Annotated in this window: 216 protein-coding genes and 2 tRNA genes (1 of these 218 running past the window's edge); 112 read left to right on the top strand and 106 right to left on the bottom strand. The window is 58.2% G+C overall.

Annotation, left to right across the window (positions count from 1 at the left end; translation table 11 throughout):
- Positions 1-17: 17 nt before the first annotated feature.
- Together GOW60_RS06495 and GOW60_RS06490 are read right to left on the bottom strand one after the other, a co-directional pair.
- A complete protein-coding gene (locus GOW60_RS06495) occupies positions 18-1334 on the bottom strand; it encodes an aspartate aminotransferase family protein (RefSeq protein ID WP_171228658.1) in 1317 nt (438 codons plus the stop codon).
- Positions 1331-2104 carry a 3-keto-5-aminohexanoate cleavage protein gene (locus tag GOW60_RS06490; RefSeq protein ID WP_171228657.1) on the bottom strand — a complete coding sequence of 258 codons (774 nt, stop codon included), beginning with the start codon at positions 2102-2104 and terminating at the stop codon, positions 1331-1333. Before GOW60_RS06490 ends, GOW60_RS06495 begins: the two co-directional genes overlap by 4 nt.
- A gap of 88 nt (positions 2105-2192) precedes the next feature.
- Here GOW60_RS06490 and GOW60_RS06485 point away from each other — a divergent pair, with 88 nt between their 5' ends.
- Positions 2193-3092 carry a MurR/RpiR family transcriptional regulator gene (locus GOW60_RS06485; protein ID WP_171228656.1) on the top strand — a complete coding sequence of 300 codons (900 nt, stop codon included), beginning with the start codon at positions 2193-2195 and terminating at the stop codon, positions 3090-3092.
- A 65-nt stretch (positions 3093-3157) separates the two neighbouring features.
- Here the strand turns inward: GOW60_RS06485 and GOW60_RS06480 are convergent, their stop codons facing one another.
- A complete protein-coding gene (locus GOW60_RS06480; RefSeq protein ID WP_171228655.1) occupies positions 3158-4159 on the bottom strand; it encodes a molybdopterin-binding protein in 1002 nt (333 codons plus the stop codon).
- Positions 4156-5124 carry an XdhC family protein gene (locus GOW60_RS06475; protein ID WP_171228654.1) on the bottom strand — a complete coding sequence of 323 codons (969 nt, stop codon included), beginning with the start codon at positions 5122-5124 and terminating at the stop codon, positions 4156-4158. The genes GOW60_RS06480 and GOW60_RS06475 overlap by 4 nt, the downstream gene beginning before the upstream one ends.
- Before the next feature lie 229 nt (positions 5125-5353).
- On the opposite strand from GOW60_RS06475, the gene GOW60_RS06470 reads away from it, so the two are divergent.
- Positions 5354-5854 carry a hypothetical protein gene (locus GOW60_RS06470; protein WP_171228653.1) on the top strand — a complete coding sequence of 167 codons (501 nt, stop codon included), beginning with the start codon at positions 5354-5356 and terminating at the stop codon, positions 5852-5854.
- A gap of 4 nt (positions 5855-5858) precedes the next feature.
- Here the strand turns inward: GOW60_RS06470 and GOW60_RS06465 are convergent, their stop codons facing one another.
- Together GOW60_RS06465 and GOW60_RS06460 are read right to left on the bottom strand one after the other, a co-directional pair.
- The gene (locus GOW60_RS06465; protein ID WP_171228652.1) at positions 5859-7118 is read right to left on the bottom strand and encodes a VWA domain-containing protein; all 1260 of its coding nucleotides are present in this window, start codon (positions 7116-7118) and stop codon (positions 5859-5861) included.
- Positions 7119-7176: 58 nt separating this feature from the next.
- Complete coding sequence (locus GOW60_RS06460; protein ID WP_171228651.1) at positions 7177-8085, bottom strand: MoxR family ATPase; 909 nt, start codon at positions 8083-8085, stop codon at positions 7177-7179.
- A 162-nt stretch (positions 8086-8247) separates the two neighbouring features.
- On the opposite strand from GOW60_RS06460, the gene pyrC reads away from it, so the two are divergent.
- Positions 8248-9285, top strand: coding sequence for a dihydroorotase (gene pyrC / locus GOW60_RS06455; RefSeq protein WP_171228650.1), 1038 nt, complete (start codon positions 8248-8250; stop codon positions 9283-9285).
- Here the strand turns inward: pyrC and GOW60_RS06450 are convergent.
- A complete protein-coding gene (locus tag GOW60_RS06450) occupies positions 9282-10574 on the bottom strand; it encodes an MmgE/PrpD family protein (RefSeq protein WP_171228649.1) in 1293 nt (430 codons plus the stop codon). The genes pyrC and GOW60_RS06450 overlap by 4 nt on opposite strands.
- Before the next feature lie 37 nt (positions 10575-10611).
- A complete protein-coding gene (locus GOW60_RS06445; RefSeq protein ID WP_171228648.1) occupies positions 10612-11058 on the bottom strand; it encodes a type II toxin-antitoxin system RatA family toxin in 447 nt (148 codons plus the stop codon).
- Between the two features lie 72 nt (positions 11059-11130).
- Here GOW60_RS06445 and hpt point away from each other — a divergent pair, with 72 nt between their 5' ends.
- Entirely contained in the window at positions 11131-11673 is a 543-nt protein-coding gene (gene hpt / locus GOW60_RS06440; protein ID WP_152457820.1) for a hypoxanthine phosphoribosyltransferase, read from the top strand.
- A 120-nt stretch (positions 11674-11793) separates the two neighbouring features.
- Positions 11794-12150, top strand: coding sequence for a hypothetical protein (locus GOW60_RS06435; RefSeq protein WP_171228647.1), 357 nt, complete (start codon positions 11794-11796; stop codon positions 12148-12150).
- 11 nt (positions 12151-12161) lie between these two features.
- Here the strand turns inward: GOW60_RS06435 and GOW60_RS06430 are convergent, their stop codons facing one another.
- The gene (locus tag GOW60_RS06430; protein WP_171228646.1) at positions 12162-13313 is read right to left on the bottom strand and encodes an amidohydrolase; all 1152 of its coding nucleotides are present in this window, start codon (positions 13311-13313) and stop codon (positions 12162-12164) included.
- On the bottom strand, positions 13310-14260 hold the full coding sequence (lipA, locus tag GOW60_RS06425) for a lipoyl synthase (RefSeq protein WP_171228645.1): 951 nt from the start codon (positions 14258-14260) through the stop codon (positions 13310-13312). Before lipA ends, GOW60_RS06430 begins: the two co-directional genes overlap by 4 nt.
- 263 nt (positions 14261-14523) lie before the next feature.
- Here lipA and GOW60_RS06420 point away from each other — a divergent pair, with 263 nt between their 5' ends.
- Positions 14524-15072 carry a peroxiredoxin gene (locus GOW60_RS06420; RefSeq protein ID WP_171228644.1) on the top strand — a complete coding sequence of 183 codons (549 nt, stop codon included), beginning with the start codon at positions 14524-14526 and terminating at the stop codon, positions 15070-15072.
- 48 nt (positions 15073-15120) lie between these two features.
- On the opposite strand, the gene GOW60_RS06415 is transcribed toward GOW60_RS06420, so the two are convergent.
- Entirely contained in the window at positions 15121-16200 is a 1080-nt protein-coding gene (locus GOW60_RS06415) for a DUF6456 domain-containing protein (protein ID WP_152457815.1), read from the bottom strand.
- Between the two features lie 239 nt (positions 16201-16439).
- On the opposite strand from GOW60_RS06415, the gene GOW60_RS06410 reads away from it, so the two are divergent.
- Positions 16440-16739: a DUF6477 family protein gene (locus GOW60_RS06410; protein ID WP_171228643.1), complete on the top strand. Its 300-nt coding sequence runs from the start codon at positions 16440-16442 to the stop codon at positions 16737-16739.
- Here the strand turns inward: GOW60_RS06410 and GOW60_RS06405 are convergent, their stop codons facing one another.
- Both GOW60_RS06405 and GOW60_RS06400 read right to left on the bottom strand, forming a co-directional pair.
- On the bottom strand, positions 16740-18284 hold the full coding sequence (locus GOW60_RS06405) for a trimethylamine methyltransferase family protein (protein ID WP_152457813.1): 1545 nt from the start codon (positions 18282-18284) through the stop codon (positions 16740-16742).
- A gap of 113 nt (positions 18285-18397) precedes the next feature.
- Positions 18398-18847, bottom strand: coding sequence for a GNAT family N-acetyltransferase (locus GOW60_RS06400; protein ID WP_171228642.1), 450 nt, complete (start codon positions 18845-18847; stop codon positions 18398-18400).
- A gap of 93 nt (positions 18848-18940) precedes the next feature.
- On the opposite strand from GOW60_RS06400, the gene guaA reads away from it, so the two are divergent.
- From guaA to GOW60_RS06355, 9 genes are all read left to right on the top strand, one after another.
- Positions 18941-20500, top strand: a complete 1560-nt coding sequence (gene guaA, locus GOW60_RS06395) for a glutamine-hydrolyzing GMP synthase (protein ID WP_171228641.1) — start codon at positions 18941-18943, stop codon at positions 20498-20500.
- A 203-nt stretch (positions 20501-20703) separates the two neighbouring features.
- Entirely contained in the window at positions 20704-21609 is a 906-nt protein-coding gene (locus tag GOW60_RS06390) for a DMT family transporter (RefSeq protein WP_371813330.1), read from the top strand.
- 126 nt (positions 21610-21735) lie between these two features.
- Positions 21736-22896 carry an OmpP1/FadL family transporter gene (locus GOW60_RS06385; RefSeq protein ID WP_152457810.1) on the top strand — a complete coding sequence of 387 codons (1161 nt, stop codon included), beginning with the start codon at positions 21736-21738 and terminating at the stop codon, positions 22894-22896.
- A gap of 101 nt (positions 22897-22997) precedes the next feature.
- A complete protein-coding gene (locus tag GOW60_RS06380; RefSeq protein WP_171228639.1) occupies positions 22998-23894 on the top strand; it encodes a DMT family transporter in 897 nt (298 codons plus the stop codon).
- Between the two features lie 48 nt (positions 23895-23942).
- The gene (locus GOW60_RS06375) at positions 23943-24815 is read left to right on the top strand and encodes an ATPase (protein WP_171228638.1); all 873 of its coding nucleotides are present in this window, start codon (positions 23943-23945) and stop codon (positions 24813-24815) included.
- A gap of 36 nt (positions 24816-24851) precedes the next feature.
- On the top strand, positions 24852-25769 hold the full coding sequence (gene metA / locus GOW60_RS06370) for a homoserine O-succinyltransferase (RefSeq protein WP_171228637.1): 918 nt from the start codon (positions 24852-24854) through the stop codon (positions 25767-25769).
- Positions 25759-26712: an alpha/beta fold hydrolase gene (locus GOW60_RS06365; protein WP_171228636.1), complete on the top strand. Its 954-nt coding sequence runs from the start codon at positions 25759-25761 to the stop codon at positions 26710-26712. The genes metA and GOW60_RS06365 overlap by 11 nt, the downstream gene beginning before the upstream one ends.
- A 49-nt stretch (positions 26713-26761) precedes the next feature.
- A complete protein-coding gene (gene ppk2, locus GOW60_RS06360) occupies positions 26762-27631 on the top strand; it encodes a polyphosphate kinase 2 (protein WP_171228635.1) in 870 nt (289 codons plus the stop codon).
- A 113-nt stretch (positions 27632-27744) separates the two neighbouring features.
- Positions 27745-28359: a TetR/AcrR family transcriptional regulator gene (locus GOW60_RS06355; protein ID WP_171228634.1), complete on the top strand. Its 615-nt coding sequence runs from the start codon at positions 27745-27747 to the stop codon at positions 28357-28359.
- A gap of 5 nt (positions 28360-28364) precedes the next feature.
- Here the strand turns inward: GOW60_RS06355 and GOW60_RS06350 are convergent, their stop codons facing one another.
- Together GOW60_RS06350 and GOW60_RS06345 are read right to left on the bottom strand one after the other, a co-directional pair.
- Positions 28365-29423, bottom strand: a complete 1059-nt coding sequence (locus GOW60_RS06350; protein ID WP_171116220.1) for an adenylate/guanylate cyclase domain-containing protein — start codon at positions 29421-29423, stop codon at positions 28365-28367.
- The gene (locus tag GOW60_RS06345) at positions 29420-29788 is read right to left on the bottom strand and encodes a group 1 truncated hemoglobin (RefSeq protein ID WP_152457802.1); all 369 of its coding nucleotides are present in this window, start codon (positions 29786-29788) and stop codon (positions 29420-29422) included. The genes GOW60_RS06350 and GOW60_RS06345 overlap by 4 nt, the downstream gene beginning before the upstream one ends.
- 399 nt (positions 29789-30187) lie before the next feature.
- Here GOW60_RS06345 and speB point away from each other — a divergent pair, with 399 nt between their 5' ends.
- Positions 30188-31162 (top strand): agmatinase, encoded by a 975-nt coding sequence (speB, locus tag GOW60_RS06340; protein ID WP_171228883.1) that lies wholly within the window; start codon positions 30188-30190, stop codon positions 31160-31162.
- Between the two features lie 33 nt (positions 31163-31195).
- Here speB and GOW60_RS06335 read toward each other — a convergent pair whose 3' ends face one another.
- The 7 genes from GOW60_RS06335 to GOW60_RS06305 form a co-directional block, all read right to left on the bottom strand.
- A complete protein-coding gene (locus GOW60_RS06335; protein WP_171228633.1) occupies positions 31196-32416 on the bottom strand; it encodes an aminopeptidase P family protein in 1221 nt (406 codons plus the stop codon).
- 163 nt (positions 32417-32579) lie between these two features.
- Positions 32580-33791, bottom strand: a complete 1212-nt coding sequence (locus tag GOW60_RS06330) for an ABC transporter permease (protein WP_152457799.1) — start codon at positions 33789-33791, stop codon at positions 32580-32582.
- 5 nt (positions 33792-33796) lie between these two features.
- A complete protein-coding gene (locus GOW60_RS06325; RefSeq protein ID WP_152457798.1) occupies positions 33797-35071 on the bottom strand; it encodes an ABC transporter permease in 1275 nt (424 codons plus the stop codon).
- A gap of 72 nt (positions 35072-35143) precedes the next feature.
- Positions 35144-36235, bottom strand: a complete 1092-nt coding sequence (locus GOW60_RS06320; RefSeq protein ID WP_152457797.1) for an extracellular solute-binding protein — start codon at positions 36233-36235, stop codon at positions 35144-35146.
- 103 nt (positions 36236-36338) lie between these two features.
- Positions 36339-37439 (bottom strand): ABC transporter ATP-binding protein, encoded by a 1101-nt coding sequence (locus tag GOW60_RS06315; protein ID WP_152457796.1) that lies wholly within the window; start codon positions 37437-37439, stop codon positions 36339-36341.
- Positions 37440-37576: 137 nt separating this feature from the next.
- Positions 37577-38287 carry an aspartate/glutamate racemase family protein gene (locus tag GOW60_RS06310; RefSeq protein ID WP_171228632.1) on the bottom strand — a complete coding sequence of 237 codons (711 nt, stop codon included), beginning with the start codon at positions 38285-38287 and terminating at the stop codon, positions 37577-37579.
- Positions 38284-39429 carry a Xaa-Pro peptidase family protein gene (locus tag GOW60_RS06305; protein WP_171228631.1) on the bottom strand — a complete coding sequence of 382 codons (1146 nt, stop codon included), beginning with the start codon at positions 39427-39429 and terminating at the stop codon, positions 38284-38286. The genes GOW60_RS06310 and GOW60_RS06305 overlap by 4 nt, the downstream gene beginning before the upstream one ends.
- 194 nt (positions 39430-39623) lie before the next feature.
- On the opposite strand from GOW60_RS06305, the gene GOW60_RS06300 reads away from it, so the two are divergent.
- Positions 39624-40808: a M24 family metallopeptidase gene (locus tag GOW60_RS06300; protein ID WP_171228630.1), complete on the top strand. Its 1185-nt coding sequence runs from the start codon at positions 39624-39626 to the stop codon at positions 40806-40808.
- Positions 40809-40841: 33 nt separating this feature from the next.
- On the opposite strand, the gene GOW60_RS06295 is transcribed toward GOW60_RS06300, so the two are convergent.
- Entirely contained in the window at positions 40842-41684 is an 843-nt protein-coding gene (locus GOW60_RS06295; protein WP_171228629.1) for a LysR family transcriptional regulator, read from the bottom strand.
- A gap of 106 nt (positions 41685-41790) precedes the next feature.
- On the opposite strand from GOW60_RS06295, the gene GOW60_RS06290 reads away from it, so the two are divergent.
- Genes GOW60_RS06290 through GOW60_RS06270 form a run of 5 tightly spaced genes read left to right on the top strand, consistent with a single transcriptional unit; the run spans position 41791 to position 46590 of the window.
- Complete coding sequence (locus tag GOW60_RS06290) at positions 41791-42390, top strand: amino acid synthesis family protein (protein ID WP_171116235.1); 600 nt, start codon at positions 41791-41793, stop codon at positions 42388-42390.
- The gene (locus GOW60_RS06285) at positions 42362-43150 is read left to right on the top strand and encodes an alpha/beta fold hydrolase (RefSeq protein WP_171228628.1); all 789 of its coding nucleotides are present in this window, start codon (positions 42362-42364) and stop codon (positions 43148-43150) included. Before GOW60_RS06290 ends, GOW60_RS06285 begins: the two co-directional genes overlap by 29 nt.
- Positions 43147-44064 carry a flavin reductase family protein gene (locus GOW60_RS06280; RefSeq protein WP_171228627.1) on the top strand — a complete coding sequence of 306 codons (918 nt, stop codon included), beginning with the start codon at positions 43147-43149 and terminating at the stop codon, positions 44062-44064. Before GOW60_RS06285 ends, GOW60_RS06280 begins: the two co-directional genes overlap by 4 nt.
- A 3-nt stretch (positions 44065-44067) precedes the next feature.
- The gene (locus GOW60_RS06275; RefSeq protein WP_171228626.1) at positions 44068-45102 is read left to right on the top strand and encodes an LLM class flavin-dependent oxidoreductase; all 1035 of its coding nucleotides are present in this window, start codon (positions 44068-44070) and stop codon (positions 45100-45102) included.
- Between the two features lie 9 nt (positions 45103-45111).
- The gene (locus tag GOW60_RS06270; protein WP_171228625.1) at positions 45112-46590 is read left to right on the top strand and encodes an aldehyde dehydrogenase; all 1479 of its coding nucleotides are present in this window, start codon (positions 45112-45114) and stop codon (positions 46588-46590) included.
- 423 nt (positions 46591-47013) lie between these two features.
- Here the strand turns inward: GOW60_RS06270 and GOW60_RS06265 are convergent, their stop codons facing one another.
- From GOW60_RS06265 to GOW60_RS06245, 5 genes are read right to left on the bottom strand one after another with little or no spacing between them, the layout of a single operon-like run.
- Positions 47014-47802 (bottom strand): SDR family NAD(P)-dependent oxidoreductase, encoded by a 789-nt coding sequence (locus tag GOW60_RS06265; RefSeq protein WP_171168429.1) that lies wholly within the window; start codon positions 47800-47802, stop codon positions 47014-47016.
- Positions 47803-47824: 22 nt separating this feature from the next.
- The gene (locus GOW60_RS06260; protein WP_171228624.1) at positions 47825-48793 is read right to left on the bottom strand and encodes an LLM class oxidoreductase; all 969 of its coding nucleotides are present in this window, start codon (positions 48791-48793) and stop codon (positions 47825-47827) included.
- 12 nt (positions 48794-48805) lie between these two features.
- Positions 48806-49582, bottom strand: coding sequence for a CmcJ/NvfI family oxidoreductase (locus GOW60_RS06255; protein ID WP_171228623.1), 777 nt, complete (start codon positions 49580-49582; stop codon positions 48806-48808).
- A 49-nt stretch (positions 49583-49631) separates the two neighbouring features.
- A complete protein-coding gene (locus GOW60_RS06250) occupies positions 49632-49934 on the bottom strand; it encodes a DUF1330 domain-containing protein (protein ID WP_171228622.1) in 303 nt (100 codons plus the stop codon).
- 18 nt (positions 49935-49952) lie between these two features.
- Positions 49953-50660 carry an NAD(P)H-dependent oxidoreductase gene (locus GOW60_RS06245; RefSeq protein WP_152457782.1) on the bottom strand — a complete coding sequence of 236 codons (708 nt, stop codon included), beginning with the start codon at positions 50658-50660 and terminating at the stop codon, positions 49953-49955.
- Positions 50661-50771: 111 nt separating this feature from the next.
- On the opposite strand from GOW60_RS06245, the gene GOW60_RS06240 reads away from it, so the two are divergent.
- A complete protein-coding gene (locus GOW60_RS06240) occupies positions 50772-51701 on the top strand; it encodes a LysR family transcriptional regulator (RefSeq protein ID WP_171228621.1) in 930 nt (309 codons plus the stop codon).
- 52 nt (positions 51702-51753) lie between these two features.
- Here GOW60_RS06240 and GOW60_RS06235 read toward each other — a convergent pair.
- The 9 genes from GOW60_RS06235 to pyrH form a co-directional block, all read right to left on the bottom strand.
- A tRNA-Ser gene (locus tag GOW60_RS06235) sits at positions 51754-51843 on the bottom strand.
- Between the two features lie 134 nt (positions 51844-51977).
- Entirely contained in the window at positions 51978-54404 is a 2427-nt protein-coding gene (locus tag GOW60_RS06230) for a DUF3772 domain-containing protein (protein WP_171228620.1), read from the bottom strand.
- Positions 54404-55438, bottom strand: a complete 1035-nt coding sequence (locus GOW60_RS06225; protein ID WP_171228619.1) for a cysteine synthase A — start codon at positions 55436-55438, stop codon at positions 54404-54406. Before GOW60_RS06225 ends, GOW60_RS06230 begins: the two co-directional genes overlap by 1 nt.
- Positions 55439-55506: 68 nt before the next feature.
- Positions 55507-56622 carry an NUDIX domain-containing protein gene (locus GOW60_RS06220; protein ID WP_171228618.1) on the bottom strand — a complete coding sequence of 372 codons (1116 nt, stop codon included), beginning with the start codon at positions 56620-56622 and terminating at the stop codon, positions 55507-55509.
- 27 nt (positions 56623-56649) lie between these two features.
- Positions 56650-57090, bottom strand: a complete 441-nt coding sequence (locus GOW60_RS06215; protein WP_171228617.1) for a TrgA family protein — start codon at positions 57088-57090, stop codon at positions 56650-56652.
- Between the two features lie 15 nt (positions 57091-57105).
- The gene (locus GOW60_RS06210) at positions 57106-58314 is read right to left on the bottom strand and encodes a cyclopropane-fatty-acyl-phospholipid synthase family protein (RefSeq protein WP_171228616.1); all 1209 of its coding nucleotides are present in this window, start codon (positions 58312-58314) and stop codon (positions 57106-57108) included.
- A gap of 69 nt (positions 58315-58383) precedes the next feature.
- Positions 58384-59808 carry a deoxyribodipyrimidine photo-lyase gene (locus GOW60_RS06205; protein WP_171228615.1) on the bottom strand — a complete coding sequence of 475 codons (1425 nt, stop codon included), beginning with the start codon at positions 59806-59808 and terminating at the stop codon, positions 58384-58386.
- Positions 59809-59858: 50 nt separating this feature from the next.
- On the bottom strand, positions 59859-61085 hold the full coding sequence (locus GOW60_RS06200; protein ID WP_171228614.1) for an aminotransferase class V-fold PLP-dependent enzyme: 1227 nt from the start codon (positions 61083-61085) through the stop codon (positions 59859-59861).
- Between the two features lie 264 nt (positions 61086-61349).
- Positions 61350-62102 (bottom strand): UMP kinase, encoded by a 753-nt coding sequence (gene pyrH, locus GOW60_RS06195; protein WP_152457773.1) that lies wholly within the window; start codon positions 62100-62102, stop codon positions 61350-61352.
- A gap of 97 nt (positions 62103-62199) precedes the next feature.
- On the opposite strand from pyrH, the gene miaA reads away from it, so the two are divergent.
- The 5 genes from miaA to GOW60_RS06170 all read left to right on the top strand — a co-directional run bounded on the left by miaA (position 62200) and on the right by GOW60_RS06170 (position 69952).
- Positions 62200-63093, top strand: coding sequence for a tRNA (adenosine(37)-N6)-dimethylallyltransferase MiaA (miaA, locus tag GOW60_RS06190; protein ID WP_171228613.1), 894 nt, complete (start codon positions 62200-62202; stop codon positions 63091-63093).
- Between the two features lie 353 nt (positions 63094-63446).
- Positions 63447-65111: an ABC transporter substrate-binding protein gene (locus tag GOW60_RS06185; protein ID WP_152457771.1), complete on the top strand. Its 1665-nt coding sequence runs from the start codon at positions 63447-63449 to the stop codon at positions 65109-65111.
- 136 nt (positions 65112-65247) lie between these two features.
- A complete protein-coding gene (locus GOW60_RS06180) occupies positions 65248-66294 on the top strand; it encodes an ABC transporter permease (protein ID WP_152457770.1) in 1047 nt (348 codons plus the stop codon).
- Between the two features lie 13 nt (positions 66295-66307).
- On the top strand, positions 66308-67771 hold the full coding sequence (locus GOW60_RS06175; protein ID WP_171228612.1) for an ABC transporter permease: 1464 nt from the start codon (positions 66308-66310) through the stop codon (positions 67769-67771).
- A gap of 93 nt (positions 67772-67864) precedes the next feature.
- On the top strand, positions 67865-69952 hold the full coding sequence (locus GOW60_RS06170) for an ABC transporter ATP-binding protein (RefSeq protein ID WP_152457768.1): 2088 nt from the start codon (positions 67865-67867) through the stop codon (positions 69950-69952).
- A 120-nt stretch (positions 69953-70072) separates the two neighbouring features.
- Here the strand turns inward: GOW60_RS06170 and GOW60_RS06165 are convergent, their stop codons facing one another.
- The 3 genes from GOW60_RS06165 to GOW60_RS06155 all read right to left on the bottom strand — a co-directional run bounded on the left by GOW60_RS06165 (position 70073) and on the right by GOW60_RS06155 (position 72828).
- The gene (locus GOW60_RS06165; RefSeq protein ID WP_171228611.1) at positions 70073-71059 is read right to left on the bottom strand and encodes an MBL fold metallo-hydrolase; all 987 of its coding nucleotides are present in this window, start codon (positions 71057-71059) and stop codon (positions 70073-70075) included.
- Between the two features lie 130 nt (positions 71060-71189).
- The gene (locus GOW60_RS06160) at positions 71190-72152 is read right to left on the bottom strand and encodes a LuxR C-terminal-related transcriptional regulator (RefSeq protein ID WP_171228610.1); all 963 of its coding nucleotides are present in this window, start codon (positions 72150-72152) and stop codon (positions 71190-71192) included.
- A 97-nt stretch (positions 72153-72249) separates the two neighbouring features.
- The gene (locus GOW60_RS06155; RefSeq protein ID WP_171228609.1) at positions 72250-72828 is read right to left on the bottom strand and encodes a lytic transglycosylase domain-containing protein; all 579 of its coding nucleotides are present in this window, start codon (positions 72826-72828) and stop codon (positions 72250-72252) included.
- 203 nt (positions 72829-73031) lie between these two features.
- Here GOW60_RS06155 and ssb point away from each other — a divergent pair, with 203 nt between their 5' ends.
- Both ssb and GOW60_RS06145 read left to right on the top strand, forming a co-directional pair.
- Positions 73032-73520 carry a single-stranded DNA-binding protein gene (gene ssb / locus GOW60_RS06150; RefSeq protein ID WP_171228608.1) on the top strand — a complete coding sequence of 163 codons (489 nt, stop codon included), beginning with the start codon at positions 73032-73034 and terminating at the stop codon, positions 73518-73520.
- An 18-nt stretch (positions 73521-73538) separates the two neighbouring features.
- Complete coding sequence (locus GOW60_RS06145; RefSeq protein WP_171228607.1) at positions 73539-74609, top strand: site-2 protease family protein; 1071 nt, start codon at positions 73539-73541, stop codon at positions 74607-74609.
- A 9-nt stretch (positions 74610-74618) separates the two neighbouring features.
- On the opposite strand, the gene aroB is transcribed toward GOW60_RS06145, so the two are convergent.
- Both aroB and GOW60_RS06135 read right to left on the bottom strand, forming a co-directional pair.
- Positions 74619-75731, bottom strand: a complete 1113-nt coding sequence (gene aroB, locus GOW60_RS06140) for a 3-dehydroquinate synthase (RefSeq protein ID WP_171228606.1) — start codon at positions 75729-75731, stop codon at positions 74619-74621.
- Positions 75732-76319 carry a shikimate kinase gene (locus tag GOW60_RS06135; protein ID WP_171228605.1) on the bottom strand — a complete coding sequence of 196 codons (588 nt, stop codon included), beginning with the start codon at positions 76317-76319 and terminating at the stop codon, positions 75732-75734.
- Positions 76320-76398: 79 nt separating this feature from the next.
- On the opposite strand from GOW60_RS06135, the gene GOW60_RS06130 reads away from it, so the two are divergent.
- The 9 genes from GOW60_RS06130 (at position 76399) to GOW60_RS06090 (ending at position 88263) form a co-directional block, all read left to right on the top strand.
- Entirely contained in the window at positions 76399-76548 is a 150-nt protein-coding gene (locus tag GOW60_RS06130; protein ID WP_171228604.1) for a hypothetical protein, read from the top strand.
- The gene (locus GOW60_RS06125) at positions 76538-78058 is read left to right on the top strand and encodes a hypothetical protein (protein WP_171228603.1); all 1521 of its coding nucleotides are present in this window, start codon (positions 76538-76540) and stop codon (positions 78056-78058) included. The genes GOW60_RS06130 and GOW60_RS06125 overlap by 11 nt, the downstream gene beginning before the upstream one ends.
- Positions 78059-78060: 2 nt before the next feature.
- The gene (locus GOW60_RS06120; RefSeq protein WP_171168470.1) at positions 78061-79017 is read left to right on the top strand and encodes a site-specific tyrosine recombinase XerD; all 957 of its coding nucleotides are present in this window, start codon (positions 78061-78063) and stop codon (positions 79015-79017) included.
- Positions 79018-79080: 63 nt separating this feature from the next.
- Entirely contained in the window at positions 79081-80388 is a 1308-nt protein-coding gene (locus GOW60_RS06115) for an HlyC/CorC family transporter (protein WP_171228602.1), read from the top strand.
- Between the two features lie 415 nt (positions 80389-80803).
- The gene (locus GOW60_RS06110; protein WP_171228601.1) at positions 80804-83221 is read left to right on the top strand and encodes an FAD-dependent oxidoreductase; all 2418 of its coding nucleotides are present in this window, start codon (positions 80804-80806) and stop codon (positions 83219-83221) included.
- Positions 83222-83252: 31 nt separating this feature from the next.
- Complete coding sequence (locus GOW60_RS06105) at positions 83253-83852, top strand: NTP transferase domain-containing protein (RefSeq protein WP_171228600.1); 600 nt, start codon at positions 83253-83255, stop codon at positions 83850-83852.
- A gap of 750 nt (positions 83853-84602) precedes the next feature.
- Positions 84603-86039, top strand: coding sequence for a DegQ family serine endoprotease (locus tag GOW60_RS06100; protein ID WP_171228599.1), 1437 nt, complete (start codon positions 84603-84605; stop codon positions 86037-86039).
- A gap of 180 nt (positions 86040-86219) precedes the next feature.
- The gene (locus GOW60_RS06095; RefSeq protein WP_152457754.1) at positions 86220-86900 is read left to right on the top strand and encodes a response regulator transcription factor; all 681 of its coding nucleotides are present in this window, start codon (positions 86220-86222) and stop codon (positions 86898-86900) included.
- Complete coding sequence (locus tag GOW60_RS06090; protein ID WP_171116302.1) at positions 86893-88263, top strand: ATP-binding protein; 1371 nt, start codon at positions 86893-86895, stop codon at positions 88261-88263. Before GOW60_RS06095 ends, GOW60_RS06090 begins: the two co-directional genes overlap by 8 nt.
- Here GOW60_RS06090 and GOW60_RS06085 read toward each other — a convergent pair.
- From GOW60_RS06085 to GOW60_RS06075, 3 genes are read right to left on the bottom strand one after another with little or no spacing between them, the layout of a single operon-like run.
- Positions 88260-88727, bottom strand: coding sequence for a CYTH domain-containing protein (locus GOW60_RS06085; protein WP_171228598.1), 468 nt, complete (start codon positions 88725-88727; stop codon positions 88260-88262). The genes GOW60_RS06090 and GOW60_RS06085 overlap by 4 nt on opposite strands.
- Positions 88724-89479 (bottom strand): ParA family protein, encoded by a 756-nt coding sequence (locus GOW60_RS06080; protein ID WP_152457751.1) that lies wholly within the window; start codon positions 89477-89479, stop codon positions 88724-88726. The genes GOW60_RS06085 and GOW60_RS06080 overlap by 4 nt, the downstream gene beginning before the upstream one ends.
- 3 nt (positions 89480-89482) lie before the next feature.
- On the bottom strand, positions 89483-91003 hold the full coding sequence (locus tag GOW60_RS06075) for a CHAD domain-containing protein (RefSeq protein WP_171228597.1): 1521 nt from the start codon (positions 91001-91003) through the stop codon (positions 89483-89485).
- Positions 91004-91308: 305 nt separating this feature from the next.
- Here GOW60_RS06075 and GOW60_RS06070 point away from each other — a divergent pair, with 305 nt between their 5' ends.
- Positions 91309-91656, top strand: a complete 348-nt coding sequence (locus GOW60_RS06070; protein ID WP_171168488.1) for a TfoX/Sxy family protein — start codon at positions 91309-91311, stop codon at positions 91654-91656.
- Between the two features lie 54 nt (positions 91657-91710).
- On the opposite strand, the gene ndk is transcribed toward GOW60_RS06070, so the two are convergent.
- Together ndk and GOW60_RS06060 are read right to left on the bottom strand one after the other, a co-directional pair.
- Entirely contained in the window at positions 91711-92133 is a 423-nt protein-coding gene (ndk, locus tag GOW60_RS06065) for a nucleoside-diphosphate kinase (protein ID WP_068334875.1), read from the bottom strand.
- Positions 92134-92247: 114 nt separating this feature from the next.
- Complete coding sequence (locus GOW60_RS06060; protein WP_171228882.1) at positions 92248-93450, bottom strand: multidrug effflux MFS transporter; 1203 nt, start codon at positions 93448-93450, stop codon at positions 92248-92250.
- Positions 93451-93556: 106 nt separating this feature from the next.
- Here GOW60_RS06060 and GOW60_RS06055 point away from each other — a divergent pair, with 106 nt between their 5' ends.
- The 11 genes from GOW60_RS06055 (at position 93557) to GOW60_RS06005 (ending at position 107458) form a co-directional block, all read left to right on the top strand.
- Positions 93557-95407, top strand: coding sequence for an ABC-F family ATP-binding cassette domain-containing protein (locus tag GOW60_RS06055; RefSeq protein WP_171228596.1), 1851 nt, complete (start codon positions 93557-93559; stop codon positions 95405-95407).
- The gene (locus tag GOW60_RS06050) at positions 95404-95793 is read left to right on the top strand and encodes an ACT domain-containing protein (protein WP_171228595.1); all 390 of its coding nucleotides are present in this window, start codon (positions 95404-95406) and stop codon (positions 95791-95793) included. Before GOW60_RS06055 ends, GOW60_RS06050 begins: the two co-directional genes overlap by 4 nt.
- Positions 95794-95795: 2 nt before the next feature.
- The gene (locus tag GOW60_RS06045) at positions 95796-96413 is read left to right on the top strand and encodes a MarC family protein (protein ID WP_152457746.1); all 618 of its coding nucleotides are present in this window, start codon (positions 95796-95798) and stop codon (positions 96411-96413) included.
- Positions 96414-96455: 42 nt separating this feature from the next.
- Complete coding sequence (locus GOW60_RS06040; RefSeq protein WP_171228594.1) at positions 96456-97037, top strand: TIGR02281 family clan AA aspartic protease; 582 nt, start codon at positions 96456-96458, stop codon at positions 97035-97037.
- Between the two features lie 48 nt (positions 97038-97085).
- Positions 97086-97706, top strand: coding sequence for an ImuA family protein (locus GOW60_RS06035; protein ID WP_171228593.1), 621 nt, complete (start codon positions 97086-97088; stop codon positions 97704-97706).
- A 62-nt stretch (positions 97707-97768) separates the two neighbouring features.
- Complete coding sequence (locus tag GOW60_RS06030) at positions 97769-98983, top strand: CynX/NimT family MFS transporter (protein ID WP_171228592.1); 1215 nt, start codon at positions 97769-97771, stop codon at positions 98981-98983.
- On the top strand, positions 98980-99576 hold the full coding sequence (locus tag GOW60_RS06025; protein WP_171228591.1) for a YceI family protein: 597 nt from the start codon (positions 98980-98982) through the stop codon (positions 99574-99576). The genes GOW60_RS06030 and GOW60_RS06025 overlap by 4 nt, the downstream gene beginning before the upstream one ends.
- 80 nt (positions 99577-99656) lie before the next feature.
- Positions 99657-100877: an MFS transporter gene (locus GOW60_RS06020; protein WP_171228590.1), complete on the top strand. Its 1221-nt coding sequence runs from the start codon at positions 99657-99659 to the stop codon at positions 100875-100877.
- Positions 100878-101168: 291 nt separating this feature from the next.
- Positions 101169-102914, top strand: a complete 1746-nt coding sequence (metG, locus tag GOW60_RS06015) for a methionine--tRNA ligase (RefSeq protein WP_171228589.1) — start codon at positions 101169-101171, stop codon at positions 102912-102914.
- A 302-nt stretch (positions 102915-103216) separates the two neighbouring features.
- Entirely contained in the window at positions 103217-104317 is a 1101-nt protein-coding gene (locus tag GOW60_RS06010) for an efflux RND transporter periplasmic adaptor subunit (RefSeq protein WP_171228881.1), read from the top strand.
- A gap of 3 nt (positions 104318-104320) precedes the next feature.
- Entirely contained in the window at positions 104321-107458 is a 3138-nt protein-coding gene (locus GOW60_RS06005) for an efflux RND transporter permease subunit (protein ID WP_152457738.1), read from the top strand.
- A gap of 71 nt (positions 107459-107529) precedes the next feature.
- On the opposite strand, the gene glpD is transcribed toward GOW60_RS06005, so the two are convergent.
- Positions 107530-109113, bottom strand: coding sequence for a glycerol-3-phosphate dehydrogenase (glpD, locus tag GOW60_RS06000; RefSeq protein WP_171228588.1), 1584 nt, complete (start codon positions 109111-109113; stop codon positions 107530-107532).
- Between the two features lie 180 nt (positions 109114-109293).
- Here glpD and GOW60_RS05995 point away from each other — a divergent pair, with 180 nt between their 5' ends.
- The 6 genes from GOW60_RS05995 (at position 109294) to GOW60_RS05970 (ending at position 114027) form a co-directional block, all read left to right on the top strand.
- Positions 109294-110055: a DeoR/GlpR family DNA-binding transcription regulator gene (locus GOW60_RS05995; protein WP_171168500.1), complete on the top strand. Its 762-nt coding sequence runs from the start codon at positions 109294-109296 to the stop codon at positions 110053-110055.
- A 109-nt stretch (positions 110056-110164) separates the two neighbouring features.
- On the top strand, positions 110165-110320 hold the full coding sequence (locus GOW60_RS05990) for a DUF5993 family protein (protein WP_171116330.1): 156 nt from the start codon (positions 110165-110167) through the stop codon (positions 110318-110320).
- Positions 110321-110330: 10 nt separating this feature from the next.
- The gene (locus GOW60_RS05985; protein ID WP_171228587.1) at positions 110331-110900 is read left to right on the top strand and encodes a disulfide bond formation protein B; all 570 of its coding nucleotides are present in this window, start codon (positions 110331-110333) and stop codon (positions 110898-110900) included.
- Between the two features lie 35 nt (positions 110901-110935).
- Positions 110936-111298, top strand: coding sequence for a DUF3302 domain-containing protein (locus GOW60_RS05980; RefSeq protein ID WP_152457735.1), 363 nt, complete (start codon positions 110936-110938; stop codon positions 111296-111298).
- 21 nt (positions 111299-111319) lie between these two features.
- The gene (locus tag GOW60_RS05975) at positions 111320-112465 is read left to right on the top strand and encodes an HlyD family secretion protein (protein ID WP_171228586.1); all 1146 of its coding nucleotides are present in this window, start codon (positions 111320-111322) and stop codon (positions 112463-112465) included.
- Positions 112466-112476: 11 nt separating this feature from the next.
- The gene (locus tag GOW60_RS05970) at positions 112477-114027 is read left to right on the top strand and encodes an efflux transporter outer membrane subunit (RefSeq protein WP_254443850.1); all 1551 of its coding nucleotides are present in this window, start codon (positions 112477-112479) and stop codon (positions 114025-114027) included.
- Positions 114028-114030: 3 nt separating this feature from the next.
- Here GOW60_RS05970 and mprF read toward each other — a convergent pair whose 3' ends face one another.
- Together mprF and GOW60_RS05960 are read right to left on the bottom strand one after the other, a co-directional pair.
- Complete coding sequence (mprF, locus tag GOW60_RS05965) at positions 114031-116640, bottom strand: bifunctional lysylphosphatidylglycerol flippase/synthetase MprF (protein WP_371813329.1); 2610 nt, start codon at positions 116638-116640, stop codon at positions 114031-114033.
- Positions 116641-116757: 117 nt separating this feature from the next.
- Entirely contained in the window at positions 116758-117186 is a 429-nt protein-coding gene (locus tag GOW60_RS05960) for an Lrp/AsnC family transcriptional regulator (protein WP_152457732.1), read from the bottom strand.
- Between the two features lie 86 nt (positions 117187-117272).
- Here GOW60_RS05960 and rocF point away from each other — a divergent pair, with 86 nt between their 5' ends.
- From rocF to GOW60_RS05945, 3 genes are read left to right on the top strand one after another with little or no spacing between them, the layout of a single operon-like run.
- The gene (gene rocF / locus GOW60_RS05955; RefSeq protein WP_171228584.1) at positions 117273-118193 is read left to right on the top strand and encodes an arginase; all 921 of its coding nucleotides are present in this window, start codon (positions 117273-117275) and stop codon (positions 118191-118193) included.
- Positions 118193-119113 (top strand): citrulline utilization hydrolase CtlX, encoded by a 921-nt coding sequence (gene ctlX, locus GOW60_RS05950; protein ID WP_171228583.1) that lies wholly within the window; start codon positions 118193-118195, stop codon positions 119111-119113. Before rocF ends, ctlX begins: the two co-directional genes overlap by 1 nt.
- Positions 119114-119122: 9 nt before the next feature.
- A complete protein-coding gene (locus GOW60_RS05945) occupies positions 119123-120163 on the top strand; it encodes an ornithine cyclodeaminase (RefSeq protein ID WP_171204604.1) in 1041 nt (346 codons plus the stop codon).
- 137 nt (positions 120164-120300) lie between these two features.
- Here the strand turns inward: GOW60_RS05945 and GOW60_RS05940 are convergent, their stop codons facing one another.
- Genes GOW60_RS05940 through GOW60_RS05930 form a run of 3 tightly spaced genes read right to left on the bottom strand, consistent with a single transcriptional unit; the run spans position 120301 to position 123411 of the window.
- A complete protein-coding gene (locus GOW60_RS05940; RefSeq protein ID WP_171228582.1) occupies positions 120301-121704 on the bottom strand; it encodes a TRAP transporter large permease in 1404 nt (467 codons plus the stop codon).
- A 3-nt stretch (positions 121705-121707) separates the two neighbouring features.
- Positions 121708-122337, bottom strand: coding sequence for a TRAP transporter small permease (locus GOW60_RS05935; RefSeq protein ID WP_171228581.1), 630 nt, complete (start codon positions 122335-122337; stop codon positions 121708-121710).
- Between the two features lie 57 nt (positions 122338-122394).
- The gene (locus GOW60_RS05930; protein WP_171116347.1) at positions 122395-123411 is read right to left on the bottom strand and encodes a C4-dicarboxylate TRAP transporter substrate-binding protein; all 1017 of its coding nucleotides are present in this window, start codon (positions 123409-123411) and stop codon (positions 122395-122397) included.
- Between the two features lie 428 nt (positions 123412-123839).
- On the opposite strand from GOW60_RS05930, the gene acs reads away from it, so the two are divergent.
- From acs to GOW60_RS05890, 8 genes are all read left to right on the top strand, one after another.
- A complete protein-coding gene (gene acs / locus GOW60_RS05925; RefSeq protein WP_152457725.1) occupies positions 123840-125804 on the top strand; it encodes an acetate--CoA ligase in 1965 nt (654 codons plus the stop codon).
- Positions 125805-125811: 7 nt separating this feature from the next.
- Complete coding sequence (locus GOW60_RS05920) at positions 125812-126495, top strand: adenylate kinase (RefSeq protein ID WP_171228580.1); 684 nt, start codon at positions 125812-125814, stop codon at positions 126493-126495.
- 181 nt (positions 126496-126676) lie between these two features.
- Positions 126677-126961, top strand: a complete 285-nt coding sequence (locus tag GOW60_RS05915) for a DUF4212 domain-containing protein (protein ID WP_152459845.1) — start codon at positions 126677-126679, stop codon at positions 126959-126961.
- Between the two features lie 15 nt (positions 126962-126976).
- On the top strand, positions 126977-128761 hold the full coding sequence (locus tag GOW60_RS05910) for a sodium:solute symporter family protein (RefSeq protein WP_171228579.1): 1785 nt from the start codon (positions 126977-126979) through the stop codon (positions 128759-128761).
- Between the two features lie 108 nt (positions 128762-128869).
- Positions 128870-130693, top strand: a complete 1824-nt coding sequence (locus tag GOW60_RS05905; RefSeq protein ID WP_171228578.1) for a DUF294 nucleotidyltransferase-like domain-containing protein — start codon at positions 128870-128872, stop codon at positions 130691-130693.
- 27 nt (positions 130694-130720) lie between these two features.
- Positions 130721-131239 (top strand): hypothetical protein, encoded by a 519-nt coding sequence (locus GOW60_RS05900; RefSeq protein WP_152457722.1) that lies wholly within the window; start codon positions 130721-130723, stop codon positions 131237-131239.
- 2 nt (positions 131240-131241) lie between these two features.
- Positions 131242-132654 (top strand): PolC-type DNA polymerase III, encoded by a 1413-nt coding sequence (locus GOW60_RS05895; protein WP_171228577.1) that lies wholly within the window; start codon positions 131242-131244, stop codon positions 132652-132654.
- A gap of 88 nt (positions 132655-132742) precedes the next feature.
- Positions 132743-133243 (top strand): flavin reductase family protein, encoded by a 501-nt coding sequence (locus GOW60_RS05890; RefSeq protein WP_171228576.1) that lies wholly within the window; start codon positions 132743-132745, stop codon positions 133241-133243.
- On the opposite strand, the gene GOW60_RS05885 is transcribed toward GOW60_RS05890, so the two are convergent.
- From GOW60_RS05885 to GOW60_RS05875, 3 genes are read right to left on the bottom strand one after another with little or no spacing between them, the layout of a single operon-like run.
- Positions 133240-133719: a DUF6505 family protein gene (locus GOW60_RS05885; protein WP_171228575.1), complete on the bottom strand. Its 480-nt coding sequence runs from the start codon at positions 133717-133719 to the stop codon at positions 133240-133242. The genes GOW60_RS05890 and GOW60_RS05885 overlap by 4 nt on opposite strands.
- On the bottom strand, positions 133716-134414 hold the full coding sequence (locus tag GOW60_RS05880; RefSeq protein ID WP_171228574.1) for a biotin/lipoate--protein ligase family protein: 699 nt from the start codon (positions 134412-134414) through the stop codon (positions 133716-133718). Before GOW60_RS05880 ends, GOW60_RS05885 begins: the two co-directional genes overlap by 4 nt.
- On the bottom strand, positions 134411-135472 hold the full coding sequence (locus tag GOW60_RS05875; RefSeq protein WP_171228573.1) for an Mrp/NBP35 family ATP-binding protein: 1062 nt from the start codon (positions 135470-135472) through the stop codon (positions 134411-134413). The genes GOW60_RS05880 and GOW60_RS05875 overlap by 4 nt, the downstream gene beginning before the upstream one ends.
- A 122-nt stretch (positions 135473-135594) precedes the next feature.
- Here GOW60_RS05875 and GOW60_RS05870 point away from each other — a divergent pair, with 122 nt between their 5' ends.
- Positions 135595-136323, top strand: a complete 729-nt coding sequence (locus tag GOW60_RS05870) for a cytochrome c (protein ID WP_171228572.1) — start codon at positions 135595-135597, stop codon at positions 136321-136323.
- Here the strand turns inward: GOW60_RS05870 and GOW60_RS05865 are convergent.
- Positions 136317-138269, bottom strand: a complete 1953-nt coding sequence (locus GOW60_RS05865; RefSeq protein ID WP_171228571.1) for a 4Fe-4S binding protein — start codon at positions 138267-138269, stop codon at positions 136317-136319. The two genes, GOW60_RS05870 and GOW60_RS05865, sit on opposite strands and share 7 nt — an antisense overlap.
- 263 nt (positions 138270-138532) lie before the next feature.
- Here GOW60_RS05865 and GOW60_RS05860 point away from each other — a divergent pair, with 263 nt between their 5' ends.
- From GOW60_RS05860 to GOW60_RS05815, 11 genes are all read left to right on the top strand, one after another.
- Entirely contained in the window at positions 138533-139087 is a 555-nt protein-coding gene (locus tag GOW60_RS05860) for a DUF3305 domain-containing protein (protein WP_171228570.1), read from the top strand.
- Positions 139084-139665 carry a DUF3306 domain-containing protein gene (locus tag GOW60_RS05855; RefSeq protein ID WP_171228569.1) on the top strand — a complete coding sequence of 194 codons (582 nt, stop codon included), beginning with the start codon at positions 139084-139086 and terminating at the stop codon, positions 139663-139665. Before GOW60_RS05860 ends, GOW60_RS05855 begins: the two co-directional genes overlap by 4 nt.
- 4 nt (positions 139666-139669) lie before the next feature.
- Positions 139670-140281 carry a molecular chaperone gene (locus GOW60_RS05850; protein ID WP_171228568.1) on the top strand — a complete coding sequence of 204 codons (612 nt, stop codon included), beginning with the start codon at positions 139670-139672 and terminating at the stop codon, positions 140279-140281.
- A gap of 57 nt (positions 140282-140338) precedes the next feature.
- Positions 140339-140527, top strand: a complete 189-nt coding sequence (locus GOW60_RS05845) for a ubiquinol-cytochrome c reductase iron-sulfur subunit N-terminal domain-containing protein (RefSeq protein WP_171116379.1) — start codon at positions 140339-140341, stop codon at positions 140525-140527.
- A 105-nt stretch (positions 140528-140632) separates the two neighbouring features.
- Positions 140633-143527 (top strand): formate dehydrogenase subunit alpha, encoded by a 2895-nt coding sequence (locus GOW60_RS05840; protein ID WP_171228567.1) that lies wholly within the window; start codon positions 140633-140635, stop codon positions 143525-143527.
- Positions 143528-143539: 12 nt separating this feature from the next.
- A complete protein-coding gene (gene fdh3B / locus GOW60_RS05835) occupies positions 143540-144133 on the top strand; it encodes a formate dehydrogenase FDH3 subunit beta (RefSeq protein WP_010439472.1) in 594 nt (197 codons plus the stop codon).
- Positions 144134-144244: 111 nt separating this feature from the next.
- Positions 144245-144595, top strand: coding sequence for a putative quinol monooxygenase (locus GOW60_RS05830; RefSeq protein WP_171228566.1), 351 nt, complete (start codon positions 144245-144247; stop codon positions 144593-144595).
- A 27-nt stretch (positions 144596-144622) separates the two neighbouring features.
- A complete protein-coding gene (locus tag GOW60_RS05825; protein ID WP_171228565.1) occupies positions 144623-145819 on the top strand; it encodes a formate dehydrogenase subunit gamma in 1197 nt (398 codons plus the stop codon).
- Positions 145820-147082, top strand: coding sequence for a c-type cytochrome (locus tag GOW60_RS05820; RefSeq protein WP_171228564.1), 1263 nt, complete (start codon positions 145820-145822; stop codon positions 147080-147082).
- A gap of 13 nt (positions 147083-147095) precedes the next feature.
- Positions 147096-147221 carry a hypothetical protein gene (locus GOW60_RS21305; RefSeq protein ID WP_256367747.1) on the top strand — a complete coding sequence of 42 codons (126 nt, stop codon included), beginning with the start codon at positions 147096-147098 and terminating at the stop codon, positions 147219-147221.
- Positions 147222-148094 carry a helix-turn-helix transcriptional regulator gene (locus GOW60_RS05815; RefSeq protein WP_171228563.1) on the top strand — a complete coding sequence of 291 codons (873 nt, stop codon included), beginning with the start codon at positions 147222-147224 and terminating at the stop codon, positions 148092-148094.
- Positions 148095-148143: 49 nt separating this feature from the next.
- On the opposite strand, the gene GOW60_RS05810 is transcribed toward GOW60_RS05815, so the two are convergent.
- From GOW60_RS05810 to GOW60_RS05765, 10 genes are all read right to left on the bottom strand, one after another.
- Positions 148144-148959, bottom strand: coding sequence for a substrate-binding domain-containing protein (locus tag GOW60_RS05810; protein WP_171228562.1), 816 nt, complete (start codon positions 148957-148959; stop codon positions 148144-148146).
- A 22-nt stretch (positions 148960-148981) separates the two neighbouring features.
- Positions 148982-149716, bottom strand: coding sequence for an ATP-binding cassette domain-containing protein (locus GOW60_RS05805; RefSeq protein WP_171228561.1), 735 nt, complete (start codon positions 149714-149716; stop codon positions 148982-148984).
- Positions 149709-150422 carry an ABC transporter permease gene (locus GOW60_RS05800; RefSeq protein WP_171228560.1) on the bottom strand — a complete coding sequence of 238 codons (714 nt, stop codon included), beginning with the start codon at positions 150420-150422 and terminating at the stop codon, positions 149709-149711. The genes GOW60_RS05805 and GOW60_RS05800 overlap by 8 nt, the downstream gene beginning before the upstream one ends.
- 157 nt (positions 150423-150579) lie before the next feature.
- Positions 150580-151569 carry an ABC transporter substrate-binding protein gene (locus tag GOW60_RS05795; RefSeq protein ID WP_152457702.1) on the bottom strand — a complete coding sequence of 330 codons (990 nt, stop codon included), beginning with the start codon at positions 151567-151569 and terminating at the stop codon, positions 150580-150582.
- Between the two features lie 80 nt (positions 151570-151649).
- Positions 151650-152495 carry an ABC transporter permease gene (locus GOW60_RS05790; protein WP_171204587.1) on the bottom strand — a complete coding sequence of 282 codons (846 nt, stop codon included), beginning with the start codon at positions 152493-152495 and terminating at the stop codon, positions 151650-151652.
- Positions 152492-153409: an ABC transporter permease gene (locus GOW60_RS05785; protein WP_171228559.1), complete on the bottom strand. Its 918-nt coding sequence runs from the start codon at positions 153407-153409 to the stop codon at positions 152492-152494. The genes GOW60_RS05790 and GOW60_RS05785 overlap by 4 nt, the downstream gene beginning before the upstream one ends.
- Positions 153406-153747 carry a GNAT family N-acetyltransferase gene (locus GOW60_RS05780; protein WP_253282430.1) on the bottom strand — a complete coding sequence of 114 codons (342 nt, stop codon included), beginning with the start codon at positions 153745-153747 and terminating at the stop codon, positions 153406-153408. Before GOW60_RS05780 ends, GOW60_RS05785 begins: the two co-directional genes overlap by 4 nt.
- A gap of 91 nt (positions 153748-153838) precedes the next feature.
- Positions 153839-154636 carry an ABC transporter ATP-binding protein gene (locus tag GOW60_RS05775; protein ID WP_171228558.1) on the bottom strand — a complete coding sequence of 266 codons (798 nt, stop codon included), beginning with the start codon at positions 154634-154636 and terminating at the stop codon, positions 153839-153841.
- 55 nt (positions 154637-154691) lie between these two features.
- A complete protein-coding gene (gene hydA / locus GOW60_RS05770; protein WP_152457698.1) occupies positions 154692-156146 on the bottom strand; it encodes a dihydropyrimidinase in 1455 nt (484 codons plus the stop codon).
- 92 nt (positions 156147-156238) lie between these two features.
- A complete protein-coding gene (locus GOW60_RS05765) occupies positions 156239-157489 on the bottom strand; it encodes a Zn-dependent hydrolase (protein ID WP_152457697.1) in 1251 nt (416 codons plus the stop codon).
- Between the two features lie 172 nt (positions 157490-157661).
- On the opposite strand from GOW60_RS05765, the gene GOW60_RS05760 reads away from it, so the two are divergent.
- Positions 157662-158270, top strand: coding sequence for a TetR family transcriptional regulator C-terminal domain-containing protein (locus GOW60_RS05760; protein WP_171228557.1), 609 nt, complete (start codon positions 157662-157664; stop codon positions 158268-158270).
- A 47-nt stretch (positions 158271-158317) separates the two neighbouring features.
- On the opposite strand, the gene preA is transcribed toward GOW60_RS05760, so the two are convergent.
- From preA to GOW60_RS05745, 3 genes are read right to left on the bottom strand one after another with little or no spacing between them, the layout of a single operon-like run.
- Positions 158318-159622 carry an NAD-dependent dihydropyrimidine dehydrogenase subunit PreA gene (preA, locus tag GOW60_RS05755; protein WP_171228556.1) on the bottom strand — a complete coding sequence of 435 codons (1305 nt, stop codon included), beginning with the start codon at positions 159620-159622 and terminating at the stop codon, positions 158318-158320.
- An 18-nt stretch (positions 159623-159640) separates the two neighbouring features.
- The gene (locus GOW60_RS05750) at positions 159641-160477 is read right to left on the bottom strand and encodes a methyltransferase domain-containing protein (RefSeq protein ID WP_171228555.1); all 837 of its coding nucleotides are present in this window, start codon (positions 160475-160477) and stop codon (positions 159641-159643) included.
- 46 nt (positions 160478-160523) lie between these two features.
- Positions 160524-161858, bottom strand: a complete 1335-nt coding sequence (locus GOW60_RS05745; RefSeq protein WP_171228554.1) for an NAD(P)-dependent oxidoreductase — start codon at positions 161856-161858, stop codon at positions 160524-160526.
- 444 nt (positions 161859-162302) lie between these two features.
- On the opposite strand from GOW60_RS05745, the gene GOW60_RS05740 reads away from it, so the two are divergent.
- The 3 genes from GOW60_RS05740 (at position 162303) to GOW60_RS05730 (ending at position 165376) form a co-directional block, all read left to right on the top strand.
- Positions 162303-163298, top strand: coding sequence for a hypothetical protein (locus GOW60_RS05740; RefSeq protein WP_171228553.1), 996 nt, complete (start codon positions 162303-162305; stop codon positions 163296-163298).
- A 72-nt stretch (positions 163299-163370) separates the two neighbouring features.
- A complete protein-coding gene (locus GOW60_RS05735; RefSeq protein ID WP_171228552.1) occupies positions 163371-164663 on the top strand; it encodes an O-acetylhomoserine aminocarboxypropyltransferase/cysteine synthase family protein in 1293 nt (430 codons plus the stop codon).
- A 2-nt stretch (positions 164664-164665) separates the two neighbouring features.
- The gene (locus tag GOW60_RS05730; protein ID WP_171228551.1) at positions 164666-165376 is read left to right on the top strand and encodes a GNAT family N-acetyltransferase; all 711 of its coding nucleotides are present in this window, start codon (positions 164666-164668) and stop codon (positions 165374-165376) included.
- Positions 165377-165378: 2 nt separating this feature from the next.
- Here GOW60_RS05730 and GOW60_RS05725 read toward each other — a convergent pair whose 3' ends face one another.
- The gene (locus GOW60_RS05725) at positions 165379-166083 is read right to left on the bottom strand and encodes an SIMPL domain-containing protein (protein ID WP_371807861.1); all 705 of its coding nucleotides are present in this window, start codon (positions 166081-166083) and stop codon (positions 165379-165381) included.
- Positions 166084-166238: 155 nt separating this feature from the next.
- On the opposite strand from GOW60_RS05725, the gene GOW60_RS05720 reads away from it, so the two are divergent.
- Positions 166239-168188, top strand: a complete 1950-nt coding sequence (locus GOW60_RS05720) for a hypothetical protein (protein WP_171228550.1) — start codon at positions 166239-166241, stop codon at positions 168186-168188.
- Between the two features lie 89 nt (positions 168189-168277).
- Here GOW60_RS05720 and hppD read toward each other — a convergent pair whose 3' ends face one another.
- Positions 168278-169375: a 4-hydroxyphenylpyruvate dioxygenase gene (gene hppD / locus GOW60_RS05715; protein ID WP_171228549.1), complete on the bottom strand. Its 1098-nt coding sequence runs from the start codon at positions 169373-169375 to the stop codon at positions 168278-168280.
- Positions 169376-169522: 147 nt separating this feature from the next.
- On the opposite strand from hppD, the gene GOW60_RS05710 reads away from it, so the two are divergent.
- Together GOW60_RS05710 and GOW60_RS05705 are read left to right on the top strand one after the other, a co-directional pair.
- Positions 169523-169978, top strand: coding sequence for an Lrp/AsnC family transcriptional regulator (locus GOW60_RS05710; protein ID WP_152457686.1), 456 nt, complete (start codon positions 169523-169525; stop codon positions 169976-169978).
- 20 nt (positions 169979-169998) lie between these two features.
- A complete protein-coding gene (locus GOW60_RS05705; protein ID WP_152457685.1) occupies positions 169999-171879 on the top strand; it encodes a monovalent cation:proton antiporter-2 (CPA2) family protein in 1881 nt (626 codons plus the stop codon).
- Positions 171880-171909: 30 nt separating this feature from the next.
- Here the strand turns inward: GOW60_RS05705 and cobT are convergent, their stop codons facing one another.
- The gene (gene cobT, locus GOW60_RS05700) at positions 171910-172920 is read right to left on the bottom strand and encodes a nicotinate-nucleotide--dimethylbenzimidazole phosphoribosyltransferase (RefSeq protein WP_171228548.1); all 1011 of its coding nucleotides are present in this window, start codon (positions 172918-172920) and stop codon (positions 171910-171912) included.
- Between the two features lie 78 nt (positions 172921-172998).
- On the opposite strand from cobT, the gene cobS reads away from it, so the two are divergent.
- Positions 172999-173763: an adenosylcobinamide-GDP ribazoletransferase gene (cobS, locus tag GOW60_RS05695; RefSeq protein WP_171228547.1), complete on the top strand. Its 765-nt coding sequence runs from the start codon at positions 172999-173001 to the stop codon at positions 173761-173763.
- Here cobS and GOW60_RS05690 read toward each other — a convergent pair.
- The 6 genes from GOW60_RS05690 to GOW60_RS05665 all read right to left on the bottom strand — a co-directional run bounded on the left by GOW60_RS05690 (position 173760) and on the right by GOW60_RS05665 (position 179663).
- Complete coding sequence (locus tag GOW60_RS05690) at positions 173760-174521, bottom strand: ion channel (RefSeq protein WP_171228546.1); 762 nt, start codon at positions 174519-174521, stop codon at positions 173760-173762. The two genes, cobS and GOW60_RS05690, sit on opposite strands and share 4 nt — an antisense overlap.
- Before the next feature lie 117 nt (positions 174522-174638).
- Positions 174639-175148, bottom strand: a complete 510-nt coding sequence (locus GOW60_RS05685; RefSeq protein WP_171116428.1) for a CarD family transcriptional regulator — start codon at positions 175146-175148, stop codon at positions 174639-174641.
- 282 nt (positions 175149-175430) lie between these two features.
- Positions 175431-175769, bottom strand: a complete 339-nt coding sequence (gene fdxA, locus GOW60_RS05680; RefSeq protein WP_152457680.1) for a ferredoxin FdxA — start codon at positions 175767-175769, stop codon at positions 175431-175433.
- A gap of 66 nt (positions 175770-175835) precedes the next feature.
- Positions 175836-176201 (bottom strand): RNA-binding S4 domain-containing protein, encoded by a 366-nt coding sequence (locus GOW60_RS05675; RefSeq protein ID WP_171168579.1) that lies wholly within the window; start codon positions 176199-176201, stop codon positions 175836-175838.
- Between the two features lie 6 nt (positions 176202-176207).
- The gene (locus GOW60_RS05670) at positions 176208-179033 is read right to left on the bottom strand and encodes a helicase-related protein (protein ID WP_171228545.1); all 2826 of its coding nucleotides are present in this window, start codon (positions 179031-179033) and stop codon (positions 176208-176210) included.
- Between the two features lie 21 nt (positions 179034-179054).
- Complete coding sequence (locus tag GOW60_RS05665; protein ID WP_171228544.1) at positions 179055-179663, bottom strand: tetratricopeptide repeat protein; 609 nt, start codon at positions 179661-179663, stop codon at positions 179055-179057.
- A 30-nt stretch (positions 179664-179693) separates the two neighbouring features.
- Here GOW60_RS05665 and GOW60_RS05660 point away from each other — a divergent pair, with 30 nt between their 5' ends.
- From GOW60_RS05660 to GOW60_RS05645, 4 genes are all read left to right on the top strand, one after another.
- A complete protein-coding gene (locus GOW60_RS05660; RefSeq protein ID WP_152457676.1) occupies positions 179694-179984 on the top strand; it encodes an SCP2 sterol-binding domain-containing protein in 291 nt (96 codons plus the stop codon).
- Positions 179984-180958, top strand: a complete 975-nt coding sequence (locus GOW60_RS05655) for an alpha/beta fold hydrolase (protein WP_171228543.1) — start codon at positions 179984-179986, stop codon at positions 180956-180958. Before GOW60_RS05660 ends, GOW60_RS05655 begins: the two co-directional genes overlap by 1 nt.
- Before the next feature lie 83 nt (positions 180959-181041).
- The gene (locus GOW60_RS05650) at positions 181042-182862 is read left to right on the top strand and encodes a M3 family oligoendopeptidase (protein WP_171228542.1); all 1821 of its coding nucleotides are present in this window, start codon (positions 181042-181044) and stop codon (positions 182860-182862) included.
- A gap of 185 nt (positions 182863-183047) precedes the next feature.
- Positions 183048-183548 (top strand): GNAT family N-acetyltransferase, encoded by a 501-nt coding sequence (locus tag GOW60_RS05645; RefSeq protein WP_171228879.1) that lies wholly within the window; start codon positions 183048-183050, stop codon positions 183546-183548.
- Between the two features lie 36 nt (positions 183549-183584).
- Here the strand turns inward: GOW60_RS05645 and GOW60_RS05640 are convergent, their stop codons facing one another.
- The 4 genes from GOW60_RS05640 to GOW60_RS05625 form a co-directional block, all read right to left on the bottom strand.
- Positions 183585-183854 carry a DksA/TraR family C4-type zinc finger protein gene (locus GOW60_RS05640; protein WP_170346639.1) on the bottom strand — a complete coding sequence of 90 codons (270 nt, stop codon included), beginning with the start codon at positions 183852-183854 and terminating at the stop codon, positions 183585-183587.
- Positions 183855-183912: 58 nt separating this feature from the next.
- Positions 183913-184887, bottom strand: coding sequence for a Gfo/Idh/MocA family protein (locus GOW60_RS05635; RefSeq protein ID WP_171228541.1), 975 nt, complete (start codon positions 184885-184887; stop codon positions 183913-183915).
- A gap of 249 nt (positions 184888-185136) precedes the next feature.
- Positions 185137-186033: an RNA polymerase sigma factor RpoH gene (gene rpoH, locus GOW60_RS05630; protein WP_171228540.1), complete on the bottom strand. Its 897-nt coding sequence runs from the start codon at positions 186031-186033 to the stop codon at positions 185137-185139.
- Between the two features lie 145 nt (positions 186034-186178).
- The gene (locus tag GOW60_RS05625) at positions 186179-187213 is read right to left on the bottom strand and encodes an RluA family pseudouridine synthase (protein ID WP_171228539.1); all 1035 of its coding nucleotides are present in this window, start codon (positions 187211-187213) and stop codon (positions 186179-186181) included.
- On the opposite strand from GOW60_RS05625, the gene GOW60_RS05620 reads away from it, so the two are divergent.
- Entirely contained in the window at positions 187212-187514 is a 303-nt protein-coding gene (locus GOW60_RS05620) for a DUF6476 family protein (protein WP_171228538.1), read from the top strand. The genes GOW60_RS05625 and GOW60_RS05620 overlap by 2 nt on opposite strands.
- A gap of 49 nt (positions 187515-187563) precedes the next feature.
- Here GOW60_RS05620 and GOW60_RS05615 read toward each other — a convergent pair whose 3' ends face one another.
- From GOW60_RS05615 to GOW60_RS05600, 4 genes are all read right to left on the bottom strand, one after another.
- Positions 187564-189459 (bottom strand): ATP-grasp fold amidoligase family protein, encoded by a 1896-nt coding sequence (locus GOW60_RS05615; protein ID WP_171228537.1) that lies wholly within the window; start codon positions 189457-189459, stop codon positions 187564-187566.
- A 27-nt stretch (positions 189460-189486) separates the two neighbouring features.
- Positions 189487-190539 (bottom strand): glycosyltransferase family 2 protein, encoded by a 1053-nt coding sequence (locus tag GOW60_RS05610; protein WP_171228536.1) that lies wholly within the window; start codon positions 190537-190539, stop codon positions 189487-189489.
- Positions 190540-190561: 22 nt separating this feature from the next.
- Complete coding sequence (locus tag GOW60_RS05605; protein ID WP_254443849.1) at positions 190562-191263, bottom strand: class I SAM-dependent methyltransferase; 702 nt, start codon at positions 191261-191263, stop codon at positions 190562-190564.
- Between the two features lie 64 nt (positions 191264-191327).
- Positions 191328-193211: a glycosyltransferase family 2 protein gene (locus GOW60_RS05600; RefSeq protein ID WP_171228535.1), complete on the bottom strand. Its 1884-nt coding sequence runs from the start codon at positions 193209-193211 to the stop codon at positions 191328-191330.
- Positions 193212-193671: 460 nt separating this feature from the next.
- Between GOW60_RS05600 and GOW60_RS05595 the strand changes: the two genes are divergently transcribed.
- Together GOW60_RS05595 and GOW60_RS05590 are read left to right on the top strand one after the other, a co-directional pair.
- Positions 193672-194226 (top strand): acyltransferase, encoded by a 555-nt coding sequence (locus GOW60_RS05595; RefSeq protein ID WP_171228534.1) that lies wholly within the window; start codon positions 193672-193674, stop codon positions 194224-194226.
- Positions 194201-194611: an acyltransferase gene (locus tag GOW60_RS05590; protein ID WP_171228533.1), complete on the top strand. Its 411-nt coding sequence runs from the start codon at positions 194201-194203 to the stop codon at positions 194609-194611. Before GOW60_RS05595 ends, GOW60_RS05590 begins: the two co-directional genes overlap by 26 nt.
- Before the next feature lie 142 nt (positions 194612-194753).
- On the opposite strand, the gene GOW60_RS05585 is transcribed toward GOW60_RS05590, so the two are convergent.
- A complete protein-coding gene (locus GOW60_RS05585; RefSeq protein ID WP_171228532.1) occupies positions 194754-196130 on the bottom strand; it encodes a site-specific integrase in 1377 nt (458 codons plus the stop codon).
- 100 nt (positions 196131-196230) lie between these two features.
- Positions 196231-196317, bottom strand: a tRNA-Leu gene (locus tag GOW60_RS05580).
- A 142-nt stretch (positions 196318-196459) separates the two neighbouring features.
- Here GOW60_RS05580 and GOW60_RS05575 point away from each other — a divergent pair.
- Together GOW60_RS05575 and lipB are read left to right on the top strand one after the other, a co-directional pair.
- The gene (locus GOW60_RS05575; protein ID WP_171228531.1) at positions 196460-197119 is read left to right on the top strand and encodes a DsbA family oxidoreductase; all 660 of its coding nucleotides are present in this window, start codon (positions 196460-196462) and stop codon (positions 197117-197119) included.
- A gap of 39 nt (positions 197120-197158) precedes the next feature.
- Complete coding sequence (gene lipB / locus GOW60_RS05570) at positions 197159-197815, top strand: lipoyl(octanoyl) transferase LipB (RefSeq protein ID WP_171228530.1); 657 nt, start codon at positions 197159-197161, stop codon at positions 197813-197815.
- 315 nt (positions 197816-198130) lie between these two features.
- Here lipB and GOW60_RS05565 read toward each other — a convergent pair whose 3' ends face one another.
- Complete coding sequence (locus GOW60_RS05565) at positions 198131-199072, bottom strand: cation diffusion facilitator family transporter (protein WP_171228529.1); 942 nt, start codon at positions 199070-199072, stop codon at positions 198131-198133.
- An 82-nt stretch (positions 199073-199154) separates the two neighbouring features.
- Between GOW60_RS05565 and GOW60_RS05560 the strand changes: the two genes are divergently transcribed.
- Entirely contained in the window at positions 199155-199577 is a 423-nt protein-coding gene (locus tag GOW60_RS05560) for a helix-turn-helix domain-containing protein (RefSeq protein WP_171228528.1), read from the top strand.
- Here the strand turns inward: GOW60_RS05560 and GOW60_RS05555 are convergent, their stop codons facing one another.
- Complete coding sequence (locus GOW60_RS05555) at positions 199578-199997, bottom strand: HIT family protein (RefSeq protein WP_171228527.1); 420 nt, start codon at positions 199995-199997, stop codon at positions 199578-199580. It lies immediately after the preceding gene.
- Between the two features lie 305 nt (positions 199998-200302).
- On the opposite strand from GOW60_RS05555, the gene ctaD reads away from it, so the two are divergent.
- The 3 genes from ctaD to GOW60_RS05540 all read left to right on the top strand — a co-directional run bounded on the left by ctaD (position 200303) and on the right by GOW60_RS05540 (position 203219).
- Entirely contained in the window at positions 200303-201961 is a 1659-nt protein-coding gene (gene ctaD / locus GOW60_RS05550; RefSeq protein WP_171228526.1) for a cytochrome c oxidase subunit I, read from the top strand.
- Between the two features lie 122 nt (positions 201962-202083).
- A complete protein-coding gene (locus tag GOW60_RS05545; RefSeq protein WP_152457637.1) occupies positions 202084-202683 on the top strand; it encodes a 2-hydroxychromene-2-carboxylate isomerase in 600 nt (199 codons plus the stop codon).
- A gap of 44 nt (positions 202684-202727) precedes the next feature.
- Positions 202728-203219: a DUF2244 domain-containing protein gene (locus GOW60_RS05540; RefSeq protein ID WP_152457636.1), complete on the top strand. Its 492-nt coding sequence runs from the start codon at positions 202728-202730 to the stop codon at positions 203217-203219.
- An 18-nt stretch (positions 203220-203237) separates the two neighbouring features.
- Here GOW60_RS05540 and GOW60_RS05535 read toward each other — a convergent pair whose 3' ends face one another.
- Complete coding sequence (locus GOW60_RS05535; protein ID WP_171228525.1) at positions 203238-203723, bottom strand: GatB/YqeY domain-containing protein; 486 nt, start codon at positions 203721-203723, stop codon at positions 203238-203240.
- Between the two features lie 183 nt (positions 203724-203906).
- Here GOW60_RS05535 and carA point away from each other — a divergent pair, with 183 nt between their 5' ends.
- Complete coding sequence (gene carA / locus GOW60_RS05530; protein WP_171228524.1) at positions 203907-205073, top strand: glutamine-hydrolyzing carbamoyl-phosphate synthase small subunit; 1167 nt, start codon at positions 203907-203909, stop codon at positions 205071-205073.
- A gap of 81 nt (positions 205074-205154) precedes the next feature.
- Positions 205155-207032 (top strand): glycosyltransferase, encoded by a 1878-nt coding sequence (locus GOW60_RS05525; protein WP_171228523.1) that lies wholly within the window; start codon positions 205155-205157, stop codon positions 207030-207032.
- A 3-nt stretch (positions 207033-207035) separates the two neighbouring features.
- Here GOW60_RS05525 and GOW60_RS05520 read toward each other — a convergent pair whose 3' ends face one another.
- Complete coding sequence (locus GOW60_RS05520) at positions 207036-207683, bottom strand: GntR family transcriptional regulator (RefSeq protein ID WP_152457632.1); 648 nt, start codon at positions 207681-207683, stop codon at positions 207036-207038.
- A gap of 100 nt (positions 207684-207783) precedes the next feature.
- Between GOW60_RS05520 and GOW60_RS05515 the strand changes: the two genes are divergently transcribed.
- The 3 genes from GOW60_RS05515 to GOW60_RS05505 all read left to right on the top strand — a co-directional run bounded on the left by GOW60_RS05515 (position 207784) and on the right by GOW60_RS05505 (position 210033).
- A complete protein-coding gene (locus tag GOW60_RS05515; protein ID WP_171228522.1) occupies positions 207784-208428 on the top strand; it encodes a pyrimidine 5'-nucleotidase in 645 nt (214 codons plus the stop codon).
- A gap of 85 nt (positions 208429-208513) precedes the next feature.
- Positions 208514-208762: a hypothetical protein gene (locus GOW60_RS05510; RefSeq protein ID WP_171228521.1), complete on the top strand. Its 249-nt coding sequence runs from the start codon at positions 208514-208516 to the stop codon at positions 208760-208762.
- Positions 208763-208836: 74 nt separating this feature from the next.
- Positions 208837-210033: a UbiH/UbiF family hydroxylase gene (locus GOW60_RS05505; protein WP_171228520.1), complete on the top strand. Its 1197-nt coding sequence runs from the start codon at positions 208837-208839 to the stop codon at positions 210031-210033.
- A 12-nt stretch (positions 210034-210045) separates the two neighbouring features.
- On the opposite strand, the gene GOW60_RS05500 is transcribed toward GOW60_RS05505, so the two are convergent.
- Positions 210046-211173 (bottom strand): aminotransferase class V-fold PLP-dependent enzyme, encoded by a 1128-nt coding sequence (locus tag GOW60_RS05500; RefSeq protein ID WP_171228519.1) that lies wholly within the window; start codon positions 211171-211173, stop codon positions 210046-210048.
- A gap of 229 nt (positions 211174-211402) precedes the next feature.
- On the opposite strand from GOW60_RS05500, the gene GOW60_RS05495 reads away from it, so the two are divergent.
- Positions 211403-212104 (top strand): GntR family transcriptional regulator, encoded by a 702-nt coding sequence (locus GOW60_RS05495; RefSeq protein WP_371809324.1) that lies wholly within the window; start codon positions 211403-211405, stop codon positions 212102-212104.
- 6 nt (positions 212105-212110) lie between these two features.
- Here the strand turns inward: GOW60_RS05495 and GOW60_RS05490 are convergent, their stop codons facing one another.
- Entirely contained in the window at positions 212111-212569 is a 459-nt protein-coding gene (locus GOW60_RS05490) for an Lrp/AsnC family transcriptional regulator (protein WP_171228517.1), read from the bottom strand.
- Positions 212566-213021, bottom strand: coding sequence for an Lrp/AsnC family transcriptional regulator (locus GOW60_RS05485; RefSeq protein ID WP_171119589.1), 456 nt, complete (start codon positions 213019-213021; stop codon positions 212566-212568). Before GOW60_RS05485 ends, GOW60_RS05490 begins: the two co-directional genes overlap by 4 nt.
- A gap of 131 nt (positions 213022-213152) precedes the next feature.
- Between GOW60_RS05485 and ilvC the strand changes: the two genes are divergently transcribed.
- Both ilvC and GOW60_RS05475 read left to right on the top strand, forming a co-directional pair.
- Entirely contained in the window at positions 213153-214175 is a 1023-nt protein-coding gene (ilvC, locus tag GOW60_RS05480; protein ID WP_171170636.1) for a ketol-acid reductoisomerase, read from the top strand.
- Between the two features lie 134 nt (positions 214176-214309).
- Positions 214310-215212 (top strand): DMT family transporter, encoded by a 903-nt coding sequence (locus GOW60_RS05475; protein WP_171228516.1) that lies wholly within the window; start codon positions 214310-214312, stop codon positions 215210-215212.
- Here GOW60_RS05475 and glmM read toward each other — a convergent pair.
- The 9 genes from glmM to GOW60_RS05430 form a co-directional block, all read right to left on the bottom strand.
- Positions 215209-216552, bottom strand: coding sequence for a phosphoglucosamine mutase (glmM, locus tag GOW60_RS05470; protein WP_171228515.1), 1344 nt, complete (start codon positions 216550-216552; stop codon positions 215209-215211). The genes GOW60_RS05475 and glmM overlap by 4 nt on opposite strands.
- Before the next feature lie 33 nt (positions 216553-216585).
- Positions 216586-217584, bottom strand: a complete 999-nt coding sequence (gene folP / locus GOW60_RS05465) for a dihydropteroate synthase (RefSeq protein WP_171228514.1) — start codon at positions 217582-217584, stop codon at positions 216586-216588.
- Entirely contained in the window at positions 217581-218501 is a 921-nt protein-coding gene (locus GOW60_RS05460; protein WP_152457620.1) for a dihydroneopterin aldolase, read from the bottom strand. Before GOW60_RS05460 ends, folP begins: the two co-directional genes overlap by 4 nt.
- A 101-nt stretch (positions 218502-218602) precedes the next feature.
- Positions 218603-219976, bottom strand: coding sequence for a multicopper oxidase family protein (locus GOW60_RS05455; protein WP_171228513.1), 1374 nt, complete (start codon positions 219974-219976; stop codon positions 218603-218605).
- 73 nt (positions 219977-220049) lie between these two features.
- Positions 220050-220691 carry a cell wall hydrolase gene (locus GOW60_RS05450; protein WP_170346602.1) on the bottom strand — a complete coding sequence of 214 codons (642 nt, stop codon included), beginning with the start codon at positions 220689-220691 and terminating at the stop codon, positions 220050-220052.
- Between the two features lie 187 nt (positions 220692-220878).
- The gene (locus GOW60_RS05445) at positions 220879-223419 is read right to left on the bottom strand and encodes a putative PEP-binding protein (protein ID WP_152457617.1); all 2541 of its coding nucleotides are present in this window, start codon (positions 223417-223419) and stop codon (positions 220879-220881) included.
- An 89-nt stretch (positions 223420-223508) separates the two neighbouring features.
- Positions 223509-225743, bottom strand: a complete 2235-nt coding sequence (gene glyS, locus GOW60_RS05440) for a glycine--tRNA ligase subunit beta (protein WP_171228512.1) — start codon at positions 225741-225743, stop codon at positions 223509-223511.
- 9 nt (positions 225744-225752) lie between these two features.
- Positions 225753-226961, bottom strand: coding sequence for a sodium/glutamate symporter (gene gltS, locus GOW60_RS05435; RefSeq protein WP_171119581.1), 1209 nt, complete (start codon positions 226959-226961; stop codon positions 225753-225755).
- A gap of 8 nt (positions 226962-226969) precedes the next feature.
- Entirely contained in the window at positions 226970-227491 is a 522-nt protein-coding gene (locus GOW60_RS05430; RefSeq protein WP_152457614.1) for a DUF6446 family protein, read from the bottom strand.
- A gap of 78 nt (positions 227492-227569) precedes the next feature.
- Between GOW60_RS05430 and GOW60_RS05425 the strand changes: the two genes are divergently transcribed.
- Entirely contained in the window at positions 227570-228202 is a 633-nt protein-coding gene (locus GOW60_RS05425; RefSeq protein ID WP_171228511.1) for a MarC family protein, read from the top strand.
- An 8-nt stretch (positions 228203-228210) separates the two neighbouring features.
- Here GOW60_RS05425 and GOW60_RS05420 read toward each other — a convergent pair whose 3' ends face one another.
- Complete coding sequence (locus GOW60_RS05420) at positions 228211-229140, bottom strand: glycine--tRNA ligase subunit alpha (RefSeq protein WP_152457612.1); 930 nt, start codon at positions 229138-229140, stop codon at positions 228211-228213.
- A gap of 206 nt (positions 229141-229346) precedes the next feature.
- Between GOW60_RS05420 and GOW60_RS05415 the strand changes: the two genes are divergently transcribed.
- A protein-coding gene (locus GOW60_RS05415; protein ID WP_171228510.1) for a serine protease crosses the window boundary here: on the top strand, positions 229347-230686 show its 5' portion. The gene runs 400 nt beyond the window's last position; 1340 of the gene's 1740 nt are visible here — the first part of the coding sequence; its start codon is at positions 229347-229349; the stop codon falls past the right edge of the window.

Here is a 230686-nt window from a genome sequence, read left to right as displayed (position 1 = left end):
GGGTGCTCACGGTTTTGTCAGAGAACGGCTGAAAAAGAGCGTTCCAGTTTGCTGACAAGTTCGCCTATCTGCTCGTCGTCTATGATGAATGGCGGCGCAAGAAGTATATGGTCTCCGTTCCGGCCATCCCGGGTGCCCGCCATGGGATAACAGATCAACCCTTCGGCAAGTGCTGCCTTCTTTATCTTTCCGGCAATGCCCAAAGATGGATCAAAGGGGGTCTTCGTCTCGCGATCCGCCACCAATTCCACACCCCGGAACAGGCCACGGCCACGCAAATCGCCCACGTTCGGGTGCTGTCCGAACGCGGCTTCCAGTGCGGAATGCAGTTTGCTGCCCATGCGTCCGGCGCGCGCCGGTAACTCACCCTCTGTCAGTTCACGGACCACCGCAAGAGCCGCAGCCGTGGCGACGGGATGGCCGATATAGGTATGCCCATGTTGGAAAAACCCTGATCCATCGCGAATTGCGCCGAAAATTGTATCTGTGCACAGCATCGCCCCGATCGGTTGATAGCCTGCGCCCAACCCTTTGGCAATGCACAGAATATCCGGTGCAACTCCGTCGTGATCGCAGGCGAACAGATGACCGGTGCGCCCCATGCCACACATCACCTCATCCAGAATCAGCAGCACGCCATATTGGTCGCAGATTTCCCGGATGCGTTTGAAATACCCCTCAACCGCCGGAACCGCGCCAAGCGTAGCACCGACAACCGGCTCGGCCATGAAAGCCATAACCGTTTCGGGACCAAGGCGCAGAATTTCCGTCTCCAGCTCGTTGGCGACGCGCTGACCGTAGTCAAAGCTGCTCTCACCCTCGGGCTTTTCGGCATATTCATAGCAGGCTGAAATATGGGTCATTTCGATCAGCATCGGCGCGAATTGGGCCCGTCTCCAGGCGTTTCCCCCGGCAGACAAGGCCCCCAGAGTGTTGCCATGATAGCTTTGCTTGCGCGCGATCACGTGGCGGCGCTCGGGCTGCCCGATTTCCAGAAAATACTGGCGCGCCAATTTGATGGCCGCTTCGGTCGCCTCGGACCCGCCCGATACGAAATACACCCGGTCCAGATCCCCCGGCGCGTACTGGATCAGCAGATCGGCCAATGCCTCGGCCGGTTCCGAGGTCATGAACCCGGTATGGGCAAATGCGATCTGTTCCACCTGCTGTTGCACAGCCCGGATCACTGCCGGGTTGGAATGCCCCAAACAAGACACGGCCGCATCGCCGCAATCCAGATATCGCTTGCCGTCGGCATCGATCAGATAAGCGCCGTCGCCACCCGCCGCGACGGGAAGTTCAGATTTGGTGTGGCGTGGGAAAACATGACTCATGTTCCGGTCCTTCCAAGTGTTTCAACCAAAGCCGCGACCGAGGCCGCGTTGTCCGTCCAAAGCGTGCCATCCGGTGCCGTCAGGCTGTTTTCGAATCCAACACGCAAGTTACCGCCGCGCCGCGCGGTTTCGATAAGACAATCATGTTCCTGCATCCCAAAGGCGCACACCATCCAATTGGCCGGGCTGGACGGAAACGCATCCAGATCCGCTGGCACGGATTGCTGATTCTGACTGTAGCGCCCCAACACAAGCAACCGGTCTGTCTGGTCCGGCTGGACGATACCTTTTGACTGCCAGTCTTCCAGCAGCTTCACATCTTCCGAATCATAGAGAATATGCTGAACCCGCGTGCCCTGAGCCGCACATAGCGCATAGACCCGAGGCGCAAGATCAACGGCCCGCGCAATTTCCCGGACTGAAATCGAGGCCCATTCAGGCCGGACCCGTTGCAGGCAGTCAAACTGCGACGAGACGTCGAACACGCCTGCTGCCTCGGTGGTGATCTGAACATCCATGCCCGGCACCACCCTTTTCAGTTCCGCGATTGTTTCGCGATACAATCCGGCATCCAGCGTGTGATGTCCGTCGGCATCCCGTACATGCAGGTGTATGCCATTCGCCCCAGCCTCGTGGCAGCCCCGCGCCGTTGCGACGATCTGATCCGTCGTGACTGGCAAGGCCGGGTGATCCGCGCGGCCCCGCCGGGCCCCGTTCGGAGCAACCAGTATATATGGTTTTCCGATGGTTTTCACTGTGCTCTCGGTCATTGCGCCCTCGTGTTCGTCTGTCCTCAGCTAATGAGCTCAAGTTTCGTTTTCAATTTACCAAATGGAAAACATATGTTTTGTTTGCCGTATGACCCGCACTCTTACCGCCATCGTTACGCAATTGCGCCGCGAGATCGATGAAATGCCTGCGCAAATGCAGGTCGCCGTAAAGTACATCATCGATCATCCCGCCGAGTTCGCGTTGAATTCGATCCGAACCACCACCGATCGCATCGGCATCAGCTCGAACGTTCTGATCCGGCTGGCGCAACGCATGGGGTATGACAGCTTTGACGCTTTTCGACGCCCATTTCGAAACGCTCTGACAACCGATGGTGAGGACAGGTTTGGGCAGGATTGGCTGGAACACCTAAAGGAACAAGGACAGTTTGGTGCGGCGCAGGCACGATTTGCGCAGAACGAAATAAATGTCGTGGCCAGATCGCTGCGCCTCATGGCACCCCAGTTGACGCAACAGGCCGTCGCGCACATCAAGTCGGCGCGCCGCTGTTATGTGACGGCCACACGATCCAGCCACGCGCTGGCCTATTACTTTCACTACGCCGCACGCATGGCCCATCCCGGGCTTCAGCTGGTGCCCCGCCACATGGGTTCGGCCATCGACGATCTGGTCGAAGCCACCGCCGAGGATTGTCTGTTTGCCATCACGGTTCACCCCTATTCCGCCGACACGATTCAGGCGATGCGGTATGCTCGGGACCGGTCGATGCGCATTGTCCTGTTGTCGGATAGCGAGGTCATCGCCCCGGGGGTTGAACCGGATGTCGTCCTGCCTGTCAGTACGCGAACCTTGCACCCGTTTTCCAGTTTTTCGGGGGCAATGGCTGTCCTTGAATGCCTGCTGGGCCATTTGTTTGACGCCGGCGGAGAGACCGCGAGAGAAAGAGTGGATGCCTATCAGAAAGCGCGGGAAGATACCGGTGCGTATTGGCGACCCGGCGTATTGCCAAAGCTCAGAAAACCATAAGCCGGTTCGGTTAAAGCCTCTGGGGTCAACCTCAGAATCCAGCCCCGCTCAGGATCAGCGGCGGATCATTCTTTTCGTTTGGCGCGCGGCTGCGGTCTGGTCGGGATTTCCTTCAGCAACCCTCCGACACCCATTCCGGCAATATCCGATCCGGTCGTTTCGATCCCGCAGGCAACCCGTGACAGAACCCAATCCGCCCCGTTCAACGCCGGAGATCGCGCGCATCCGGGCAACCCGATCACCGGTCGATCCTGCATCGCACCTAAAAACAGCAGGTTTCCCGGATCAACCGGCATTCCGAACCGATCAACCCGCCCGCCGGCAAGCCGAACAGCAGACGGGGCAACATCGTCCGGATCCGAGGTCGCGGATCCGGTCAGGATCATGAGCAGATCACCGGTCGTTCTGGAAACCGCCTTGGCCAGCGCATCCACGCGATGCGGCACGATCTGCACATCACACAAATCCAGACCCAGGGCTTCGGTCCGTCCGCGAATGGCGGCGATCCCTTTGTCGTTGGGCGGGCCGCCGGGGATATCGGTGACGATCAAACCTGCCGTCTTGTGAACGGGTCTTGCCAGTCGCACGGCCCCTTGCGCCAAATTGGCGGCCCGCCGAACATCAGCCTCTGGCACGGCATATGAGATGACCTTGATGGTGGCGACCATGCTCTTCGGGCCCATCTGCTGGTATTGCGGAACCGTCGCAACCGTGATCATCGGGTTGACCTGATTGAATATTTCCAGCGCATCCACATCCAGAACCGCCACGCCCGGCCCGTCCGCCAACAGGTTGACCCGGCCGGTGAACGCGTCGGTCACGCGCAGATTGGCCGACGCCGCATCTGGCGCAAGAGCTGCGGCCAAACGACGTGCGGCCTCGTCTTCATGGCAATCGCCGGGCTCAAGGCGCGCAACGATCACTTCGCGAATGCCCGCCTGCGTCAACTGCGCCACATGCTCTGCTTGCAGTGACAGCCCCTTGCGCAGCTTTTGACCGTCAGCCGTCACCGAATGGGCCAGAATGGCGCCTTTTGCTTCAGAGACGGGTACCGGGCCAAACCTCATGCCTTGCCTCGCAGAACGGCCGTCATCTGCGCCAGAATTGCAACGGCAATCTCGGATGGGCCGGCAGCCCCGATATCCAATCCGATTGGCCCATGAATCCTCGAGATTTGCTCATCACTGAAACCGGCCGCTTTCATACGCTCGACGCGTTTGGCGTGGGTACGTGTCGATCCCAATGCACCAATGTAAAATACGCCCGCATCCAGTGCAGCTTGCAACGCCGGATCATCCAGCTTTGGATCATGTGTCAGCAGGACAATTGCGGTGCGCGCATCCAGCCCGAGTTTTGCAACGGCCTCATCCGGCCAATCCGTAAGGATCGTTTCCCCCGGAAAACGGGCGCTGGATGCAAACGCGTCGCGCGGGTCTATTATGGCCGGATCATACCCGGCAATTCGCGCCATCGGCACCAATGCCTGTGCGATATGCACCGCACCAACAACGATCAATCGCAGCGGCGGGTTGTGAACGGCCACAAAGGTCTGGCCATCTTCTCCAAAACCAGACCGATCCATGCGCAGCCGTTCCGCATAGGCGTTACGACGCAAGGCTCTGTGCCCGGTATCGATATTGACTTCGTAAGCGATGGGTTCGCGCGCTGCGCGGGCTGCAACCAGTTCCGCAAGCATCGGTTCGGGCAGAACCTTTCCAACGGGTTCGACAAGAACGCGAATGGTCCCGCCACAGGCCAGCCCGACCGCAAAGGCATCTTCGTCGCTCACCCCGAATTCCAGCAAGCGGGCTTCGCCTTCGTCAATGGCCTCAAGCGCTTCGACGATCACCGCGCCTTCGACACAGCCGCCCGACACAGAGCCTTCGATCCGGCCATCGCCGCCGACCACCAGCTGGGACCCCACCCGGCGTGGCGCGCTGCCCCAGGTTTCGACAACCGTGGCAAGCGCGGCGCCGCTGCCATTGCGGTGCCACTTCAATGCCGTTTCCGGGCTGTTGTCGAATCGTTCCATCAGGACCTCCAGACGTCGTCTGCCTCCAACATAGGCAGGATTGGCGGGATGAAAAGCGCGACGCCCCTGTCAAAACGTCTATGTTGAACCCTGCAAACCGATGCTAAAGCCTGAACAACATTCAATAAATCATAGTATTGATTGTTATGGGCCCGGGTTTTAGCTTGTACGGGCAGCGGGCCAGTTGCCCAAGCTGCATACCAAACACATTTTTTTCGGAGACAAGCAGTTGAAACATTATCTTGCACTGGGCGCAGTGGTAGGCCTTTTGACTTCGACCGCAGCGTGGGCTGACACATTCGAACGTTATGGAGAGGTCGAGGGCTGGAAAGTCTTCATCGACAACGAAAAGAAATCCTGCCTGATCGAGGCCGTGGACGATGCGGAAAACGTCGTTCAGATGGGCCTGACCGAAGATCGCGGCGTGGGGTATGTGGGGGTATTCACCAAAGCCGATACCGACATCAAACGTGGCGAAACACAAGAAGTGGCCATCCTGCTTGGCGACAACATCTATCTGGGTGAAGCCACAGGCATGAAAGGCAACATCACCAAGGGCTATTCCGGCGGCTATGTTCTGTCAGACAACCCGCAATTCGCGGATGATCTGGCCAAGAAAAAGGTCATGATCGTGTTCCCCGAGACATCCTATGCCTTTACCGTCGATCTGACCGGCACCTACAAGGCCATGGAAATGGCCCGGAAGTGCAACGAAGAACAGTTGTCGTAACGGTCTAATCGGAAAGCGCGGCCATCAGCCGTGCTTTCTGCCCCTGGTCGTCAGGTTGTGAAATCACGGCGGCCAGATCCTCGAGCGAGGCAATCGAGTGCCCTGCCCTGAAACTGTCGACATGGGGCAGCATGGCCGCCACCCCCTGGGCCTTGGGGGCAAACCCGTCCCAGCGCAGCAGAGGGTTCAGCCAGATCAGGCGCTTGGAGGACAGGTGCAGCCGCTCGATCTCTTTCTCGAGGCTCTCCGGGTCACCCCGTTCCAAACCGTCGGTGATCAAAAGAACAACCGCACCTTGTCCCATGACACGTCTTGACCAGTCTCTGTTGAACTGATGCAGACAGTCGCCGATGCGTGTGCCCCCTTCCCAGTCCTGCGCCTCGGCCCCGGCAGCGGCGAGCGCTGCGTCGACATCCCGATGATGCAAATGGCGGGTTATGTTGGTCAGGCGCGTGCCGAACGTGAAGGCATGAACCTTGGCCCAACCCGCCCCCTTGGCGTTCGAGACGGTGTGCAGGAAATGCAGAATGACTCGGCTGTATTGGCTCATCGAACCCGAGATATCGCAAAGCGCCACAAGACTTGGCCATCGCGGTTTGGGTTGCAGTCGGGCGATATCACGCAATTCGCCCCCTTGCCGCATGGCTGCGCGCAAGGTGCGGGCGCGGTCGATACGGTGCCCCAGATGGCTGGCCTGTCCGCGGCGCGATTCAATGGGTTTGACCGGCAGGGTCATCCGCGCCAATACGCGTTTGGCTTGCGCGATTTCTGCGGTGCTCATCTGTTCGAAGTCCAGGTTGCGAAGACGCTCTTCGGACGATGCCGTTTGCGTGGCGTCAATATCGATTTCGGTTTCGCCCTCGTCTTGCGCAGCCGGTTGGGGCGCGTCACGTTCGACACCCTCCAGCAGGGCCTCGGCTGCGCGCTTTTCACCGGCATCCGCCTTGCGGTCCTCTTGCACGCCCCGAATGGCAGGAAGCATCATGGCCATCATATGTTCCATGTATCGCGGATCGCGCCAGTACATTCGGAAGACCTGCGCGAACACCGTGCGATGTTCGGGGCGGTTCACGAAACAGGCGTGCAGCGTCCAGTAGAAATCCCGTTTCCGGGTGAAACCTGCCGCCTGCACGGCACGAATTGCGTCGATCACGCGACCGGGTCCGATTGGCAGCCCTGCCTTTCTGAGTGCGCGGGCAAAATGGGTGATGTTCTGCGCCAGCTTCGGGTTGTCGGGAATATCGAGGGGAAGTTGTTCGGCCATCAGACGTTATGGGGGCTCTGCCCCCATGCCCCCGGAGTATTTGGAAAAAGATGAAACATCAGACCGGTTCGAGCGTGGCCTTGGCCTCGTCGAGGATGCGTTTGGCCTCGGACCCCTGAAGTTTTTGAATGTCGTCCTGATATTTCAGGATCGCCCCCAGCGTGTCACCGATCACCTCGGGGCTAAGGTTCATCACGTCCAGCGCCAGCAGACATTTGGCCCAGTCAATGGTCTCGGCCACGCCGGGCTTCTTGAACAGATCCTCGGTGCGCAGACGCTGAACGAAAGCCACAACTTCGCGGCTGAGCGCATCGGCGGCCTCGGGCGCGCGCGCGTGCAGAATTTCGATCTCGCGTTCGAAATCGGGATAATCGACCCAGTGATACAGGCAGCGACGCTTGAGGGCATCGTGCACTTCGCGGGTCCGGTTCGACGTGACAATCACAATAGGTGGTTGGGGTGCTGCAACGGTGCCCAGTTCAGGGATCGTGACCTGAAAATCACTGAGAGCTTCCAGCAGAAAGGCTTCGAACGGTTCATCGGTCCGGTCCAGTTCGTCGATCAGAAGAACCGGCGCACCATTTTCGTCCGGTCGCATCGCCTGCAGCAAGGGGCGTTCGATCAGGTATTCATCCGAAAACAGTTCCGCCTGCAACGCGCCCCGGTTGGCCCCGCCCGAAGCTTCGGCCGTTCGGATCGCAACCATCTGCGCCGGAAAGTTCCATTCGTAAACGGCCGAGGACGCGTCCAGACCTTCGTAGCACTGCAACCGGATCAAACGGCGGTTCAGACCGGATGCCAGCGCCTTGGCGATTTCCGTCTTTCCAACTCCGGCTTCGCCTTCCAGAAACAACGGGCGTCCAAGCTTGAGCGACAGGAACACAACCGTGGCAAGGGCCCGCCCGCAGACATAGCCCTGACGGCCCAGCATCTGCTGCACGGCATCGATGGAATTTGGCTGCGTCATGGAATTCCTCTCTACTTCGCGGACAAACAGGTCACGCAAGCGCCTTTGCGTCAAGGCCCCAGCCCCTGTCAGAGCTACGACGTTCCGGTTGGTTGACAAGTTTTTTCGGCAACTCGTTCCGGGCTGGTTGGTCTTTCGGGGCAGCTATGCTAGCGGAAGGCCATGACTGATACCCTCACGATCCGCCGCCCCGACGATTGGCATCTGCATCTGCGCGATGGCGCCATGTTGCAGGCCGTTCTGCCCGAAACTGCACGTCATTTCGCCCGTGCGATCATTATGCCGAACCTCGTGCCGCCGGTCGTGCGCGGGGATCAGGCCGCCGCTTACCGCGACAGAATCCTGGCCGCCCTGCCCGAAGGCATGGTGTTCGAGCCACTGATGACCCTGTACCTGACCGAGGATACAGATGCGCAGGACGTCGCCGCCGCCCATGCCAGCGGGCTGATAAAAGCGGTCAAGCTGTACCCCGCAGGGGCCACGACCAATTCGGCCTCGGGCGTGCGTGACTTTGACAAAGTGCGCCCGGTTCTGGAGAAAATGGCCGAGATCGGCCTGCCCATGTGTGTCCATGGCGAAGTGACCGACGCCGAGATCGACATCTTTGACCGCGAGGCCGTGTTCATCGACCGCGTTCTGGACCCGATCCGAAAATCGACGCCGGGCCTGCGCGTGGTGATGGAACATATAACCACGTCCAATGGCGTGGACTATGTCAAAGCCAACGAAACGGATCTGGGCGCGACGATCACCGCGCACCACCTGATCATCAACCGCAACCATATTCTGGTGGGCGGGATCAAACCGCATTACTATTGCCTTCCGGTCGCCAAGCGCGAGGAACATCGCCTGGCCCTGCTGGCTGCCGCAACGTCGGGCGACACGAGGTTCTTCCTGGGCACGGACAGCGCTCCGCACACGGATGCAAACAAGGAAATGGCCTGTGGCTGTGCGGGGTGTTTCACCGCGACGAATACCATGTCTCTGGTGGCCGAGATGTTCGACCGCGAAGGTGCGCTGGACAAGCTCGAGGCGTTCGTCTCGCTCAACGGGCCGGGCTTTTACCGCCTGCCGGTGAACGAAGAGACGATGACCCTGACCAAGGGCGAGCCGGTTGCATACCCGTCAAAGATCGACACGGGCGATGGACCTGTCACGGTGTTCGACCCGGGCTTTCCACTGCACTGGAGCGTGGCTTAACCCGCCATACGTTCGGCCAGATCACGGGCGCGACCGCCGGTGCGCAGCATCGACCAGATCGCGTCCGCCTCATCCGTTCCGATCAGCTTCGACGCTTTGGCGCGCACGCGATCCTCGCGGTCAGACAGCGACATTGGGGTCATCAGGTCATGCGTCGCCTCGCGGCGGATACCGTCGCGACGCAACAAGGCCAGATGCGCCTGCGTTTCCGACAGGTTTTCATCCGCTTCGACCGTGATGCGATCTTGCAGAGACGCAATGCGCGGGTCCGCGCAGACCTTGTCGGTGTAGCTGCCCGGTAAAGCCGTATCATACCCCAGCGCCTGCATTGCGATGACCGTCCGGTAAGAGAACTTGGCCCCCAGCCCGGTTGTGGGCGAAAGCTGATTGCACACACTCATCCAACGGGGATGGGTTTTGATTTTGATCTCGGCCACTTCGGGTTCCGCGATGTCCAGCGCGCGCGCCGCCTCCAACGCCGCGTGCAGGCCGTGACAACAGGCGTGGAATTTGTGGCTGACTGTTTCGAACAACCATTCATCACCCAAACCATCCAGCGCGCTTTGATCCGCTGCACCATGATGGGTCGCGCCAAATCCATACGTGCCTTCCAGCGCGTCGGCGTTGGGTTGAAATCCACGCTGAATAAGCACAGCCGCCTCGACCCCTGCCGAAGCGGCAAGCCCAGCATTGTAAGGCTTGCCCATTGTTCCGAACTGGGCCTTCAGCCCGGCCGCGCGCGTTGCCGTCAAACCCAATACGGACCGCATTTGAACCTTGTCGAATCCAAGCAACCGCCCCACGGCGGCAGCGGCCCCGAATGCACCGGATGTCGCTGTCTGGTGAAACCCGGCCTGATAATGCCCCCTGCCCAGCCACAGGCCGACACGGATTGACGTTTCCATACCGACCAGCGCGGCTTCGAGCAGATCGACCAGAATGCGGTCATCCCACTCGGCCACGGCAAGGGCCGCAGGCAGGATGGCGACTGACGGATGCCCGATATGTGCGAAATGCGTGTCATCGTAATCCAGCGCGTGGGATATGGTTCCATTCACCAAAGCTGCGCTGCGCAATGGGGCCGCGCCCCCTCCGAACAGATGAGCCTGAGCGTTCCCGCCCTCGGCCAGAACCATATCGCGAACTATGCAGGACACCGGCTCGGACGCCCCAGCACGACCAACTGCCATCCAATCCAGAACGGACAGCGACGTGACAATCCGCGCCTGAGCCGTCGTTGAAACCGGGCCCGCCGCGAAGGTGGCCAATGCTGCTGTGAAATCCGTCATGAGCGCAGTCTAGCGTGCGCCCTTGCCGCGTAAAGGCCTAGGCGTAGAGTTCTTTCGCACGCGCCTCGAAGGCGCGGACGATCCGCTGCATGGCTTCGTTGAACACTACGCCGATGATCCCCTGAAGGATGGCGTTCTTGAACTCGAAATCCACATGGAACGAGATGTTGCAGCCCCCATCGGGCGCGTCCTCGAACTGCCAGTCGGATTTCATGTATTTGAAAGGCCCGTCCAGATACTCGGTATCGATCTTCTTCTGATCTGCAAACAAGGTCACCCGACTGCCGAACCGTTCGCGGAACACCTTGAACGAGATGACCAGATCGGCCTCCATCACCTCGGCCTCACCGACCGCATAGGTCTTGCGGATCCGGGCCGCGGCGCACCAGGGCAGAAACTTTGGGTAGCTGCCCACATCCGCAACAAGATCATACATCTGCTGGGCTGTGTATGGCAGGTGGCGGGTTTCCGAATGGATTGGCATGATGTCCGGTATTTGCAGGTGACAATGGCGCGTCATGTCGTATGTTGCGCGCCAAAGATCAAGGGGGCTGCGATGACTAACCGCGCTTATGTGATAGATGAGATGATCTCGGCCAAGGCCATCGCGGCGCGGATCGAAGAGTTATGCCGCGAAATCACGGATGAGTTCGGCGACACGGACAAGCTTGTCGTCGTAGGATTGCTGCGCGGCAGTTTCGTCTTCATCGCCGATCTGGTGCGGGAACTGGACCTGCCGATCGAAGTGGATTTCCTTGAGGCGTCCTCGTATGGCGATTCGATGGAGAGCAGCCGGGAAGTACGCATTCTCAAGGACTTGCGCGGCGCCATCGAAGGCCGCGACGTGCTGGTGGTCGAAGATATCGTCGACACCGGACACACGCTGAACCACGTCACCAACCTGCTCCGCAGCCGCAAGCCGAAACGGCTCAAGTCGATTGCCCTGCTCGACAAACCCAGCCGTCGCGAAGTTGATTTCCGGTCAGACTGGATCGGCTTTGAAATTCCGGATGAATTCGTCGTGGGTTACGGAATCGATTACGCTCAGCGCAACCGCAACCTACCGTTTATCGGTAAAGTCCGGTTTACCGAGGACTAGCCGCACTTTACCCGGGCAATTTGAGTGGCCACCCAGTGTCCCAAATTCAAAAACCCGAATAATATTAGACAAACTTATTTGCGCGCCCGTACTCTTCCTATCAGCTTGGGAGGATTATGGATGAAGCGTGTAGTTGCGACAGCCGGCGTCGTTATGGCGATCGTGGCACTTGCAAGTTCGGGTGCTGCAAAAGACAACAAGGGCAAAGGGCAAGGTGCCAATAAAAACAAGGTAGAGAAATCCATCAAGTCAAACGGCAAAGCCGTACCGCCCGGTCAAATCAAAAGATACACGCGTGGGCAGAAGCTGCCGGGTGATCTGAGTTTTGACTATATCGACGATCTCGACAACTGGAAGCTCAAGCCTTTGGGGCCCGGCCAGCGCTATATCCGGGTGGATGATGAAATACTCTCGATATCTGATGATACGAAGACAGTTATAGAAGCCGTTGGAATCGTTGGCGATCTGGTCAAATAAGTGGATCGTGACTAGCAGGTTTTGCCAAGCACGACATCAATCGCGCTCAGGAAAATCCCGGTTCCAATCGGAATAAGCGCATCCGGGAAATCGTAATCCGGGTTGTGCAGTTGCGGATGGTCCTGCCCCGCCCCCAACCAGAACATGGCCACCTGCGCGCCTTTGCCAAATTGGCCGAAGTCTTCGGAAAAACGCTGTGGCCGATCGACCAGCCGGCACGCGACGTCCCGATCGGCACAGGCTTTGGCCAAAACCGAAACGGTTTCACGGTCATTGACGCAGGCTTCGAACACCTCGTCATAGCTGATTTCGAACGCCAGTCCCTCGGCCTTCGCCGTGTTCTTGACCAGAGTTTCCGCCTCGGCCATCAGGCTTTCCATCCGCGCGTCCGAAACCGTACGCAGGGTCACCCACAGTTCGGCCTGCCCCGGTGCGACACCGACTGTGCGCTCGCCCAGAGTGGCATGGGTGACCGTGGTCAAAGCGTAGGTGTCATCCAAGTCGCCACCCGCCCCCAAGTTGGCCAATGCCGGAATCAACGTGGACAAAGCACCTGCCGGTGACACGCCGTCCTGAGGGGCGGCTGCGTGTGAGGTTTTGCCTGTCAGAAGGATTTGCATCCCGCGCGAAGCACAATTCGCGGGACCTTCACACAGTTCCACGGCGCCCAGCTCCAGCCCCGGCAAATTATGCAGAGACAGCACGATGTCAGGGGCAACCTCAGCGAACTGAGGATCGGCCCGATATGCAATCGCACCATGTCCGGTTTCCTCGGCGGGTTGGAAAATCAGAACCACGCGGCCAGATTTCGGGCGCTGTTCCTTCAACGCCTCCGCCACCCCGAGAACCATCACCATGTGGCCATCATGGCCGCACAGATGCCCCTTGCCTGCAATCTGAGACGCATATTCCAGATCCGCGAGTTCCTGAATTGGCAGCCCATCCAGCTCGCATCGAATTCCAACCGTGGGGCCGGGAACACCGCTTTCGTAAACGGCCGCAACACCGTGCCCGCCGATGCCGCACAGAACCCTGTCCGCACCCGCTTGGCGCAAAAGATCCGCAACCCGCGTTGCGGTATGCTCCTCTTGCCCCGAAAGCTCCGGCTGTTGGTGAAACTCGTGGCGCAGGCGGATGAGCTGCGCGATCCGCTCGGGTGTCACGCTTGCTGTAGCTTTGCTTGCCGGGCCGCGCGAAGGCGAGCGAAATCGTCACCCGCGTGGTACGAAGACCGGGTCAGAGGCGTTGCGGATACCATCAGGAACCCCTTGCCATAGGCCGCCTTTTCGTAAGATGCGAATTCTTCCGGGGTTACGAACCGATCCACTCCGTGATGTTTCGGAGTCGGTTGCAGATACTGGCCGATGGTCAGGAAATCGATATCCGCCGCGCGCATGTCGTCCATGACCTGACGCACTTGTTGTTCGTTTTCGCCCAACCCGACCATGATGCCCGATTTGGTGAAGATCGACGGATCAAGCTCTTTCACCCGCTGTAGCAGGCGCAGGGAATGAAAGTACCGCGCACCCGGGCGCACTTCGGGGTAGAGACCCGGCACCGTTTCCAGATTGTGGTTGAACACATCCGGTTTCGCTTCGACCACAATCTCAAGGACAGTGTTGTCGCATTTCAGGAAATCCGGCGTCAGAATCTCGATCGTGGTTTTCGGAGAACGATGACGTACCGCGCGGATTGTCTGCGCAAAGTGCTCGGCCCCTCCGTCTTGCAGGTCGTCACGGTCCACCGAGGTGATCACTACGTGGTTCAGGCCAAGTTTTTCGACCGCATGGGCCACGCGACCCGGCTCAAACGCGTCAAGGTCGTCGGGGCGACCGGTTGCAATGTTGCAGAAGGTGCAGCCGCGCGTACAAATCTCGCCCATGATCATCATGGTGGCATGACCCTGGCTCCAGCATTCTCCTACGTTGGGGCACCCTGCTTCTTCGCAGACCGTCACCAGATTGTTGTCGCGCATGATCCGCCGCGTATCCGCATAGCCCTTGCCACCGGGTGCCTTGACCCTGATCCAGTTCGGCTTTTTGGGCTGTGCATTGTCCGGACGATGGGCTTTTTCCGGATGGCGCTCTTCGGGGATCTTCAGATCTCGCACGGTCGTTTTCCTGACTTTGGGTCAACTCTTGTTGCTCATAACATAGTCAGAAGCGCGGTGTTAGACCAGCGGCGCATAGCCGCTATGCGTTGTACCCTCGCAAGCGCAGAAATACATCATGCGCGTATTCGTATTTGCAATTTAATTTCAACATCTAGCAAGACGTTGGCCTTATTCGCAATCGCAGCGTTTACGCGATTGAATGCGGTTTAGAACTGTTTTAATTCACACCTAAATCACATGTGAATCACAGGAGTTTGACTATGAAAACCGGCGCAAAACTGCCCGACGTGACCTTTCACACCCGTGTCCGTGACGATTCCATCGAAGGACCAAACCCATTCCGTTGGGAAGACAAGACGACAGCTGACTATTTCGCCGGTAAGCGCGTGATCCTGTTCTCATTGCCGGGTGCGTTCACCCCGACCTGTTCGACTTATCAGCTGCCTGGGTTTGAGAACGGCTATGCCGATTTCAAAGCCATGGGAATCGACGAAATTTACTGCATGTCCGTCAACGACAGTTTCGTGATGAACAAATGGGCCCAGGATCAGGAGCTGAAGAACGTGAAAGTCATCCCCGACGGATCTGGGGAGTTCACCCGGAAAATGGGCATGTTGGTCGACAAGGACAACCTGGGTTTCGGAATGCGCTCGTGGCGCTATGCGGCCATCGTCAATGATGGCGTTGTCGAGGCGTGGTTCGAAGAGCCCGGCCTGATGGATAATTGCCCAGAAGATCCCTATGGCGTGTCCTCGCCGGAAAACCTGATGAAACACCTGAAGGCGTCAGCAGAACCTGAAATGGCCTAAGCCGCAAATCCAAAGAAAAGGCCCGTGTACACCGGGCCTTTTTTCTGTTCAGCCGATCATCCGATCTCGTTCCGCCTGTTCCTGATAATGCCGTTTCAGCCGTTGCAGGGCGATCCGCAGGACGATTTTGCCGGACCGCGCTGACCAACCCATTCGCTTTTCCGCCAGCTCTAACCCTTCCAGATAGCAACAGCATCGCAAAGCAACATCACTCAGACCCGGTCCCAGGTCGGACAAGGCACGTGCAACGCGGTCCTTCGCATCAGAAGCCCCCTTTCCTCCATGGCTTTCACTGTCAAAGCTGCTTCGACCACCTGTCGTCAGAAAACGATCCCAGTTCTGCGAAACCTGAGGGCCGATCTGTGCCAGCTCAAAATCTTCGCGCAAGCGCTCGCCGGCGCTGACGAGTGAGTCATCCAGAAACGGTTTTCCGTCACGATCCCGTCTGCGCGACAATGCTATCAGCGGGCTTTCCGCAGCACTGTACCGAATGCGTTTGACCCGCTCGGCGGACCCGCCCGAAGGCTTGCCCTGAAAGCTACTCTGAGCTTCGGCAAAACCAAAGTCAGTCCCGGCACGTGCCTTGTTTTCTGCCTTGGCGATCAAATGGCTTAGCGCCGTTCGTCCCGCTGCGGAAATCCGATATCGCGAAATGCGTCCGGGATTGTCGCAGGTGATCCAGTCTTTCAAAGCCAAGGCCTGCGCGATCCTGCATTCTACGACTGCGGTTCTTGTAGCCCCGGCATTGCCGGTGTCGCGTACGACGACCGCCTTGTCCATTTCCTCGGCCACGGCAAGGACCGAACCCGTCTCGCTCAGGCGGCGCAACACACGCAGTGCCTCATTTTCAAATTCTTCTTCAGCCGCGTTTTCTGACCCGCTTGCCGGGCCGTCGGCGCACTCCGAAGCTGAAAAATGTGTCTCTGCGAGCGATTGCAAGGCCGCATCCACCAATGGATCGTCGCGGCGCATTTCGATGCGTCGAATTTGCCTGAGGATAGTTGACGCATGGCACCCGGCTGATCGCGCGATATCGCGGATCGAGCGACCGGTCTCGGTATGAGCAAGGTATCTTTGCGCCCCTTCTGGAACCCATGCCGGAATGGTGAAAGCCATGTTGTTTTCCATAATTATTTGCCCTCGTCGACAAAACAAACTGCCACTTTTCGCCCTCGGAATGTGGGTTAACCAAATCTAACTAGAGGTCCATTCGTTACTCGTTCGTTAACCACACAAGGCAAGAACCAGATTTGATTCAAAAAGATAAACAGTCGTGAAACCATCGTTCGGGTAGACTTTGACCAAGGCAACACCCGCTTAGGTTGTGTCAAACAGGGCCCATCAATTTTCGAAAAGGGACACAAGACATGCAGGACCTGATGACAATGATCGCAACCCTCCGCCGCCCACGCATGTTGGCGCGTGCTGCCAGATTCGGGGCGCGGGATTACAATCGGGACAGGCATCTGCAACGCATTCTGGGATACGGGTCGCTGCCCGGCTCAGGTCAGGCGCTGCTGCGATTGCTCGAGATGGAACGAGAGGTCAATGAACTGCGAAAAGAAGATGCTGCCGCCTACTCATTGGTGCGGCATCTGGATCTGCTTATTGCGCTGTTGGGTGAGGCGCAGCTGTATCAGGCCAGCCGCGCCTCGGTTCTTCAATAATCAGGCGAAAGCATCCGGCATGGAGGCCTTTTTCTCGGCGATATAGGCTTCCAGCGCCGCCGCGGTATCCGGGTCCATCTGTGGTTGCTGATAATTGGCCAGCAAATGTTCTACTCGCGCCGTGGCCAAAGCCCGCGTGTCACGCGCACCCTCTTCCTGCCAGGTTTCATATGGCTTGTAGTCCAACACTTCGGATTTCCAGAAGGATTCCTTGAAGTTGGCCTGCGTATGGGCACAGCCGAGATAGTGACCACCCGGCCCTACTTCGCGGATTGCGTCCATGGCCTGCGCGTTTTCATCATAGGCCACGCCCTTGGCCAGTGAATGCAGCACTCCCAACTGATCCGCATCCATGACGAACTTCTCGAAATCGGCGACCAGACCGCCTTCCAGCCAGCCGCAGGAATGCAGCATGAAGTTCACGCCCGAAAGCAGACCCATGTTCAGCGAATTCGCTGTTTCGTAGGCCGCCTGCGCATCCGGCAGTTTCGAGCCGCAGAACGACCCTGCCGAGCGGTATGGCAGGTTCAGACGACGCGCCAGCTGGCCTGCACCATACGTGATATGCGCGGCTTCTGGTGTGCCGAAGGTGGGTGCACCCGAGTTCATATCGATCGACGTCACGAACGCGCCGAAAATCGCGGGGGCACCCGGACGGATGATCTGGCTGTAGGCAACACCGGCCATCACCTCGGCCAGAACCTGTGTCAAAGTACCGGCCACCGAGACCGGCGCCATCGCTCCGCCCACGATGAAGGGCGAGATGATGCAGGCCTGATTGTTGCGCGCATAAACCTCCAACGAGCCCATCATCACATCGTCGAATGTCATCGGCGAGTTGATGTTGGTCAGCGAGGTCATCACGGTGTTTTCCTGCACGAACTCCTTGCCGAACAGGATTTCGCACATTTCAACCGAATCCTGTGCCCGGCTGGGATCGGTTACCGAGCCCATGAAAGGCTTGTCCGACAGGGTCATATGCGCCTTCAGCATGTCCAGATGGCGCTTGTTCACCGGAATGTCGGTCGGCTCGCACACCGTACCGCCCGAATGGTGCAACCACTTGGACATGTAGGCAAGTTTCACGAACTTGTTGAAATCGTCCATGGTTGCATAGCGGCGCCCACCCTGTGCATCACGCACGAACGGAGGTCCGTAAACCGGGGCCAGAACCATGTTGCGGCCACCGATCACAACCGATTTTTCGGGGTTGCGGGCGTGCTGGGTAAACTGGCTGGGGGCTGTCTTGATCAGCTCACGCGCCAGACCACGCGGGATGCGCACACGCTCACCGTCAATATCCGCGCCCGCGTCACGCCACCGTTCCAAAGCGGCTGGATTGTCGACAAAGTTGACGCCGATTTCTTCCAACACGGTTTCAGCGTTGTTTTCGATAATCTCAAGCGCCTCTTCGTTGAGGATCTCGAAATTCGGAATGTTGCGTTCGATGTATTTCGCAGTTTCGATACGAACTGCGGTACGCTCGGCACGGCGGGCAGCGCCACCGCCACCTCTCGCCCTGCGCCGGGTGTTTGCCTCTGCCATGAGAAAATCCCGTCTGATTGGTTAGATTGAGCGTTTTGATACAGGTTTGCCGGAACTCAAGCATAGGGATTGCGGCGCTCTGGGGGGAAAAGCGACATCGCCGCCCCAGGCGGTCAGTCAGGATCGGCCGCCAAAGCTTTCTCCATGGTAAGGCCGCTGCCCGCCTGATCCGTCACTTTCCAGCCCATGTGCCGATACATCGCAATCGTGTCTTTCATCATTTTATGAGTTCGCAACTTCAGCTTGGATAGGTTCCGTGCCTGTGCTTCTTCTTCGGCAAACTGCATCAATTGCCGCGCGACCCCCTGCCCTTGGGCTTCGGGCGCAACCGCAAGGTTGAACACCATGATTGCATCGTCAACCTGGTCAAAAACGATGACCCCGACTATACCGCCGGATATCGCAAGCACGACGCGATGGGTCTGGATGTCATCCGCGATCCCGGCAGTAACGTCCGGCAGATCCTCGATCCGGCTCATCGCATCTGCATAAGCCCTTTCCAGGCAGCGCGTTACCTCATCCGCATCCACCACAGCAGCCGTTCTGAACTCGATCTTCGACATGGCACCTGATCTTTCCGCCGGTTTGACTCGGCTTTTGCACCAAATGACGCCATACCGCTTGCACATGCAAGGCTTGCAACTTATGAGCCGGTTATGACCCAGACATCCCACGACCGCCTTCTGATCATCGACTTCGGCAGCCAGGTTACGCAGCTTATCGCCCGCCGCCTGCGCGAGCTGAATGTCTATTGTGAAATTCACCCTTACCAGAATGTCACGATGGATTTCGTGCGGGAAATGGCGCCGCGCGCCGTGATTTTCTCGGGCGGTCCGGACAGCGTGACGCGCGAGGGCTCGCCCCGCGCCCCGCAAGAGATTTTTGATTATGGCGTTCCGATCCTGGGCATCTGCTATGGCCAGCAGGTGATGATGCATCAGCTTGGCGGCAAGGTCGAAAGCGGCCATGGCACAGCCGAGTTTGGTCGCGCCTTTGTTACACCCAAAGACAAACTGGATATTCTGGAAGGCTGGTTCGCGGACGGCGACGAACAAGTCTGGATGAGCCATGGCGACCATGTCAGTGAAATCGCACCGGGGTTCGAGGTATTCGGAACCTCGCCCAACGCACCTTATGCGATCACGGCCGATCCATCGCGGCACTTCTATGCCGTGCAGTTCCACCCCGAGGTACACCATACGCCAAAGGGCGCGAAACTGTATGAAAACTTCGTAAAGCTGGCCGGGTTCAAGGGCGACTGGACCATGGGCGCCTATCGCGAAGAGATGATCCGCAAGATCAGCGAACAAGTCGGAGACAAAAAGGTCATTTGCGGATTGTCCGGTGGCGTTGACAGCTCGGTTGCCGCGATCCTTATTCACGAAGCAATCGGGGATCAGCTGACCTGCGTCTTCGTCGATCATGGGCTGCTGCGCAAGAATGAGGCCGAAGAAGTCGTCGGCATGTTCCGGGACAACTACAACATTCAGTTGATCCACGCCGACGAATCCGAGTTGTTCCTTGGCGAACTGGAAGGTCAGAGCGACCCCGAGACCAAACGCAAAATCATCGGAAAGCTGTTCATCGACGTGTTCCAGAAACACGCCGATACCATCGACGGCGCCGAATTCCTGGCACAGGGCACTCTCTATCCCGATGTGATCGAATCGGTGTCGTTCTCGGGCGGACCTTCCGTAACGATCAAGTCCCACCACAATGTGGGTGGCTTGCCGGAAAAGATGGGCTTGAAACTGGTGGAACCGCTGCGCGAATTGTTCAAGGACGAAGTCCGTGCCTTGGGTCGCGAGCTTGGTCTGCCGCAGAGCTTCATCGGGCGCCACCCCTTCCCCGGGCCGGGTCTGGCCATTCGCTGCCCCGGCGAGATCACCCGCGAAAAGCTGGAGATTCTGCGCGAGGCCGACGCGATCTACATCGATCAGATCCGCAAACACGGGCTTTATGATGACATCTGGCAGGCTTTCGTCGCCATCCTTCCCGTCCGCACCGTCGGCGTAATGGGCGACGGACGCACCTATGACTATGCCTGTGCGTTGCGGGCCGTCACCTCGGTCGATGGGATGACGGCGGATTATTACCCGTTCAGCCATGAGTTCCTTGGCGAAACGGCAACCCGGATCATCAACGAAGTCAAAGGCATCAACCGATGCACATATGACATCACCTCGAAACCCCCCGGAACCATCGAGTGGGAGTGACCCGGTAAAACGCAACCGCGTTCGACGCCAAAACGACCCGATCCCGGGAAATCTTGCAAGCCGCGCCTGAAAAGGTCGGGCACGGCCTTGAACCTGACGCTTCATAAGCGTTTCAATGATTCAACGAATTCAATCTTTTTGATCGCGCAGCGAAAGCCCCGGTACCGAGGCCGTGACCGCGCGGCCAGGCCGGGGTGCGGTACGTGAATCAGACACAAAAAAACACATTCAAGGCCGCCTTGTGGATGACCGGAGCCATCGCGTCCTTCTCCTCGATGGCGGTTGCCGGTCGCGAACTGAGCCTCGTGCACGACACATTCGAGATCATGATGTATCGAAGCCTCGTCGGGTTTCTTGTTGTCGCCCTCGTACTCACGGCCACAGGCAGTTGGGTTCAGATTTCCACGCAACGCCTGGGGTTGCACGCCCTGCGAAACACCCTGCATTTCACAGGGCAGAATCTTTGGTTCTATGCGGTCGCTGTTGCGCCTCTGGCGCAGGTGTTCGCGCTGGAATTCACGCAGCCGCTTTGGGTGATCCTGCTGTCGCCACTGCTGCTGAACGAACGTCTGACGCGCCTCAAGATAACGGCAGCGCTTATCGGTTTTGCGGGCGTTTTGATTGTCACGCGCCCAGGCAGTGCGCCTCTGAGTCCCGGCCTTGCTACGGCGGCCGCGTCTGCGATTTTCTTCGCATTTACAACGATTACCACGAAAAACCTCACTCGTTTTGCCAGCATCGGCTGCATCGTTTTCTGGCTTACGTCCATGCAGGCGGTGCTTGGGGCCATCGCAGCCGGTTTTGACGGGCAGATTGCCTTGCCCACGGCGCAAACCCTTCCGTTTTTGGTTCTGGTCGGGCTGGCGGGGCTGCTGGCACATTTCTGCATTACCAACGCGCTTGCGATTGCCCCCGCGACAGTTGTGATCCCATTTGATTTTGCGAGGCTTCCCACGATCGCGGTGGTCGGAATGATCCTGTACCACGAACCCATTGACCATTGGGTTCTGATCGGTGCGGCGGTCATCTTTTCGGGAATTTTCCTGAATATCTGGTCTGAAAGCCGTAACAGTTTAGCAACAGTTGAAAACAGTAGTCGCAATACGTAACGCACCGTCACCAGTTGACCTTAAAGTAATCAAAAAGAGAGTATTGCTCATCATACACGGGACAGGCGTTCATCACACTCAGCCAAACGCCATTGAAGCCCGCCAGGGATTGTTAGGGAGGACAGAATGAAAAAAACACTACTCGCGACCTGCGCTTTGTGCGTTGGAGCGACGGCAGGATACGCAGGCGGCCTTGATCGAAGCGGTCAGGGCATCAACCTGATCTTCGAAGAAGGGTCAGCAGTCCAGTTTCGGTTGGGATACACCAACCCCAGCGTAACGGGCACCATGCCTGCTTTGGCTGGACCAAACATCGGGCAGCCGGTCGATTCCGGAGAGGTTGCGAACGACTTTTTCACACCGCATCTGGGTTACAAAACGTCTCTGACCGAAAAGCTCGATTTCGCGATCATGTATGACCAGCCCTTTGGGGCCGACATTGAATACGCGAACACCTACCCTCTTTCGATCAACCCTATTCCGGGTGGTCGTACCGATGTTTTGAGGGCTACAGCAGACACGGACGCCATTACGGCATTGCTGCGTTACAAATTCGATGGCGGGTTCAGCGCAATCGGCGGTATTCGAGCACAGCGTGTGAAGGCTTCTGTCACCGTCCCGCTTGCAGCAGGGTACCAGGTTGACACCGATGCCGACACTGCATTCGGCTACGTTATCGGGGTTGCATGGGAGAAACCGGAAATCGCAGCACGTGTGTCACTGACATACAACTCCAAGATCAGCCACGATCTATCGCAAACAGAATCTCTGAACCCACCACCGTTCCCTCCGATTCCACCCGGGACCGTGGCCACCTTCAACACAAACAGCGAAATTGAGACGCCCCAGTCGATCAACCTGGACTTCCAGACGGGCGTCGCGCCTAAAACGCTGTTGTTTGGTTCTGTTCGTTGGGTCGACTGGCCACAGCTGGTGTACAACCCGCCAAACTATCCGCCGACCAGCAACCTTGTTGACTACGACGATGCGACCTTCACCTATTCGTTGGGCTTGGGGTATCAATTCTCGGAAGAGTTCAGCGGTGCTGTAACACTAGGCTATGAGTCTTCTCAGGGCACTCCTGTATCCAACCTCGGCCCGACCGATGGGTTCTGGAGCATTGGTCTGGGCGGAACATATTCGTTGGAGAATGCCAAAATTTCCGGTGGCGTACGCTACACTGACATCGGTGATGCAACGGCAGATGGCGCCTTTGGCCAAACAGCCACCTTCAGCGGCAACAGCGCCTGGAGTGTTGGGTTTCAGATCACTTACGCTCTGAACTAAATCCAAGGTGTTTTCATCTTAGGCTCCGCTGTTTCAGCGGGGTCTTTTTTATGCGCAGGTTTCGGGTCGTATATCTGTCGAATGAATGAAATTGTGCGGCCATGAACACGCAAAAACACCTTTCTCGGCGCGCCTGGGTCGAACTTCTTCTCCTGGCCGTGATCTGGGGCGCATCCTTTGTAGCCATCCGGATCGCTCTGGACTCCATTCCCGTTATGACATCGGTTCTGCACCGCACGTTCTGGGCGATGCTGGTGCTGTGGCTGGTGGCATGGGGCAAGGGGCTTTCGCTGCCCCGCTCTCTGCGCATCTGGGGCGCATTTCTGATCATGGGGTTGCTGAACAATGTCATCCCGTTCAGCTTGATGGCATGGGGTCAGCTTTACATAGATTCTGGTCTTACGGCCATTCTGAACGCGACCACAGCCATCTTTGGCGTTCTGGTTGCGGCGCTGTTTTTCAAAGATGAGCGTTTGACACAAGCCCGGGTCATCGGAGTCGTTTTGGGTTTTCTCGGTGTCTCGATCACCATCGGAATACAGACCTTCACGTCTTTCAGCCTGCAAAACACAGCGCAGCTTGCCGTGTTGGCCGGAACGCTGTCGTATGCTTTTGCGGCGGCTTGGGCGCGGCATCATCTGTCTGACCTTCATCCCGTAGTCGCGGCGGCAGGAATGCTGACCGGTTCGACTGTGCTGATCCTGCCGCTGGCGCTGATGACGGACGGGGTGCCAACGCTTGCTCTGCCCGCGATCACCTGGGCTGCGATTGGCTATTACGCCATTGTGGCAACAGCGGGGGCATATCTTTTGTACTATCGAGTCCTGGCGATGGCGGGCAGCGGCAACCTGATGCTGGTGACGCTTGTCATCCCTCCGGTCGCCATCGTGCTTGGCGCAATTCTGCGGAACGAAGCGCTGCCGCCGAATGCCTATTTCGGCTTTGTCATCCTTGCCATGGGCCTTCTGGTATTGAACCGAGCTGGCCGCCGTGATTGACGCCGTGCGCTGCCCGATTTAGCAAAGGCAAAAAAGGGACAGCACAAGATGATCTACAACTCAGCCGAAGACTGGCGCACGGCAAGCCGCAAGAAGGTGCTGTTCTTTGGCATGTCCGGTCTGGGCAAGACATATGTCTCGAACATTCTTCGGGACTCAGGCAACTGGTTTCACTACTCGATCGACTATCGCATCGGCACCCGGTACATGGGCGAATACATCACCGACAATGCAAAGGCCGAGGCGATGAAAGTCCCGTTCTTGCGTGACCTGCTTCTGTCGGATTCCATTTACATCGGCTCGAATATCTCGTTCGCGAACCTGACTCCGGTCGCAGCCTATCTGGGCAAACCGGGCAACCCTGCCCTTGGCGGATTGGAGATGCCGGAATACCGCCGCAGGCAGGAACAGTTTCGACTGGCCGAAATACACGCTCTGCTGGATACCGAGTATTTCATCGACCGAGCCGAGCGTTTGTACAAATACCCCCATTTCATCTGCGACACCGGTGGATCGATCTGCGAATGGGTAGACCCCGAAGATCCGAACGATCGGGTACTGTCCGAGCTTTCGCAACACACCCTGATGATCTGGCTGAAGGGGGATGAGGAACACACGGCAGAGCTTGTCCGCCGTTTTGACAAAGCTCCAAAGCCGATGTCTTACCAGGCCGAATTCCTGACCAAGGCGTGGACAGATTATCTGGACCTGCAAGGCTGTTCAGAAGCGGATGTTGATCCCGATGATTTCGTCCGTTGGACCTATGCACAGGCCTTGGCGCACCGCCAGCCGCGTTACGAGGCCATGGCGAACAACTGGGGCGTGGCGATCGCTGCCAACGACATCGGAAAAATCCGCGATGCCGCCGATTTCAATGAGTTGATCGAACGCACACTTGAGACCACGCGCAATAACGCCTAACTACCAGTTTTCACTGATCTCTTAGAAGCCTGACACATGCCCATCAAAATCCCATCGGAACTGCCTGCATTTGACGTCCTGACCAAAGAGGGCGTCATGGTCATGGACGAAGATCAGGCAATGCGTCAGGACATCCGCCCGCTGCGCATCGGTTTGCTGAACCTGATGCCCAAGAAAATCCAGACCGAAAACCAGTTCGCGCGCCTGATCGGGGCAACCCCGTTGCAGATCGATCTGTCTTTGATCCGCATGACCGAACACCGGACCAAGAACACCGCCGCCGAGCATATGTCCGAATTCTATCGCCCGTTTCAGGAGATCAAAGATCAGAAATTCGACGGCCTGATCATCACCGGTGCCCCGATCGAACATCTGGAATTTCATGATGTCACCTATTGGGACGAAATCAGCGAGATCTTCGACTGGACCCAAACCAACGTACATTCCACCTTTGGTGTGTGCTGGGGCGGGATGGCGATGATCAACCATTTTCACGGCGTCAAAAAGCACATGCTGGACGCAAAAGCCTTTGGGTGTTTCCGGCATCGCAACCTGGACCCGGCGTCTCCGTTCCTGCGCGGTTTCTCGGATGACTGCGTCATTCCGGTCAGCCGATGGACGGAAATGAAACAGGATGAAATCGATCGCGCACCCGGGCTGAGGACCCTGTTGGGCAGCGACGATGTCGGCCCCTGTCTGGTCGAAGATCCCGGCCATCGCGCGCTGTATATCTTCAATCACTTCGAATACGACAGTGACACGCTGAAACAGGAATATGATCGGGACGTCAGCAACGGCACGCCTATCAACGTGCCGATAAACTATTACCCCGATGATGATCCATCCAAAAAGCCGCAGAACCGATGGCGCAGTCACGCACATCTGCTGTACGGCAACTGGATCAACGAAATCTATCAGACCACGCCGTTCGACATAACGAAAATTGGCCACTAAAGTCCTGATATCCCTTGGCTTGGCCGTTCTGGGCCTTGTCATACTGACAACCTGGCGCAGCGCCCGGAACGAAGCGCTGGCCGAGGCGGCTTTCCCCCCCGAGGGTCGGATTCTGGATGTGGGCGGCATCGCCGTGCACGCCGTGGTCATGGGGGACGGTCCTGATGTCGTTCTGATCCACGGTTCCAGCGGGAACACGCGCGACATGACCTTCGCGCTGGCCCCCATTCTGGCTAGGTCATACCGCGTGATCGTTTTTGACCGACCGGGCCTGGGCTATTCCGAAAGCTTCAATCCGGATGGCGAAACCATCATTGAACAGGCGGATATCCTGCAACGGGCGGCGGCTCAGCTTGGTGCGGAAAAACCCATCGTGGCCGGGCAGAGCTATGGCGGATCGGTCTCGCTGGCCTGGGCCGTGACCCGGCCCGAGAATATCTCGGCTCTGGTTCTGATCGCCCCGGCCGCCATCCCATGGGAAACGCCTTTGGATGGGTTCAACCGGCTTGCGTCAACCACGGCGGGCAATGTGCTGGCCTTGCCCTTGATCAGCTCTTTCCTGCCCGAATGGTACGTCACACAGGCGTTGGACAAAGTTTTTGCACCGCAAACGGCGCCCGAAGGCTATGCGGAACATTTCGGGCCCGGGCTGACGATCCGGCGTGGCTCGATGCATGCAAACGCCAAGCAGCGCGCCAACCTGCTGGACGAAATTACCAGTTTGCAACCCAGATATGGCGAGATCTCCGTTCCGACGGAAATCATCCACGGAACGGCCGACGACACCGTTGGTCTTGAATGGCATTCTGAACGCCTGATCGAACAGATCCCCGGGGCCGAATTGATCGAGCTACCGGGTGTCGGTCACATGCCACAGGTGGTCGCGGCACCCGAGGTTGCCGCCGCGATTGATCGCGCGGCGCAGCGCGCGGGTTTGCGTTAACCCACGCTCTAATCCATAGTCAGATATGGATTTTATCGCGAGGTGACATATGGCCCGGTCAGGAAAAGGCTCTATCGAGAAGTATTTTCAGAAAGACGCGCCCAAATCTGTACGGGAAGAGATTCAAAACGCGAAAAAGGGCGATATTCTGAACCCGACCTACCCGTATTCCGAAAAAATGAAGACCAAGGATTATGATGAGCAGATGGACCTGCTTCAGATTGAATTGGTCAAAATGCAATCCTGGGTCAAGGAAACCGACCAGCGGGTTGCCATCATTTTCGAAGGCCGCGATGCCGCCGGCAAAGGTGGCACCATCAAACGGTTTCGCGAAAACCTGAACCCGCGCGGCGCGCGCAACGTTGCGCTGGCCAAACCATCAGACGCCGAACGCAGCCAATGGTATTTTCAGCGCTACATCCCGCATCTGCCCGCCGCAGGAGAGATCGTGTTCTTTGATCGCAGCTGGTACAATCGAGGTGTCGTCGAGAACGTCTTTGGCTTCTGCACTCAGGAACAGCGTGAGAGGTTCTTCCGTCAGGTCCTGCCGCTTGAAACGGGCCTGGTGAATGACGGCATCCATTTGTTCAAGTTCTGGCTCAATGTCGGGCGCGCAGAACAACTGAACCGTTTTCTGGCGCGCGAAAACGACCCTTTGAAGCATTGGAAGCTCAGCGCGATCGACGTCGCAGGGCTGAACAAATGGGATGAATACACGCAGTCGATCTCGGAAACTCTGACCCGGTCGCATTCTGATGCCTGCCCGTGGACGATTGTGCGTTCCGACGACAAGAAACGCGCGCGGCTTGCGGCCATCCGAACGGTTCTGCATGCCTTGGACTATGATGAGAAGGACAAAAAGAGTATTGGCGAGATTGATGCCCGTATCTGCGGTGGCCCGGATATGTGGGGGGCGTAGATTGTCTCTCTGCCGCGCCCCGTTGATACCTTCACGATCATGCATTGGACGACAATGCGTCGGTGGTCTATGTCCTTGTCTTCCAACACGCAATCAATGCAACTGAGGCCGGGATGACGAAACGCGGTTATCACCACGGAAACCTAAAGCAAGCCCTGATCGAGGCTGCCTTGTCCCTGATCGAAGACAAGGGCCCGACCGGTTTCACGCTGTCCGAGGCGGCCAAAACGGCCGGTGTCACGCCTGCCGCCGTCTACCGTCATTTTCAAGGGCGCGAGGACCTGATTGCCGAAGCCGCACGGCAGGGGTTTGAGATGTTCGCAGACCTGATGCAATACGCCTATGACGAAGGACAGCCTTCAGCCCTTGCCGCCTTTGAAGCAACGGGGCGGGCATATCTGGCCTTTGCGCGCAAAAATCCCGGGCATTACATCGCCATGTTCGAAAGCGGGATTTCCCTGAACCGGACACCCGAACTGTCCCTTGCGGCCAACCGGGCCAAGTCCGTTCTTGAAAAAGCGGCCGCGGACCTGTCCCAGCATATTCCTCCTGACAAGCGCCCGCCCGCATCGATGTTCAGCGCCCATATCTGGGCGATGAGCCACGGAGTCGTTGAGCTGTATGCCCGAAATACCGGCGCAACTTCGCCTTTTCCTCCCGAAGATTTGCTGGAAAGCGGTATCGGCATCTACCTGCGCGGTTTGGGCCTGATCCCCCAGGACGAGTGACGCAGTCAGAACGAACGGCTGCCCTGAGGCATACTCAAGCCCGATGTCACATTGATCAGATCCATCTCACCCATCCCCTTGATATCAACGCACCCAAGCTCCGAGACCTGAAACTCGTCAATCAGGGCATATTTCATCTCTTCCGGGGCCACGATGTTCATGGGGTTGGCAAAGACCTGCAACCGGGACGCGATGTTTACGGCAGGGCCAAACACGTCATAGACATATTTCTGAATGCCCACGACCGATCCCACCGCCGCACCCATCCCCAATCCGATCCGGGCCTGCCACTTATGCGGATGGCTTTCGTTGCGGCGTTCGAGATAGCGCAAGAACCTGACCGCACAATGCGCCACGGCGGTCGCATGATCCGGTGTTGGATCTGGCATACCTGACACGGCCAGATAAGCATCTCCGATCGTTTTGATCCGCTCACACCCGAATTGTTCCACGATCCGGTCAAAGGCCGTGAAGATGTCGTTCAGTTCGCTCAAAGTCACCGTCGGGTCGGTCTTGGCCGCAAAATCCGTGAACCCTACAAAATCCAGCATCACCACTGAAACCTGCTGATACAGCTGCGGCGTGACAACGCCGAACGTCTTGAACTCTTCATACACGGCTCGGGGCATCAGGTTCAGCAACAGCCGTTCCACTCTTTCCTTTTCGCGCTCAAGCTCTCGGGTGTTGCGCTCGACCATGGTGGAATAGCTGTCGATCATGCTTTCCAATTCGCGAATGCGGGTGATGTTCTGACATTCCACGATCAGCACCTGCTCGGACAAGCCATTGGCCAATGAGACCGTGACAGCAAAGATCAAGGTCCTGCGTTTCGGCTTTATCTGCAATTCGACCGAGTACCGAAGGCCGGACTGCTTTACGTCCTCAAGTTCCTTTGGGTCGAGATCCGACAGAACGTCGCTTAGGGTACTGCCCTTTTCAGGAGTGCCGAACCACTCCGTAAAAGGCCCGTTGTGAAACACGAATTGCAGGTCGGATGCGCGCACCACGGCGACGCCGACTCCGATCGCACGCAGCAATTGCTCGTTTATCGCCAGAATGCTCATGCCGCGTTCCGGGTGACTATGATCGAACGTTTGCCTTCGATTGCGGTCAGCGCAGTTTTGATGTCTCCATCGGACATGCCATGCTGACTCAGCGCGTCGCCAAACAGCTCGGCCATGACGTCGAATTCGTTGTGCGAAATGTTCAGATGCCGATGAACTGCTTCGATCCTGTCATCACTGAAGGATGCCGGCCCGCCAATCAAAGACGAGACGAACTTGGTTTGATGGTCGATCAGGCGCGGCATATCAATGTCTTCGAAATGATGGCCGATCTCATCCGAATCCAACGCCATTTCATAGAAGGTCATCACGACCCGGCTGATCGTTTTGAAACCGCCATATTTTTCATAAAGTGTCTGTGCCACACGAATACCCGCGCGTTACCAATCAATAACCCCACAACTTTATATCAAATCGATATTTTTGTTAACGCTTATGATTTTCTGGCCCGGAAGGATCAAAAACCGTCTTTCCGCACAGGAAAACCTGCCAGAGCATCGCCGAGGCCGAAGCGGATCTTTCATTCGTTCTTTGGGAATGGGAAACGAAGGAAAGGCAACACCATCAGCGGGATTGTCTTTTGACCGATCCTGAAGCGCTCTGATGGGCTGGGCCGGGTCAGTTTTGAACGCAAGCCCGCCCTTCTGACAGAAAACTTCGCCTGATCCCCCCAAAACCCGCCGTTCAAAGAGAATTTAGTTTCAATACGGCGTGTCCTCATGTTCACATTCGGGAAAATGGCACAACAATCGAAAGGACCAAAAGTGCAGGAACATGGATATGCGTCCGGGCGACTGAATCTTCCTTTTGTCGGAATATCGACCTTCGCAAAATCTCCATATGTCGAGAACTGGGACAGAATCGAGGCCGATGCTTGCGTGCTCGGCGCGCCGTTCGACTTTGGTACCCAATGGCGCCCCGGCGCGCGTTTTGGTCCTCGGGCCGTGCGAGAGGCATCGACCCTTTTCAGTTTTGGCCATGCCGGCGCCTATGATCATGAGGATGACGCGACCTATCTTGACAGCTCGGTTCGGATCGTCGACCTGGGCGATGCGGATATCGTCCACACCAAGACCGAGACCAGCCACAAGAACATAGCCTTTGGCGTGCAAAAAATTCTCGAGGCCGGGGCACTTCCGCTGGTGATTGGCGGTGATCACTCGGTCAACATCCCCTGCATTTCCGCATTTGAAAGCGACTGCGCCGAAAACGGCCCGATCCATGTTGTTCAAATCGATGCGCATTTGGACTTTGTAGATGAACGTCACGGCGTCACCAACGGGCACGGAAATCCCATGCGCCGCGCGATCGAGAAAGACTATGTTTCAGGGATGACCCAGCTGGGCATTCGAAACGTATCGTCCACCGCCAAGGAAGGGTATGACGACGCGCGCGCGCGCGGATCGGACATCCTGTCCGTGCGGCAGGTTCGCAGATTGGGAACAGAGGCTGTTCTTGACCGCATTCCCGAAGGCAAACGGTACTATGTAACGATCGATATCGATGCGTTCTGCCCCTCGATCGCGCCCGGAACCGGCACTCCGAGCCACGGAGGTTTTTTGTACTATGACGTTCTGGAAATCCTTCAGGGGCTGGCGAAAAGGGGCGACGTGGTGGGCATCGATCTGGTCGAGGTGGCCCCCGCCTACGACCCCACTGAAAGCACTCAGATTCTGGCGGCGCAGCTGCTGTTGAATTTTCTGGGTTTCATTTTTCACGAACGTGCCCGACGCACGTGAAAAGCGGGTGGAGCCGAGGCTCCACCCCAAACCTCAGGCGTCGATTATGTTGTGCCCCGGCCCGTAGGGAAAGCCTGTGATGTTTTCGGCTCCGTCTTCGCCCACCACCAGAATATCGTGTTCCCTGTAACCGCCTGCACCGGGCTGGCCTTCGGGGATCCACAGCATCGGCTCAATCGAGACCACCATGCCGGGTTCCAGCACTGTGTCGATGTCTTCGCGGAGTTCCAGACCGGCTTCGCGACCATAGTAGTGGCTCAGAACACCAAACGAGTGCCCATAGCCGAAGGAACGATATTGAAGCAGACCTTCGTCGGCAAAGAACCGGTTGATCTCGGCGGTGATACCGGAACATGTGGCACCGGGTTTGATCAGGCTCAATCCAAGTTCATGCGCGGCCACATTGGCCTTCCACAGGCGCAGGCTGTCGGCATCCGGCTCACCTAGAAACAGGGTCCGCTCCAGGGCGGTGTAATAGCCCGAGATCATCGGAAAGGTGTTCAGCGACAGGATATCACCTTTTTGCAACGCGCGTTTGGTGACCGGGTTATGCGCGCCGTCGGTGTTCAAACCCGACTGAAACCAAACCCATGTGTCGCGGTATTCGGCATCCGGATAGGCCCGCGCGATTTCCACTTCCATCGCGTCTCGACCTGCCATCGCAATTTCGATTTCGGTTGCGCCTTCGCGGATTGCGGCATGGATCGCAGCACCACCCACATCGGCCGTGCGCGCTCCACCCTTGATCAATTCGATCTCTTCAGCGGATTTGATCATCCGCGCGGCCATGGTGTCGGCCGCGATGTCAACCAACTCTGGCTCGTCCAGCGTGTTCAGCGCCGTGTCGCGCGCTGCAAGCGTCATGTGGTCGCCTTCGATGCCGATCCGCTTTGCATTCCCGATCAGGCTCGCAACTGCCCGCCAGTAGTTGTCGCGTTTCCAGTCTGTATAAATCACATTGTCTCCAACCGACCGGCGCCAGGGTTGTCCGGCATCAATATTGGCCGAAACGGTGGTGCAGTTGTCCTGGGTCACAACACAGCCATAAGGGCGCCCGAACGCACAGTACAGAAAGCCTGAATAATAGGCGATGTTCTGCATCGATGTCAGCAACACCACCGGGATATCCCGCTGGGCCATGATCGCGCGCAGCTTGCCAAGACGGCGGTCATATTCGGATTTGCTGAACGGCAACGGGGCCTTGTCGCCATTATGGCAGGTGAAGAACTGAGGGCGGTTAGAAATGTCAGTCATCCTTGGTCTCTCATCTATGCCGGGCGTGCATTTTCCCGGCCACATGTCCCGGCGTTCAGGACAGGCGGTCTCGGGGTCCGAGAGCCGATCACCTCCGTAGTCGCCGCGACGCCATCGCGGCAGAGATGAACAGGTGAATCGTTAGATCAGACGATTTGCTGCGTCAAGCGGGCGAAAGGCCCCGCAGACGCTCCGACCGACGCCGCAACAGTTCAACCGTCGTCAACAGGGCAATGGATAGGACCACAAGGATTGTGGCGACTGCCAGAATGGTTGGACTGATCTGTTCCCGCAGACCGGTGAACATCTGCCACGGCAATGTCTTTTGCGAGGCGGAGCCCACAAACAAGACCACGACCACTTCGTCGAACGATGTGATGAAGGCAAACAGGCCGCCCGAGATTACGCCCGGCAATATTAATGGCATCTGTATCTTGAAGAAGGTCCTAACGGGCCCTGCGCCCATATTGGCAGCCGCCCGTGTCAGGGATCGATCAAAGCCCACCAGGGTCGCCGTCACGGTAATGATCACAAAGGGAATACCCAGCACGGCGTGGGCCAGGATAACTTTCAGATAGCCTACGAAGTTCTTGTTCATGCCAAGTGTACCTTCGAGGAAACGCCCGATATCACTGTAGAAAAAGAACATACCCGTCGCCGAGATGATCAGCGGAACAATCATCGGCGAAATCAGAATTCCCATGATCGCACGGCGTCCGGGAACGTGCGACTGGCTGAGCCCGATCGCGGCCAGCGTTCCCAACGTTACCGAAATAACCGTCGCAATCGGCGCGATGATCAGCGAATTCTTGAAGCTGCGTTGCCATTCGTTGTTGGTGAAGAAATCTCGGTAATGCTTCAGCGAATAGCCTTCCGGATCAAGCCGCAGCATCTCGGGCGTGAAGGTAAAGAAGTCCTGCGCGTTGAAAGACAACGGCAACACCACCAGAATCGGCGTGATCAGAAAGACGAAGATCGCACCACAGATCACGCGAAACAGGTAGTGATAGAAAACCTGTTGTGCCGTGAGATACGGCAGCAGCTTGCGCCGATACCGCCCCTCGTACAACCAATAGATAAACCAGGCGAAAAACCAGCCGCCGAGCAGCCCCAATACACCGCCCATCAACCCGGCCACTAAAAAACCCACGACGCCGAATCCGATGATATTGATCAAGCGTGCGAGGTTTTCGTTCTTCACGATATTTATGTAGACCCAAGCCAGCCCCGCGATCAGAACGGCTCCGCCCAGTATACCCAGAAGGACCGAACCATTTCCGGCCCCGACGAAAATGCCGGCAAAGGCCCCGGCAAGTGCCACACTGGGCAAAACCATGGACATGGGTTTGCGGGATATCGGTGTCAGTGCTGCCATCTTGATTATCCCAACTTCACGTTATCGATGCCTACGATCTTGTCGTAGACCCAGTAGAGCAACAGCACGACCGCCAGAAGGATCGTACCCAAGGCCGCAGCCAGCCCCCAGTTCAGTGAGGACGAGATGTGATAGGCAATCCGGTTCGAGATGAAGACGCCCTTGGTGCCGCCCACGATCTCGGGCGTGATGTAGTACCCAATCGCCAGAATGAACACGAGGATCGAACCGGCACCGATTCCGGGCACGGATTGCGGGAAGTAGATGCGCCAGAACGTCGTCCAGTTCGTTGCACCCATGGATTTGGCCGCACGCGTGTAAGACGGCGGAATGGTCTGCATCACCGAATACATTGGCAAGATCATGAACGGCAAAAGAATGTGTGTCATCGCGATGATGGTGCCGATCTGGTTGTTGATTATGATCAGGCGAGCGTCATCAGCGACCAGCCCCAACCAAACGAGGGTATCGTTAATAACCCCCTGTTGCTGCAACATGACCTTCCAGGCGGACGTTCGAACCAGAAGGGACGTCCAGAAGGGCAAAAGGACAAGTATCATCAACAGGTTCGATACCCGCATCGGAAGTGTCGCCAACAAATAACTGACAGGATAAGCAAGCAGGATACATGCACCTGTTATTACGAGCGACATGAACAGAGTACGTCCAAAAAGCTTTATCAGGATTTGCTTGTCTTCGGGTTGGGCCTGTGCGCCTTCCGGGGTTCTGCGCATATCGACGGCATTCAGGAAGTAACCATTGGTAATCGCTGGTGAGTGGGTCTTGATCACTCGCCAGGTTTGCGGATCTCCCCATCCGTCATGAATCTCGATCAATTTTTCCTTGAACGGCCCATCCGTTTCAGGGTCCAGTTTTTTGATCTGGCGCCCGGACCTGCGGAACATCGAAGACATGCCAGTCTCTTCGTAGTTCAAACGCGAACCGAGCCTTGTGTGCTCTTTGTTGTCAATCGCAACAATCATGTCGCGGACAAAGGCCTCGTATACATCCTCACCCGGCAACTCACCTGACTGCTCGTCCCAGTTGTTCAGGGCTTCTACGGTCAAGGGAAGCGTGTCGGACACGATACTGTTTTCAACAGACCTGAACAGCATCGATGCAATGGGAACGATGAATGAAAACAGGACAAAGAGGAGAAGCGGAGCAACCAACAGCAACGCCCGGAGCTTTTGCCTGCGTAGCGACCGCGCCAGCGACTGCTTGAGCGGTGTTCCATCAGCGGCCAGCATAGGGCCCGCGTTTTGGGTGGCGTCGGTCATTGTTGCCCCTTGGCTTTTTTGGGGTCAGGGGCAGTTTCCCGCCCCTGACAGTGTCACCAATTCAAAACTGGATTATTGCGCCAGCCACGCCTGGAATTTGGCGTCGATGTCGTCACGGTAGTCCGCCCAGAACTCATAGTTGTACAGGAACGTGTTCTTGGCGTTTTCCGGATCGGTTGGCATATGGGGTGCCATATCGATACCCAGTTCGGCATGCTTACCCACCAGCGGAGCCGACGATGCACGGGCCGGGCCGTACGAGATGTACTTGGCCTGATCCGCCAGACGCTGGGTATCGGTCGCGAACATGATGTAGTCCAGCGCGCGCTTCTGACGCTCTTCGCTCAGACCAGCGGGAATGATCCAACCATCCAGATCGAACACCTGGGCGTCCCAAAGCATGGCGACCGGCTGCTTCTGCTCTTCGATTACGCTGAACAAACGGCCGTTATAGGTAGAACCCATGACAACCTCTCCATCGGCCAGCAGCTGCGGCGTGTCGGCACCCGCAGACCACCAGACAACGCTGTCTTTGATGGTGTCTAGCTTGGCCAGCGCCTGATCCTGACCTTCCGGAGTGGCCAGAACGTCATAGACATCTTCCTTCGCGACGCCATCGCACAAAAGGGCCCATTCCATATTGTTGATCGGGCGTTTTTCCAACGAGCGCTTGCCGGGGTAAGCTTCCAGATCGAACACAGCGCAGATATCGGTTGGGGGTGTATCGCCGACCAGGTCAGTACGGTAACCGAAGGTGGTTGAGTACACGATCTGCGGAATAAAGCAGTCGCTGACCAACAGGTCGCCGAAATCTTCGGAGGCAGGTGTGCCATCCGGCGCGGGGGCAAGCTGGGTGTCAAAGTCGATTTCCAGCGCAAGCCCTTCGTCACACAGACGAATTGCGTCTGCGGCCACAACATCGACCACGTCCCAGGTGATATTGCCGGCTTCGTTCATCGCGCGCAGTTTTGCAACCGCTTCGGCCGAGCTGTCATCATTCAGGATGGTGACACCTGTCTTTTCAGAATAGGGCTCGTGATACGCCTTCAGCTGCGATTTGGAATAAGCGCCGCCCCAGGAAACGATCGTCATCTCCTCGGCGAACGCACCGCCGGCAACCGCCCCAACTGCAGCTGCTGTCAACAATGTTTTGGTTTTCTTCATGAATTACTCCCAGTTCTTCCCGTTTATGTGTGTGGTCGACTGATGCACGGGTTTTCACCAGCCGGTCCCTCAGTGAGGTCGCGCTTGTTCCGCGCGACTTGGCCTATGCGTCGAGCGCACGACAATCCTGAGCCAGCCAGCCGATCTCGATCTCCTGACCTGGGGTCAGGCGGATTGCGTCTGGCGCGTTCCGTGTTTTGACGATGAATTCATCATTTCCTGCAACGGACATGCGGAAACGGAATACGTCACCCATGTAGATGAATTCTTTGACAGTCGCTTTCAGCGTATGAGCATCGGCGTGCAAGCGATCCTTGTTGAATTCCACCCGCTCAGGCCGGATTGACACCTTTGTCCTTTCGCCCGGATTGCGAACATTTATCGGAACCGCGTCAATTTCAGAGCCATCATCAAGTTGGACAAGGCATGTGTCGCCATCAATCGATTTAATGACACCTTCCAAGGTGTTGTTTTCCCCGATGAATTGGGCAACAAAGCTGTTTTCTGGTTCTTCATAAAGTTGATCAGGCGGTGCAAGCTGCTGAATACGGCCGTCGTCGAACACAGCGACACGATCCGACATAGTCAACGCTTCGGTCTGGTCATGCGTCACATAGACCGTGGTAATTCCAAGCTCATGCGCAAGACGCGTGATTTCAAACTGCATATGCTCGCGCAGCTGTTTGTCCAGTGCGCCCAGGGGTTCATCCATCAACACCAGTTCGGGTTCGAAAACCAAGGCGCGCGCCAAGGCTATTCGTTGTTGCTGACCGCCAGACAACTGAGCCGGGCGTCGCCCACCAAACGCACCCATCTGAACCATATCCAGGGCACGCTGAACCTTTTCATCCCGTTCAGACTTCCCCAATTTGCGAACTTCCAAGGGGAATGAAAGGTTTTCGGCCACCGTCATATGCGGAAACAGGGCGTAGTTCTGGAAGACCATGCCAATCCCACGCTTGTGTGGAGGGATATTGTTGATGGGCTTCCCGTCAAGAAGGATTTCGCCATGTGTGGCGGTTTCGAATCCGGCAAGCATCATAAGGCAGGTTGTCTTTCCAGACCCGGACGGCCCGAGCATGGTCAGGAATTCGCCTTTAGGCATTGCAAGGTTGAGATCTTTGACAACGAGATTCTCGCCATCATAAGATTTTTGTACGCGTTGGAATTCAACAAACGCGGCATCAGTATTTGTGTCGGTCACAAGACCCCCTGTTGCGTCAAATGATTATCCGAGAGTTGCGGATTTCATTGATCTGTAGTCAGCAGTTAAGACCATGCAGTAGGCACTTGGCAACATTAGATGACGCTTTTGCGAATATTCATATCATATTTGCTGTTTCAATCAGCAAGATTGAGGCGACCCATATGCCATGCAAGACTTTGATTGCTTGAAAGAACAGGCTTACCAATCCGTTTGCGAATCTCAGGGATTGCTTCAATGGTCCGAAGGTTGGTGCAGCTAATGAATACCGCTTCTACCGACGGATCAGATCCCAATTCTGTCGCAGCTTCGATCACGGACTGCACCGAAATCCGAGCAACCTTTGCCTCTTCGGCCTGCCCGAATGTCCCGAAAACATCCATGGTTATTCCGTTTTCCGAAAACGCGGCACGCAGCGGTGCGTTGACCTCTTCGACATAAGGCGACAGCAGCGCAAACCTGGACACGCCAAGATCCGCGGCGCAGGCCGTGGCCGCGCGCAAAGGGTTCGTAACCTCTTTTGTATTGCACGACTGTTTGACAAGTTCCTCCACACGTTCTGATCCAATGACGGAACTTGCGGACGTGCAGCCATAACCCACCACCCGGAAAGGACGCGCGCTGGGCAGCAATCCCGCCGCCGCCGGCAGGGCCTCTTCCATCTCGGCCAGGGTTTCCGGTGTCACTTCAATGCCGCTGGGTATCCGTGTTACATACAACGGGTTTTTCCGGCCCGAGAAAATCGTGCTGAATTCCGGCTCAATCGTCTCGTCGACCTGAAGAACAATCAATCCAAGCGGCGGGGCTTGCGGGTCGTCCTCGTCAAGCGTGTAAGGCACGTAGGTCATAGCTGGATCATCTCCGGCCCGATACGCGGGCTGATAAAGCGCGGAACATCGTCTGTTACGACGATGTTTTCTTCGTGAACCAAGATCTTGCCACCAACGGCAATGCCCGGCTCCAAGGTCAGCACCATGCCGGGCTCAAGAACGGTCTGGTCCGTCGGGATGAGCGAGGGCCATTCGGTCAGCGACATTCCCAACCCGTGCCCCAACCGACCGGCATCCGTGCCTTCGGGTGCCTTGGTCAGCACGGTGTTCATGGCATGAAACAGCTCTGCTGCGGTGGCGCCGGGGCGGGCAATCTCGAAAGCAGCATCAGACGCCTCAATCAGCCTGGCGTAAGCAGATTTCACGTCCGGATTTGCTGGGCCGACCGACCAGTTGCGGTCGAAGTCACTGAAATAGCCATCCCAGACCAAGCCGGTATCAAGCATCAGTACATCGCCATCCTCCAAGGGGGACGAAGACGCCGGCGATATTACGTCAGAGTAACCGCCCTGCTCTGCCCCACCTGCGAGATACGGCACCCAGTCGGCACCCTCTTCCAGACAGAGTATCTGGAAACCGCGAAATACTTCATCCAAAGGCACGCCTGCCCGAGCAATCTCGGGAACTCGGGCAAATGCCCGGCCGGCTATGGCGCATGCGGTTTCGATCTTGGCGATTTCCGCCTCGGATTTGACCATGCGAAGTTGGCGCAAAATACCGTGATCTCCGGTGATGTGGCGCGAACCGAGCCTGTTTCGCAGGCGTTCGATATCCGACATGGGCATACGCGCGTGCGTCTCGTGACCATCGGGCATTCCAATACGGCTTTTGACGGGTGTCAATTCCGTCAAGGCATCCGTCAAAAGCGAGACGCCGTCATCCTGAAGGTCGGGTGAGCTCCATGTTCGGATGTCGTCGATCCAGGTTTGCCCCATCAACGAGGCGCCGATCGAGGGGATGACCGCAACCGGTTTACCGGCCGCAGGCAGGATCAGGAACCACGGACGGGTCGGGCTTTCCCAGAATCTGGTCAGGTATCCGGTAAAGTAACGCACGTCGGTTTCCGTGGTCAGCAGCAGCGCCGACAGGCCCGCGGCATTCATCATCACCTGTGCGCGTTCGGTGCGCGCTGCGAATTCTGCTGGCTCGAACCCTCTCATCCGGCGACCTCAGAGGTGGGGCGCCGCATGCAGGCTGAACCGTTGAAACGACACCGCTTGAATGGCCCGGTGCTATGGCCCGTTCGGTGTAGATTGATATCGGCTTTCATGCAGCCCCCTGAATTTTCGTTCGTTGACGTGAGCGGATCGGTAGGGTTCTGTCAACCAAAGTCTTTTGTTGACCGGAGGCGCCAATGACCCACTCTGATCCAGCCTTCAGCCGGGCGGAATATGATCGCCGTCTTGCCAAGACCCGAAAGGCGATGGCCGCAAAGGGAATTGACTGCCTTTTTGTCGAAGACCCCTCGAACATCGGATGGCTCACCGGGTACGAGGGCTGGTCTTTTTACGTTCACCAGGGTGCCTTGATCTTTCTTGACGCGGACCCGATCTGGTGGGGGCGCCGGCAGGATGCAAACGGTGCGCTGCGCACGGTGTGGATGGGGGACGATCGGGTTTTCGGATACGCGGATCACTTCGTGCAGTCGACCGCACGGCATCCAATGCAGGATCTGGCCAAACTTATTGCGGACTGCGGACACGGCCAAAGCCGAATTGGGGTGGAGCTGGACAATTATTACTACTCGGCCAAAGCCCATATTACTTTGACAACGGAACTACCCGGGGCAACCCTGATCGATGCAACGGCCTTGGTCAACTGGCAACGGGTCGTGAAATCCGACGAAGAAATCGCCCTGATGCGCAAGGCGGCCCGGATTTCAGAGTTTGTGACTGACGGCGTGCTTGAGCGCGTTGAACCCGGCCTGCGCAAGAACGAGCTGGTCGCTCAGATCTACCATGACGCAATCACGGGCGTCGGTGATGACTGGGGGGATTACGCAGCCATCGTCCCACTTTTGCCGTCCGGGTCAGATGCCGCCGCGCCGCACCTGACCTGGAATGGAGATGTGTTCAAATCGGGCGAATGCACCTTCTTCGAGCTCTCTGGCTGCTATCGCCGATATCATGCTCCGTTCTGCCGGTCGGTATTTCTGGGTCAACCGCCTGATTATCTCAAAAGGGCCGAGGCGGCCTTGGTCGAGGGGTTGGAAGCGGGTCTGGAGGCTGCGCGCCCCGGCAATCGCGCGAAGGATATCGCCAAAGCGCTGGCGGCGCCTCTCGAACGTGCGGGGATCGAACGCGGTGCTCGCTGTGGCTATCCTGTCGGCCTCAGCTATCCTCCGGACTGGGGCGAACGCACGATCTCGCTGCGGGACGAAGACAATACGATCCTCGAAGCAGGCATAACATTTCACTTCATGCCCGGGCTCTGGATGGATGATTGGGGGCTTGCGATCACCGAAACCATCCTGATCAAGGAAAACGGTCCTGCAGAGTGTCTGTGCAAACGACCACGCAAAGTATTCGTCAAGCCCTGAGTGGTGCACGAACGATCCTAGGCCCGCGCCTGATCAAACACGTATCTGTTCAAGCAACCAGTCCCGAAACAATGCGGCCGCCGGATTGCTGGCATCGGCGGAAAGATAATACCCTTCGTTGCAGTCGACAGTGCTGTCATGTGCGCTTTCGACAAGACCGGTTATCATCGCATGTTTCGCCAGGAACTCGCTGATCAGGGCAACCCCGCTGCCATGAACCGCCAATTGAAGCGCCATGCCGAACGTATCGACGAAAACGGCAGGCTGCCGCTGCACGTCCTGCTTGTCGAACCACGTCTTCCATCCGCTTGAAGTGCCGACTGCCTCTATCAGGGGAAGGTCAAACGGATCCCCTGCAAGCGTCGGCGCCTTGAGAGCGACAAGCCTGTCCGGCCACAAACGTTCGGCCCCCCTGCCCACTTGTTTTTCCGATCCGAACCTGACCTGAACGTCAGCTTGCGACGCGTGAAAATCGTCAGGCCAGATTGCGCTGAGCAGCCGCACGCTGATCTCTGGATTGCGGGTGGTGAAGTCCGCGAGGTTTGGGGCGATGACCCATTGCGCGACGCTGACAGATGTGGCCACCGTCAGGACGTCTCCTGGTGCGCTTGCGTCGGCCCTTCCGGCGGCGGCGGCAAGCGCCTCAAGCGCTCTGCCGACTTCGGGCAACAGTTTCCGCCCTGCATCCGTCAGGGCCAGACTGCGCGGATGCCTTATGAAAAGCGCTGTCCCCAGACGCATCTCAAGGGATTTCACCTGCTGACTGACGGCCGATTGGGTCAGGCCGATTTCCTCGGCCGCCGCGGTAAAACTCAGGGTCCGGGCCGCCGCCTCGAAGGATCGGAACCAGGTCAGGGGGGGAAGTGATTTTGCCATTGATCAAGTTAGCCATTAATCTTTTTAATGCGAAAGCACATAATTCAATCATTTGTCAAAAACCACACCCGTTTCTACTTTCTCCCAGCGCGACAGGAGAGGTGTGATGAAGCCGGAAATACGCAAGATTGTTACCTACGACGAGGAAGTTCTTGTCGAGGGATTTCGCCCTGCGGAAATCCCATGGCGCATGTTCGCCGTGGCCGCAGTGATTACCAATCCCTGGGCGGGTCGATATGTCGAAGACCTCAAACCGGAAATCCACGCATATGGCCCCGTACTGGGAAAGATGATGACGGACCGCATGATCGCGTTGGCCGGCAGTGGCGACGCAATCGAAGCCTATGGAAAGGCAGCCGTCGTCGGGCTGAATGGCGAGGTCGAGCACGCCTCGGGCATTATTCATACCCTTCGGTTCGGCAACCACTACCGGCAGGCGGTCAGCGCGAAATCCTATCTGGCTTTCACGAACACGCGCGGCCCCGCAAATGCGCCGATCATGGTGCCATTGATGGACAAAAACGATGCCGGGCGGCGGTCTCACTACCTGACCGTTCAATTCTCGATCCCGGACGCACCGCGCGACGACGAAATTGTCGTCGTGCTGGGGGCGGCAACCTCGGGCAGACCGCATCACCGTATCGGCGACCGGTATCAGGATCTCAAGGATTTGGGTCATGACGTGGACAACCCGGCCGCGGTCTGAAATCGGCGGGCTGGCCGCCATCCAGACAGGCACAGGTCCGGACATCCTGTTGCTGCACGGGGTTGGCCTGCGGGCCGAAGCCTGGGGCGCGCAGTTGGACGGGTTGGCCTTGGAAGCGCGCCTGACGGCACCGGACATGCCCGGTCACGGCGAAAGCCCGCTGCGGTTTTTCGGTACGGAACTGTCGGAATACAGTGATGCCGCAGGGAACGTGCTGGGCAATCTGAACGGTCCGGTCCTTGTTGTCGGCCACTCGATGGGCGCGATGATCGCGTTGGACCTTGCCACCAAGGCGCCCGACCGGATTTGCGGCGTCGTGGCAATGAATGCCGTTTTTGAACGCAGCGCAAAGGCCGCGCTGGCGGTTCGGGAACGTGCGACGGAACTGGATGGGGAAACACCGGTTGACCCAACCAGCACGTTGCGCCGGTGGTTCGGTGACATCGGTTCGCCTGAACGTGATGCCTGCTGCGACTGGCTGACGGCCATGGATCCGGCTGCTTACAAGCTGGCCTATACGGTTTTTGCCCAAGGCCAAAATCCGCGGCGCGACGCGTTGCGGAAACTTCGCTGCCCCGCGTTGTTCATAACCGGCAGTCAGGAGCCGAACTCCACCCCGGACATGTCGCGGAAAATGGCCGAAGTCACCCCGAATGGCCGCGCGCTGATCATCGATGGGGCGGCCCATATGATGCCGATGACCCATGCAAGTCAGGTCAACGCCGCCATTTCCAGCTTTCAAAGCGAGGTGCAATCATGACCGAACTCGACCCCCGCGACCTCCGGCGGGCATTCGGCAAATTCATGACCGGTGTGACCGTAGTTACCACGCGCAGCGCCTCTGGCATGGCCCTGGGCTTCACGGCAAATTCCTTCACTTCGGTTTCGCTCGACCCGCCGCTGTTGATCGTCTGCCCCGGCAAGAACTTGTCTTCATACGGCGAATTCTCGACCTGCACCCATTTCACGGTGAGTGTTCTGGCCGAGGGGCAAGAGGATGTGTCCAACACCTTCGCCGGCTTCAAAGGTGATCGGTTCGCCAAGACCGACCATGACCTCGACGCGCGAGAGATCCCTTTGATCAACGGAGCAGTCGCAACATTTTCCTGCCGGACCCACCAAGTGATCGAGGCAGGAGACCATTGCGTTCTGATCGGACAGGTCGAAGCCTATTCCCACAACGACCGCCCGGCGCTGGGCTACGCGAACGGGCAGTATTTCAGCCTTGGCCTGGAACGCGGCGCGCTTGAACCGACGGGGCGCCGGACCGTCTGTGGCGCAATCATCGAACACGAAGGCCGCGTGCTGCTTGAGAAAACGGATGCCGGTTTCAGGCCGCCGCAGGTCACATTGTCCGACCGGCGACAGTTGCGCGACAGCCTTCGGCAGGATCTGCATGATCGTGGCATCGACGCACGTCTCGGCGTGGTCTACTCGGTCTATGACGATGCCACAGCGCATCATGTCTACATATTGGGCAATGCGCCGGAACTTCCCAAACACGGCAAGCTTGAGGCCGTCGCGATTGAAGACCTGGCGGCCCTTGCCTACTCGACGACGCCAATCACCACCATGATTTCTCGTTTCGCGCTGGAAAGCCGAACCCGCGACTTCTCACTGTATCTGGGCAGTGCGCAGCAAGGCGACGTGCACAGCTTTTCTGAAAGGACCTGATGGATGGAGTTTTCCCTTTTTGCACACATGGAACGGCTGAGCCCCGATCAACCCCATGAGAAGCTGTATGAAGAATTCATCGCGCTGTGTAAAATGGCCGATGAGGCGGGAATGCGCGCCGTCTGGACCGGCGAGCACCACGGGATGGACTTTACGATCGCGCCCAACCCTTTGATGTCTTTGGTCGATATCGCACATCACACCAAGAACGTGCGGCTTGGCACGGGTACAGTTGTTGCACCGTTCTGGCATCCGATCAAACTGGCGGGCGAAACGGCTGCGGCGGACCTGATGACAGGCGGCCGTATCGAGCTGGGCATCGCCCGCGGCGCCTATTCGTATGAATATGAACGGATGATGCCGGGAATGGATGCATGGGATGCTGGCCAGCGCATGCGGGAAATCGCGCCGCTTTTGCCCCGGCTGTGGGCGGGTGACTGTGCCCATGATGGAGAGTATTTCAAATTCCCCGCCACTACCTCGGCCCCCAAACCGGTGCAACCCGGCGGACCACCGATCTGGATCGCGGCGCGGGATCCGAACAGTCATGAATTCGGTGTGCAGAACGGCTTCAACATTCAGGTCACACCGCTCTGGCAGGGCATGCAAGAGATTCAAACGCTGATGGGCCGCTTTGAAGATGCATGCGCAAACCATGAGGGGCCGCGCCCCAAGATCATGCTGCTGCATCACACTTACGTTGGCAGCGACGATGATGATCTGGGTCTGGCCGCTCGGGAATTGTCGCGCTTCTACAACTATTTCGGGGCCTGGTTTCAAAACAAGCGGCCAGTCCGGCAGGGCTTGATCCAGACGTTGACGGATGAAGAGATGGCGGCCAATACGATGATGGCACCGGAAAACCTGGCGCGTGATCTGACTGTCGGAACCCCGGATGGGGTCACGGAACGTCTGAAACGATACGAAGATCTGGGCTATGATGAGTATTCGTTCTGGATAGACAGCGGTATGAGTTTCGAACGCAAACGCGCATCGCTGGCCCGTTTCATCGACGACGTCATGCCAAAGTTTCAGTGAGGATCGATGATGCATCAGAAACCACATTTCCAGCTTTACATCGACGGTGCGTGGACCGAAGGGGCACGCGGGCAAGTGATGCATTCGCAAAACCCGGCGACGGGCCAGGACTGGTCCAGTTTCGCCTGCGCCGCACCCGAAGACGTTGACCGCGCCGTGTCCGCGGCGCGTCGGTCACTTGATGATCCCGCGTGGCGCGACATGACGCAAACTGCACGCGGCAAACTGTTGTTCAAACTTGCCGAACTGATCGAGGAAAACGCCGGACACCTGGGCCAGCTTGAGACCACCGACAGCGGAAAGCTGCTTGCCGAAACCGCAAGCCAAACAGCCTATGTCGGTGACTATTATCGATATTATGCAGGGCTTGCGGACAAGATCGAAGGGGCGGTTCTTCCGATCGACAAACCGGACATGCACGTCTTCACCAAACGCGAACCGATTGGCGTGGTGGTCGCAATCGTCCCCTGGAACGCACAGATGTTCCTGACCGCAACCAAGCTTGGCCCCGCGATAGCAGCAGGCTGTTCGGTCGTGCTGAAGGCCTCTGAAATTGCGCCCGCTCCGATGCTGGAGTTCGCGCGGCTGATCGATGAAGCTGGCTTTCCGCCCGGTGTCGTCTCTGTCATTACGGGGGATGCCGAAAACTGCGCCATCCCGCTTACCCGGCACCCGGATGTGGACCGGATCGCATTCACCGGCGGCCCGGAAACAGCGCGCCATGTCGTGCGCAATTCGGCTGAAAACTTCGCGGTGACCACTTTGGAACTGGGCGGGAAATCCCCGATCATCGTTTTTGATGATGCCAATCTGGATGGCGCCGCCAATGGTTTGATTGCGGGAAACTTCGGCGCCTCGGGTCAAAGCTGCGTGGCCGGCTCGCGCGGGTTGATACATCGCCCGGTACTGGACGCGCTTGTTGACAAGATCGAAGAGAAGATGAAGGGCGTCGCAATCGGCGACCCGTTGGAAACGGCCACCCATGTTGGCCCGCTCTGCACCGCAGCTCAGGTGGAAAGAATTCAGGCGACTTTGGCGAAAGCCACAGAACAAGGCGCACGCATCCGCTTCGGGGGAAAACCTCTGGACCGGCCGGGCAACTTCATGGCCCCTACGCTGGTGGAGTGTTCGAGCCCAGAGACCGAGACGCTGAAGGTCGAAATGTTCGGCCCTGTAATGTCTCTGCTGCCATTCGATACGGAAGAAGAAGCGATCGCATTGGCCAACGACTCGCTGTTCGGGCTTGGGTCTGGCGTTTTCACTGAAAATGTTGCCCGCGCCCATCGGGTTTCATCCCGTCTGAAATCGGGAATTTGTTGGATCAACACTTACCGCGCGGTGTCCCCGATTGCTCCGTTTGGTGGCTACAATCAATCCGGCTATGGCAGGGAAGCCGGGATCGAGGCCATTCACGACTACACAAGGACCAAAACCGTATGGTTGAATACGTCGGAACAGCCAATGTCGAACCCATTCATCATGCGGTAACAAGATCCTGCTGCATTGTTTTGTCAAAGCTGTCGGACTTTAGCGTTTAGGGTCATCTGCAAACCCTCTTGTAACTGTCCCAGCCAAATAGCTGCGTCTTCAAATCTCGTGCACGCAATAAAGTCCGAGTTTTGAGCCAGCATCTTTTCACCAATCTCGTCCTCAGAGTTTTGCGGGCGCACGAGGGAATATCTGCAAAGAGATAATAATATCTGGTGCCCATCAGATGTAGTGACGAAGGCGGTGGGTCTGGTGTCGAAAACCTGCTCCGGTAATCCCAACTGCGCGACGCGCAGGTCCCAGACGCCCACCTGCCACTTTGGCTTGCCGGAGGCATGGCCACTGAGGTCGAAGCACTGTGCCTGGCCCAAGCGGGACCGAACACCTCAAAGCCGGCGCAAGAGCAACGGGCATATCGCGGATCTAAACTCCGCCGCCGGTCAGCGTCGCGATAGCATCCTTGACCCGCGCCGCGTGATCGCGGTCGGCCGCCGCTGAGTGTGGATCAGAAAAATGTCCGCTGTCATTGTCGAAATACAGCCCCGAGGCATTGGCAAATTCGTCCGACAGCGCGGCCCGTCGCAGGATATCAGCGCCGATCGCCAAGTCATTGCCGGCCATTCCAAAACCCTCTCGGACCATCTTTGAGGCCAGAAGCGAGCCAGGGTTGACCGCGACGAAGACTGGGCCTTTTGGGTGCGCGCGCGCCATTTCCCGTGACCAGATCGTGATCGCCAGCTTGCTTTGCGCATAGGCCTCCATGTCACTCAATTGCCGCTTACCGTGCATCGCTTCTACATCCACCGGCGCCTGCGCGGCCGATGAAAGGTTCACCACGCGCCCTTCGGCTGGGATGATCGGCAACAGCCGTCGGGTCAGCACATGGGGCGTCAGCGCGTTTACCACGAACCGAACATCCATCCCGTCGGCCCGGCGTGGGTGCGGAGTCTTGTAGACACCGGCATTGTTGATCAGAACGTCCAGCCGGTCGTGCCGGGCGCGCACGGCGTCAGCAAGCGCGGCGGCTTCGTCCAGATCGGAAAGATCGGCGCGGAAGGTCTCGGGGTTGCCGCCAACCGTCTGCGCGGCGGCCTTCAGCTTGTCAGAGCTGCGTCCGTGCAGCAGCACGCGGTGGCCTTCGGCCGCCAGTGTATTGGCGGTCAACAGGCCGATGCCGTCGGTCGCGCCGGTGATCAGTATAGTCTTGGGCATTGAGGCCTCCTTGGGGATGAAATCAGTCGTGAAACTCGGGCAGGACCTCGTCGGCCAGCCGGTGCAGGGTGGGTTCGATCCCGGCCACGTTAAAGCGCAGGTTCAGTGCCACATGGTTGATGCCCAAATCGCGGATCTCGTGCAGGTAGCGGCGCAGGTAATCGGTGCCGGCACTGAACCCAAGATGGATCGGGCGCGGCGGAGCGTCGGCTTGGTCCACCAGATCAACATAGAGCGACTGCATCACCGGTTTGTCGGGCAAGCCGGCCTGTGCCACGCGCGCTCGATAGTCGGCCACAACGCGGGACTGCGCCGCCGCACCACGCGGATAGGTCATCCAGCCGTCACCGTGGCGCGCCACCCACTCTGGCGTCTGCTGGCTGCCACCGGTGATAAGCAGCGGCAGGCGCCCGGCGGCAGGCTTAGGCAACATGTCGATACCGCCCGAGAGGTCGCCCTGCGGGTTGTCCAGTCGCGGGTAATCCTGCGCCATGGCGCGGATATAGGCGAGGCTGTCACGGAAGCGCGCCCCGCGATCAGAGAAATTCTTGTTCAGCGCCGGATATTCCTCGGGACGATCCCCCGAGGCCACCCCCAGAAGCAGCCGCCCGCCCGACAGCTGGTCGGCCGAGGCTGCCGCCTTGGCCACATGGGCCGGGTGCCGTAATGGCAGCACGATCGAAGCCACGCCAAGCGCGATGTCGCGCGTCGCAACACCCAGCGCGCCGAGATAGACGAAAGGATCGAAAACCTGCCCCGCATCGCCAAACGAGGGCACGTTGAAGGGCACGTCTCGCAGCCAAAGCGCGGCAAAGCCCAGTTCGTCGGCCAGCACGGCACGCTCCAGATGGCGCGTCATAGTAGGTACCGGATCGTTGCGATTTGCCTCGAGCGGGACCACTAGCCCAATGCTCAGCTGGCCGGGGCGGAACACCGCGTTGAACGCGCGGTTCAGCGGCGCGAAGTTTGGCGTGTTGGATTTGTCCAGCATTTTCTGCCTTTCTCAGAACCGCACCAGCGCCCGGCTTTCCAGGCTTTTGCGGATGTTGTGCCGATCAGAATCTTCGACAAGATCAATCGCGCTGTGGCCCACCGTTGGACGGCCACGATTGTCGTAGATGTTGAACCAAACGATCTCGTCCGGCGTCATGCGCGACAGATACACCCAATCATGAAGCGGATTGGCCGCCAGGCCGAGGATACGACCGCGCCGGTCGGGATAGATCAGGTCGATGTCGATCCAGTCCGCGTCGTCCACGGTTGCAGGGCGCACGAAACCCAGCGGGGCGGTGTTGATCGGGTTTTCCACCGGCCGCCACAGGTTAACGAAGGCGTAATGCCCCGCCGCCCAATCGCGCGCCCGCTCGGGCCCGAGGATGTCCACCAGCCGCTGGTGCGCACCTTGCGGGCTCAGGTCGCTGTGCACGTTGCGCGCGGGGCGGCGGTTGGCTGCCGGGTCGTCAATGCGCAATGTGTGGTCGAAGAACAGCACCTCGCGCGCGCCGATCCGGTCGCACAGCAGCTCGGCCAGTTCGCGGTCGTAAACCTTTTGCCAGCCGAGGGATTCGAAACTGGTCACCCGCGTCGGTGCCACACCAAATTCGAACCCGTCAGAGACAAAGCTGGCCCCTGCCCGCCCGGCACGCAGATCGGTCAGCGCCACCTCGGTCGCGGCCAGTTCGGGCGAGACCAGATTGCCAGCGATGCTGTCCGCGTCCAGCACGAATGCCTGCGGCGCGGGCTTGTGAACATGATAATTGACGGTTCCGGTCCGGGTCATGAAAGCCTCCTTGGGGGTGCCGGCCCGGCATACCGGGCCAGTGCTGCATTCAGGCGAGGTCGTCCTGCCCCGCGATCAGGTAGTGATGGCTGACCGAGCCCTTGGTGCGGGCGGCCAGGTGCGGTGCATAGGCCGGGTCCGCCATGAAGGCGCGGGCCGCCTCTTCCGAAGGCCACTCGATGATGATCCTCAGCCCGGCGGGCTGATCCTCGCCTTCCATCTGCGCGTGGGTCGCGGTACGCGCAAGATACTTGCCGCCATGTGCCGCCACGCGTTCGTTGGCGGTGGGCAGGTAGCCGGGGATCCAGTCCTCGGCGGTGGGGGTGACGTCCAGAACGGAATAATAGGTCATCGTGTATCTCCTTCGGGGTCAGAACCAAGCGACGGTGTCTTGCATCGTGCGGCGGGTCTTGGGGAATTCAGGATCTTTCGCGCGATGACCAAAGGCGAACATCACCGCCGGTTTCCATTTCGCGGTATCGACGCCGAAATGTTCGGCCAGCGTCTGCGTCGTTCGCTCCATGTCGAAGCCCTCGATCGGGCAGCTGTCGATCCCCATCAGCGCACCGGCGGTCATCATGTTGGCCAGCACGATATAGGCCTGCTTGCCCGACCAGTCGGTGATCTCGCGGTCAGAGGTGATCTTGTGATCCTCGGCCTGGAACTTGCCGTATGCGCCGTTGAAGATCTCGATCACTTCCTCGGGCAGCTGCTTCACTTGCCGGTAGTGGTCTTGCAGATAATCCGATCCGGCGCGCATCAGTTCGCCCGTCGCCGCAAGGATGATGCCGAAATGGCTGGCGGTGCCAAGCTGGCCGGTCGACCCGTTCATCATCCCGTTGGCACCCCATGAAAACTCGCGGAACAGCTCGCGCTTGTCGGGCGACTGGATCATCAGGATGCGGAAGGGCTCGTGCCCGAACGAAGTGGGCGAAAGGCGTGCAGCCTCGAGGATCGTCTCGAAGTCAGCGTCGCTCACCTTGCGTTCAGGGTCGAAGATCTTGGTGGCATGGCGAGAATTGAAGGCCTCAATGATCTGCGCGTTGATATCGGTCTTAACCTCGGTGATCGCGTTCATTTTATGTCTCCGTTGGGGTGTGTGTCGGTGTGCACCTGACTTATCACTTGCAAGAACAAGAAAAAGGTGGTGAAAAATAAGTTCAGTTTTCGTATTTTGGATATAATCTATATGGATACCGACAGCCTGCGCCTGTTCGTCATGGCGGCCGAACGGCTCAATATCAGCGCCGCCGGGCGCGAGCTTGGCCTTGCACCGGCGGTCTCGAGTGCCAGGCTGGCCAAGCTTGAGAACGAACTTGGCGTCGAGCTTTTGCACCGCACCACGCGCAAGGTGTCGTTGTCATTGGAAGGGTCGGAGTTTCTGCCTTATGCGCGTGAAATTCTCGCCCAGACGGATGCAGCGCGCGCTGCGCTCGGAGGCACGGATACCGGCCCCACAGGCACCTTGCGTTTCGCAGCCCCCAGCAGTTTTGCCCAGTTGCACATCATGCCGCTGTTGCCCGAGTTTCATCAACGCTATCCCGACCTGACGCTGGACCTGCGACTGTCGGACAAGCCCTTCGACGCCATCGAGGGCAGTTTCGACCTAGCCCTGCGCAACGCGCCGCTGGCCGATAGCAGCCTCAAGGGGCGCAAACTTTCAGATGACATCCGCCTGCTCTGCGCTGCGCCGGAATATCTCAAGCAGCACGGAGTGCCTTCGAAACCCGAGGATCTGACGGGGCATCGTTTCATCGCGTGGGCCAATCTCGACCGGCGCGAACTGGTTGATCCAGCTGGTCAGAAGGCGGTCCTGAACCCGCGCTCGATGATCAGCCGAACCATCGTCGATGACGGCACCGCGCAACGCGAAGCTACGCTTGCCGGAGCGGGGCTTTCGATCAACTCACTCTGGAGCGTGGCCCATGAACTGCGCTCCGGGCGGCTCAGGCAGGTATTGCCTGACTGGCGGCTGAATGATCATGCAGGGCTGTGGCTGATCTATCCGCGCTCGAACGTGCTGACGCCCAAGACACGAATCTTCATGGATTTTCTCGTCGAAAAACTCGGCGGCAGGTCAGGCACCGGCTGGGTCGAAGCGCAGCAGGACAGCTCGTAATCGTGCATCGCGTTCGCGGACAGGTGCAGTTCAAGTTTCGCAATGGTGATGGTGGCGGAGAGACAGGGATTCGAACCCTGGAGACGGTTTCCCGCCTACACACTTTCCAGGCGTGCGCCTTCGACCACTCGGCCACCTCTCCGTGCCGGCGATATTTGGACGAATGCCGTCGGATTTGCAAGGCCCCAATTCGACGAATTCAGGGGAATAGCGCAAATTAATCAATGCACCTACCGACGGGTGATCACAGGTCAACACGTGCTGCGATCTGGCCCCTCAGATCTCATCACCGGCATCCGGGTCCATATCCGCCTCGGTCAAATCCGCCGGAGCTTCTGCAACTTTGCGTGGCTCGTCCTGCACAGAGGCGGAAGGCTCCTGCTTGCTCGGGCCAGATGCCCGCAGGGTTTCGGGATTTCGCAGCCAGACATCACGTTGTGCGAACGGGATCTCGATCCCTGCTTCCGAGAATCTACGGTTGATTTCATGGTTCATGTCAGATTTCACCGACAGAACCCAATTCACATCCCGCAGGATCGCCCGTATTTCAAAATCCAAGGAATCTGCTCCAAACCCCTGGAACACAACGCTTGGTGCCGGGTTGGCCAAAACCATCGGATGGCTGTTGGCGATTTCGCCCAGAATGGTTTCTACCAGACGCGTATCAGTTCCGTATGCAACACCCACCGGAACGATCACCCTCCCGATCGTATTGCCGCGGGTATAGTTCGTTACAACACCGCTGATCAGGTCAGAGTTCGGAACGATAACATCCGTCCTGTCGAACGTCTCGACCCGGGTCGAACGAACGGAAATGTCCTTAACATATCCCATCATGCCATTCACATCGATCCAATCCCCCTTGGAAATCGGACGCTCGACCAAAAGGATGATGCCAGAAACGAAGTTCGACACGATTGTCTGCAAACCAAAGCCGATGCCAACAGACAGCGCGCCAGCGACGATCGCCAGCGATGACAGATCAAAACCAGCCACCATGATTGCCACCAACGCGGCAAGGAATATGCCAACGTATCCAGAACCCGCGACAATCGCGTTTTGGCCACCCGGATCTATGTTGGTTTTCGGCAGAAGCGAATTGCGCAGCCCGCTTTGCAACAGACGCGTCAGCGTATAACCGATTGCAAACACGGCAACAAAGGTCAGAAAGTTGCTGGGCGAAATTGTGACGCCACCGATATCAAAACCAAGCAGCAGGCGCGACCATGCTTCCAGCAGATCGGTTTCCCGCGCACCCCAATAGATCGCCAGAATGGGAAGCGCCAAGATGGCCAATGCAAACCCAACCAGTACGGAAAAAAGCGAATCCCCCGCGGCTTCGCCCTGCCCGGTGACCCAGCCGTAAATCTGACTGATGAACCGTTGCAGGATGACCAAGGCCCCTATCAGCACCAATGTCTTGACGGCAGGAAACACGATTGCTTCGGCCGCATTGGTGTATCCGAAAATAGCCAGCAAGGGAGACATGATCCCCAACAGGAACAAAGCCCGGCGCAGGAACTCGACCAGTTGGCTGAAACCCGCGGAACGGGTTGAGGCAGCTTGATCCGGAGGCCCGTCGGTTGTTCGAATCTGACGTACTCGCAACAACAACAAAGCCGTCGCGACAATGACCGGGAAACTGACTACGGCGCGAGTGGCGTCGGAAATGTTTTCGATCCGTTCGAACAAAAACGCCAATTCGTGCAAAACCAGCATCAGGGCAAGCAGATCGATATACACGCGCAGTTCAGTGATGCGCGCAGCGGACAGACGTTGGAACCCTTGCGACGCGCCGATCACGTATACCTGGCGACCAATCCAGTCATAGAAAAACACGATCGCCGCCCAATACGGAACATTCTGAAGCAAAAGGCTGCCCCGCAGACCCGGAACGCCTGTGAGACTGATCGCCGTGACCACGGCCACCACACCGATCCATGGCAACAGAATTCTCAGAAGTGAGATTACGAACGACCAAACCCCCGTCCCGGCCCCGCCGAGTAACCTCAGGTAGTCGCCTCCAAGTTCAGACCACCGTTTGCCAAAGATCAGCAGCACGGCTGAAATGACCAGAAGTATGAAGATTGCGAGCCCACGAGCGCGAATTTGCTCGCGCACGACATCTGAACGCAAATTCGTGATCGTTTCGTTTACCAGGCCTTGAACGGCCTCTTTGACATCTACCCATGCCGGACCCCAATATGCCGGGTTGATCGGCGAAGGGCCCTGTTCAAAGAACTCTTTTTTCTGGCGCGCACGAAGGATCTGATCAATTTCGCTAATCAGCCCGTTCGCACGGCTATACGCCTCTTCGGATATGATGCGCGGAACACGCAGGCTGTTGAGCTGTTCCTCAAGATGCACGCGAAGATTTGCTATGTCTTCAGGTTCAGTCGTGTCCCCTTCGGGTTTGGGCCCCAACGCTTTTATCTGGCTTTCCAGCGTCGTTATTCGGTCGGTATTTGCACCACGAGCTCGATTGAAGTCTTCCCTGTAACCATTTATTTCAGAACGTAAATTCTCTAACGCAGCGTCAGATGCCCGGTTCGCCTCGATGACGGCTTCGGCCCGGCTCGCGGTTTTGACCCAGCCTTGGTAATACTCACTTTGACGATCCGTCAGCTGCGCGACAGCGCTATTCGAAAACCCGACAAAGCACAGGAATAGCAGGGTCAGAAACAGGCGGACCTGTCCAAGCATCACACGTCCTCGAAAACGCCGGGAATGCTGCGCGGTGCCTCGGTCATCCAATCCGGAACCGGAAGCTCTTTTTCACGCAGGAACTCGGGGTTGAACAGCTTTGATTGATAGCGTGTGCCATAATCGCACAGGATGGTCACAATGGTATGGCCGGGCCCCATTTCCTTGGCCAGGCGCACCGCCCCTGCCATGTTGATCGCGGTCGAGCCGCCCATGACCAGGCCTTCGTCACGCAAAAGATCAAAGATGTAGGGCAGCGCTTCGTTGTCGGTGATCTGATAAGAAAAATCCGGCGTGAACCCCTCAAGGTTTTTGGTGATACGCACCTGCCCGATACCTTCGGCGATTGACCCACCTTCCATCGCGATCTCGCCTGTTGTGTAATACGAATACAGGCCAGCCCCCATGGGATCGGCAAGACCGATCTTGACGCCCTTGGGTTGCAAAACTTCGGCAACGCCTGCCAATGTCCCACCCGACCCGACCGCGCTGACGAACCCGTCAACCTTGCCGTCTGTCTGTTCCCAGATCTCGGGCCCCGTGGTTTCCACATGTGCCTGACGATTCGCCACATTGTCGAACTGGTTGGCCCAGATTGCGCCATTGGGTTCAGTCTGCGCCAGTTGCTCGGCCAGACGGCGGGAATAGTGCACGAAATTGTTGGGGTTGCGATACGGGGCCGCAGGCACCTGAACCAGCTGTGCACCCGCCAGACGCAGCATATCCTTTTTTTCTTCCGATTGGGTCTCGGGGATAACGATAACCGTTTTGAAGCCCATCGACGCACCGACCAGAGCCAGACCAATACCAGTGTTGCCGGCGGTGCCTTCCACGATGGTTCCGCCCGGCTTCAGTTCCCCGCGTGCGATGGCATCTTTGATGATAAAAAGAGCAGCACGATCCTTTACCGACTGTCCCGGGTTCATGAACTCGGCTTTGCCAAGAATCTCGCATCCGGTCTCTTCGCTGATGCGGCGCAGCCGGATCAACGGTGTTTTTCCTACTGCGTCAGCAAGATCTCGTGCAATGCGCATGGTCGCCTCTTGTCATTTGGTATCTTCGAAGATTTACAGGCGCACTGCCGGGACCACAAGCGCGATAGTCATGCGCGCAAACGATCCCGATGGCGGGCCAGCCAGTAAGCCAGAGACACCAGCTGCAAATCCTTGAAAAGATGACGGTCTGTCATATCGATGAATTCGGCGAATGGCAGAATCCGACTGCGGATATCTTCGCCTTCTATATCAAGGCCACCCGTGATGGTTGTCTGGGTAAAGTTGCCAAGCCCCACATAGAGATACATGAAACCCGTCGACGACCCGCTGGAGGAATACGCCCCGCCCGCATATTCGAGCCTGTCAAATCGAACTCCGGCTTCCTCCATGGCTTCGCGATGTGCCGTCTGTTCCGGCGTTTCGCCGGGGTCGATCATCCCGGCAACCGCTTCCCAAAGCCAGGGCTCTGGATCATCGATCAAAAACACCGGCGGTCTGAACTGCTCGACCAAAAGCACGGTGTCGCGGATCGGGTCATAGGGCAGAACGGACACCGCGCTGCCCTGCATCAAACCGCCCCGGTGCAGCACGGGCCCCATGCTGCCGTCATGCTGCCGGTGTTGAAGATCTACTTCCTCCATCCCGAAATAATCGACGTAAACGCGTTCGTGCCGGTGCACGATTACGTCTTCGGCTATGTTCCGCGGATCGCCGGTTCGCCGCTGCCTGGCCATGATCTTTGCCCAGGCACGGGTTTGAATGGCACGGACGCTGCGCGCTATGGTTTTGGGATCGACTTTGCCGAAATAGGCCATTTCTTCTTCGGCGGCGAGCGCCGTAACCTCGCCCAATTTGTCTGCCCAGCCCTGCAACGACCACAACTCACCGGGTTGCCACGCGCCCGGGGTCGGGAAAAAGACCTGCGCCTGTGCTTCGCCCCCGTCCTCCAGAATAACCTTCAGCGATTTCAGGTCATAGTCGAAGGATCCTTCGTAATAAGCCAGTCTGGCCAGATCATCGGAGGACAGGCCCTGCACCAGCAGACCTTCGGCAGCGGCACCTTTGGCGGGCAGGATCATCGGGAAATCCTGCCCCTGGACCGCGTGAACCGCGTGATCGCGCAGTTTGGCAGTGTGAAACGTTATTTCACTCAGCGGACGACCCAGGACACGCTGCAACAACGGCAGATACCGCAACGTTCCATAGAAGAACAAATCAGACAAATTCAATCTCTCTTGTGACGAAACGGTTCAGCGCCATTTGCGGCTGGCCTGTTCCGTGGCCAGACCGGCGACAACGGCGCCAATTGCGAGTGCAACCAGAATTTCGGGATAGATCAACTGCTTGCCATAATCGATACCGATCGAAAAAATGGCCATCACAGCTTCGAACGGGCCGCCATATCGATTGCGCATCGCAAGGTCGAACATACGGTAGCACCCCTGCACAAACAGCGCCCAGAAAACCAGCGAAGCAACGCCGGTCAGGCCGTTATTAATACCCGCTGTCCAACCACGCCCAGCGCGCTTGCCCATGATTTTCCAACCACAGATCGCACCAAGAGCCATATTCACATAGGTGAAGTAACCATAGTCCTTACCCTCTTCGCCGTTTTCGATAACCATGCTTGAAACAAGAAAGGCCAGCACGACGAGACAAACAGCGGCGACGAGACGCGAGGCAGTGGGCATGTGACGGTCCGTGAGTTAACTTGGTTTTGCTATTGTGATCTGTGTCACATCGCAATTGCCCGTGTCAAAGGCCGCACCGCACGCAGTCAAATAATAATTCCACATGCGGCGGAAACGCTCATCGAACCCCATGTCCGAGATCTGATCCCATTTGTCGTTGAACGTTTCATACCAACGGCGCAGAGTCAGATCATAGCTTTTCCCGAATTCCTTCGAATGCACGACTTTCAACCCGGCCTGATCGATCTGCTGACGCAGGATGGTCGGCGACGGTAGCATCCCGCCGGGAAAGATATATTTCTGAATGAAATCAACGCCATTCTTGTAAAAATCCCAGCGATGATCACCCACCGTGATGATTTGCAAGGTTGCCTGGGCACCGGGCTTCAACCGCTCACGAACGGTTTCGAAATAGACCGGCCAGTATTTCTGACCCACGGCCTCAAACATTTCGATGGATGCGATGCCGTCATAGACCCCGCGTTCATCCCGATAGTCTTGAAGCTTGAATTCAACCCGATCTGATAAACCTGCTTTTTCAATACGTTCCTTGGCGTACTTGAATTGCTCCTCACTGATGGTCAGGCCGGTGACACGCAAACCTCGTTCCTTTGCGGCATATTCCGCGAAGCCGCCCCAGCCACATCCGATCTCCAGTACATGGTCACCCGGTTTGGCACCCATCTCATCCACAAGACTTGCGTATTTGGCTATCTGGGCCTTCTCGAGGCTTTCCTGCCCAGACTCAAAAATCGCGCTGGAATAGGTCATCGTGTCATCCAGCCAAGAACTGTAAAATTCGTTACCCAAATCGTAGTGATACGAGATGTTCTTTTTGGCTTGGGCCCTGTTGTTTCTGTGTAGCCAGAACCGCAGTCGTTCGTAGGCCTGAACCAGAAACTGGCCCGTAAACCCGTCATAAACGGTCTCGGTTCCAAGATGCACAAGATCCATGAAAGACCGCAGATCGGGTGTGCTCCAATGTCCGTCCAGATACGCATCTGAGAAACCCAGCTCACCTTCGCGGATCAGGCGCGCAAAGACATCGTCGTCGTGAATATCGACCTGCGCCACCGGCCCGGGCTTTGCGCCTTCTGCGCGAAACGTGCGACCGTCGGGTAGTCTGATATCAAGACGCCCGGATTCCATCCGGTTCAACATTTTAAAGACTTGGGCGAAATATCTGGGCAGGTCTTTTTGCCCTTCGGTCGTCGTCAGGATCATCCGCTCTCCCCTCTGCGGTACGCGTATAAAGCTAGGCGGCGAAATTGTTTCTGGCAAGTTTTCAGTTCCTTAGTGGGGTTTTCGGCTTTCATATGCGCGCAACGCGCGAGTCCGCCCTTCGGGCAATTCGACTATGGGTTTTGGGTAATCCGCATCCGGACGCAGCCCCCATGAACGCGGGACGGCATCAAAATACGACAGGGCGGTCTTGCTGGGTTCGGAATACCCTTCCGCAATCCAACGATGCGCATAGTTCCCGTCGGGATCGAATTTCTCGGCTTGCGTCCGGGGATTGAAAATCCGAAAAAACGGAGATGCATCGGGCCCAGATCCAGCAACCCACTGCCAGCCCATGGCATTGCAGGCCGGATCCCAGTCGATCAGACAATCCTCAAACCAATTCATCCCTATTTTCCAGTGGGTCATAAGATGCTTGGTCAGATAGCTTGCGACTATCATCCGCGCCCGGTTGTGCATTCGACCCGTCACATACATTTGCCGCAGCCCGGCATCGACAACAGGTATTCCAGTTCTGGCCTGCTGCCATGCAGCGACTTCGGGATGGTCCGGATCGGTATTCCAGGGAAAGCTGTCCCATTCCGGCTTCCAGTTGTAAGCCACCAGTTGGGGCGTGTGATACATCAGGTGATAGGCAAACTCGCGCCAGACGAGTTGACGTAGATAGGCATCGGCACCGGGTGTACCGGTCAACGCAGCCCTTTGGACCATATGCCAGACTGTACGCGGCCCGATTTCACCCAAAGACAGGTATTCCGACAGGTTAGACGTTCCGTCCTGATCCAACCTGTCCCGGTTGCTGGAATAGTGGGAAAGTCGCCCAAGAAACGCCTCGAGGTGATCCAAGGCGGCCTGTTCGCCGGGTTTTACATGAGGGCGAACGACAGCCGCGCCCCTGTTCATGGCATCCCCCATCTGCCAATCGCTCAATTTGGCAGAAGCGGGCCACGACATCGGGGCCTGCAAATAGGCAACCCGCGCGTCGGGAAATTGTACATCCCGCCCCTGAACCGCACGCCACATGGGCGTGTAGACCCGAAACGGATTTCCTGTTTTTGTAGCGACAGTCCAGGGCTCAAAAAGAAGATGCCCCGCAAATGACTTTGCCGTCACTCCTACTTTTGTAAGCACAGACTTGATCGTCTTGTCGCGTTCGATTGAGGCCGGATCGTAAGCGCGAGACCAGAAGACTGAGGTTGCGCCGGTCTCGGCCATGACCTGCTGCACCTGTTCAAGTGCGTCGCCGCGTCGGAAAATCAGTCGGCTGCCCATATTGGCCAGTGACGCTGTGAAAGCTTCCAGCCCCAAGCCCAACCGCCACTTCGGCGCGGCCCCCATCTGTTCGACGAGGTTGTCATGAATAAACAAAGGTATGACCGGACGGCCACTTTCGGCCGCTGCAGTCAACGCGGGGTGGTCCGACAGACGCAAGTCCCGTCGAAACCACAAAATGATCGGAGCCTGCTGTTGCTTCACAATACGCCCTTGAGGTTTTTTGATTTCTACGCGCCCTCAAGAGTAGTGGATCACAAAACGCGCTCAAGAGCCTCTAAAAGCTGATCAATTTCCTGCTTCGTGGTGTAGTGGGTGAAGCTGACCCTCAAAACACCCTGCGCCGGGTCGACGCCCATCGCCTGCAAGGGGCGCACCGCATAGAAGTCTCCGCCACCCGCCATGACACCATATTGCGCCAGTTCCGCCGCAACCGGTTCAGCCGGACGGTTCAACGAAAGCGCGACGGTGGGCGCGCGTCGACTGGCGTCGGAAGGACCGATCAGGCGCACAGCGTTTCGATCCTTTACCGCATCCAGAACCGGTTGCAGCAATGACTCTTCGTGTGATCGCATCAGATCGTGGACAAATACGCCCTGCTCCGCCGTGCTCGCCTCAGGCCCGCCATGGTGGGCGCAAAGTAACTCAACATAATCCGCCATACCGGCACTGGCCGCAATCTGCGCGTGATCGGGTCCCGCCGGGGTGAACCGCTTGTACAGGACGTCGCCGTTGAAATAATGGGCCTGGTTGGGCAACAGCTCACCCAACGTGCGGCGGATGACCATGCACCCCTGGTGCGGGCCATAGGTCTTGTACGCAGAAAACAAATAGATATCCGGCCCCAGATCGCCAACATTCGGAAATCCGTGCGGGGCGTAGGATACGCCATCAACGCAGACAAACGCACCCGCCGCATGCGCAATGGCAGTGATCTCGGTGACCGGATTGATCTCGCCAACGACATTTGAGCAATGCGGGAAACAGACCAGACGCACTTTTTCATCCAGCATGTTTTCCAGGTCCTGAGGGTTCAGCGACCCGGTTTCGGGGTCGATCTGCCATTCCCTCACCTCTATCCCGGCCTCGACCAGACGACGCCATGGGCCAGAGTTGGCTTCGTGATCCTGATTGGTCACGACGATCGCCTCGCCGGGCTTCATCCATTGCCGGAACGCCTGCGCCAGGACATAGGTGTTCTGGGTGGTTGAAGGACCAAAACTCAGCTCATCCGTGTCGACGCCCAGAATGGCAGCCATGCGCGCACGCGCCTCGTCCATTTCGGCGCCCGCAAGGCGGCTGGCCTCGAATGGGGCGTAAGGCTGAACCTTGCGCTGCGTGTAGAACCGCGTCAGCCGGTCGATCACTGGTTTGCAGGTGTAAGACCCACCTGCATTTTCGAAGAACGCCTGCCCTTGCAGGCTGGGTTCTGAAAAGGCCGGGAACTGCGCCCGAACGAAATCGATATCCAGAGAGCTCATGCCTCATTGCTCCTTAGTTGTGCAGTCAGATCAATGAGATGCCCCCGCATGTTTCCGGACATCTCAGAAATCATGGCAGGTCTTCCAGCCCAGCCTGTGCTTGGGCCTTTGGCCGACGAAACACGGGGCAGCCCTTCGTCTTGGAAGGACACCGATACTTAGACAGGGCCGCCCACAACCGTCAAGCGAAAGCAAAACGCAAAAGCCCCGGCTCAACACCGGGGCTTTGAAAGCTTGCGGAATTGTCGGGCGACTCCTCTCGCCTCAACCCTGAACCTTGGTATAGGTCCCTTCGCCCGCGAGAATTCCTCGGAAGCCGCCGGGCTCATCAAGCCCGAAGACGATCAGGGGCAGATTGTTGTCGCGTGCCAAGGCAATGGCCGAAGCATCCATGACCCGCAAACGTTTGGCCAGCACGTCATCATAGGTCACGGTATCATAGCGTACGGCGTCAGCATGTTCCGCAGGGTCTTTGTCATACACCCCATCCACTCCGTTCTTGCCCATGAAGATCGCCTCGCACGCCATTTCGTTGGCGCGCAGGGTGGCTGCGGTGTCTGTCGTGAAATACGGGTTGCCAGTACCGGCGGCGAAAATACAGACCCGCTTTTTCTCGAGGTGCCGAACAGCCCGGCGGCGGATATAGGGTTCGCACACCTCGTCCATGCGAATGGCCGAGATCACGCGGGTGAACACTCCGATCTCTTCCAGTGCGGATTGCATCCCCAGCGCGTTCATCACCGTGGCCAACATACCCATATAATCCGCCGTAGTCCGCTCCATGCCCTGCGCTGAACCGCTCAGGCCGCGAAAAATGTTTCCGCCACCGATGACCATGCAAATCTCAACGCCCAGATCGTGAACCGATTTCACTTCTTGCGCGATGCGTTGAACGGTTGGCGGGTGCAAGCCGAATCCCTGATCCCCCATCAACGCCTCGCCTGAGATTTTCAACATGACCCGATTGTACTTTGTTTTCGGGGTCTCGGCTGTTTCAGAAGAAGGGGAAAGGCTCATGTTGCGCTCCGGGCTGGCACGGGGTTAATTTCCGGCGCAAAATGAAGCAAAAGCTCCGCAGGTTCAATGCGGTTGGTGAGGATAGAGGCAACCGCGCATGACCCGGCGATCAACAGACCTGCTTTTTCGGCAACTGCCGCCTGTTCCGGACGACAAGCCGGTTCTGATTGCGGGACCTACGGCATCCGGGAAATCAGCACTGGCGCTGGAGATCGCCGAACGGCATGGCGGAGTTATCGTCAATGCGGATGCAAGCCAAGTTTATGACTGCTGGCGCGTCATCTCGGCCCGTCCGTCCGCCCAAGAAGAAACCCGCGCGCCGCATCTGTTGTACGGGCACGTCGCCTATGATCAGGATTATTCTACCGGCCATTGGCTGCGCGAGGTCCTGCCCCTGCTAACGGGGCACGAGCGCCCGATCATTGTTGGTGGGACGGGATTGTATTTCTCGGCCCTGACCGAAGGCATGGCCCAAATTCCTGCGACGCCACCCGAAGTTCGGGCCGAGGCGGATCAGATGCCCATGGCAGACCTTCTGGAGGGGGTCGATGCAGACACGCTTGCAAAGCTGGACATACACAACCGTGCCCGCGTGCAACGCGCATGGGAGGTGCAGCGCGCCACAGGTCGCAGCCTGTTGTCCTGGCAAGCCGAAACGCCCCCACCGGTACTTCGGCTGAACGAGACCCTGCCGATCGTTTTTGACGTTGATAAAGCATGGCTGCTGAACAGGATAGAACGCCGCTTTGACCAGATGCTGGAACAGGGCGCGATCGAGGAAGTGCGTGCCATGCAGGACCGGTTCGATCCCACCCTTCCGGCCTGCAAGGCCATAGGTGCGCCGGAACTCAGGGCATATCTGGACGGCGCGATGACTTTGGATCAGGCGCGAGAGCGCGCAACCATAGCGACGCGGCAATTCGCCAAGCGTCAGCGCACCTGGTTTCGCGCCCGAATGAAGGCCTGGAATCACGTCGATCCCTCTTGTTAGTACCCGGCTCTTGTGACTTTGCAAAAGCAAGGCGCCGCCAAGTCTCAAAGCTTAAGAGAACTTAATGATTTGCTGCGATTTCCCTTAACAAACTAAGAAAACAATGGGGAAACTGGCATCGCTTTGGGCTGCCAGAAGAAATGCTTCTCCGCGACTTCAACTGATCGCGAATGTCGTTTTTGTACTACTTATGACGATTTCGAACATTGACCTTATCTGAAATCTGGTGCCGAATAACGACATGGGGATGAACAGAGTCCAAAAAACAAAATCCTTCACTCTGGCGACCGTAAGAAACCGGGTCGCGTAGAGCCATAATCAATCAACAAAATCAGTGTCACAGGGAGACATCCATGACGAATACCGTATCCACCGAAGACAAGGTGCACTGGGCGGCAGCGATGCACGCTCAGGAATACCGCGACGGCAAGCTAAGCCGAAGGGAATTCATGACACGCGCAACCAGTCTTGGGGTTACTGCCGCAGCGGCCTATGGCATGATCGGATTGCCGACACCTGCTTTGGCCGAAACAGCAAAGCAGGAAGGCGGCACGCTGCGTGTGCAGCAGGAAGTCCGCGCCCTCAAAGATCCCAGAACTTATGACTGGTCGCAGATCGCAAACGTGACGCGCGGCACGCTGGAATATCTGGTCGAGTACAACTCGGACGGATCGTTCCGCGGCATGCTGCTGGAAAGCTGGGAAGTCAACGACGACGCGACCGTTTACACTCTGAATGTCCGTCCGGGCGTCAAGTGGAACAATGGCGACGATTTCACGGCTGACGACGTTGCCCGCAACATCGCGCGCTGGTGTGACAAGAGCTCGGAAACCAACTCGATGGCGGGCCGCTTTGCAACCCTGATTGACGCGGATACCGGTCAGGCCGGTGAGGGTGTCATCGAAGTCGTCGACGCAACCACGGTCAAACTGAACCTGCCAAAGCCGGATATCACCCTTATTCCGGGCATGGCCGACTATCCCGGCGCGATTGTTCACAGCTCGTTCAGCGAGACTGACCTGCTGAACAATGTGGGAACCGGCCCCTATCTGATGGACGAACTTGAGGTTGGCGTTAAAGCCGTTCTGGTTCGCAACCCGGATCACACCTGGTGGGGTGAAGAAGTGTATGGCCGCCCTGCCCTGGATCGTATCGAGTACATCGACTACGGAACCGACCCTTCTGCCTGGTTGGCGGCGCTGGAATCCGACGAAGTCGACATGCTGTATGAATCGGTGGGTGAATTCATCGACGTGATGGACGGGCTTGGCTATGTGAAGTCAGAAGTGGTAACCGCCGCGACCATCGTTATTCGTCCCAACCAGCTGGCCGAGATCGACGGGCAAAAGCCTTATGCGGACAAACGTGTCCGGCAGGCCCTTCAGATGGCCGTAGACAATTCAGTTTGTTTGGAACTGGGCTATGGCGGTCGCGGAGCGCCGGCGGAAAACCATCACGTGGCGCCGCTGCATCCGGAATATGCCGAGCTTCCGCCGCAAAAGGTTGATCCAGCAGCAGCCAAGGCGTTGATGGACGAAGCCGGTTTCGGAGATTTCGAGCACGAGATCATCTCGATCGACGATGACTGGCGTCGCAACACCACAGATGCCGTTGCCGCGCAGCTGCGCGATGCCGGGATCAAGGTCAAGCGGACCGTTCTGCCGGGCAATACCTTCTGGAACGACTGGGCCAAGTACCCGTTCAGCTCGACCAACTGGAACCCGCGTCCGTTGGGTGTTCAGATTTGGGCGCTTGCTTATCGTACGGGCGAAGCCTGGAACGAGTTCGGCTATGCGAGCCCAGAGTTTGACGCCATTCTGGAAGAGGCGCTGGCCATTGCCGACGCGGACAAGCGTCGCGAAGTCATGGCGCGTGGCGAAGCACTGCTTCAGGAAGATGGGGTTACTATTCAGCCCTATTGGCGCTCGCTCTATCGCCACATGAAAGAGGGTCTTGTTGGAACCGACATGCATGTGACCTTCGAACACCATCACTACAAGTGGGGCTGGGCTGCCTAAGCACTGCAATCCACACACGAGGGGCGCCTGACACGGGCGCCCCTTTCCAGCCGCAGACTTGCCGACGCGGGGTCGGACGTCCGAGGCCAGAAAATGGTCCAATGATCTGCGGAATACCTGAACAACAGGGGCCACCATGGGACTATTTATCCTACGACGGTTCGGAGTGATGCTGCTTACGGCATTATGTCTGACATTCGTCGTCTTTTTCCTGACCAACCTATACCCGAACCTTGAAAAGCTGGCGAAAACGCAGGGCAACCAGCGTATGTCGGATGAGCAGGTCGAAGCCTGGTTGGAAAACCGCGGTTACTTGCAACCGACACTCGTTAAATACGGCCAATGGTTGGGCGTGATGCCCGGGTTCCAGAATACACTGGAAGATGGCCAGTTCGTGGGAACCTGCACAAGACCCGGTTCGACGGCAGAGGACACGGCAAGATATTGTGGTGTTCTTCAGGGCGATTGGGGATACTCAACCGTTTTCAAGGAAGAAGTCGGAACCATCGTTGGCAAGCGCTTGGGCAACACAGGTTACCTGATGTTTTGGGTTTTGGTCCTGATGGTGCCTTCCGCCCTGATCGTTGGTGTACTGGCCGGGATGCGAGAGGGATCAGCCCTGGATCGATCATTGTCGACCTTCTCAATCATCACGACAGCGACACCGGAATACGTATCGGGCGTTATCTTCATCGCGATCTTCACCTCGTCCACCGTGGGGCTGAAATGGTTCAAGGGAACCGCGACGCAAGCGATGGAGAACCCGACATTCGAGAACTTCTTTCTGCCGGTCCTGACCATTGCGCTTTACGGTATGGGCTATATTGCCCGGATGACCCGCGCTTCGATGACCGAAGTGATGACGGCGCAATACATCCGGACCGCACGGCTGAAGGGTGTCTCGTTCCCGAACATCGTCATGAAACACGCTTTGCGCAACGCGTTGATCGCGCCGTTCACGGTTATCATGCTGCAGTTCCCATGGCTGCTGAACGGCGTGGTGATTGTTGAAACCCTGTTCAACTACAAAGGTTTCGGCTGGGCGCTGGTTCAGGCCGCTGGCAACAACGACATCCAGCTTCTGCTGGCGATCTCGGTCGTGTCGGTCTTCGTGGTTCTGATAACGCAGCTGATCTCGGATATCGGCTACGTTTACCTAAACCCGCGCATTCGCATTTCATAAGGAGGGTGAGATTATGGAACCAATAACCTGGACCGGCTCTATCGCCTTCCTGAACCCGCTTCTGATGATCGCACTGGCAGCACTTTTGCTGTCTATCCTGGTCTGGATCATCGCCAGTATCTTTTTGCCTGAACAGCAGATTGTCGTGAATCCGGATGGATCCGTCAGTTCTGGCGGCGGTGTCCGTGGATTGATCCAGCTTGCGCTGCATTACAGTTTCCTTGCCAGCGTGGGATTGGCCGTGGCTTATCTGGTGCTGGGCATCCTGATGGGCACTGGCGCAGGGATCATCGGCGCCATTTCCCAGCAATTCCTGCCTGTATGGGTCGCGCTGATCATCATGTTCGCCATGTCCATAGCCTTCAAACGACGGCTGGGGTTGTACGGCAAACTGTATGACAGTCCCATCGGAATGATCGGCTTTGGCCTTGTGATGTTCTGGGTCTTTACCGGCATCTTCGGCGCGCTTGATCTGATCGTGACCCATGACCCGCTGACACAGATCTCTGGCATGAAGAACAAAGTGCCGGGAACGCCTCTGCCAAATCTGGAGGACGGCGAGTATGCTTGGTATCTTCTGGGCGGTGACAATCTGGCGCGCGACGTATTCAGCCGGATGGTCAAGGGGGCCTGGGTTGTGGTGCAAATTGCACCGCTGGCAACGATGTTCGCCTTCATGGTCGGCATTACGCTGGGGCTTCCCGCCGGTTACTATGGGGGCCGTTTTGATACGTTCCTATCCTTCCTCGCCAACCTGATCCTCGCCTTCCCGGTGATCCTGCTGTTCTACCTGCTGGTGACGCCGGAAATCGTGGCGACCGGGGTGCCGAATTACATGGCGGCCGTGCTGTTCGTGTTCCCGATCCTGTTCATCGGCGTATTGCTGAATTCACGCTATTACACGCGCCCGAATTTCCGTACGCCGTTGCTGATCGGTGTTCTGGGTGTTGCGATCTGGCTGTATCTGTCGCTGATTTCGACCGGTGGCTACATCATTAATACCGACGCCTACCGGATCTGGGGCCTGCCGACCTATCTGGACCTGTTCGATATTCCCGGCGGTATTCTGGTGGTGTTCGTCTCGGTGGTCTTCGTCAACTCGCCCACGGTCTTCCGTATCGTGCGCGGCCTGGCGCTGGACATCAAAACCCGCGATTACGTGGCTGCGGCCCAGACACGCGGCGAAGGGCCGTGGTACATCATGCTTTGGGAAATCCTGCCCAACGCCCGTGGACCTCTGATCGTCGATTTCTGTCTGCGCATCGGGTACACCACCATTCTTCTGGGGACTTTGGGCTTCTTCGGACTTGGCCTTCCGCCGGAAAGCCCGGACTGGGGATCCACGATCAACGAGGGGCGCAAGCTGCTGTCGATCTACCTGCACCCTGCCCTTCCTCCTGCCTTTGCCCTGCTGTCGCTGGTTCTTGGTCTGAACCTGCTGGCTGACGGACTTCGCGAGGAAAGCCTGAAGGACTGATGTGATCGAGGCCGGGGGGCCAGCCCCCCGGACCCCCCGGGATATTTTTGGCCAGATGAAGGGGATCCCCGCATTTGGTGAGGAGTAAGCAAAATGAGCAAAATGGCGGATTATGACGGCCCGATCCTGGAGATCGACAAGCTGTCCATCTCATTCTTTACCCGCCTGCGGGAAATCCCTGCCGTGATGGATTTTTCGGTCAGCGTAGAACCCGGCGAAGCCGTGGGGCTGGTTGGTGAATCCGGTTGTGGCAAATCGACCGTGGCACTGGGCGTGATGCAGGATCTTGGCAAGAACGGTCGCATCGTCGGTGGCACGATAAAGTTCAAGGGCCGCGATCTGGCAGAGATGTCGGCCGAAGAGTTGCGCGACATTCGCGGCAATGAAATCGCGATGATCTATCAGGAGCCGATGGCTTCGCTGAATCCGGCGATGAAGATCGGCAAACAATTGATGGAAGTGCCGATGATCCACGAAGGGGTAAGTCAGGAAGAGGCTTATTCCCGCGCGCTGGAAGTGGTGACGGATGTACGCCTGCCAGACCCCGAGCGGATGCTGAATTCATTTCCGCACCAACTGTCGGGTGGTCAGCAGCAGCGGATCGTGATTGCGATGGCGCTGATGTCGAAACCGGCGCTGTTGATCCTGGACGAGCCGACAACGGCTTTGGACGTGACCGTCGAGGCCGCCGTGGTCGAACTGGTCAAGGATCTGGGCAAGAAATACGGCACCTCGATGTTGTTCATCTCGCACAATCTCGGGCTGGTTCTAGAAACCTGCGACCGTCTGTGCGTGATGTATTCGGGTGAAGCGGTCGAGCGCGGCTCGATCAAGGATGTGTTCGACGAGATGCAGCACCCTTATACACAGGCGCTGTTCCGTTCGATCCCGCTGCCCGGGGCAGACAAGAACACGCGTCCGCTGGTGGCTATTCCGGGGAACTTCCCATTGCCCCACGAGCGGCCTCCGGGTTGCAACTTTGGACCGCGCTGCGACTATTTTGAAGAGGGGCGCTGTGACGCGAAGGAAATCCTGATGGAGGCCGTTCCGGGGAATGACCGGCACCACACCCGCTGCCTTAAATTCCAGGAAATCGACTGGAACGCCCCACTTGCGCTGGCCGATCAGAAAGAAAAAGGCGAGATCGGCCGAACGGTTCTGAAAATGGACAACCTCAAGAAATATTACGAGGTTGCGGCAAATGCCTTGTTTGGCGGCGGTGAGAAGAAGGTTGTGAAGGCCAACGAAACGCTCAGCTTCGAGGCGCACGAATCCGAGACACTGGCCATCGTGGGGGAATCCGGCTGCGGCAAGTCCACCTTCGCCAAGGTCCTTATGGGGTTGGAGACGGCCACAGACGGGCAGATCCTGCTGGACAACCGCAACATCGAACAGGTGCCCATCGAAGAACGCGATGCCAAGACGATCGGCGAAGTTCAGATGGTTTTCCAGAACCCGTTCGACACGCTGAATCCGTCGATGACCGTTGGCCGTCAGATCATCCGGGCGCTTGAAATCTTCGGTGTCGGAAACTCTGAAGCCGAGCGAAAGAAGCGGATGCTGGAACTGCTTGATCTGGTGAAGCTGCCGCGCGCCTTTGCAGACAGGATGCCGCGACAGCTGTCCGGCGGGCAGAAACAGCGCGTGGGTATCGCGCGCGCCTTTGCCGGCGATGCACGTATCGTTGTGGCGGACGAACCCGTCTCGGCGCTGGATGTGTCGGTTCAGGCTGCCGTGACGGATCTGTTGATGGAGATACAGCGACAGCACAAGACCACGCTGCTGTTCATCAGCCACGATCTGTCCATCGTGCGTTACCTCAGTGACCGGGTCATGGTGATGTATCTGGGCCATGTCGTAGAGTTGGGCACCACGGATCAGGTCTTTGCCCCGCCCTATCACCCCTACACCGAGGCGCTGCTGAGCGCGGTTCCGATTGCGGATACCTCGATCGAAAAGCAGCATATCGTTCTGGAAGGCGATATTCCCTCGGCCATGAACCCGCCACCAGGCTGTCCGTTCCAGACGCGTTGCCGATGGAAATCCGAGGTGCCTGACGGTCGGTGCGAATCCCATGTGCCGCCGGTGCAGACGCTGGCGGATGGGCACCAGATCAAATGCCACCTGGCCGAAGACATTCTGGCCCGGATGGAGCCGGTAATCAAAGTCGCGGCGGAGTAAACCCGTTTCTGAACCTTGAAAAAGGGCCGGTCAGGGACCGGCCCTTTCTTTTGGCGCCGTGGTTTTTTGGGGAGACAGGCGGCGCTTGGGAGTGGCGTGAGTGGCGACCCCGGTAATTCGTCAGCCGGCCATGACGTTGTTGCCGAAATGCATGAATTCCTGGTTCATTCCGGCAATGTCACCGGCTTCAAGCTGAAGGCTGGCACTGTCGAGCATCTTGTAACTCTGCTGAGCTTTCACCCAGTCGTCGGCAGTTTGCAGAGTGGTCAGCGTGTAGGATGTGACCTCATTCAGGTAATGTGTGGGGATGATCACCTTGGGTTTGAGCTTGGATACGATGTCGTTGCCCTGATCGAAGCTGAGGATATGTTCCGAGCCATCAACCGGCAGCGTCAGAACATCCACCCGTCCGATCGCGTCCCAGAACTCCTGAGGCGGATTGTGGCGGTTGTCGCCCCAGATCAGCGCTCGAATGCCGCCGGTCTCGACCAGATAGACGACCATATCCATGTGGCCCACGTTGTTCGGCGGGCAGGCTTCCACGCCGAACTCGGCCAGCGCATTGGTCCAATCATACCATCCCGGCGCGACACAGGCGTGCTTGTCGGCAAAACCGGTGATCTTGATGTCTGCAAACTCGAAATTGCCGACCATCCGATCCAGCACCATGGTCGAGCTTGGGCGTTCAATCGCATCGTGATCGAAATGGGCATGGGTCGACAGGGTGATGTCCACCGGGATTTGCGGGAATTCGTTGCGGAACCAAAGCCCCCATGCGCCCGACGGATCATCGCGCCAGGGATCAAACAGCACTGTTGCGCCATTGGGCGAGGTGATCTTGATCGCACAATGACCATAATAGTCGATGCCAACCGTCCCGGTGCTGGCCTGACCCGTTGCGCCTTGCAGATCTATCACGTGGTTGTTGTTGCCCGGCTGTAGCCACGCCTGAGACTGCGCCTGAGCCGATCTTGCGCCCAGTACGGAAGCAGTCGCGCCGACACCGGCAGCCCCCGCCGCCATAAAGAACGACCGGCGAGACAGCCCCGGCGCCAGATGATCCTTGTCCCCGTTCAGGATGGTTGGTTTCAGATCTTTGCGATCCATTTTTGTGTACCTCTCTGTTGGACATGTACAGGTTTTCCGCACGTCCCAACCAAAGGTAACAAGCCAAGGCATCTTGGCTCAGACCGAAAAAATGGGGGCGGAATATGGGGGAAAACCCCATATTCCGTGTTCACGAAATCGAGAGCAAATGACTGCGCAGGTTCTGGCTGCGCCCTTCAAGTCCCAGCTTGCGGCGAATGTTGTTGCGGTGAAAATCGATTGTCGATGTTTCTCGGGACAGGGCCTTGGCGATGTCCTTGGTTGTTTTTCCAAACATGACCATCTGCGCAATCTCGATCTCGGTCGGGGTCATTGCTGCAAACGCATCCGTCAGTTTGTCCGACAATGAAGACGTGATCTCGTTCAGGTTCTTCTCGGCCAACTCAAGATAGACATACTGCGCTTCGTCCCCGGAAAGCTGCGTTCGAACCTTTTCCAGATAGGGCAGAACTCGGCCGCGCACCTGTTCGACAATTTCGTGATCGCGGCCTTTGCGTTCGTCATCCAGACTGGACAGCAGGACGCGCAGCGCCGTGTTGGTTTCCTGCAGTTCACGGGTGCGATCCGCGACACGGGTTTCAAGCTGCGCCAGTGTTTCGTTGAGCTTCTCTTCCAGCGCGCGGCGCAGGTAAACCTCTTGCAACAAAGCCAAATCCGACTCGACCATGCGTGCGAACTGCGCCAACCCTTCGCGGAACAACAAGGCACGCCGGTTCTGCTTTCGATCCAGAACACAAATCGTTCCGAACACCGATCCATCGGGCCATTTAAGCGGCAGGCCGATGTAAAATGTCATCCCATGTTCCAGATCGTCATTGTCCGCCCAATCCGGATCGCAAGCTGCATCCTCAACCACCAGCTCTCCGTCCCGTTGCAGGACGCCCTGACAATAAAGTTTGGGATTCAACTGGAAACTCAAACCAACCGGATACGGGTTTTCGGGATGATCCGAGGTGATCAGCACCGCGTGATCCGGTGCGTCGGTTTTCATGATCAGGCTTGCGGGCACATCCGCCAATTCCGCGACCAGATCGACCAGTTGCTGCCAATTGGCCAGCGTTTCTTGCGGAATCTCAGGGTGGTCAACAGGCATGAGGAGACCTCACCAGTTACTGGACGATACCCTTTCAGATTAGTTGGACTGGTTGAGCCTGATCAAGAACCGGACGTTCTGCGCCGCGGCATCGGGTTTAACCGCCCCAGATTACCTTCACGTAGTTCTGGGTTTCCTTGTATGGCGGTATGCCGCCATGCTTTTCCACCGCTTTTGGGCCGGCATTGTAGGCGGCCAAAGCCAGTGGCCAGGATTTGAACTTGCGATACTGCCAGGACAGGTATCTGGCCCCACCTTCGAGATTCTGCTTGGGGTCATGCGGGTTGACCCCCAGAAGCTCGGCGGTCTGAGGCATCAATTGCGCCAATCCCAGAGCACCCTTGTGAGACTTCGCATGCGGGTTCCATCCGCTTTCCTGCTGAACAAGGCGCAGGAACAAGTCTTCGGGAATGTTGTGAAGGCGGGCAGCCTGTTTCGCCAGATCCATATACTGGCCGCGATACTTGCCAGTATATCGCTTGCCGGTATGCGCACGGGATGTCTTGGGTTTCAACCTCGCGGAGTCGCGATACTGCGTCGCCGCACGGGAATCCAGAATCTTGGACTGCTTGAGGAAGATATCCTTGCGGCTTTTGGTAGATAGAGTTTGCGCCTGCACAGGCAAAACGGCCAGCACAAGGCAGACAACAGAAAACCCAGCAACCCAAGAACGCATCAATGCCTATCCTGCTCGATAAGAAACCAGTCGGATTATAGGTATTCCCACAAAAAATGAAAGCTTGGTAAAGGCCAAAGTAAGACTCTTGCCCAACACTGTTGTATCTACTGTTTTCATCCATGATGCAGGCCGTATAGGGTCTCACGAAACAAGTCGCGCCAGATTCGGCGCACATACGCGAAAACAGAACGAGGAATTACATGGCGGGTTCAGTCAACAAGGTCATTCTGGTCGGAAATCTGGGTCGTGATCCCGAAGTGCGGACATTCCAGAACGGCGGAAAAGTATGCAATCTGCGCATTGCCACGTCAGAGACCTGGAAAGACCGCAACACGGGCGAACGCCGCGAACGCACGGAATGGCACTCGGTCGCCATATTCAACGAAGGTCTGGTCCGTGTGGCCGAGCAATACCTGCGCAAGGGCTCTAAAGTCTATGTCGAAGGGCAGCTTCAGACCCGCAAGTGGCAGGACCAGTCTGGCCAGGACCGGTATTCTACTGAAGTTGTCCTTCAGGGCTTTGGCTCAACCCTCGTGATGCTGGATGCGCGCGGCGAAGGCGGCGGCAGCGGCGGTGGTTACGGCGGCGGCCAAGCCGGTGGCAGCGGGTACGGAGACCCTTACGGCGGTCCGTCCAGTTCCCCGGCACCGGCATCGGGTGGAATCGACGACGACGAGATTCCGTTCTAGAAAATTCGGAGACACGACATGACATGGTCCTTTTCTCTCGGCCGGTTGCTCGGGTCCGAACTGAGGGTCCATGTCACGTTTTTCCTGCTTCTGGCCTGGGTGGGCTTTGCGGCCTATTCCGCCGGTGGCCTGCCGGCCGCCATAGACAACCTGCTGTTTGTTCTGGCCTTGTTTGCCTGTGTGGTCGCACATGAATTCGGTCATGCCCTCATGGCGCGACGCTTTGGAATCAAGACCCCAGACATAACATTGTTGCCGATCGGTGGGTTGGCCCGGCTTGAAAGGATGCCGGAAAAACCGATGCAAGAAGTGCTTGTGGCACTTGCAGGTCCAGCGGTGAACATCGTGATCTGGGTCATACTGGTCGCCTTCGGAGCGGGAGTGCCGATCGAGACGCTTTCCCAGATCGATTCACCGGGTATCGGGTTTCTGAACAGGCTGGCCTACATCAATCTGCTGCTGGCCGTATTCAACATGATCCCGGCCTTCCCCATGGACGGAGGGCGCGTATTCCGCGCCCTTCTGTGCCTGCGCATGGACCGCGTCAAAGCAACACGCGTGGCTGCGGTCGGAGGTCAGATCGTTGCGGTGGGTCTGGGGTTTTTGGGGCTGAGTTCAGGCAACCCGTTTCTGGTACTCATCGCCGTGTTCGTGTTCATCGCCGCCAACGCCGAAAGCCAGGACGTCGCCCTGCGAACCGCAGCGCGCCGGGTTCTGGCCCGGGACGCGATGATCACCGAGTTTCACGCGCTTTCCCCCGACGATACGCTGAGTACTGCGGCGCAAGCCGTGATCCACACCACGCAACACGAATTCCCTGTATTGGACTCAAGCCAGGCCCTGCTGGGATTCGTCACGCGTGAACGGCTGTTTGCTGCGCTGGCAAGTGACCAACCCAGATCAGCACCCGCCACGTCGATCATGGACGCGGCGGTCCCCTCGGTTTCGCTTACCACCGGGCTCGAGACCGTTCTGGAGCACTTGCACAACGGCGCTCCGGCCATCGCTGTGGTCACTCGGGGTGGTCGCATGATGGGTTACATCACGCGCGAGAACATCGGTGAACTGATGGTCATTCAGGGGCGCTAGGCCTTCAGGTCAAGCCGTGGCAAGCGCATCTGACAGAACCGAAAGAACCGCATCTTTCGGCACATCTGAGGTCACGAACGCCTCTCCGATCCCACGCGCCAGAATAAACCGAAGCTGGCCATCCACGACTTTCTTGTCCTGTCCCATAAGATCCACCAGCGCCTCGGCGCCTGGCAATTCGCCCGGAATATCGGCCAGATCCGTCTTCATCCCCATGGTACGCAAATGCGCGCGCACCCGGCTTGGATCCTCTTGCGAACACAAACCCAGCCGCGACGACAATTCAAACGCCAGCGCGCAGCCAATTGCCACACCTTCGCCATGCAGAAGGCGGTCGGAATAGCCCGTCGCGGCCTCTAGGGCGTGGCAGAATGTGTGACCCAAATTGAGAAGAGCCCTGTCACCTTGTTCGGTTTCATCCCGCGCGACGATGTCGGCCTTCATTTGCACCGAGCGCGTCACCGCGTGTACCCGGGCCGCCATGTCACCCGAGGAAACGCTCGGCCCGTGCGCCTCAAGCCAATCAAAAAACTTCGCATCGCCAAGCAACCCGTATTTCACGACTTCGCCATAGCCTGACAAGAAGTCTCTTTGGGTCATGGTCCCCAGAACAGAGGTATCCGCCAGAACCAGCGAGGGTTGATGAAACGCGCCGATCAGGTTTTTGCCCTGTGGTGCGTTGATCCCGGTCTTTCCACCGACCGAGCTGTCCACTTGCGCCAGCAAGGACGTTGGAATCTGCACAAAGCGAACACCGCGCCGCAGAACCGCCGCTGCAAAGCCTGCCAGATCTCCGATGACGCCGCCGCCCAAAGCCACGACGACATCCCGGCGTTCGACTTTTTCCGCGAGCAGCCACTCGACGGCGCGCTCGAAATGCGGCCAGCTTTTGGTTGCCTCTCCGGCGGGCAGCGCCAGTGCGGTCATCTCGATCCCCGCGGCATTCAGCCCGGCGCGCAGCGCCTCAAGATGCAGACCGGCCACGTTTTCATCCGTCAGAACCGCGACTTTTGGCCGGGCCAGAAGTGGAGATATCCAGCCCCCTGCCCGCGTCAGAAGATCCGGACCGATTTCAACATCATAGGATCGGTCATCCAGGTCCACATGTACTGTTTGGTGCATTTATTTGAGTTCCAAAACATCAGGGCGCGCCAACAGAGCGTCGACAACGCGGCCTACCATATTTTCGATCGAGGTCTCGCCATCCGAATCCACTGTCAGATCAGCCTGAGCATAAACCGGCACGCGGGCCTCGTAGAGGGATTTCAGCGTCGCATAGGGATCGTCGGTGCGCAGCAGAGGACGGGTGTCTTTGTGGCGCACGCGGTTCCACAGAACATTCAGATCCGCGCGCAGCCAGACGGCAGCGCCCTTTTCGGCGATGATGCGACGGTTTTCCGGCTGGAGAAACGCCCCCCCACCCGTTGAAAGAATGCCTTTTTGTTCATCCAGCAAGCGCCCGATGACCTGCGATTCCTTGGTGCGAAAGAAAGGTTCGCCGTCACGTTCAAAGATTTCAGGAATGGTCATGTTGGCGGCTGATTCGATCTCGGCATCGCTGTCCAGAAACGGAACACCCAGACGTGCGGCCAACGCGCGGCCCACCGCAGTCTTGCCAGCCCCCATCATACCCACCAGAACCACGGTTTTGTGCAGATCAAAACCACCCTGTGTGTCTGTCGAATGTGTGTTATGCTTAATTTCGCTCATTTAAACGTGAATGACGTGATCTTGGGAAAAATGCCAGTTATAACTTGGCCAAAATCAAAAATTGAGGCAGCGTGGGGCCATGGGCCGACTGATCAAATTCCTGATATATGTTCTTTGCCTGGTGTTCATTGGGCTGGTCGCCTACGCCTATCTTGGCCCATTCTTTGGCGCAGATTTTTCTGCGCCTCAAAGTGAAATCCGCGAACCGGTCGTATTGGATGTCAACTAAACAGGCGCTGTTGGCGGTCTTTCTGGCGGGATCGGCACATGCGCAGACCCCGTTATCCGCGATCGAGTGGCTTGCGGATCCGCCGGAAAACCTGCCCGGAACCGTATTGTTGGAACCGCCGGTGGCTCAAAACGGCGGATTGCCCGAAATTGAGGTCACGCCGCTTGAAGCGTTGTCGCAACCTTTGGGCCTGGTCGCATCATCCGTCACCGGGTTGCCCGTGGATTTGTGGCAAGGCAGCGATGCGAACCGGCTGGCAGAGCTGATCGCGAAGACGCCCGTTCGCGACAACCCGGCCATGCAACGCCTGTTGTTTACATTGCTTCTTTCGGAAACCCGGGCACCGGCGGGCCCTGATGCGCAAGAGATTATGCTGCTGGCGCGGCTGGACCGTCTGATGCAACTGGGTGCGGCTGACCCCGTGCAATCACTGGTTCAACTGGCCGGGCCGACCGATACACAGGATCGGTTTCAGCGCTGGTTTGACGCAACGCTGCTGACCGGTGATGAGGATCGCAGCTGCACCGCCCTTATCGCCGAACCGCATCTGTCAAAGGACTACGCCGCGCAAGTATTCTGCAAAGCCCGACGCGGAGATTGGGCATCGGCCGCGTTGACGCTTGAGGCCGCGCATGCCCTGGACATCCTGCCGCCGGAAGAGCTGGCGGTTCTGGATCGTTTTTTAAGCCCTGAACTCTATGAAGGCGCGGCTTATCTGCCCCAACCTGAAAACCCGGATCCATTGAGTTTCCGACTGTTCGAAGCGATCGGAGAACGGCTTCCTTCCGCCTCGTTGCCACGCGCTTTCGCCAATGCGGATCTTCGGGATGTGGCCGGATGGAAAGCGCAGATCGAAGCCGCTGAACGGCTTACACGCATTGGCGCCTTGACACCCAATCAATTGCTTGGACTTTATACCGAGAGGTCCCCGGCAGCGTCCGGCGCAGTTTGGGACCGGGTCGCGGCCATCCAACGATTTGAAAGCGCGTTGGATACGCGAAACGCTGAAGCCGTCGGAAAAACGCTGCCACCGGTCTGGCAGCAGATGCGCAGCGTCGGGCTTGAAGTGCCCTTCGCCGAATTGTTCGCCGAGCGTCTGTCGAAGGTTTCGCTGTCGGTGCCGGCGACTGAAAACCTGCGCTGGCGCATTCTGATGCTGTCTGGCCTGTACGAACAGGCTGCGCAATCAGCACCGGACAACTCGATCGATACCCTGTTTCTTGCGGCGCTGGCGCAGGGTGATCCGGGGCGGGCGGTTTCTCCTTCTCCGTTGGCCGACGCGGTTTCTCAGGGGTTTGCATGGGCGGCACCCGTACCCAACGACATCGACGCCTTGCTGAACAACGGTCAGCTTGGTGAAGCCATACTGGAAGCCATGCAGCTGTTTGCGCATGGTGCACGGGGCAATCTGGTGGATCTGACCGCAGCAATCGCAACCTTCCGACGCGTGGGCCTGGAAGACACCGCGCGGCGTGCCGCGCTGAGCCTGTTGATCCTGCAAGAGCGCTGAAGATGGCAATTCCGGCGACAAATGAGCTATGGATTTCGACCTTTCTACAGGCCCAGGCGGCGGAACTTGGCGCGGCGACAAATACCTTGCTGGCCTATGGGCGCGATCTGAAAGACTTTGCGTCCTGGTTGCAGCGCATGGGATCCGGATTCGATCAGGCAGATCGTGATCAGATCGAGGCCTATCTGATCGACTGCCAGGCACAGGGCCTGTCGCGTTCCACCCGCGCGCGGCGATTGTCGGCGATAAAACAGCTGTACCGCTTTGCGTTCGAGGAAGGCTGGAGCGAGACGAACCCCGCCATCCAGATCAAAGGTCCGGGGCGGCAGAAACGACTGCCCAAAACGCTGGACGTGCCCGAAGTCGACCGTCTTCTGGCAGCCGCCCGACAAACCGGGCGCAGCAAGGCTGATCGCGTACGCAATACCTGTTTGATGGAAGTTCTCTACGCCACCGGGATGCGTGTGACCGAACTTGTGTCCCTGCCCGTTTCCTCGGCCCGTGGCGATCCGCGTATGTTGCTGGTGATGGGCAAAGGCGGCAAGGAACGCATGGTGCCCCTGTCCCCACCGGCGCGGGATGCTTTGGCTGCCTGGTTGACCGCGCGGGACGAAGCCGAAGACCAGACCGTCGAGAAAGGCGGTCAAAGGTCTCGTTTTCTGTTTCCGTCGCGCGGCAAGTCCGGCCACCTGACACGGCACAGGTTTTTTCTGCTGGTCAAGGAACTGGCCGTTCAGGGTGGCGTTTCGCCCGAGAAAGTCACCCCGCATACCCTGCGCCATGCCTTTGCCACGCATCTGCTGGCCAACGGCGCTGATCTGCGTTCGATCCAGACCTTGTTGGGTCATGCCGACGTTGCAACGACCGAGATTTATACTCATGTTCTGGATGAACGGCTGTCGGAACTGGTGTTGCAACACCACCCGCTGAGCAAAGACCCTGACGAAGACCGGGGCTAAGCCCTTGATCCAGCAGCGCGGCATCCCCATAACGGATGCGTCACCCTAACCCACCAAGGACCAATGGAACCCTCATCTTCTCTGATCGACAGCGCATTCTGGTTTACGTCAGGCGCGATCCTCTTGTTGCTCGTTTTGTCCGGCTTTTTCTCGGGTTCGGAAACGGCGCTTACAGCCTCTTCTCGCGGAAAACTGCGGGCGCAGGCCGACAAGGGATCACGGGGCGCGAAAAAGGCGCTGGAAATCACCGATGACAATGAACGCCTGATCGGCTCGGTTCTTCTGGGCAACAACCTTGTCAACATCCTGGCGGCCTCGCTGGCGACGGCCTTGTTCACCCGTTTGTTCGGCGAAAGCGGCGTGGCGTTGGCGACCCTAGTCATGACTTTGCTGGTGCTGATCTTTGCCGAAGTGCTGCCCAAGACCTACGCCATCACCAATTCCGAAAAGGCCGCGGCGGCTGTCGCGCCGATCATCAGCGTCGTCGTGACGGTGTTTTCACCCATTGTGGCCGCGGTGCGGCTGCTGGTGCGCGGTGTGTTGCGCCTGTTCGGCGTGCAGATCGATCCCGACAGCAACATTCTGGCTGTACGCGAAGAGATTGCCGGCGCCTTGCAACTTGGTCATTCCGAAGGCGTGGTCGAAAAGGAAGACCGCGACCGCATCTTGGGTGCGCTGGATCTGGGCGACCGGACGGTGGAAGAGATCATGCTGCACCGCTCGAATATCGAGATGATCGACGCCAATGCCGCCCCCGAGGAAATCCTGAAACAGTGTCTGCAAAGCCGCCACACCCGTCTTCCTGTGTTCCGGGACGAGCCGGAAAACATCGTGGGTGTTGTCCACGCCAAGGACCTCTTTCGCGCCATGTATGCGCAGGCAGGCAGCAGCGACGGCGGGACCGACCGTTTGGCAAGCTTTGACATCGGAAAGGTGGCAAACGACCCTTACTTTGTGCCCGAAACCACGACGCTGGACGACCAGATGCGGGAATTCCTGCGCATGCACAGCCATTTTGCATTGGTTGTGGATGAATATGGGTCACTGCGAGGCCTGATCACGCTTGAAGATATTCTTGAAGAAATCGTGGGCGAGATTGCCGATGAGTTCGACATAGACGAAGAGGTTCCGGTAACACGCACCGAAGATGGCCAGTATCTGGTTGAAGGTTCCATGACGATCCGGGATGCCAACAGGGCACTGGACTGGTCTCTGCCGGATGACGAGGCGAACACGCTGGCCGGTCTGGTGATTCACGAGGCCCAAATGATCCCTGACGTCGGTCAGGTGTTTTCGTTCCACGGTTTCCGGTTCGAGGTCACGGCGCGTGAAGGCAACCGCATCACCGGACTGAAAGTGCGCCCCCTGTAGCGCCTGCGATTTTTCTGAAATGTTCCGCGCGCTGCCCAAGCGCCTGTCGTCAACCGAACGACCCAATTGCGCTGAACCGGGCGCGGATATTCCGATCATCGCAAAGTCCGGCCCAAGCACGGAGCTAGGCGAGATGGGCCAGTTTTATCACCCCGACTTTGTTTCAGCTGTGCAGTAAAGTGGAAAAGCAGCCTTCAAGGCCGAAAAACCACCGGGCGATGTCGTGCTGAACAAGGCGCAGGCCGTCTGTTTGTTTGCCCTCGGTTACAAGTATCGACGCACTTTGGCTGCGCGAGAAGGCTGTGCAATTCCAAAGCCGGCGCAATAGATGACATGCGACACTTGTTGTCGCTAACAGACGAGTAATATCCCCATCGGCTCGACAGTTTTTTCCATAATCATAGGGAGGAACACTGTGAAAACCACCTGTCAGGTTGCCGTCATCGGGGGCGGCGTCGTCGGTTGTTCGGTGCTCTATCACCTGACCAAGCTGGGCTGGTCCGACGTGATGCTGCTGGAGCGGTCCGAACTGACCAGCGGATCGACATGGCACGCGGCGGGTGGGTTTCATACGCTCAACGGCGACACCAACATGGCCGCGCTGCAAGGCTATACCATCCGGCTGTACAAGGAGTTGGAAGAGATCACTGGCATGTCTTGCGGGCTGCACCATGTGGGCGGCATTACGCTGGCCGACAACCAGGACCGGTTCGACATGCTGCTGGCCGAACGCGCCAAGCATCGCTTCATGGGGCTGGAGACCGAGATCGTCGGCCCCGACGAGATCAAGAAGATCGCTCCCATCACAAACACCGACGGCATCATCGGCGCGCTCTATGATCCGCTGGACGGGCACCTCGACCCCTCGGGCACGACCCACGCCTATGCCAAGGCCGCGCGCATGGGCGGAGCCACGATCGAGACCCACTGCATGGTGCGCGAGACCAACCAGCGCCCCGACGGCACTTGGGACGTGGTCGCCGACAAGGGCACCATCCACGCCGAGCATATCGTCAACGCCGGCGGCCTGTGGGCGCGCGAAGTGGGCGCGATGGCGGGTATCTACTTCCCGCTGCACCCGATGGAGCATCAATACCTTGTCACCGACAACATCCCTCAGATCGAGGCGATCATCGACGCGGGCGGCGAGCATCCGCACGTCATGGACCCGGCCGGCGAAAGTTATCTGCGGCAGGAAGGGCGCGGCCTGTGCATCGGGTTCTACGAACAGCCCTGCAAGCCCTGGGCCGTGGACGGCACGCCATGGGAGTTCGGGCACGAACTGCTGCCCGATGATTTCGACAAGATCACCGACAGTATCGAGTTCGCCTATCGCCGCTTCCCGGTTCTGGCCGAGGCCGGAGTGAAATCGGTGATCCACGGCCCCTTCACCTTTGCCCCCGACGGCAACCCGCTGGTCGGGCCGGTGCCGGGCGTGAGCAACTACTGGTCGGCCTGCGGCGTGATGGCCGGGTTCAGCCAGGGCGGCGGCGTCGGCCTGACGCTGGCGCAATGGATGATCGAGGGCGAGCCCGAGCGCGACGTCTTTGCCATGGACGTGGCCCGCTTCGGCGACTGGATCACCCCCGGATACACCCGCCCCAAGGTGATCGAGAACTATCAGAAACGCTTCTCTGTCGCCTACCCCAACGAGGAACTGCCCGCCGCGCGGCCCAACCGCACCACGCCGATGTATGACATCTTCAGCGATCTGGGCGCGGTCTGGGGCCAGCAATACGGGCTCGAGGTCGCCAACTATTTCGCGCAAGCGGGCGAACCTGGCTATGAAACCCCGTCCTTCCGCCGCTCGGACGCGTTTGCGGCAACGGGCCGCGAGGTGCGCGCCGTGCGCGGTGGCGTCGGCATCAACGAGGTGCACAATTTCGGCAAATACCTTGTGACAGGTCCGCGCGCCCGCGACTGGCTGGATCGGATCATGGCCGGACGCATCCCCAAGCCAGGCCGCCTGTCACTGACCCCGATGCTGTCGCCCAAGGGCAAGCTGATCGGGGATTTTACCGTGTCCTGCCTGGGCGAGGAGGAATTCCAGCTCACTGCCTCCTACGGCGCACAGAACTTCCACATGCGCTGGTTCCAGCACCATCAGAAAGACGGCGTAACCGTCGAGAATATCAGCGACAAACGCAACGGTTTCCAGATCGCGGGCCCCAAGGCCCGCGAGGTTCTGGCCGCCTGCACGCGCGCCGATATCAGCGACATGCGTTTCATGGACGTGCGCCGGATGGTCGTCGGCATGACCGACTGCATCGTGCAGCGGGTCAGCTATACCGGCGATCTGGGGTTCGAGATCTACTGCGATCCGATGGCGCAGCGCCAACTGTGGTGGAGCCTGTGGCAGGCCGGGCAACCGCACGGCATCACCCCCTTCGGCATGCGCGCGATGATGAGCCTGCGGCTCGACAAGTTCTTCGGCTCGTGGATGCGCGAGTTCTCACCCGACTACACCCCCGCCGAAACCGGGCTCGACCGCTTCATCGCCTTTGGCAAGGGCGCCGATTTCATCGGCCGCGCCGCCGCCGAGGCGGAACGTGCCGACGGCCCCGCGCGCAGGCTGGTGGCCTTCGAGGTCGATGCCGACGACGCCGACGTGAACGCCTATGAACCGATCTGGCTGGACGGCACTGTCGTGGGCTTTTGCACCTCGGGCGGTTATTCGCATTATACCCGCAAGTCCGTCGCCATCGGTTTTCTGCCATCCGAACGCGCAGCAGACGAGCTTGAAGTCAAGATCGAAATACTGGGCCAGATGCGCAAGGCAAAGGTCATCTCGACACCCTTGTTTGACCCAGATGGCGCCCGAATGAGGGGATGACTCGGGCTCGGGCCGACGGCATTGTACCGAAATGACTGAAATACCCATTATCCTTCTGGCAGCGGGTCAATCCAGCCGCATGGGCGGCATCGACAAACTGATGCAGCCGATCAACGGCATTCCGTTGGTCGCCCGCTCGGCACGCACAGCCTGCGCCGTGGGTCCTGTGATCGTCGCCCTGCCCCCTGAACCAAATCCCAGATATGGCGCGCTTGATGGCATGGATGTTCAGATCGTTCCGGTCCGGGATGCGGCAGAAGGCATGAACGCCAGTTTGCGCGCCGCAATCCTAAAACTGCCGCCGGATGCGCCCGCCGCGATGGTTTTGCTGGCCGATCTGCCCGATCTGACCGAAGCTGACCTGGCAACAATCCTGAAAGCGCGACAATCCCATCCCGACAACCTGATCTGGCGTGGTACGACCGAGGATGGAAAGCCCGGCCATCCGGTTGTGTTTGACAGATCCCTTTTTGGTCAACTGTCACAGCTGCAGGGGGACGACGGTGCCCAGAAGATCGTGCGAAAGCATCAAGACAATGTTCATCTGCATCCCCTGCCCGGCCGAAACGCGCTGTTGGATCTGGATACCCCGGATGACTGGAAGGACTGGCAGAGAAAACATGCCCCCTGAACAAACACGGCCCGGTCTTATCGACCGGGCCGGTGCCCAATACAGGACTACCACTTTGCTCAATCTCCAAAGCGCGACCAGTGTGCTTTCAGAAGCACTCCGGCTCTCAAACAGCCAAACCTAAACAAGACCCCCTCGTTAACACGCCGCTATCACTTTTGGTGATCGAGTTAGCCGCCAGCGCCCCCTAGCGCTTTTGACTCCCCTCACTTGGGCACCTTCATCCTCACTTATCCGATCGCTCGAAACAACGTAAAATTGGAAGGAATGGTTAATTTGGGTCTTCTACGAATGGCTTTTACGCAACATCGCGCGAGACTAGGATCAACTTAAAGGAGACTCTTCAAATTCGGAAGGGGTAGCGATTCGTGATTAAGCGCAAACTTATTCACCGATATCCGCACTCAATAAGATTTTTAGTGTGTCAAGCCATGCCTCACACAGACCCACCCACAACCATTGGAAGAGCAGCTTTTTTCTCCATCATTCGGAAGGATGATTGTCAACAAAACAAAACAAATTCAATATTTTTGAAAGTTTGACGCCATTTTTAGCAACAATCCTCCGATTCGCTCAGGTGCAGATCGGTGAAATTCCGCGAATCCCGATCGACGTCGACCGCAACCCAACACCGGCTTTGTGGCAAAATTAAGATTTATTAATTGATCAGTCAGGAAACGCCAATTCTGAGCAGGCATCTGTTGTCTCAACGCGCAGCCGCAACTGCGCGACGATAATCAGGAGACACAAATGAGCATCCGCGAATCCTCGCTTCTACTTCCCCGCACTTCCAACTGGGTGGGTGTCAGCGCGCTTGGCGCGGCCCTACTGGCAACGACGGCTATACCGTCCATGGCGGACGAAGCATTGGCCGATCTGGTTGAGACCGTTTCACCCTCGGTCGTAACCATCATCGCTGAACAAGATACAGCGCCGACCCCAGCCCAGGGGCAAAACTTTGACTTCGAAGGACACCCTTTTGGTGAATTCTTCAAACGCTTCGGCGGCCCCGAAGGGTTCAACATGCCGCAACGCGGCCCGTCCCAGGGCCTGGGTTCGGGATTTGTTCTGGACGAAGCCGGATACATTGTCACCAATCACCATGTCGTCGACAATGCCTCGACCGTGATCGTAAGGCTGAGCGACGACCGTACCTTCGAAGCCGAAGTGGTCGGAACCGACCCGTTGACGGATATCGCGGTTCTGAAAATCGATGCGGGAACTGACCTGCAAGCCGTGGAGCTTGGCGACAGTGACGAGATCCGCGTAGGTGAAGACGTGGTCGCCATCGGCAACCCCTTCGGCCTCAGCTCGACCGTGACCACGGGCATCGTTTCGGCGAAAGGCCGCAACATCTCGGAAGGTCCGTATGCCGAGTTCATCCAGACAGATGCAGCGATCAACAAGGGCAACTCGGGCGGTCCCCTGTTCAACATGGATGGCGAAGTGGTCGGTGTGAACTCGGCCATCTATTCACCCAGCGGTGGTTCTGTAGGGCTTGGATTTGCTGTCACGTCGAACATCGTTGAACACATCGCGGCCGATCTGCGGGATGACGGACAGGTGAGCCGCGGTTGGCTGGGCGTGTCGATCCAGAACGTTAGCCCGCAACTTGCGGCAGCGCTGGGAATCGAGGCTTCCTCGGGTGCGCTGGTGTCTGACGTGGTTGCCGGCAGCCCGGCAGACGGCGCCCTGAGGCAGGGAGACGTCATCCTGACCTTCAACGACGATGCCGTGGAGTCCAGCGGTGACCTTCCCATCCTTGTGGGTACGACCAAGGTCGGCACCCACAGCACTCTGACCGTTTTGCGTGACGGCAAGATGGAAACTGTGACCTTGACGGTTGGCCAGCATCAGGCCGCATCGGCCGAGGCCGACAAACCGGTCGAGGCGGAAGTTGCGGGAACAACTCTGGGTGTGACCGTGGCCCCCCTGACCGAAGCGGTTCGGGCAGAAACCGGTGTTGCTGAAACCGTCGAGGGCGTCGTCGTCACCGACCTGAAGCCCGACAGCCCTGCGGCAAAGGCTGGCCTGCAGCGCGGCGATGTGATCGTCAAGCTCGGCAATCAGGACACTGTCACTCCGGATGCGCTGAAGGCTGCGCTGGACAGTGAGAAAACCGATCCTGCCCTGGTGCTGATCAACCGTGGCGGCAGCCAGATTTTTGTCGCGGTCGAACTGGCCTGACCTTGAACATGCGTGCGCCGCTTGATGGGGATTTTCGGCGCACGCCTCACCCGGCGGATCAGAGTTGTCCACTATCCGCCGGGCTTGCCGGGTGCCGGCCCAGCACCCGGCAAGAACTTCTTCTAACCATATGCTTTAGTTAAAATTTGTGTTTAAATACCACAAGAAAGGATCCCGACCATGAGCCGCCGTCTGTTGATCGTCGAAGATGATGCTGACACCAGGGACTTCATCGCCAAAGGTTTTGGCGAAGAGGGGTACGTGGTCGAAACCGCTGCTGACGGTCGTGAGGGGTTGTACCATGCCACGGACGGTGGGTTTGACGCCATTGTTCTTGACAGGATGCTGCCCGGTCTAGACGGGCTGTCGCTGATCAAGTCCATGCGGGCCGCCGGATTGAAAACCCCGGTTTTGATGCTGACGGCGATGAGCGCCGTGGACGAAAGGGTAAAAGGGCTGCGCTCGGGCGCTGACGATTATCTGGTCAAGCCTTTTTCGTTTCAGGAGTTGCACGCCAGAATCGAAGCCCTTTTGCGTCGCCCTCAGGAATCCGAAGAGACCCCGACATTGACTTGCAAAGACCTTCAGATGGACTTGTTGACTCGCAAAGTCACACGCGACGGGCACGAGATCACTCTGACACCGCGTGAGTTTCAGATTCTCGAATTTTTCCTGCGCCGCAAAAACCGTGTGGTGTCGCGCACCATGTTGCTTGAAGGCGTTTGGGATTATCATTTTGACCCAAACACCAACGTCGTGGACGTGCATATTTCGAAGTTGCGGCGCCAGTTGGACGAAGGCGGTGACGCGCCGTTGATTGAAACCGTCCGCGGAGCGGGTTACATGATGTCCGATGGATAACCTTCGGCTTTCCCTGAACAATTCCCGCACAAGGCTGGTTGCAACCAGCATGTTTCTGAGCACGATTCTGACGGCGTCTGTGCTCGCCATTGTCTATGTGACCGCCAATCGAAGCATCGAGGCCGAAACCCGCTCGGTCGTATCAGCCGAGTTGACAGGGCTTGCGGATGAATACGAAAGGCGCGGGCTGATAGGTTTGATCACTGCAATTGAGCGCCGTTTGCCAAGTGCCGCCGAGCGGGACGCGCTGTATCTTTTGACAGACAGGTTGGGGGTCAAACTTGTCGGCAATCTCAAGTCTTGGCCGGTGAACATTGCCGCTGGAAGCGGTTGGGTGGACTTGGAATTGCGCCGGGCCGACAATGATCAGCTTGTGCCGGTTTCAGCTGCATCCATCCGCCTTCCGGGCGGCGAGCGCCTGCTGGTTGGACGGGATGCAGCGTCGCGCCAGCAATTCGACAGGGTTTTGTTTCGCTCGGTTGCGTTGGCGCTTGGGATTGCTTTGGTTCTGAGCGTCATCACCGGCTGGTTGTTCACGCGTTTGGTGTTTTCGCGCCTTTCGGATATCGCCAGCACGGCCGAGAATATCGTTTCAGGCGACCTGTCAAAACGGATGCCGCTGCGCGGCACTGGGGACGAATTTGATCAGGTTTCAGGCACATTGAACAACATGCTTGACCGGATCGAGGAGTTGATAAGCAACCTTCGGACCACATCCAATTCGATAGCTCATGATCTCCGCTCACCTTTGTCTCGTCTGCGGCAAAGGGTCGAGGCCCTCTCTGAACCCGACAAAAGCGACTTGGATCGCGAGATCGACATTGCGCGGGCGACGGGTGAAATCGATCACGTCCTGCGGGTTCTGGGGCAGCTCACCGAAATCTCTCGGGCCGAGGCCGGCCTAGGGCGCGAGCAATTCGAAACCATCGATTTGCAGCAACTTGTTGGTGATGTTGTCGAGCTTTATGACCCGGTCGCCGCCGATCAAGGCGTGCAGCTTGAAGTCAAGGGTTCCGCCCCGGCCATTCAGGGGCACCGGCCGCTTCTGTCGCAAGCTCTTTCCAATCTGTTGGAAAACGCAATGCGTTACGCGCCAGAACATACTGCAATCACGATCTCGATCGGTACTCGCGACGGTTTCACCCAACTGAGCGTCAGGGATCGTGGCCCCGGCGTACCGCCCGAAGAATTGGATCGCCTTCAGCTTCCCTTCGTGACACTTGACCCCGCGCGGACGGAGCGGAATGCGGGTTTGGGCCTGGCTCTGGTGGCCGCAATCTCACATATGCACGGTGGAAAATTCGCCGCCCGCAACTGCGACCCCGGGCTGGAAACCACGATCAATCTGGCACAACTGCGTTAATCCGGAACACCGTGTATCGCCATGGTCTTGTTCTTGTAACGCCTGTCGGCGGTGACATCCGCACCGAACCAATCCGGTGGCACGTATCCTTTGGCCTGCTCCTCCGAAGTGAACTCTACCTCGACCAGGCGCAGCGGCGCCAGATCGCCTGAAAAGACGTCCAGCTCGAACAGCAAACCATCCGGCAAATGTCCGGTGTAGCGCTCTTTTTCAACCCTGCGCCCTTCGGTTTCCGGCCAGAAGGTTTCGAACTGATCCGCGGTGATCTCTGCCTCTCGTTCTACCCGGACCAGGCCGCCAACCCCTTTCAAGGTCAGGAAATACGCATCGTTCTTTTGCCTCAGCCGAAGCTCGGTGGAATCGTCGGGGGCCGTCAGATAACCCTGCCTTACGACGGCTTTTTTCGCTTTGCTCAGGTCCGGCAGGCTTGAAACCAGAAACTTGCGCTCGATTTCCTTGCTCATTGGTTCGAAATCACTCCGTTTTCCAGCTCTTCAAACAGCGCCCTGTAAGACGCACAGGCCGCACTGCGCCCGGCATAGGTACAGACCGGGGCACGATACTGACCCATCTTTTCAATATCAGCAGCGAAAGGAACCACCGCCTGCAAAAAACGTTTCGGATACAGCTTGCGCATCGCCTTCATGGTTTCCTGATGCAAAACCTTCCGGTGTTGCACCATCGAAAAAAAGGCGCGCAGCTTTTTCTTGCGCAGCTTGCGTTGTTCAAAAAAACTTACCAACTGATCGAAACTCCGCTCGGACAGGGTTGTCGGCATGACCGGCACGACGATTTCATCGGCAGCTTTGAAGACATTCTCGGACAAAGTTGAAAAGTTGGGCGGGCAATCCAGAATGATCACGTCATAGTCGCTGCCCGCGGCCATCAAAGCTTTTTTCAGCCGCGAGCGTTTGTTCCGCATCCGCGACAGGAACACGTCGAAGTCGCGAAAGGTCAGGTTCGCCGGCAGCACGTCCAGCCCTTCGAAATCACTGGCCCGGATCGCCTTGATAAACCGCCCCACATCCTCGAAAAACCGCGCATCCTTCAGTTTTTTTGATGGCTTCACCCGAAAGTAGAACCCTGAAGCGCCTTGGGGGTCGAGATCACACAACAGCACCTGTTGCCCCGCCTGCGCATAGGAGTAAGCCAGGTTCACCGAAGTGGCGGTTTTGCCAACACCGCCCTTGTTGCTGTAACAGGCAATGATCTTCATTCCTCACTCCTTTTGTCGGTGAAACAAGTTCTGAAACAGGTGCCGGGTATCTGGACCGTCAAACTTCTGAAAGCTGGCAATCACGCGGCTCCGCTCGGCCTTTTGGCGCTGATCCAGAACCGCAATCAATCCCCCAACGGCCAAGCCCATCCGCGCATCCACATGGCCCCGCGTGTCGCTGTGCTGCGCGACAAAGGCCGTCAAGGACTCTTGCTGGACAGCGCAGTCGTTGAACACGCCCAGATTGTCCTGTAGCTTTTTCAACGGCTTGATGATTGTCTTGAAGCTCTTTTCATCGAACAGAGGCCCAAATATCTCCATCAGATAGCGCAGTTTCTTGCAATCAATACGAAGGTCATGCACGGTTTCGTCCGGAGTTTCGTCGGTGATACCGCGTGCGATTTTGCAGACCTTGCGGTACCGTTTCCAGATCAATGCGCACGCGTATTCATGTGCTGCCCGTTTCGCGTTAGATCCGGGCGTAAGGTGATCCGTTCCGTTGAACATCGCCGTCAGATCGGACATACGGGCGTTGTATTCGTCACTGCGCAACCGGCGGGACAAGCGTGACAGTTCCTTGGCGCGCTCCTTCTCGAAAAGGTCGAACATCTCTTGCAGGCCCGCGTGAAGACTGGGCGGTACCAGACTGAAGTATTTATCTTTTTCCAGAAGGTAGACATCCAGATCACGCATACGCCCGGTGGCGGCCATGAGATCGGAAAAGACACGCTTCAATTGCACTGTCTGCGCGTCGGAAAATACGCCTTTGAACAGGCTGATCACGGATCGGACCTTTCGCAATGACACCCGGTAATCATGCAGAAACTCTGTGTCGATATCGGCTATCACCCCATATTCGTTTTGCCGGGCAACTTGCAGATATGTTTGAATGATATCTGCCGCGACCTGAATAGATGGCTCAGCTTTTCCCAACTTGATCTCTGGCTTGGCGCGATAGGCGGCCATGCCCGGGAAAAGTCCGGCACAAAGCGCTTCGACACCCGGCCCGCCCCCGGACAAGGCGGAAATCGCGGTGTTCACTTTTTGAAATTCTTTCTCATACCCCCGCAGCCGCTGAAGCTGAACGATTGCTGCCTGACCCGTCTGCGAAGACAGGCACCAAACCGTTCCCCTGACCAGTGTTTTCTCCAGCTCATCCAGTACGACGAGGGGTTTCGTCTGAATCTCTCCGGTTCCGATCTGCATCAGCGCACGCAGTTTGGGGAAACCCTTCAAAGCCCCTGTCACCGGACCCTGCGGCAGGTCTTGAACAAACCGCCCCTGCCCCTTGCCGCGTTGAGACAGCGGCGCACGGCCATTCTGGAAAAGCCACAGTGTTTCTGCGACCTCAACCAGAACACGACCTGAATTCCGCAACGATTGATCGTGGCAATCCAAAAGCACGAAAGATCTCGATTCCGTTGGTGGGTCGATCCTGATCGTGAACCCGGGAATGAGCTTTTCAACATGCGCTTTGTCAATGGATCGGGACAGAATGCACTGAACACCTGAAGGTTCGGTCATGATCCACCAATCCGGGGCGTTTTCAGGTGTTCAATGACATTTGTCTCAACGATCTTCTGCACGCTGGTTCCTTCTTCGACGGTTCTGATCCTTCATCACGTTCAGCGTATTCGGCTTTTACCTTGGTCAGCAGTTTGTCTGGCCCTGGACCGACCCGCGTTTGGTATCTGTTGGCTTTTGAAACCCGGACCGCCGAGGCAGCATGACTTCATGAGAGCGGAAACACCAGAAGACAGCAAGACATTATGTTTCGCCAACGCGCAAACATGGGTGACAGACCCCAGAGGTGCAATTAAGACAGGCTCATGAGCGATCCAGTTTCTTCGATCCGCAACCTTGGCCCGGCTTTCGAGCAGGCCTGCGCGCGCGCCGGCATCCACTCGGCTGATGAACTGCGACAGCTGGGACCGGATGAAGCCTATGCCCGGCTTTTGCGGGCTGGTACCAAAGCACATTTCATCGGCTACTATGTTTTGGTGATGGGGCTTCAGGGACGCCCCTGGAATGATTGCAAGGGTGAAGAGAAAAAGAAGCTGCGACAACGTTTCGACGCGATCAAGGCCGGCAACAGCGCCGCGCCGGAAAACCGGATGGTTGCCGATCTGGATGCCGTCGGGGTTCGGGTTGAACCCAAAGATCTAAAGCAGGTCTGAACAAAAAAAGGCCGCTCTTGGCGGAGCGGCCCGATCTTTCGGCAAAAAACCGGCTTAGCCGACCAGTTCGATGCCCGAGAAGAAATATGCGATCTCAACAGCCGCTGTTTCCGGTGCATCCGAACCATGGACCGAGTTTTCGCCAACCGATTCAGCAAATTCCGCGCGGATGGTGCCCGGTGCTGCGTCCGCCGGGTTGGTTGCACCCATGACTTCACGGTTCTTCGCAATGGCACCTTCGCCTTCCAGAACCTGAACAACGACCGGAGCCGACGACATGAATTCGCACAGTTCGTCATAGAACGGACGCTCGGCATGTACTTCGTAGAACTTGCCGGCTTGTTCCTTGGTCATGTGGATGCGCTTCTGCGCAACGATACGCAGCCCGGCTTCTTCGAACTTGGCGTTGATCTTGCCAGTCAGGTTGCGGCGCGTTGCGTCGGGTTTGATGATCGAGAATGTACGTTCCAGTGCCATGTCGGCCTCTCCTTACAATGTGGCGCGGGTCCGCGCCGAAATCCATCGCGCGCCGCGTACCACGGTCTTTCGCTCATGAAAAGTGTTATGATGGTTTGCCTGCCGCTTTGGCGCTCAGAATGTATCCGGCAAAGGGTCTACCCGGTCCAGACGCCGAACGTAAAGCACTGCAAGCAAACCTGCAAAGCTGCTGGCCCACATCATGCCCAGAACCAGAAACGGCCCGTTTTCAGGGCTGACAAACGCACCCGTCATCGAGGTCAGGATCGCGCCAAGCCCGACCACCATCGCCCCGGACAACCCTGCCGCGCTGCCTGCCAGTTTGGGTCGCACGGACATGACCCCTGCCGAAGCGTTTGCATTGGTCAGTCCATTGCCGAACCCAACGCAGATGGCCGAACCGAAGAATACCCAGACTGACCCAAGCCCGGCGATGAACAGAAGCAATCCGCAGAATGGCCCGGTCGAAGCCACAACGCGGCCGATCAGGATCATTGTGGTCAGACGTGTCCGTGCCGCGATCCGACCAGTAACGAAGTTACCGACCATGAATCCGCCTGTTATGATACCAATCCCAAGTCCCAACATGGCAGGGCTCAGATCAAACCATGCGGCGGCCACCAATGGCGCGCCGGTGATGAAGCTGTAGAACCCACCAATCGAAAACGATGCGCATAAGGCATAGCCCCAGAATCGGCGGGCGCGAAACAGATCCGGATACTCGCGCAATTGGGCTGTAAAAGTTGAAGAGCGGTTTGTATTGGTCTCGCCCATGTCGAACCAAAGCAAAACCAGCAGCCCTGCCCCCAGCACAGTGTAAAGAACAAACCCCGAGCGCCAGCCAAAGAGCATGTCGAGCGTCCCACCCAGCATCGGGCCAAGCATTGGCGCCAAAGCCATGGCCATCGCCACATACCCCAGTTTGCTTGCAGCCTCGTTCGGCGGATACCGATCTCTGATCGATGCGCTGGAAAGAACTGACCCAGCCACCACCGCGGCCTGCAAAAGACGAAAGCCCAGGAACGTCCAAATGGCCTCGGCCAGAGAGCATCCGATTGAGGCGATGACGAAGATGGTGATGCACATCAAAAGTATCGGTCTGCGCCCGTAACGATCGGAAAGCGGACCCATGATCAGCTGCAACACGGCTGAGACCGCCAGATACCCGGCAACCGACAGGTTAACCAAGCCATAATCCACACCGAAATCCGTACTCATGTGGGCCAAAGACGGCAGGAACATGTTCAGTGACAAAACCGACAGTGCCGTGGCAAAAATCAGAGTGACCAAGTGCGGAGGTGTCCGGGCCGCGCGCATGTGAAAACCGTTCCGAATAGCAAACGACACAGCGCTATCACATTGCTTAAAGATTGAACATGCCGAGCCGCTGGCGGTGGCAACACAGCTCTGCTAAGAGCGCCCCATGTTACGGATCGAAGACATCACTTATGCCGTTGAAGGTCGCCCGTTGTTTGACGGCGCAACCGCGACGATTCCCGATGGTCACAAGGTTGGCCTTGTCGGTCGGAACGGAACCGGAAAAACCACGCTGTTCCGCCTGATCCGGGGCGAGTTGGCTTTGGAATCGGGAAATATCTCGGTCCCGAAACGCGCTCGGATCGGTGGCGTGGCGCAAGAGGTGCCCTCCTCTGACGTCTCGCTGATCAATACGGTTCTGGCCGCCGATACCGAACGCAGTGCGTTGATGGCCGAGGCCGAAAGCGCCCAAGACCCGATACGCATCGCTGAAATTCAGACACGTCTGGCCGATATCGACGCCTGGTCCGCCGAGGCCCGCGCAGCTTCGATCCTCAAGGGGTTGGGCTTTGACGACGAAGACCAGCAGCGCCCCTGTTCGGATTTCTCGGGCGGCTGGCGGATGCGCGTTGCGCTGGCGGCGGTGCTGTTTTCTCAGCCCGATCTGCTGCTGCTGGACGAACCGACCAACTATCTGGACCTCGAAGGCGCGCTGTGGCTGGAAAGCTATTTGGCCAAATATCCGCACACTGTGATCATCATCAGCCACGACCGCGGCCTTCTGAACCGCGCCGTGGGGTCGATCCTGCATCTGGAAGACCGCAAGCTGACCTATTACGCCGTGCCCTACGATAAGTTCGCGGAACGCCGTGCGGAACGGCTGGCACAGGCGGAATCGGAAAACGCCAAGGCCAAGGCCCGCATCGCACATCTGCAAAGCTTTGTTGATCGGTTCCGCTACAAGGCGTCGAAGGCCGTTCAGGCCCAGTCGCGCCTGAAGATGATCGAACGCATCCAACTGGTCTCGACCCCGCAAGAGGCCGCCCTGCGCGCCTTCAGCTTTCCGGAACCCGAGGAACTGTCGCCACCGATCATCCAGATCGAAGGCGGCGTCACCGGCTATGGCGAAACCGAAGTGTTGCGCCGCCTGAACCTGCGTATCGATCAGGATGACCGTATCGCGCTGTTGGGCAAGAACGGACAGGGCAAGTCGACCTTGTCCAAGCTACTGTCGGACCGGCTGCCCCTCATGGCGGGCAAGATGACCCGAAGCAACAAGCTGCGCATCGGGTATTTCGCTCAGCATCAGGTGGATGAGCTTTACGTGGACGAAACGCCGCTGGACCACCTGCGCCGTCTGCGCCCTGACGAAGCGCCGGGCAAGTGGCGATCCCGACTGGCCGGGTTCGGGCTGAATGCGGATCAGGCGGAAACCGAGGTCGGGCGCCTGTCGGGCGGACAGAAAGCGCGGCTATCACTGCTGCTCGCCACGATCGACGCGCCCCATATGCTGATCCTTGACGAGCCGACCAACCACCTTGACATCGAAAGCCGCGAGGCGCTGGTCGAGGCGCTGACGGCTTATTCCGGCGCGGTGGTTCTGGTCAGTCACGACATGCACTTGCTGAGCCTTGTCGCGGATCGACTCTGGCTGGTTTCGGACGGTAGTGTCAAACCTTTCGACGGCGACCTTGAAGCCTATCGGTCCCTGCTGCTGGCGCGCGACAGACCCGTCAGGGAAAAGCCCCGGGCTGTCAAATCGAAACGCCCCCCGCGCGAGACGATACTGGCCTTGCGTGCGGATCTGCGCAAATGCGAGGACCGGATCGAAAAGCTGACGGAAATGCATGACAAGCTTTCGACCAAACTGGCCGATCCGGCGCTGTACGAGGACGACAGGATCAACGACCTGGAAACCTGGAACCGCAAGTTCACCGAAGTCACCGAGGCCATGCAAAAAGCCGAGGCATTGTGGGTCGCGGCCGCCGAACGGCTTGAGCAGGCAGAAACCGCATGAGCACGCCCATCAAGGATACCGACGCCATGATCGCGGGTATGCATCCCGACTTGCAGCCCGGTGAATTTGCCTTTGTCGTTTGGCCTGAAGACAAACCCTGGCCACAGGGCACGCGGGCCAGCTGCGCCGAGGCCGAAGGGCTGTCACTTGTCGTCCCGATCGCTGCGGCACCGAAAGATGCCGTCGCGATGCGGTGCATCACGTTGCAGGTTCATTCCTCGCTGGAAGGTGTTGGTTTGACCGCCGCCGTTTCCAGCGCGCTGGCACGGGCCGGCATTCCCGCGAACATGGTCGCGGGGTATCACCACGATCACGTCTATGTCCCATCGGGTTGTTCGCAGGATGCCCTGCGTATCCTGCAAGACCTGCAACGGAGCAGCAGATAACAATGGACAGTGCATTTCTGATTACCGCGTTCACAACGCTTTTCGTGGTCCTTGATCCGCCCGCGCAAACGCCGATCTTCGTGGCGCTGACACAGGGTATGGACTGGCACACGCGCCGGTCCATTGCCATTCGGGCCTGCCTGACGGCGGGCTTCATCCTGGCCCTGTTTGCCGCCTTTGGCGAAGCCCTTCTGGGGTTTGTTGGCATCTCGATGGAAGCGTTCCGCGTTGCAGGAGGTGTCCTGCTGTTCCTTACCGCGCTGGATATGCTGTTTGAACGCCGCACCAAGCGACGCGAAAGCAGCGCCGAGGAAGAGGAACACCCGGACCCGTCCGTCTTTCCCCTGGGCATCCCGCTGATTGCAGGCCCCGGATCGATTGCAACGATGATTCTGCTTGCGGGCCAGCAGCCGGGCATTCAGGGCCTTGCTATTGTCATCGGTGTGATGCTGGTTGTGCTGGCAATGGTCTTCGTGATGTATCTGACCTCTGGCGCGGTCGCGCGGGTTTTGGGCAAAACCGGGCTGAACGTGTTGACCCGGCTGCTGGGGATGTTGCTTGCGGCCTTGTCGGTGCAGTTCATTCTCGATGGCCTCAAGGCCTTTGGTTTTGCGTCTTAAACCCCCATATATGTGACGTGCAATTTGAGTGGGGTGAACCCTGTGGACAGCGTCGATATCGGACAACTGGTCTATCTGGTCGTGCTTGGGCTGGCCGTCGCGTTCTGGTTCGTTTCGCAAAACCGCCAGTCCCTGAACAAGACGTTGCAGCAGGTGATGGCCTGGGTGTTCATTTTTGTTGGCGTCATCGCCGTCATCGGCCTGTGGGAAGACATCCGGTCTTCGGTTGGCCCTGCCCCGCAGATGACCGTCACCGGCAACGTGATCGAGGTGCCTCGTGCCTATGATGGTCATTATTACCTTCCGGTTTTGGTGAATGGTGAGCCGATCAACTTTCTTGTCGACACCGGCGCCAGCCAGATCGTTCTCAGCGCCCGGGACGCAGAACGTGTAGGCATCGATCCCGATCAACTGAACTATTTCGGCCGCGCCCTGACCGCCAACGGCGAGGTGCGCACGGCGCCGGTGCGGCTTGACACCCTGACCGCAGGCCCCATTACCGACCAGAACGTATCGGCCTGGGTCAATGAGGGCGAGCTGGACAAGTCGCTTTTGGGGATGGAATATCTGCATCGTTTCTCGAGCGTCCAATTTGCAAATGGCAAGTTGATCCTGTCTCGTTGACGGCCCTGACTACTTGAGAACAAAAGTGGAACATGCTAGCATTCCGGCATGTCCACTCAACTTCTTGGCCACAAAACTGCGCGTCAGGCGCCGGGGGTAAAGCTCCATCCGCAGATCACCCTGGAACTGGGCCGCGTGCACGAAGCATGCGGCCCCGCCCGGCGCAGCTTTGCCATGTGGCTGGCCGGTCAGACGCAAGGGCCGGTCTTGTGGATTTCCCCCGCCTGGGAACCCGGCCAGCTGAACCCCGATGGGATGATGGCCTTTGCCGATCCGGCCCGGTTCATTTTTGTTCATCCCACCCGTGCCGAAGATCTGCTGTGGTGCCTGGAGGAGGCGCTGCGCAGCGGGGCCATTCCGCTGATCATCGGCGACCTGCCCGGCGCACCGGGGCTCACGCCGATACGCCGGATGCATCTGGCTGCCGAACAGGGGGGTGCGATGGGGCGGGCTCCGCTTGGTTTGCTGCTGACACCCGGAGATGGCGGCGCGCAAGGGGTTGAAACGCGCTGGCACATGGCGGCCACCCATCGGGATGAGGCTCGGATCTGGGCTCTGACACGCCGCCGCGCCCGTGCCCTGCCCCCGGTCACATGGCAGGCCACCATGACCGCCGCCCGTGCCGGGTTGCATCTGGAACGGATCGAAACCGAAGACACACCGGCATAAAGCCACACGGATCACGCAAGATGTGACTGGTCAAAACGCGGGCCGCGCCCTAGCGTCACCACATGAGCCATCCGATCCATGACAGCCGCTATTCCTGGCTTCGCCTTCTGATCACGCTCGCCATCGCAACAGTGGCGAATGTGGGCATGTGGGCAGTGATCGTGGTCATGCCCGCAGTTGAAGCCGAATTTGGGGCCGGTCGTGCCGAAGCCTCGATGCCGTACACTCTGGCGATGATCGGTTTTGCCCTGGGCAACATGTGGCTGGGGCAGGTAGTGGACCGGCTGGGCGTCACCAGCGCCCTGATCGGAGCAGCCGTCTTGAGTGCACTGAGCTATGTGCTGGCAACGCTGGCACCAAGCATAATGTTGCTATCCGCGGCGCATCTCCTGCTGGGGCTGGGCACATCGATTGGGTTTGGCCCGCTGATCGCAGATATCTCACATTGGTTCATGAAACGGCGCGGCATTGCCGTCGCGTTAGTCGCCAGTGGGAATTACCTGTCCGGCGCCATCTGGCCCACCATGCTGTCCGGAATTCTGGCGCGGGATGGATGGCAACAGGTCTATCTGACGCTCGCCGTGCTGACGCTTGTCGTCGTCATTCCCCTGTCGCTGCTGCTACGCCGCAGGGTTCCGGTCGAGGCACACAGCACCGCCGCAGCATCCGCCCAAATCAATGCACGAAGTGTCGGTGTATCACCGCGCGCGCTGCAATATATTCTGGGCTTGGCCGGGATCGGTTGTTGTGTCGCCATGTCGATGCCACAGGTTCATATCGTCTCCTATTGCGTCGGGCTGGGATATGGGCCCGCGGTCGGGGCCGAGATGCTGTCACTGATGTTATTGGGTGGTGTTGTCAGCCGGATCATCTCGGGTTTGTTGGCAGATCGGCTTGGCGGGGTCCTGACGCTTTTGATCGGTTCGCTTCTGCAATGTATCGCATTGTTCCTGTTCCTGCCCTACGATGGAATGGTGTCGCTTTACGCCATCAGCCTGCTCTTTGGTCTGGCACAGGGCGGCATCGTGCCCAGCTATGCGTTGATTGTCCGCGAATACATGCCGCCGCAAGAAGCTGGTGCGCGCGTCGGGTTCGTCATGATGATGACCATTCTTGGCATGGCGCTCGGTGGCTGGATGTCAGGGTGGATATACGACCTCACCGGAAGCTACCAATTGGCGTTCGTGAATGGCATCCTTTGGAATGGTCTGAACATTGCAATCGTTCTGATGCTGCTCAGAAGATCCCGCCCCATGCGGGAAGGCGTCATGGCATGACCCTTCCGACCCGCCGCAGCCTGCTTGCCGGGCTGGCAACCCTGCCCCTGACCCGGGCGGCACAAGCCGCATTGCGCCCATACATCCTGTCGGATGAAGGCACCCGGGTCGGGTTCACGTTTGATCTTGCGGGGGTGACACAGTCAGGGACGATGCCGATACGTACCGCCGATGTTCAGATTGACACAGGTCGGCTGCAGAACAGCCAGGTCACGGTGACACTGGACGTCAGCAAAGCCAGAACACGGCTGCCCTTTGCCCGTATGCCCATGCTCAGCCCCAGCGTTTTGGACGCGAAGCAGCACCCAACGATCCGGTTTGTGTCAACGGACATACAACTGGGCGCGGAAGGGCGGATATCAGATGGCGCTCGGATCACGGGTGATCTGACGGTCCGCGGCGTGACCCGCCCGATCACGTTGGAGGCCAATCTGTACCGGCAGGCAGGAAGTGCAGTGAACGATCTGAGCCGTCTAACCATTGGCCTGAAGGGTGCCCTGAACCGGCACGACTTCGGAGCTTCGGGCTATCCTGACCTAGTTGACGACACCGTCAGCCTGGACATCCGCGCCGAGATCATACGCGCGACCTGATCGCCGAACGGCAAAAAACGACTCGCTAAAGTCGAATTGATGCGCGCATTGTGCGGCGACCCTGCCAATCTGAGACCACCATGCGCACGATCATTTCATTTGCCGCCCTGTTTCTTTCGGTCATTCTGCTTCAGCTTTCCACAGGAGGCGTCGGGCCACTCGATGCCATTTCCGGCATCACTCTGGATTTCACGACCGAACAGATCGGTCTTTTGGGGTCTTCGCACTTTCTGGGGTTTTTCATCGGCTGCTGGTGGGCACCACGTCTGATGGGCAATGTTGGTCATTCGCGCGCATTTGCAGTTTGCACCGCGTTGGGCGCGATGGGCCTCATCGGACATACGCTGACCGAAAACCCATATATCTGGGCCGCCCTTCGTGTGGCCTCGGGCACCTGCGTTGCAGGCGCATACACGGTGATCGAGGCCTGGCTGAACGCGAAGGTCACCAATGAAACCCGGGGGCGTGCAATGGGAACGTACCGGATCGCGGATATGGGCGCGTCCCTGTGCGCCCAGTTGATTATCGCCGTTCTGCCCCCGGCCTCTTACGTCTCGTATAACCTGCTGGCGATCCTGTGCTGTGCGTCACTGCTGCCGCTGACGCTGACCAAAGCAAGCCAACCCAAAACACCTGACGCGCCCCGCCTGAAACCCGGGCTGGCTTGGCGCAGCTCACCCTTAGCCGTGGCTGGCGTGATCGTGGCCGCGCTCAGCTCGGCCTCGTTCCGAATGGTGGGACCGGTTTACGGGCAAGAGGTCGGACTTGGCGTCGATCAGATCGCATTCTTCCTGGCCTCTTTCGTATTGGGTGGTGCGCTTGCTCAATACCCCGTTGGCTGGCTGGCTGATAAATATGACCGGCGCTGGGTGTTGATCTGGCTGTCGGCTGCCGCGGTGCTCAGCTGTGGCGTCACCATGGCGGCCAGCGGCACCGGAACGATCGGGGTCATGTCGGCGGCCGTGTTCTTCGGTCTGACAACCTTCCCGATCTTCTCGGTCTCATCCGCCCACGCAAACGACTTTGCCACGACCGAGGAACGGGTGGAACTCTCGGCGGCCCTGATGTTCTGGTTTGCCTTGGGGGCAATTGCATCGCCCTACGTAACCTCGACCCTGATCCAGCAATTTGGCCCGGGTGCCCTTTTTGCCTTCGTGGCGTTCGGGCATGTCTTCTTGATCGTGTTTGGTCTGGCGCGGATGCGGTCACGCCCCACCCCCGAAGAGCGCACGAATTATGTTTACGCCCCGCGCACCTCATTCACGATTGGTCGCCTTCTGAAACGGTCGCGGGAAGAGTGAAAAACTGAGCACCCCCGCTGTTCTTTGAATGTCTTTTGTGATCACCCTGGCCTTTTCGGTCGGTTCGGTATGGAACAAGGACGGGGAACTGCGACTCGGATTCAAGGCGTTGGAGTCCCTCTGCTTGCCCCAAAAGCTTTGGGCATGTCCCCGGAACGCGATCCAGATCGTTGCGGCAGCACGATTTTCGTTGCCTTCGGGGTCTAAATCGACAAGCAGGCCAAAGCCGGGCTTTTGCTGGGCGATCACATCATGTAGACGGGCGCGCAGACAGTTACGCGGAAACGGATCATGGCTCGGATTCTCATCACCTCGGCGATCCCCTACATCAACGGGATCAAACACCTCGGCAATCTGATCGGCTCGCAATTACCGGCTGATTTGTACGCGCGTTACCAGCGTGGCCGGGGGAACGAGGTCATGTTCCTGTGCGCCACGGATGAACACGGCACACCCGCCGAGCTGGCCGCCGCCAAGGCTGGCAAGCCGGTGGCGGAGTATTGCGCCGACATGTATGCGATTCAGGCCGATATCGCCAACCGGTTTGGCCTCAGCTTCGATCACTTCGGCCGTTCGTCCAGCGAGCAGAACAAGCGCCTGACCCAGCATTTTGCGGGCAAGCTGGATGACGCGGGCCTGATCCGCGAAGTCAGCGAGAAACAGGTGTATTCCAACGCCGATGGTCGCTTTCTGCCTGACCGCTATATCGAAGGCACCTGCCCCAATTGCGGCTATGATCGCGCGCGCGGCGACCAGTGCGAAAACTGCACCAAACAGTTGGATCCGACGGACCTGATCGAGCCGCGCTCGGCCATTTCCGGATCGACCGACTTGGAAGTGCGCGAGACCAAGCACCTGTATCTGCGTCAATCCGCGATGAAGGACAAACTGGATGCGTGGATCGACAGCAAGACGGACTGGCCGGTCCTGACCACTTCGATTGCCAAGAAGTGGCTGCATGACGGCGACGGCTTGCAGGACCGTGGCATTACCCGCGATCTGGACTGGGGTGTACCGGTCAAGAAAGGCGATCAGGATTGGCCTGGGATGGAAGGCAAGGTCTTTTACGTCTGGTTCGACGCCCCCATCGAATACATCGCCTGCACCAAGGAATGGGCGGATGCCAACGGCAGGACCGATGCGGATTGGGAACGCTGGTGGCGCACCGACAGGGGCGCGGACGACGTGCGCTATGTCCAGTTCATGGGCAAGGACAACGTGCCGTTCCATACGCTGTCCTTCCCGGCCACCATCCTGGGCACCAACGCGCACAATGAAGAGACCGGATCACCCGAACGCTGGAAGCTGGTGGATTACATCAAGTCGTTCAACTATCTGAATTATGACGGCGGCCAGTTTTCGACCAGCCAGGGCCGTGGCGTGTTCATGGATCAGGCGCTGGACATTCTGCCTGCCGATTACTGGCGCTGGTGGCTGCTGAGCCATGCGCCCGAAAGCAGCGACAGCGAATTCACCTGGGAGAACTTCCAGCAATCGGTGAACAAGGACCTTGCAGACGTTCTGGGCAACTTTGTCAGCCGGATCACCAAATTCTGCCGCTCGAAATTTGGTGAGACCGTGCCCGAAGGTGGACAGTTCGGACCCCGCGAGCAGGCCTTGATCGAAGAGCTTACCAAACGCGTCCGCGCCTATGAAGGCCATATGGAAGCGATGGAGGTTCGCAAATCCGCGCAGGAGCTGCGGGCAATCTGGGTTGCCGGAAATGAATATCTACAGGCCGCAGCTCCGTGGTCCACGTTCAAAGAAGACCCCGAGCAGGCCGCCGTGCAGGTACGTCTTGGCCTGAATCTGATCCGGCTTTACGCCGTGCTCAGCGCACCATTCATCCCCGACACCTCGGCCCGCATGCTGAGCGCGATGAACACGCTGGATACCAGCTGGCCCGATGATGTTGCCACCGCGCTGAACGCCTTGCCGTCCGGTCACGACTTTACTGTGCCAGACGTTCTGTTCGCCAAGATAACGGATGAACAGCGCGAAGAATGGCAGGACAGGTTCGCGGGAACCCGCGACTGATCGGTCCGGCGCATTGGACGCAGGGGGCTCGTTTCGGGCCCCTCTTGTTTGGGCCCCACGGCCACGTCAGGGCCTAAGCCAGCATAGTTGCTTGAACTTTTGACCTCCGCCCCGACCGGCGCGGGACTCATCACGCTTGAGATATCGGCGCAAAAAAGTCATCCTGAGATCAGTTTCCTCCGACTCGCGCCGCCGTGGCGACTGGGTCGGTATCTTTTGTTTCCGCATCGAACGAGGCTTTCGCCATGTCCCCAGCATTCCTTTCACCCAACAAGATCAGCAGGCATTTGGCCGCCGCATTCATGCTGATGTCCTTGGGTTTGGCGCATCCGGCGACCGCGCAGGAAGAAGGGGCACCACCAAAGGTTTCCATAGCGGCGGCCTATACCGAGGAAATCACCGACGAAGCCACGTTCATCGGACGTGCCGAGGCAATCAATAAGGTCGATATCGTGGCGCGGGTGAACGGGTTTCTCAACAGCCGCGAGGTCGAGGATGGGGCGACCGTCAAAGAAGGCGATCTGCTGTTCACCATCGAACCCGACCTGTACGAGGCGACGCTTGAGGCCCGAAAGGCCGATCTGAACCGGGCCGAAGCAAATCTTGAACTGGCAAAGGTCGATTTGGCGCGAAAAGAAGAACTTTACAAACGCGACGCGACACCAGAGTCTGAACGCGACATTGCCCGCGCCAACGAATTGGTCGCCGAGGCAGAGGTGAAGGCGGCCAATGCTGCGATCCAGCAGGCCGAGCTTGACCTGAGCTACACGCAGATACATGCGCCGTTCGACGGCCGTATCGGCAGGATCACGACCAGCGTCGGAGATGTGGTCGGGCCAAACAACCCTCCTCTGGTCAATATCGTCAGCGAGACGCCCATATATGTGAATTTCTCGTTGAACGAAAAGCTCTTCACCTCAGTCTTGCAGACTTATGGTGAAAACTCGGCATCGCTGGCGGAAAGCCCGCAAAGCCCGAATGTGCACGTCATCCTGCCCAACGGCACTAAGATGGATGAAGTCGGCAGAATTGTATTCGTTGACAACCGTATCGACCCATTGACCGGCGCCATTACCATTCGCGCCCAGTTCGACAACACAGACCGGCTGATTCTGGACGGCGCCTTTGTGAATGTGCAGATCGAAGCGCTGGAACCGACCTTGCAGGTATTGGTGCCTCAAGCCGCCTTGCAGCGCGATCAGCGGGGCGAGTTTGTCCTGGTGGTCAACGACAAGCAGATGGTTGAACAGCGCTACATCACCACCGGTGACACGGTCGGAACCGCGATTATCGTGCTGGACGGCCTGCGCGAAGGCGAAAGCGTCATTGTCGAAGGCCTGCAACGGGTTCGCCCCGGCGTCGCTGTTGACGCAGTCGTCGCCTCTGAGCAACCGGGAGAGTAACAGATGTTCTCAGCCCTGTTCATCAGCCGGCCCAAGCTGGCGCTCGTCATTTCGCTGGTGCTGACCATCATGGGCGGTATCGGATACCTGGTGCTGCCGGTCGCGCAGTTTCCCGATATCACCCCACCCGTGGTCAACGTCTCGACAACTTATACCGGTGCAAACGCCGAGACCGTTGAAAACACCGTTGCCGCGCCGATCGAGGCGCAGGTCAACGGTGTGGACGACATGATCTACATGACGTCCAGATCATCGGACAACGGGTCCTATTCGCTGGATGTGACCTTTGAGGTCGGCACCGATCCCGACATCGCATCGGTCAACGTTCAAAACCGGGTGGCGCAGGCCATGTCGTCGCTGCCAGCCGAAGTGACTTCGTCCGGCGTGGTGACACAGAAATCTTCGACCAACATGCTGATGCTGGTCACTCTGACCTCACCAAATGGGACCTATGACAGTGTGTTCCTGTCGAACTATGCCTCGATCAATCTGCGCGATGCGCTGGCCCGCGTGCAGGGCGTCGGCAAGGCCGATGTTCTGACCAACCTTGAATACGCCATGCGGATCTGGATGGACCCGGACAAAATGGCGGCGCTGTCCATCACACCGGGGGATGTCATCAATGCGATCCGGGAACAGAATATCGAAGTGTCCGCCGGTTCGATCGGTGCGCCACCGGTTCCCGAAGGGCAGACGTTTCAATACACGATCAAATCCAAAGGCCGCCTGACATCCGCAGAGGAATTCGGTGACATTGTCATCCGGACAGGTGACGCCGGTGCCATCGTCCGCGTCAAAGACATCGCCCGGGTAGAGCTTGGCGCAGAATATTATGCGGCTTCGGGCTATTTTCAGGCGGTTCCAGCCACGGTCATTGGCATCTATCAGGCCCCCGGTGCAAACGCATTGGCGGTTTCGGAACGTGTGCAGGCGGAATTGGCGCGGCTGTCCCGCGCCTTTCCGACGGATGTCGAATATGATGTCCCCTTCAACACGACCGATTTTGTCGAGGCGTCTTTGAACGACGTGGTCTCGACCCTGATCCTGACCTTCATTCTGGTTATTTCGGTTGTGTTCGTGTTCCTGGGAAGTTGGCGCGCAACGATCATTCCGGCGGTGGCAATCCCGGTATCCCTGATCGGTACTTTTGCCTTCCTGCTGGCGTTCGGGATGTCGCTGAACACCATCTCGCTGTTCGCCTTGGTGCTGGCCATCGGTATCGTGGTGGATGACGCCATCGTCGTCGTCGAGAACGTGGAGCGCATCATTGCGGATGAAGGGTTGCCCCCTGCTGAAGCGACCCGTAAAGCAATGGGCCAGATCACGGGGCCAGTCATCGCGACCACATTGGTTCTACTGGCGGTGTTCGTGCCGGTCACGTTCATGCCCGGCATCTCGGGGCGGCTGTATTCCCAATTTGCCATTACGATCTCGACCGCTGTCGTAATCTCGTCCATCAACGCACTGACCCTTTCGCCTGCCCTGTGCGGCTTGGTTCTTCGTCCCCGGTCCGGCCCTCCCAAAGGGGTGCTTGCGATGTTCGAAAACTTCATCGGCACCGTACGCAACGGCTATGTCGCCATTGTACGAAAGCTGTTGGTTTTTCCGGCCATTGCGCTGGCCATCGTGGTTGGGCTTGGCATGGGAACCGGAACAATCATGTCCAACACCTCGGCCGGATTCATTCCGCTTGAAGACAACGGGTATCTGTTCGTTGATGTACAGTTGCCTGATGCCGCAACGTTGGAACGGACCGAGGCTGTAACTGCTCGTCTGGACGAACAGATAAGTGAAATCCCGGGCGTCGCGAGCACGGTTCTGGTCAACGGTTTTTCGATGCTGAACGGCACGATCACCAACGGCGCTGCGATTTTCGTCAACCTCGAAAACTGGAGCGAACGGCAGGAAGACGATCTGAGCGCGGACGCCATTCTGGCCAAAGTGCTGGCGATCGCGAACGGTGAATCAGCGGCTTCGGTCCTTGCTTTCAACCCGCCGCCCATCCAGGGCCTTGGTATGTCCGCCGGTGTCGAGATGGAAGTTCAGCAAACCGGCGGTGGCACTCCGCAGGATCTGGCCTCGGCCGTGGGTTCGTTCGTGTATTCGGCCAATCAGAGGCCCGAGATCGGGCAGGCCTATACGACCTTCCGCGCCAACGTCCCGCAGCTGTTCGTTGATCTGGACCGCGAAAAAGCCAAAACGCTGAATGTCTCGGTCGCCGAGATTTTTCAGACCATGCAGGCGCAGCTGGGATCTTACTATGTCAATGACTTCAACCTGTTCGGCCGTGTCTATCGCGTGATGATTCAGGCCGATGGGACCTATCGGGACAATGTCGAAGATATCGCGAACCTATATGTCCGTTCTCAAAACGGAGACATGGTGCCGCTGGGGACACTGATCGACGTTGAAAACGTGCTGGGTCCGGTTCTGCTGAAGCGCCACAACCTGTTCCGGTCGGCTACGGTGACGGCGGTCCCTGCACCCGGCTTGTCCAGCGGCGATGCAATCAGCGTGATGACCGAAGAATCCGCGACCGCCCTGCCCCCGGGCTATGCGTTCGAATGGACAGGGACGGCACAGCAGCAGCTGGCTTCGGGCAGTCTGGTGATCATCATCCTCGGGCTTGCCATCCTGTTCGGTTACTTGTTCCTGGTGGGTCAGTACGAAAGTTGGACCTTACCTGTTTCAATCCTGCTTTCCGTTGTCGTGGCCTTGTTTGGGGCCGTGGCGGCGGTGGCCATCGTGGGCAGTGACATCAACCTCTATACACAGATCGGTATGATCATGCTTGTCGGGCTGGCCTCGAAGAACGGTATTCTGATCGTCGAGTTCGCCATGGAGCAACGCGCCAAGGGGCTTTCCATCAAAGAGGCCGCCGCAGAGGCTGCGTATCAACGTTTCCGCGCTGTGATGATGACTGCACTGTCTTTCCTGCTTGGCGTTGTCCCCCTGCTGGCCGCGAACGGAGCCGGAGCCGCCAGCCAGAAGGCGATTGGTGTCGCGGTGTTTGGCGGGATGCTGGCCGCAACACTTGTTGGTGTGATCGTGGTGCCCGTGCTCTATGCCCTGATGCAAGGCATGCGGGAATGGTTGAAGGGCAGCAAGAGCGACCCCGACCCAACGGAAAAAGCCGCCTGAACACAGAAAGCCCCATCTGAACTGATGGGGCTTTTTTGCAGTTCCGCTAATAGAAATCAGGCGTTTTCAGGCTACCCCTTATCCGCGGACCGTTCGGACATCCATTGATCGATCCGCGCAATCTGCTCGGCACTCAGCCGCAAGCCCAGCTTGTTGCGGCGCCAAACCACATCTTCGGCTGAACGGGCATATTCCTTGTCCATCAGCCACGCGACCTCTTGCGCTGTCAGGGTTGCGCCAAAATCCTTTCCCAGATCGGATACCTGTTTTGCATCACCCAAAACATCCCTTGCTTCGGTCCCGTAAGCTCTGATCAGGCGGGCAGCCCAGCTTTCGGTCAAAAACGGATAGGCCGCCAAAAGATCGCCTTTCAGGGTTTCGACGGCATCCACCGGGAAATCCCCCCCCGGCAGTGCGACACCAGCGGTCCAGGGACCGGGCAGGTTCGGGAAAAACTCACCGACCTTCTCAAGCGCGCTTTCTGCAAGCCTGCGATAGGTCGTGATCTTGCCGCCGAACACATTCAATACAGGTGCCCCGCCCTGCGCATCGACTTTCAACGTGTAATCCCGTGTCGCAGCAGTGGCACTGCTTGCGCCGTCATCATAAAGAGGCCGCACGCCGGAATAGGTCCATACGACATCGTCACGCGTTATGCTTTTTTTGAAGTACTTTGATGCGAAGGCGCACAGGTAATCCTGCTCGGCCTCGGTGCAGACCGGTTTGGTCGACGGGTCCGGATGATCCTGATCCGTTGTTCCAATCAGGGTAAAATCCTGCTCGTATGGTATGGCGAAAATGATGCGGCCATCTTCGCCCTGGAAAAAATAGCATTTGTCGTGATCGTAAAGCCTAGGCGTCACGATATGACTGCCCCGAACAAGCCGCACGCCCTCGCGAGAGTTCACGCGGATCTTGGATTGAATGATGTCGCCCACCCAGGGCCCACCCGCATTGATCAGCATTTTGGCCCGGACCAAACGGGTCTCACCACTGTTCCGATCCCGAACGGACACTTCCCAAAGATCGCCGACCCGCTCGGCCGAGGTCACTTCGGTTCGGACCATGATCTGTGCGCCGCGCGACTCGGCGTCACGCGCATTCAAAACCACCAATCGCGAGTCTTCGATCCAACAATCGGAATACTCATAAGCCGTTTCGAACTTGTCCTGCAACGGGGCCCCCTCGGGTGCTGACCGCAGGTTCAATGACGTCGTGCCCGGCAGGATTTTGCGCCCGCCCAGATTGTCATACATGAACAGGCCCAACCGGATCAGCCAGGCCGGACGCCGCCCGCGCATCCACGGCATGACCGTGCTGAGCAACCGCGAGGTCGGCGTTTCGGAATCAAACCGCATATCCTTGTGGTAGGGCAGCACAAAACGCATGGGCCAGCTGATATGCGGCATCGCGCGCAGCAGGGTTTCACGCTCGATCAGGGCCTCACGCACCAGGCGGATTTCAAAATACTCAAGATACCGCAATCCGCCGTGAAACAGCTTGGTCGAGGCCGAGGACGTGGCAGAAGCGAGATCGTTCATCTCGGCCAGCGTCACCGAAAGACCCCGCCCGGCGGCGTCCCGCGCTATTCCACAGCCATTGATCCCGCCGCCGATGATGAAAAGGTCTGTGATCTGGTTGTCCGTTGACTGCATATCCATTGATTCCCTGCCTGACACGGTTGCGGGCATTAGCCAGAATGACTTTCGCTTCGTCAATGTTTATGTTCGTTTTTTTTCTTTTTGCAACACTGGTATGATTTTCAAGCAAGTTGGCTTGCCAAAATCGACAAAAAGAACAAAAACGAAAATCAATCCTTTACACCGGAACTGCCCATGTCCTTGTCTTTTCGCCAATCCGACATTCTGGAAATCGCCAGCACCGAAGGGCGCGTTACCGTCGAGGGGCTGGCTGAACGCTTTGGCGTCACCGTTCAGACGATCCGGCGCGACCTGACCGAGCTTGCAGATGCGGGCAAGCTGGACCGGGTTCACGGGGGCGCGGTTCTCCGCTCGGGTGTTTCAAATATCGGATACGAGGACCGCCGCGCGCTGAACGCGGACGCCAAGACCCGCATCGCTCAGACCTGCGCGGCTGATATCCCGGATGGCGCATCAATTTTCATGAACATCGGAACCTCGACCGAGGCCGTGGCAAGGCAGTTGCTGAACCACAAGAACCTGCTGGTGGTGACCAACAACATGAACGTTGCAAACATTCTTGTCGAAAACCCGGAGTGCGAAATCATCATGGCCGGCGGCGTTTTACGTCGAACAGACGGTGGGCTGATCGGCAACCTGACCGTATCGGCCATCCGGCAGTTCAAATTTGACATCGCTGTCATAGGATGTTCGGCCCTCGACACGGATGGCGATCTTTTGGACTTCGACTTTCAGGAGGTTCAGGTCAGCCAGGCCATCATCGAGAAGGCGCGCCGAACTTTTCTGGTTGCCGATCATTCGAAGTTTCAACGCTCGGCCCCGGCGCGGATAGGATCAATTGCCGAGCTTGACACGGTCTATAGCGACCTGCCCCTGCCCGGCAAGCTGCCAGAGCACTGTCGCGAGTGGCAGACAGATGTCATCATCTGCGACTAGAGGCGGGCAAATAACAACGTCCGGGCGAGTTGCGCGGCTTGCCAGATCGAACTTGGCCTGACACTATCCCACGTACAAGAATTTGTGCACGGGAGGGGAGGACCGGGCCATGATTGCGCTTTTGTTTTCGTTGTTTATCGCCACGATGGGGCTGAACTATTTCAAGTTGACCAAAGCTGGCAACGCCTTGTTTTTCGTCACACTGGCCATGTGTATCTACTGGCTGAAATTCCACGCCACGACGCCGCTGACAATTCAACTCTGAGGGGCTTGCCATGACACCTGAACTGTCCCGCACCCTCAACGCGATCGGTATGCTTGCCGTCTGCCTTGTGCTGGCGCTGGCGTTTTTCTATCAACTTGTCCTCTATGAACTGCCCTGCCCGCTTTGCCTGCTGCAACGTGTAGGGTTCGTTGCTGTCGGCGTGGGGCTTGGCTTGAACCTGCTCTACGGCCCGCGACCGCAACACTATGCCATCGTGCTGATTGCGGCCTTGTATGGCGGCACTGTATCGATCCGCCAAATTCTTCTGCATATCGTACCCGGCACCGGGCACTACGGCTCTCCTGTTTTGGGCCTGCACTACTATACCTGGGCCGGTATCGCCTTTTTCCTTGTGTTGCTGGGCACGTCGATCATGCTGTTGTTTGATCGCCAATACGCCGACCGTTCTGGTCAGGAACCAAGGTTCGGCGGAAATACTCTGGCCAAGATCGCGTTTTTCGTCATGCTGGCTTTGGCGGTGCTGAACGCGGGTTCAACCTTGTTGGAATGCGGGCCGGGTATCTGCGCTGACCCGCCGACAAGCTACAAGTTGATTGACGAATTGGACGCCGGCAATTGAAGATACCGTAACCTTCCCCAAAAGGAGGCGCGAGCATGGGATTACTGGGACAGCCGCTCGGCTATTATGACTATCTGACTTTCGTGGCATTGATCCTGCTTCTGGCGGCGGTGATGGCACTGTTTCTTTTTCTCATGGGTCTTCCGGGTCGGATCGCCATCAAGCGCAACCATCCCCATGCCGAGGCCGTAAAGATCATGGGCTGGATGGGATTTCTGGCCGTGGTGCCCTGGGTCCATGCCTTCATGTGGGCGTTCCATGATGGCGTTACGGTCGACATTCGCCGTGGCCCTGACGAGGAAAAAGACGCCATTCGTGATGAAATCAAACGTCTGGGCGGTGATGTCCGGCCTGAATATCAAGGTCGTCTGGACACAGACGATCCGCAGCAAAGCTAAGGCCAAAGGAAGCCACAAAACATGTTCGTCGCCGTTGGCATCACGTTATTTTACATCATCTTCGTCTGGCTTATTTTCTTCAAGCTGGAACTGCTGAAATTCAACATCGCCTGGGGCATCGTATCCTTTTGGGTTGGCGCGCACCTGTTGCTGATTTTTCTGGTCGCATTGCGGTTCTTTCAACCCTTCTCGGCCGACAGCCACGTGGTGCGTTCGACCATACAGATCATTCCCAAACTGACACAGCCGACGATCCTGACCGAAGTTCTTGTGGAACCGAACACACCGGTCACCAAGGGTGATCCGCTCTATCGCTTTGACGACACCGTATTTTCACTGGCGGTAGACAATGCGCAAGCGCAATTGGTCGCCGCTGAACAGAATTCCAAGATTCTGGAACAGGATGTGATCGCGTCGACCGAAGCTGTTGAACGCGCAAACGCGCAGCTGGCCTATGCGCAGACTCAGCAAGCCCGGTACGAAACTCTTGTGCCCGCCGGTGGAGCGCGGCAAGACGAACTGGACCGCTGGAACGAGCAGGTGACCGAAGACCTTGCTGCCGTAAAACAGGCCGAAGCAAACCTGGAAAAGGCGCAACTGGCCGTAGAGTCCCAGATAGACGGCGTGAACACCGGTATTCTCCAGGCAAGGGCGCAGTTGGCCGAAGCTGAGTATTTTCTTGAAAACACAACGATCTACGCGCCTGAAAACGGCATGATCGTATCGCAACAAGCCCGCCCCGGTCTGGTCGTCGGCGATGTTCGACTGGGCGCGATAGCCAGTTTCGTGACCGAGGACAGCCCCTATATTCTTGCGACCTTTCGCCAGCAGAACCTGAAATTCGTGGAACCGGGGCAAGAGGTCGAAGTGGCGCTGGATCTTTACCCGGGCGAAATCCTGACGGGCAAGGTCGAGGCGATCTGGTGGGCCACGCGCCAAGGGCAACTGATCCCTTCAGGCCGACTGCCCGGCTTTGAACTGCCGAAACTTCCCGGTCGAATTGCCGTGCAGATCACCGTCGATATCCCGGAAGGGCACACTTTCCCGGCCGGCGGCCACGCCGCAGTGGCGATCTACACCGGCATGGGCAAAAGTTTTGAGTTCCTGAGACGCATCAACATCCGTCTCTATTCCTTCGCCAACTTCATTCGACCGCTGGATATCTGAGGATGCGCGCCATGACACTCCGCCGGTTGATGGGAACTGCACTTTGCGCCGCCACTTTCGCGGCCTGCACGCCCGTGGGGCCCGATTTCGTGCGCCCGAACTCTCCGGTCGTCAAGCAATGGATCGAGGTAAACAGCCCCAGCGCCGGCCAAAGCGGCCTGACATCGCGCAGCGCACCCGTGGTCAAATGGTGGGAGACATTCAATGACCCGACCCTCAACCGGCTGATTGCCGAAGCTTATGCCCAGAACCTGACGCTTCAGGTCGCGGGGGCACGGGTGCTGCAAGCGCGGGCACAGCTGGGGATCGCTTTCGGCGAATTGTACCCGCAATCCCAGGCCATAGGCGCGTCTTTGCAGCGGCGGCAAATCAGCGACAATCTTGGGCCTGTTGCCGATATCAACCGGATCATCCCCTTGGATACCGAGTTCTCGACGTCTCAGGTTGGGTTCGACGCCCAATGGGAGCTGGATGTCTGGGGCGCACAACGGCGCGGTGTGCAGGCGGCGCGTTCGAATCTGGCTTTGCAGGTCGCAAACTATGATGACGCATTGGTGACACTGACCGGCGACGTGGCCGCGCTCTATGTCAATATCCGCGCGTTGCAGGAATCGTTGGCAGTCGCTCGGGAAAACATCAAATTGCAGCAGGAATCGGCGGACCTGACCCAGCTGCGGTTCAACAACGGGGTCACGACCGAACTGGACGTTCAGGAATCCACTGCCCTGCTCAACAATACCAAGGCCTTGGTGCCCGAGTTGGAAAGCGACCTGCAACAGACCAAGAATGCGCTGGCCGTGCTGCTGGGGGCCACGCCGTCCCGGATGACCAACCTGCTGGGAATTTCCGGCCGTATCCCGTCAGCGCGAACAAATGTGGCCGTTGGGGTGCCAGCAGAATTGCTGCGCCGCCGCCCGGATGTCCGCGCGGCGGAACTGGCCGCTGCGACTCAATCGGCGCAGGTGGGTATCGCGATGGCTGACCTGTATCCTCAGTTCGTGCTGTCGGGCGCGATCGGTTTGCAGGCATCGGGCGGGCGCGATCTGTTCAGTGGCAACAGCACCACCGGTCTGGCCAGTGCCGGCGTGGTCTGGAACGTGCTCAACTATGGCCGCATCAAAAACAATGTCCGTGCGCAGGATGCGGCATATCAAGCGCTGATTGCCAATTATCAGAATACCGTTCTGACCGCGTATTCCGAGGTGGAAAGCGCGATGGTCGCTTATGCGCAAACGCGAAAACAGGTTGGGTTCTATCAGAAAAGCGTCGAAGCTTCGCGCAAGGCTGCAGATATCGCCGTAAGCCAGTACAGGGATGGAATCGCCAGCTATTCTCGCATTCTGAACACGCAGACCGCGCTTTTGCGGTCGCAGGCAAACCTGATCGAAGCGCGACAGCAGGTGTCCAGCAATCTGGTTGCCGTTTACAAGGGTCTGGGCGGCGGATGGCAGATCCGGCAAAACCAGGAATTCCTGCCTGAAACCGTGCTGGCGGAAATGGCCTATCGCACCGATTGGGGCGATCTGCTTGAAAAAACCCCGACCCGGGCCAGCCTGAACTAGGCGCTACTTGGTCAACCCGCGCAGCCCACCCGAGATCAAAATATTGACCTCGTAAAGGATGCGGGGCGCAGCCAGCCCGCCGGGGCTGGCCAGATAGTTGGGGCTCCATTCCGGATCGAATTTCTGTTTGAAGGCGCGCAAACCTTCAAAATGATAGAACTGCTCGCCATGCTCATAGACAAAGCCGCCGATGCGGTTCCAAAGCGATGCAAGCTGACGGTTTTCGATGCCTGAGAACGGCGCCGCACCCAATGAGAACCAGTGGAACCCCTGCTGCGATCCCCAGTTCATCATCTCGGCAAAAAGAGCATCCATGACAAAGCTCGGGCTGTCAGGTTCATAGCGCATCAGATCCAGCGACAGCTCGGATTTTTTGCCGCCCTGAAACAGGTTGGCGAAGGCCATGATCTTGCCTGTTTTACCGTCACGCAGAACCGCATGATCGAAATATGACAGGTACTGATCGTCAAAGCCCCCCAACGCAAAGCCCTTTTCGGTACCCGCCTTTTGCGCCAGCCAATGGTCTGAAATCGCGCGCAGTTCCGGCAAAACCGGGGCCAGGTCTTCTTTCGGGATGATCTCGAATACATAGCCCTCCCGCTCGGCCCGGTTTCTGGCCTGTCTGAACCGCTTGCGTGACTTTCCGTCCAGCGAGAAATCCCTGAGCGGAACCCGCGCGACCTCACCAATCTTCAGGATCGACAGGCCCAGATCCAGAAATGTCGGCAGGTATTTGGTTGAAACACTGTAGAAGGCACACAGTTTTCCTTCTCGGTCCGCCATTTCCCTGAGTTGCCAGATCAACTGCCGCCCCGCCGTTTCATCGCCAACCGGCTCTCCCTTCGAGATCAGAGCGTTGCCCGTGTCTGCATACGCAATGAATGCGGTCTGATCCGGTGAGATGAGGAACTGCTTGTCACCGGTAAGCGAGATTTGGGATTCGGTATCTTCGCACTCCATCACAAGCCGTTCAACGACCTCTGGGATTTCCGTGCGCACAGGCGTCGGAATCTCTCGCCCGAACAGAGAGTTCACGGCCACAATACCCACGATCACCGCCACGATGAGGCTGGAGCGCAAAAAGCGCGAAGCGTCACCGTTCCAGGCAAATTCCCACCACAAGGCGTTCTGGTACTCGACATGGGAATAGGCGAACAATCCGATCCAGAATATCACCGCCAGCAGCGCCACGACACTGACCAACCAAGGAATGTTCAGCCTGAAGATCGACGCGCCACTGACCCGATAAAACGCCCCGCGGAACATCGCCAGGAGGCCAATCGTGCCCAGCATCGACAGCGCTTCGTGAGTGTCCAGCCCTTTTGCCAGCGAAGCAAAGAACCCGGCCACCATCAACAGCATTGCCACCACCCATGCGCGGTACAGCTTTCGAAACAAACCGCGGGACACCAGCAAAAGCAGCACGCCGACAGCACTGCCGGCAAGGTGCGATGCCTCGACAAACGACAACGGCAAGACCTCTCTCAGAACACCAAGGTTCTGCGTGCCCGCTGGCAATGCACCGGATATCAGCAGGACCACCCCTGCCACGGCCGCAACCCCGGCTGCCACCATGGGAACAATGGGACGGATGACCCGATAGACCCATGTCGCGGCGCCACCGATCCTGTGCCTTTGCGTCAGTGCGGACGCGATCGCAATGGACACGCTGGCGATGCCGAACGGCAAGAAGGTGTAAACGACGCGATACAGCAACAAGGCTGCGATTACATCCGAACGTCCCGACGCCCCAAGCCCCGCGATCAGCGTGGCTTCGAATACCCCAAGCCCGCCCGGTGCGTGGCTGAGAATTCCAACGGCGATGGCGGCGATGTAGATCGTGAAGAAATAGGGATAGCCAACGCCCAGATCGTCCGGCATCAGGACATAGAGCGCCATGGACGCGCCAACCAGATCTCCGATGGCGGCCAGTGTCAGAAGGCTGGCCAGTTTGCCACCCGGCAAGTCAAACCCGATACCGGCGACGGCCAACCGCCTGCCGCCGCTGGACAACCATATGAACATCGCAACCAATGCCCCCAACAGGCACAGCCCGATGACGGTTTCCACCGTTTCGCTGACAGGTATCACTTTCGAGATCCCATCCGGATGCACGGTCAGCAACACACCCAGAACCAGAACAAGCCCCATCCAGAACGCGACCCAGGATGTCGCGATAACCCCGGCCACCCGCCCCAGATCCAATCCCAGCGACGCATATATCCGATACCGGATCGCAGTTCCGGTAATGTAGGAAAAACCCAGACAGTTCGAAACGGCATAGCCGCTGGCCCCTGCCATTCCGGCAACAGGCAATGGCACTTTGCCGCCCGCCACACTTTGCACGGCAAACACATCATAGAGCGACAGCGACAGGAAACTGAACGCGGTCCAGCACAAGGCGAAAAACATCAGTTTCCACGACGTCGTTGCGATATCGGTCTGGACATCTGACCATTTCACATGCGCCGACAAATCATGCAGAACCGTCAGCGCGATCCCGGTCACGAGAACCGGTATCGCAATCCGCAGCCAGGGTTTTTCCAACATGGCCGTAAGCTTTTCGGCCCAGTGTACGGCCAGAGGTTCACCGTCACTTTCCGCATTGGTCATGCTGCACGTCCCCGCCAGTTTCTGATCGCAGATACCACGCGCGGCTCACCCGCCCGTCGACGATTCAGACATCATCTGCCAACGGACTCTGGCACATTTTGGTTTTATCTCAAAGCGCTAGAGCCGCCCCTTGCGTGTTGACAGCAAAAGGTTCGTTTCCGAACGCGTCACGCCGTCGATCCTTCGTATCTGAAACAGAACCTCATCCAGTTCAGCCAGGGTTTCCGTACTGATCTCGGCGATCAGATCCCAACTGCCATTTGTCGAATGAACTGCCGTCACCTGACGCATGGCACCGATCCGGGCCATGACGCGTTCAGTCCCGCGGCCCTCAATCTCGAGCATCATCAACCCGCGCACCGGGCTTTGCGCCAGATCGCGACGCGTCAGGACGGTGAAGCCGACGATTTCACCGGACTGTTTCAGCCGCTGCAACCTGCTGCGGACCGTGGTGCGGGTCACGCCCAGTGTTTCCGACAGCTCTGACAGGCTTGCCCGTGCATCCCGTTGCAACGCATTGAGCAGCCGATTGTCCAATTCGTCCATGGCATCTTCTCATAAAGGATTTTCCGAGACCATTTTGAGCATTTTGCCGACTTCACGCAAGACAGTCCGACGGCCTAAATGAACACATGGAAATCAAGGATATCATACTGGTCGGCGCCCCAATGGACGCCGGGAAGCGTCGTCAGGGATGCCGGATGGGACCTGATGCGTATCGCGTGGCAGGGTTGGATCAAGCGCTGTCTGATCTTGGTCACACCGTTCACGATTGGGGCGACGTGCAGGCCGAAAACGTCGACATTCCCCAACACCCGCACCTGTTCGCCCTGCCCGAATGCGTGGGGTGGACGCGCGCTCTCAGCAAAGCTGCGCAAGACGCGGCGGGTCAGGGCATTCCGATTTTCATGGGGGGTGATCACGCCCTGTCCATGGGTACGGTGGCCGGGATGGCCGCCCATGCTGCTCGGATCGACCGCCCTCTTTTTGTGCTGTGGCTTGACGCCCACAGCGACTTTCACACTCCGGACAGTACCGGCAGCGGCAACCTGCATGGAACGCCGGTGGCATATTTCACCGGCAGACCCGGATTCGAGGATTTCCCCCCTTTGCCCGCCGTCATACCGACGGATCGCGTCGGCATGATCGGATTACGTTCTGTCGACCCGGCGGAACGGGCGGCGCTGGAGCAAGACCGCGCCATGCTGGCGGATATGCGCAGCATCGATGAAAACGGTATCAAAGCCCCCCTTTTGGCCTTTCTTGATCGCGTGAAAGCGGAAAACGCTCTGCTACATGTATCTTTGGATGTCGATTTCCTCGACCCGGCAGTGGCGCCCGCAGTCGGCACGACCGTGCCCGGCGGTGCAACCGAGCGCGAAGCCCACCTGGTAATGGAACTGCTGCATGAAAGCGGACTTGTCTGCTCGCTGGACCTGGTCGAATTGAACCCGTTTCTGGATGACCGGGGCCGAACCGCAAAACTGATGGTCGATCTGGCCGCCTCGTTGATGGGTCGCCGTATCTTCGACCGTCCCACCCGGAGTTTCTGATGCTGTCTCTTCAAGCGCCATCTGCCGCCGTCATGATCCGGCCGCACGCTTTTGCGTCGAACCCGGAAACACGCGATGACAATGCCTTTCAAACGCTGAGCACCGCATCCGCCGAGGCCACGTCGGAAGCGGCCAGGGATGAACATGATCGGGCGGTGCAGCACTTGCGCGACGCCGGAGTCACTGTTCATGTGTTTGACGATTTCGGCGACCTCAACACACCTGACAGCGTTTTTCCGAACAACTGGTTCTCGACGCATCCCGGCGGCCATGTGGCGATCTACCCGATGTTCGTGCCATCGCGCAGACGCGAACGCCGGACCGATGTAATCGAACTGCTCAAACAGGAATACCGTGTGCAGGATGTCATCGACTATTCCGGGCTGGAACAAGACAACCTGGCCCTGGAAGGGACCGGCGCGATGGTGTTGGATCATGTGGCCCGTATCGCCTACACGGTGACGTCCAATCGCGCCGATCCGGTCCTGTTGGAACGGTTCTGCACACATTTCAACTATGAACCAATCGCCTTCGAAGCCCGCGATGCCAAGGGCCGGGACGTTTATCACACCAACGTTTTGATGGGTATCGGCACGCATTACGCCCTGATTTGCCTCGACATGATTTCGGACCCGGCCCGCCGCATGACCGTTCGCAATCGGCTGGAAGAATCCGGTCGAACGGTCATTGACCTGACGCATGACCAGATCGCCGAGTTCGCAGGTAACGCCATTGAACTGACCGGACGGGATGGGTTGGTTCTGGCCCTGTCCAGCAGGGCACTTGCCGCCCTCACACCAGACCAAATCGCAACAATCCAGGACAGTGCAACACCGTTGCCGCTGTCCGTTCCAACAATTGAAACCGCCGGTGGGTCCGTGCGCTGCATGATTGCAGGCGTTCACCTTGCCCGCCGATAGGAGAGCACCATGCAACCTTCAGACAAGGCCCTGGTACCATTCGTTTCCGTCGACAACATGATGCGACTGGTACACCACATTGGCGTCGAACAGATGATCACGCAGATTGCCGCTCAGATCGAGGCCGATTTCAAACGATGGGAAAGCTTCGACAAGACACCTCGCATTCCGGCGCATTCTCCTCATGGCGTAATTGAGTTGATGCCAACTTCGGATGGTGAGGCGTACGGGTTCAAATACGTAAACGGCCATCCCAAGAACACCTCCGAGGGGCTGCAAACCGTTACCGCATTCGGTCTGTTGGCGGATGTCTACACCGGATATCCGACGCTGTTGACCGAAATGACGATGCTGACCGCGCTGCGCACGGCTGCGACTTCGGCATTGGTCGGGCGCTATCTGGCCCCGAAAAATGCCAGGACAATGGCCATGATCGGCAATGGCGCACAGTCCGAATTCCAGTGCCTCGCCTTCAAGGCAATGTGCGGAATCGACACCGTTCGGCTTTATGACATCGATCCGAATGCCACGTCGAAATGCGCTGCGAACTTACAGGGCAAGGGCCTGACAGTCATCCCTTGCAAGACGCCGGAAGACGCCATCGAAGGTGCCCAGATCATCACCACCTGCACGGCAGACAAGAAATACGCAACGATCCTGACCGACAACATGGTCGGGCCCGGCGTGCACATCAACGCCATCGGAGGCGATTGCCCCGGCAAGACCGAGTTGCATCGCGACATCCTGTTGCGTTCGGACATCTTCGTCGAGTACCCTGAACAAACCCGGATCGAAGGCGAAATTCAGGCGCTGGACGCGGATCACCCTGTGACCGAGATGTGGCAGGTCATCACCGGCGCCGCCAAGGGGCGCATCGATGAGCGGCAGATCACTTTGTTCGACAGTGTAGGCTTTGCCATCGAGGATTTCTCGGCCCTGCGCTTTGTGAAACAGGCGATTGAAGGCACAACCTTCTTTGAACCTCTGGACATGTTGGCCGACCCGGACGATCCGCGCGATTTGTTCGGAATGTTGATGCGAGCTGGATAGCGCGCGATCTTGGGGGCTCTGCCCCCGCCGCGCTGCGCGCGCCTCCCCCGGGATATTTTTAGCCAGATGAATCAAGGGATCCAAACTTCATCTGGCCACAAATATCCCGGAGCGCGAGGCAGAGCCTCGCTTCCGAGCTATCCCGCAAGCGATGGCAGGTAGAGGACAATACCCGGGAATGCCACAAGCATTGCGATGGTCAGGGCGTCAGCAATGAAAAAGGGTGTGACGCCTTTGAACACATCTTGAACGCTCAGGTCCGGGCGCACACCGGCAACGACAAAGCAGTTCAGCCCGATGGGCGGTGTAATCAGGCAAAACTCGGCCATCTTGACCACCAGAATGCCAAACCAGATCGCACACATCGGGCCGGACATTCCAAAAGCGCTGTCGGCGGCACTGACGGTCTCACCACCATTCAAGGCCATTACCGCCGGATAGACGACGGGCAAAGTCAAAAGCAGCATCCCGATCGCGTCCATGAACATGCCCAACACCGCATATGCCAGTAGAATGCAGATCAGGATCATCATGGGCGACATTTCGAGCCCCGTAATCCAATCCGAGAAGGCACCCGGAAGGTCGGCGAACCCAAGAAAGCGGACATAGATCAGAACGCCCCAGATGATCGAAAAGATCATCGCCGTCAGTTTGGCGGTTTCCAAAAGCGCAGATTTGAACTCGGCCCAGCGCATTCCGTGGAACAAGGCGAAACAGAATACGATGAAGGCGCCAATGGCACCGCCTTCCGTCGGAGTGCCCCATGCTTTTTCACCAAACGGATTGTAGACAAAGCAAATGATGATCAGGATGACGGCGACAATCGGAATGGCACCGGGAAGTGCTGCAAAGCGCTGTTTCCAGGAAAACCCCGTGACCGGCGGGCCAACGGATTTGAAGATCACTGCAATCCCAATGATCAGAAGGCCGTACACGATTGCGGAAAACGCACCCGGAATGAAACCCGCCAACAGCAGTTTCCCGACATCCTGCTCGACGATGATCGCGTAGATCACCAGAATGGCCGAAGGCGGGATCAGGGAGGCCAGCGTCCCGCCCGCGGCAACCACACCTGCTGCAAAGCGTTTGTTATAGCCCACCTTCAGCATTTCCGGAATCGCGATACGGGCGAAGACGGCGGACGTCGCAACCGAAGCTCCGGACACCGCAGCGAAGCCGGCCGTGGCGAAAACGGTCGAAACCGCCAACCCGCCGGGCACCCATGCGACCCAGCGTTTTGCGGCCTCGAACAAAGCGCGGGTAAGTCCCGCGTAATATGCCAGATACCCGATCAGGATGAAGGTCGGAATCAGGCTGAGAGTGTGGGACGCGACCTTGGAATGTGGCACCTGCCCCGCGGTCTTGACCGCCACTGTCAGCGCCTTGCCAAACCGTTCCGGATCGTAACCGAACTTGGCCCAGAAAATCCAAACCAGTCCGACAAGCCCTGCCAAACCGGCTGCAAAGGCAACCCGCATGCCCGCCACGACGAGGACCAGAAGGCCGCCAGTGACCCAGAGGCCAATATCAATCGTGTCCATCTATCAGTCCTGCCCTTCGAACTGTTCAGCCTCGGCCGCCGCCTGCGCCGCTGCATCCTGTATCAACGGAACGGCCGCCGGAGCGTCCAGCCCCAGCCAGAACGCCCGACCATACCCCCAGACTTGCAGCGCAAGGCGCAGGCAGAGAACGGAAAATGCAACGGGTGCCAGCAGCTTGGCCGGCCACAAGGGTATACCGATGTCGATCGAACTGTCCCGGCTCCACATTGGGGCGCTAAAATCAAAGGACCGGTCGAAATGAGACCAACTGCCCCAAACCAAAGCCAGCATCAGGATCAGGATCAGAACCACCGACAGCAGTTCGAACAGCCACAAAGCCCGACCGTGCAAGCGGGATATGACGATATCCATCCGGATATGCCCCCCGTCACGCTGAACATATGAAATGCCCAGAAAAGCGATGAGAGGCATCGCCTGTTCGATCCAGTCCACATAGCCCGGTAAAGGAGCATTCAGCGCATTTCGACCACTGACCGACACAACGGCCAATACCATCAGTGAAAAAACCGCCAATCCGCTGATCAGTGCCAGAAACCGTTCGAGCACGAGCAAACGCTGATCCAACTGGCTCAGACGGCTGCCGTCTACCAGAACCGTGGCTTGTCCTGCCATTCCGGTGTTTCCTTGTTGTTTGTTGCCGGGCGCCTTGAAAGCACCCGGCCTTGTGGATCAGTTGCCGCCGCGCTGTTGCTTCAGCGTCGTCTGGACAAGATCGTAAAGGTCCTGCGCCGGCAGGCCCTGTGCGGTCATGTCCGCAATCCATTTTTCACGGATCGGGTCAGCGGCCTTTGTGCGGAACTCTTCAATTACCGCTTCGTCGATCATGACCTTCTGGACACCCTTTTCTTCCAGGACGCTGTCCCATTGTTCGAGCAAGCCGCCGTAATTCGCCAGGTAGTGATCGATCGCCTCGTCAATCGAGCTGTCCAGAGCCTCACGATGTTCGGCTGGCAGGGCCTCGTAGGCATCGATGTTGACGACAACCGGGCAGTTCACCGTTCCTGGATTCAGGTTCGCGGTCCACCAGTCCGCTTCGTTGATCGTTCCGAATGACAGGTGCGCGTGCTGGGCAAAGGCCACGGTGTCGACGACGCCCGATTCCATCGCATTGAAGGCTTCGGTCGCCGGAACCGATGTCGGCACCCCTCCGACCGCCTCGAAGGCCTGGCCAAGGCCGCCGGTCGCCCGGACCCGCATTCCGTCAAATTCAGCCAGTTCATCCCGCGGCTCGCCCGTGCCGACAAGGTTATACTGCGGCATTGGCGAGGTCATGATGATGCGGGCGTTCCATTGCGCCATCTCTTCCTTGACCGCCGGATGGTCGTATACCGCATGGCTTACCGCAACTTCTTCCTGCAGGTTATTCACACCTAGGAACGGCAGTTCCAAAACGGTGATCGCCCGGTTCTTGTCGCGGTGATAGCCAGCACAGAACTGAGCCATCTCAAAGGCGCCGATTTCGATCCCGTCCAGGTTTTCCCTGGGTTTGGACAACCCGCCATAGCTGACATTGATGGTGAATTCGCCACCGGTTTTTTCGCTGACCAGTTCGGCCAGCTTTTCAACATGTTCCGTAAAGGCGCGGCGCTTGCCCCAGACGGATGCGTTCCATTCTGTCGCCGCGGCTTCGGTCACAAAAGCAACGCCAAGGGCGGCGACTGCGGCACCGCTCAACATCTTTTTCATAGTATCGTCTCCCATAGGTGCGCCCCCTACCGAGGCGCTTGCCGATCAAGCTAGCGCCAACATTCGATTGTGCCAACCCTAACCGGGATTTGCGTATTTTGCAGAATAAGCCCCAGAAACGACCCAAGACGACAGAAGCCTTGAGGTCACCTGTCGTTGCAACCACAATTGACACACAGCGCCCTCAATTCTCGTTACTTTTAAGCGGCTGTTTTTGTTCTATTTTAGTGATTCTTTTGCCGATTTTTTTACAGATTTGGCCATATTGTTGAAATTTCTTTACAAAGAAATCCAAGGATTACACCAATTTATTTATTTATTTTCAGAACGCGGTAATATTCAAACTTGGGGAGGAACAGGATCGACATTGCCTGAATGACAGGCAAAAAATCCACAAGCAATCCAGTCCAGAGGGAGGAGCCTCAAAGATGACCACCGCTGCCCAGGCAGATGCCAAGACTTATCCGCCATCCGCAGAAACTGTCGCTCGTGCGCATGTCGATGCGGCAAAGTATGCTGACATGTACGCAGCCTCAATCAGCGACCCCGACGCGTTCTGGGGCGAGCAAGGCAAGCGCATCGACTGGATCAAGCCCTTCACCCAGGTCAAGGACGTCAGTTACGAGTTTGGCTCGGTCAAGATCAACTGGTATGCCGATGGCACGTTGAATGTGTCGGCCAACTGCCTGGATCGTCATCTGAAAACCCGCGGCGACCAGACCGCGATCATCTGGGAGCCGGATGATCCGAATGACCCGGCCCAGCATATCTCTTACGCAGAATTGCACCGCCGCACCTGCCGGATGGCCAACATTCTGGAATCCCTTGGCGTGCGCAAGGGCGATCGCGTGGTCATCTATCTGCCGATGATCCCCGAAGCCGCTTATGCCATGCTGGCCTGTGCGCGGATCGGCGCGATTCACTCCATCGTTTTCGCGGGCTTCTCGCCCGACGCTCTGGCCGCGCGCATCAACGGGTGCGACGCCAAGGTTGTGATCACTGCGGATGAAGCGCCGCGTGGCGGCCGCAAAACGCCGCTGAAATCCAACGCAGACGCCGCCCTGCTGCACTGCAAGGACACAGTGAAATGCCTTGTGGTCAAGCGCACCGGTGGTCAGACCACCTGGATCGACGGTCGCGACTTTGACTACAACGAGATGGCGCTCGAGGCTGACGACTATTGCGCCCCAGCCGAAATGAACGCCGAAGATCCTTTGTTCATTCTTTACACGTCCGGTTCGACCGGTCAGCCCAAGGGCGTTGTGCACACCACGGGGGGGTATCTTGTTTACGCCTCGATGACGCAAGAGATCACATTCGACTATCACGAAGGTGACGTGTACTGGTGCACCGCTGACGTGGGCTGGGTCACCGGGCACAGCTATATCGTCTATGGCCCGCTGGCCAACGGCGCAACCACGCTGATGTTCGAAGGCGTGCCCACTTATCCCGACGCCTCGCGCTTCTGGCAGGTCTGCGAAAAGCACAAGGTCAACCAATTCTACACCGCCCCCACTGCGATCCGCGCTCTGATGGGTCAGGGCAATGAGTTTGTCGAAAAATGCGACCTCAGCGATCTTCGCATTCTGGGCACCGTGGGTGAACCGATCAACCCCGAAGCCTGGACCTGGTACAACGAGGTTGTCGGCAAAGGTAAATGCCCCATCGTCGATACGTGGTGGCAGACCGAAACCGGCGGCCACCTGATGACGCCGCTGCCCGGCGCGCATGCGATGAAACCCGGATCGGCCATGAAACCATTTTTTGGCATCGAACCGGTGGTTCTGGACCCGCAATCCGGTGTCGAAATCGAAGGCAACGGTGTTGAGGGCGTTCTGTGTATCAAAGACAGCTGGCCCGGCCAGATGCGCACCGTCTGGGGCGATCATGAGCGGTTCGAGAAAACCTATTTCTCGGATTACAAAGGCTACTACTTCACAGGTGACGGCTGCCGTCGCGACGAAGATGGCGACTATTGGATCACCGGTCGTGTAGATGACGTGATCAACGTGTCCGGTCACCGCATGGGTACGGCCGAGGTGGAAAGCGCGCTGGTTGCACATGCTGCTGTGGCCGAGGCTGCGGTGGTTGGATACCCTCATGAAATCAAAGGGCAAGGCATCTATTGCTATGTCACGTTGATGAATGATCGCGAGCCTTCGGACGAGTTGATGAAAGAGCTGCGCACATGGGTCCGCACCGAGATCGGCCCAATTGCATCCCCGGATGTGATCCAGTGGGCACCCGGCCTGCCGAAAACGCGCTCGGGCAAGATCATGCGCCGTATCCTGCGCAAGATCGCCGAGAACGATTTCGGATCCTTGGGCGACACTTCGACACTGGCCGATCCGTCGGTGGTCGAAGACCTGATCGAAAACCGTGCGAACAAGTGAGGGTATGATGGACGCTGCCACGATCACCACGCCCGCCGTTCTCATCCTTCTCGGCCCTCCGGGTGCCGGGAAGGGAACTCAGGCCCGGATGCTGGAAGAGAAATTCGGACTTGTACAACTCAGCACCGGTGACCTGCTGCGCGAAGCGGTCGCGGCCGGAACCGAAGCCGGCAAAGCGGCAAAAGCCGTTATGGAAGCCGGCGATCTGGTCAGCGATGAAATCGTCATCGCCATCCTGCGCGACCGCATGGCACAGCCGGATTGCGCCAAAGGCGTCATTCTGGACGGTTTCCCGCGCACGACGGTTCAGGCCGAAGCGCTGGACAGCCTGCTGGCATCGAACAACCAGAAGATCAACGCCGCGATCAGCCTCGAGGTGGAAGACGCGGAGATGGTGACCCGTATTTCGGGCCGCTACACCTGCGCCGGCTGTGGTGAAGGCTACCATGACCAGTTCAAGAAGCCTGCCGAAGAAGGCAAATGCGACAAGTGTGGCCATACCGAATTCAAGCGCCGCGCCGACGACAATGCCGAAACGGTGGCCTCGCGCCTTGCAGCGTACCACGCGCAGACGGCACCACTGATCGCCTACTATGACGGTCAGGGCGTGCTGCAGCGTACAAACGCCATGGGCAGGATCGAAGACATTGCCAATGACCTTGAAGGGATCGTTGGCGAAGTCATGAAATAGGGGGTGGATTTAGGGCCGCAAGGCTCTGATCCCAAACAGAATACTTCAAAAGACCGCTTTGGCGGACTGGAGGAGTTTTGCCTGACGTCACATGGCGTCTGGCGCAAGTGAGAAGCGGTCCGACGCACTGGAGGATGTGGGCATCGGGCCGTCCAACGAGGAAGCGAAGGAGGAACCCGCGATGGCGGATCATTCAACAAACTCCGCGCAGACTGCCGAGTCCGATAAGGGCTATTGGCAGGCCAACCTGCGCCTCATCTACATCAGCCTCGCGATCTGGGCGCTGGTGTCGTTTGGATTCGGCATTCTGCTGCGTCCGTTGCTGTCGGGGATTGCCGTAGGCGGAACCGATCTGGGCTTTTGGTTCGCACAACAGGGATCGATCCTGGTGTTTCTGGTGCTGATCTTCAACTACGCCTGGCGCATGAACAAGCTGGACGCCGAATTCGGCGTGGACGAAGAATAAGGGAGAGCGGGGATTATGGATCAGTTTACCATCAACCTGCTGTTTGTTGGCGCATCATTCGCGCTATACATCGGCATCGCGATCTGGGCCCGCGCGGGTTCCACATCGGAGTTCTACGCCGCCGGTCGCGGCGTTCACCCGGTCACCAACGGTATGGCGACAGCGGCGGACTGGATGTCTGCGGCCTCGTTCATCTCGATGGCGGGCCTAATTGCCTTTACCGGCTATGACAACTCGACCTTCCTGATGGGGTGGACCGGTGGCTATGTGCTGCTGGCACTGCTGCTTGCGCCCTACCTGCGTAAGTTCGGCAAATACACCGTCTCGGAATTCATCGGCGACCGTTTCTACAGCCAGACCGCGCGTGTCGTTGCGGTGATCTGCCTGATCGTTGCGTCGGTGACCTATGTGATCGGTCAGATGACTGGTGTGGGTGTGGCCTTTGGCCGCTTCCTAGAGGTGTCGAACACGTCCGGTCTGCTGATCGGTGCCTGTGTGGTCTTTGCCTACGCGGTGTTTGGCGGGATGAAAGGTGTAACCTACACCCAGGTTGCTCAGTACTGCGTGCTGATTACAGCCTACACCATCCCGGCGATCTTCATCTCGTTGCAGCTGACCGGCACGCCGATCCCTGCCCTGGGTCTGTTTGGTGACACCGCCGGTGGTGAGCCCCTTCTGACCAAGCTGGACGCCATCGTGACCGAGCTGGGTTTCAATGAATACACGGCCCACCACTCGAACACGCTGAACATGGTGCTGTTCACCCTGTCGCTGATGATCGGTACGGCTGGTCTGCCGCACGTCATCATGCGCTTCTTCACCGTGCCGAAAGTCTCTGACGCACGTTGGTCGGCTGGCTGGACTCTGGTCTTCATCGCTCTGCTGTACCTGACCGCCCCTGCGGTTGGCGCAATGGCACGTCTCAACATCACCGACATGATGTGGCCCAATGGCGGCATCGAAGGTGGCGCTGTCTCAGTCGAGGAAATCGACACCGATCCGCGCTATGACTGGATGAAAACCTGGCAGAAAACCGGTCTTCTGGATTGGGAAGACAAGAACGGCGACGGCAAGATCCAGTACTACAACGACAAGTCCGAAGCGATGGCCACCATTGCGGAAGAAAAAGGCTGGGTCGGTAACGAGCTGACCAAGTTCAACCGTGACATCCTGGTTCTGGCCAACCCCGAAATCGCCAACCTGCCGGGTTGGGTGATCGGTCTGGTCGCTGCCGGTGGTCTTGCGGCTGCTCTGTCAACCGCTGCGGGCTTGTTGCTGGCGATCTCGTCAGCGGTGTCCCACGACCTTGTCAAAGGTGCGATCAACCCGCAAATCTCTGAAAAGGGTGAACTGCTGGCTGCGCGTATCGCAATGGCCGTAGCCATCGTTGTTGCAACCTACCTTGGCCTGAACCCACCCGGATTTGCGGCGCAAACCGTGGCCCTGGCCTTTGGTCTGGCGGCGGCCTCGATCTTCCCGGCGCTGATGATGGGGATCTTCTCGACCCGCATCAACAACACCGGCGCGGTTGCGGGTATGCTGGCTGGTCTGGTTGTGACCTTGGTCTACATCTTCCTGCACAAGGGCTGGCTGTTCATTCCGGGCACCAACTCGTTCACTGATGCAGACCCGCTGCTGGGTCCGATCAAGTCGACCTCGTTCGGCGCAATCGGTGCTATGATCAACTTTGCGGTTGCCTACGTTGTTGCAGGCATGACCAAAGAGACCCCGCAGGAGATCAAAGATCTGGTCGAAAGTGTGCGCATTCCCCGTGGTGCGGGCGCAGCTCAGAATAAGTGAGCTTGATGCGGTCGTTGGTTCTTGCCTTCGACCGCGTCTTTCGATCCACTGTTCCCGCCCGGCACACCACTGGGCGGGATTTTTTAACCAGAACACCGGAGACAACACATGCCCCTGTCCCATGATGAAATTGCCCGGTTTCTGAAATCCGTTCACCCCTATGACGTGTTGCCTTCCGACGCCCTGGATCAGATCGTCAAACAGATCGAGGTCTGGGAAGTTGAGGAAGACGCCTCGGTTTATGAGCTGGGTCACAAGTTGCCCGGGGTGTTCTTGATCTACGAAGGACAGGTTGAGATTACCGATGAGAACGGGGCCATCGTCTCTCATCTGGGGCTGCGCAACTCCTTCGGCGAGAGAGGCCTGCTGAAAGACGGCAAAGCCGCCACCAAAGCCCGTGCTCATACGCCGTCGGTCCTGATGGTTCTGCCACCGGATTTGGTGCGCAGTTTGATCGACAACCACGATGTCGTCGCCAAATTCTTCAATCGAACCCGTGGAGGTCGCAGCGGCCCGCAAAGCCTTGCGACCAGTTCGATTGACGTTCTGATGGCGCGCGATCCCGCCACCTGCCCTGCGGACACGACAGTTCAGGAAGCGGCACGGATCATGCGCGACAAACACATCTCGTCGCTATGCGTGACAGATGGAGAGAAGTTGAAAGGTATCGCCACCCTGCGGGACATTTCGGGCAAATATGTTGCGGACGGGTTGCCCGCAACCACACGGATTTCCGAAATCATGACTGCAAATCCCGTGACGCTGTCGCCCAGCGATATCGGCTCGGACGTTCTGCATATCATGATGGAGCGCGGCATTGGCCATATCCCTGTTTCCGAAGGCGGTCGTCTGGTCGGGATCGTGACGCAGACCGATCTGACCCGCTATCAGGCCGTCAACTCGGCCGAGTTGGTTGGTCGGATCGCAAAGGCTGACAGTGCCGAAGAGATGGCGAGGGTGACGGCGGAAATTCCGCAGTTGCTAGTTCAGTTGGTTGCCGGCGGGAACCGACACGAGATTGTCACGCGGCTTATCACCGATATTGCAGACACGGTTACCCGCCGCCTGCTGAAATTGGCCGAATCTGAACTGGGTCCGCCACCTGTACCCTATTTGTGGCTGGCCTGCGGCTCACAGGGACGGCAAGAACAAACCGGCGTATCGGATCAGGACAATTGCCTGATGCTGGACGATAGCGTCACCGACGCCGATATGTCCTATTTCACCAAACTGGCCAAATTCGTCTCTGACGGGCTGGACGTCTGCGGGTACTTCTACTGCCCCGGCGACATGATGGCGACCAATCCGCGCTGGTGTCAGCCGGTTCGTGTCTGGCGCGACTATTTCAAAGGCTGGATTGCTAAGCCAAACCCCGAGGCGCAAATGCTGGCCTCAGTCATGTTCGACCTGCGCCCCATCGGCGGCGCATTTGAGTTGTTTGGCGATCTGCAAGCCGACACTCTGGCAGTGGCCAGGGCAAACTCGATCTTCGTCGCACACATGATTTCGAACTCGCTGAAGCACACGCCCCCCCTGGGCCTGCTGCGCGGTTTCGCGACGATCCGCTCGGGCGAGCATCGCAATACGCTGGATCTGAAACACAACGGAGTTGTGCCCGTCGTCGATCTGGCGCGCATCTACGCACTGCAAGGCGAGCTGACCGAGGCCAACACCCGCGCCCGCCTGAAAGCAGCCGAGGCCAGTGGCGTGCTCAGCCCTTCTGGTGCGCGTGACTTGCTGGACGCCTATGATCTGATCGCTGAAACCCGGCTGGAGCATCAGGTGCGGCTGGTTAAATCCGGAGCGATGCCCGACAACTACCTGCCACCGTCTGAATTGTCGGACTTTGAGCGAAGTCATCTGCGTGATGCTTTCGTGGTGGTAAAAACGATGCAATCGGCAGTTGGCCACGGCAAGGGAATGCTGGGCTGAGATGCGACTGACCAACGGAGAGACCACATGTTTCTGGAACTGATCGGCACGATTTTCGCAGGGGTCGCATGTGCCGGCATCGTTCTTCTGCTGAACAAGCTGACCGGAGGGCGTTTGCCAAAATGGACAACGCCGGTTGCGGCCGGTCTTGGAATGATCGCGATGACCATCACCAGCGAATATTCCTGGTACGATCGCACGCGCGACCAACTGCCGGAAGAGATGACCATCGTGCAAGAGGTCGAAAGCCGCGCGTTTTATCGTCCTTGGACCTACGCGGTGCCGTTCGTTGACCGGTTTGCCGCAATCGACACCGTATCGGTGCGCACAAACGAAAACGTTCCGGAACAACGGCTTGTCGATCTTTACTTCTTTGGCCGCTGGGCTCCGGTTTCGAAACTGCCGGTGGCCGTGAATTGTGCAGAAGGCCGCCGCGCCAACCTGGCGGATGGTGCCGAATTTGCCGAGGACGGGCGTCTGGTGAACGCTGACTGGATTGCAGCCGGAACCAATGACCCCGTCATCGCAGCCACTTGCGGGGTGTGATCATGCTGACCGGATTGAGTTTGAGGCTCAGGATTTTTCTGTTCTTCTGCCTCCTCGCCCTGGGCGGGGTTGCCATCAGCGCCACCGCTCTCTGGATCACCTATTCCCGCGCGGGAAACCCCGGGCTGCTGAATGATTTCGTCTTTGCCGAAATCCTGATCGGATTTGGATTTCTGGCGCTGGTCGCGGGGGTTTGGCTGCTGTTCGACGACAACGTCGCCAAACCGATCGAACGGCTTTCCGCCCAGTTGCGTGCCCGTGCACATGCCGGTGTAAGCACCGACCTAGACATGCAGGCCGCGCGGTATCTGGGCGATCTTGCCCCGGCTGCGGCGGGATTGGCGGAACAACTGGCCTCGAACGCCATGCGCACGGCCGAGGCCGTAGCCGCCGAAACCGCGCATCTGGCCGCAGAAAAACAGCGCCTGACCGCGCTGCTGACGGAAATCCCGGTGGCCATGCTGCTGGCCAGTCCGAAACATCAGATCGTTCTGTACGACGGTCAGGCCGCCGAGGTTCTTGCCCAGATCGCGCATCCTCGTCTGAACGCATCTCTTTTTGAATATCTCGAAGCCACCGGCCTGACGGACGCATATGCCAAGATGTGCAAAACCGGAAAGGACGTCTATTGCACCCTCTCCAGCGTGGATGGGCGGCAGACCTATTCCGCCCGGATGAAACCCTTGGGGGATGCACCCGGATATATGCTTGTCTTCGAAGACAGCGCGACACATATGTCACCGGACGATGCCCGCCCGCTGGTCTATGATTTCGAACTTCTCAATACGCCGGGGGATGATGCGTTCGAGAACCGCCCCCTGTCGGATCTGTGTTTCGTGGTTTTCGACACGGAAACAACCGGTTTGCTACCTCACAAGGATGAGATCGTGCAGATCGGCGCAGTACGCGTTCTGAATGGTAGAATCGTTCAGGGTGAGCATCTGGACATGCTGGTTGATCCCGGCATTCCGATTCCCCCGGCCTCGACCAAGGTACACAAGATCAGCGATCGTATGGTTCAGGGGGCGCCCGATATTGCCGAAGCCGGGCGCGTTTTCCATCAGTTTTCGCGCGACGCCGTGATCGTGGCGCACAATGCCCCGTTCGACATGGCGTTCCTGCGCCGCCATGCCAAACGGATGGGTGTCGAGTGGGATCATCCGATACTCGACACGGTATTGTTGTCCGCGGTGCTGTTCGGGGCAAGCGACACGCACACACTGGACGCCTTGTGTGAACGGCTGGAAATCACGATCCCGGAAACGTTGCGCCATACCGCACTGGGCGACGCGGTTGCCACGGCCGAGGCATTGATCAAGATGTTGCCGATCCTGCAAGCACGCGGCCTGACGACTTTTGGCGAGGTGATCATGGAAACCCGCAAACATGGTCGTTTGCTGGAAGATCTGAACTGACGGCATAAATTGCACCCGGCAGTCAGCTTTTCATGGACAATCCGGGCCACGCATGGCACCTGATGCGCGGCCAAGGATTAAGCGCGCGATGACCGAAAAGACCTTTAGACCAACCCCGGATCAAAGCCCCGCCTTTCGGGAAGCGTTGGGGTGCTTTGGCACCGGTGTCACGGTGATTACCGCGCAATCCGACAATGGCCCGCGTGCCATTACGGTGAATTCATTTGCCTCGGTCTCGTTAGACCCGCCACTGGTCCTGTGGTGTCTGGCCAAGGAATCATTCCGATTCGATACGTTCAGCACCTGTGAGCTCTATTCGATCCACGTCATGGCGCAGGATCAACAGGATCAGGCGTTGCGGTTCGCACGCGATGGGGCGGATTTCTCACATGCGGACTGGACCGAGGATGAGGCCGGGCGTCCACATCTGGCCCAGTGTCTGGCCCGGTTCGATTGCCGCCTTCATGCCCGCCATGACGCCGGGGATCATCTGATCATCGTGGGTCAGGTAGATCAGGTCATGTATCGCACCGGCAAAGGGCTGATCTTCAAACGCGGGCAATTCGGCGGGTTTGTCGACCTGATCTAATCGTCCAGCGACCCGTGAACCGCCAACGCTTCCAGTTCTGCGTCCTGAGGAGTGATCACGCGAAAGGCTTCGTGCACGCCTGTCTCTGTCAATTCCCTTGCGACGGTCAACAGCGTGTTGGCCGGATGGTCTTCGCACAACTCTGACATGTGGTCGATTTCAGCTTGTGCAACGCCTAATGCGGCCTCGACCGAAGGTGCGCCATAGAACTGCACAAAATGTTCGGCCAGGTTATGCGCAATCTGATCTTTCTCTGCGGCTTCGATCTGCGTCACGGCGACAAAAGTCACTCGGCCAAAGGTTTCCAACCCCAGCCAGCCATTCGCAAATGCCTGTCGAGCCTTGCCTTCAAGATCGCCCTGCCCCCAGTTGGAAAACTCAAACCCGCCCGAAACGCACCACTCTCCGGTGCGTGCCGGGGAATGAAACACGTTTATGTCGCTTTCGTCGAAATGGATCGCTCGGGCCAGTTTCATTCTCGGTTCTCCAACAAGTCAGTCAGGGGGCGCAGATGCGTGTCGACCCCGTCGCGGATCAGCATCCCGAAACGTTCATCCGTTCCAAGGAATACACCACCATCGATCAGCGGTTCGCCCACGCCGCGCAGCAGGCCCATCCATTCGGCGTGCAAGGACGCGTTGCCATCCTCTTGCCAACGGTTGAGCCAGGTCAACATGTGTCGTGACCAGCTTTCCACCAGCTGCGTTGCAGAAACCTCGGCACAGCCTTCATCGTACAGCGCGGTGATATCAGGGGTTTCACCCGGCGCATCACTGGTTTGCAACAGCGTCAGCTCCCAACCGACGACCAGCCAGTCCGGCTCTTCCTCGGGCATTGATGTTGACGCAGCCGCGCGGAACCGGCCGCACCGCGCCCCATTCACGCAAACCAGACCATCCCAACCCAGATGCACCGCAACCTCTGGCGGGGCCAAAGCGCCCAGCGCGTTCTGGAATCCCACAGCACAAAGCGGCAGTATCGCCACCGCATCCTGCAATGGTACCTCGGGGGCAAAAACAATTGCCACGCGCAGGAAATCCGCCTGAATATTGTAGACAACCGTCCCCGCATCACAGCCCAGCGCGGCCATGGCCTGCGCGCGCTCGAACGGGTCTTCCCCACCCTGAACCGGGTGGCCCGTCAGCAAGGGTGGGAAAACCGGCTGGCTCATGCGTTGCCTTTGGCGATCATGTCGCGGGCGATCTCGCGGAATGCCTCGGCCTGCGGGCTGTCAGGTTTGCTGACCACGATGGGCGCACCTCCGTCAGCGGCGACCCGGATGTCCAGATGTAAGGGGATTTCACCCAGCAGCGGCACACCCAGCGCCTCTGCCTCGGACTTGACACCACCATGACCGAAAACATGTTCTTCGTGCCCACAGTTCGAACAGATATGCGTGGACATGTTTTCGATCATCCCGACAATGGGTGTCTTGAGCTGGTTGAACATGTCGATCCCCTTGCGGGCATCAATCAGGGCCACGTCCTGCGGCGTTGAAACGACAATGGCACCATCCACCTGGAACTTTTGGCTCAGCGTCAGTTGCACGTCACCGGTGCCGGGCGGCAGATCGACGATCAGAACATCCAAAGCGCCCCATTGCACCTGGCTCATCATTTGTTGCAGCGCACCCATCAGCATCGGCCCGCGCCAGACAACCGCCTGACCTTCATTGGTCATCAAACCCATCGACATCATGGTGACGCCGTGGTTGCGCAGCGGCAGGATCGTCTTGCCGTCAGGGCTGGCCGGGCGGCCCGAAACACCCAACATCCGGGGTTGCGACGGCCCGTAAACATCCGCATCCAGCAGACCCACACGCCGGCCTTCCGCAGCCAATGCGCAGGCAAGGTTGGCCGAAACGGTGGATTTGCCAACCCCGCCCTTGCCAGAGGCAACGGCGATGATCCGATCCACACCCGGCACGGCCTGCGGCCCGGTTTGCGATGGCTTGGGTTTCGGTTTCAGATCCGGCGGTGCCTTGTCGGAATGCGCGGTCATCAAGGCCGAAACATTTGCCACGCCTTCCACCATCTGAGCGGCCTTTTCAGCCGTGGCGCGGACGGGTTCCATCTTTTCCGCATATTTCGGGTCGACCTCAAGCACGAAGCGTACCGTGTCGCCTTCCACATTCAAGGCGCGCACGATGCCTGCGCTTACGATGTCCTGCCCGGATACCGGGTCGGTGATCTTTTTCAGGTTCGCCAGAACCGCGTCACGAACACTCATGCTTGTTCCCCTTGATCCGCCCTGCTGACAGGGGCGTGCGTATCGACTCGCAGCTCATTGCACGTGTCTCCGTCTTTGTCTGTACATTTGACGCATCCCGCCCCGCGAAGTTACGTTGAGCCATGCGCTTTGTCCTCTTGTGCCTGAGCCTGACGCTCTCTGCCACCCCCTCTTGGTCACAAGAGGCGATTGGCCTTGCGGCCCCGGCAGAGGTTAAAGACTCCGGCCTGTTGCAACATATCCTTCCTCGCTTCTCTCTCAAGACCGGGATCCGTGTTATTGCAGACGACGCCGGGGTCATGGTGCTGGAAACCGCGCCGCCCGGTGATCCGGTCTTTGCCCGCAACGACGTGATCTATCACCTGCGTATCGAAGACAACGACCGCCAGACCCGTTTTCTTGAATGGCTGAAGTCGGATATCGGCAAGCGCACGGTGGAAAGCTTTGCTCCGGCAGACGGAGGGCCCTACTCTGCCAATTTTGATATTGCCGTGGTTGAGTCCGGTGACATCGTCGAGGGCGACACCCAACTTGGCGAAGAACTTTCGATGACCCATTGCGGGCGTTGTCATGTCATCGGGCCAAGGAACCGCATGAATGGCCTGGGGTCGACGCCCTCTTTCGCCGTGCTGCGCGCAATGCCCGACTGGTCGCAGCGATTCGAAGCGTTTTTCGCCCTGAACCCCCACCCCGCATTCACACAGATCGACGGTCTGACACCGCCTTTCGATCCCGAACGCCCGTCTCCTATTCACCCGGTTGAGATGACATTGGACGATCTTGACGCGATCCTGGCGTTCGTATCGCGCATCGACGCTGCGGATCTGGGTGCCCCCCTGAAACTTCAGTGATCCTTTCTGTCTGAATAGTAATCCTCGGTCGTGACGACCCGAGGCTTGGGTTTTGACTGGAACGGATTGTCTTGCTGTTGGAACTGCACGTTCACCCGGCAATTGTCACACATCTGGATCATCCGCGCCTGATCCGACGTCGCGAACATCGGATGCGTGCCCGAAAGCTTCTCCATGATCCGCTCAACCGTGGATTTCACCCCGAACAATGCCCCGCATTCCACGCAGGCAAAAGGTTCTTCTTCGTTCAGAACCTGCTGTGACAGGGCCGCATCGCTGAGATCAAGTTGTGGAACAAGCGTGATCGCATCCTCGGGGCATATGGTCTTGCACATCCCGCATTGCAGACAGGCATCTTGCTGGAAGTTCAATTGCGGCTTGTCCGGATTGTCGATCAACGCACCGGATGGGCACAGCGACACACAGCTGAGACACAGGGTGCAGCTGTCGGTATTCACTGCAACCGCCCCGTAAGGCGCATTTTCGGGCAGCGGCAAAGGCGATTCAGCCTGCGGGTTCAGCGCCTGTGCTGCCAGCCGCGCGATTTGCCGGCGATTGCCCATCGGCAAGACCGGATCGGACAAAGGCCGGGGCACCGCTTGCCCGTACAGCAGATCGGACATCGCATCGGGGTCTGCTTCGTCAATCAGGCCTATACCCTCGGGGCCAGCAATTGCATGTGCCAATTCACGCTCCCGGTTCAACGCCTCGCGTTCAGTCGTCGGCGCCAACAGCACATCCACCCGCGCGAACCCATGCGCCAGAGCCGCCAGCATCTCGGCATGGCCAAAGCCAGATATCACATTCAATTCCAGTGGGATCACGTCCGAAGGTAATCCACGTCCGAAACGCGCCGCCAACCGGATCATTTCGGCCCCGTGGGCGTCATGGACAAGCAACCGTGGCGCGGTGCCGCCGGCCCGTCGATAGGTACGGGCCAGAATATGCATCCGCGACAACAGCGCCGAAACAGGTGGGTCTTCATAGGTTATGGCCGTTGAAGGGCACAGCGCGGCGCAAGCACCACAGCCTGCACATACCATCGGGTCAATCGCCACATGCTCGCCCGCCGGGGAAATCGCACCGGTTGGGCAGATATCCAGACAATTGGTACAGCCCACCTGCTCGGCCCGGGAATGGGCACACAGGGTTTCTTCCACCCGCACATAAAGTGGCTTCTCGAATGTCCCCACCAATTGCGCGGCTTCAAAAGCCAGACGCTCCACGGAAACCGCATCCCTGGGATCAGCCCGCAAATAGCCTTCGCGCTTGTCCGGGGCCTGAACAAAGGGCGTTTCTCCTGCCAGATCGATGACAATGTCACACGATGAAAGCGCACCGTCCTTTGGATCGGTCCAAGCAAACGCGCCGCGCCCACCGGGCACGACCTGCTGAAGCGCGTCCAGACGCAACGAAAACCCACCAAGCGCACCGGAAACCGAACGAAGCTGCCCCCGTACCACGTCATAGGCGCGAGAGAGGGGCTCTGACAAATCAGTGGTCATGACGGTCACTGCCAACGAATCCGCCAGACGCTCTGCCAGATCAAAGGCCACCGCACCGGGTCCGATGATGAAACAGGTGCCTTCACTGTAAACATCCACGCTGGGTGTGACCGGTTGCGCCAGAACGGCCTCGGCCGCCAATGCGGCCATCTTGGGCGTCGCATCCGCACCTTGGTCAGACCACCCGGCCCGATCACGCAGATCGACAAATCCGGGAACGTCGATATTCAGGTCTTCGGCCAGTGACCTGAAAACGTCATGCTCTTGCGCGCAAGCAATGACGGTATCACCTTCTTTCATCAAGTCCGCGGCGGATTGCAGTTCAGCAGTACAAAGCGCGGTGTGCAGTCTGGAACAGGCAATGCCGCAGGCGCTTTCGATCCTGTCCGGATCGATTGCCTGTGTTCCGGCGCAATCACACAGCAGTAGTTTCGTGGCCATATCCTCTCCTCGGGCAACCGGCCCGGTTCCATGCACACTAGGCTGTCCCCCCGGGAAAGCAACTTCAACCCCTTGCCGCGTTTCCTGCACAGGGTTGAATTTCGGCAATAAATGCCAGGAAACACAAGCATTCACAGGGCCTGCTCACGCAGTTGCTACCTTGGACTACGACCAAAGTCGTAGAGCATAAGCTTGGCACACAGCCAGTTTGTGTACCATAGTGGACGTAGAAAGGCAGGGGAGAGCCTTTCGGGGAGGAGCCAGTGGCCAAGGCCGCAAGCCAGACAGAAATGCCGGTTGGCGTCATCGTGCGCAAGACACCCGGAGTCACACGGTGGGCCCGGTGGAACTGGCGTGCCGTGGCCCTCTTACCCGGCGCGGGGCCGGCCGACTGGCAGGAACTGCGCCGCGAAGGCGATGCGGTCGAGTATCACGCAGCCACCCTGCCCCTGACGCTCTGGTCAGATGAAACCGAAGCCTATATGGTCAACTTGTCGGATGGGCAGCCTTCGCTGTACCTTGTGCTGCGGGACGAACTGAAAGGCGAAACACCCCTGAATGCAGTTCTGATCACCGCCTCTCCGTTCGAGGGGCAGGATTACGCGGATACCGGTGAAGAAATTGTCGAGAAGATCCCGATGACTGAAGGGCTGATTGCCTGGGTTCGCGATTTTACTTTGAAACATCATCAGCACGAAGTGTTCGTCAAGCGCCGCCGCGACAAGAAGCGGACAGATCTGGTTGAAGACGGCAAGGGTGACGCGCGCATCCGGCAAACGTCGGACGTGTACCGCGCCCCGAGAAAGGCGCTGCAATGAACCGGCCCGATGATTTCTGGTCTCGCCGAAAGGCCGCCGTTCACGCCGAAGCCGAGGCCGAGGCACTGGCCCTTGAAGAACAGGCGATCGCAGAACGGCAAGCGGAGCTGGAAGAAAAGGATGACGCCGAGATCCTTGCCGAGTTCAATCTTCCCGACCCAGAGACCCTGCAACCCGGCGACGATGTTTCGGGCTTCATGGCCAAGGCCGTGCCTGATCGCCTGCGCCGTCGGGCTTTGCGTCGGCTGTGGCGGCTGAACCCGGTTCTGGCCAATGTCGACGGGCTGGTTGATTACGGCGAGGACTACACCGATGCGGCTTGCGTGATCGAAAACATGCAAACCGCCTATCAGGTTGGAAAAGGTATGCTGGCACATATCGAAGCACTGGCGGCCGACGCGGAAGAGGCCAAAGACGATGCTGCTGAAAGCGAAGCCGATATACGCGCTGAACCCGAGGCCGCGCCGGTCGAACCCGATACCGGGCCCGAACCGGTTTCCGTCGCTCGCGCGGACGAGCCGGAAGAAATCGACCTTCCCCCGGCGCCACGTCGAATGACATTTGAATTTGAAGGATGACCGAATGACCGCAAGTGACGCGCACACTCTGGACGTTTCAGCCGAGGATCGCCTGCGCGCGGATTTCTACAACTTTCTGGGCTTGCTGCTGGCCGGTCCACCCGACCAGATGCTGCTGGATCAAATGGCGGGCCTCAGCGGTGATGACACTGATCTTGGTCAGGCCATCCACGCCATGGCGCGGGTTGCAAAGGTCACCAAGCCCGCCGCCGCGGAACGGGAATTCAATGCATTGTTCATCGGTTTGGGTCGGGGCGAATTGCTGCCATATGCCAGCTTCTACCTCACGGGTTTTCTGAACGAGAAACCTCTTGCGCAGCTCCGCAATGACATGGCGGTGCGTGGGATCACACGCGCCCAGAACGTGTTTGAGCCCGAGGACAACATCGCCTCATTGATGGAGATGATGGCAGGCATGATCGTTGGGCGTTTTGGAAGCCCGGCATCGCTTGAAGACCAGAAAGCGTTCTGGAGCAAACATATCGGCCCATGGGCCGCACATTTCTATTCGGATTTGGAAGCTGCTGAAAACTCGGTTCTCTATGCATCCGTCGGCACCGCCGGTCGGGTATTCATGGAGATCGAGCGCGAAGCGTTCCGGATGACAGCGGGGTAGCCCGCAAATCGCCGGTGCCCCGTGGGCACCAAACCGCAATTGGGACAGGAGGAGCCCATGAGCAAGACCAAGGAAGAAGGCGCCACACGCCGCGACTTCCTCAAACTGGCCGGAACCGCAGCGCCTGCTGCTGTTGCCGCCGCCAGCCTGACTGGGAAAGCCGAAGCGGCCGAAGCGCCGACAGACGATACCCGCATCCAGGATACCGCGCATACACGCGCCTACATCGAAAGCACCCGGTTCTAGGATCGGACGTTTTCACACCCGACTGACGGTTGCGATTGGCCCCGACGTCGGCTTCAGCAGTACCAAGCCAGCCGTGGCATACACGGCGCGCAAGGGAGGAAACAAATGCTTAGGAAAAAGACCAACGGGGTTGCGAGACGCCCCCAGCGGACAAGTATCCTGTCCCAGGTCGGCGAGAAAACCGTCGATCGCCGCGCATTCCTGCGTGGCTCGGGCCTGACGATCGGCGGCCTTGCCGCGATCAGCGCCACGGGTGGAACCGTGACGCCAGCCAGCGCCCAGACCGCAGCCAACACGGCTGTCGAGAACATCAAATCCGTCTGCACGCATTGTTCGGTCGGTTGCACGGTGGTTGCCGAAGTTCAGAACGGCGTCTGGATCGGGCAGGAGCCCGGCTGGGACAGTCCGTTCAACCTGGGCGCCCATTGCGCCAAGGGTGCCGCCGTTCGCGAGCACGCCCATGGCGAGCGCCGCCTGAAATATCCGATGAAAAAGGAAGGCGGAGAGTGGAAGCGCATCAGCTGGGAAGAGGCGATCAACGAGATCGGCGACGGCATGATGAGCATCCGCGAAGAATCCGGGCCTGACAGCGTGTACTGGCTGGGTTCCGCCAAGCACAACAACGAACAGGCCTATCTGTTCCGCAAGTTCGCCGCCTACTGGGGCACGAACAACGTGGACCATCAGGCCCGGATCTGCCACTCGACCACTGTTGCGGGCGTTGCGAATACATGGGGCTACGGCGCCATGACCAACAGCTACAACGACATGCACAACAGCAAGGCGATCTTCATCATCGGCGGCAACCCGGCCGAGGCGCATCCCGTCTCGCTGCTGCATATTCTGCGCGCAAAAGAGCAGAACAACGCCCCGCTGATCGTCTGCGACCCGCGCTTTACGCGCACTGCGGCGCACGCGGATGAATATGTCCGTTTCCGCCCCGGCACGGACGTTGCGCTGATCTGGGGTATCCTCTGGCACATCTTCGACAACGGTTGGGAAGACAAAGAGTTCATCCGCACCCGTGTCTGGGGCATGGATCAGATCCGCGAGGAAGTTGCCAAGTGGAACCCGGATGAGGTGGAACGTGTCACCGGCACTCCGGGATCGCAGTTGAAGCGGGTTGCCCGCACGATGGCCAACAACCGTCCCGGAACGGTTGTCTGGTGCATGGGCGGAACGCAGCACACCAACGGCAACAACAACACCCGCGCGTACTGCGTACTTCAGCTTGCACTGGGCAACATGGGTACCTCGGGTGGTGGCACCAACATCTTCCGCGGTCATGACAACGTTCAGGGCGCAACGGACCTTGGTGTTCTTTCCCATACCCTGCCCGGCTATTATGGCCTGTCCGCAGGCGCATGGGGTCACTGGGCCCGCGTCTGGGGTGAAGAACCCGAATGGCTGGCCGGTCAATTTGCCACGATCAAGGACAAGGACGGCAAGGACAAACCGCTGCAGAACGAGCGCGGCATTCCTGTTTCTCGCTGGATTGACGGTGTTCTGGAAGACCCGGCCAACATGGATCAGGACAACAATGTCCGCGCCATGGTTCTGTGGGGCCACGCGCCCAACTCGCAGACCCGGATGACGGAAATGAAGACGGCGATGGAAAAGCTGGACATGCTGGTCGTGATCGACCCGTATCCCACCGTTTCCGCCGTTTTGCATGACCGGACCGATGGCGTTTACCTGTTGCCGGCCTGTACGCAGTTCGAAACCCGTGGTTCCGTCACGGCTTCGAACCGGTCGTTGCAGTGGCGCGACAAGGTGGTCGATCCGCTGTTCGAAAGCCTGCCGGACGAGGTCATCATGGCCAAGTTCGCCAACAAATTCGGCTGGGCGGATCGGTTCTTCCGCAATATCGAGATGGAAGACCCGGAAACCCCGAATGTTGAAAGCATCACGCGTGAGTTCAACTCGGGCCTCTGGACCATCGGCTATACCGGACAGTCGCCGGAACGTCTGAAAAGCCATATGGCCAACCAGCACACGTTCGACAGAACCACGCTGCAAGCCATTGGTGGGCCAAACGACGGCGAATACTACGGTCTGCCGTGGCCGTGCTGGGGCACAGCCGAGATGGGCCATACGGGGACACCAAACCTCTATGACATGTCCAAACCGGTGGCCGAAGGCGGCCTGACCTTCCGCGCCCGTTTCGGCGTGGAACGCGACGGCGACAACCTGCTGGCCGAAGGGGTATATAGCGTTGGATCGGAAATTCAGGATGGATACCCTGAGTTTACGATGCAGATGCTGATGGATCTTGGCTGGGACGGTGATCTGACGGCCGAGGAACGCGCGGCCATCGACGCCGTGGCCGGACCAAAGACCAACTGGAAAACCGACCTGTCCGGCGGCATCCAGCGGGTCGCGATCGCACATGGCTGTGCGCCCTTCGGGAACGCCAAGGCCCGCGCGGTTGTCTGGACCTTCCCGGATCCGATCCCACTGCATCGCGAGCCGCTCTATACCAATCGGCGCGATCTGGTGGCGGATTATCCCACCTACGAGGACCGTCAGGCCTATCGCCTGCCCACCCTTTATGCATCGATCCAGAAGAACGACTTTTCAAAGGATTACCCGATAATCCTCACGTCTGGTCGTCTGGTCGAATATGAAGGCGGCGGTGACGAAACCCGGTCCAATCCGTGGTTGGCTGAGCTTCAGCAGGACATGTTCGTCGAGATCAACCCGCGTGATGCCAACAACCTTGGCATTCGGGACGGATCACAGGTCTGGGTCGAAGGCCCCGAGGGCGGCAAGGTCAAGGTGATGGCGATGCTGACCAACAGGGTCGGTGCCGGCGTGGCCTTCATGCCGTTCCACTTCGGCGGCCATTTCCAGGGCGAGGACCTCAGGGAGAAATACCCCAAAGGTGCAGACCCCTATGTGCTGGGTGAAAGTACCAACACCGCCCAGACCTACGGCTATGATTCAGTAACCCAGATGCAGGAGACCAAGGCGACTCTCTGCAAGATCTGGGCAGCGTAAGGAGGACGATTAATGGCTAGAGCAAAGTTTCTCTGCGACGCTGAACGCTGCATCGAGTGCAACGCCTGCGTAACCGCGTGTAAGAACGAACACGAGGTGCCGTGGGGCATCAACCGCCGCAGGGTGGTGACGATCAATGACGGCAACCCGGGCGAACGCTCGATCTCGGTCGCCTGTATGCATTGTTCGGATGCGCCTTGCATGGCGGTGTGCCCGGTCGACTGCTTCTATCAGAACGAAGAAGGGGTCGTGCTGCACTCCAAGGACCTGTGCATTGGCTGCGGCTATTGCTTTTATGCGTGCCCCTTCGGCGCGCCGCAATATCCGCAGGCGGGCAACTTCGGATCGCGTGGCAAGATGGACAAATGTACCTTCTGCGCCGGCGGCCCCGAGGAAACGCACTCGACGGCAGAGTTCGCCAAATACGGTCGCAACCGGATCGCCGAGGGCAAGCTGCCCATCTGCGCCGAAATGTGTTCCACCAAGGCCCTGCTTGCCGGTGACGGCGACGTGGTTTCCGCAGTTTACCGTGAGCGCGTCGTGGCGCGCGGTTTCGGCTCGGGCGCCTGGGGCTGGGGCACGGCCTACGACCAGAAAGACGGTTGAAATCCGGCTTTTGACAAAGCAGCCTCCCGCCCTTTGCGGGGGGCTTTTCAAGTGATGTGATCGGGGATCCGTTTCCTGCAACGTCACAGCAAACATATTTGAGAGGCATGCATGACCAATGATGTTTACTGGCTGCTGAAGCTTGACCTCGATCTGAATAAAAAGGATGAGTTCGAAGCGCTTATGGCGGAAATGGTCGCGGCCACGCTGCAAGAAACCGGCGCCAGAAGCTATGAATGGCACATGACCGGTTCGGCTGTTCATATCTACGAACGCTATGCCAGTTCCGAAGATGCCATGATACATATGCAAAGTTTTGGTGCTAATTTTGCGGAACGGTTTCTGGCCCTTCTGACGCCAGTGGGGTTGGACGTGTATGGTCCGGCCAAGGATGATCTTCGCGAAGCGCTCGCACCGGTTGGCGCCGTTTTTCACCAGCAAATCGGTGGATTTGACCGCTGATATGAAAATGCACAGGAGGATATCCCTATGCGTCTGATTCAGTTTCTGCTCGTTTCGATTTTTCTGACCGGAGCCGTGTGGGCGCAAGAAACCTCTGAACCCACGGCGGATGCGCGCACCTCGACCGGCGGAGCGACAACGCTGGAAGATATTCTTGCCCGGCAGCGTGGTGAAACCGTCGACAACAGCTATCGTTCCGAGAACACCGGTCAGGGCAATGCCGAGGGGTTGCTGGGGCAGCTTGGCACGCGGGGTGTGGCCTCGGACAGTGACGTGTATCGCGCTTTGCGCTATGGCTCGGCTGATGTGACGGTGTCTTCTCATGGTCCGGCAGACAGCGTGCTGATTCAGGATGGCGGCATGTGGTGGCTGACCTTCCGCACCGGACCGCTGCGCGAATACGGCACCTATATCATTGTCGGGATGCTGGGCATCATCCTGTTGTTTTTCCTGATCCGAGGCAAAATTCGCATCGACGGTGAGAAAACCGGCCGCACGGTCACGCGTTTCAACGGATTCGAGCGGTTCGGCCACTGGTTGTTTGCCGGGTCGTTCCTGATCCTTGGCGTCACGGGCCTGCTGACGCTTTATGGGCGCGATTTCCTGATCCCGATTTTCGGGAAAGAGGGCTTTGCGGCCCTCGCACAGGGCTGCAAGTGGTTGCACAACAATCTGGCCTGGGCCTTCATGCTGGGCCTGATCATCGTCACGGTAAACTGGATTGCCCATAACATCCCCAACCGCGTCGATCTGAAATGGCTGGCCGCAGGTGGCGGGTTGTTCACCAAGAACAGCCACCCACCGGCAAAGAAGTTCAACGCCGGTCAAAAGATCATATTCTGGGCCTGCATCCTGCTGGGCGTCTCCATCAGCCTGTCGGGTCTGTCGCTGTTGTTCCCGTTCGAGATGCCCTTGTTTGCCAAAACCTTCCAGATCGCCAATGCGACCGGTATTCCACAAATGATGGGCTTGAACCTGCCGGAGCAGATGTCGCCGCAGGAAGAAATGCAATATGCCCAAGTCTGGCACGTGACGGTTGCTTATGTGTTCATTGCGATCATCGTGGCGCATATCTATCTCGGCTCTGTCGGAATGGAGGGCGCCTTTGACGCCATGGGCACCGGCGAGGTCGAAGAACAATGGGCCCGTGAACACCACTCTTTGTGGCTGGAGGAAGTTCAGGAAAAAGAGGCTGGCAAGACCGCCACCTCGCCTGCTGAATAGATGCGAGGGCTGGTTCTGGCCCTGGCGCTGATCCCTCTGCCCGCCTTGGCCGAATTCTTCACACTCAAGGGACACGGCGGACCAATCATGGGGATTGCCACAGCCCCGGACGGGCGTATCGCAACAGCCAGTTTCGACAATTCCGTCGGGCTGTGGGCTGATCGGACCCCCGAATGGCTGGAAGGTCATGAAGCCGCCGTGAACGCCGTTGCCTTCAATGGCACGGCCATCTACTCGGCCGGAGATGACTTCACCCTGCGCAAGTGGCCCGGTGGCGACGTGGTTGGGCGACATAAGGGCAAGATAGTGGGTCTGGCAGCGTCCAAGACCCACGTCGCAACCGCCAGTTGGGACGGAACGATTGGGGTTTGGCCCGTGAACGGAGCCGCGCCCACAACTCTTGGACCGACCGGAAGTGGTGTGAACGCGGTGGTGTTTTCTTCTGACGGCACACAGCTTTATTCAGCAAGCATGGATGGGTCGCTGCGCATTTGGGACATCTCGAACGGGCAAGAGATCACCCGGCTCATCGAACACGGGTTCGGCATCAACGAATTGGTCCTGAATGAACAGGACAACTGGATCGCTTACGGTGCCGTTGACGGAGTGACCCGAATTCTGGACCTTTCCACCGGTGAAGAACGCGATTTCACTCTGGATCGTCGCCCGATTCTTGCCATGGCGCTCAGCCCGGATCGTCGGTTTCTGGCCGTGGGCGACGGCGAAGGCTATATCATGGTCATCGATACCTCGGACTGGCGCATCGCACAGGACTTTCGTGCAACGTTGCGGGGACCAGTCTGGGCCCTGGCCTTTTCGGTCGATGGTGAAAACATCCATGCTGGCGGGATCGACGAGGCCATGTACAGTTGGCCGGTCACCGCCTTGTCCGACCGGCAACAGATGGCTTCTGCCGAGCCAAGTTTTCTGCAAAACCCCGACGAGATGGACAATGGTGAGCGTCAGTTCGCGCGGAAATGCTCGATCTGTCACAGCCTCACCCCCAACAGCCAGCGCCGCGCAGGCCCTTCCTTGCACGGGGTTTTCGGCAGACGCGCGGGCACGTTACCGGGATATTTGTACTCGGATACGCTGCAAGGCTCTGATATCATTTGGAATGACGAAACGATAAATGCTCTTTTCGACGAAGGGCCTGACCATTACATTCCGGGGTCCAAGATGCCGATGCAGCGAATTACACAAGCTCAGGATCGTCAGGATCTTATTGCTTTTCTGCGCCACGCAACGGGTGCCCGGAACTGAACTGGAGGAGACCATGAAAGCCTTTCTTGCCGCGGTCGCCGCAATGGTCGTCATTGCAGTGGCAGCCCCTGTCGTGCTGGATCGGATCGGATTCACCGCCGCCGACGCCACGTCCGGCTCTGCCGTTCGCCTCGACTGAATGTCGCAATACCTGACCACCCGCGAACTGGCCGATTTGCTGCGCATCGGCGAGCGCAAAGCCTATGATCTTGCCTCCTCGGGCGAGGTGCCCTGTGTTCGCGCCATGGGCAAGCTGCTGTTCCCGCGGGCCGAGATCATTGCTTGGCTCAACGCGTCGCGATCCGGTCCGCAGGTGGCCGAACCGCCCCTGCCTCCGATTGTAGCAGGCAGCCATGATCCTCTGTTGGACTGGGCGCTGCGTGAAAGCGGATCAGGGCTTGCCACCTATTACGACGGCTCTTTTGACGGGCTGACACGGCTGAGCGAACGCAGCGCACAGGCGGCCGTGTTGCATATCCACGAAGACGGAGGGTTCAACGAAAAATCCCTGCGGGACGCCTTGGGCGAAGGGCCGGTGGTGTTGTACGAAGTCGCCCGGCGCAAGCGCGGGCTGCTTCTTGCCCCGGGCATATCGGATATCAAATCGTTCAAGGATCTCAAATCGCGCCGCGTGATCATGCGTCAGGACAGTGCGGCCAGCCAACACCTGTTCGATAGCCAGCTGGAAGCCCGTGGCATGAGCCGAGACGATCTGGACGCAACCCCCGGCTGCGCACGCACCGAAGAGGAACTGGCCATCGCCCTTCACGGCGAAAAGGCCGAGGCCGGCTTTGGGCTGGGGGCTTTGGCAGGGCTTTACAACCTGGGTTTCGTCCCCACCCATTCCGAGAGGCTGGATCTGGCGATTTGGCGCAGGTCATATTTTGATCCGCCAATGCAGAAACTGATAACGCTGCTGCGCTCGGATCAATTTGCGCAAAGGGCCCGTGAATTCGGTGGCTACGACCTGTCGGGCCTGGGCACGATCCACCACAACGGTGCCAGCGGTTGAGCCCTCATCCGCCTTTTACCTTGTCAGGATGCGCCCGCCGCAGGCCGGCTTAGTCGGCGTTCGGAAAGAACACCTGCTGCCCGTCCAGCCTGAACGACGCAATCGCCTCCTGCCCGTCCGGCCCCGTCAGCCAGTCGATGAAACGCTGGCCGGCCGTCGCCCGCACATGCGCGTGCTTGTCAGGGTTTACAAGAATCACGCCGTATTGATTGAACAGGCGCGGATCCCCTTCGACCAATACCTCAAGATTTCCGCGGTTCCCAAAAGACAGCCACGTGGCCCGATCCGTCAGCGTATAGGCATCCATTCCACTGGCCACGTTCAGCGTCGCCCCCATACCAGATCCGGTCTCGCGATACCACGTACCCGAAGCTTCGGTAGGGTCCAGCCCGGCCGCGGACCAATAGCCCAGTTCAGCCTTGTGTGTTCCGCTGTCGTCACCGCGTGATGCAAACGGCGCTTCGGCCTCGGCGATTTTCGACAGCGCGGCCAACACATCGGCGCCGCCGCGAATTCCGGCAGGGTCAGACTTGGGGCCGACCAGAACGAAATCATTGTACATCAGATCCTTCCGCTCTACGCCCCAACCGTCAGCAACGAATTTCTCCTCGGCTGGTTTGGAGTGAACCAAAAGAACATCCCCGTCCCCGTTGATGGCGTTGCGAATGGCCTGACCGGTTCCAACCGCCACGACACGGACATCGATACCTGAATCGGCTTCGAACCACGGCAGAATGTATTCCAACAGTCCCGAGTTCTGTGTGGACGTGGTCGACTGCACCACAATAAACGGCTCTTCCGCCGAAACCGCGCTGGTCAACAGGCCCAAAGCCACCGCCGCTGCCCGAATTGCTTTTCGGAACATCACTCTCTCCGCTTTCTCTGTTTTAGGTAACCAATCCGCCCGCCAAATAGCGGCGCGACGCATCGCTTTCGGGTGAATCCAAAACCTGTTTTGCCACACCATATTCCACGATATGCCCGCCCTGCATCATGACCACGTCCGAGGCCAAACGACGGGCCTGACCGATATCATGCGTCACCATCACGATCCGCACGGCCCGAGCCGATGCCCGCAATATCATTCGTTCGATCATCTGGGTCGCGCTTGGATCCAAGGCGCTGGTGGGCTCGTCCAGAAACAAGGTCTCGGGGTCCAGCGCCAGCGCACGGAGAATCGCCAATCGCTGCGCCTCTCCCCCGGACAATGACCGCGCAGGTTGTCTGGCCTTGCCGTCCAGCCCGCCTTCGGCCAGCAATTCGGCGATACGAGCCTTACGGGCCCTTCGCCCCATGTCTTGACGCTTGAGAACGAAGTCAAGGTTGGCCGCAACCGATCGACGCAGCAGAACCGGTTTCTGAAACACCATGGCCTGGCGGGCTTTCTGTGCCGCGCCCAGCGGTTTTCCACCCTGGACGACCTGCCCCCGATCCGGAGTGATCAGCCCGTGCAGGCAGCGCAGCAACAGGCTTTTGCCTGCACCGTTGGGGCCAAGAATCAAGGTTGGCCCCGGCCCATCCAGAACCAATGACGAGACGTCCAACAACGCCTTGCCGTTACTGCGGATTTGCAGGTTCTCGACCTTCAGGCAATTCACCGCGTCGCAGAACAGGTCACGCATGACGCACCCCTTCCCGTTCAGCCCGCAGGCTGACCGCGCTGACCATCGCGTTCACGGCCACCGCGATCCCGATCAGAATTGCCCCCAGCGCCAAAGCCAGCGCCAGATTTCCCTTTGACGTCTCCAACGCGATCGTCGTCGTCATCACGCGCGTCACATGGTTGATGTTGCCGCCCACGATGATCACCGCGCCGACCTCGGCAATGGCGCGCCCAAACCCCGCAAGCAAGGCCGTAACCAGTGCCAGCCGCGCATCCCAGAGAAGCACGGGAACCGATGCCAGCCGCGACACGCCCAGTGATCGCAGCTGTTCAGAATATTCCTCGGCCAGCATTTCGACCACCTGCCGGGTCAATGCCGCGATAATGGGAGTGACCAACACGACCTGCGCAATGATCATGGCCGTCGGGGTATATAAAAGCTCTAGCACACCCAACGGGCCGGAACGGGACAGCATCAGATAGACCAGCAGCCCCACGACCACGGGCGGGAACCCCATCAGGGCATTCATCAGAACGATCAGCATCCGCCGCCCCGGAAACCTGGCCACAGCCAGGGCGGCACCGACGGGCATGCCGATCAGGGCAGAAATCAGAACCGCAAACACGGATACCTTCAAGGACAACAGCACAATCGCCCACAGCTCTGAGTCTCCCTCAAAGATCAGCGCGATGGCAGAGTTGAATTCTGATGCAAATCCCTGCATTTTATCCCGTGGAATTCACATTTCGTATGAAATGCGTTCGTTTACAGGTAAATACTACTCTGATTTCAGGTCGAGTACAGACACATATCCGGCATTTAGAATGAAAAACGCGGCCCCGCTTGGGACCGCGCTTCAATTCCCGAAGGAAAGGCTGAGATCAATTCAGTGCAGCATCGGTGATCTGATGTGTCCAGGCCCCTTCGGGCTTTTTGGTAATAACCGGATCAGACCCGCCTGCCAGCAATGTGTTGACGGTGCGGTCGAAATCAGCCGGGTCCAGCGCGCCGTTCGACCCTGCGGTCAACTTGGCGATCTCACCCATCATACGCTTTTGGTGCTCTTCCGTCTGGGCACCGGTTGCATCGTTTTCCAGAACGATTTCCGCCGCTTCGTCCGGGTTCTCCTCGGCATATTTCCAGCCCTTCATCGACGCGCGCACGAACCGCTCCATCTTGTCGGCGAAGGCCGCATCGCTCAGATTCTCTTCCAGCACATAAAGACCGTCTTCCAGCGTTGCCACGCCCTGGTCTTCGTATTTGAAGGTCACCAGCTCATCCGGGCTGACACCGGCATCGATGACCTGCCAGTATTCATTATAGGTCATGGTGCTGATGCAATCCGCCTGACGCTGAAGCAACGGGTCCACGTTGAAGCCCTGCTTCAGAACTTCCACTCCGTTTTCGCTTTTACCATCGGTGCTGATGCCCAACTGGCTCATCCAGCTCATGAAGGGAAACTCGTTGCCAAAGAACCAAACACCCAGCGTGCGGTTCTTGAGGTCTTCGGGCGATGAGATCCCGGCGTCTTTCCAGCAGGTCAGCATCATGCCCGAGCTTTTGAACGGTTGCGCGATGTTCACCAGTGGCAGCCCTTTTTCACGGGCAGCAAGCGCGGCAGGCATCCATTCGACGGTCACATCGGCGCCACCGCCTGCAATCACTTGCGTCGGAGCGATGTCAGGCCCGCCGGGCAGAATGGTGACGTCCAGCCCCTCTTCTTCGTAAAAGCCCTTGTCCTTGGCAACATAATAGCCCGCGAACTGTGCTTGCGTGACCCATTTCAGTTGCAATGTCACTTCATCCGCCGCCAGCGCCGCACTGGCTGCCAGGCTAAAGGCGGCAACCGCCCCGCTGAGTAGCTTGTTCATCTTCATTTCTCCTAGTTGCTTGTTGTGCCCCAATTTCGGGGTCTGTTGATTTCTTTGTTTTATCCGCTGATTTCTTTGTTTTATCCGCGCTGTGACGGGTGCCAGAAGGTCACCACTTTTTCGATCCCCGCCACCAGCCCATAAAAGGCCGTGCCGGCCAGTGCCGCAACAACGATTTCGGCCCAGACCATGTCCAACGACAATTGCCCGACGCTGGTCGAGATCCGGAACCCCATACCAAGTGTCGGTGAACCGAAGAACTCGGCCACGATAGCGCCGATCAGTGCCAAAGTGGTGGAAATCTTCAACCCGTTGAAAATGAAAGGCATCGCTGCGGGCAAACGCAGTTTCATGAAGCTCTGCCAATAGGTAGCGGCATAGGTTTCCATCAGATCGCGCTGCATCGAGGTGGCTTCCCGCAGGCCCGCCACGGTGTTGACGAGCATCGGAAAGAACACCATCACAACAACCACCGCCGCCTTGGAGTGCCAGTCGAACCCAAACCACATCACCAGAATGGGGGCGGTTCCGACAATCGGCAGGGCGGCCACGAAATTCCCGACCGGCAACAGGCCCAGGCGCAGGAAATCCCAGCGATCCACCGCAATCGCCATCAGAAAGGCCGCGATGCACCCGATGACATAGCCGCTGAGCGCGCCCTTGATGATGGTCTGCACAAAGTCAGCCCACAGGATCGGAAGGCTGTCCGCAAACCGCACCGCAATCACCGACGGCGCTGGCAGGATGACCAGTGGAACCTCAAGCCCGCGCACCAGAAGCTCCCAGATCCCGATGACCGTCAGGCCAAAGATCAGCGGGGCCAGAAACCGCACCATTCGGGTGTCAGCATAAGGCCCGCTTGCCAACCGGCTGTTCAACCACCAGCCAAAGAGCCAAAGCAGGACAGCACAGAAAACCAGTATCATTGCGCCATCCCCATTCGTTTCAGTACGGCCCGTTCAATCAGCCCCAGCAGCCCGACGAGGCACGCCGCCAGAATGGCAGCCGCGAACAGGGCCGACCAGATTTGTACCGTCTGACCGTAATAGCTGCCAGCAAGCAACCGCGCGCCCAGACCAGCAACAGCCCCTGTCGGAAGCTCACCAACAATGGCGCCGACCAGCGACGCGGCGATCCCGATTTTCAGCGAGGTGAACAGATACGGCATGGATGCCGGCAGGCGCAATTTCCAAAAGCCCTGAGACCGGCTGGCGTTATACGTCCGCAACAAGTCCAGCTGCATCGCATCGGGGCTGCGCAGGCCCTTGACCATGCCGACGACAACCGGAAAGAAACTCAGATAGGCCGATATGATCGCCTTGGGAATGATGCCCTGGATACCGACGGAATACAGCACCACAATGATCATCGGCGCCAGCGCGATGATCGGAATGGTTTGACTGACAATGGCCCATGGCATGACCGACAGGTCCATCACGCGGCTATGCACGATGCCCACGGCCAGAAGAATGCCTAGGCCGGTGCCAATCGCAAATCCCAGCATCGTCGCGCTGAGCGTGACCCAGCCATGATAGATCAGCGACCGTTTCGAAGTGATCTTTTTCTGGACCGTCGTTTCCCAAATTTCCACGGCGACCTGATGCGGGGCCGGCAAACGAGGCCTGTCCTGTTCCCACGTGGCCGGGATGGCGAATGTGTTGTTCAAAACAAGACCAACCTCGGACATGTCCCGCCGGTCCTTGGCGGATGGCGGCTGCACGACGACCCCCGCGCGTTCCTGTTCGGTCAACACGCCCTTTATGTTCATCGGAATACAGGCCACGTACCAGAACAGAACAATTGCGGCGATGACTGTGAATACGGCGATGACCTGCTTCATGCACGCCACTCCATCCGATAGACGGGCACGGTATCCGGCGGCACAGGGGGTTCCTCGGCCGTCACTTCAAATCCTTCACGGCGATAAAAACGTTGCGCCGCCGTATTGGGCCGGTGCGTCGTCAGCCAGAGAAAATTTCGGCCCTCTTTTGCTTTGTCGACAAGGCGCTTGCCGATACCCTGCCCCGTCCGGCTGCAATACAGCGCGCCGATTTTATTCTGTGCCGGGTCCACTGACATGTAGCAATCGACCGGATCACCTGCGACCCACATTTCGCGGTTGTCGAATGCGTCGCTGATCAGTTTCGCCAGTTCATCGACCGGCAGCTCGTCGGGCATCCAGCTTGTTTGCGTGGCCCAGTCATGAACAACCCTGGCGCAGGCTGGCACATCGTTTGGCGCCGCGCGCCGAATCTTATCCGCATTCAACTCAGCCGTCATTGGAATGCCCACCCCGCAAACCTTCGCGCACACGGTGCGCGACCTCGATGAATTCCGGGGTGTCGCGAATGTCCAGCGGCCGTTCCTTGGGCAGCGGGCTGTCAATCACATCGGCGATCCGCCCGGGCCGTGGGCTCATCACCACGATCTTTGTACTCAGATAAACCGCCTCGGGAATGGAATGCGTCACAAATCCGATCGTCTTTTCCGTACGCGCCCAAAGCTCAAGAAGCTGCTCGTTCAGATGGTCCCGCACAATCTCATCCAGCGCCCCGAACGGCTCGTCCATCAGCAGGATATCCGCGTCGAACGCAAGGGCCCGAGCAATACTGGCCCTCTGCTGCATCCCACCGGACAACTGCCAGGGAAACTTGCCGCCAAACCCTTCCAAATCAACAAGTTCCAGGACTTTTCTCACCCGTTCATCCTGTTCGGCAGCAGGGTATCCCATGATCTCAAGAGGCAGTTTTATGTTCTTTGCAATGGTGCGCCAGGGATATAGGCCCGCCGCCTGAAAGACATACCCGTACGCCCGTTTTCGACGCGCCTCATCAGGCGTCATGCCATTGACGGTCAGCGTCCCGCCCGTGGGAGTCTCAAGGGCTGCAATACAGCGCAGAAAGGTGGTTTTGCCACAGCCGGACGGCCCGATGAAACTGACGAAATCGCCCTTGTCGATTGTCAGGTTCACGTCTTTAAGCGCGTGTACTGGCCCATCATTGGTCTGGAATGTCAGGTCCAGCTGCCTTGCCTCGATGACGGGCTGGGTCGTGCTTTCAGTGTTCATTTTATTGCCTTGAAAAGAGTGGTGTCAGGGCCGCCAGCAAAGCGGCCCCAACTGATCAAACACCGGTCGCCGGAATTCCTGTCCGCTCGACGGGTCTTGGGGCGGTCAGCTCTTTCCAGGTGCTCAGCGCCTTGTTGACGGTGGTGTTCGCCTCACGCGCGACAAAGTCCCCATGACCTTCCTGCGTCCGGATTTCACCGTCATGCACCGCCACCTGACCCCGCGTCAGGGTAAAGCGCGGCAGACCTTTGACCTCTTTGCCTTCGAACACATTGTAGTCGATCGAAGATTGCTGCGACGCGGCGCTGATCGTTTTGCTTTTCTCAGGATCCCAGACAACAAGATCAGCATCCGCCCCGACCAGAACGGCACCCTTTTTAGGATAGCAATTCAATATCTTGGCAATGTTTGTTGAAGTAACAGCCACGAATTCATTCGGTGTCAAACGCCCAGTATTGACCCCATGTGTCCACAACATCGGCATCCGGTCTTCCAGCCCGCCGGTGCCGTTCGGGATCTTGGTGAAATCCCCGACGCCAAAGCGTTTCTGTTCGGTTGTAAAGGCGCAATGATCAGTTGCAACCACGCTCAGCGTTCCCGATTGCAGGCCATTCCACAGGCTGTCCTGATGCTGTTTGTTGCGGAACGGAGGGCTCATGACCCGTCGCGCCGCATGGTCCCAATCCTGATTGAAATATTCACTTTCGTCCAATGTCAGGTGCTGGATCAGGGGTTCCCCCCACACCCGTTTACCCTGCATTTTTGCCCGGCGGATGGCTTCGTGCGCCTCTTCGCACGAGGTGTGTACAACATACAGCGGGACACCTGCCATGTCCGCGATCATGATCGCCCGGTTGGTGGCTTCACCTTCCACCTGCGGCGGGCGCGAATACGCATGTGCCTCGGGGCCGGTATTGCCTTCGGCAAGCAGCTTGGCACTCAGCTCTGCCACCACATCCCCATTCTCGGCATGCACCAGGGCGGTACCGCCAAGCTCGGCAAGACGCTTGAACGAGGCGAACAGCTCATCATCATTCACCATCAGCGCGCCCTTGTAGGCCATGAAATGCTTGAAGGTGTTGATACCGCGCGTCTCGATCACGGTTTTGATGTCGTCGAACACCTGTTCCCCCCACCAGGTCACCGCCATGTGGAACGAATAGTCACAATTGGCCCGTGTCGACTTGTTGTCCCAACGTTTAAGCGCATCCAGCAGGCTTTCACCCGGATTGGGAAGTGCAAAATCGACAACCATGGTGGTGCCGCCCGCCAGGGCCGCCCGCGTCCCGCTTTCAAAGTCATCGCTGGAATAGGTGCCCATGAACGGCATTTCGAGATGGGTATGAGGATCAATCCCGCCCGGCATCACAAAACAGCCGGTTGCGTCCAGTTCCTTGTCCCCCGTCAGGTTCATACCGATTTCGGTGATCACGCCGCCCTCGACCAATACATCCGCCTTGTAAGTCAAATCCGCGGTGACAACGGTTCCGTTTTTGATGACAGTACTCATTTTGAACTCCCTGATGCGGTCTGCGCCGCTTGCTTCATCTGGCCAAAAATATCCCGGGGGAGTCGCCCTCGGGGCGACGGGGGCAGCGCCCCCTATTCCACGATTTCGGCAGTCTCGACCACGGCATGCAGCAGAACATCCGCCCCGGCTGCGGCCCATTCCTTGCTGATTTCTTCGGCTTCATTGTGGCTCAGCCCGTCAACACAGGGGCACATGATCATCGCGGTCGGCGCAACCCGGTTGATCCAGCAGGCATCATGCCCCGCGCCCGAGATGATATCAGTGTGCGAATAGCCCAGCCGTTCGGCTGCGTTTCGCACGGCCGATACGCAAGCATCGTCAAATTTCACCGGATCGAACCCGCCGACTTTCTCGAATTCGATCTGAAGACCCATCTCGTCAACGATGTCCTCGGCAGCCACCCGCAGGCGGTTTTCCATGTCGGTGATCACCTCCAGCTCGGGCGAGCGGAAATCGACCGTAAACACCACCTTGCCCGGGATCACATTGCGTGAGTTCGGGTAGACATCGATATGCCCCGCCGCGCCCACCGCATGCGGAGCATGAGACCATGCGATCTCGTCGACTTTCTCCAGGATCCGCGCCATGGCCAGCCCGGCATTCTTGCGCATCGGCATCGGTGTCGATCCGGTATGCGCGTCCTTGCCCGTTACCGTGATCTGCGTCCAGCTCAGCCCCTGACCATGGGTGACGACGCCGATATCCTTGCCTTCGGCTTCAAGGATCGGGCCCTGTTCGATATGCAGCTCAAAGAACGCATGCATCTTGCGGGCGCCCACCTCTTCATCACCACGCCAGCCGATCCGGTTCAGCTCATCCCCGAACTTTTTGCCCTCAGCATCTTCGCGGTTGTATGCCCAGTCTTGCGTGTGCATCCCGGCAAATACGCCCGAAGACAGCATCGCCGGCGCGTAACGCGTGCCTTCTTCGTTTGTCCAGTTGGTGGCGACGATCGGATGTTTCGTCTTGATCCCCAGGTCGTTCAGCGTCCGGATCAGTTCCAGCCCTCCCAGGACACCCAGCACGCCGTCAAACTTACCGCCTGTCGGCTGCGTATCCAGATGCGATCCCACGTAAACCGGCAGCGCGTCCGGGTCAGTGCCTTCGCGGCGGGCAAACATGTTGCCCATCTGGTCAAGCCCCATGGTGCACCCTGCTTCCTCGCACCATTTCTGGAACAAGGCGCGGCCTTCCGCGTCCTCATCCGTCAAGGTCTGGCGATTGTTGCCACCAGCGACACCCGGGCCGATCTTGGCCATCTCCATCAGGCTGTCCCACAACCTGTCGCCATTGATCCTGAGATTCTGCGCCGGAGCTGCCATGTTCATCTTCCCTGTTTGCTGGCGAGTTGGCTCGCTTTTGATGTCTTGATTTGACCATATGGTCAAACTCACGCTATCACGGGTTCGGTATCAGTCAAGAATTTGCGCGGTTCAGCTGAAATTTTCAGTACGTCCCGCACCTGTTCGACGAAAAAAGAGACACGCTGAAAACATGCCAAAAGACCGCGCACCAACCCGTATTCAGAAAAAGAACCGCGCCGCGATTCTAGAGGCCGCCCTGAACGTGTTTTCAGCCCACGGGTTTCGCGGCGCAACCGTAGACCAGATCGCCGCAGAAGCAGGTCTGAGCAAGCCGAACCTGCTGTACTATTTCCCATCAAAAGAAGCGATCCATACTGAATTGCTGTCCGGCCTGCTGGATACCTGGCTGGCTCCGCTGCATGATCTGGACGCCAATGGCGATCCGATGGAGGAAATCCTGGCATACATTCGGCGCAAGTTGCAGATGAGTCAGGAGCTACCACGGGAAAGCCGCCTTTTTGCCAACGAGCTTGTGCAGGGCGCGCCGCGTATTCACGATGCATTGTCCAATGATCTCAAGACACTGGTCGACGAAAAGGTCACGATCCTTACCGGCTGGATGGATCAGGGAAAAATCGCGCGGGTGCACCCCTACCACCTGGTGTTTTCGATCTGGGCCTTGACGCAGCACTATGCAGATTTCGATGTTCAGGTTCGTGCAATTCTGGGCAACGAAAATCCGTTCGAGGGTGCAGAAGCCTTTGTTGACACGTTGTACCGCAAACTTCTGAGCCCCTGAAAAAAGGGGCCGCAATAACGGCCCCTTGACGATCTGTCGCAATCCCCTCATTCGGCCGCCTTGGCCATCGGGTTGTTCGGATGCGTCGTCCAGTTCGCATAAGTTGGCTGAACTTCTTTTCCGGTCCGGGGATCAACCTCGCCCGCTGCCATCGGCACCATATCGATGCAGCCTTCGATCGGACAAACATCGACGCAGAGGTTGCAGGCGACGCATTCGTCATCCATCACCTCAAAGACGCGGTCCTCGGACATGGAAATCGCCTGGTGGCTGGTGTCTTCACAGGCTGCATAACACCGGCCACACTTGATGCACTGATCCTGATCGATCTTCGCCTTGGCGACGTAGTTGAGGTTCAGATACTGCCAGTCGGTGACGTTGGGCACCGCACGTCCGATCACTTCATCGATGCTGGAATATCCCTTCTCATCCATCCATTCCGACAGCCCTGCCGTCAGTTCGTCGATGATCTTGAAGCCATAGGTCATCGCAGCGGTGCACACCTGAACGTTGCCGCAACCCAGCGAGATGAACTCGGCCGCGTCACGCCAAGTGGTGACGCCGCCGATGCCGGAAATCGGCAGACCCCGCGTCGCCTCGGCCCGCGCGATCTCGGACACCATCGACAATGCAATGGGCTTGACGGCGGGGCCGCAATACCCACCGTGGCTGCCTTTGCCGTCAATGGACGGTTCAGGGCTGAACGTGTCCAGATTGACGCTGGTGATCGAATTGATGGTGTTGATCAGCGACACCGCATCCGCACCACCGTTTCTGGCTGCCGCAGCAGGTTTGCGGATGTCAGTGATGTTCGGCGTAAGCTTAACGATGACCGGGCGGTCGTAGTACTGTTTGCACCAGCGCGTGACCATCTCGATATATTCCGGAACCTGCCCCACGGCCGAGCCCATGCCGCGTTCGCTCATCCCATGAGGGCAGCCGAAGTTCAGTTCGATCCCGTCCGCACCGGTTTCTGCCACGCGTGGCAGAATGGCCTTCCATGCTTCTTCCTCGCACGGAACCATGATCGACGCGATCAAGGCGCGATCCGGGTAATCGGATTTGACCCGCGCCATTTCCTCGAGGTTCACCTCGAGAGGGCGATCCGTGATCAGTTCGATATTGTTCAGGCCCAGCAAACGGCGGTCGGCCCCGTAGATTGCGCCATAGCGCGGGCCATTCACGTTCACGACCGGAGGTCCTTCGGCGCCCAGCGTTTTCCAGACAACACCGCCCCATCCGGCTTCAAAGGCGCGGCGCACATTGTATTCCTTGTCCGTCGGCGGCGCAGAGGCCAGCCAGAACGGGTTGGGGCTGGAAATGCCCAGAAAGTTTGTCGTCAGATCGGCCATGGCTTCTCCCTTCCCGGCTCAGCCGGATTTTTTGAATATCATTTCGGTCGGGCGAATACGCCCGGCCTTGAGGTTTTTGACGTAGTTTTGGAACTTTTCGGGCGCCGTTTCGCCCATCATCAGGTGGATTCCCAGCGGCGCTGGTCCGGTCTCGGCTATCTTGGCAAACACGTCTTCGAAGAACTGGATCGCAAACGCGGTGCGGTCTGTTTCGGCAACCAGTTCAAGACCGGCCGCGGCCGCGGCGTCTTTGTATACCTCTGGCGCGTGAACAAAGGAGGTTTCCGGCAAAGTGGACCAGGGGAGCGGAAAAGCCAGCGGCTCATCCACCTCTCCGCCCATGACGTCGAACAGGGCAAAGGTGCCACCGGTGGCCAGAACGCGTGACACTTCAGCGAACAGCCCCGCTTTGTCTTCGATATTCATGCCCACATGCATCATGACGGCAAGATCGAACCCGGCATCCGGCACAGGCATGTCCAGAGCACTGCCAACGTGAAAGCTGGTCTTTTCGGAATGCCCGACCAGATCGCTGAGCGCAGTTGCGGTTTCCACGAACTCGGGCGTCAGGTCGACCCCTGTCACCGTTGAGTCATATTTGTCCACTATGTACCGGGATGTGCCTCCGATGCCGCATCCGATATCCAGAACGCGTGTCGCATGGGTCGGGGAAAGCTGCGCAAACAGGTTGTCGGTCGCAAGAACGCCGCCTGTATGGAATTCATCCCCCGCCTTCAGATCAGCGACCGTAGCCGCATCCGGGTCGATTCCGCTGGCCTCCAGCGCCGCGCGGACGCGTTCGGTCAGTGCACCGGTGGTATAGTGTTGAGCAACGGCTTGTTCGATCTGGGACATGGGAATACCTCAGCGGCGAAAGGAATGGGGTGAATACCCCACCCTATCACGAAACGAGCGTCGCGTGGATGTCCATCGCCGCGTCCCGACCTTCGGCAACGGCCGTTACGGTCAGATCTTCACCGCCCGCAGCGCAGTCACCACCAGCCCAGACACCAGCCAAGGAGGTTCGGCCAGCGCCGCTGACGGCGATCTTGTTGCCATCCAGCGTCAGGCCTTCGGGTGCGCCCTCCAAGGTCTGTCCAATGGCCTTGAGAACCTGATCGGCCGGCAAGCGGATCGTTTCTCCGGTACCGATCAGCTGACCGTTCTGGCTGGATGTATATTCCAGCTCGATCTCGGTCGCGGCGCCATTGCCGTGGATGGCCACCGGCTGAACATTGGCCATGATCCGAACGCCATGCGACGCTGCCAGGTCCTGCTCGTACCGGCTGGCCCCCATGGCATCCCGGCCGCGGCGATAGGCAATCGTGACGTTTTCGGCGCCCAGAAGCTTGGATTTCACGGCGGCATCCACAGCTGTCATGCCCCCGCCGATGACGACCACATTCCGTCCAACGGGCAGATCGGCAAGGTCGCTGGCCTGCCGCACGTCCGATATGAAATCGACCGCGGCCCGCACACCGTCCTTGTCGACACCGCCTGCACGCAAGGCGTTGACACCGGCAAGACCAATGGACAGAAACACCGCGTCGTAGTTTTCGACCAGCCCATCCAACGAGATGCTTTCGCCCAAAACCGAACCGGTCTCGATTGCAATCCCTCCGATTTTCAGCAGCCAGTCCACCTCGGCCTGTGCAAAATCGTTGGTCGATTTGTAGGCTGCGATACCATATTCATTCAGGCCGCCGGGTTTGGGCTTGCTTTCGTGGATCACCACCTCATGGCCCAGCATCGCCAGCCGGTGGGCACAGGCCAGACCCGCAGGCCCGGCCCCCACAACGGCAACTGTCTTGCCGGTCGAAGGCGCACGTTCAAACGGATGCACACCCGAGGCCATGATTTCATCGGTAGCGAAACGTTGCAGGCGCCCGATCTCAACCGGCTTGCCCTCGGCGGCTTCGCGAACACAGGCCTCTTCGCACAGCGTTTCGGTTGGACAGACCCGAGCGCACATTCCGCCCAGAATATTCTGTTCCAGAATCGTGCGCCCTGCTGATTGCGGTTGACCGGCTTGAATCTGGCGAATGAACAACGGGATATCGATATCCGTTGGACAGGCCGTCACGCATGGCGCGTCATAGCAGAAATAACAGCGATCTGCGGCTACTGCGGCCTCATGCTGCGCAAGCGGCGGATGCAGATCGGTGAAATTCGAGGTCAGCTCATCGCTTGAAAGCCGCCCGGCTACGATACCGGGTGCCATCTGGCCCTGTGCCATCACTCTACTCCCTGTAGATATGTTTGTTATGCTCTCAGCTTGCCACAAATAATTTTTTTATCAATTGGTAAAATTTGCCAAATGGTCAAAAAATAAAAAGCCATGCAAAAACAACCGTGTTTTTGGGCACTTCGCTTAGGAATTAAGCACGAAAAGCGTTGAATCATTGGGTCCGAAGGCGGGATTTGCCCAAAAAAAAGAGCTGTGCGGGGATTGGCATACAAGGTTCGGTCAGCATGGCACGCTGCCGATTGCACCTTTCGACGTGAACCGGGCCAACCTCGGAAAATCCGCAAAAGAACCCTGCTCAACCCTTCCTCGGCGCGATGAGAGGAATGCCATAGACTAAAAGAAATCAAACTTTCGGCTTTTGACGCCTCACCCCGCTTGCTGTAATCCGGATCAAAGGGTGCCGGTTCCGGCAGCTTTCAGGAATGGGCATAGATGCAGGCAAGTTCTCGGAAATTCAACATCGCGGTTGTCGGGCAAAACAACCGCCTGCAATATGAGGCCCTGTTGTTCGCGGCCTCGCTTCGCCATTGTTCGCCCGGGCTCAAGGGCCGGCTGTTTGTCGCCACACCCAACCCGGGCCCGCGCTGGACACACAACCCCGGCATCCAGGACGAAGACGTTCTGAAAGCCCTGAAACAGCTGGATGCCGAAATCCTGCCCTTCGACTCGCATGTTTTTGGCGAAAGCTACCCTTATGGCAACAAGATCGAGGCTTTGTTGGCCCTGCCGCATGGTGAACCCTTTGTGTTCTTCGATACGGACACGCTGATCACCGGCGACATCACAAGCGTTCCGTTCGATTTCGACCGCCCCGGAGCCTCATTGAAGGTCGAGGGCACATGGCCAAAGCCGACGCTGTACGGCCCCGGCTTTGACGGTATCTGGCGGGCGCTTTATGCGCGCTTCGGGCTGGATTTCGAAAGCTCGGTGGATCCGGACCAACCCGATGGTTACTGGCGGCGCTACCTTTATTTCAACGCGGGTTACTTCTTTTACAAATGCCCCAGAATGTTCGGTGAACGGTACCTGGACTACGCCAGAACGATCCGGGATGAAAACATTCCCGAACTGACGGGCCAGAACCTTGACCCATGGCTGGATCAGGCAGCCCTGCCGCTGGTCATTCATTCTTTCGGCGGCGGGCGGGATGCATTGCCGGACGGGCTTCTGGACGGGTCCGTCAGCTGCCACTATCGCCTGTTCCCTTTGCTTTATGCCCGCGAAAGCGATCACGTGATCGATGTGCTGGAAACCGTCGTGGCCCCCAACAAGGTCAAAAAAGTGCTCAAACAGTATGATCCGTTGAAAAAGCTGGTTCTTCAGGGCAAAGGCGAAAAAATCCGTGCGCTCTTTGATCAGGACAATCTGCCGCGGCGGGAACAGGCGCTGCGCAACGCGATCAAAAGCAAAGGACTCTGGCTGCGCTGACAGGATCGTTGTGCGCAGGCGGGCAATGGCCTACAGATTCCGCAACACAGATACCAACAGGAGATTTACACGATGTCTGACGGCCCGACCTACGGTTTCGACACATTGCAAATTCATGCGGGTGCCCGCCCCGACCCGGCGACCGGAGCACGCCAGACACCGATCTATCAGACGACTGCCTATGTGTTCCGGGATGCGGACCACGCAGCGGCCCTGTTCAACCTGCAAGAGGTGGGCTTTATCTATTCCCGCCTGACCAACCCAACCGTCGCCGTTCTGCAGGAACGCGTGGCGACGCTTGAAGGCGGCGTCGGGGCGGTGTGCTGCTCGTCCGGGCATGCAGCACAGATCATGGCGCTGTTCCCGCTGATGGGGCCCGGCTGCAACGTGGTCGCCTCGACCCGTTTGTATGGCGGCACGGTCACGCAGTTCAGCCAGACGATCAAACGCTTTGGCTGGTCCGCCAAGTTCGTGGACACCGATGATCTGGACGCCGTGAAGGATGCCATCGACGAAAACACCCGCGCCGTGTTCTGCGAGTCCGTCGCCAATCCGGGCGGTTACGTGTCTGATATCCGTGCGTTGGCGGATGTTGCTGATGCAGCGGGCATCCCGCTGATTGTCGACAACACCTCGGCCACGCCCTACCTGTGCCGTCCGATCGAGCACGGCGCAACGCTGGTTGTGCATTCTACCACCAAGTACCTGACCGGCAACGGCACCGTCACAGGCGGGTGCATCGTGGATTCTGGCAAGTTCGACTGGTCCGCGAATGACAAATTCCCGTCACTGAGCGAACCCGAGCCTGCCTATCACGGCCTGAGGTTCCACGAGACCTTTGGCCCGCTGGCCTTCACCTTCCACGGCATTGCCATCGGTCTGCGTGATCTGGGCATGACCATGAACCCGCAGGCAGCCCATTACACGCTGATGGGGATCGAAACACTGTCGCTGCGGATGGAGCGTCACGTCGAAAACGCCCAGAAAATCGCAGCGTGGCTGGAAGCGGATGACCGCGTGGAATACGTCACCTATGCGGGATTGCCGTCATCACCGTACAAGGACCGAGTCAAATCGCAGTATCCACGTGGCGCGGGTGCATTGTTCACCTTTGCGGTGAAGGGCGGCTATGACGCCTGTATCAAACTGGTCAACGCGCTGGAAATCTTCAGCCACGTGGCCAATTTGGGCGATGCCCGCTCGTTGATCATCCACTCGGCCTCGACCACCCACCGACAACTGACGCCGGAACAACAGGAAGCCGCGGGTGCGGGCCCAGGTGTCGTGCGGGTGTCTATCGGCATCGAAGACGTGAACGACCTGATCGCGGACCTTGATCAGGCCCTCGCCAAGGCCAGCGCCTGACAATGGCCGGGCACGACACAAACGACCTTGGCCAGCCCATCGGTTTGCCGGTGTCGGGTGACTTTCCGCGCCCGACGCCGCCTTATACACCGATGGAAGGCCGGTACTGTTCTGTCGTGCCACTGGATGTGAATCGCCATGCGCCCGGGCTTTTTCGGGCGTTTGCAAATGACAGGGATGGCCGTAACTGGACATACCTGCCCTATGGCCCGTTTGACAGCGAACCGGAATTTGAAGACTGGGCCCGCACCAACTGCATGGATGCGGACCCGATGTTTCATACCGTATTGGATGCGGACGAAGTGCCGGTGGGCATGGCCTCTTATCTTCGGATCGAACCCGCAGCGGGTGCCATCGAAGTCGGCCACATCCACTTTTCGCCGCTGCTGCAACGCAAACCGCAATCGACCGAGGTCATGTACCTCATGATGAAGCGGGTTTTCGACGAGCTCGGCTATCGCCGGTACGAGTGGAAATGCGACGCACTGAATGCACCGTCACGCAATGCCGCTGAACGGCTGGGATTTACTTTCGAAGGGGTTTTTCGGCAGGCGACCCACTACAAGGGCCGCAACAGGGACACGGCATGGTACGCGATCATCGACACTGAATGGCCGCGCATTCGCGATGCATTCGAAGCCTGGCTGTCGCCCGACAATTTTGACGGCACGGGCCAGCAGCGCAAACCGCTGATGGCCCGTGCGAAAGCGTGATCTTAGTCTGAAATCTCGAATTCCATCGAGACACTGACGGAAACCGAGACCTCGCCTCCCGCAACGGGAACACCACCCGCATCCGCCATGCTCAGCGCGCGCATTTCTGCCATCGGACGAATGCCAGCCGTTTGTTCCGAGATCGACTGAACCGGACCAAGCGTCACACCCGCTGCCTCTGCCAACTGCTGTGCTTTGGCCGTGGCTTCGCCGACGGCCTTGGCGCGCGCCTGCGCCTCGATCGGGTTGGGATCCTGCACGCCAAAGCTCAAGCCCCCGAAATCATTGGCGCCGTCCTGAATGACCGCGTCCATGATCTTCCCCAGTTGGGTCAGGTCGCGCACCCGCACAAACACGCGGTTTGACGCTGTAAAGCCGGTGATTTCCGGTGTCTCCCCATTCTGTCCATGACGACCCGACCAGACGGGCGACAATGACAGATCCCGTGTCTGGACGTCACGATCTTCGATACCCATCTCGGTCAGACGCGCCAGGACTTTGGAAACGGCATCCGACGTCGCCTGCATCGCAGCCGAGGCTTCGGCGTTTTCGTTGGTCACGCCCAGGGTTATCGTCGCCATATCAGGTGCAATCTGCACTGTTCCGGTTGCATCAACGTTGATGCGACGTTCTTCCGCATGAGCGGCCCCGGCAGCCGTAGCCGCCATCATCGCGGCCAGAAAAGCGAATGTCTTCAAGGTTATCACTCCAAATTACTCTGCTTTTAGATGGGTTGACGGGCCCTTGCGATACAAGAGGGGATACCGCCTTTTTCTTTCCCTCGGCGGGTTCCTGCTTTAATGTCAGTCTGCAAACGCAAAGTCGTTTGCATTGACATTGATAATTATGGTTCCTCCGGAATATGAAACCCGCCTTTGCGCTGTCTTTTTCTGCGACCGGAATAACACTGCACCACCGTTCCGATGACGACTGGTTTGTTGTCGGTACGATTCCGCTGGATGTTCCGGACTTGTCCGCACAGATACAGGCGTTGCGGGAAAAGGCATTTGCGCTGGAGAATGATCTGAGCTGCAAGCTCGTGCTGCCAGAGGATCAGGTTCGGTTTCTAAAGTTTTCGACCGATGGGGTGCCGCCGGAAGGCCGGACGGAACGTATCGAAAGTGCTCTGACTGAGGCCACGCCTTACGCCCTGTCGGAACTGAGTTATGACAGTCACACCGAAGGTGACACGACCTATGTTGCTGCCGTGGCGGTTGAAACTTTGGCCGAAGCGCGGACCTTTGCCTCGGAACATGGTTTTGTGGTGGTGGCGTTTACTGCCGAAGACAAAGAGGGCGCGTTCCCGCGCGAGGCGTTGTTTCGCGAAACCTCGGACGCTTCCGATCTGTCACACCCGGAAAACCAGCCATCTCCGGTGGAAATGGACGCAGTTGAACAGGCTGATGATTCCGGCCTGCCCACCCATCCGATTGCCGGCACCGCCGCACCCGAGGCTTTCCGAGCACCCCGGGAAACAGCGAACAGCCTTGATGCATCTTCAGGGGTAAACCGATCTGCCATTGCTGTCTTTGCCGCTGTGTTTCTCGTTGGTGGACTAGTTGGTATTTGGCTGGCATCGGGGTCCGGCCCTGAACAGGATCAGGCGGAACAGAGCCCGGCTCAGGTTGCGGTTCCCGCCACTGAACCGGCCGCAGAGCCCCTGCTTGAACCAGAGCTGGACACGGCTGCGCTGGAAGCCCCGCAACAAACCGTTCCGGACCTTGCGACCGATGACGCCGAAGAGCCTGCGAACGCGGCCTCGGAAACCGAAACCGGCACGCAGCCGGATCTGACTGCCACAGATGCAGCCATTCTGGAGGCCCTCAAAGTTGCCCCTACCGCGGTGGAATCCGTCGCTCAGGACCCCGAGACACAAAAAGGTGTCGAGGCCGTTACGGGCATAAGCACGACAGCGCCAGCGGCACCGGAAATACCCGAAACTGTTGAACCGCAGGAATTGTATCTGGCATCGCTCGACAACGCCGATCTGTTCGAGGATGCGGTTGCCTTACCGCCCGACCCCAGTTTTGACACCGACGCTCCTTTTGAACCCGACGTATCCCCCAACATTGCGGGCACTCGGTTTGATCTGGATGAGAACGGCTTGGTCGTGCCAACACCGGAAGGCACCGTAAATCCGGAGGGGGTTGTTGTTTATCTGGGGCGCCCATCCAAGGTTCCGCCTGAAACTCCGGTTCGTTTCGAAGAAGAACCGGTGGTCGACGAGGTCGACGACAGATTGGCAGGCATTCGACCCAAGCCACGCCCTGCTGATCTGGTCGAGAATTTCGAGCGCGGTCAACTGGGTGGCCGGTCATTGGAGGAATTGGCATCCAAGCGGCCGAAAGCGCGCCCGGAAAGCCTTCAGACCAAGCCACAGGTCGATGATGCACCAACGGCCTTGGCTGTCGTAAGAGTACCGCGCCCCAAATCCCGCCCTGCCGGATTGGCCCCTGCCAAATCAACTGTTTCAAACAGTTCGAATCTTGGGTCCACAGCAGCATTGGATCAGAAATCCGATGAAGCGGGATCGTTCCAACCAAAAACCGTCGCGCCCAAAATTCCTTCGACCGCGTCGGTTGCACGACAAGCCACGATCGACAACGCAATCAACCTACGCAGATTGAACCTGATCGGGGTCTACGGAACGCCAGCCAACAGACGCGCATTGGTGCGGCTTCCCAGCGGGCGTTACAAAAAGCTGAAAGTCGGAGACCGCCTTGATGGCGGGAAAGTGATCGCGATCAGCGACAGTGAGCTTCGATATCAGAAAAAGGGCCGCAACGTGACCCTTGCGATGCCGCGCAGCTGAAAAACGGCAATCGATCTTCTAACGCACCAACCGTTACATGAAAGCGCCGAAGGCAGATGAACTGCCCCCGGCGTGTCAGTGCGTTGCAATCAGGCTGCGGAAATCTCACCGCTTTCGATCTGTTCGCGTTCGATGGATTCGAAAAGCGCCTGGAAATTTCCCTCGCCGAAACCGTCGTCGCCCTTGCGCTGAATGAACTCGAAGAAGATCGGTCCGATGACGGTTTTCGAGAAAATCTGTAGCAGAATCCGGGTCTCCCCACCGTCAACAACGCCTTCACCATCGATCAGGATGCCGTGTTTCATCATCCTGTCCAGCGGCTCTTCGTGGCCGGCCACGCGGGTCTTGGACATCTCGTAATATGCCTTGTTCGGGCCCGGCATGAATTTCAGACCGTTTTCCGCAATTGCATCGGTCGAGGCGTAGATATCGTCACTGCCGACAGCAATATGCTGGATGCCTTCACCTTTGTATTTCTTCAGGTAAGACACGATTTGCCCCGTCTCGCCGCGGTCTTCGTTGATCGGGATGCGGATCCGACCACAAGGAGACGTCAGCGCGCGGCTGTACAACCCGGTGAACTTGCCCTGAATGTCAAAGAAACGAATTTCACGGAAGTTGAACAGGTCGCCGTAGAACTTGAACCACTTGTCCATGTTGCCCTTGTAGACGTTGTGCGTCAGGTGATCGAGATAGAAGAAACCCACACCCCGTGGTTTGGATTCTTTGATCCACTCGAATTCCTGATTGTAGGGCGATGTGTCGTAATATTGATCGATGAAATAGATCAATGATCCACCGATGCCCTTGATCGCAGGCACATTCATGGTTTTGTCAGCGCCGTCGTAAGGTTCTGCACCTTTCGACACCGCATGATCATAGGCCTTTTGCGCGTCAACAACTCGCCACCCCATGGATGGCGCGCAAGGGCCGTGCTCGTCCACGAACCTCGCGGCAAAGCTGTCGGGATCCGCGTTCAGGATATAGGTGACATCCCCTTGCTGCCACAGCTCGACGGCGGGTTTTTCTTTGTGGCGGGCCACCAGATCAAACCCCATCTTCGCGAACAGATCACGTAGCTCCTGCGGTTCAGGATGGGCAAACTCGACGAATTCAAACCCATCGGTACCGGCAGGGTTTTCTTCGCTGATAACAGATTTCGGGGCGTTGTGTGGGAAAGGACCCATGGCGCGTCTCCTTCGAAAACAGGAATTTCTTTGCTGATTCAAAAATATGACTTTTATGACGCTGTTTCTGCGCATTGTTTTCGTGTAAACTGCCGATAGGCGCGCAAAACGCGCATAAAAGTTAATAAAGGCAGGATTTTTCCGCACATGCTGGACGCGACCGACAAGCGATTGCTTTCTGCCCTGCAAAAGGACGCACACCTGACCGCGCACCAACTGGGCGAAATGCTGAACCTGTCGCCCAGTCAGGCAGGACGCCGCCGCCAGCGGCTTGAGGCCGAAGGGTACATAACCGGGTATGCCGCCCGGCTGGACCCGTTGAAACTGGGTCTGCAAGTGCAAGGCTTTGTTCAGGTCCATCTGGGGACTCATGGCCCTGAACAATCTGCAAGCTTCGCCCGCATGGTCGACACCCGCCCCGAAATTACCAGCGCATGGACGATGACCGGAGAGGCAGATTATCTGCTGCACATCTATTGTGACGATCTTTCCGCGCTCAACAGCTTGCTACATTCGGTCATCCTGCCGCATCCTGCCGTTGCAAGGGTCCATAGCCAGATCGTAATGGACCAACTGAAACGCGACGCCCCCCTGCCCACCTGAACGGGCCCGAGAGGACACCTATGGACGTATTCCTATATCAGGCTTCGATCTATCTGGCAGCGGCAGTCATCGCCGTTCCCCTGTCTGCACGGCTGGGGCTGGGATCGGTTCTGGGGTATCTGGCCGCCGGGATCATCATAGGCCCTGTTCTTGGGCTTGTCGGCGCGGAAACGGAAAACCTTCAGCACGTTGCCGAATTCGGTGTGGTGATGATGCTGTTCCTGATCGGTCTGGAACTGGAGCCGCGCGCCCTGTGGGATATGCGCGACAAGTTGCTGGGGTTGGGCGGGTTGCAGGTTGCGTTGTCGACGGCTGCGATCGCTGCCGTGGCAATGTACGCCAACCACCCCTGGTCGGTCGCCCTGGCCGTAGGGCTGACCTTGTCGCTGTCATCCACGGCAATCGTTCTTCAGACTCTTTCAGAAAAGGGCCTGATGCGAACAAATGGCGGTCGAGCTACGTTTTCGGTGCTGCTGACGCAGGACATAGCGGTCATTCCGATCCTGGCCTTGCTTCCACTTCTGGCCTTGCCGGCCATGCCTCATATCGAATCGGATGGTTCGATTGACCGCGGGGCCGGAGAACTTCACGGCGCGGACCATCACAGCCTTTCTCTGGTCGAAGGTCTGCCGGGTTGGGCCGTCACGCTGGTTACGATCGGGGCAGTGGTGTTTGTCATTCTGGCCGGTGTCTACCTGACCCGTCCGCTGTTTCGCTTCATCCACGCGACCCGCCTGCGCGAGATGTATACCGCCCTGGCGCTTATGATCGTGGTCGGGATTTCCTTCCTGATGACCCTCGTCGGACTTTCCCCTGCCCTGGGCGCCTTCCTGGCGGGGGTGGTTCTGGCCAGTTCCGAGTTCAGACATGAAATGGAAAGCGACCTTGAGCCATTCAAGGGGCTTTTACTTGGGCTTTTCTTCATCACGGTCGGTGCCGGGATCGATGTTGCCTATTTCTTTGATGATCCCCTTGATCTGATCGGTCTGGCGCTTCTCTTGATCCTTGCAAAAGGGATCATCCTGTATCTTGTGGGCAAGGCCTTCAAGTTGCGTGGGCGCGATCACTGGCTGTTTACCTTGGGCTTGGCGCAAGCGGGTGAGTTTGGTTTTGTTCTGCTGGCATTTTCCACGCAACAGAATGTCATCCCCCCCGACCTGTCCCAAAAACTGCTGATGATCATCGCTTTGACGATGCTGATCACACCGCTTCTGTTTATCATCTATGATCTTCTGTCGCGAAAGATCGGCGACACTTCCAAAGAACCCGTGCCGGACGAAATTGACGAAAAAGGCCCCGTCATCATCGCCGGGATTGGTCGGTTCGGGCAGATCGTAAACCGGCTGGTGCGGGCCAGCGGGTTCAAGACGGTTGTGCTGGACCACGATATCGAAACCATCCAATTGATGCGCCGTTTCGGCGTCAAAGGGTTTCTGGGCGATCCTACACGCCCTGAATTGCTGCGTGCTGCGGGGTTGGAAAAAGCGTCGGTCCTTGTCGCCGCCATGGATGACCACAAGCAAGTCACGCGGCTTGTCGGGTATGCCAGACGGCAGCGCCCTGACCTGCACATCATCGCCCGCGCCCGCGACCGGACCCATGTGTACGAGCTCTATCAGGCTGGCGCCAATGACATCGTGCGGGAACTTTTCGACAGCTCATTGCGCGCGGGCCGCTATGTTCTGGAGAATGTCGGGCTGAGTGAGTACGAGGCCGCACAGGCGGAACAGACCTTTTATCACCATGACCGGATGTCTGTTCGCGATCTCGCCGAACTATGGGTCCCGGGTCTGCCAACTGCCGAAAACAAGAAATACATCGAGCGTGCACAGCAGCTGGAAAAGGATCTGGAAACCGCGCTGCTGGAACTGGCCGAAAAACACGCCAAGAAATCCGCCTGACCCAAGCCTGTGCCCGGGTCAGGCAATGAATCAACCGTCAGACACTCCTGCCTCGGCAAAGGTTGCCATACCGGAATGACAGGCCACGGCGCTTTTGAGAATATTGATCGCCAGCGCCCCGCCCGAGCCTTCGCCCAGCCGAAGACCAAGGCTCAGCAGCGGTTCCTTGCCCAGCTTCGCCAATACGGCACCGTGTGCGGCCTCGGCGCTTTGGTGGCCGGCCACGGCGTGATCCAGCGCGGTATCCGACAGCCTCCACAAGCAGGCAGCGGCAGCGGTACAGATGAAACCGTCCAGGATCACGGGAATGCGCAATATCCGCGCGGCGGCAATCGCCCCCGCCATCGCCGCGATCTCACGGCCTCCGAGGCAGCGCAGGATTTCAAGGCCATCCTCTGACCTGTGCAACGCTACACCTTCGGCCACAACGCGGGTCTTGTTGGTCAGCCCCGCATCATCGACGCCCGTCCCGCGACCTGTCCAATCGGCCGCGTCACCGCCGAACAGCGCGCAGGCAATGGCGGCTGCCGGGGTGGTGTTGCCAATGCCCATCTCGCCCACGACCAACAGATCAACCTGCTGATCCACGGCCTGCCAGCCAGTGCGCAGCGCGTCCAGCAATTCGGCCTCCGTCATGGCCGGTGCCTGGGTGAAATCTGCGGTCGGGTTGTCCAGATCCAGCGCGTGAACATCCATCGTTGCACCCGCCGCCCGGGCCAGTTGGTTGATCGCCGCACCGCCATGTTCGAAGTTCATCACCATTTGCACGGTCACTTCCGACGGAAAAGCCGAGACCCCCTGTGCAGTGACTCCGTGGTTTCCGGCAAAGACGATGACCTGTGGCGCCGCGATCTGTGGCCGGGCATTTCCTCGCCATCCTGCGTACCAGATTGCCAAATCCTCAAGTCGCCCCAGCGCGCCTGGGGGTTTCGTCAGTTGTCCGTTTCGCTCTGCAGCGCCCTGTGCCGCGGTTGCATCCGGCCCCGGAGCCGCTGCAAGCGCAGCACGGAACGCGTTCAAATCATTCAGTTCAGGCAACATGAAAGCCTCATTGCATCAGAGTGATCCTGTGTGTTTAACCGAAGCATCGAATCCAACAAGACCCCGAAAGGCACGGGCGTGCATAAAAACGACACCAATCCCTTTTCCCTGTGGGACATTCCGCTGGCTCTGGTGCTGTTGACCCGCCTGCCCCTGCCCCGATTGCCCGAACCTGTATTCAAGCGGCAGGCACAGGCGGCATGGGCCTTCCCCGTCGCCGGGCTGGCCGTCGGAGCGATTGCCTGTCTGGTCGGATGGTTGGCAATGGTCTTTCATCTGCCCCCTTTTGTTGCCGCGGCCCTGTTGGTTGCAACGTTGATCATGACGACGGGCGCGATGCACGAGGACGGTATGGCCGATACGTTCGACGGCCTCTGGGGCGGGTTCACCGCTGAACGTCGACTTGAAATCATGAAAGACAGCCAGATCGGAACCTATGGTGTTCTCGCTTTGGTTTTTTCTCAGCTTGCTCGGGTTTCGGCAGTTGCCACGATTTTGGCAACAGGGTCGATTTGGGCGATTCTGGCAGCCTGCATGTTCTCACGCGCCTTGATGCCGGTTTTGATGGCATCCCTGCCAAACGCCAGAAAATCGGGGCTGAGCCATTCGGTGGGAACCCCCGGCGCGATTTCGGTCAGCATGTCCTTGGGCCTGGCCGCTCCAATCGCCGTTTTTCTGTGCGGGGGTGCGGCGATCACCGCCATCTTCTCTGCCGCCTCGGTTGCTGCCATCTTGGCGCTGACAGCGCGCAAGAAGATCGGCGGCCAGACCGGGGACATACTTGGGGCATCGCAACAACTGGCCGAGATCGCGTTTCTGCTTGCCATCAGCGCGCAGATCTAGGACACGCCGCCTGTTTCGATCCGCAGTGTTCCACCGCAATGCTTGCAATGCACGGCATCGGGATCATGCCGATACAACCCGCAGCTTGGGCATTTGTGACGTACCTTCTGCGGCATGAATATCGCCTGCGCCAAACGGACAAACAACGCGACACCCACGACCATGATGAACACCGAGAACAGCTTGCCCCAAGGGGTGCTCAGCGTGATGTCACCGAACCCGGTTGTGGTCAGGGTGGCCATGGTGAAATACAGCGCATCTATGTAAGGCGTCTGGGCGTCTTCCGGAATGAAGAACACCAAAACCGCCGTGGAGGTGGCAAAGACAAAAACCATCAGATTGATTGCCGCAATCACCGCGTCTTCGTGGGTGCGAAAAAAGGTACTGTCGCGTCGCAAGTCCCTGAGCAGGTGGTATGAATGGATCAGGCGCAAGGCCCGCAGAATCCTCAGGAAAGCCAGGTTGCCCGTCAGGAACGGATCCAGAACCAGCGAGACGATGACTACAATATCCGCCAGCGTATAAATCTGGCGCAGCAGCTTCCAGCGATCCTTTGAAATCCAAAGCCGCGCAGAGAAGTCCAAGAAAATCAAAAATCCGATCAACTGGCTTGCAAGGACCAAGCCGGGACCATGAGTGACGTGAGCCGTTGCGACAAAGAAAACGATTGTCGCTACATCGAACAGGATCAGAGCGTACCGAAACCAGACCGAAATCGGGTCATGCCCGATATACAGATATCTAACTGTCTGCTTCATGTCCGCCCTGTAGCTTGCTGCATATACAGTGAAATTAGCGGTACTTGCGGAATTCACCAAGCCACGAAAAAGGCCGCCCCGATGGTGGAGCGGCCTGTTGTCATATTGAACTCGCTGTCAGGCAGCGCGAGAGGTCAGAACTTCGTCCACCTGTTTGGCAGCGGATACTTCGCCGGTGCCGGAAACCGCCGCGACCTCGCGGGTCAGACGTTCCAGGGCAGCTTCGTACAGCTGACGCTCGGAATAGCTCTGCTCGCGCTGGTCGTCCGTGCGATGCAGATCGCGGACCACTTCCGCAATCGAGATCAGATCGCCCGAGTTGATTTTCTGCTCGTATTCCTGAGCACGGCGCGACCACATGGCGCGTTTGACCTTTGCCTTTCCTTTGAGCGTCTTCATCGCCTGACTGATCACGTCGGGCGAGCTGAGCGACCGCAGACCGGATTCGGTAACCTTGTTGGTCGGCACGCGCAGTGTCATCTTGTCTTTCTCAAATGAGATGACGAACAGCTCCAGAGAGAATCCCGCGACTTCCTGTTCTTCGATCGAGATGATCTGGCCTACGCCGTGGGCGGGGTAGACAACATAGTCGTTCGGGCGGAACTCGAGCTTTTTCGACTTTGTCATTCAGTTTTTTCCTTGCTTGCGGACGGGACACAGACAACAAAAGCACCACATGCGGGGACTTTTTCAGCCCCGACAGGCGGCGATATTGTCACAAATTCAAAGCTCCAAAGCGAGCATACTTGTGGAGCGCATCCCAATCTCGGTCATCATACAAGAAACAAGTATATCACAAAAATACGACACCCGAAAGTTTACCCCACGGTAAATTTTTATATTCAACCTGTTTTCAACAGGTTGTGCCGCGTTCTTTGCGCATCAAACAGGGGTTTGAGCGCGAATCGTTCAACCACCCTCGCCCGGTGCTTCCGAGAAATACTTCTCCATCTTGCCTTCTTCACCGTCGCGTTCTTCCGCATCGGGAAGCGGATCTTTCTTGGTGACGATCACAGGCCACATTTCCGAGTACTTGCGATTGAATTCGACCCATTGATCCATGCCCGGTTCAGTATCGGGGCGGATCGCGTCGGCCGGGCATTCCGGTTCGCAAACACCGCAGTCGATGCATTCGTCGGGATGGATGACCAACGTGTTCTCACCTTCATAGAAACAGTCCACCGGACATACTTCGACACAGTCGGTATATTTGCAGGCGATACAGTTTTCGGTGACAACATAGGTCATGATCGGATTCCCGTTTGCGGTTTGAGCGTTTAGCTAATTCAGTCTGGCCTACTCTTCAAGATATGATCAGCGATCTTCGGTGCGAGAAAGATCAAGTGAACGGCGATCTTTCTTTGTCGGGCGACCTTTTCCCTCAAACCCCGGATTTTTGGGCGGAACGTCCTGTTTTTCGGTCATATCGAAATACAGCGTTTGCGCTTCGGGGGCCGGACCACGGCGATCCCCGATTTTTTCGATACGCACGACGCGGACGATACGGCCCTGAGGAAAGGTCAGAACGTCGCCCGGGGCCACGGCCTGCGCCGGTTTTTGCACCCGGTTTCCGTTCAACCTGACATGGCCGCCGCTGACCTGTTTGGCGGCCAGGCTGCGGGTCTTGAAGAACCGCGCCTGCCACAACCATTTGTCAATCCGCAGCTTGGCCTCGGCCATTTCGGATCAGTTGCCGTCCTTCAAACCCATCAGCGCGGCTGCAAACGGGTTGTCGGGATCAATCGCCTTTTCCTTTTTCGGCGGCCGTGACGAGAAGGTCTTGGCGCCCTGAGGCTTGCCGCCCTTCTTGCCGTGCGGTTTGCCACGGCCATCCTGCGGTTTGCCGCGCGGTTTGCCTTTGCCCTGCCCCTGCTCGCGGCGCGGGCCTCGGTTGGGCTGTCGCTGACGGGCCCAGGTGAAGGTGTAGAACACTTCAACTTCGGGTTCGTCTGACACTGGTTCTGCGGGAAGGCTGTCCGCGCCAGCCTCGGCTGCCGCCTCGGTGCCGTCGGTAGCCTCGGCTGCCGCCTCGGCGGGTGCGGCGACCTCTTCTGCCGCGACTTCACTTGCCGGGGCTTCTTCGGCGGTCGGTTTGTCCGCTTCAGCTGCCGCCGGCTGTTCGACCGGTGCAGGTTTGACTTTCGGACGCTCGCCGCGTTCCGCCTTGTATCCCAGCCCCTGCATAAGGTCTGCGAACTGATCCAGCGTCATACCGGTGATCGACAGCATATCGGGTTTGGCTTCGAATCCGCCGCGGCTGTCTTCTGCGCGCAGCATGTCCGCCAAACGTTCCAGCATGTCGATACGGATCGAACGCTCGCCCGCATCGCGGTAGCCACACATGGTGTCATAGCCCTGCGGCGCATCCTTGGCGACCGGCACGGTCACCAGGCCCGGAGGCGGCGCTTCGGGGAATTCCTGCAACCCGCTGGACAGCGCCCAAAGCACAAGACGCAGACGTGTGGGGGCCGGTTTCAGCAGCAGCGGCATGAAAATGGTGAACTGGCCGAACCGGATACCATGCTTGCGCAAGGCGCCTCGGGCGTCCTGATCAAGATCCTTGACCTCTTGTGCGACCTGGGCGCGGGGCAGGATACCCAGCGCTTCGACCATGCGGAAAGCAAAGCCTTTGGCAAGGCCGCTGAGTTCCTCATCGCGGGACAGGTTCAGCAGTGGCTCGAACAGAGCGGCCACCTTGCGGTCGATGAAGTGCTGCAAACGGCGCTGCACTTTCTGCTCGACATCCGGCCCCGCGGCTTCGTCAACGAACACTTCGACCATAGGTTTGAGAGGTTCCGCCCCGGCAACCAGCTTGCCAACGGCGTATTCACCCCACATCAGGCCACCCTGATCAGTGAAATCAATTTCAGTATCGGGCGCGTTGTAGAAGCGATCGGCGCGCAGATGGAATTGCGGCGCGAGTGCTTGCAGAGACGCCGATTTCAGAGCTTTCGCCTCGGTTCCCTGCGCGCTTTTGTCCGGGATGAACCGGAACCCTTCCAGACGACCGACGAATTCGCCTTCGACGGTCACTTCACCCTTGTCATTTACTTCGGCCAAAAGGGCCTCCTTCTGTTTGAGCCGGCGCAACAAAACGGATGTGCGCCGATCCACAAATCTTTGCGTGAGACGCTCGTGCAGAGCGTCGGACAGTCTGTCTTCTACAGTGCGGGTTTCGTCACGCCAATGTGATTCGTCACGAACCCACCCTTTCCGCTGCGCAACATATGTCCACGTGCGAATATATGCCAATCTTTTAGATAAAGCGTCGATATCGCCGTGGGTCTGATCGATCCGTCTGATCTGCCGCGCCATGAACTCGTCGGGAATAGATCCCCGTTCATGCAGATGGCCATAGATCACCTCCAGCAAGCTGGCGTGTTCCGCATGGCTGATACCGCGAAAATCAGGGATTCTGCACACATCCCACAACAACCGGATGGACGGGCCGTCGCTTGCACGGGCGACAACCTCGGTCACTTGCGACAGCGATTTCAACGCGTTCAGGTCGTCAGCGGGGCGGGCCTTGATCAGGTGTTCATCATCCGGGCTGACCTCAAGCGAGTCGATCAGCGCATCGATCGAGCCGAACCGAAGGGCGGCATTCCGCCAGTTCAGCTTTTTCATCGGCGTAAACCGGCTGTCCATGATCGCCTGCGCCACGCCCTCGTCCAGTGGCGGGGCCTCTCCGGTTACGCCGAAGGTGCCATCCGACATCCCGCGACCTGCCCGGCCTGCGATCTGCGCCAGCTCATTCGGCGCAAGCGGACGCATCCTGCGCCCGTCGAACTTGGACAGGGATGAAAACGCAACGTGGTTCACATCCAGGTTCAACCCCATCCCGATAGCGTCCGTGGCAACCAGGTAATCAACCTCACCGTTTTGGTACAGGTCCACCTGTGCATTCCGGGTCCGCGGGCTGAGCGCCCCCATGACCACCGCGGCACCACCTTTCTGGCGGCGGAGCAATTCGGCGATGGCATAGACGTTTTCAACAGAGAACCCCACGATGGCGCTGCGCGCAGGCATCCGGCTGATCTTTCTGGAGCCCGAGTAAACCAGCTGTGACATCCGCTCTCGCCGCACGAACTGCGCCTGGGGGACCAGCGCCGAAATCGGGCCACGCATTGTGTCCGAGCCCAGGAACAATGTCTCGTTCGTGCCGCGAGACCTGAGCAGACGGTCGGTGAAGACGTGACCCCGTTCCGGATCGGCACAGAGCTGGATCTCATCGATGGCAACAAAATCAGCACCCATGCCTTCCGGCATCGCCTCAACCGTGCACACCCAATACTGCGCACGGGGCGGTACGATCCGTTCTTCGCCCGTGACCAGCGCCACCACCGACGGCCCACGGATCGCAACGATCTTGTCATAGACCTCGCGCGCCAGCAGGCGCAGCGGCAGACCGATCACGCCGGTCCGATGGCCCAGCATGCGTTCGATGGCGTAATGGGTTTTACCAGTGTTGGTCGGGCCAAGTACGGCCACGATTCGGGATGACCCGCTCACATTCGCCCCCTGCCCCGAGCCTTACAGCGCCTTGCCTTCAACCTGAGGCTTCAGCCGATTCACGGCATTGGTTACTTCTTCGTGATAAGGATGTATAGACAACGCCCGAGAATAAGCCTCGTAGGCTTTCCGAGGTTCCCCGATAACTTCAAAGATCAGACCCAGACCGTAAATCGCCTCATAGTGATTTGGATTCAGCGTCAGCACATGTTCCAGATCGGCGGCCGCCATACCAAAGCGCTCGACCCCGAAAAAGGCAGATGCGCGCAGATGCCATCCTTCGGCAAAATCAGGCGCGTGATCCGTCAGCGCGGTCAGGTGATCCAGAGCAGCGTCGACGTCGCCCTCGTCCAAGGCCTCGCGTCCCCGCTCCAGCAGCAGATCAGCCGACGCAGACCCCGATTGCGACCACAGCGCCTGCAACTGCCGATCCAGTGCAATTGCCTGTTCCGGGGTCGACTGCGCCAGTTTTTGCAGCAACTCATCCTCGTCCCGTGAATCCGCCTGCTGCGCGAAACAACTGGTGGAAAACGTGACTAGGACAAAAAGTGCCGCAACGGTACCTTTGAGATTGTGAATTGCAATGCTCATAACAATAGGCAGTGTAGCGTTGCGACCGGGGATGTCCATTCACGGCGCACTAACAATATGAGGAAAAGCATGAGCGAGACTCTCGAAAAGGCGGCTGCCGCACTGAACGAAAAACTGGATGGCGGCGCGTTTGATGACACGGCCAAGTTCGCCATCACCGATCTGGGTTCGATCGTTCTGGACGAAAACGGTGCGCGGGTCAGCGATGAAGAGGCCAGTGTCACCATGAGCGCTGATGCAGAGACGTTCGAACAGATCCTGAGCGGTGAGCTGAATCCGACCGGCGCGTTCATGTCGGGAAAGCTGAGCATCGACGGCGACATGGGTGTTGCCATGAAGCTTGCCTCGGTGCTGGCCTGATGGAGTTGTCGCCGGCCCCCTTTTTTGAAGACGTGGCCGGCGGACCTGCCGGTGGAAAGGCCCATTGGTTGACGACGTCTGACCAAAAACGCATTCGCGTGGGTCACTGGCTTCCGGATGATGGCGCACATGGCACCGTCATGATGTTCCCCGGACGCACCGAATATATCGAAAAATATGGCAGTACCGCCGGTGAATTCGCGAAGCGCGGCTTTGCGATGCTGGCCGTGGACTGGCGCGGTCAAGGTCTTGCGGATCGGTTGCTGGACAACCCACGCATCGGCCATGTCGACCATTTCACCGATTACCAATACGATGTTCAGTCAACCCTGGACCTTGCAAACGCTCTGGACTTGCCGAAGCCGTGGTATGTCGTCGGGCATTCGATGGGCGGCGCCATCGGGTTGCGTGCCGTCATCGAAAAAGGGTGTTTTGCCGCATGCGCGTTCACCGGCCCGATGTGGGGAATTTTCTTCACTCCGGTCATGAAACCTCTGAGCCGCGTTACAGCGTATTGGGGCACCGCGCTTGGCCTTGGCGAACGCACCCCCCCGACCACGACGCTTGAAAGCTATGTCCTGTCGCAGCCATTCGACGGGAATATGCTGACCCGCGACCCGGACATGTACCGGATGATGCAAAATCAGCTGAATGCGCATCCCGAACTGGCTCTTGGTGCCCCTTCCAACCGCTGGCTGCGCGAGTCGCTGGACGAATGCGAATGGTTGATGGAACAGCCCGCCCCAAAAACACCCTGTCTGACTTTTCTGGGCAGCCACGAACAAATCGTGGATCGCAAGGCCATACGGGCGCGCATGGCCAATTGGCCGAATGGTACATTGATCGAAATCCCGAACGGTGAACATGAAGTGCTGATGGAAGCACCGGACGTTCGGAGCCCGGTTCTGGACCAGCTTGCCAGTCATTTCCGGGCCAACCAATCAAATGGGGCGTCCAAGCTGGTTTCCACGTAAACCTTTTCACCTTGGGATTGGCCGCTTGTGATCCGCGCGCGCCAACCCTAGATGTTTGCAAAGCAGTCTACAAAAGGTGATCCATGCGCGACCTTCCCTTTCCCGTCCGTGACGCAAACGCAATGGGCGGTGCCGACAATCTGGGCAATCTTCCCGAATGGGATCTGACGGATCTCTACGCCTCGGAAGAGGCGCCCGAACTGGCGCGCGACCTAGACTGGCTGGAAGGCGAATGTGCCGCCTTTGCTGCCGACTATGAAGGCAAGCTGGCAGAGCTGGACGCCGCGGCCCTTTTGGCCTGCGTTCAGCGCAATGAAAAGATCAACGCCGTCGCGGGCCGTATCATGTCCTTTGCTGGCCTGCGCTATTACCAGCTGACCACCGACGCAGAGCGGGCCAAGTTCCTGTCGGACATGCAGGAAAAGATCACCGTGTTCACGACGCCTCTGGTGTTCTTCACGCTCGAGATCAACCGGATCGAAGACGATGTGCTTGGGGCGCATTTTGCTGCCAACCCGGATCTTGCCCGATACGAGCCCGTGTTCCGGCGCATCCGCGCGATGAAGCCCTATCAGCTGTCGGACGAGCTGGAAAAATTCCTGCACGATCTGGGCGTTGTCGGCGACGCGTGGGAGCGTCTTTTCGACGAAACCATCGCCGGGCTGACCTTTACGGTGGACGGCGAAGAACTGAACATCGAAGGCACCCTGAACCTGCTGACCGAACAGGACCGCTCCAAGCGCGAGGCCGCGGCGCGCGAACTGGCCCGCGTGTTTCAGGAGAACATCAAAACATTTGCCCGTGTCCACAACACGCAGGCCAAAGAGAAAGAAATCGTCGATCGCTGGCGCAAGATGCCGACCGCGCAAACAGGGCGTCACTTGTCGAACGATGTCGAACCCGAAGTGGTCGAAGCCCTGCGCGAGGCGGTCGTGGCCGCCTATCCCAAACTCAGCCATCGGTACTATGAGCTCAAGCGCAAGTGGCTTGGGCTGGATGTGATGCAGGTCTGGGACCGCAACGCGCCGCTGCCGATGGAAGACACCCGCACCGTGTCGTGGGAGGACGCCGAGAAAACCGTGATGGAGGCCTATGCCGCCTTCGACCCCCGCATGGCCGACATCGCGGCGCCGTTCTTCTCGAAAGGCTGGATCGACGCGGCGGTGAAGCCCGGCAAGGCTCCGGGCGCCTTCGCGCATCCCACCGTGACCGAGGTGCATCCTTACGTGATGCTCAACTATCTGGGCAAACCGCGCGACGTGATGACGCTTGCGCACGAGCTGGGCCACGGCGTGCATCAGGTGCTGGCTGCCGATCAGGGCGAGATGCTGTCCTCGACGCCACTGACGCTGGCCGAAACCGCCAGCGTCTTCGGCGAGATGCTAACTTTCCGCAAGATGCTGGACCAGGCCGAAACGCCCGAACAGCGCAAGGTTCTGCTGGCCGGCAAGGTCGAGGACATGATCAACACGGTGGTCCGCCAGATTGCCTTCTATGACTTTGAATGCAAACTGCACGCCGCCCGGCGCGAAGGGGAGCTGACCCCGGATGACATCAACGCCCTGTGGATGAGCGTTCAAGCCGAAAGCCTTGGCCCGGCATTCGAATTCATGGACGGGTACGAGACCTTCTGGGCTTATATCCCGCACTTTGTTCATTCGCCCTTCTACGTTTACGCCTATGCCTTCGGCGACGGGTTGGTGAACGCGCTATACTCGGTCTATGAAAGCGGCGCCGAAGGTTTCGAGGACAAGTATTTCGAAATGCTGCGCGCAGGTGGATCAAAGCACCACAAAGAACTGCTGGCCCCGTTCGGGCTGGATGCCAGCGACCCGAAATTCTGGGACAAGGGCCTGTCGATGATCTCGGGCTTCATTGACGAGTTGGAGGCGATGGAGGGCTGAGACGCCCGTAACAGAGGGTGGCGACATCTGCCTTGTGGAAAAAACTTGCCATGCCCGGCAATGTCGCGCCCAAGGGGACCTTGAATGCCCGCTACGCGGAAAATGCTGCCGTTCCTCATGAACTGGTTTTCAACCGAACAATCGAATAGCCTTATCGTTGAATTATTCACAGATCGACTATGGGCATGAGCAACCAAAATTTTCGCAACGCTTCACTAACGGATGCAACCCGCTGCTTTGAAATTGAGACGCTAGCCTACGACGGCGATGAGGCAGCGACACATGAAAAAATTTCCAAGCGCATCGTTGAGTATCCACAAGGCTTTTTAATCCTGGAAGTCGACAACCAAATCGTTGGCTTCGTAAACAGCGGATGCGCGTATGATGTTGAAATGTCTGACGAAGACTTCAAAGAACTCATCGGGCATGACCCGGTTGCTCCAAATGTCGTGATTATGTCAGTGGTAGTAGATCCGGCACATCAGGGCCTTGGCTTGTCCACCGCGCTAATGTCTGAATTCGTCAAGCGCATGACTGACGCGAAAAAAGAAACCATCCATCTTATGTGCAAAGAACACCACGTCCCCCTCTATGAGAAGTTTGGCTATCGGTACACTCAGCCATCCGCATCTGATCACGGTGGGGTGCGGTGGCATGAAATGATGATGGACCTCCGTAGAGACTGAAATGCTAGGTATGGGCTCATCGCGGCCATACCAAGATCACTTCAACTGACTGTCTTTCGATCCACGCCGATTTACACCGCCGCGCGCCTTGAACGCGCCGTCCCGCTCTTGCTGGCAATCCAGGCAGAGCTTTACTCCCGGCAACGCGACGCGACGCTTTTCCGGTATGGGTTCCTCGCATTCGGCACAATGGGTCAGGCTTTCGCCCTGGGGCCGCTTTTGCGCCTGCATCCGCGCCAGTTCATCTGAGATCGACGCTTCGATCTGTTCGCTCACGGCGCCGTCGCGTGCCCAACCTCCGGCCATCGGTCATCTCCTGAAATTGTGACACTCAGGATAGCTGAGCCGCTGGCCGCAACGCAAGTTACAGTGAAACCGCGCCCTCGAATACACGATCAATCACCTCTTGCGTCCCGCGTGAGAATTCCAAAGGGCAGGGATACTCCGCCCCGTCCCTGATTGATCGGCAAAAGGCCTCGACCTGCAACTTGTAATGGTCTGCTCCGGGGAAGCGGGTGACCTGAACTTCAAGCCCCGGCCGGTGCAGCTCGACCCGCGCCTCTCCGAACACACGCGCATTGAACGGGGTCGTCAGGCGGATCAAACCGCTTTCGCCGTGAAATACCATCTCTTGATGGGGATGCATCCGTATGGACACATAGCTGGAATAGGTAAATCCGGGGAACTGGGCGCGTATTTCGGTAAAGATGTCGATATCATCCTGCCAACGGATCGCGGATTGCACCGACACAGGCTCTTGACCGGTTGCAAAGCGTGCTCCACCGATCACGTAGACCCCGATGTCACGCAATCCTCCACCGCCCGTTTCCGCACGGTTTCGAATGTTCCGAGTGTCAGAGCGATTGTCGAAACTGAATGCACCGGTCACATGTACCAAATTGCCGATGGCACCATCTGCGATCAGTTTCCTTGCAAGCTGCCATTGAGGGTGATGGACGATCATGTATGCCTCGGCGGCCAACAGGCCGCTTTGGTCCCGCTTTTGGATCAATGCATCGAATTCATCCGCCTTCATGGTCATGGGCTTTTCGCACAGAACATGCTTGCCAGCGCTCAAAGCCTTAAGGCTCCATTCCGCATGCATATGGTTGGGCAACGGGATGTAGACAGCGTCGATTCCGGCGTCTGCCAACAACGCATCATAGCTGTCAAATACTTGCAAATCCGGGCAAAAGGACTGAAACGGTTCTGCCTTTGCGGTATCCGAGGTTGCCAGCGCGGCCAAGCGCGCGCCATTGGCGGCATGTATCGCCGGGGCCATGTATTCGCGCGCAAATTTCGCGGCACCCAATACACCAAATTGAACCGGTCTTTGCATTGCGCCCTCCGTACTCGGCTTGTTTCAAATTACGCGCTTCCCGAGGGGTCACCAGCGCTCGTTCTGCTGCGAAATCAAAAACGAAACACGTCTTTTCCTAACACAGCTTTCGACCTTCAGCCATTGATTCAGGGCTTTGCTTCAGTTTCCGCCAACATTCGCAAAAAACGCCCCCTGATCATCAGAGGGCGTTTTCCGTCATTGCTTGAACGCGAAGAATCTTCCTGCGAGGCAAGAAGGGCGCAACTGTTAGCTGACGCCCAACATGCCTTTTTCCCGCGCCAGATCCCGCATTTTCTTTTGCAGCTTCTCGAACGCGCGCACTTCGATCTGGCGAATGCGCTCTCGGCTTACGTTATACTGAGTGCTCAACTCCTCGAGCGTGACCGGCTGATCCATCAAACGACGCTGGGTCAGGATATCCTTTTCCCGATCATTCAGCACATCCAGAGCCGCCGCCAGCAATTCCCGACGCGCTTCCAGTTCATCGCGTGCCTCGTAATCACCGGCCTGATCGGCATCCTCATCCTCAAGCCAGTCCTGCCATTGCATGGTGCCTTCGCCTTCGGACCCGACTGTGGCGTTCAGGGACGCATCGCCACCGGACATCCGGCGGTTCATGCTGATCACTTCTTCTTCGGTCACGCCCAGATCAGTGGCGATCTTCTTGACGTTTTCAGGGTGCAGGTCGCCCTCTTCCAGCGCACCGATGCGGGCCTTGGCCTTGCGCAGATTGAAGAACAGCTTTTTCTGCGCCGAGGTCGTGCCCAGTTTCACCAGAGACCAGGACCGCAGGATGTATTCCTGGATCGAGGCACGTATCCACCACATGGCATAGGTCGCCAGACGGAAGCCTTTTTCAGGGTCAAACCGTTTGACCGCCTGCATCAGGCCCACATTGGCCTCGGAAATTACTTCGGCCTGCGGCAGACCATAGCCGCGATAGCCCATGGCGATCTTGGCCGCCAGACGCAGGTGAGACGTCACCATCTTGTGCGCGGCTTCGGTGTCCTGCTCTTCGACCCAACGCTTGGCCAGCATGTATTCTTCTTCCGGCTCCAGCAGAGGAAACTTGCGGATTTCCTGCATATAGCGATTCAGGCCGCCCTCGGGCGTCGGTGCGGGAAGATTTGCGTAGTTTGCCATTATTGTGTCCCTCCGACAAATGTTTAGATGTTTAACATAGGATATGGGTAAGGAACCCTTCCCATTCAAGAGGTGCTGCTAACAGTCTGGAATTAATCTTACGTTAAGAAAAGGTAAAAAGCCCTTTTTCACAGGAGTATGCTTATTATGACAGCGGTGTGCGCAGACGTTCGACAAGGTTTTGCATATCTTGCGGCAAATCGGCCTCGAACCGCAGGGATTCACCGGTGACAGGGTGCTCGAACCCCAAAACGGCGGCATGAAGCGCCTGACGGGGAAAAGCGCCGACAAAACCTGCGGCGGCGGCAGAGAACGCTTTTGCGGACAGCTTGCGCTTGCCACCATAAACCGGGTCGCCCACCAGCCCGTGCCCTGCGTGGGCCATATGAACGCGGATCTGATGGGTTCGGCCGGTTTCAAGCCAGCATTCGATCAGGGCAAGACCCGCCGGCACACCAAATGTCTCGACAACGCGTGCGCGTGTCACGGCATGCCGCCCGCCATGGAACAGAACCGCCTGTTTCTGACGGTCGGTCTTGTGTCGCGCAAGCTGCGTCGTGACGCGCATGATGTTGCCGGGTTCAAAGCTGATCCCTTTGACACCGCGCAACCGAGGATCGTTTGCATCCGGCACCCCGTAACACACCGCACGGTAATACCGTTCGACGCTATGCGCCGCGAATTGCTCGGCCAGCCCGTGATGCGCCGCGTCTGATTTTGCGACCACCAGAAGGCCACTGGTTTCCTTGTCGATGCGATGCACGATACCGGGGCGCTTCACCCCGCCGACGCCCGAAAGATCGTCTCCGCAATGGTGGAGCAAAGCATTCACCAACGTCCCGCTGGGTGATCCCGGCGCGGGGTGCACGACCATGCCTGCAGGTTTGTTGACGACGATTACGTCCGCATCCTCGAAGACGATCTCGAGCGGGATGTCCTCGGGGCCGATATGGCTGTCTTCGGCCTCGGCCACGGCAATCGTGACCCGCGCCCCTTCGGCCACCTTGGCCTTGGGGTCGCGTATCTCGGCACCGTCGATCTGCACCGCGCCCCCTTCGATCAGACGCGCAAGTCGGGTGCGCGACAGGTTTTCCCCGTCTGGCACATCCCGGGAAAGCGCCTTATCAAGGCGAGGCGGCGGATCGGCCGCGATCTGAAACTCAATCTGGCGGGTGCCCATGACTGTCCCTTCCGAACCTCAAGAACCGCAGGAAACTCCGCAACTGCGATTGCTGCGGCGGATGGTCATGCTGTTGACCGCGGTGATGATTGGCGGGGTTCTAGTGACATTCGCCCTGATTGTCATCCGCCTATCGGACCGCACCCCCACCTTGCCGGATCAGATCGCGCTGCCCGACGGCGCCCGGGCGCAGGCCCTGACCATCGGGTCAAACTGGTATGCCGTCGCAACCGATGACAATCGCATTCTGATCTTTGACAAAACAACAGGAAAACTGCGCCAGGAAATCACGGTCGAATAGGCCCTGCCGCTTGTTCCGGCGGCATGAATGATCCGGGGATCGTCCAGCCTCAGTCGGGAAACAGCCGAGTTCCGGTCCACGCAGCACCCAGACGCTGATCCAGCGCATCCGACCGCATCTTGTGCTTGCCCAACACCGGCGCCAACGTGAAGTCACCCAAGCAAATCCTGTCGCCGACCGGGAGAAGCTCTATGCAGGCGCATTCAAGGTCTTGCCCCAGGGTTTCAGCGATCCGGATCATGTCTTCAAAACGTTCGGGCCGGGGTTCAACAGTGCTGCTGGTTGGTGAATACAACTCATCTGCAAGGTAATCGTAGTCGCGATCATGGAGCATCTGGATACGCCCACGCCCCCGGTCACGGTCAACCTGCACCAGCTGCACGCGTCCGGCGATCACCCAGAATTTCCAGGTGCCAGCCTGTCGATCCCCGGCGAACAAGTCTTCTTCGATGTAATAGAGGGGCTTTTGCGTGGCGCGCCACCATTCGCCTGTCCAGAACCCTTCGGGCGTTTTTGTCTTGTGCCACGCGGCCAGTTTCTGGTTGGCATCGTCACGCTGCGTGCCATCCAGCGGGAACGACAAGGCCAGCTTGTGACCATGGCTCATCGTTCCTTTCAACCAATACTGGCCGGGCCCGAGGTCGAGTGTTTCGGGCAATGCCGGAATGTGCGCCTCCCACATGCGCTGTGGGCAGGCAAGCAATTCCGAGGCGCTGCCCACGTATTTGGACCGGTCAGAGATCAACGCATCAGGGACTTCGCCAAACAGCTTCATGACCACCAGCTTTTCGGCGAATGTCTTTGGCGTGCGCAGATCGGGTAAAGATCGATGGCTATCCGCATAGTTGTACAGTGACATGCCAAGCGCATTCAGCCGCGCAGAGTCACTGCCATAGTGTTCCCAACCGCGCGAAAAACCGACGCGTGGCGAGGTGTTGGCGCCATGCAGATTGTCAGCTGCAATTGCGTCGAGATCAGCCTGTGCCGCCTTGAGATAGTCTTCCCTGTCAGAGAGCAGCGCAACGGACACGACGCCGCCGGTGGCGTCGTGGATTTCTTCGGTCGTCGCGCGCAATGTGGGCAGGTTTGCCGGAAACTCCACCGGTTTGAGGCCCCCACGGCCGTGGCGCGGCAAAGGCGCGTCGCCCGGTCTCACCCCCAGGTTCCGCAAACGTCGATCCAGAAACGAATGCCGCTTGATCCCGTTTGCAATCCACCACCGCATCCGGCGTCCCCACAGATGCACGGCAAGCGTTTCCTCTTTGATATACGCGTCCCTGAACTCTCGGACGTGAATGTCATTGGCGTGCCCTGCCCGTCTGAACGGCAAAGGATAAAAGACCGGGATGGGGCTGGCATGCTTCAACTCGTCGAAATGGCGCAGAAACCACGTCATGACACCGGGACCGTAGACACTGTGTTCCTGATCTGACGCATGAGGCAACTCACCAGCCTGTTTCAGGCGTTCCAGTTCCTTCCGCTCCTCCCCTTCAACCCAGGGGCGGATCGGATAGGGATCCTGGCAGTATTCGGAATACGCATTCAATGTGGGGCTGTCGAAGGGCAACCGCATAACGGCATTGCAGATGGTATCGCGGTTGAAATACCCAAAGACATGATCGGCCCTTGGGATCGGGGCAAGCGCCAAAACATCCGTGTCGCACCACAGAAAATCCGTTTTCTTCATCAGGTGCAATCTGAAGATATCGGATTGGGGCACCGGCGTCTTGAACTGGTTGTTCACGATGAACTGCCTGGGCTCGTGGATTTCGTTTGCCGACACCAGTTCGATACCATCCGGAACGTTGTCGACTTGCCCATAGTGGAACAAGACGACCCTGTGCCCGCATTCGACGAATGACAGCATGCACATCTGCTCCAGAAAGCTCAGGCTGCCTTCCATCCACAGCATCCCAATCGTCGGAAGAGAGTGATCCGCAACCATTCGTCTATTTCTCCAGGGGCTGTTTTGTCAGGACTCTGTCCGGTTTTCGTCGGTCGAAGACGGCGCGCTGGCCGACAGGCGTTCCCTTACGCCACGGTCCTTTGCGACAAAATCCACAGCCGGTTTTTCAAGAAGTTTCTGGTACAGCTCATCATACTCGGGCAGTTTCAGCAGATCGTTGATCAGGGCCTTGTGCCAGCGGAACGCTCTTCTATGCAGCCGTCGAAGCCTGTCGTCGGCGCGAAACTCTTCCAGCACCGCATCCACTTCATCCTTGTACCGCAGAATTGTTTCATCCTTGGCACCGCCACGGTTCCAGCGGTCCCAATATTCGGTTCCAAGTGTCTGCGAGGAATGATTTGCCCGACCTCGGCTGCGCTTGGCCAGATAGGCCTGCGTGGATCTGACGGCATAGTGGTTGATCTGTGCGACTTCAAAACCAAACGGAGGCGAGACATGGTTGCCGAAGGGCGCAGGTTCCGTGGCGTGCCCTCCGGGCACGGACCGGAACACGCCGGCCTGAAGTTCGGCACGGGGGTGCGGGTTGTGCAACCCGAAACGAAGATAGAAATCGCCCTGCCTGAACAGGGATTTGACAAACCGGCGCCCTGCCCCGCCTTGTTCGAAATCCAGTTCACAATCGAAGAACTGCCGCGTCACCAGCGTATCGCGCATAACGTGCCGACCACTGTTCGAGAAAATCTTCCAGGGAATGGAAATGACGTCAACGCCGGGCGTTGCCTCGATCAGATCATCAACCCTGTGATTTCCAACGTGAATATTCAGGAATTCATCCGCGTCGCCGACATATATCCACTTTGCATCTTTCACCACCGGCAAGCGCCGTGCCTGTCTCAGCGCAGACCGGTGAATGCCTCCGGTACCAACCCGGTTTCTGTGAAACTCCACATGGCCCAAGTCCTGCAACCGTCTCAGAATCTGGTTGGTGCCGTCTGTACAATCATTGGTGTAGACAATGATCCGGTCAAACCCCAGCACCTTGTGATGGGCCACCCATTCCAGAATATAGGGACCCTCGTTCTTCATCGCGGTGATGAGGACTTTTTCAGGCTTTTCCATCGCTGCCACTTATCCCCGCCGCCTAGTCGTTCTGACCTTTGCTGTCATCTTGCGGGACAATTTTTTCGATGGCGATCTGCGCGCCGGCAATCGCGCGGATGCGCAACTCTCGGGGGTGCTGGCCCAGAAATTCGTTGACCGCACGGATCACGCCGTCGCCCCACCAGCCGCGGCGGTGGTAGTCGTCGAACGCCATGATCCCCCCAGGTTTGATCTTGGGAAACAAAGCGGCCAGATCAGCGGTCACGCCTTCATACGAATGGTCTCCGTCGACATAGGCGAACGAGATGCTTTCATCATCAAAAAGCTCCAACGCAGGCACCGAAAAATCGCGGATAATACCGACCTTGCCTTCTTCGATCTCGGCCTCGAAAGTCTTTACGACCTTCTGGAAGATGGCCTCCATCTTTTCGTCTTCGGTCCGACCCACAAACGCGGTTGTGTGCGATTCCTCACCAATATGCTTCCACGGGTCGATCAGAAAAAGCTGACTGGGCTCGATCAGTTTCAAGATGGTCGGAGAGAACTCACCCTGCCAGACACCGATTTCAACGGCCAAGCCCCCCTTTGGCAAACGCGAAAGGAATGTTCGGCGGATTGCTTCTTTGCTGTTTTTGCGTTTGGTCGCCTTGTCAGCCTTCGGTTTCTTCTGGCCGCCGGGCGCAACACCGATAACCTTGGGTTCGTTCGACATCTCGACCTCACTTGCAGACGGGTATCCCATTCACTCAAAACCCGTTTTGTTCATTGCGCCATGGCTACCACGCCACAGCCTCAAGAACCAGAAGCTATGTGTCCTTTTTGCCAAGCGGTGGCAACTTGTCGATGCCAAGCCACGGTGGCTGCAAGCTGGTTATCCGGTATCGTGCAGCATTGCGCCCGAGGAAACTGTTTATCGCCGTATTCATACCCGTATACGACCCGCCTCCGTGACGGCGATAGGATGTGAACGCGATACTACCCCCGGGGGCAAGAACCCGGTCGATACGGCGCAACAGCTGGGTCATCACCTGCTCTGCCCGCACCCCGCGGATGATGACGACGCCGACGCTTTCGTCTTCAAACAGCTTCAGCATCAAGGGGGGCAGCGCCCGGTAGATATGCAATCGCCCGGCAAGAATGGGGTCGCGGAAATATTCCAGCAATGCATAAAACGTGCGATCCAACGCCTGTAGCTCGGGATCCTGAGTTGCATCCGGACATGTAAAACCGTCCCAAGACAGCCCCCACGGTCCTATGACCGTCAATTTCTCGACAGCGTCCAGATCAAGTATTTCTTCGATGATTTCAGTCTCAACATGTCCGATCAGCACCCAATTCTTCTTGCCACTGATTGATCGAAGAAAACTCTGCCGCTGGTCTTTTGTTCTTTCAACTTCCGGAGGGGCAGAAGGCAGGTAGACAGGATCCTTGGGATCGAACGGCACCGAAACCTGTTTGGCATCCGTAATTTGCGCATGCTGCGCAGCGGCCTCTTCGTAATCAAACGAGGTTTCGAGGGCATCGAGCCGAACGAACCAAGGAAAATTGTATGGCTTGGAGTTCTCGGGCTTGGACATCTTGCCGAGCCGCGTCCATTTCGCGACCTGGGCAAATGTGATGTCCGGGTCCTTGTACATTTCAGCGTTGAAAGACAGATCGCCATCTTCCATCACGCCGAGGTCCAGCGCCTTGACATAGCGCCCGCTGCGAAAACGGCTGAACTTAGCGATAAAATCCTGCGCCACCTCGGTTTTTCTGAGGCTTGCGATGCGTTCCTTTTGAAATGCAACTGCCTGATGATGCAATTGCCCCAGAACAGGATCGGATCGCAGTTTTTCATAAACCTCTTGAAGTCGCGCAACTTTGGACAGGATCGAGGTTTCTTCGATGTCGTTATAGCAATGCAGCTTCCAGTAGGCCTGACCTGTTGCCTCCATCTTCGGATGAAAACTCGAGGTATTCACATCCCCGCGCAACCGCTTCATCAGATAGCTTTCCACGGACCTCACCGCATAGTGGTTCATCCGAAAAAGCCTGCGGCCAAACCCGGCACCCGTTGATGAATACGCCCACCCTCGTCTTCGCATGGCCGGCGGCAACGGATCACCGTCCCCGTCGACCCAGGCAAATCGATCCGCCTTGTTGGGTATCGGGCCGCGCGGTCGATGCGTGCTGATTGTGCGATACGATCCGTTGTTGCGAAACAGCGATTTGAACGCCCGCAAGTTATGGGGGCTGACGGCGCCAAGCTCGCCCGCACGGGTGAATTGCTCGACAATGAACCTGTCTTCGAACTCGACGATTCCGTCGTGCCCGAACAACTGCCAGATTGCGGCAAATCCGTCCGCATGCGGCAATGCACGAAACAAATCGTCCAGTGTTCCGTCGCCGACGCGAATATCAAGAAATTCATCCACGTCGCAGACCAATATCCATTCGGCTTCTTTGCACCAGTGGTGTTCCATTGCGTTTGCATAAGCTGAAGCCTGGGGTCCAAATTCCCACGGGCCGGGGTTGTCGATATGCGCCAGAAACCCCAGTTCCTGGCATCGCTGAAGGATCGCGTCGGTGCCATCGGAACAATCGTTCGAATTGACGATAAAATGGGTGAAGCCGATCGAAAGATAGTATGCAATCCATTCCAGGATGAACGGCCCTTCGTCTTTCATCGTGGATATGACAAGTCTCATCGCGTCTACCTGTACCCGTGGCCCGCAAATTCAGGATAGCGGGAAAAAACACATCTTTGCAGATGTATAGCGCGCATCCCTGCCTGCGGCTTTGTTACGTGCCCCGGAAATGCATTGCAAGTGGACGAGCCCGCCGGTTCAGCGACTGCCAACTCCAGATCCCGCAGACGATCGCAGCCCCGCAGGCAGCGGTCCCCCAGCGTGTCTCCGCCTTGAAACCGTCATTCGGATTGCCATCGTGCGCCAACCATCTATAGCTGTCATGCACCGCTGCCGAAGCCATTTGGCAGCACTGGCGCGGCATCTCGAGTGGATCATGACAGGCAATCTCAAAGATCAAAGGGCGCATGGCCTTGATTCATTGCGCGGTATCGTTGCGTCTGCGGTCGTGTTTGTACACGCAGTGCACATTCATCCACTCGGCGTCTCCTACAAGAACTGAGGTGCCGACTACTATGCGATGGGAGTGCCGCTGTTCTTCATAATAAGCGCGATGTCCATGTCGCTAGCTTATCCAAAGGGAGTGTCCTTCGATCGAAGCTGGGCCTATGCCTTGCGCAGGTTTTTCCGAATTGCCCCGCTCTTTTACCTGATGCTCTTTGCTTGGCTGTACATAGGGGTCCAGGCCGAAACGGGTACGATCATCAGGAATATGACGTTTCTGTTCGGGTTCGTTCCCAGTGAACAAACCAGTCTTGTTCCGGCGGGTTGGTCAATCGGCGTCGAAGTCATCATTTATCTTCTGTTCCCCTTCTTTTGGATCAGGCGGAACATCTGGGCGGCGATGTTTCTCTTTTTGCTCGCCTGCTTGGGATGGGCATCTGTAAACTTATCTGGTCAGGGCGACATTCCCGATTATTACTATTGGACCAGTTTTTTCACAAACGCCCCGTATTTTGCGTTGGGCCTGATCGTCTGGTGCATCTACCGTTTGACACCTACGTCGTTCGCGGGCCGCCCTTGCCGCGGGTCTGGCAGGGTTGGTTTTCATGTTTCTGTTCGGGCCGATCCCTGATGAGGCACAGAAGCTGTACAAGCCAGTCCCGCTCGAGTTTGTGTTGGGCTGGGACGTTGCCTCTGCATGTCTCGTGCTATCGCAAGCGCTTCGACCTGTCTTTGTTCTGTACAACTCCGCAACGCGCTTTCTGGGAAAGATCAGTTACAGTCTGTACCTGATGCACCCATTTCTGATCTACAAGACCCATCTGACCAGATGGGCCGCAACGCTTACGGACAACCCGGATCTTGTGGTGCCCGTGGTCTGCGCAGTTACCCTTGCCGTGGCAATACCGATTGCAACTGTTATCTATTATGCCGTCGAAGTTCCGTTCATGCGTCTGGCCCGCCGGATGACCAAGCCTGATCTGAGAGAAACAGTGTCACGACAAGTGGCGTCGTGACAGCAGAGCACGCCCACCGACGCAATGCCGATCTACAGTGTCAGGGGAATAATATCGCCTCGATTGCGGGCGATCTCGGCAATGTCAAAAGCACCGCTTTGCAGTTCGGCCTCGCCCCGAACAACCATAGCTGAGTGATTTTTCACGATGACTTCGCGAACGATATCCGGCCGGCAGGCGCAGGACATGACGCATTGAAGCCCCACCTAGCGAACTCCCTAAGCCGCGCCTCACGCCCACCATAGGTATTCTCAGCAACCGATTGAGCGGAGTGCCCGAGATACCCGTGACGTACCTCTACAGGCGCACCTGCGTCCCTCAGCTTGTCGCTTGCCCTGTGTCGAAGCCCGTGGACCTTCATACGTTTGTCATCCGTGTTCTTTCTGACCGCTTTCATCAGTGCCGCAGACGCAGCGGTAGGACCTCCGTCACGGCCATAAGAAGGGAACAGTGGCTCGCTACCCTTACTCCCCTCAACACGCGCCCTAAGGGATTCCCTGAGGCTGTCTGAGGCTATCGGAACGTACCTGTCACTGTTGCTGTTCTTGATGCCGTTGATTTCGTTGGGGGTGATCAGGATTGAAGGCGTTTCCCCGGTCAGGTCCACATCGCTTACGCGTAGACCACAGGCTTCACTAAGCCGCATCCCGGTGCCTTTCAGCACCCGCCACATATCAGGAAGGTCTTTGCTTCGACCGCCCCCTAAGGTCTTCTGGACGGCGTCGACAACACTGTCAGGTAGCGGGACGTTCTTGTCCAGCGAACTAACTTGTTCCTTGGGCCACGCTAGACGCTCGAAGGGGTCGCGCCCCGCTGGTATCTCTAGCTCCCTGACTGCATGGCGATAAGCGGCAGCTACAATAATCATCTCACGCTGGCACGACTTTAGCGCCAGTGGTTTCCCGTTTGCCTTCTTTAGCCCTAATAAATGGTCCTTGAATGCGCGCGCCGTCAGTCGGTCGACACTCTCAATAGTCACCTCATCCAGAGATTTCCTTAAAGCGTCGCTTAGTCGGCCAAAGGTGCGATCAATCCTGACCATCTCTTTCCGGTTATCAGCAAGCCCATTGTCTTTCGCATAAATGTCCCGCATGTCAGCCAGCGTTGGCTTCGGAGGTTCCTGATCAGTGTTAAGGACGGCAGCTACAACTTCGGGGGCTTCTCCACGGGCCGCCAGACTGTGCCCCACTACCCCACGGGTCCAGCTGTCGTCTGGGTCCAACCCTTGAATACCCTCCATGTATTGTTCTGCTAGGCGCTGGGCGTCGATGAATTTCTGAGTTGCGGACCTGTTATCAACCTCAGGATGCCGCCTAAGGGTATCCTCAACAATGGCGTCAAAATTTCTCAGGTGAAACTGATACTCGCGCTGAAAGGCGGCTCCATCACGAGCCTTAATGTGCTTCTGGTAAGCGTCCTCACCAAGAATTTCACGCACCCTCTTTGGCCACCTTCTGCGGAAACGCCACTGAGTGTCACTGATTTGGTCTACGTATTTGATAGTCAATTTAAAGGCCATTGCGTGCTGTCCGTGTGTGCTGTTTGCGTTATGCGACACACTCGGAAAATGCTGAATGCCCTTGTGTATAAGGTCAAAAACTAACTGATCAAGCTAGTTCTGGTGCGGTCGAGAAGACTCGAACTTCCACGGGAGTTACCCCACAGCGACCTCAACGCTGCGCGTCTACCAATTCCGCCACGACCGCACTGCCAATGACTTGGTAAAGCGGCGTATAGACGTTGGTGCGCGCGATGTGAAGAGGCAAAAACGCAGTGGTTTAAATTCCTTCACCACGGGCTTATCTCTGCCAGTGGACGACACGCCATTGACCTGACAGGAGCCACACGATGCCCCCGCCCGAAAACCGCCCGATCGTTCAGATCGATATCGTCTCGGATGTCGTGTGCCCCTGGTGCGTTGTCGGGTTTCGACAGCTTGACATGGCGTTGCAGCAACAGGGTGTCCTTGCCCGGCTTCGCTGGCATCCGTTCGAGTTGAACCCGGACATGCCACCCGAAGGCCAGAACCTGCGCGAACATATCATGGCCAAATACGGCTCGACCGCCGAGCAAAGTCAGCAGGCACGGGACAAGCTTACCTCGATCGGGGCCGAGCTCGGATTTGCCTTCAACTTCGACGATGACAGCAGAATGGTGAATACATTCGCAGCACATCAGCTGCTGGATTGGGCGGAATCAGTCGGCCGACAGCATCCTTTGAAACTGGCTCTGTTCGACGCCTATTTCACAGCGCAGCGGGATGTTTCCGATATGGATGTTCTGCTGGAAGTTGTTCGATCCATCGGACTGGACGCGGATACGGCGCGACAAGCGCTTGAAAGCGGAGAACACATAGCCCCGGTGCGTGAAAAGCAGCTGTTTTGGACCAGCCGGGGAATTTCAGGCGTGCCATCCATGGTCTTTGGCGGGAAATACCTGCTGACCGGTGCGCAGGGGTCTGAAACCTATGCCCAGGTGCTGCAACGTTGCCTGTCCGAGGCCGCCTGACCCCTTTTCTTGACCGATTCAGACGGATATGAGACCGGCATGGAATGGAAAATCACCGATGGTCTGACCAGCTATGACGACGCCGTTGCCTTTATGGAGGCGCGCGTCGCCGCAATCGCAAATGGCGAAGCCCAAGAGTGTGTCTGGCTGCTGGAACACCCGCCACTTTATACGGCCGGCACTTCGGCCAAGATCGAGGATCTGACCGACCCCGATCGGTTTCCGGTTTACGCAAGCAAACGCGGCGGCGAATACACCTATCACGGGCCCGGTCAACGTGTGGCCTATGTCATGCTGGATTTGAACAAACGTGGTCGCGACGTGCGTCAGTTTGTGAAACAGCTGGAGACCTGGGTGATCTCGGCGCTGGCGGAATTCAACGTGCAAGGCGAGATCCGTGATGGGCGCGTGGGGGTTTGGGTTCGGCGTGATGACAAGCCGTTGACAGCGACCGGCAAACCGGCGGAAGACAAGATCGCCGCCATTGGCCTGCGCCTGCGCAAATGGGTCAGTTTTCACGGGATCTCAGTGAATGTCGAACCGGATCTGGAGCATTTTTCCGGCATCGTCCCTTGCGGGATAAGCGAATACGGCGTGACCTCATTGGTCGACCTGGGCTTGCCGGTAACGATGGCAGACCTTGATGCCGCACTGAAAAAGACTTTCGCAGACGTTTTTGGCCCAGTGGCACCCTGAATCCATCTGTCGATCACTGCGCAGCGAATCGCTGCGCGCCACTGTTGCAAACAACAATCCCTGTGGCCGGCCGGCTCTGTTTCCCATGCGTAAGGCAATTAACCCTGAATTCGGTGGATTTATGGAAGTCTTTAAGCATTTTTTAACTCAGGTAGATACAAAGGCCCCGTTAACGAGTAATATGGAACTGCCAATCAAGAGTGAGTGGTATGTTAACCGGTGATCCAGGGCTCGCCCTCGAAATCCGAGAAGTGTTTGGTTACGAGTCTGCCGTTCCGACCCCAAATCGGAACGGCAATTCTCTTTCAGGCACCGCTATTCTTCCTGGTGGCCAAATCGGGACGAACCGACGCAGGCGCGGCCAGCCTGTTCCAGTTCGAGCGTCGCATGCCCCACCCCGAAACGAACTTGCAACGTGTGCCTGACACTGTCCCGTACCATTTCGGCATCTGACCACGCGTTCGCATCGATGACCAGATGCGCCGTCAGCGCGGGCTGCCGCTCCTGCATGGCCCACAAATGCACGTGATGCACTTCGGCCACCCCATCCGTTTCTTCGATCGCCGCGGCTACCTGCTCTGGCTCCAGGTCGGGCGGAGCGCCCAGCATCAGAACGCGGACCGTCTCGCCTATCTCTTCTTTGACGTGCCACATGATGTAGACCGAGATCAGGATCGTCACCGCCGGGTCCACCCATGTCCAGCCGAACAGGATCACTGCGGTGCCCGCTACGATCACGGCGATTGATCCCAAGGCGTCCGCAACATTATGGATGAATGCGGCCCGGATATTCATGCTGTCTTTGGCCATGGTATACGTCAAAGCAGCGGTTACGAGATCGACCACCAATGCCAGCGCGGCGACCCAGACCACAAGCCATCCGTTGATCGGCTCGGGTTCAAAAAACCGCATGACGCCTTCGTAGAACAGATAGACCGACAACACGATCAACGTAGTGTAATTGACCAAGGCCGCAACGACTTCGGCCCGGCCATAGCCAAAGCTCATCCGTGGATCGGCCGGACGCCGTGCGATCTTGCGGGCAAAAAACGCAATGATCAGCGCAACAGCATCCGAAAAATTGTGCAGCGCATCGGCAATCAACGCCAGAGAACCCGAAATGATGCCCCCGATGACCTGAGCCAATGTCAGGAACATGTTCACCGCAATCGCCCAGGCGACGCGCGCATCGCCAGCGTCTGGATCAATGTGGTTGTGCTGGTGACCATGCCCGGTGTGGGAATGCTGGTGTGCCATATCGTTTCATATCCCTTGTTACGGCTTCCCAGAGCATGTAATTCCTCTAGCCACTAGAGGTTCAAGAGGTCAAAACCGGAAAATGTACTCGATCGGGGACTTATCGCGCCGAACCGGAGTGAAAATTCCGACAATCCGGTTCTATGAAGACAAAGGCCTGTTACCCAAACCAGAGCGAACCGCGGGCAATCAACGCCGGTATGACGAAGCCGCGTTGAAACGGCTGATCTTCATTCGCCATTGCCGTGATCTGGGATTGCCACTGGCCGACGTCGTGGGCCTGCTGTCCCTTGAGGGCGCCTCTGGCAGCGACCTTAACCGGGCGCACGAAATTGCCCAAAAACAACTGACCGATCTGCGGGACCGAATTGCCCGCCTGCAAAACCTCGAAGCGGAACTGACCCGAATTTCAGCGGCCTGCGACGGGCAGCACGATCATGTCTGTGCCGTGCTGCACGCGTTTCAGGATCATGGCGAATGCATGGGACCCCATGGCGCCGAATGATCAGGCGAGAGCGGCGCTGATCTTTTTCGCGTGTTCACCGATTAGCTCGAAATCCCCCATCTTGCCCGGCGGGCGCATGGAAACCCCTTCGTGGCGCGGCAGGACGTGAAAATGCAGGTGGAAGACTTCCTGCCCGCCTGCCGCCTCGTTGAATTGCTGGATCGTCACCCCGTCCGCGTCGAATGCGGACTTGACCGCCCGGGCCATCTTCTGCACCGTTTTCACAACCGCCGTCAGTTGCTCGGGCGTGGCATCCAGTACGTTGCGGCATGGTGTTTTGGGGATCACCAAAAGATGCCCGTCCGCGCGCGGCATGATATCCATGAAAGCCAGCGTTTCATCATCCTCGTACACACGCATGCACGGGATTTCTTCGCGCAGGATTTTGGCAAAGATATTGTCGGGGTCGTAATCAGCCATCTCAAACCTCTGGATTGCGGGTGTTGGCACAGTTCTGAGACGCGCGCGGGCAACGGTCAAGGCGGAACTCTGCCAGCGCCCATGCCGCATCGACAGTCCGGGCTTGAATTCTCATCCGCCATGCCTAGGTACCCCACATTCAAGGCCGGAAAATCGTGCGGCGCCCGCGTGCCCGCGACAATTAATCTTGATCCAGATCAAACTCGGCCATTGAAGGTGCCCTCTTCACATTCTAAAACCAGCAGGAATCCCGCGCGTTGGAGAGGTCCGACTGCGCGGTGCAGTTGCAACAGGAGGCACCTATAATGGCAGACGCAGCCATTCACGGTAACGACCATGAAGATCAGCGCAGCTTTTTCCAGCGCTGGTTCATGTCGACCAACCACAAGGACATCGGGATTCTGTACCTGGTCGTTTCGGCCCTTGCCGGTCTGATCTCGGTGGCGATGACCGTTTACATGCGGCTCGAGCTGATGCACCCGGGCGTTCAGTACATGTGCCTGGAAGGCTTCATGGCCGACCCGTGTACCCCCAACGGACACTTGTGGAACGTGATGATTACCTATCACGGTGTTCTGATGATGTTCTTCGTTGTCATCCCTGCCCTGTTCGGCGGATTTGGCAACTATTTCATGCCGTTGCAGATCGGTGCGCCGGACATGGCGTTCCCGCGGATGAACAACCTGTCCTTCTGGCTGTATGTCGCCGGCACCTCGCTGGGTGTTGCCTCGCTGCTCAGCCCGGGTGGGAACGATCAGCTCGGCTCGGGTGTGGGCTGGGTTCTGTATCCGCCGCTGTCGACGACCGAAGGCGGCATGTCCATGGACCTGGCGATTTTTGCCGTGCACGTATCGGGCGCCTCCTCGATCCTCGGCGCGATCAACATGATCACCACCTTCCTGAACATGCGTGCCCCGGGCATGACCCTCTTCAAGGTACCGCTGTTCAGCTGGTCGATCTTCGTCACCTCATGGCTGATTCTGCTGTCGCTGCCGGTTCTGGCAGGCGCGATCACCATGCTGCTGATGGACCGCAACTTTGGCTTCACCTTCTTTGATCCGGCGGGTGGCGGTGACCCGATCCTGTATCAGCACATCCTGTGGTTCTTCGGCCACCCCGAAGTGTACATCGTGATCCTGCCCGGCTTCGGAATCATCAGCCACGTGATCGCCACCTTCTCGCGCAAGCCGATCTTCGGCTATCTGCCGATGGTCTGGGCGATCATCGCAATCGGCGTGCTGGGCTTTGTCGTGTGGGCGCACCACATGTACACCGTCGGCATGTCGCTGCGTCAGCAGGCCTATTTCATGCTGGCAACGATGGTCATCGCGGTTCCGACGGGGGTCAAGGTGTTCTCGTGGATCGCCACCATGTGGGGCGGCTCGATCGAGTTCAAGACACCGATGCTGTTCGCCTTCGGCTTCCTGTTCCTGTTCACCGTCGGCGGTGTGACCGGTGTGGTTCTGTCGCAGGCCGGTGTCGACCGTGCCTATCATGACACCTACTATGTTGTGGCACATTTCCACTACGTGATGTCGCTGGGTGCTGTCTTCGCGATCTTTGCTGGGGTGTACTTCTACTTCAGCAAGATGACGGGCCGTCAGTACTCCGAGTTCTGGGGCAAGGTTCATTTCTGGATGTTCTTCATCGGCGCCAACCTGACCTTCTTCCCGCAGCACTTCCTGGGCCGTCAGGGCATGCCGCGCCGTTACATCGACTACCCCGAGGCATTCGCCCAGTGGAACTTCGTTTCGTCGATCGGCGCATTCATCTCGTTCGCCTCGTTCCTGCTGTTCTTCGGGATCGTGTTCTACGCCCTGTTCCGTGGTGCGAAAGAGACACGTCCGAACCCGTGGAATGAATACGCGGATACGCTGGAATGGACCCTGCCGACACCGCCGCCCGAACACACGTTCGAGCAGCTGCCCAAGCAGGAAGATTGGGACAAAGGCCACGCGCACTGATCCCGATCTGATCCAAAGAAACCCCGCCCAAGTGGCGGGGTTTTCGTTTTCCACCTCTGTCGGTTCGCCAAGTGTGCCAAAATCCGCTATGATACCCCCACAGAACAGTCGGAGGATCGGCAATGCCGGAAATCGACTTTTGGTATTCAATCGGCAGCACTTACAGCTTCCTTACCGTGATGCGGCTGGACGACTGGTGCGCAGAACATGACGCCACCGTGAACTGGCGGCCCTTTGATGTGCGCACGGTCATGTCAGCCCAGCAGAATATCCCGTTCGCCGGAAAACCCGAAAAATCCGCATATATGTGGCGTGATATCGAACGGCGCTGTGCCAAGTATCACATCCACGCCAGCCTGCCCGCACCCTATCCGATTTCCGATCTTGCCCTGGCCAATCAGGTCGCTTTGTTTGGTATGAGGGATGGATGGGGCAAGTCATTTACCCAGAACCTGTACCGCATCTGGTTCGAGGATGGCGTCGAGGCAGGCAGCGAAAGCGCCCTGTCCGAAGCATTGCTGCGGTGCCAGCAGGATCCTCGCCTGACGCTGGCCCGCGCGCGCAGCCCGGATATCGTCACCGCGCTGGAAGCTGAAACAGACATCGCCGTGAAACTGGGTGTTTTCGGCGCCCCCAGCTTCGTGGTGAGGCAAGAGGTGTTCTGGGGCGACGACCGTTTGGATGACGCCTTGTCCTGGGCGCGTGTGGGCCACGTGGTCTGATCAAAATCCGTCGACATGAGGCGGCACTGCGATATGTTTCCGGTATGCCGTACAAATGGAATCAGACATCCGAAACCGAACAGGAACTGCGCCTCTGGCCGCATAACTCTCTGCCGCGACGTGGGGCGATGATTGCCATCCTGTCCGTATTTCTGTTCGGTTTGATCCCATTGTTGGCCGTGCTTGGGTCGGTCGTGTTGTGGGGCCTGTTACCGTTTCTGCTGTTGACGGTGCTTGGGCTTTGGCTGGCGATTCAGGCGAACTATCGCGCGCGCAGTGCGTTTGAGGTTTTCACCTTGTCCGGTTCACAAGCCCGCCTGGTGCATCACACCCCGGGCAAGGACCAACAGGAATGGTCGTGCAATCGCTATTGGGCACGACCTGAAATGTACGAAAAAGGTGGTCCGGTGCCACATTATGTCACGCTCGTCGGAGACGGGCGCGAGGTCGAAATCGGGGCGTTTCTGTCGGAAGACGAGCGTATCACGCTCTATGACGATTTGGCCAGGAAACTGCGCGACCCTGTCGCGCAGTAGGTGTTTCAGCCTGATGTCTCAGCAGTCGCCGTTGGGCGCAGCGCAAAGGTGGTCCTTGACCATGGGTCCGACCTTGCCGAAGTCCATCTGCCCGGTATAACGGGTCTTCAACTCGCCCATGACCTTGCCCATGTCGCGAATGGAACCGGCACCGGTTGAAGTGATTGCAGCCTGAATCGCCTTTGACACCTCATCATCATCCAGCTGTTTGGGCAGAAACTCTTCGATGACGGCGACTTCCTGCATCTCGCGCTCGGCCAGGTCCAGGCGACCGCCCTCTTCATAGGCGCGCGCACTTTCCTTGCGTTGCTTGGTCATTTTGCCAAGAATTTCAAGCACCTCTGCATCACCACAGCCCTTGACCTCTTCATTGTCCGAGGCGCGCGCGGCGATGTCGCGGTCCTTGATGGCCGCGTTGATCAACCGCAGCGTCGACAGACGCTCGGCTGCTTTGTCTTTCATTGCTTGCTTCAGGGCGGCATTCACCCGTGATCGCATGTCCATTTGGCTTGTCCATCCCCATGACAACGGAACCCCGAACATATCTAAACAAAAAGCGCGTTACAACCGGGGGCGAACAAGCTTAACCCATTGAAAAATAACGATGGCCCAAAAATTGAACAGACTTGACCCAAGCGCTTAACACCCTTAGGTATGCGCCGGTTTACCTTGCAGGAGAGTCGCGCCATGGCCCAGAACGCCCCGTCCAAGCCCACCGCATGTCTGGCTTTGGCCGACGGAACGCTGTTTTACGGCATCGGTTTCGGTGCAACCGGACAGACCGTGGCTGAACTCTGCTTCAACACAGCGATGACCGGATATCAGGAAATCATGACCGATCCATCCTATGCCGGGCAGATCGTCACCTTTACCTTCCCCCATATCGGCAATGTCGGTGTGAACCCCGAAGATGACGAAACCGCTGATCCAGTTGCCGCTGGCATGGTCGTCAAATGGGACCCGACCGAGCCGTCCAACTGGCGCTCGGCCGAAGAACTCAAGGGCTGGCTTGCCCGCCGTGGACGCATCGCCATCGGCGGCGTTGATACCCGCCGTCTGACCCGCGCCATTCGCCAGCAGGGCGCGCCGCATGTGGCGCTGGCTCATGATCCCGAGGGCAATTTCGACATCGAAGCACTGGTTGCTGCGGCCCGCGGCTTTGCCGGGCTGGAGGGGATGGACTTGGCCAAGGATGTCACCTGTGCCCAAAGCTACCGCTGGGATGAAATGCGCTGGGCGTGGCCGGAAGGATACAAGCGGCAAGAGGCCCCCGCCCACAAAGTCGTGGCTGTCGACTATGGTGCAAAGCGCAATATTCTGCGCTGTCTCGCCTCGGCTGGATGTGATGTAACCGTGCTGCCAGCAACGGCAACCGCTGCCGAAGTGCTGGCCCATCAACCGGATGGCGTTTTCCTGTCGAACGGACCCGGCGACCCGGCCGCAACGGGTGCCTATGCTGTGCCGATGATCAAGGAAATTCTGGACACAACCGATCTGCCCGTCTTTGGTATCTGCCTTGGCCACCAGATGCTGGCGCTGGCGTTAGGCGGTCAGACAGTCAAGATGAACCACGGCCACCACGGCGCGAACCACCCGGTCAAGGATCTGGAAACCGGCAAGGTCGAAATCACGTCGATGAATCACGGTTTTGCTGTGGACGCGCAGTCTTTGCCAGAAGGCGTGGTCGAGACCCACAGATCGCTGTTTGACGGCTCGAACTGCGGGATCCGCATGACTGACAGACCTGTATACTCGGTACAATACCACCCCGAAGCGTCGCCCGGACCCCAGGACAGTTTCTATCTGTTCGAACGTTTCGCCGATGCGATGGAAAAGAAAAAAGAGCAGGCATAAACCCTTAAGTTACCAGAGTTAACGGCACATTAACCTTGTTTGATCAACCCTGAGCGCAGGCAACTGTGTCAGGGTTTCTTTATGGTTGAACTTAACCTTCAGGATTTTACAAACGCGTCCCCGATCCCGGCGCCCGGTTTTCGCAAACCGCTGGGCACATGCCTGCTGGAAACCGAGGTCATCACCCGTTCACAACTGGACCATGCGCTGAGCCTGCAAACCAGGCAGAAAGCGCCGCTTGGCGAGATTCTGGTTGGCGAAGGGTATGCCACCAGGCAGGATGTTCTGAAGGCCCTGTCCACACAGTTCGGGTGGCAGGTCGCGGACCTCGAACAAATTCCACCGATGCCCGGATTGTGCAACCTGAAGCCGGTGGATTTCTGGCTTGAGCGCAATGTCATTCCCTGGATGCGCATCGGCCCTCTGGTTTTGGTCGCCACTGCCCGGCCCGATCGTTTTGCAACCGTGGCAGCCGAGATGCAGGATTGCGACTATTCCATCCTGCCCGTTCTTGCGGATTCTCATCACATAGACAGGGTCATTGCACAGCACTTCTCGCGGACGCTCGCAAAAGCGGCTGAAACCCGTGTTAACGCGGCATTAAGCTGCCGCAACTGGACCGCCGGGTCCCGGCTCGTATCGTCTGCGACAACGCTGGGTGTGCTGTTTCTTTTCGCGCTGTTCCCTTCGTTTGGATTGATGGTTTTGTTGGGCGCGGCCGTAGGCAGTTTGGCTCTTTTTGCAGCCTTTCGGATAATGGGCGCCCTGGCCTGCCTCAGCGACCGCATGAAAAAGCCGACCGAACCAACAGAGGCGGCGATCGCGCTTCGTCACCCCTGCGTGTCCATCATGGTGCCGTTGTACAAGGAGCGAGAAATCGCGAATGCTCTGGTGCAACGGCTTCAAAGGCTGACCTATCCCAAAGCGCTGCTGGACGTCATTCTCGTGCTCGAGGCGACCGATGACGTGACGCGCGACGCCCTTGCGCGGGTGGCTCTGCCCAGTTGGATGCGTGTTGTTGAAGTCCCCGAACTGAACGGTTTGACCACCAAACCGCGCGCCATGAATTACGCGCTGGACTTTTGCCGCGGTGACATCGTTGGCGTTTGGGATGCCGAAGACGCACCACAGCCGGATCAGATCGAACGTGTGGTTGCGCATTTCACCCAAGCTTCGCCCGAGGTGGTTTGCCTGCAAGGTGTTTTGGATTACTACAACCCCCGCACGAACTGGCGGTCACGCTGTTTCACCATCGAATACAACAGCTGGTTTCGCGTGATCCTGCCGGGCATCGCACGTATGGGGCTGGTCGTCCCGCTTGGGGGAACGACGTTCTTTTTTCGCCGCGAAAAGCTGTTGGAACTGGGCGGTTGGGACGCCCACAATGTCACCGAAGATGCCGATTTGGGCGTGCGGCTTTGCCGGGCGGGTTACCGGACCGAGATGGTGGACACCGCCACCTTCGAAGAGGCGAATTTCCGCGCCTGGCCGTGGGTGAAGCAACGCTCACGCTGGCTCAAGGGGTTCATGGTCACCTATCTTGTGCACATGCGGGACCCGCGGAAACTGTATGCTGATTTGGGTGCGGCCAAGTTTATCGGCCTACAGGCGTTCTTTCTGGGCACTCTGGGTCAGTTCCTGCTGGCCCCTGTTCTTTGGATTTTCTGGTTGTACGCCCTGGGCATACCCAATCCGATGGAGCAGATCCTGCCGCAGCAGATAACGACGGCGCTGATTTGGCTGTTTCTGGCAACCGAGGCCCTGAACATGTGCGTCGGGATCATCGCTGTATCCGCGCGCGAACGTCGGCTTTTGCTGCCGTGGGTTCCGACGATGTGTCTGTATTTCCCTCTGGGCGTGGTTGCCGGTTACAAAGCCCTGTGGGAACTGGCGACAAATCCGTTTTTTTGGGACAAAACCCAACACGGGCAGGCCAGCGAAGACGTTCCGCTGACCTGACGTTCATTTGTCGCGACGACTGGCATCCTGTTTCAGACGTGTCATGAAGGCGACCGAAATATGTTCCTTCAACGCCTGCCCCGCAGCCTCCTCGTCTCGGGCTGCGATGGCATCGACGATTCCCTTATGCTCACTTTGCGCGATCTCGCCACGCCCCTGAACTGCCAGCGAAGTGGTCGCCATCAGGGCCATGGTCCGGTGAACCAGATCAAGCTGTTGAACCAGATAGCGGTTGTGTGAAGCCAGATGAATCTGTTCGTGAAACCGTCGGTTGGCGCGCGACAAGGCCGTTGGGTCATCGATCAGCTTGTCATCTTCGACGACCATGTCCTGAAGAACCTTTATTTCTTCTTCGGTGGCGTGTTTTGCCGCCAGGCGCGCAGCCAGCCCTTCAAGTTCCCGGCGCACGATGTAAAGCTCGGCCATCTGGTTGTGATCCAGGGATGCGACGATCAACGACCGCCCGTCCCGTTCCAGCAGAGACTGGGTTTCCAACCGTTGCAACGCTTCGCGGATCGGGGTGCGTGACACTCCGAAACGCTCTGCCAGTTCGCTTTCGACCAACCGATCACCGGGTTTGTATACACCCACATCGATGGCTTCCAGGATAAGGCTGTAGGCGTCCTTGGTCGGGGATCGGGTCTGGCTCATGGGATCGTTTGTCTCCTCGTTCGGACATGTCTAGCCGTGACAGGGGGCGGCGATCAAGTACAGCATTGAAAACCGCCCGACCGCGCCCTAAACCCAAGCCATGGTCAAACCTTCGTTTCGTCATGTCACACAATGGGTGTTCGATCTGGACAACACCCTATACCCACCGCATATGCGGCTGTTCGATCAGATAGAAGTTCTGATGACGGATTATGTGGTGCAAGCCATCGGTGTTGACCGGGCCGAGGCCGACCGGCTGCGCGCGCATTACTGGCGGGAATACGGGACCACGCTGGCCGGGTTGATGGCCGAACATGACCTGGACCCCGACCCCTACCTGCACGCGGTACATCAGGTTGACATGAGCCACATGGACCCGGATGCGGAACTGGCCGATCACATCCGCGCCCTTCCCGGCCGGCGGATCGTCTACACCAACGGCAGCGCGCCCTATGCGGAACGGGTCCTTGAGGCACGCGGCCTGACAGGCCTGTTCGACGCGATATACGGTGTTGAACATGCAGGATACCGACCAAAACCCGAAAAAGCTGCGTTCGAAGCGATTTTTGAAAAAGACGGTCTTCAGACCGAAATGGCAGCCATGTTCGAAGATGAACCACGCAATCTCGCGGCCCCGCACGAGATGGGAATGCGCACGGTTCATGTTTCTCCCGACCCGCATGAAGCCGATCACATCCACCATCACACGGACGATCTGACCGCGTTTCTGGCGCGCCTGCGATAGGCTGTCACACTGCGACGATCTGCACGTTCTGCACGCGCATCCACACCCCTATATGCGCGGCAGCGACGAACAGATGGAGACCCCGATGAGCGCGATTGACATGCCGCTGCGCCTGCCGATTTGGCAGCGCCTTTTCTTTGCAATTCCCGTCTTTGGATGGCTGGCGCGCGACGCGGTCAACGCCAAGGCCGAAGACTTGTATTACACCGCCGCTGCGATTTTCAGCATGTGGGGCTGTTCCATCATGTTGTTCGGCCTTCCCGGCCTCTACATCCCTGCCCTTATGATGGTGCCGCTGATGTTTCTGATCCTCATCCTGATTTCACGGGGCTGAAATACGGGACAGGATGTCACTTGGCACTTGGGGCAGATCCGAACTAGGTTCTGCCCAGAATGATGAGAGGCGCCATGTCCGACAGCTGTGACATCCTGATTTCCGGTGGCGGGATCGCCGGTCTGACCGCTGCGGCGGTATTCGGAACGGCAGGTTTTGAAGTGATCTGCGTTGATCCGAGCCCTCCAATCACCGAGCGGGACGTGGACGGGTCAGATCTGCGCACCACGGCTTTTTTGCAGCCTGCGCGCGGCCTGCTGGAACAATGCGGTCTGTGGGCAAGACTGGATGCACAGGCGGCCCCGTTGCAAGTCATGCGGATCGTTGACGCCGGGGGCGACTTGCCCGAGCCACGCGTCGTTCGCGACTTCAACGCGGCCGACATCTCCGAACAACCTTTCGGCTGGAACCTACCCAACTGGCTGTTGCGCCGTGAAATGGTGGCACGACTGGCCGAGTTGCCAAATGTCGATTTCCGTCCCGGCACCGCGACCACCAGCCTGTTCACCCGAACCGCCGAAGCCCGCGTGAGCCTGAGTGATGGCAGCCGCGTCCGGTGCAAGCTTGTGCTTGCTGCCGATGGTCGCAACTCGCCGATGCGAGAAGCAGCCGGCATCAAGGTGCACACAACACGATATGGGCAGAAGGCGCTGGCATTTGCGGTGACGCACCCCATTCCACACGAGAATGTCTCGACCGAGATTCACAGATCCGGGGGGCCATTCACGCTGGTGCCTCTGCCGGACTGGAACGGGCAGCCCTCGTCCGCCATCGTCTGGATGGAACGCGGACCGAAGGCCGTTGAACTCCTGAACCTGAAACCCGAGGCGTTCGAGGCCGCCATGACATCTCGGTCCTGCGGGTTGTTCGGCCCGCTGAAATTGGCATCCCGCAGAACGATCTGGCCCATCATCAGCCAATCGGCTGAACGTCTGGCGGGTGAACGCATCGCGCTGATGGCCGAGGCGGCGCATGTGGTGCCTCCCATCGGGGCACAAGGATTGAACATGTCTCTGGGCGACCTGCGTTGCCTGCTGGATTTGGCACAGGCCCGGCCCGAAGTTCTGGGAGACGAACAGATTCTGGGTGCCTATCACAAAGCCCGTCACACCGAGATCGAGATGCGCGTCAAAGGCATTGATCTGCTGAACCGCGCCTCGATGATCGAGACGCGGCCGCTGCGGGATGCACGGGCGATGGGGCTGAGCGCGCTCTATTCCCTGCCGCCAGTGCGCAAGACTTTGATGCAGATGGGCCTCGGCGTTCGCTAAGGTCCGGTCCGCTTACAGAACCTGATCCAGCACCCGTTTCAAACGCGCGATGGTGCCGTCCACGTCGTACAGCTTGTCGAGCCCGAACAGACCCAACCGGAACGTGCTGAACCCTTCGGGCTCATCACATTGCAACGGAACACCCGCGGCAATCTGCATGCCAAGTGCCGCAAATTTCTTGCCGTTCTGGATTTCGGGATCCGAGGTGTAGCTGACCACAACTCCGGGCGCGCCGAAACCGTCGGCCGCAACCGAAACGACACCCTTGTCCTTGAGCATCGATCGCACACCGTCACCCAGCGCCCATTGCGCCGCACGCAACTTTTCGAACCCGTATTCACGCGTCTCTGCCATGGTGTCGCGGAAGGCCAGCAACGCATCGGTCGGCATCGTGGCATGGTAGGCGTGGCCGCCGTTTTCATAGGCTTGCATGATCTGCCGCCATTTCTTCAGATCAAGGGCGAAACTGTCGGAACTGGTCTGCTCCAGACGTGCCTCTCCGCGTTCAGACAACATGACCAGACCGGCACATGGCGAGGCGCTCCACCCTTTCTGCGGCGCCGAGATCAGAACATCGACACCGGTGGCTTTCATGTCCACCCAGGCGCAACCCGACGCAATGCAATCCAACACCATCAACGCACCCACCTCATGCGCCGCGCTTGCCAGCACGGTCACATAGTCATCCGGCAGAATGACCCCCGCCGACGTTTCGACATGCGGAGCAAAAACAACACCGGGCTTTTGTTCGCGAATCGCGGCGACGACCTCTTCGATCGGAGCAGGCGCAAAAGGCGATGGGCTGGAATTGCCAGTCTCGCGCGCCTTCATGACTGTGGTCGAGTTTGTCAGAGACCCGCTTTCAATGATCTGGCTCCACCGGTACGAAAACCATCCATTGCGAACCACAAGCACATCTGCGCCGTGCCCGAACTGTCGGGCGACCGCTTCCATGGCATAGGTTCCACCGCCGGGAATAACGGCGACGCCATCTGCATTGTACACGCCCTTCAACATATCCGAAATGTCGCGCATCACCTGCTGAAACTTCTGCGACATATGGTTCAGCGAGCGGTCCGTAAATACGACCGAGAATTCTTCGAGCCCGTTCGGGTCAACGGTTTCCAGCAAGCCTGGCATGGCGCATCCTCTCCAAAGCGTTTTCGAAGTCTTGTCCGCTTTGTCAGTTCGGGTAAAGCCCTTTCGCGGCAAAATTTGACCCAACGTAAAGCTTAACAAACACATAATTTTTTTCGCTTAAATTCGTGAAAGCACGAAAATGACGCCAACCAGTGTCACTTCCCCTTTACACTTCTACTTGCTTCTGAACAGATGCGCACACTTTATACTTGAAGGGATAGATTCACCCGTGACGATACAAAAGCGGATCAGCTTCCAGTTCGTTCGAGACGAAGTAAAACGACGCATTGAAAGCCGTGTCTGGCCACAAGGATCGCTTTTGCCGACGGAGACCCAACTGGCAGAGGAGTTCAATTGCGCCCGGGCCACTGTGAACAGAGCCTTGAGAGAACTGGCCGAACAGGGCTTTGTCGAGCGCAAACGCAAGAGCGGCACACGCGTCAAGAAAGAGCCCAGCAAACACGCCAAACTCGAATTGTCACTGGCGCGGCAAGTGGTCGAAAGCCAGAATGCAAACTATCGTTATGCGCTTGTGGAAAGGAATGTCGTCACCAGCCCAGGATGGCTTTCCTCGCAGATCAACGTGGCACCGGATGCGCGTGTTCTACATGTAATCTGTATGCACTATGCGGACAATCGGCCCTTCCAGATGGAAGAACGATGGATCAACATCGAGGCCGTACCTGATGTGGAGGACGCGGACCTGTTCGAACAGGGGCCACATGAATGGCTGTTGACGGCCGCACCTTTCACCGATGCCGAGGTCGCTTTCTGTGCCATTTCCGCAGATGCGCGACTGGCAGAATTCATGGGCACCACGGCGGGAACATCCATGATTCAAATGGAGCGCACCACCTGGAAAGAAGACAGGCCGCTTACCTTTGCGCGCATGACGCATCATCCGGGCTATTGCATCCGCACCAAGTACTGACTCTGTTCAGCCAATGGGACCGGGCAGACGTTCTTCGCTCAGCAGAACATTGGCCTCGACGTCGCCTGCACCCGGCAGAGTCATGATCCGGCGCCGCAAAACACGTTCGAAATCGGCCAGGTCCCGGGCCACGACACGCAGTCGATAATCATACAGCCCCAGCACATGCTCGACGGTCTGCACCTCGGGAACGGCACTGACAGCGCGCTCAAAATCTTCAAGGCTGACTTGGCCCTTGCGCCCCAGCTTGATGCCCAGAAAGACTGTGACACCGAATCCCAGCGACTCGGCATTCAGACGCAGCCGACGGCCCTTGATTATTCCTGCGTCTTCCAGCCGGCGAATGCGACGCCAGGTGGCGGGTTGGGATAATCCGAACCTGCGCCCCAATGCTCCGGCACTTTGCGTGGCATCCTGTTGCAGCGCGCGAAGAAGACGGCGATCAATCTCATCCAGCTCGATCATACCGGCAGCACCTCGTCCCGCTTGACCCGCGCGATGTGCATAAGGGCTTCGATATCGGCAATATGCGGCAGGGTCAGAATCCGGTCGCGATAAAGCTGCTGATAGTGCTTCATGTCTCTTGCAATGACGGAAAGACGAACATCGACACGACCCAGAAAGGTCTGGATTTCGATCACCTCTGCCACGTCACGCGCCGCCTGCGTGAAATCGTCGAAAGCTCGGGCCTGCGTCTTGTCGAGCGTGATCCGAAGCGAAACCTCGACGGCATATCCCATCGCGGCCCAGTCTATCACGGCCTCCTGCCCTTCGATGATCCCTGCGGCCTGCATCTTTTCGATTCGCCGCCAGCAGACGCCCGCACTGATCCGGCAAAGATCGGCCAGTTCCGCTGTTGTCAGGCTCGGGTCTGCTTGAAAGTGGCGCAGAATACGCCGATCAATATCATCAAGCATGATTTTTTCACATTCTCCGATTAGCGCGAATTATTCTTCATCTTTTTCGCAAATACTCAAGCCCAACCCTATCGCCATTGCGCGAACAGGCAGATACAACCGCCGCAATCAAACCAGAAAGGACCGGCGAAATGCGCGTCTATTACGATCGCGATTGCGATATCAACCTGATCAAAGACAAGAAAGTGGCCATCCTGGGCTATGGCTCGCAAGGTCACGCGCACGCGCTGAACCTGCGCGATTCAGGTGCGAAGAACCTGGTCATCGCGCTGCGCGAAGGTTCGCCTTCGGCCAAGAAAGCCGAAGCCGAGGGCCTGGAAGTCATGGGCATCGCCGAGGCGGCCGCCTGGTGTGACGTGATCATGTTCACCATGCCCGACGAGCTTCAGGCCGAGACCTACAAAAAATACGTCCACGACAACATCAAGCCGGGTGCCGCGATTGCCTTCGCCCACGGCCTGAACGTCCATTTCGGCCTGATCGAGCCGAAAGAAGGCGTCGACGTCATCATGATGGCCCCCAAGGGCCCCGGCCACACCGTGCGCGGCGAATACACCAAAGGCGGCGGCGTGCCCTGCCTGGTCGCTGTCCACAACGATGCAACCGGCAAGGCGCTGGAAATCGGCCTGTCCTACTGCTCGGCCATCGGTGGCGGCCGCTCGGGCATCATCGAAACCAACTTCCGTGAAGAATGTGAAACCGACCTGTTCGGCGAACAGGCGGTTCTGTGCGGCGGTCTGGTCGAACTGATCCGCTGCGGCTTTGAAACTCTGGTCGAAGCCGGTTACGCCCCTGAAATGGCCTATTTCGAGTGCCTGCACGAAGTGAAACTGATCGTTGACCTGATCTATGAAGGCGGCATCGCCAACATGGATTATTCGATCTCGAACACCGCCGAATACGGCCAGTATGTCACCGGGCCGCGTATCCTGAAATACGACGAGACCAAAGCGCGTATGAAAGAGGTTCTGAACGACATCCAGCAGGGTAAATTCGTTCGTGACTTCATGCTGGAAAACGCCGTTGGCCAGCCGACCATCAAAGCGGCGCGCCGCGCCAATGACGAGCACATGATCGAAGAAACCGGCGCCAAGCTGCGCGGCATGATGCCGTGGATCTCGGCCGGAAAGATGGTCGACAAAGAAAAGAACTAAGAAGGGCAGAAGCCTGTCACAGGGCGGCCCGCGTGGCCGCCCTTTTCGTTTGAACAAAGGTCCGGCAAGGCACATAAACAGCCGGTCAGGTTTAATTTTTTTTGGCGCACCCGCGCGTTCCGACAGGACAATCAATGGTTCAACAGCCGACAAAACAGGACTGGAGCGGCGTCTTCACGCTGGGCCTGATCTGGGGCGCGACTTTCATGGTCGTTGCCATGGCACTTGAAGGGTATGGCCCAACCACCGTTGCCACCTCGCGAACCACGCTGGGCGCAGTTACCCTGTTGCTGATGATGAGGGCGACCGGCCGCAAGCTGCCTGTTCTGACACCGGCGCTGAGTACTTCAATTGTCCTTATTGGCGTGCTGTCCACTGCCGTGCCATTCATGTTGCTGAGCTGGGGGCAGCAATTTGTGCCATCTGCCTTTGCGGGGCTGTCCATGGCTGCCATCCCGCTGATGGTGCTGCCGCTGGCGCATTTCTTCTCGGATGAGCCACTGAACCTGCGCCGGTTTCTGGGGGTGTGCCTTGGCTTTTCGGGGGCCCTGGTTTTGATCGGACCCGGCCTTGCACAATTGGGCCAAGGGGCCGAACCCGTCGCGCAACTGGCCTGCATCACGGCGGCGCTGTGTTACGCAAGTTCATCCGTGCTGACTCGACGCTGCCCGCCGGTTGACCCTTTGGTACTGGCTGCCCTGACGCTGGTTGTCGGCGCCGCGCTTCTTCTGCCCATAATGCTGCTCACCGAGGGGCTGCCGACCTGGCAAGGCCCACGCCCGACAATCGCCCTGATCGTTCTGGGTTTGCTGCCAACCGCGTTTGCCACCCTTTTGCGCGTTTCGATCACCCGCAGCGCCGGGTCGGTTTTCCTGACATTGGTGAATTACCAGGTGCCGATCTGGTCGATGGTGTTCGGCGCATGGATCTTGTCCGAGGCCCTGCCCCTGCGCTTTTTCATCGCTCTGGCCCTGATCCTGACCGGCATGGCCATCAGCCAGTGGTTCAGCCTGCGAAAGGTTTTGTTCGGGAATTAGCTTGTGGCGGCTTCGACCTCTGCCACGATGCTGTCGACAACTTGGGTCAGCAACCCATCGTCTTCGCATTCAGCCATCACGCGGATCAGAGGTTCGGTCCCGGATTTGCGGATCAACAACCGGCCCTGCCCGTTCAGCCGCGCCTCGGCATCGGCGATGGCCGCCTGAACACTTTGAACCTCCAACGGTGTTTGATCGCTGGAATAGCGCACATTCTTCAGCAACTGCGGAACGGTTTCGAACTGCTTGGACAAATCAGATGCCTTGCGCCCGGACAGAACCATTTCCGCCAGAAAATGCAGACCTGCCATCAACCCATCACCGGTGGTGGCGTAATCGCTCATCACGATATGGCCGGACTGTTCCCCACCAAGGTTGAACCCTCCTTCACGCATCCGTTCGACCACGTAGCGATCACCGACGGCCGTTCGCTCCAGACGCAACCCTTGCGCTGTCAGATGGCGCTCCAGGCCCAGGTTGGACATGACGGTCGCGACCAGGGCGTCACCCTTCAACTGGCCCGATTTCTTCCATGCCGTCGCCAGCAAAGCCATCAGCTGATCGCCGTCAGCCACCTGACCGGTTTCGTCGACCACAACCACCCTGTCCGCGTCGCCGTCCAGACAAATGCCCACATCGGCGCCATGCGCGACAACGGTTTCTGCGGCCAGTTGAGGCTTGGTCGATCCGCAGTTGAGATTGATGTTCTTGCCGTTGGGCGCGATTCCCACGGGGATCACTTCTGCGCCCAGCTCCCACAGAACCTCTGGCGCGGTGCGGTGGGCTGCGCCGTTCGCACAATCGATCACCACCTTCAAACCATCCAGACTGACGTTCCGCGGCAACGACGACTTCACACGTTCGCCATAGCGAAACCGTGCGTCATCAACCCGGCGCGCTCGGCCGATATTCTGCGCCTGGGCGGGTCTGACGCCTTCGTCGATCAGCCTTTCGATCTCGACCTCGGCCTGATCGGACAGTTTATAGCCGTCCGGCCCAAAGAACTTGATTCCGTTGTCTTCGGCAGGGTTGTGGCTGGCCGAGATCATGACGCCCAGATCAGCCCTCATGGAGCGCGTCATGAGGCCAACGGCGGGCGTCGGAACCGGCCCCAGCAGCAGCACGTTCATTCCAGTGGACGTCAAACCGGCCGTCAGCGCGTTTTCCAGCATATAGCCGGACAAACGCGTATCCTTGCCGATGACAACCCGGTGCACCCCTGTCGCGTCCCGTCGGAAATACCGCCCGACAGCGGCCCCGATGCGCAACGCCATCTCTGCAGTCATCGGATGCGTGTTGGCGGTGCCCCGCACCCCGTCGGTTCCGAACAGCTTGCGCATAGGTGTCACTCCGTGATTTGCCGTGCGACCGGATTACCGGACAGCAGCCCATAGGCGCAAGGCCTGACAGGTCTCGGCCACGTCATGAACGCGGATGATCTGCACGCCCTGAGACAATCCCGCCAGAGCCACCCCGATTGATCCCGGCGCGCGGGCAGTCTTGCAAGGCTCTTTTCCGATGGTACCAATAAAGCCCTTGCGCGACACGCCCAGCAGGATCGGGCAGCCCAAGCCGTGGAACAGGCTGAGATTGCGCAAAAGGGTCAGGTTGTGATCCTCGGTCTTCCCAAACCCGATCCCGGGATCCACAACGATCTTATCGCGGCTTAGGCCAAGACGTTCCAGCAACGCGATCTGGCCTTCGAGAAAATCGTAAACATCCAGCAATACACTGTCGTATCGCGGATTGATCTGCATCGTCGCCGGATCACCCTGCATATGCATGACACAGACAGGCACTCCCTGCGCGGCACAGAACGGTGCCAATGCCGGATCGAAGGTGAAGCCCGAGACATCGTTGACCAACCCTGCCCCGGCCGCGCAGGCAGCCTTGGCGACATCGACCTTTCGTGTATCGATGGAAATCAAAGCGCCTGTTTCCGACCGGATCGCTTCGATCAACGGGCGGGTTCGGGCGATTTCTTCCTCGGCCGGGACAAAATCCGCACCCGGACGGGTGGACTCTCCGCCGATATCCAGAATCGTGGCACCATGCGCCACCATATTCACCGCAGCCACGCGAGCAGCATCTACCGAGCTGTGAACACCGCCATCCGAGAAACTGTCCGGCGTGGCATTCAGAATCCCCATGATATGAGGCACCTGCATATCAAGGCCCGCCACGTCAGCCCGCGGTTGGATCAAACGGCTCAGGCAATCTGACGGAACGTCCGAGGCCGCGACGATTTCGGGTTCGGACCCGCGCCGCAGCGCTTCGACATGGGTGAACCAAAGGGGTTGGCCCGCCAGCGGCACAGCGCCTGTGGGACGGGTCGTTCCATGCTGGACCAGTGGTCTGAAATAGGTTCTCACAGCTGGGCCTGATCCACCGCAACAGCGCGCAAGGGCGTTTTGGGTTCCGTCGGCAATGCGCCGCCGATCACCATCATTTCGCTCGCTTCAAAGGTCGCCGCGAACCATGCAGCCAGCGCCACTGCATCCGACGGGGCGGCAGACGGGCCGTCAACGGCATCCAGGACGATCTTGGATGGGGCCCAGACACAGATCTGGCCATTCTTCATCGCCCAATCCAATTCTGTCCGCGTTGAGACCACCACACAGCGATGGTCCCGTGCCGCCAGAACCCAGGCATTCTGTTCGATTGCCAACAGGTCAATTCGGCGTTGCGTCATCGCATGACCCGTTTGCGGAGCGGCCAGGTCGGATGCCCCGACACACAGGATCAGCGGGCGCTGGCGGTTCTCCAACTGATCGATCCAACCCTTCAGGTTCTCCGACGCGATGGCGTCATTCGATAGGAAGACAAGGCGGGGATGCGGGCGTTCTTCTTCGGCCACCTCATGATGGACCGAGTCTTTTCCGCGCACGATCTCAACCCCCAACGCACCCGGTCCCCGATCCAGTTTTTCGATGCGAACAAAAACCCTTACAGCCTGAGGTTCAAGCAGGATGCGTTCCGCAACGCGTTCGGCCAATGTCTCAAGCAGGTTCAGACGCTCGGCCGCCAGCTCATAGGCGATGGATTCCGTTACCCGGTCATATGACAGGATGCGATCCACATCATCATCAATCGGGTCCGTCAGAGGCCGGACTTCGACCACGATGTTGAAGCAGATCCGCTGGGTTGTTCCCCGCTCGGCCTGGAAGGCGCCGATTTCGACTTCGACGATATGGTCGCGCAACGAGATACGATCCAACGGCCCCCGAGGAGACGTCGCCTCGGACCGTTCGGACGGGTGTGCGAATGCCAGACGGATTTCAGAACTCATGGGGCAGGCCTTTTCGGGCTCGTTGCATCGTTTGCCTACTATAGGCGTCGCGAGGGCCTATAGCACTCAAACAAGCGCCATTCCAACCGCCGAATGCGGCGTCACGAGACCCGAAACCAGCTCATCATCCCCGAAGCAGCATGCCCAAGCATATGACAATGCAGCAACCAGTTCCCGGGATTGTCCGCGATCAATGCAATTTGGCGCGCCTGTCCCCGCCTGACCAGAACGGTATCACGCCAGGGGCCCAGAGAGCCATCGTCCATGATCAGCCGGAAGTGATGCCCGTGCAGATGCATTGCGTGCGGAAATGCGGTTTCATTCACGAACTCGATCCTGTGCAAACTGCCGACGGCCGCATCCAGAAACGGATCTTCGGGGCGCTCGGCGTAACCGTTCAGCGCCCAGAATTTGCCCAACTGCGCCAGCTCGCGGCCTGACAGTTCCGTTTCACCCAGCCGGGCGCTTTCCAGCCAGCGCATTGCGCCACCTTGCAAAACCATCCGGTGCGTTCTGGCATGTTGAAGATTTCCGATCTCAGGCAAAGGGTTAGGCGGCAATGCTGACACGCCCTGCCTGTGCGCCCCGGCAGCGTTTCCACCAACCTCGAACCGCGCCAGCCCAAAGGAACCATCTCTTTCGACGCTGACCAGGCTTGCCGTTTCGCCCTCGGTGACGACATCCACAATCAGATCCGCACGCTGCGCAGGTGCCAGCGGGAAAGAGCCCGACAGCCGCAGCGGTGTTTCCAAGGGCATTCCATCCAAGGCGACGATCCACCCCGAAAGACCATCAAGATCCAGATCAAATATCCGGGCATTGGACGCGTTGACCAATCGAAGTCGCAGTCGCTCGTTTCTGCGTACCGCAAACGCGGGATCGAATGATCCGTTGACGGTCAGGATGTTCCCAATCCGACCTGCATGGCTCAGATCATGGCCATTGTCGAAATCATCCGTTATCTGCGCGGTCTCAGGGTTCAACCGCCAATCATCCAACATCAGCACCAGATCCTGATCGACATCCGGTGCCGTGGCCTCTGCAACGATCAGCGGCCCGTAAAGCCCGCGGGCAACTTGTTCCATCGACTGGTTGTGCGCGTGGTACCAATAGGTGCCCGCATCCGGGACAACGAAATCATAGTCAAAAGTGCCGCCCGGTTCGACAACATCCTGCGTCAGGCCAGGCACACCATCCATGGCGTTGTCTATGCGTATCCCGTGCCAATGCACCGATGTGGGTTGGGGAAGGTCATTCACCAGCTTGCGCTGAACGCGTGCGCCCTGATCGACCTTTATGATCGTACCGGGAACTGTGTCACCGTAACTCCAGACCGTCGTGTCAGGAAACCCATCGGGCGCAACGCGCTGCCGGCTCAGATGCGCCTTGAGCGGCAGATAACCAGCTTCGGCCGCGACCGGCAAAATGGCGACTGCGGCGGCTGTTTTCAGAATGTGTCGTCGGGTGAAAAGCATTACGGGCCTCCTGGCCCGCAATATAGACTGCAACCTGCCACGCGCCATCAAGCTTCCAGCGCGGGTGCGTCAATCAGTTGCTCGCTGTCCGATAGTTGTGGCGGTAGAAAATGTGCACACCGATCCGCGCAGTCTGTTTATAGACCCGCGACCAAGATGGCCGAACCGCCGTCGTGTGGTAGTGGGTCGCCCCTTCGGTCAGCTCTTGGCCGATACCATCAATGGCGGCCCGAGCGACCTTGGACACGCGCTCATACGCTTTCTTCTCGTGGATGACCTCTTTGCGACCGTCACATGTATAGGTGAACTGGCACTGGTATTTCTTGCCGGTGCCCTGGCGGATCACACCACACAGCGAACTTGGAAAGCGGCTGCTTTTGACCCGGTTCAGAATGACCTCGGCCACCGCAAACTGACCTCGCACGCTTTCGCCTCGGGCTTCGAAGTACAGCGCCTCGGACAGGCACTTCCAGTTTTCGTCACCGGTCGCCTTGGGCTGTTGGTCAAGCCAATCCTTGGAGTATGTTACTTCAACAGGTTTGGCCGCCTTGCGCGGCTGGAACAGTTTGAAATAGTCGCGAAAGCTTTGCGCCGGCAATTCGCTGCGGGCGACAAGTTCTTTCTTTGCAGTATCAATTGCTTCCCTCTCGGCGAAGGACGCACTCGGCAGCACGGTTGCCGCCATTGTGGCAACAGCCATTATGTAACGTAGCATCAGATAACCTCGCACAGGCACTTCACGCGCCATACCCTCCCCCGGCGGGCGCGACGAGGCATCTAACGCAATCGAGCGCAAAGGTCCAGTCTTTCGGAAAATGCAAGTGGAATCTTGCCCGCAGCGAAGATAAATTTCGCCTGCGAGTGTTCTGATAACCCACTAATCCTTGGGTTTTCAGCCCCTGTCAACCCCCAAGTCTGGAGGAAATCGCCAGTTGAGCGGCAGCCAGCCGAGCGACAGGAACCCGGAACGGCGAACACGAAACATAGTCGAACCCCAAATCCCTGCAAATGGCGATTGATTCGGGGTTTCCGCCGTGTTCTCCGCAAACCGACAGAGTTACATCCGGTTTCGCGGCTCGTCCCCGTTCGGCTCCCAGCTTCAGCAATTCCCCGACCCCATCCGGATCAAGAACGTGGAACGGATCTTCGCCGAAGACACCCTGGCGAACATAGGCGGACATGAAACGGCCGGCATCGTCGCGGGACAGACCATAGGTCATCTGCGTCAGGTCATTGGTACCGAAACTCATGAACGCGGTCTGCGGGGCGATCTCTTCTGCGCGCAGACAGGCGCGCGGGGTTTCAACCATCACACCCAGCCGATATTCAAATTCCTGCCCTCGTTCTGACGCGACCGCGGCCGCAACCGAATCGATGCGGGACTTGACCAGTTCGACCTCTCGTTTCGCAGAGACCAGCGGGATCATCACTTCGGGCACGACCGGGGCGCCGTTCTTTCTGGCATCAAGCGTGGCTTCGAAGATCGCGCGCGCTTGCATGTCATAGATTTCCGGCACCGTTACGCCCAGACGAACGCCGCGCAAACCCAGCATCGGGTTGTATTCAGTCATCGCATTGACCCGGCGTTCGACATCGGAAACCGGCAAATCCAGCGCCTCGGCCAATTCCCGTTGACCGCTGCGCGTGGTGGGCAGGAACTCGTGCAAGGGCGGGTCGAACAGGCGAATGCAGACAGGCTGCCCTTCCATGATTCTGAACAGTTGAACAAAGTCTTCGCGTTGCATCGGAAGCAAACGTTCCAGCACAGCCGCCCTGCCCGAGGACGTTTGCGCAAAAATCATCTCGCGCATCACGATCAGGCGACCGGGTTCAAAGAACATATGTTCCGTCCGGCACAGGCCGATCCCCTGAGCCTGAAAATTGCGCGCCGTCTGCGCATCGGCCGGCGTGTCGGCATTGGCGCGGATGTCAATATCACGCTCGGCATCGGCCCAGGCCATCAATGTCTGAAAACAATCATCCAATGCGGCCTCAAGCATGGCAGGCTGCCCTGCCAGCACCTGACCGGAACTGCCATCGATGGTCAAAACATCACCGGTTTTGAAAACACGGCCATCGGGCGCGGTCAGCATCTTTTTTTTGGTCTGGAACCGCATGTCTGAGGCACCAACGATACAGGGCAGGCCAAGTCCGCGACCTATCACGGCAGCGTGGCTGGTCATGCCGCCCTTTTCCGTCAGAACCGCTACGGCGGCATGCATCCCACGCACATCCTCGGGCGAGGTTTCGCGGCGGACCAGAACGCAGGCCTCTCCGCGCGCGGCACTGGCCTGCGCTTCTGCGGATGTAAACACGATCTTTCCGGTTGAGGCGCCCGGGCTGGCGCCGATGGCCGTTGTCAGAACATCACGCCGCGCTTCCGGATGGACCTGCCGGTGCAATAGTTCATTCAACGCATGGGGGTCCACACGCATCACCGCCTCTTGCGGCGGTATGATCCCGTCCTCAGCCAGACGAACGGCGATCCGCATCGCTGCGCGCGACGTTCTCTGAACCCGGACGCCATCCAGAATGTGCACTTTGCCGTTTTGAATGACGAACTCGACCTGCATTTCTTCGCGCAGTTTTTCGCGCATCAGCGCGGCTTGTTCTTTCAACTCGGCAAAGGCTTTGGGTGCGACTTCTTCAAGCGACGGTCCTCGCGGGTCTTTCTCAAGAAACAGCGCCGCCACATCTTCGCCCAGCGCATCCCGGCCCTGGCTCTGGCTCAGATAGCGCCCCGTGATCTGCGGCATTCCGGTGGTCGAGTCGACCAGTTGAAGCACGCCTGATCCGCATTCACCCTGCCCGACGCCCGGGATCATCTCTTGAATGACAAGCCCAAGACCGGCATCTGCCGGGGCCCCCTTGGCCTGCCGCAGCAGCCGGGCGGATGTCCCGTCCCATGCACGGGCCATCGAGCGTAAAACCCCGATCAACTGCTCACCCCGGTCCTGCGGGAAGGCTTCGTCCGTTTCATCTTCGTACGCGCGCAGGGAATGGCGCAGGCCTTCGCTGCCATCCATGTCGATGTCATCAAACACATCCGCGTCCAGCCGCGCCACGTGGATCGCATAGCTTTGAACGAACCTGAGATACAGCGCAGCGGCGGCCTCTGCCCCCATGGTGTCGGACAGGTCCACATAGCGGGCATCATTCATGCCAATGTTCAGAACCGCACCGGGCCCACCCCAGTCGGGATCTTCAGAACTTGGTCGGACGCACAGCAAGGTCGTGGGATCGAATTGCTCAAGGATCGCGTCAAGGTTCGGAACGTCGCCTTCCGCAATCTGATGGACCGCATCAAACGACAAGGCGACGGTCCGGGGCACCGGCAGGTCCAGTCGGACCAGCCGCTGCAGACACTTGGCCCGCCCGCCATGGGTATGGGCCGTGACCGGCGCATCGGATGTAATGAGCGTGGTATGCGGATTATTCTGCACTGCAGCACCTTTTGATTTGCCTGCAGCATAAGCGCTTGCGCCCTTCGTGCAAGGGCGTTGTGGGCACGCATCGCTGCGTGCCCGAGGTTTTAACCTTCGATCCGCGACAGATCGGCCACGCTGGAACAAACCTGCCTGATCTGACTGAGCAGGTTCAACCGGTTACGACGAATCACGTCATTGTCGGTGTTGACCTGTACGTCCTCAAAGAACGCATCCACCGGCCCGCGCAGCGCGGCCATGGCCGCCATTGCAGTTGGGAAGTCTTCGGATTTCAGGGCAACGTCGATTTGCGTCTGCGCTCCATTCAAAGCCGCAAAAAGCGCCTTCTCGCTGTCGGTCTCGGCGAATTTCACATCCGCGCCATAGGAGTATTCCACGCCGTCCCTTTCCTCGGCCTGGGTCAGGATGTTGTTGGCCCGCTTGAACCCTTGCACGAGGTTTTCGCCATCCTCGGTCGCGATCACGGCATTCAACGCGCGAGCACGTTTGACCAGCAGGTTGAGGTCGTCATTGCCCCCCATCGCGATGCACGCATCGATGATGTCGTGGCGGATGCCCTCGTCACGCAGAAAGACTTTGAGGCGGTCGTGGAAGAAGGACGAAAGGTCATCGGACGTATCGGGTACCTTCCGTTCAAGATGCAGAAAGTCCGTCATTTGATGCGTCCCGGCCTTGTCGCCCGCAAGCTTCTCCTTCACCGTACGGAACGCCGCTCCGAAAACACCGTGGTCGGCAATCTCATCCAACAGATCTGCGACATGCCCGTCGTGCAAGGCTTCGTTCGAAGCCGCTTCGGCCCGAACGAGTTGCGCGTCGAAGAAACGGTCGAGCTTCAGCCGCAGATCATTGTTCAGGATCAACCGGATCACCCCCAAGGCCGCGCGACGCAGCGCAAACGGGTCCTTCGACCCGGTGGGCTTTTCATCGATCGCCCAGAACCCGGCCAAAGTATCAAGTTTGTCCGCAAGCGCCACGGCGACCGACAGAGGTGCCGCAGGCACATCATCCGACGGCCCCAGCGGCGAGTAATGTTCCTGCGCAACAGCAGCCACCGCGGCATCCTCGCCGGCGGCTTCGATGTAATACCGCCCCATGAGCCCCTGAAGTTCGGGGAATTCATAGACCATCTCGGAACTCAGATCGGCTTTGGCCAGACGCGCAGCCTTTTCGGCCTGATCGGCATCCGCGCCTGTCACCGGGGCCAGTTCACGGGCCAGAGCAGCGATGCGATCAATACGCTCGGCCTGCGTGCCCAGCTTGTTGTGGAAGGTCACATTCTCCAACGCGCGGGTCCATTGGGCGATGTCCGTTTTGGCGACGCGCAGGTCGTTTTCCCAAAAGAACTTGGCATCGGCCAGACGCGCCGACAGCACCTTTTGATTGCCGGCCAGAATGGTCGCGCCGTTATCGGTGGTTTCGCGATTGGCGACGGTGATGAAACGCTCGATCCGGCCAGTCTTGGGGTTCTTCACCGAAAAGAACTTCTGATGCTCTTTCATCGAGGTCTGCAACACCTCGGGCGGCAATTCGAGGAATTCCTCGTCGATTTTCCCCATCAACACCACAGGCCATTCCACCAGCCCGGCAACCTCGGCCAACAGTCCCTTGTCTTCGACGATTTCCAGACCGGCGGCAAAAGCCATGTTCTGCGCATCATTCCAGATGTGTTCGGCACGTTCATCCTGTGACAGCAAAACGAATGCGCGTTTCAGCTTGGCGGCATAGTCCTCGAAAGACGTAACCGGGAACTGGTTGGGGGCCATGAAACGATGACCGGCCGTGGTGTCACCGGAACGGATGCCATCGACCTGCATCGGAACAACCTGCGCCCCTGATTCATCCGACAAGATGCACAGAATGGAATGCAACGGGCGCACCCACCGCAGACTGCCGCTGCCCCAACGCATGGATTTGGGCCATGGGAAATTGCGAATGGTGGCTTCCAGCACTTCGGCAATGATCTCGGCGGCCGGGCGGCCCGGTTTCTCGATGGTGGCGAAATAGACAGCGCCCTTGGGTGTCTCACGCTCTTCCAGTTGGTCGCGGGTCAGGCCCGCGCCCCGCAGGAACCCTTCGATCGCCTTGTCCGGCGCGCCAACCTTGGGCCCTTTGCGCTCTTCCCGGATTGTCGGGCTTTGCGCCAGCAGACCTTCCACCGCCAGTGTCAGGCGGCGCGGTGTGGTCAGTGCGGCCGCGTTTGAATAGGTCAAACCGGCCTCGACCAGACCATCGGTAATCCGCTTTTTCAGATCCTCACCGGCACGGGTTTGCATCCGCGCAGGAATTTCTTCGGAAAACAGTTCGATCAGCAGGTCGGGCATAGTCGGTCCTTAGAAGTTCACAATCGTCTGAATGACGATGGCATTGGCGATATCCACAAAGAAGGCGGATACAAGGGGCAGCACGATAAAGGCAATAGGCGACGGCCCATATCGCTTGGTTACTGCCGTCATATTTGCAATCGCCGTGGGTGTGGCGCCCAGGGCAAAGCCTCCGAAGCCCGCTGCCAGCACCGCTCCGCGATAATTCGAGCCCATCAGGGGAAACAGTACCCAAATCACGAAGACGACCGTAAACACCGTTTGCGCCGTCATGATCACGGCAATCGCCACACCCAGTTCCGCGATGGTCCACAACTGCAAGCTCATCAGTGACATTGCCAGAAAGGCCCCAAGCGCAAATTCAGACAGCAATGCCAGCGACGGTGTCCGTGCAACCGGCGGCGCGGACGGAGCGATGGCCGCACGGACATTCGAGATCACGATGCCCATGATCAGACAAGGAACAAACAGCGGCAGTTTCAGCCCCGCAGCCGAAATCGCCTCGCCCAGCGCATAGCCCAGAATAATCGCAAGGTTCAGATGCAGCAGCACGCGCATGATGGTCACATGGTCAATTTCGGTGGCTGCGGTCGTTTCTTCCGGCAATCCGACCGTATGTTCTTCGTCAGGTCGGTCCGGCGACAGGCCTCGTGTTTCCACCAGAAGACGGGCGATGGGGCCACCCACCAGCGCAGCAAGCACCAGTCCGAGCGTCGCCACGGCAACGCCAAGTTCGGTTGCACCGTCCAGACCCGTTGCGCTGGCAACTTCGGGTGCCCATGCGATTGCGGTTCCGTGTCCACCAATCAAAGCGGCCGAACCGAACAGAACGCCTGCTTGCGCCGGATAGCCAAACAAGGAAGCCCCTGCCGCGCCGATAACGTTCTGCGCAACAATCGTGACAAGCGTCAAAATCAGGAGGATCAACAAAGGCTTACCACCGGCAATCAAGTCAGAAAGCCGCGCGTTCAGTCCGATCCCGGCAAAGAACAGAACCAGCAGAGCGTCCCGGGTCTGCAACTCGAATGACAGCTCAACATTGGCAAAGAGATACAGAAGCAAAACCACGAGCGAAGCCAAAAGGCCGCCCGTGACCGGTTCAGGAATATTGAACTGCCTCAGAACTGCGACTTTGCCGTTGATCCGGGCACCCAACAAATACACCGCAAACCCCAGAGTTGCAGTAATGAAGTCCGGGATCAAAACGGCGTCAGCCATGGTTTTCCTCAGTTTTCAGGGCGTTTCGGACACTCCTCACCCACCACCGTACCGTCATAGGCTTTTTCACCGCAGTTGTTCAACGCGTGCCAGACATATCCCTTGCCATCCCTGGTAATCGCCACGATCCGGTCAACGCCAAAATGGATGTTCTTTTCGCTCAAAAACGCCTGCGCCTGCCCCGATTTCAGCGCATCGCCCAGCGACACGGCATCGTAACAGTCAAACCAGCCCGGCGCGGTCAAGGGTTCGGGGTTTTCGACAGCAATGAACCCGGCCATCTGATCCGGTTTCAGATCCGTTTCAAAACAGCCGCGGTAGCGGATCGGAGAACTGTCCGCATCGATCGCCTGAAAGTCTGAATAGGGGATCGGGACAGGCGCATCGCTTTGGTCCGTCATCAGGACCACGTCCTGGCCGGGTTGCGGTTCGACCTCGTAGTAGAAACCGTAAATCTGCAAATAATACATTCCGGCCCCGGCCACCAAGGCCGACAACAACAGCACAATTGCCAGCAGTTTTCCCGTCATGTTTCAGGCTGCCTCTTTCAAGTTCTTGTAAAATAGGACAGGTTTCATCCGGGTACAGGCATCAATGAGGTCAACACCATGGATTCCACGCTTGCTGTCGGTTTTTTCGGCGCATTGTTTGCCATCATGAACCCGGTTTCCAACCTGCCGGTGTTTCTGAGCGTCACTCAGGATCTGCCTGCCGCCGACCAGCGCAAGATTGCGGTGAAGACGGTGATCTATTGCCTGATCCTTGGCGGTGCCTTTGCGCTGGTCGGAAGTCAGGCGCTTGGCCTTTTTGGCATCAGCGTCAATCACCTGCGGGTCGCCGGTGGCCTGGTCGTCATGATGATCGGCCTCAACATGCTGAACGGAAACGAAAGCACCTCTCATCACGGAACAAAAGGAGAGAAGGAAGCTTACCCCGAAACCGATACGGTGGCCTTTTACCCGCTGGCCTTTCCCATTCTTGTGGGCCCCGGCACAATAACCACTCTGATCCTGTACGCACATCAGGTTAAAACCACGGTCGAGGCCTTTGTTTTTATGGGAGTATTTCTTGTCGTGGTCGGTCTGCTTCTGATCACGTTCTGGAACGCCGCCTGGCTGGCTGAACGCCTGTCCAGCAACGCGCGCGTGATCATGAGCCGCTTCATGGGTATGATCCTTGCCGCCATTGCCGTCAGCATGATCGCAGACGGGCTCAAGGCGCTTTTGCCCGGGCTGGCCTGATTGCCTCATCAGGCCTGAAACCCGGCGGCCTCGGTCTGCACGAACGCATCCGCACATTGTTTGGCCAACGCACGGACGCGCCCGATATAGGCCTGCCGTTCGGTCACCGAGATCACGCCACGCGCGTCCAACAGGTTGAAGATGTGACTGGCCTTGATGCATTGATCATAGGCCGGGTGCGCCATGATGATGCGTTTGCCCGTCTTCGGGTCCACATGCTCTTGGCTCAGAATGGCGGCGCACTCGGCCTCGGCCTCTTCGAAGTGGCGCAGAAGAACCTCGGTGTTTGCCACGTCAAAGTTCCAACGTGCGTACTCCTCTTCGGTCTGCTTGAAGATATCGCCGTAAGTCAAAGGACTGGGCGACTGGGGGTCATTGAACGGCATGTCCATCACGTGATCGATGCCCAGCACATACATGGCCAGACGCTCAAGCCCATAGGTCAGTTCGCCTGATACCGGCGCGCAGTCATGGCCGCCAACCTGTTGGAAATAGGTGAACTGGCTAACTTCCATTCCGTCACACCAGACTTCCCAACCCAGACCCCAAGCGCCGAGCGTCGGGCTTTCCCAGTCATCTTCGACAAAACGGATGTCGTGCAGATCCATGTCGATGCCGATCGCCTCGAGGCTCCCCAGATACAGCTCCTGCAAATCCGGTGGGCTGGGTTTGATCAGCACCTGGTACTGATAATAGTGCTGCAACCGGTTCGGGTTCTCGCCATAACGCCCATCCGTCGGGCGGCGTGACGGTTGAACGTAAGCCGCAGCCCAAGCTTTCGAGCCAAGCGCGCGCAGGGTGGTCGCGGGATGGAACGTTCCGGCCCCGACTTCCATGTCATAGGGCTGTAGAATGGCACAGCCTTTAGACGCCCAATAGGTCTGAAGCCGCAGGATGATCTCCTGAAATGAACGCGGTGCGCTGGTCGGTTCGGTCATGGCATTCCCTCTGGGCGCCTTTGCGCCCGGTTCCGGTCGGTTTTGCCCTTCCTATGCAAGGGGCAAAGGGGCGTCAACGGGGCTTGGGGCCAAGCCTGTATCTGCAGGGCCACACCGTAAATTCCCCGCATTCGCGGCATGGCTTTTCGCAAATGAATTCGCGTATTCTGCGCCAAAGCACGAACACTGCATAAGACGGGCAGACTATGACACGCGTATTTTCAGCAATCCTATTGTTTCTTCTGGTCGGCCTGCGCGCCGCAACCGCACAACAAGATCCCGGCGTCTGGGTCCAGGTCGAGGCCCAGCCATCACTGCGCGAAGCGCAGGAACGGGCACAGGCCTATGCCGGTGCTTTGCCGGATGTGAACGGGTTTCGCCTGAACAGCGGCTGGTACGCGATCGTGATCGGCCCCTATGCGCGGACCGACGCCGAACAGGTGCTGCGCGTCTATCGGGCCGAAGGCCAGATCCCGCGCGACAGTTACATCGCGTTTTCCAGCGCGATGGGGCAACAGTTCTGGCCCATCGGGGCAAACGTGCTGAACCGTGGCGCCGTCGCGGCACCAATTGAACAAGCGGCACAACCGGAAGAGGCTCCGGCAGTCGACACACCACAGGATTCGGATGAAACCCGTGCGCAGGCGCTTCAGTCCGAACGTCTGTTGACCGCGCAGAAACGCAAGGATCTGCAAACGGCTCTGCGCGCGGCGGGGTTTTACAACTCGACCATTGATGGTGCGTTCGGGCAAGGCACCCGCCGATCGATGAGCGATTGGCAGCGCTATAACGGGTTTGACGCCACGGGCGTTCTGACCACGTTGCAGCGCAAGGCCCTGATGGATGACTACAACGCGCCGCTGATCTCTGTCGGAATGGAGCGGTATTCCGACGACAAGGCCGGGATCGTGCTCGACATGCCTCTGGGCGCTGTCATCCTTGATCGCTATGAGGCGCCCTTCGCACATTTCAAAAGCAGCTCTGACCTGAACGCCAAGGCGCTGCTGATCAGCCAAGAGGGGGACAAGAACACGCTCCGCGCGCTTTACGAGGTGATGCAATCGCTTGAGATCGTTCCACTGAATGGCCCTCGTGAACTGGGCCGCGACCGGTTTACCCTTGAAGGACGCGGCAACGGCAAAGTGTCCTTTACGCAAGCGCAATTGGCCGATGGACAAATCAAGGGCTTCACCCTTGTCTGGCCCGAAGGAGACGAGGCACGTCGCCTGCGAGTTCTGTCAGCGATGACATCCAGCTTCCGCACGAAGGATGCGGTTCTGGATGCCGCCGCCGGTGCATCCGCAGAACAGCGCATCGATCTGGTGTCGGGCCTTCAGGTCCGCAAGCCTCGGCTGACGCGCTCTGGTTTCTTCGCGGATGAGAACGGGACAGTACTGACGGTTTCCGAGGCCGCGGAGAGCTGCACGCGGATCACTCTGGATGGTGATCAAGAGGTTCAACTGGCCCTGACTGACCCTGAACTTGGCGTGGCGGTCCTGCGCCCTGCAAAAACGCTCGCCCCCATGAGCGTCGCCGCGTTCAGTGC

The organism is Ruegeria sp. HKCCA4008, assembly GCF_013033125.1.
GTDB lineage: Bacteria > Pseudomonadota > Alphaproteobacteria > Rhodobacterales > Rhodobacteraceae > Ruegeria.
This window is presented reverse-complemented; position numbering and strand designations above follow the sequence as displayed.

Excerpts from the sequence above, each read along its gene's own strand:
- GOW60_RS06495 (WP_171228658.1), bottom strand. The coding sequence starts at position 1,334 with ATGAGTCATGTTTTCCCACGCCACACCAAATCTGAACTTCCCGTCGCG.
- GOW60_RS06490 (WP_171228657.1), bottom strand. The coding sequence starts at position 2,104 with ATGACCGAGAGCACAGTGAAAACCATCGGAAAACCATATATACTGGTT.
- GOW60_RS06485 (WP_171228656.1), top strand. The coding sequence starts at position 2,193 with ATGACCCGCACTCTTACCGCCATCGTTACGCAATTGCGCCGCGAGATC.
- GOW60_RS06480 (WP_171228655.1), bottom strand. The coding sequence starts at position 4,159 with ATGAGGTTTGGCCCGGTACCCGTCTCTGAAGCAAAAGGCGCCATTCTG.
- GOW60_RS06475 (WP_171228654.1), bottom strand. The coding sequence starts at position 5,124 with ATGGAACGATTCGACAACAGCCCGGAAACGGCATTGAAGTGGCACCGC.
- GOW60_RS06465 (WP_171228652.1), bottom strand. The coding sequence starts at position 7,118 with ATGGCCGAACAACTTCCCCTCGATATTCCCGACAACCCGAAGCTGGCG.
- GOW60_RS06460 (WP_171228651.1), bottom strand. The coding sequence starts at position 8,085 with ATGACGCAGCCAAATTCCATCGATGCCGTGCAGCAGATGCTGGGCCGT.
- pyrC (WP_171228650.1), top strand. The coding sequence starts at position 8,248 with ATGACTGATACCCTCACGATCCGCCGCCCCGACGATTGGCATCTGCAT.
- GOW60_RS06450 (WP_171228649.1), bottom strand. The coding sequence starts at position 10,574 with ATGACGGATTTCACAGCAGCATTGGCCACCTTCGCGGCGGGCCCGGTT.
- GOW60_RS06445 (WP_171228648.1), bottom strand. The coding sequence starts at position 11,058 with ATGCCAATCCATTCGGAAACCCGCCACCTGCCATACACAGCCCAGCAG.
- hpt (WP_152457820.1), top strand. The coding sequence starts at position 11,131 with ATGACTAACCGCGCTTATGTGATAGATGAGATGATCTCGGCCAAGGCC.
- GOW60_RS06435 (WP_171228647.1), top strand. The coding sequence starts at position 11,794 with ATGAAGCGTGTAGTTGCGACAGCCGGCGTCGTTATGGCGATCGTGGCA.
- GOW60_RS06420 (WP_171228644.1), top strand. The coding sequence starts at position 14,524 with ATGAAAACCGGCGCAAAACTGCCCGACGTGACCTTTCACACCCGTGTC.
- GOW60_RS06415 (WP_152457815.1), bottom strand. The coding sequence starts at position 16,200 with ATGGAAAACAACATGGCTTTCACCATTCCGGCATGGGTTCCAGAAGGG.
- GOW60_RS06410 (WP_171228643.1), top strand. The coding sequence starts at position 16,440 with ATGCAGGACCTGATGACAATGATCGCAACCCTCCGCCGCCCACGCATG.
- GOW60_RS06405 (WP_152457813.1), bottom strand. The coding sequence starts at position 18,284 with ATGGCAGAGGCAAACACCCGGCGCAGGGCGAGAGGTGGCGGTGGCGCT.
- GOW60_RS06400 (WP_171228642.1), bottom strand. The coding sequence starts at position 18,847 with ATGTCGAAGATCGAGTTCAGAACGGCTGCTGTGGTGGATGCGGATGAG.
- guaA (WP_171228641.1), top strand. The coding sequence starts at position 18,941 with ATGACCCAGACATCCCACGACCGCCTTCTGATCATCGACTTCGGCAGC.
- GOW60_RS06385 (WP_152457810.1), top strand. The coding sequence starts at position 21,736 with ATGAAAAAAACACTACTCGCGACCTGCGCTTTGTGCGTTGGAGCGACG.
- GOW60_RS06380 (WP_171228639.1), top strand. The coding sequence starts at position 22,998 with ATGAACACGCAAAAACACCTTTCTCGGCGCGCCTGGGTCGAACTTCTT.
- GOW60_RS06375 (WP_171228638.1), top strand. The coding sequence starts at position 23,943 with ATGATCTACAACTCAGCCGAAGACTGGCGCACGGCAAGCCGCAAGAAG.
- metA (WP_171228637.1), top strand. The coding sequence starts at position 24,852 with ATGCCCATCAAAATCCCATCGGAACTGCCTGCATTTGACGTCCTGACC.
- ppk2 (WP_171228635.1), top strand. The coding sequence starts at position 26,762 with ATGGCCCGGTCAGGAAAAGGCTCTATCGAGAAGTATTTTCAGAAAGAC.
- GOW60_RS06355 (WP_171228634.1), top strand. The coding sequence starts at position 27,745 with ATGACGAAACGCGGTTATCACCACGGAAACCTAAAGCAAGCCCTGATC.
- GOW60_RS06350 (WP_171116220.1), bottom strand. The coding sequence starts at position 29,423 with ATGAGCATTCTGGCGATAAACGAGCAATTGCTGCGTGCGATCGGAGTC.
- GOW60_RS06335 (WP_171228633.1), bottom strand. The coding sequence starts at position 32,416 with ATGACTGACATTTCTAACCGCCCTCAGTTCTTCACCTGCCATAATGGC.
- GOW60_RS06330 (WP_152457799.1), bottom strand. The coding sequence starts at position 33,791 with ATGGCAGCACTGACACCGATATCCCGCAAACCCATGTCCATGGTTTTG.
- GOW60_RS06325 (WP_152457798.1), bottom strand. The coding sequence starts at position 35,071 with ATGACCGACGCCACCCAAAACGCGGGCCCTATGCTGGCCGCTGATGGA.
- GOW60_RS06320 (WP_152457797.1), bottom strand. The coding sequence starts at position 36,235 with ATGAAGAAAACCAAAACATTGTTGACAGCAGCTGCAGTTGGGGCGGTT.
- GOW60_RS06310 (WP_171228632.1), bottom strand. The coding sequence starts at position 38,287 with ATGACCTACGTGCCTTACACGCTTGACGAGGACGACCCGCAAGCCCCG.
- GOW60_RS06305 (WP_171228631.1), bottom strand. The coding sequence starts at position 39,429 with ATGAGAGGGTTCGAGCCAGCAGAATTCGCAGCGCGCACCGAACGCGCA.
- GOW60_RS06300 (WP_171228630.1), top strand. The coding sequence starts at position 39,624 with ATGACCCACTCTGATCCAGCCTTCAGCCGGGCGGAATATGATCGCCGT.
- GOW60_RS06295 (WP_171228629.1), bottom strand. The coding sequence starts at position 41,684 with ATGGCAAAATCACTTCCCCCCCTGACCTGGTTCCGATCCTTCGAGGCG.
- GOW60_RS06290 (WP_171116235.1), top strand. The coding sequence starts at position 41,791 with ATGAAGCCGGAAATACGCAAGATTGTTACCTACGACGAGGAAGTTCTT.
- GOW60_RS06285 (WP_171228628.1), top strand. The coding sequence starts at position 42,362 with ATGACGTGGACAACCCGGCCGCGGTCTGAAATCGGCGGGCTGGCCGCC.
- GOW60_RS06280 (WP_171228627.1), top strand. The coding sequence starts at position 43,147 with ATGACCGAACTCGACCCCCGCGACCTCCGGCGGGCATTCGGCAAATTC.
- GOW60_RS06275 (WP_171228626.1), top strand. The coding sequence starts at position 44,068 with ATGGAGTTTTCCCTTTTTGCACACATGGAACGGCTGAGCCCCGATCAA.
- GOW60_RS06270 (WP_171228625.1), top strand. The coding sequence starts at position 45,112 with ATGCATCAGAAACCACATTTCCAGCTTTACATCGACGGTGCGTGGACC.
- GOW60_RS06265 (WP_171168429.1), bottom strand. The coding sequence starts at position 47,802 with ATGCCCAAGACTATACTGATCACCGGCGCGACCGACGGCATCGGCCTG.
- GOW60_RS06260 (WP_171228624.1), bottom strand. The coding sequence starts at position 48,793 with ATGCTGGACAAATCCAACACGCCAAACTTCGCGCCGCTGAACCGCGCG.
- GOW60_RS06255 (WP_171228623.1), bottom strand. The coding sequence starts at position 49,582 with ATGACCCGGACCGGAACCGTCAATTATCATGTTCACAAGCCCGCGCCG.
- GOW60_RS06250 (WP_171228622.1), bottom strand. The coding sequence starts at position 49,934 with ATGACCTATTATTCCGTTCTGGACGTCACCCCCACCGCCGAGGACTGG.
- GOW60_RS06245 (WP_152457782.1), bottom strand. The coding sequence starts at position 50,660 with ATGAACGCGATCACCGAGGTTAAGACCGATATCAACGCGCAGATCATT.
- GOW60_RS06240 (WP_171228621.1), top strand. The coding sequence starts at position 50,772 with ATGGATACCGACAGCCTGCGCCTGTTCGTCATGGCGGCCGAACGGCTC.
- GOW60_RS06230 (WP_171228620.1), bottom strand. The coding sequence starts at position 54,404 with ATGCTTGGACAGGTCCGCCTGTTTCTGACCCTGCTATTCCTGTGCTTT.
- GOW60_RS06225 (WP_171228619.1), bottom strand. The coding sequence starts at position 55,438 with ATGCGCATTGCACGAGATCTTGCTGACGCAGTAGGAAAAACACCGTTG.
- GOW60_RS06215 (WP_171228617.1), bottom strand. The coding sequence starts at position 57,090 with ATGCCCACTGCCTCGCGTCTCGTCGCCGCTGTTTGTCTCGTCGTGCTG.
- GOW60_RS06210 (WP_171228616.1), bottom strand. The coding sequence starts at position 58,314 with ATGATCCTGACGACGACCGAAGGGCAAAAAGACCTGCCCAGATATTTC.
- GOW60_RS06200 (WP_171228614.1), bottom strand. The coding sequence starts at position 61,085 with ATGAGCTCTCTGGATATCGATTTCGTTCGGGCGCAGTTCCCGGCCTTT.
- pyrH (WP_152457773.1), bottom strand. The coding sequence starts at position 62,102 with ATGAGCCTTTCCCCTTCTTCTGAAACAGCCGAGACCCCGAAAACAAAG.
- miaA (WP_171228613.1), top strand. The coding sequence starts at position 62,200 with ATGACCCGGCGATCAACAGACCTGCTTTTTCGGCAACTGCCGCCTGTT.
- GOW60_RS06185 (WP_152457771.1), top strand. The coding sequence starts at position 63,447 with ATGACGAATACCGTATCCACCGAAGACAAGGTGCACTGGGCGGCAGCG.
- GOW60_RS06180 (WP_152457770.1), top strand. The coding sequence starts at position 65,248 with ATGGGACTATTTATCCTACGACGGTTCGGAGTGATGCTGCTTACGGCA.
- GOW60_RS06175 (WP_171228612.1), top strand. The coding sequence starts at position 66,308 with ATGGAACCAATAACCTGGACCGGCTCTATCGCCTTCCTGAACCCGCTT.
- GOW60_RS06170 (WP_152457768.1), top strand. The coding sequence starts at position 67,865 with ATGAGCAAAATGGCGGATTATGACGGCCCGATCCTGGAGATCGACAAG.
- GOW60_RS06165 (WP_171228611.1), bottom strand. The coding sequence starts at position 71,059 with ATGGATCGCAAAGATCTGAAACCAACCATCCTGAACGGGGACAAGGAT.
- GOW60_RS06160 (WP_171228610.1), bottom strand. The coding sequence starts at position 72,152 with ATGCCTGTTGACCACCCTGAGATTCCGCAAGAAACGCTGGCCAATTGG.
- GOW60_RS06155 (WP_171228609.1), bottom strand. The coding sequence starts at position 72,828 with ATGCGTTCTTGGGTTGCTGGGTTTTCTGTTGTCTGCCTTGTGCTGGCC.
- ssb (WP_171228608.1), top strand. The coding sequence starts at position 73,032 with ATGGCGGGTTCAGTCAACAAGGTCATTCTGGTCGGAAATCTGGGTCGT.
- GOW60_RS06145 (WP_171228607.1), top strand. The coding sequence starts at position 73,539 with ATGACATGGTCCTTTTCTCTCGGCCGGTTGCTCGGGTCCGAACTGAGG.
- aroB (WP_171228606.1), bottom strand. The coding sequence starts at position 75,731 with ATGCACCAAACAGTACATGTGGACCTGGATGACCGATCCTATGATGTT.
- GOW60_RS06135 (WP_171228605.1), bottom strand. The coding sequence starts at position 76,319 with ATGAGCGAAATTAAGCATAACACACATTCGACAGACACACAGGGTGGT.
- GOW60_RS06130 (WP_171228604.1), top strand. The coding sequence starts at position 76,399 with ATGGGCCGACTGATCAAATTCCTGATATATGTTCTTTGCCTGGTGTTC.
- GOW60_RS06125 (WP_171228603.1), top strand. The coding sequence starts at position 76,538 with ATGTCAACTAAACAGGCGCTGTTGGCGGTCTTTCTGGCGGGATCGGCA.
- GOW60_RS06120 (WP_171168470.1), top strand. The coding sequence starts at position 78,061 with ATGGCAATTCCGGCGACAAATGAGCTATGGATTTCGACCTTTCTACAG.
- GOW60_RS06115 (WP_171228602.1), top strand. The coding sequence starts at position 79,081 with ATGGAACCCTCATCTTCTCTGATCGACAGCGCATTCTGGTTTACGTCA.
- GOW60_RS06105 (WP_171228600.1), top strand. The coding sequence starts at position 83,253 with ATGACTGAAATACCCATTATCCTTCTGGCAGCGGGTCAATCCAGCCGC.
- GOW60_RS06100 (WP_171228599.1), top strand. The coding sequence starts at position 84,603 with ATGAGCATCCGCGAATCCTCGCTTCTACTTCCCCGCACTTCCAACTGG.
- GOW60_RS06095 (WP_152457754.1), top strand. The coding sequence starts at position 86,220 with ATGAGCCGCCGTCTGTTGATCGTCGAAGATGATGCTGACACCAGGGAC.
- GOW60_RS06090 (WP_171116302.1), top strand. The coding sequence starts at position 86,893 with ATGGATAACCTTCGGCTTTCCCTGAACAATTCCCGCACAAGGCTGGTT.
- GOW60_RS06085 (WP_171228598.1), bottom strand. The coding sequence starts at position 88,727 with ATGAGCAAGGAAATCGAGCGCAAGTTTCTGGTTTCAAGCCTGCCGGAC.
- GOW60_RS06080 (WP_152457751.1), bottom strand. The coding sequence starts at position 89,479 with ATGAAGATCATTGCCTGTTACAGCAACAAGGGCGGTGTTGGCAAAACC.
- GOW60_RS06075 (WP_171228597.1), bottom strand. The coding sequence starts at position 91,003 with ATGACCGAACCTTCAGGTGTTCAGTGCATTCTGTCCCGATCCATTGAC.
- GOW60_RS06070 (WP_171168488.1), top strand. The coding sequence starts at position 91,309 with ATGAGCGATCCAGTTTCTTCGATCCGCAACCTTGGCCCGGCTTTCGAG.
- ndk (WP_068334875.1), bottom strand. The coding sequence starts at position 92,133 with ATGGCACTGGAACGTACATTCTCGATCATCAAACCCGACGCAACGCGC.
- GOW60_RS06060 (WP_171228882.1), bottom strand. The coding sequence starts at position 93,450 with ATGCGCGCGGCCCGGACACCTCCGCACTTGGTCACTCTGATTTTTGCC.
- GOW60_RS06055 (WP_171228596.1), top strand. The coding sequence starts at position 93,557 with ATGTTACGGATCGAAGACATCACTTATGCCGTTGAAGGTCGCCCGTTG.
- GOW60_RS06050 (WP_171228595.1), top strand. The coding sequence starts at position 95,404 with ATGAGCACGCCCATCAAGGATACCGACGCCATGATCGCGGGTATGCAT.
- GOW60_RS06045 (WP_152457746.1), top strand. The coding sequence starts at position 95,796 with ATGGACAGTGCATTTCTGATTACCGCGTTCACAACGCTTTTCGTGGTC.
- GOW60_RS06035 (WP_171228593.1), top strand. The coding sequence starts at position 97,086 with ATGTCCACTCAACTTCTTGGCCACAAAACTGCGCGTCAGGCGCCGGGG.
- GOW60_RS06030 (WP_171228592.1), top strand. The coding sequence starts at position 97,769 with ATGAGCCATCCGATCCATGACAGCCGCTATTCCTGGCTTCGCCTTCTG.
- GOW60_RS06025 (WP_171228591.1), top strand. The coding sequence starts at position 98,980 with ATGACCCTTCCGACCCGCCGCAGCCTGCTTGCCGGGCTGGCAACCCTG.
- GOW60_RS06020 (WP_171228590.1), top strand. The coding sequence starts at position 99,657 with ATGCGCACGATCATTTCATTTGCCGCCCTGTTTCTTTCGGTCATTCTG.
- metG (WP_171228589.1), top strand. The coding sequence starts at position 101,169 with ATGGCTCGGATTCTCATCACCTCGGCGATCCCCTACATCAACGGGATC.
- GOW60_RS06010 (WP_171228881.1), top strand. The coding sequence starts at position 103,217 with ATGCTGATGTCCTTGGGTTTGGCGCATCCGGCGACCGCGCAGGAAGAA.
- GOW60_RS06005 (WP_152457738.1), top strand. The coding sequence starts at position 104,321 with ATGTTCTCAGCCCTGTTCATCAGCCGGCCCAAGCTGGCGCTCGTCATT.
- glpD (WP_171228588.1), bottom strand. The coding sequence starts at position 109,113 with ATGCAGTCAACGGACAACCAGATCACAGACCTTTTCATCATCGGCGGC.
- GOW60_RS05995 (WP_171168500.1), top strand. The coding sequence starts at position 109,294 with ATGTCCTTGTCTTTTCGCCAATCCGACATTCTGGAAATCGCCAGCACC.
- GOW60_RS05990 (WP_171116330.1), top strand. The coding sequence starts at position 110,165 with ATGATTGCGCTTTTGTTTTCGTTGTTTATCGCCACGATGGGGCTGAAC.
- GOW60_RS05985 (WP_171228587.1), top strand. The coding sequence starts at position 110,331 with ATGACACCTGAACTGTCCCGCACCCTCAACGCGATCGGTATGCTTGCC.
- GOW60_RS05980 (WP_152457735.1), top strand. The coding sequence starts at position 110,936 with ATGGGATTACTGGGACAGCCGCTCGGCTATTATGACTATCTGACTTTC.
- GOW60_RS05975 (WP_171228586.1), top strand. The coding sequence starts at position 111,320 with ATGTTCGTCGCCGTTGGCATCACGTTATTTTACATCATCTTCGTCTGG.
- GOW60_RS05970 (WP_254443850.1), top strand. The coding sequence starts at position 112,477 with ATGACACTCCGCCGGTTGATGGGAACTGCACTTTGCGCCGCCACTTTC.
- mprF (WP_371813329.1), bottom strand. The coding sequence starts at position 116,640 with ATGACCAATGCGGAAAGTGACGGTGAACCTCTGGCCGTACACTGGGCC.
- GOW60_RS05960 (WP_152457732.1), bottom strand. The coding sequence starts at position 117,186 with ATGGACGAATTGGACAATCGGCTGCTCAATGCGTTGCAACGGGATGCA.
- rocF (WP_171228584.1), top strand. The coding sequence starts at position 117,273 with ATGGAAATCAAGGATATCATACTGGTCGGCGCCCCAATGGACGCCGGG.
- ctlX (WP_171228583.1), top strand. The coding sequence starts at position 118,193 with ATGCTGTCTCTTCAAGCGCCATCTGCCGCCGTCATGATCCGGCCGCAC.
- GOW60_RS05945 (WP_171204604.1), top strand. The coding sequence starts at position 119,123 with ATGCAACCTTCAGACAAGGCCCTGGTACCATTCGTTTCCGTCGACAAC.
- GOW60_RS05940 (WP_171228582.1), bottom strand. The coding sequence starts at position 121,704 with ATGGACACGATTGATATTGGCCTCTGGGTCACTGGCGGCCTTCTGGTC.
- GOW60_RS05935 (WP_171228581.1), bottom strand. The coding sequence starts at position 122,337 with ATGGCAGGACAAGCCACGGTTCTGGTAGACGGCAGCCGTCTGAGCCAG.
- GOW60_RS05930 (WP_171116347.1), bottom strand. The coding sequence starts at position 123,411 with ATGAAAAAGATGTTGAGCGGTGCCGCAGTCGCCGCCCTTGGCGTTGCT.
- acs (WP_152457725.1), top strand. The coding sequence starts at position 123,840 with ATGACCACCGCTGCCCAGGCAGATGCCAAGACTTATCCGCCATCCGCA.
- GOW60_RS05920 (WP_171228580.1), top strand. The coding sequence starts at position 125,812 with ATGGACGCTGCCACGATCACCACGCCCGCCGTTCTCATCCTTCTCGGC.
- GOW60_RS05915 (WP_152459845.1), top strand. The coding sequence starts at position 126,677 with ATGGCGGATCATTCAACAAACTCCGCGCAGACTGCCGAGTCCGATAAG.
- GOW60_RS05910 (WP_171228579.1), top strand. The coding sequence starts at position 126,977 with ATGGATCAGTTTACCATCAACCTGCTGTTTGTTGGCGCATCATTCGCG.
- GOW60_RS05905 (WP_171228578.1), top strand. The coding sequence starts at position 128,870 with ATGCCCCTGTCCCATGATGAAATTGCCCGGTTTCTGAAATCCGTTCAC.
- GOW60_RS05900 (WP_152457722.1), top strand. The coding sequence starts at position 130,721 with ATGTTTCTGGAACTGATCGGCACGATTTTCGCAGGGGTCGCATGTGCC.
- GOW60_RS05895 (WP_171228577.1), top strand. The coding sequence starts at position 131,242 with ATGCTGACCGGATTGAGTTTGAGGCTCAGGATTTTTCTGTTCTTCTGC.
- GOW60_RS05890 (WP_171228576.1), top strand. The coding sequence starts at position 132,743 with ATGACCGAAAAGACCTTTAGACCAACCCCGGATCAAAGCCCCGCCTTT.
- GOW60_RS05885 (WP_171228575.1), bottom strand. The coding sequence starts at position 133,719 with ATGAAACTGGCCCGAGCGATCCATTTCGACGAAAGCGACATAAACGTG.
- GOW60_RS05880 (WP_171228574.1), bottom strand. The coding sequence starts at position 134,414 with ATGAGCCAGCCGGTTTTCCCACCCTTGCTGACGGGCCACCCGGTTCAG.
- GOW60_RS05875 (WP_171228573.1), bottom strand. The coding sequence starts at position 135,472 with ATGAGTGTTCGTGACGCGGTTCTGGCGAACCTGAAAAAGATCACCGAC.
- GOW60_RS05870 (WP_171228572.1), top strand. The coding sequence starts at position 135,595 with ATGCGCTTTGTCCTCTTGTGCCTGAGCCTGACGCTCTCTGCCACCCCC.
- GOW60_RS05865 (WP_171228571.1), bottom strand. The coding sequence starts at position 138,269 with ATGGCCACGAAACTACTGCTGTGTGATTGCGCCGGAACACAGGCAATC.
- GOW60_RS05855 (WP_171228569.1), top strand. The coding sequence starts at position 139,084 with ATGAACCGGCCCGATGATTTCTGGTCTCGCCGAAAGGCCGCCGTTCAC.
- GOW60_RS05850 (WP_171228568.1), top strand. The coding sequence starts at position 139,670 with ATGACCGCAAGTGACGCGCACACTCTGGACGTTTCAGCCGAGGATCGC.
- GOW60_RS05845 (WP_171116379.1), top strand. The coding sequence starts at position 140,339 with ATGAGCAAGACCAAGGAAGAAGGCGCCACACGCCGCGACTTCCTCAAA.
- GOW60_RS05840 (WP_171228567.1), top strand. The coding sequence starts at position 140,633 with ATGCTTAGGAAAAAGACCAACGGGGTTGCGAGACGCCCCCAGCGGACA.
- fdh3B (WP_010439472.1), top strand. The coding sequence starts at position 143,540 with ATGGCTAGAGCAAAGTTTCTCTGCGACGCTGAACGCTGCATCGAGTGC.
- GOW60_RS05830 (WP_171228566.1), top strand. The coding sequence starts at position 144,245 with ATGACCAATGATGTTTACTGGCTGCTGAAGCTTGACCTCGATCTGAAT.
- GOW60_RS05825 (WP_171228565.1), top strand. The coding sequence starts at position 144,623 with ATGCGTCTGATTCAGTTTCTGCTCGTTTCGATTTTTCTGACCGGAGCC.
- GOW60_RS05820 (WP_171228564.1), top strand. The coding sequence starts at position 145,820 with ATGCGAGGGCTGGTTCTGGCCCTGGCGCTGATCCCTCTGCCCGCCTTG.
- GOW60_RS21305 (WP_256367747.1), top strand. The coding sequence starts at position 147,096 with ATGAAAGCCTTTCTTGCCGCGGTCGCCGCAATGGTCGTCATTGCAGTG.
- GOW60_RS05815 (WP_171228563.1), top strand. The coding sequence starts at position 147,222 with ATGTCGCAATACCTGACCACCCGCGAACTGGCCGATTTGCTGCGCATC.
- GOW60_RS05810 (WP_171228562.1), bottom strand. The coding sequence starts at position 148,959 with ATGTTCCGAAAAGCAATTCGGGCAGCGGCGGTGGCTTTGGGCCTGTTG.
- GOW60_RS05805 (WP_171228561.1), bottom strand. The coding sequence starts at position 149,716 with ATGCGTGACCTGTTCTGCGACGCGGTGAATTGCCTGAAGGTCGAGAAC.
- GOW60_RS05800 (WP_171228560.1), bottom strand. The coding sequence starts at position 150,422 with ATGCAGGGATTTGCATCAGAATTCAACTCTGCCATCGCGCTGATCTTT.
- GOW60_RS05795 (WP_152457702.1), bottom strand. The coding sequence starts at position 151,569 with ATGAACAAGCTACTCAGCGGGGCGGTTGCCGCCTTTAGCCTGGCAGCC.
- GOW60_RS05790 (WP_171204587.1), bottom strand. The coding sequence starts at position 152,495 with ATGATACTGGTTTTCTGTGCTGTCCTGCTTTGGCTCTTTGGCTGGTGG.
- GOW60_RS05785 (WP_171228559.1), bottom strand. The coding sequence starts at position 153,409 with ATGAAGCAGGTCATCGCCGTATTCACAGTCATCGCCGCAATTGTTCTG.
- GOW60_RS05780 (WP_253282430.1), bottom strand. The coding sequence starts at position 153,747 with ATGCCCGACGAGCTGCCGGTCGATGAACTGGCGAAACTGATCAGCGAC.
- GOW60_RS05775 (WP_171228558.1), bottom strand. The coding sequence starts at position 154,636 with ATGAACACTGAAAGCACGACCCAGCCCGTCATCGAGGCAAGGCAGCTG.
- hydA (WP_152457698.1), bottom strand. The coding sequence starts at position 156,146 with ATGAGTACTGTCATCAAAAACGGAACCGTTGTCACCGCGGATTTGACT.
- GOW60_RS05765 (WP_152457697.1), bottom strand. The coding sequence starts at position 157,489 with ATGGCAGCTCCGGCGCAGAATCTCAGGATCAATGGCGACAGGTTGTGG.
- GOW60_RS05760 (WP_171228557.1), top strand. The coding sequence starts at position 157,662 with ATGCCAAAAGACCGCGCACCAACCCGTATTCAGAAAAAGAACCGCGCC.
- preA (WP_171228556.1), bottom strand. The coding sequence starts at position 159,622 with ATGGCCGATCTGACGACAAACTTTCTGGGCATTTCCAGCCCCAACCCG.
- GOW60_RS05750 (WP_171228555.1), bottom strand. The coding sequence starts at position 160,477 with ATGTCCCAGATCGAACAAGCCGTTGCTCAACACTATACCACCGGTGCA.
- GOW60_RS05745 (WP_171228554.1), bottom strand. The coding sequence starts at position 161,858 with ATGGCACAGGGCCAGATGGCACCCGGTATCGTAGCCGGGCGGCTTTCA.
- GOW60_RS05740 (WP_171228553.1), top strand. The coding sequence starts at position 162,303 with ATGCAGGCAAGTTCTCGGAAATTCAACATCGCGGTTGTCGGGCAAAAC.
- GOW60_RS05735 (WP_171228552.1), top strand. The coding sequence starts at position 163,371 with ATGTCTGACGGCCCGACCTACGGTTTCGACACATTGCAAATTCATGCG.
- GOW60_RS05730 (WP_171228551.1), top strand. The coding sequence starts at position 164,666 with ATGGCCGGGCACGACACAAACGACCTTGGCCAGCCCATCGGTTTGCCG.
- GOW60_RS05720 (WP_171228550.1), top strand. The coding sequence starts at position 166,239 with ATGAAACCCGCCTTTGCGCTGTCTTTTTCTGCGACCGGAATAACACTG.
- hppD (WP_171228549.1), bottom strand. The coding sequence starts at position 169,375 with ATGGGTCCTTTCCCACACAACGCCCCGAAATCTGTTATCAGCGAAGAA.
- GOW60_RS05710 (WP_152457686.1), top strand. The coding sequence starts at position 169,523 with ATGCTGGACGCGACCGACAAGCGATTGCTTTCTGCCCTGCAAAAGGAC.
- GOW60_RS05705 (WP_152457685.1), top strand. The coding sequence starts at position 169,999 with ATGGACGTATTCCTATATCAGGCTTCGATCTATCTGGCAGCGGCAGTC.
- cobT (WP_171228548.1), bottom strand. The coding sequence starts at position 172,920 with ATGTTGCCTGAACTGAATGATTTGAACGCGTTCCGTGCTGCGCTTGCA.
- GOW60_RS05690 (WP_171228546.1), bottom strand. The coding sequence starts at position 174,521 with ATGAAGCAGACAGTTAGATATCTGTATATCGGGCATGACCCGATTTCG.
- GOW60_RS05685 (WP_171116428.1), bottom strand. The coding sequence starts at position 175,148 with ATGACAAAGTCGAAAAAGCTCGAGTTCCGCCCGAACGACTATGTTGTC.
- fdxA (WP_152457680.1), bottom strand. The coding sequence starts at position 175,769 with ATGACCTATGTTGTCACCGAAAACTGTATCGCCTGCAAATATACCGAC.
- GOW60_RS05675 (WP_171168579.1), bottom strand. The coding sequence starts at position 176,201 with ATGGCCGAGGCCAAGCTGCGGATTGACAAATGGTTGTGGCAGGCGCGG.
- GOW60_RS05665 (WP_171228544.1), bottom strand. The coding sequence starts at position 179,663 with ATGGACATCCCCGGTCGCAACGCTACACTGCCTATTGTTATGAGCATT.
- GOW60_RS05660 (WP_152457676.1), top strand. The coding sequence starts at position 179,694 with ATGAGCGAGACTCTCGAAAAGGCGGCTGCCGCACTGAACGAAAAACTG.
- GOW60_RS05655 (WP_171228543.1), top strand. The coding sequence starts at position 179,984 with ATGGAGTTGTCGCCGGCCCCCTTTTTTGAAGACGTGGCCGGCGGACCT.
- GOW60_RS05650 (WP_171228542.1), top strand. The coding sequence starts at position 181,042 with ATGCGCGACCTTCCCTTTCCCGTCCGTGACGCAAACGCAATGGGCGGT.
- GOW60_RS05645 (WP_171228879.1), top strand. The coding sequence starts at position 183,048 with ATGAGCAACCAAAATTTTCGCAACGCTTCACTAACGGATGCAACCCGC.
- GOW60_RS05640 (WP_170346639.1), bottom strand. The coding sequence starts at position 183,854 with ATGGCCGGAGGTTGGGCACGCGACGGCGCCGTGAGCGAACAGATCGAA.
- GOW60_RS05635 (WP_171228541.1), bottom strand. The coding sequence starts at position 184,887 with ATGCAAAGACCGGTTCAATTTGGTGTATTGGGTGCCGCGAAATTTGCG.
- rpoH (WP_171228540.1), bottom strand. The coding sequence starts at position 186,033 with ATGGCAAACTACGCAAATCTTCCCGCACCGACGCCCGAGGGCGGCCTG.
- GOW60_RS05620 (WP_171228538.1), top strand. The coding sequence starts at position 187,212 with ATGACTGTCCCTTCCGAACCTCAAGAACCGCAGGAAACTCCGCAACTG.
- GOW60_RS05625 (WP_171228539.1), bottom strand. The coding sequence starts at position 187,213 with ATGGGCACCCGCCAGATTGAGTTTCAGATCGCGGCCGATCCGCCGCCT.
- GOW60_RS05615 (WP_171228537.1), bottom strand. The coding sequence starts at position 189,459 with ATGGTTGCGGATCACTCTCTTCCGACGATTGGGATGCTGTGGATGGAA.
- GOW60_RS05610 (WP_171228536.1), bottom strand. The coding sequence starts at position 190,539 with ATGGAAAAGCCTGAAAAAGTCCTCATCACCGCGATGAAGAACGAGGGT.
- GOW60_RS05605 (WP_254443849.1), bottom strand. The coding sequence starts at position 191,263 with ATGGGATACCCGTCTGCAAGTGAGGTCGAGATGTCGAACGAACCCAAG.
- GOW60_RS05600 (WP_171228535.1), bottom strand. The coding sequence starts at position 193,211 with ATGAGACTTGTCATATCCACGATGAAAGACGAAGGGCCGTTCATCCTG.
- GOW60_RS05595 (WP_171228534.1), top strand. The coding sequence starts at position 193,672 with ATGGGAGTGCCGCTGTTCTTCATAATAAGCGCGATGTCCATGTCGCTA.
- GOW60_RS05590 (WP_171228533.1), top strand. The coding sequence starts at position 194,201 with ATGTTTCTGTTCGGGCCGATCCCTGATGAGGCACAGAAGCTGTACAAG.
- GOW60_RS05585 (WP_171228532.1), bottom strand. The coding sequence starts at position 196,130 with ATGGCCTTTAAATTGACTATCAAATACGTAGACCAAATCAGTGACACT.
- GOW60_RS05575 (WP_171228531.1), top strand. The coding sequence starts at position 196,460 with ATGCCCCCGCCCGAAAACCGCCCGATCGTTCAGATCGATATCGTCTCG.
- lipB (WP_171228530.1), top strand. The coding sequence starts at position 197,159 with ATGGAATGGAAAATCACCGATGGTCTGACCAGCTATGACGACGCCGTT.
- GOW60_RS05565 (WP_171228529.1), bottom strand. The coding sequence starts at position 199,072 with ATGGCACACCAGCATTCCCACACCGGGCATGGTCACCAGCACAACCAC.
- GOW60_RS05560 (WP_171228528.1), top strand. The coding sequence starts at position 199,155 with ATGTACTCGATCGGGGACTTATCGCGCCGAACCGGAGTGAAAATTCCG.
- GOW60_RS05555 (WP_171228527.1), bottom strand. The coding sequence starts at position 199,997 with ATGGCTGATTACGACCCCGACAATATCTTTGCCAAAATCCTGCGCGAA.
- ctaD (WP_171228526.1), top strand. The coding sequence starts at position 200,303 with ATGGCAGACGCAGCCATTCACGGTAACGACCATGAAGATCAGCGCAGC.
- GOW60_RS05545 (WP_152457637.1), top strand. The coding sequence starts at position 202,084 with ATGCCGGAAATCGACTTTTGGTATTCAATCGGCAGCACTTACAGCTTC.
- GOW60_RS05540 (WP_152457636.1), top strand. The coding sequence starts at position 202,728 with ATGCCGTACAAATGGAATCAGACATCCGAAACCGAACAGGAACTGCGC.
- GOW60_RS05535 (WP_171228525.1), bottom strand. The coding sequence starts at position 203,723 with ATGGACATGCGATCACGGGTGAATGCCGCCCTGAAGCAAGCAATGAAA.
- carA (WP_171228524.1), top strand. The coding sequence starts at position 203,907 with ATGGCCCAGAACGCCCCGTCCAAGCCCACCGCATGTCTGGCTTTGGCC.
- GOW60_RS05525 (WP_171228523.1), top strand. The coding sequence starts at position 205,155 with ATGGTTGAACTTAACCTTCAGGATTTTACAAACGCGTCCCCGATCCCG.
- GOW60_RS05520 (WP_152457632.1), bottom strand. The coding sequence starts at position 207,683 with ATGAGCCAGACCCGATCCCCGACCAAGGACGCCTACAGCCTTATCCTG.
- GOW60_RS05515 (WP_171228522.1), top strand. The coding sequence starts at position 207,784 with ATGGTCAAACCTTCGTTTCGTCATGTCACACAATGGGTGTTCGATCTG.
- GOW60_RS05510 (WP_171228521.1), top strand. The coding sequence starts at position 208,514 with ATGAGCGCGATTGACATGCCGCTGCGCCTGCCGATTTGGCAGCGCCTT.
- GOW60_RS05505 (WP_171228520.1), top strand. The coding sequence starts at position 208,837 with ATGTCCGACAGCTGTGACATCCTGATTTCCGGTGGCGGGATCGCCGGT.
- GOW60_RS05500 (WP_171228519.1), bottom strand. The coding sequence starts at position 211,173 with ATGCCAGGCTTGCTGGAAACCGTTGACCCGAACGGGCTCGAAGAATTC.
- GOW60_RS05490 (WP_171228517.1), bottom strand. The coding sequence starts at position 212,569 with ATGATCGAGCTGGATGAGATTGATCGCCGTCTTCTTCGCGCGCTGCAA.
- GOW60_RS05485 (WP_171119589.1), bottom strand. The coding sequence starts at position 213,021 with ATGCTTGATGATATTGATCGGCGTATTCTGCGCCACTTTCAAGCAGAC.
- ilvC (WP_171170636.1), top strand. The coding sequence starts at position 213,153 with ATGCGCGTCTATTACGATCGCGATTGCGATATCAACCTGATCAAAGAC.
- GOW60_RS05475 (WP_171228516.1), top strand. The coding sequence starts at position 214,310 with ATGGTTCAACAGCCGACAAAACAGGACTGGAGCGGCGTCTTCACGCTG.
- glmM (WP_171228515.1), bottom strand. The coding sequence starts at position 216,552 with ATGCGCAAGCTGTTCGGAACCGACGGGGTGCGGGGCACCGCCAACACG.
- GOW60_RS05460 (WP_152457620.1), bottom strand. The coding sequence starts at position 218,501 with ATGAGTTCTGAAATCCGTCTGGCATTCGCACACCCGTCCGAACGGTCC.
- GOW60_RS05455 (WP_171228513.1), bottom strand. The coding sequence starts at position 219,976 with ATGCTTTTCACCCGACGACACATTCTGAAAACAGCCGCCGCAGTCGCC.
- GOW60_RS05450 (WP_170346602.1), bottom strand. The coding sequence starts at position 220,691 with ATGCTACGTTACATAATGGCTGTTGCCACAATGGCGGCAACCGTGCTG.
- glyS (WP_171228512.1), bottom strand. The coding sequence starts at position 225,743 with ATGCCCGACCTGCTGATCGAACTGTTTTCCGAAGAAATTCCTGCGCGG.
- gltS (WP_171119581.1), bottom strand. The coding sequence starts at position 226,961 with ATGGCTGACGCCGTTTTGATCCCGGACTTCATTACTGCAACTCTGGGG.
- GOW60_RS05430 (WP_152457614.1), bottom strand. The coding sequence starts at position 227,491 with ATGACGGGAAAACTGCTGGCAATTGTGCTGTTGTTGTCGGCCTTGGTG.
- GOW60_RS05425 (WP_171228511.1), top strand. The coding sequence starts at position 227,570 with ATGGATTCCACGCTTGCTGTCGGTTTTTTCGGCGCATTGTTTGCCATC.
- GOW60_RS05420 (WP_152457612.1), bottom strand. The coding sequence starts at position 229,140 with ATGACCGAACCGACCAGCGCACCGCGTTCATTTCAGGAGATCATCCTG.